Here is a 223,046-nt window from a genome sequence, read left to right on the forward strand (position 1 = left end):
GAACTCGGCCAGGGCGACCGCGCCGGTCACCATGTCCTTGTTGTACTGGCCGCCCAGGAACTCGGCACCACCGGTGGAGATCTGGATGATGCCGTCGCTCTCGGCCTCCGCGAAGCCGCGCAGCGCGGCGTGCAGGGTCTGGGTCGAGGTGACGTTGATGGCCGGGTAGGCGAACTTGCCTGCCTTCGCCCGGTCGAGCATCTCGTTGTAGACCTCGGGGGTTGCGATGGGCATCTGTCCGCTCCTTGGATGTGCGGGGAGTGTGCTTATTGCGGGCCCTGACCTGGGGGCGACGTCGCCGTCGCGCCTATCTTTCCAGACTCGGCGCAACACTCCACCCCGCCTGTCACCCCCCGGTCGGCGAAGCGGGCGGAGTGTTTCACGTGAAACACCCCGCCCGTCCGGAAAGCCGCAGGTCAGGCGAGGCCCAGGTCCCCGAGCTGGTAGCCGGTGAGGTAGGGCAGGCCGGCGGCGGCGATGGCGTCGGCCGCGCCGCGGTCCACGATGGTGGCGACGGCGACGACCTCGCCGCCGGCCTCGCGGACCGCCTCGACGGCGGTCAGCGGGGAGCCGCCGGTGGTCGAGGTGTCCTCGACGACCAGGCAGCGCTTGCCCTTCACCTCGGTGCCCTCGATGCGGCGCTGCATGCCGTGGGCCTTCTGCGCCTTGCGGACGACGAAGGCGTCCAGGCGCTCGCCGCGCGCGGCGGAGGCGTGCAGCATCGAGGTGGCGACCGGGTCGGCGCCCAGGGTCAGGCCGCCGACGCAGTCGAACTCCAGGTCGGCGGTGAGGTCCAGCATGACCTGTCCGACCAGCGGGGCGGCCTCGCCGTCGAGGGTGATCCGGCGGAGGTCGATGTAGTAGTCGGCTTCCTTGCCGGAGGAGAGCGTCACCTTGCCGTGCACGACGGCCTTGTCCTTGATCTGCTGCAGAAGCGCATCGCGTACGTCAGTCATGACGTCGAGCTTAGGGGGTGCCGGTCAGCCGAGGCGTCGCCACGTCCAGGTCGTGGAGACCTCCAGCGGGTCCACCGGCGTGACCAGGCGCGGGAGGGTGTTGAGGCCGTTCGGCGGGCCGGACTGCGGCTCGACGCAGACGGCCTCGGGCTCCTCGTCGTACACGACCACCCATTCGGCGGGGCTCGTGACCTTCAGCTCCAGCTGACCGGGCCAGGTGAGGGTGACGTCGACCCCGTAGGGCATGCCGAAGCAGTCGTCCCAGGGGCCGGGCTTCGGGTCGGTGCGGCGGCCGGTGGGGATGTGGTCCTCGTCGCGCTCCTCCTGCCAGGCCGGGTCGAAGCCGATCCGGGCCGGCTCCCCGCCCTCGGTCAGGACCCGGTTGAACCAGGGGTGCCAGCCCGCCTGCGCCGGGAAGGAGTCCTGGTACGTCTCCACGCCCAGGCGGATCGTCAACGCGTCCGGCCCCAGCTCGAAGAGCTGCGTCACCCGGCCGGAGTAGGGCCAGGGGTCGGTGAGGTCGTAGGTGAAGGCCGCGGTGGTCCCGGTCGCGGAGGCCGTCTTCCAGGCTGCGTCCCGGGCGAAGCCGTGGATGGCGTGCGGCGGGTGGTTGAGCGGCAGCTGGTGGACGGCGGCGCCGTCGTGGAAGCGCCCGTTCGCCGTGCGCCCGCACCACGGGACCATCGGGAAGGCCCCGTATTTCGGGCCCTGCCGCAGCAGCTCGATGCCGTCGACGCGCAGACCGCTGACCCGGCAGCCGTTTTCCTGATCGATGGTGATGTCGGCGCCGCCGGCGCCCAGTCGCGTAGTCATACGGCGACCCTACGGCTCGTCAGCGACGGCGGCGCAACGCCCTTCCGACCACGACCGCCGAGGCGAGGGCCAGGGCCGCGGCCGGGGCGACCCAGCGCAGGCCGTTGCCGCCGTCGGAGGCGGAGGGCGCCGGCACCGGGGCGTAACGGCCGCGCGGGGGCGCGTGGTCGACCTCCTCGGCGCTGCGGCCGATCATCGTGCGGCGGGCGTGGGCGGCCTCGGCCGGCGGACGCCCGGAGCCGGCGGGGCCCGCGCCGGGCGCTTCCTCCTCAGGCTCGGCGAAGGCGGCGAAGTCCGCGAACTCGCCGTCCAGGAAGGGGTCGAGGGACGACGGCGGCACCTCGGTCCCGAACACCGGCGGCACGGACGGCAGGGCCCCGTCCGATCCGGCTTCCTCAGGTCCGGCCACGCCTGGATCCGCCCCCTCGGGTCCGGCCGCGTCGGATCCCGCCCCACCGGGTCCGGCCGCGTCGGGTCCCTCCCCGTCGCGCCAGGTCTCGGCGGCGGCCTCGCTCCCGGTGCCGGCCGCGCCGGCCAGGTTGGCTGCGAAGCGGTCGAGGAGACGCCCGGCGGCGGTGGCGGTGGCCCCGGGGTCGAAGGCGGCGGCCCGGCCGTCGGCGGTGGCCCCGCCACTGAACTCCAGCAGGGTCCCGCCGTCGTGCGGGACCAGCCGCAGCACGAGCACGAGGGTGACGGTGCCGCTGCCCCGCACCTCGCTGCCCTCGCCCTCCGCGGTGAAGTGGTCCGGGTCCCGCTCGGTGAGGGCCAGGGTTCCCCGGTAGGTCACGGTGTGGCCGCCGACCCGCACCTTGAGCCGCCCGGCCAGCGGCCCGGAGGCGGTGTCGGCGTCCTGCTGGAGCCCGGGGACGCAGCGGGCCACCCGGGCGGGGTCGCGCAGCACGGCGCGGACGTCTTGTGCCGGTACCGGAACGAACACCTGATGCTCCATGCGGCCGAGCCTACCGAGAGTGCCCGCCCCTGCACACGGACACGACGCCACGGGTCAGTGGTATCGCGGATGCGGCAGCGTCGACGGCGGGAGTCCGGCGGAGGGCCGGCCGCGGGCGGCCTCCCGGGCCGCGTCCTGCAGCCCCCGGGTGGACACGGCCCGCAGGGCGGGGGTGTCGCGGTCCACGCGCAGCTCGGGGACCCGGTCGCGGGCGGCGAGCACGAAGCCCCAGTCCTGCGGCGTCGCGTCGGCCGCGCCCTGGGTGCGGTCGGGCCCGGCGGCGAAGCCGGAGAGCCGGCCGCCCGTGCTGTACGGGGTGGTGAGCAGTCCGGCCGCGCGCAGGGTGGACTCGACGGTCCAGTACGTACGCGGCCTCGTGGTGAGGGGGCCGGCGTGCACCGCGATCCGCCCGCCCGGCTTCAGGGCCCGCGCGGCGAGCCCGTAGAACTCCTGCGAGTACAGCTTCGTGCTCGGGGTGATGCCGGGGTCGGGCAGGTCGGAGACGATGACGTCGAAGCGGTCCCGCGCGGCGGGCCCGCGCAGCCAGCGGAAGGCGTCCTCGGTGACGACGCCGAGGCGCGGGTCCGCGTACGCGCCGGCGTTGAGCGCGGAGAGCATCGGGTCGGTGCGGGCGAGGCGGACCACGCCGGGGTCGAGCTCGACGACGGTGACGGAGGCGACGTCCCGGTAGCGCAGCACCTCGCGTGCGGCGAGGCCGTCGCCGCCGCCGAGGACCAGAACGCGGGCGTGCGGGCCGGTCATCGCGGGATGGACCAGGGCCTCGTGGTAGCGGTACTCGTCGTAGCCGCTGACCCGCAGCCGCCCGTCCAGGAAGAGGTCCAGGGAGCGCGGGGAGCCGGTCGGCGGCCCGGTCAGCACCAGTTCCTGCACGCCGGTCTGCGCGGCGACCCGGACCTCGGCTCCGTAGACGGCCGTGCGCGCGGCCCGCTCGAAGTCGTCGACGAGGACGGTCGCGCAGGCGAGGAGCGCGAGGACGGTCGCGTTGGCGGTGACCAGCAGCCAGCGGCAGCGTCTGCTGAGGTCGTGGCGGAACAGCCACAGGACGAGTCCGCCGCCGACGACGGCGTTCACGGTGCCGGTCAGCATGGCTCCGGTGAGCTGGCCGAGGACGGGCAGCAGCAGGAAGGGGAAGGCGAGCCCGCCGGCCAGGGCGCCCACGTAGTCGGCGGCGAAGAGGTCGGCGACGGCCCCGCCGGCGTCCTGCCTGCGGATGCGCTGGATGAGGACCATCAGCAGCGGGATCTCGGCGCCGATGAGGACCCCGATGCCGAAGGAGAACGCGACGAGGGCCGGCCGGGACTCCCCCAGCCAGGCGAAGCAGGCGTACAGGGTCATGGCGGAGAAGCCGCCGAGCAGGGCGAGCGCGGCCTCGATGGCGCCGAACCCGAAGGCGGGCCGGTGCCGCAGGCGTTTGGCGAGGAGGGAGCCGACGCCCATGGCGAAGACCATGACGGACAGGACGACCGACGCCTGCGTGACGGAGTCGCCGATGAGGTACGAGCCGAGGGCGAGCAGTTCCAGCTCGTAGACGAGCCCGCAGGCGGCGCAGACGAACACCGTGGCCAGCACGAGGAGTCGGCCGGTCCGGGGGCGTACGGGCAGGGCGGCCTGGACGGTCTGCACGCCCCGCGGCTCCGCCGCCGGGAGCACCCCGCGGGGGGCGGAACGGTCGATCATGCAGCGAACCGTACGTCACCGCCCACCGACACCCTGTCACCCACATGGGTGCAAGTGCCTTGTTGATCAGGCCGGTTGGCGTAATCGCACGGGTCCTTGCGGCTAGGCCGTGACCTGGACGGGGGCGCCCATGCGCACGCCCACCCGGGTGCGGGTGGCCACCAGCTGGCCCTCCTGCGGATAGGCGTGCCAGGTGCGCCAGCGGACCTGGCCCTCGTGCCGCTGCGCGAGCATCGCGGTGAACGCGTGCGGGTCACCGGGGAAGGTACCGGCTAGCCCGTTCGGGTGATCCGCGACCAGCGCGAGCAGTTCCTGCGCCCGTCCCGCGAAGGACCCCCGGGAGAGGGTCTCGACCCGCGCGGCGAACTCGTACTCCCAGTCCCCCACCCGCTTCGCGACGCCGAGCGGCAGCGGCGTACTGCTGCCGGGCATACAGGCGACCGTCTCCGAGCAGAGCACCTCGCCCTCCTCCAGGAGCACCTGGTGAGAGGCCCCGAGCAGGCGCAACTCCACCTTCGCGTCCGCGAGCTGGAGGTTCAGTACGGCCAGGGCGGGCAGCCGGTCGCGTCCCAGGGCCCAGGCGAGATCGGCGGCACGCGTGTCGGTGTAGGTGGTCTGGAGGGTCGTGAGCATGAGTCGGCTCCGCAAACGCGCGAGGGAGATGGGCCGGGGCCCGCCAGCGGTAGTCAACGGGTGGGGGGACACCGGCACGGGTCCACAGGAAGTCCCGGGAGGTCCGGAGACTGGTCTACTCAACCGAGGGAATCATGAAAGGCACGGCACTCACAGCGTTTTTACCCAACTTGACGGGGTTTACATCCCCCCGGGGGCTTCACGGTTCACGTGTTCAACACGACGCCGCCCGTACGCCGTAGTGGCCGCCCGAACAAGAAGACGCCCGAAGGAAGTTGTCCCCGCCGGGCGTCTTGTCCACACGGGGTACGCGCGCTTTCCGCACACGGCGCGGACCCTGGCCCGCGGCGCACGTACCAGTGTCAGCTGGACCCGCACCCCCCGCCACCGCAGGAGGACGAGGAGCCGCACGACGAGGACGAACCGCAGGACGAGGAGGAGCCGCAGGAGGACGAGGAGCCCCCGCCGCCGCCGGCCCACCAGCTGGACCCGGAACCACTGCCACCAGCGGACCCGCCGCCGCCCGAGCCGCCCCAACGCGCCACCAGGACGACGAAGCCCACGACCGCCAGCACCACGAGAATCAGGACGAGGGACACGGCCCCGCCTCCTTCCCACACCCCGGTCGCCCGGGTCGCGGCACCCCCGTGGCCCGCGTGCAGGGGGGATGCCCGCAGGCCAAAGCCGCGAAAGCACACTTGAGCAACTCCAGAGGTTCCCCCGAGGATGACGCCCATGAGCGCACCCGCGGGCCACAGCAGCCGCCCCTACCTCAACCGCAGCCTCGCCGCCTTCGGCACCACGATCTTCGCGGAGATGTCGGCGCTGGCCGCCGCCACCGGGTCGATCAACCTGGGCCAGGGCTTCCCCGACACCGACGGCCCCGCCGAGATCGCCGAAGCGGCCGTACGCGCGATCCGCGACGGCCGCGGCAACCAGTACCCGCCCGGCCCGGGCATCCCCGAACTGCGCACCGCCGTCACCGCCCACCAGCAGCGCTTCTACGGCCTGTCCTACGACCCGGACACCGAGGTCCTCGTCACCGCCGGCGCCACCGAGGCCATCGCCGCCTCCCTCCTCGCCCTCCTCGAACCGGGCGACGAGGTCATCGCGCTGGAACCCTTCTACGACTCCTACGCCGCCTGCATCGCCATGGCCGGCGCGGTCCGCGTCCCGCTCACCCTGCGCGCCCCGCACTTCCGCCCCGACCTCGACGCCCTGCGCGACGCGGTCACCCCGCGCACCCGGCTGCTCCTGCTCAACACCCCGCACAACCCGACGGGCACCGTCCTGACCCGCGAGGAACTGGCCGTCATCGCCGAGATCGCCGTCGAGCGCGACCTCCTCGTCGTCACCGACGAGGTGTACGAGCACCTCGTCTTCGAGGGCGCGCACGTGCCGCTGGCCTCCCTGCCCGGCATGCGCGAACGCACCGTCACCATCTCCTCCGCCGGCAAGACCTTCTCCTTCACCGGCTGGAAGGTCGGCTGGATCACCGCCCCGCCCGCGCTGGTCTCGGCGGTCCGCTCCGCCAAGCAGTTCCTGACGTACGTGTCCTCCGGCCCCTTCCAGTACGCCGTCGCCGAGGCCCTCGCCCTCCCCGACTCCTACTACGACGGCTTCCGCGCGGACCTCGCCGCCAAGCGCGACCTCCTCTCCGACGGGCTCGCCGCCGCCGGATTCGAGGTCTTCCGCCCGCAGGGCACGTACTTCATCACCACGGACGTCTCGCCGCTGGGCGAGAAGGACGGACTCGCCTTCTGCCGCGCCCTGCCCGGGCGGTGCGGGGTCGTCGCCATCCCGAACCAGGTCTTCTACGACGACAAGTCCGCCGGTGCCACCCAGGTCCGCTGGGCCTTCTGCAAGCGGACCGACGTCCTCCAGGAGGCCGTGGAACGCCTCCGCCGGCTCTGAGGCCCGGCATGGACGCGCCGACGGGACAGGTGGCGTCCGCCCCCGGGCGGACCGGACGAAGACGGGGGACGGCCTGGTCGGCCGGGGTCGCGCTCGGGGCGTTCGCCGCCGTGCGCGGGACCGGTGCGCTGGTCGTCGCCCTCGGCGCCTGGTGGGCCGGCAAGGACCCGGTGAAGGTGCTCGGCGGCTCCTGGGACTCCTTCTGGTACCTCTCCATCGCCGCCCGCGGCTACGGCCGCACCCAGATGTGGCCCGCCTCCGACTCCATCCAGAGCGACTACGCCTTCTTCCCGCTGTACCCGCTGCTGGTGGACCTCACCGGCGGCGGCCCCGTCGCCGGGCTCGTGGTGTCCTGGACGGCCGCCGCCGCTGCCGCCGTCGGGGTGTACCGGCTCGGCGAGCTGCTGCTCGGGGCGCGGGCCGGGGTGCTGCTCGTCGTGCTGTGGGCCTCGCTGCCGCACGCGGTGGTGCTGGGCCTCGCCTACACCGAGCCCCTGCTGTGCGCGCTGGCCGCCTGGTCGCTGTACGCGCTGCTGCGCGGGCGCTGGCTGTGGGCGGCCTCCCTGGCCGCGCTCGCCGGTCTGACCCGGCCCACCGGGATCGCCGTCGCCGCCGCCGTGACCGTCCTGGCCCTGCGGGAGCTGCTGGTGCGCGGGGGCCGCGAGCCCCGGGTGTGGGCGGCCGGGCTGCTCGCGCCGGCGGGCTGGGCCTCGTACGTCCTGGCCGTGGGGGCGCACCGCCACGACCCGTTGGGCTACTTCGCCGTCCAGCGGCAGTGGGGCTCGCGCTTCGACTTCGGCGGCGCGACCCTGGAGACGGCCTGGAAGGCCCTGTCCGGCGGGCCCGTGACCATCCCCGTCGCGGTGACGCTGGCCGTGCTCGCCGCCGCCGCGCTGCTCGCGGTGGCGGCCGTACTGGAGCGGACCCCGCTGCCGCTGCTCGTGTACACCGCGACGCTGCTGGTGATCACCTTCGGCGGGGCGGGCTTCTTCGAGTCGAAGCCGCGCTTCCTGCTGCCCGCGTTCCCGCTGCTGCTGCCGGTGGCGGCCGCCGTGGCGAGAGCCCGGCCGCGCACGGCGGTCGCGGTGACCGCCGGCCTGGCCGGGCTCTCGTGGGGCTACGGGGCGTACCTGCTGCTCATGGCGGAGGTACCCCTGTAGGGCCCGCGGGGCCGGGGGCCTCGCAGGAGGAGGAGGGACGGCTACTCGCCGTCCTCCTCCCTCTTCTCGTCGTCCTCGGCGGAGTCGACCTCCTTCTCCAGGCCGAGCTGCTCCAGCAGCCACTTGTCGAACTCGATCGAGGCGCGGACCCAGCTGACCGTGGAGGACACGAAGTGCTCCAGGCTGACGCCGGTGCCGATCAGCATCTGCGCCTCGCCGATCAGGCGGACCGAGCCGTCGTCGTGCGTGTGGCTGTAGACCTTGGGCCACAGGGTGCGGCGGTTCCAGTCGTCGATCGACTCCAGCAGCTGCGGCTTGTCGTCGATGGCGTGCGGGCGGTCGTAGAAGGTCCGCACGGAGAAGACCTGCTGCTCGCCCTCGCCGCGGAACATGAAGTAGGTGCGGAAGTCCTCCCACGGCGCCGCGAGGTCACCCTCGTCGTCGACGACGTACTTCAGCTCCATCTGCTCCAGGAGCTGCTTGACCAGGTCCTGGTCGGGGACGACGGGGCCCGCCGGTCCTTGGCCTTGCGGTTCGGGCTGACCCCCGAAGTTCGGAATCGAGGCCGGGTCGATGCTCACCGTGTACTTCCCTTCGTGCGGATGAAGCCATCCTCCCCCATCTCGCCTACCCCGTGTCCAGCCCCGCACCCGCGATCCGCTCCCGGCGGACACGGGGCCCCGGCGGCCCTTACAGGGCCCGGCCGACCAGCAGGTCCTCGCCGGCCACGTCGACCCGTACGGTGTCGCCGTCGCGGACCTCGCCGGAGAGGATCTCCTTGGCCAGCCGGTCGCCCACGGCCGTCTGGATCAGGCGGCGCAGCGGGCGGGCGCCGTACGCCGGGTCGTTGCCCTTGTCCGCCAGCCAGGCCAGGGCCTCGGGGGTGACGTCCAGGGCCAGCCGGCGGTCGGCGAGGCGCTTGGCGAGCCGGGCGATCTGGAGCTCGGCGATGTGCGCCAGCTCCTCGCGGGTCAGCGCGGAGAAGACGACGAGGTCGTCGAGGCGGTTGAGGAACTCCGGCTTGAAGCTCGCCCGGACCACGTCCAGGACCTGCGCCTTCTTCTGCTCGGCCGGGGTGACGGGGTCCACCAGGAACTGGCTGCCCAGGTTCGAGGTGAGGATCAGGATGGTGTTGCGGAAGTCCACCGTCCGGCCCTGGCCGTCGGTGAGGCGGCCGTCGTCGAGGACCTGGAGCAGGATGTCGAAGACCTCGGGGTGGGCCTTCTCGACCTCGTCCAGCAGCACCACGGAGTACGGGCGGCGGCGGACGGCCTCGGTGAGCTGGCCGCCCTCCTCGTAGCCGACGTAGCCGGGCGGGGCGCCGACCAGCCGGGCCACGCTGTGCTTCTCGGAGTACTCGGACATGTCGATGCGGACCATGGCCCGCTCGTCGTCGAAGAGGAAGTCCGCGAGGGCCTTGGCCAGCTCCGTCTTGCCCACGCCCGTCGGGCCCAGGAAGAGGAAGGAGCCGGTGGGGCGGTCCGGGTCGGCGATGCCGGCCCGGGTGCGGCGCACGGCGTCCGCGACGGCCCGTACGGCCTCGGTCTGGCCGATCAGGCGGCGGCCCAGCTCGTCCTCCATGCGCAGGAGCTTCTGGGTCTCTCCTTCGAGGAGCCGGCCGGCCGGGATCCCGGTCCAGGCGCCGACCACGTCGGCGATGTCGTCGGGGCCGACCTCGTCCTTGACCATCGCGTTCTTGGCGTTCTTCGAGGTCCCGGCGGCGGCCTCCTCCTCGGTGGCCTCCGCCAGCTCGCGCTCCAGCTGCGGGATCTCCCCGTAGAGCAGCTTGGAGGCGGTGTCGAAGTCGCCGTCGCGCTGGGCGCGCTCGGCCTGGCCGCGCAGGTCGTCCAGGCGCTCCTTGAGCTCGCCGACGCGGTTGAGGGACTGCTTCTCCTTCTCCCAGCGGGCGGTGAGGCCGCGCAGCTCCTCCTCCTTGTCCGCGAGGTCCTTGCGGATCTTGTCGAGGCGTTCGAGGGAGGCCGGGTCGGACTCGTTCTTCAGCGCCAGCTCCTCCATCCGCATCCGGTCCACGGAGCGCTGGAGCTCGTCGATCTCCACGGGCGAGGAGTCGATCTCCATGCGCAGCCGGGAGGCCGCCTCGTCGACGAGGTCGATGGCCTTGTCGGGCAGGAAGCGGGAGGTGATGTAGCGGTCGGAGAGGGTGGCGGCGGCGACGAGGGCGCTGTCGTTGATGACGACCTTGTGGTGGGCCTCGTAGCGGCCCTTGAGCCCGCGCAGGATCGCGATGGTGTCCTCGACGGTGGGCTCGGCGACCAGCACCTGCTGGAAGCGGCGTTCCAGCGCCGGGTCCTTCTCGATGCGCTCGCGGTACTCGTCCAGGGTGGTCGCGCCGACCATGCGCAGCTCGCCGCGGGCCAGCATGGGCTTGAGCATGTTGCCCGCGTCCATGGCGGAGTCCCCGCCGGCCCCGGCTCCGACGACGGTGTGCAGCTCGTCGATGAAGGTGATGATCTGGCCCTCGCTCGACTTGATCTCGGCGAGGACGGTCTTGAGCCGCTCCTCGAACTCGCCGCGGTACTTGGCGCCGGCCACCATCGCGCCGAGGTCGAGGGAGACGAGCCGCTTGCCCTTGAGGGACTCGGGGACGTCGCCCTTGACGATGCGCTGGGCCAGGCCCTCGACGACGGCGGTCTTGCCGACGCCGGGCTCGCCGATGAGCACCGGGTTGTTCTTGGTGCGGCGGGAGAGGACCTGGACGACGCGCCGGATCTCGTGGTCGCGGCCGATGACCGGGTCGAGCTTGCCGTCGCGGGCGGCGGCGGTGAAGTCGGTGCCGAACTTCTCCAGGGCCTTGTACTGGCCCTCGGGGTCGGGAGTGGTCACCCGCCGTGCTCCTCGTGCGTTCTGGAAGGCGTCCAGCAGCTTCTTCGCCGTGGCGCCCTGGGCGGAAAGGACCTCACCGGCGGCTCCGCCCTTGGCGGCGACGGCGATGAGGAGGTGTTCGGTGGAGAGGTACTCGTCTCCGAGGCGGCCGGCCTCCGCGTCGGCCTCGGCCAGTACGGCGAGCAGGTCGCGGCTGGGCTGCGGGGGCGCGACGGTGGAGCCGGTGACGCTGGGCAGGGCGGCGAGCAGCCGCTCCGCGCCGGCGCGGACGGCCGCCTGGTCGGCGTCGGCGGCGACCAGCAGGTCGACGACGTTCTCGTTGTCCTCGCCGGCGAGCAGCGCCAGCAGGAGGTGCGCGGGGGTCAGGTCGGCGTGGCCGTCCTTGACGGCCCTGCTCGTGGCCGCGTTCAGGGCGTCGCGGCTCTTGTTGGTCAGCTCGGCGTCCACTCTCGGGTTCTCCTCTCCGGCGGGCGTACGTGACGCGTCGCACCCGGCGGCTGACCGGATACGCACTCTGACAGATTCAGCATCTGCAAAGTTGAGTCTATTCCACTCAAGGCATCGTTCGGGGCCATTCTTCCCGCCGGTCCGGCGAACACGCGGGCGTACGCTTCGGCCATGTCCCATGACGTACTCAACCCGACGCCCGAGTACCTCGCCTTCTGGCGGGAGCGGCACGTCTGCACCCTGACCACCCCGCGCCCGGACGGCACGCCGCACGTGGTGCCCGTCGGCGTGACCTACGACCCGGAGGCCGGGCTGGCGCGGGTGATCAGCAACAAGCACAGCAAGAAGGTCCGCAACGTCCTGGCGGCGGCCGGCGGCGGCGCCCGGGTGGCGGTCTGCCAGATGGAGGGCAGGCGCTGGGCCACCCTGGAGGGGCGCGCGGTGATCCGTACGGACGAGGCTGCGGTCGCCGAGGCCGTGGCGCGCTACGCGCAGCGGTACGGGCGGACGCCCTCGCCCAACCCGGACCGGGTGGTCCTGGAGATCACCCTCGACCGTGCCATGGGCCGGGCCTGAGCCGGCGGGCCCGGGGCGCCTTCGGGACGGGCCCCGGCCGGGGCCCGCAAGGCGATTGTCTGGTTCGACCACTGGACGCGGACATCACAACGGCGCCATCGTGGTCAGGTCCACGATGGCGCCGTTGTGTGGGGGTAGCACCTGGAGCGATCTGCAACGACGGGGGAATCGCCTCAGGCACTGCGGGGGGTGGCGGTGGTGATATCGGGCTCGAACAGCTGGTGGTCACGCTGGTCGAGGTTGACGAAGACCATGCCGTACCGCACTTCGCAGCGGACGGGCTGCGGTGCGCCCCGGGGGCGGCGCAGACAGCGGTAGGCACGGACGTCCTCGTCCTCTTCGCGCACGACGACGATCGGCTGGCCGAAAAGAGTGACCATCAACGAATCGCCGGCGTAGGGGATCGCCGTGGCGAGGTCTATGAACTGCCACCCGGAGCGGTACGCGGATGCCATTTCGCGGCGGAAGTCGCGGTCGTCCGGGGTCATGAGGAGGCCTTCGCAGGGGTGCTGTTCCAGCCGAAATCGCTCTCGACGGCCGTCCCGGCGGACGGACCGGCAGCAGCCTGAGCGCTTCCCGTGTCCCCGTCGACGGCTGCGACCGCCCCAAAGACCGCAACGGCGGAGAAAACAACGGCAAGCGCCGAGCGAAGCATTCTCTTATACATGGTCGGCTTCGTCCTCACTTGATGGAATCCTCTCCCCCGCACTGTCAGACGATGGCTCATTCAGGCACGTCAGTGCCACAGGGACGATGCATCATGTTCTTACATGTTCAGGACCCTGGGGGGTGGAGATTTGCCCAAGAGCGACATAAACCCGACACATCACCACCCCGTCACGGAGATGTGCACCGAGGGCGCGCGACTCTACGCGGCGGCCCTGAGCACCGGCCGCGTGGCCCGCGGCGAAGTCGCGAACGCCCCCTGCCTGCTCGAATTCGCGCTACTGCGACCCGACCCGGACGACGCCAACCAGCTGCGCGCGGTTCCCCCGTCCATCGCACTGGCCCAACGGCTCCATCCGCTCGAACGCGAGATCCAGGAGCGCCGGCGCACCGCCGTAGACCTCACCGACGCATTCGAGCCGTTCCTCACCATCAGCGCGCAGAGCCCCGCGAACACCCACGCCATCACGGTGCTGGAGGGGTTCGACCAGATCAACGCCGCCATCGACCTGGCCACCGCCGAGTGCCACACCGAGGCCCTCACCGTCCAGCCGGGTGGCGCCCGGCCGACCTCCGTGCTCAGCGAGTCCCTGGAGCGGGCCACGCCGATGATCGACCGCGGGGTGAGCATCCGCACGCTCTACCAGCACACGGTGCGGCACAGCCAGGGCACGCTCGCCTACGTGGACCGGATCTCGGCCGGAAAGGTCGAGATCCGCACGCTGGAGGAGCTGATCGAGCGTCTCATGATCTTCGACCGCACGGTGGCCATCATCCCCGCCAGCGACGACCGGCGGGTGGCCCTGGAGCTGCGGCACCCGGGCCTGGTGGACTACCTCATCAAGGTCTTCGAACAACTCTGGCGCAGGGCCGTGCCGTTGGGCGACGAGGTCACGTACACGCACAACCCGGATGGTATCTCCGGAGTGCAGCGCTCCATCGCGCAGTTGCTGATCGAGGGCCACGTGGACGAGGCGATCGCCCGCCGGCTGGGAATGAACGTACGCACCTGCCGCGCACACATCGCGAAGCTGGCCGCCGCCCTGGGCAGCGGCAGCAGGGCCCAACTGGGCTACCTCATCGCCCAGTCCGGCATCCTGCATGGCCAGGGCCAGGCCCAGCTCCCCGAGGGCTGACAGGGGCCCTCAGGCGGCCTCCAGGAGCCCCCGGACGAGCGGAAGGCCCCGCAGGGGGCCCTCCTCGTGCGGGAGGGGCCCTGCGGGGCCTTCACCGTGCTGCGGCGGCCGGGCCGCGGTCAGTCGCCCGGGCGCTTGGCGGGGCGCCAGACGACCAGCGCGTTGCCCGGCACCGGCGGCTGGTACGGGACCAGGTCGCGGCGGTACGAGGCGTGCACCTGGGCCTCGCGGGCCTGGAGCGCGGCGGCGGCCCCGTCCACGGCGGCGGACAGCTCGGCGACGCGCTGCTGGAGCGCGGCCACCTGGTTCTCCAGTTCGATGATCCGCTTGATGCCGGCCAGGTTGATGCCCTCGTCCTGGGACAGCTGCTGCACCGTGCGGAGCAGTTCGATGTCCCTGGCCGAATACCGCCGGCCGCGGCCGGCCGTACGGTCCGGCGAGACCAGACCGAGGCGGTCGTACTGGCGCAGGGTCTGCGGATGCAGGCCCGAGAGCTGGGCGGCCACCGAGATCACGTAGACCGGGGTCTCGTCGGTGAGCTGGTAGGCCCCCTCGCCGAAGCGGGGCTGTCGTCGGCGGCCGTCCATGTCATGCTCCCTTCGCGGACTCGAACAGGAGGGCGCGCGGGTCCTCGGACCCGGTGGCGTCCCGGTACATCTCCAGGGCCTCGCGGGCCTTGTCGGACAGCTCCGCCGGAACCGCGACCTCCACCGTGACGAGCAGGTCGCCGCGGGTGCCGTCCTTGCGGACCGCGCCCTTGCCGCGGGCCCGCATCGTACGGCCGGTCGGGGTGCCCGGGGGCAGCTTCAGCGTCACCGCCGGGCCGCCCAGGGTCGGGACCTTGATGTCGGCGCCGAGGGCCGCCTCCGCGATCGTGACGGGCACGGTCACCGTGAGGTTGTCGCCCTTGCGGCCGAACACCGGGTGCGTGCCGACGTGCACGACGACGTACAGGTCGCCGGCCGGGCCGCCGCGCTCGCCCGGCGCGCCCTTGCCCCGCAGCCGGATCCGCTGGCCGTCGGAGACACCCGCCGGGATCCGGACCTGCATGGTCCGGGAGGACTTGGCGCGCCCGCTGCCCTTGCAGACCTCGCAGGGGTTCTCCGCGATCAGGCCGCGGCCCTTGCAGTCCGCGCAGGGGTCGGTCAGCGAGAAGCCGCCGCCGCTGCCGCGGGAAACCTGGCCGGTGCCGACGCAGGTCGGGCACACGCGGGGCGTGCCGTTCTTGTCGCCGGTGCCCGAACAGGCCTTGCAGGGAGCCTGCGAGGACATCCGCAGCGGCACGGTCGCGCCGTCCACGGCCTCCGTGAAGGAGAGCGTGACCTCCGACTCGATGTCCTGGCCGCGGCGCGGCTGGGTGCGGGTCCCCGCACCGGCGCCGGCGCCGCGGTTGAACAGGCCGCCGAAGACGTCGCCCAGGCCGCCGCCGAAGCCGCCCTGGCCGCCCGCCTGGGTGCCCCCGAAGAGGTCGCCCAGGTCGAAGTTGAACGAGCCGCCGCCCGGACCGGCGCGGAAGCCGCCGTTCCCGAACAGCGCGCGGGCCTCGTCGTACTCCTTGCGCTTCTTGGCGTCGCCGAGGATGTCGTTGGCCTCGGAGATCTCCTTGAAGCGCTCCTCGGCCGAGGCGTCGCCCTTGTTGGCGTCCGGGTGGAACTCGCGGGCGAGCTTCCGGTACGCCTTCTTGATCTCGGCCTCGGTCGCGTCCTTCGGGACACCGAGGACCTTGTAGTAGTCCTTCTCGACGAAGTCCTTCGTGCTCATCCCCGGTGTCCCTCCTCTCGGATCCCTACATGGTGTGCGTCAGCCCTTGTCGGGGGCATCCGTGTCCTTGTCGGACGGCGTGTCGCCGTCACCGGACTCGGACTTGGCCGCGGGGGCCGCGCCCGGCTGGGGCTCGGCCACCGCGACCCGCGCGGGGCGGATCGTACGCTCGCCGATGCGGTACCCCGGCTGCAGGATCGCCACGCAGGTCGTCTCGGTGACGTCCGGCGCGTACGAGTGCATCAGGGCCTCGTGGATCGTCGGGTCGAAGGGCTCGCCCTCCTTGCCGAACTGCTGCAGCCCCATCTTGGCCGCGGCGGTCTCCAGCGACTCGGCCACCGACTTGAAGCCGCCGACCAGCTCGCCGTGCTCGCGGGCCCGGCCGATGTCGTCCAGCGTCGGGAGGAGCTCCGTCAGCAGGCTCGCGACCGCGATCTCCTTGACGGCGACCCGGTCCCGCTCCACGCGGCGACGGTAGTTCTGGTACTCGGCCTGGAGCCGCTGGAGGTCCGCGGTGCGCTCGCCGAGCGCGCTACGGGCCTGGTCCAGCTGCGCAAGCAGGGCCACATCCTGAGCCGTGTCCCCGGCCGGGGCCGCCTCGTCCTCCTTCTTGGAGGAGTCGGCGGCCTTCGGCTCCGCGTCGTCAGCGCCGGCGCCGGTGGGGACTTCGGGCTCCTCGTCGAAACCCGGGGTCTCCTCCGACATCAGGCAGCGCCGCCCTTCGGCTTCTCGTCGTCGACGATCTCGGCGTCGACGACGTCGTCCTCGGCCTTGGCCTGGCCCGCGTCACCCGCACCGCCGGCGGCCTGGGCGGCCTGCGCGTCGGCGTAGATGGCCTGGCCGAGCTTCTGGCTGACCGCGGCGAGCTTCTCCGTCGCGGTGCGGATCTCGGCGGTGTCCTCGCCCTTGAGCTTGTCCTTCAGCTCGGTGACGGCCGTCTCGACCTCGGTCTTGACCTCGGCCGGGACCTTCTCCGCGTTGTCCGCGAGGAACTTCTCCGTCTGGTAGACGAGCTGCTCGCCCTGGTTGCGGGACTCGGCGGCCTCCTTGCGGCGGAGGTCCTCCTCCGCGTACTGCTCCGCCTCCTGGCGCATGCGGTCGACCTCGTCCTTGCCGAGCGAGGAGCCGCCGGTGACGGTCATCTTCTGCTCCTTGCCCGTGCCGAGGTCCTTGGCCGTGACGTGCATGATGCCGTTGGCGTCGATGTCGAAGGAGACCTCGATCTGCGGGACGCCGCGCGGGGCCGGCGGCAGGCCCGTCAGCTCGAACATGCCGAGCTTCTTGTTGTACGCCGCGATCTCGCGCTCGCCCTGGTAGACCTGGATCTGCACGGACGGCTGGTTGTCCTCGGCCGTCGTGAAGATCTCCGACCGCTTGGTCGGGATGGTCGTGTTGCGCTCGATGAGCTTGGTCATGATGCCGCCCTTGGTCTCGATGCCGAGGGACAGCGGGGTCACGTCGAGGAGCAGGACGTCCTTGACCTCACCCTTGAGGACACCGGCCTGGAGGGTGGCGCCGATGGCGACGACCTCGTCCGGGTTGACGCCCTTGTTGGCGTCCTGACCGCCGGTGAGCTCCTTGACGAGCTCGGCGACGGCCGGCATCCGGGTGGAGCCGCCGACCAGGACCACGTGGTCGATCTCGGACAGAGCGATGCCGGCGTCCTTGATGACGTTGTGGAACGGGGTCTTGCAGCGGTCGAGCAGGTCCGCGGTGAGCTGCTGGAACTGCGAGCGCGTGAGCTTCTCGTCCAGGTGCAGCGGGCCCTCGGCGGAGGCCGTGATGTACGGCAGGTTGATCGTGGTCTCCGTGGAGGAGGACAGCTCGATCTTCGCCTTCTCGGCCGCCTCGCGCAGGCGCTGGAGCGCCATCTTGTCCTTGGACAGGTCGACGCCGTGGCCGTTCTGGAACTGCTTCACCAGGTAGTCGACGACGCGCTGGTCCCAGTCGTCGCCACCGAGGTGGTTGTCACCGTTGGTGGCCTTGACCTCGACGACACCGTCGCCGATCTCCAGGAGCGACACGTCGAAGGTGCCGCCACCGAGGTCGAAGACGAGAATGGTCTGGTCGTCCTTGTCGAGGCCGTACGCCAGGGCGGCGGCGGTCGGCTCGTTGACGATGCGCAGGACGTTCAGACCGGCGATCTCGCCGGCCTCCTTCGTCGCCTGGCGCTCGGAGTCGTTGAAGTAGGCAGGAACGGTGATGACCGCGTCCGTGACCTTCTCCCCGAGGTACGCCTCGGCGTCGCGCTTCAGCTTCTGCAGGATGAAGGCGCTCATCTGCTGCGGGTTGAAGTCCTTGCCATCCAGGTTGATCTTCCAGTCAGTGCCCATGTGGCGCTTGACGGAGCGGATGGTCCGGTCAACGTTCGTGACCGCCTGGCGCTTGGCCACCTCGCCGACGAGGACCTCGCCGTTCTTGGCGAAGGCGACGACGGACGGCGTGGTCCTGGCACCCTCGGCGTTGGTGATGACGGTGGGCTCTCCGCCTTCGAGAACGCTGACGACGGAGTTAGTGGTGCCCAGGTCGATGCCGACCGCACGTGCCATTTCGATTCCTCCAGCTGACTTGAGTGGAACAGGCTCAAGAATGCCGTAACGCCGCGCTGGCGTCAACAGAGGTGAGTCGAGGGGGCTCAACCTTTAGGCTGCGCTTACGCTCAGGGCGCCGCCCGGGCAGCCCGGCCGCACCCGAACGGGTTCCCGGCGGAACCCGGGGCCGCGCGGCGCGCCGTGGGCCGGGCGGGCGTCCGGCAGCGTGCTGGCATGCGCCTCCCGACCACCCTCACCGCCCGGCCGGGGCCCCGGCCGCGGCCGCTCCGGATCCCTCTCCCGGCGCACTGGCCGGCCCGGCCGCCGGCCAAGCGGGTGTTCGACCTCGTCGGCGCGGCGGTCCTGCTCGCCGCGGCGGCCGTCCCGGTGCTGGCGGCCGCCGCCCTGCTGTACGCGGCGACCCGCGCACGGGTCCTCGTACGCGAGCCCGCGCTCGGCCTCGGCGGCCGCCCCTTCCTGGCCTGGCGCCTGCGCACGGAGGACGCGGGGCGCGCGGGCGCGCTGGTCCGCCGGTGCGCACTGGAGGGGCTGCCGCAGCTGCTCAACGTGGCGCGCGGCGAGATGTCGCTGGTCGGGCCGCGGCCCCAGGCCTGTACCGACCACCCGGAACGGCTGCTCGTACGTCCCGGAATGACCGGATTGTGGCAGGTCAGCACGCGTTCCGGCCTCCCCTGGGAGGAGATGGCCCTGCTGGACCGGCACTATGTGGAGAGCCATTGGCTGGGGATGGATCTCGCGATCCTCGCGCAGACCCCTCGGGCGGCCTACCGACAGAGGCACGCCTGAGCGACACAGATCACCGCACGCTCACCTACAGTGCGGCGCGGGAACTGGGTAACCTCAAGCCTTGACTCAATAAGTTACCGCTTAGTAAGTCCCGCCCGAGGAGCCCTCCCATGCAACTCGCCGCGATCATCGTGTCGCTGGTCCTGACCGTGGTCGGCGTCGCGCTGATCGCCCGAGCCGTGGCGCAGATCTACCGGTTCGTGAAGCTCGGCCAACCCGTACCGGCGGGCAGCCGCACGGACCGCCCGAAGGACCGAACGCTCACCCTGGTCCGGGAGTTCCTCGGCCACAGCCGGATGAACCGGTGGGGGATCGTCGGCTTCGCGCACTGGTTCGTCGCGATCGGCTTCCTGACGCTGCCGCCCACCCTGGTGCAGGCCTTCGGCCAGCTCTTCCAGGCCGACTGGCTGCTGCCGATCGTCGGCGACTTCCTGCCCTTCGAGCTCTACACCGAGTTCATCGGCGTGATGACCGTCGTCGGCATCGTCGTCCTGATGGTGATCCGCCTGCTCAACCTGCCCTCGCGGGCCGGTCGCAAGTCGCGCTTCGCCGGCTCGAAGGCCTGGCAGGCGTACTTCGTCGAGTACGTCATCCTCACCATCGGCCTCGCGATCCTCGCGCTGCGCGGCCTCGAGGGCGCGATCCACGGCGTCGAGTCGTACGAGCCCGCGTACTTCGCCTCGTACCCGCTGGTGCTGGCCTTCAAGGGGCTCTCGATCAGCGGCATCCAGAACGCCATCTACTTCACCGCGATGGTGAAGATCAGCGTCTCCTTCATCTGGATGATCACGGTCTCGCTCAACACCAACATGGGTGTGGCCTGGCACCGCTTCCTCGGCTTCCCGAACATCTGGTTCAAGCGCAACGCCGACGGTTCGACCGCGCTCGGCGCCCTCCAGCCGATGACGAGCGGCGGCAAGGAGATCGACTTCGAGGAGCCGGGCGAGGACGACGTCTTCGGCGTCTCCCAGGTCGAGCAGTTCTCCTGGAAGGGCATCCTCGACTTCTCCACCTGCACCGAGTGCGGCCGCTGCCAGTCGCAGTGCCCCGCCTGGAACACCGGCAAGCCCCTCTCCCCCAAGCTCCTGATCATGTCGCTGCGCGACCACGCGCACGCCAAGGCCCCGTACCTGCTCGCGGGCGGCGGCAAGACGATGGAGGGCGAGGAGAAGGCGACCGCCGAGCAGCTGGCCGGAGTCCCGGCGGCGGCCCTGGCCGAGGCGGAGCGCCCGCTGATCGGCACGGCCGAGGAGAACGGCGTCATCGACCCGGACGTGCTGTGGTCCTGCACCACCTGCGGTGCGTGCGTGGAGCAGTGCCCGGTCGACATCGAGCACATCGACCACATCGTCGACATGCGCCGCTACCAGGTGATGATCGAGAGCGCGTTCCCGTCGGAGGCGGGCACGATGCTCAAGAACCTGGAGAAGAAGGGCAACCCCTGGGGCCTGGCCAAGAAGCAGCGCGTGGAGTGGACGAAGGAGGTCGACTTCGAGGTCCCGATCATCGGGAAGGACGCGGAGGACCTCTCGGAGTTCGACTACCTGTACTGGGTCGGCTGCGCCGGCGCCCTGGAGGACCGGGCGAAGAAGACCACGAAGGCCTTCGCCGAGCTGCTGAACATCGCGGGCGTCAAGTTCGCGATCATGGGCGGCGACGAGAAGTGCACCGGTGACTCGCCGCGCCGCCTGGGCAACGAGCCGCTGTTCCAGCAGCTGGGCCAGGAGAACGTGGCCATGCTGAACATGGCGTTCGGCGAGGACGACGAGGACCCGTCGACGAAGAAGCCGAAGTCGGCGAAGCGGATCGTCTCCACCTGCCCGCACTGCTTCAACACCATCGCGAACGAGTACCCGCAGCTGGGCGGCGAGTACGAGGTCATCCACCACACGCAGCTGCTCCAGCACCTGATCGACGAGGGCCGGCTGACGCCGGTGACGCCGGTCGACGGCCTGATCACGTACCACGACCCCTGCTACCTGGGCCGGCACAACAAGGTCTACACGCCGCCGCGCGAGATCATGTCCGCCGTGCCGGGCCTGCGCCAGCAGGAGATGCACCGCCACAAGGAGCGCGGCTTCTGCTGTGGCGCCGGTGGTGCGCGGATGTGGATGGAGGAGCGGATCGGCAAGCGCATCAACAACGAGCGCGTCGACGAGGCCCTCTCGCTGAACCCGGACATCGTCTCGACGGCCTGCCCGTTCTGCCTGGTCATGCTGACCGACTCGGTGAACGGCAAGAAGAACGACGGCCAGGCGAAGGAATCCGTCCAGGTCGTGGACGTGGCGCAGCTGCTGCTGGAGTCGGTGAAGGCCCCGGAGCCGACGGAGGAGGAACTGGCGGCACTGGCGGCGCAGGCCGAGGCCGAAGCCGCTGCCGCTGCCGCCGCGGAGGCCGAGGCAAAGGCGGCTGCCGAAGCCGCTGCCGCCGCGGAGGCGAAGGCCAAGGCGGAGGCGGAGGCCAAGGCGGCCGCCGAAGCCGAGGCGGAGGCCAAGGCGGCAGCCGAGGCCGAGGCGGAGGCCAAGGCGGCAGCCGAGGCCGAGGCCGAGACGCCTGCGGCGGAGGCGACCGCCGAGGACAAGGCCCCGTCCAAGGAGGAGGCTCCGGCCGAGGCCGAGGCGACGCCGAAGCCCGACGGCCAGCCGGCCGCGAAGGCCGAAGCCGCCGACGAGGCGCCCGCGGCGAAGCCGACGGCGGAGGCCAAGGACGAGGCTCCGGCCAAGGATGAGCCCAAGGCCCCGGCGGAGGCCCCGGCAGCGGCTCCGGCCGAGGCTGAGACCGAGGACGCGCCCAAGGCCACGGCCGAGGCCCCGGCCGAGGCCGACGCCAAGCCCGCCGCGAAGCCCGCAGCTGCCGAGGAGGCCCCTGCGGCGAAGCCGGCGACCGAGGCGAAGGACGAGGCTCCCGCCGAGGACGAGTCCAAGGCCACGGCCGAGGCCCCGGCCCAGGCCGACGAGGCCCCTGCGGCGAAGCCGACGGTCGAGGCCAAGGACGAGGCTCCGGCCGAGCCCAAGGCCGCGGCTGAGGCCCCGGCCGAGGTCGATGCCAAGCCGGCGGACGCCGACGAGGCCTCTGCGGCCGCAGCGAAGAACGAGGCTCCGGCCGAGGCCGGGACCGAGGCGGCGCCGAAGGCGGGCTCCGAGCCGAAGGCCGAGGTCAAGGCTGCGGACGAGGACGACGCGGCGGAGGCCGGCAGGGGCGAGGCGAAGCCCGAGGCGGCGAAGTAGCCCCAGCCGAACAGCACGCACGCACGGAACGGCCGGTCCCCCTCCCTCGAGCTCGACGAGGGGGCCGGCCGTTCGGCGTGTCAGCCGTCGGTGCGGTTCCGGCGGAGCATCGCGAAGCCGGGGCCCGCCGCGCCCGTCGCGGCCATGCCACCGCCCGCGGCCGGTTCCCGAGGCCCCGGACCGGATACGTACGCATTCCGTCGGCTGCGTGACGAACCGCCACGGAAGCCCCCGCAACCGCGCAAAACACCCTCCCCCGGCTCCCCCTAGGGGATGTCACAGGTCAGCCGCAAAGGCCGCCCGTTCCGGCGGCCCGGCCACGGCCGCCCGGCGGAGCAGGTACTTTCGATCACGTGGCTGGATTCAGGATCGGACGCGGCAGGGACGACAACCACCCTCCGCAGCAACCCCCGCACACCCCGCGGCAGCAGCCGTACGGTCAGCAGCAGCAGCAAGCGCCGCAGGCACCGTACGGTCATCAGCCCTACCCGCCCGCAGGCCCACCGCCGCAGCAGCACTGGCCGGCCCAGGGCGGCGCGGGCGACCACGGCGAGCCGGAGTACTTCGACCCGTACTCCCAGCCGCGCCCGCACCCGCACGCGCACCAGCAGCCGCCGCAGGACCCGTACGCGGGCCGGCAGGGGGCCTCGTACGCGAACGACCCGGGGTACACCCAGGCCTTCTCGGTCGGCGAGGACCCGTACGGCCAGGGCGCGACGTACCAGGCGGGCGCGGCCCCCGCGGCCCCCGTCGGGCCGCGGCTGCACTGGAAGGACCTGCTGCGCGGCATCGTGCTGCGCCCGGGGCCGACCTTCCTCCAGATGCGGGACTACCCCGTCTGGGGCCCGGCGCTGGTGGTGACCTTCGTCTACGGCATGCTCGCGGTCTTCGGCTTCGACAAGGCCCGCGAGGACGCCATCAAGGCGACCCTCGGCCAGGTGATCCCGATCATCCTCAGCGCGGGCGTGGCCTTCGTCCTGTGCGGCATGATCCTCGGCGCGGTCACCCACACCCTGGCCCGGCAGCTGGGCGGCGACGGCGCGTGGCAGCCGACCGTGGGCCTGTCGATGCTGGTCATGTCGATCACGGACGCGCCGCGCCTGCTGGTGGCGGTGTTCCTGGGCGGCGACAACATGTTCGTGCAGGTGCTGGGCTGGGTGACCTGGCTGGCGGCCGGCGCGCTCTTCACCTCGATGGTGAGCAAGTCGCACGACCTGCCGTGGCAGAAGGCGCTGGGCGCGTCCGCGATCCAGCTGGTCGCACTGCTCTCGATGATCAAGCTCGGCACGCTCTGACAGCCGACGCACACGAAAGGGCCCGCCGCGCGACCGCGCGACGGGCCCTTCCCGTATCCGTGCCCGTACCGTGCCCGTGTCCGTCTCGCGGCTCAGGCGTCGAGGACCTGGCCCTCGCGCTTCACCACGGGCGGCTGGACCGACCAGGGGAACTCGATCCAGTCGTCGGTGCGCTTCCAGACGTACTCGCACTGGACGAGGGAGTGGGACTTCTCGTAGATGACGGCGGACCGCACCTCGGCGACGTGGCCGAGGCAGAAGTCGTGGACGAGCTTGAGCGTCTTGCCCGTGTCGGCCACGTCGTCGGCGATCAGGACCTTCTTGTCCGTGAAGTCGATCGCCTCGGGGACGGGCGCGAGCATGACCGGCATCTCCAGCGTGGTGCCGACGCCGGTGTAGAACTCCACGTTCACGAGGTGGATGTTCTTGCAGTCGAGCGCGTACGCCAGGCCGCCGGCGACGAAGACGCCGCCGCGGGCGATGCTCAGGATGATGTCCGGCTCGTAGCCGTCGTCGGCGATGGTCTGCGCCAGCTCGCGGACGGCGCGCCCGAAGCCCTCGTAGGACAGGTTCTCGCGTACTGCGTCGCTCATGCTTCGTGCCTCACCTGGGTACGGTGGAAGTTCTGGAAGGAACGCGAGGCGGTCGGCCCGCGCTGCCCCTGGTACCGGGATCCGTACCGCTCGCTGCCGTACGGGAACTCCGCGGGCGAGCTGAGGCGGAACATGCACAGCTGCCCGATCTTCATGCCCGGCCAGAGCTTGATCGGAAGGGTGGCCAGGTTCGACAGCTCCAGGGTCACGTGCCCCGAGAACCCGGGGTCGATGAATCCGGCGGTCGAGTGCGTCACCAGACCCAGGCGCCCCAGGCTGGACTTCCCCTCCAGTCTGGAGGCGATGTCCTCGGGGAGCGAGATGACCTCGTACGTCGAGGCGAGCACGAACTCACCCGGATGCAGGATGAACGCCTCGTCGCCCTCGGGCTCGACCATGCGGGTCAGGTCGGGCTGCTCGGTGGCGGGGTCGATGTGCGCGTAGCGGTGGTTCTCGAAGACCCGGAAGAACCGGTCGAGGCGTACGTCGATGCTGGAGGGCTGCACCATCGACTCGTCGAAGGGGTCAATGCGAACCCGTCCGCTGTCGATCTCGGCCCGGATGTCTTTATCAGAGAGAAGCACGTCCCGAGGATACGCAGAGCGCGCGGGCCACCCCCAATCGAGAAGGCCCCCCGCGCGCCCGCACTGCCCGTGTCCTGCCGCCCTACCGCTTAACGCCGCCGACGGGCACCGCGTGCCTCAGCCGCGCGCACCGCGGACACCGCAGCAGCCGCCCGGGCCCGATCCGTCCGGCACCGAGATGCTGCAACGGGAACGAAGCGGTGCTGAAAACATGCCCTTCGGCACAACGGACGACTGTGTGCTCCATCGAGTCCCTTTCCCCAACGAGCCGTAACGCGATGAATCGCCACATTAGGGGATGATCGGGACCCACTCCAGCCGCCGCTCCGCACCCCAACGGTACGCCCCAACTCCCGCCCCCACGAACCCTCCTGCGCCGCCGGGACGACGACGACCCCGACGGGAGAATTCACCGGGGGTCGATCATGGGGTACAGTGTGCAACGGTAGGGATCCAGGCAACTGGACCACTGCGCGGATGTAGTTTAATGGTAGAACATGAGCTTCCCAAGCTTATAGCGCGGGTTCGATTCCCGTCATCCGCTCCATAGCAAAGCCCCAGGTCAACGACCTGGGGCTTGTTTGTTGTCTAGACCCATCGAGGCCCGCGCGCCCCTCAGACACGTTCCTGGAGCTCTGCGATGCAGGGGCCGCAGGCGTACGTGGGGCCTCGGCGCCGCCGATACCGACCGGCCGACCCGCAGGACGCGGGCCACTTGCTGTCCGCAGTACAGCCAGCACACCCCGTAGACCCACTCGTTGCCATCGTCGGTAGTCGGCGCAGGTGGTGCCGTAAGCCTGGCCGGTCAGCACCAGCTCACCTGTCCTGCCCGCTGTCAGCAGCGGACAGGGGCGCGTCCGCCGGGGCTCCTTCGTCAGTGCTCAGGTCAAAGGTGCCGGTCGGTGCCCACTCGTGCTCCAGGATCGAGTAGGTGATCGAGTCCCGCCAGGCTCCGTGAACGAAGACGTGGTCGCGGATCCGCCCGTCCTCGGTCATGCCCGCCCGCAGGAGGGTGCGCGCGGATGCCTCGTTGAGCGGCGAGCGTGCGGCCCATATGCGGTGCAGGCCCAGGACCTTGAAGCCGAGCGCACACAGCATGTGGACGCTCTCCGTGCCGAGGCCCTTGCCCCACTCGGCCGGGTTCAGGGCGAAGCCGATGGTGGCCGCCTGCTGGGGTTCGGTCGCGAGGCGTGCCTAGCCGATCAGCCGGTGTTCACCGGCCGGGGTGATGGCCAGGAGGGCGGCGGTGTCCTCGGGTTCGACTTCGAGCAGCGCCAGGCGGGGGCCGGCCAGGTGGACTGGGGTCATGGCTGCGGAGCCTACCGGCGGGGTCATCGGACGAGGACGGACGTCGGGCTGGCCGTGAAGGCTTCGATCTCCTCGCGGAGGCCGGCCGCCACCGCGCCTCGGCTTCGCCGGCCCTCGGCCTGCAGGGCGGCATGGACCCGCTGGGCGCTGCTGGTGATGCCGAAGTTCCGCTGCTCGATGGGGAGATCGAGTACCGGCTGGACGGCTTCGATGGCTCCCTCGATCTCGCCACGAGCGATGCGGGCGAGGGCGAGGTCGGTCTGCGCGCCGGCCTCGTCGCCGAAGGCCCATTCGTCCTCCGTGGCGGTGCGGTACGCGGCGACAGCGGCCTCGGACCGGCTCTCGCCGAGTGCGGGGTCCGCTGGATGGCGGCACGGGTGGCCTCGCCGTCGCCGAGGAGGGCGTGGGCGCGGGCGGAGAGACAGGCCAGCCAGACGCTGGTGGTGCCGCGGACGTTGCCTGCCGCACCGAGGCCGAGTGTGGCGTAGTCGGCGGTCTCGGAGGGGCGCCCGGCCCAGTAGGAGATGAGCGACTGCAGGGAACGGACCCAGGCACGCATGGCGTGGTGGTCGGCGTTGTCGGCGCAGACGAAGGCGGTGCGGGCCTGCATCATCGCGGCGCTGGGGTTGCCCAGGTCGTGGCTGGCTTTGGCGAGCATGCCGGAGGTGATGCCGGCGAGCAGGTAGGGATCGCGGGCCTGCAGGGGCTTGACCCGGCCGTGCTCGAGGAGCCGGAAGGTGAGGTCCTGTACCTCAACTAGGTCGCCGAGCAAGGTCGGCAAGGCCAGCCTCGGGTAGGCGACGGTGAGCCGTCGCACTTCGTCATGGATCTGGCCCAGGGTCTCCGGACCGATGTTGCTGCCCGGCCTGCTTGGCGTTGCCCTTGATCTGGTCACCGCGGCCTTCGGCCCGCAGGTGCCAGCTGCCGGTCACGCGGCCGACGGTCTTCTTGGCGCCGCCCTTGAACGCCTCCGCCTTGTGCGCGATCTTCTTGCCGATACTCATCGGTGGCCACCCTTCGCTGGTCGACGGCGTCTTCGCGCCCCTGGTCGCCGGTGGCCGGCTCCCGGCGCGCGGTGCGTCCCGGGCGAGCGTGTGGCCGCGGCGTACCTCGGGCACCAGCCAGGAGAAGCCTCGGCCCGAACAGGGCCACGGCCCCCTGGCTCTCCACGTCAGGACCGTCCTGCCCGGGGAGCGACAGGCAGAGGGCCTGTCCAACCTGGGAACCGGGGCTTGCATCACTCCGCAGAGCGGGGGACGTCGATCGTGCTGATCATCGTCGGCGCGACCGGAGGCATGCTGTACCCGGTCTCCGCCGGCGTACTGCTCCTGATCGCCGACGTGCTCCACCTCGCCGCGAGAGGGCCGGCCTCCTCAGCGGATGTTGCGGCGTCCGGAGCGGCGCCCGCGCATGCCCAGGCAGACCAGGGCCACCACGAAGACCAGGATGCCGATGAACAGCAAATAGAGCATTCCTTTGACGACAGCGCCGACGATGCCCAGCACCATCGCCACGACGAGCAGGATCAGGAAGACCTTCACGGCGTGGACACCTCCTCGAGCGAGTGGGGGCTCAGCGGCGGGCGAGCTGCCGCTCGCCGCCCGCACCGGGCCGGTAGGTGAGGCCGTAGTGCTCGAAGACGGCCGCCTCTTCCTCGGCGGGCAGGACGTCGTCCGTGCCGATCGAAGGGCTCTTCTTCACCAGCGCCTTGTCGTAGTCGACCTTGACGTACCCCGGCCCGACGATCGCGCCACCCAGCGGAACGAAGACCAGCCGGTGCCGGGTGGGCAGCCCCACCAGCACAGTGGCCATGGCCGGCTCGTCCGTGCTGGTGTCCACGTAGACGGCCTCCAGCGCGCCGATCCTGTGGCCGCCCGAGTCGACCACATCGTGGGTGCGCCACTCGCGAATGTCCGCCGCCTGGATCATCCTCAGGTCCCTTCGCACGATCACAGCCCGGCCGGTGCACCCCCTAGCCTGCCCCCGCCTGCCCGAGGAAACCAGCGCGGCACTCCGCAACAACGCACCGCCCGTCACACCCGCCTGCCATTCGCCCGCCACGGCTGCCCTGACGGGGCGCCAGGTTGCGCCACGTCGGGGACGGGCGTCACCCGTGTGCGTCGCTTCGCAATCGACATGATGCAGACCGTCACTCTGCGTGTGAGCGTGATCCGAGAGGAATCCGTACCCACGCGTCAAAAGGAGTCGCAGTCATGGGCGGTACGTCGGACAAGCGTCAGGAGCCGGGCAAGGGACGCGAGGCACAGAGTCACCAGCGCCCCGGAGACCCAGCGCACCCTCAGCCGGGGAAGCAGTCTCGCAAACCGGGACAGAAGCAGGACCAGAAGGAGACCGGGCGCCGCCGCGAGGACGACCTGCTGCGCGAAGAGGACCTGCATGACGAGTCGCTTTGACGAGAGCGGCAGCCGACAGGAAACGCCCCGGTCGTACGCGACCACCGATGAACAGGGGATGTTGTGACAGGACAGGTCGTTCCGCACGACGTACTCGGCACCGGCTCCGAACGAGCCCTCCTGCTGCACAACTGGTTCGGCGACCGGTCGAGCTTCGGCCCGATGCGCGAGTACTTGAACGGGGACGCGTTCAGCTACGCGTTCCTGGACTGCCGCGGGTACGGCGAGGCGATGGACGCCGACGGCGCGTTCACGATGGACGAGGTCGCCGAGGACTCCTTGGCCGTGGCCGACCATCTGGGCTGGGACTCCTTCTCGGTCATCGGCCACTCCATGGGCGGCAAGGCGGCCCAGCTGATGCTGTTGGAGGCCCCGGAGCGCATCCGCTCGGTCATCGGCATCTCGGCGGTGCCCGCGTCCGGATTCCCGCTCGAGGGCGAGATGTGGGAGCTGTTCGCCGGGGCGGCGACGAATCCCGGAAACCGCAGGGCGATCATCGACAACACCACCGGCGGGCTGCACGACGACACCTGGCTGGACGCGATGGTGAGCCGCTCGGTGGGACGTTCCTCGGCGACGGCCTTTCGCACATACCTGGACTCGTGGGCGCGGGTCGACTTCCACGAGCGGGTGGAGGGCAACCCGGCCCCCGTCCTCCTCCTCGCCGGTGCGAACGACCCCGCGCTGGGACCCGAGGCCATGCGGGCCACCTGGATGCAGTGGTACCCGAACGCCCAGTTGGAGGTGCTCCCGAATACGGGGCACTACGCGCCAGAGGAGTCCCCCGAGGCGGCCGGCGCGGCCATCGAACGGTACCTCGGCAGCTGAGGCTTCAGGATCAGGCCGTCGGGTCGGCGGTGGCACCGTCGGCGGGTCCAGGTGTGGTGGCGATGAGGATCTGAGCCGCCTCGGTGATGTTGTCGGCGCGGACGGCGCGGGCCATCGCTTCGCGGGCGGCGTCGGCCGTGGTGTCCGGGGGAACGACCAGCAGGGCGAAGTGGTCGTTGGCGCCGCGGGTGATCAGGACGGTGTCGTCGCCGACGGGGTCGGAGTCGATGTGCACGACCTGGTCGTCGATGACCAGGCGGGTGGGGAGGCCGTTCCAGGCGGATGCGTCCACGCCCACACAGGTGATCGGCCCGAGATGCCCGGTCAGGACGCTGATCAGCGCGGGCAGCTCGGTCTCGATGTCGCGGGTGCGGGGCCACCACGCGCCGTCGAGGCGCCCCTCCCGGGACCGCTTCGTCTCCAGCCGCAGCAGCGCCGTGCCGGGTTCGACCGCCTGGTGGATCGCATCCGGCAGGAGTAGTGGCGGCCTGTGCGGAATGTCGGAGTCAGTCATGTGGATCCGCCCGTCTACGGGGTGCGGCCACGCCGCGTGGACGTCAGCACCGAGCCGACCCGCGAGGCACGCGAGCTTGCCGTCGCTCCACGGTACTCCCGTCGCCCGCACCGCCGCTCTCCACAGCGCCCCCACCGGAAAATACCTGGTCAAACCGGCCATTACCCATCGAGCAGGCGTACAGTGGAAGCACCGGAGGTACTTCGCGCACCAGCGTCCACGCAGGTGTCATTTCCGGTGATCGCCTAAATGCCGGGCTGCCGACGGGCAGCCCGGGGGCAGGTCCGCACCATGACCACCACCCTCGACCGGACCGCGCCCCGCGACCTCGCCGCAGAGCTTCCGGCACGCTTGTCCCTCACCCCGAAGACCACCCTCGCCGGCCAGCTGGACGGGGCCTGGTGGCCCCGCTCCCGCGACCTCGCGGCCGAGCTCCCGGCGCTCGTCGCCGCCCTGGCGGAGCCCTGGGGGCGCGTCACCCGCGTCACGGTGAACCCCACGCGCTGGCCCGTGATACCGCACACGGTCGCCGTGGACGGGCACACGCTGCACGTCGGCTGGTTCACCGAGCAGCACCCCGACAAGCTGATCCTGCTCTCCTACACCGTCGGCCGCTGGGACCTCCTCGTCATCCCGCCCGAGACCGGGCCCGCAGCCGCCGCCCGCCTGATGGCCGCCGCCGCGATCCCGGGCAGCACCCTGACGGCAGGCGTCCTCATGGCCGACGAGGCCGTCATCGGGCGCGGCATCCGCGACACCCGGCGCCAGGAGTCCACCTGGGACGGCGAAGGCGGGGCCTGCATGTCCCCCTTCCGGAACCCGATGGACCGAAGCACCCTGCCGCTGCCCGGTGGCTGGAGGTGAGCTCCGTGGAGACCGTCGCCCTCATCGCGGTGATCATCGTCGCGATCGCCGTCGGAATGCGCTGGATCCACCTGCTGAACGCCCAGCACGACGCGCGGATCGCGGCCTACCACTTCAGCGACCCCCTGCCGAGACCTCCCGGTCTGCCGGACGACACCCGCCTCCACCTCACCGTGGACCCGGCCACACCCGCCGGCCCCGCCCGCTCCCGGCCGACCGCCGGCCGGAGTACCGGCGGTACCGGCGGCACCGGCGCCCACTCCGGCGAGACCTGAGAGCCCCGACGGCCCCCGAGCCCGCCCCCGCACACGAAAGGGCGCGGCCATGGCCACACTGCGCGAACGCAAGACGTACCGCGAACAGGTGCTCCATGTCCTGTACGAAGCGGTCGAGGGCAACCGCCTCCTCGGCATCACCGGGGCGCGGCTGCGGCGCGACCTCCACGTGGCGGACCAGGACCTGGCCGCCGCCTGCACCTACCTGGCCGGTGAAGGACTGGTCACCGTCGACTGGGAACCCGGCAACACCCCGGCGATGGTCACGCTCACCCATGAGGGGATCAGGCGCCTGGAGGCCCAGGAGGAAGCGGCGCCCTGGACACGGGCGAACGTGTCGGTCTGGCGGGTGAACTCCCGGGTCATGGCCGCGCTGCCGTGCCGCTCCGAAGCCGTGTGGCGTGCCCCGTCGGCGGGGAGCATCCTGGAAGCCACGCCGCCCGTGCAACCGGACGCCGGCCCGCCGCCCGGCTGGAGGCAACAGGATGACCGTCGGAGGGCGTGGGGAACCGGACCGCTCGGAGAGCTTCGGGGAGGGGCTGCTCGGGCTGCTCCTGGACCGGGCGCACGAGCTGCCGCCGCATCTGGTCGCCCCGCTCGTCGCGGAGGCGGTGGCCCGGCTGGGCGGCCGCGAGCCGCAGATCCTGCTCCAGGACTACGGGCAGCAGATCCTGGTCCCCCTGCCCGGTATGGGAGCGGGGGCCGGGGGTTCCCAGCCCATTGACCGGTCCGAGGCCGGCCGGTGCTTCCTGGAGTCGCGCACCGTCGAAGTCCTGGCGCCCGACGGCGTACGGGTCCACCTGCCCCTGCTGGACGGCGGCGACCAGGTGGGGGTCCTGTCGGTCGCCCTGGACAGGATCGACGACGACGCCCGCCGCCTCATGCGCAGGATCGCGGGCCTGGCGGCCGACCTGCTGCAGACCAAGAACGGCTACACAGACCTCTTCTTCCGGACCCGACGCAGCGAACCGATGAGCGTCGCCGCGGAGATCCAGTGGTCCCTGCTGCCCCCGCTCTCGATGGTGATGCCTCACGTCGCGCTCGCCGGAGTCCTGGAGCCCGCATACGACGTCGCCGGCGACAGCTTCGACTACGCCCTCAACGGCGACGTCATGCACCTCGCCATGATCGACGCCATGGGACACGGCCTGGATGCGGCCACCATGGCCACGGTGGCCATCGGCGCGTACCGCCACGCCCGCCGGATCAGCATCGAGCTGTCCGAGATCTACCTCTTCATGGACCGCGCGGTCGCCGAGCAGTTCGACCCGGACCACTTCGTGACCGCCCAGATGATGCGCCTGGACACGGACACGGGCCGCCTCCAGTGGGTCAACGCGGGGCACCCCGCGCCGATGTTGGTCCGCGCACACCGCGTCGTAGGCCGGCTGGAGAGCCCCACGACCCTCCCCGTCGGCTTCGGCGGGGACCAGCCGCAGGTCAGCGCGGTGGCACTGGAGCCGGGCGACCGCGTCCTGTGCTTCACCGACGGCCTGGTCGAAGAACACGAGAGCGGGCAGGAGCAGTTCGGCGAGGAACAGCTGATCGACTGGGTGAACCAGCTGGAGGAGGCCGACCACGGGATCCGTACCGTGGCCCGGGAGCTGTCCCACAGCCTCAAGCGGGCGCGCGGCGAAACCACCTCGGACGACGCCACGCTCGTCCTGTTCGAGTGGCGCGGCTGACGGCCTCATGCACGACGTCCTGCTCCGGCTCCCGCCCGGCTGCGGCCTCCCTCCTCTTCGGCCACCCCGGAGTACGCTTGGAGGTACCGGGAGCACCTCGTACACCCGCCCCCATGCGGACGCCGTTCCCGGCGATCACTAGGCCGGGGCGCCCCCAGGCACCCCGGGGACGGGTCCCGGTCCCATGACCAGCACCACCGCTCCCACCCATCAGGCACGCCTGACACTCACGCCGAACACCGCCCTGGCCGGTCTGCTGGACGGTGCCTGGTGGCCGTACTCACGCGATCTCGCCACCGAGCTGCCGCCCCTCGTGGACGCGCTGCGGGCCCGCTGGGGACGCGTCACCCGCGTCACCGCGAACCCCGCATCCTGGCCTGTCGCGCCGCGCGAAGTCGCCGTCGGCGAATACGCCGTGCCCGTCGGCTGGTTCACGGGCCAGGATCTCGACACGATGATGCTGCTCTCGTACGGGCTCACCCGCTGCGATCTGCTCGTGATTCCCCCCGAGACCGAACCCGCTTCCGCCGCGCGCCTGATGGCGGCCGCGTCCACCCCGGGCAACCTCCACACCACGGGCACCCTCATGGCCGGCGAAGAAACGTCTATTCGCTGACTCCGGACCGAACGAAATATCTGTATCCGCGGACCGAGGTTCTGACCACTCACGCCCGGAGGATTTTTACCGGCGACACGGCGGGGAAAAAATTCACCACGCACGGACTGCAGCGACGTGCTACTGTCAAATTAGTTGCAGTTTTGGTACCCCAGATTCAAGCACTCTCGTCGGCCGCATGCCACACGGAAGCGCTTTGCATTTCCGGTCATTTTCCGGGCAGGGCATCATCGCGGCGACACGGCGTCCGTACGGTACGGATTCCGGCGTAATGCCCCAAGGAGACATGACATGAGTACTGGTACCGTCAAGTGGTTCAACGCGGAAAAGGGTTTCGGCTTCATCGAGCAGGACGGTGGCGGCCCTGACGTGTTCGCCCACTACTCGAACATTGCCAGCCAGGGCTTCCGCGAGCTCCAGGAAGGCCAGAAGGTCTCCTTCGACATCGCGCAGGGCCAGAAGGGCCCGACCGCCGAGAACATCGTTTCGGCCTGACGCCGACGCGTAACTTGCAGCTGGGGCCCGCATCCCTCGGGGTGCGGGCCCCAGCTGCATGCTTTTCTCATGCTTTTCACGCACACCTGCGCCTTTCGCGTTTATTTCGCTCGCCCGGTGGTGCCGACAGTTCGCCGCCCCGAGCCAAGCCGTTTACCGGCCGCATTTCATTCGGCCCGTGCCGTGATTCCCGACGCCGCTCTTCCGCCGCCGGAATTCCTCGATACGCGCCGCATCAAGGAAGGTTCTGAATGAACCCCACACGCACGAACGGCCGTTCCTCCCGCACCCGCCGCGACGGCGGCCGCGTGTACGGCTCAGCCGGTTCTGGACTGAGCAGCCCCTCCCGTTCGTCCGCCCCGAGCCGATCGGGAGCTCCGGGGCGTTTCGGCGGAGGCGGCCGGCGGCCCTCCCCGGCGCAGGGCGAGTTCGCTCCGCCGAAGACGGTCACCCCCGCGCTGCCCCCCGTCGAGAGGTTCGCCGATCTGGCCCTGGACCGGCGTTTGCTGGCCGTGCTCACCGTGCAGGGCGTGGCCGTCCCGTTCCCCATCCAGGGCGCGACACTGCCGAACTCCCTGGCCGGCCGTGACGTCCTCGGCCGTGGCCGGACCGGCTCCGGCAAGACCCTCGCCTTCGGTCTGTCCCTGCTCGCCCGCACCGCCGGACAGCTCGCCGAGCCCCGCCGGCCGCTGGCGCTCGTCCTGGTCCCCACCCGGGAACTCGCGCAGCAGGTCACCGACGCCCTCACTCCCTACGCCCGCGCCGTGAAACTGCGCCTGACCACCGTCGTCGGCGGAATGCCGATCCGTCGGCAGGCGAACGCGCTGCGCGGGGGCGTCGAAGTCGTCGTGGCCACGCCCGGCCGCCTCAAGGACCTGATCGACCGCGGCGACTGCCGGCTGGACCAGGTCTCGATCACCGTCCTGGACGAGGCCGATCAGATGGCCGACATGGGGTTCATGCCGCAGGTCACGGCGCTCCTGAACCAGGTCCGCCCCGAGGGCCAGTGCATGCTGTTCTCCGCGACCCTGGACCGCAACGTCGACCTCCTGGTCCGCCGCTACCTCAGCGATCCCGTCGTCCACTCCGTGGACCCCTCCCAGGGCGCGGTCACCACGATGGAGCACCACGTCCTGCACGTGCACGATGCCGACAAGCACCGGCTGACGACGGAGATCGCGGCGCGCGACGGCCGGGTGATCATGTTCCTGGACACCAAGCACGCCGTGGACCGCCTCACCGAGGACCTCCTCGACTGCGGTGTCCGTGCCGCCGCCCTGCACGGCGGGAAGTCGCAGCCACAACGCACCCGAACCCTCTCCCAGTTCAAGACCGGGCACGTCACCGTCCTGGTCGCGACGAACGTCGCCGCGCGCGGCATCCACGTCGACCACCTCGACCTCGTCGTCAACGTGGACCCGCCGGCCGACCACAAGGACTACCTCCACCGCGGCGGCCGTACCGCCCGGGCCGGCGAGTCCGGCAGCGTCGTCACCCTGGTCACCGCCGGCCAGCGCCGTGACATGACCCGCCTCATGGCGAACGCCGGGATCGTGCCCGAGACCACCCGGGTCCGCTCGGGCGAGGAGGCACTCGCCCGGATCACCGGCGCACGCATCCCGTCGGGCATCCCGGTGACGATCGCCGCACCGCCCGCCGCACCGCCCGGGCGCGACACGGCCTCCCGCGGTCGACGGCGTCCCACCTCGGCAGCACGGCGCGCCGACACGCGGCGTTCCGCCGACGCGGCGGCCTGAGCTCCACGTGATCCGGAAGTCGGCCCATCTCCCCAGGAGGCACGTTGTGACACCGGTCCGCACACAGCCCCGTTCGGCGCCCGCCATCACTGCGGCCAGGCCGGTGACCGACACCGGGGACGGGGGAGGACTCCAGGTCGGGGACCACATGACCGTCGAGGTGGCCCTGGCCGTCATGGCCGGTGCCCCCGCCGGGCGCCTGCTCGTCTGCGACGACGACGGCCTGTGCACCGGACTGGTCACCACGGCCCAGCTCGCCGCCGTCCGGGACAGCCCCTCCTACTCCGACCACCTCCGGCTGCGCGACCTCCCCGGCAACGGCGCGCCGACCGCCGGGCACCCCGGGAGCCACGTCCGGCTCCCCGTCCCGTGCGTGAGGGACGAACGGGACGGCAGCCCGGGTACCCCCGGGCCCGCCCTCGTCCTCGCCTGATCCCTGCGCGGGAAGCCAACCCCTTCCTCTCCTTGTGAGGGATCGTGCGCTGTGTCATCGCCCGCTTCCCCTTCGACCTCACCAAGAGCGGTGTCCTGGACTCCATGAAGGGCGTCAAGCCCGAGGAGATCACCAGCGAGTCCGTGATCATCGGTCGCCGCGCCTACCCGGTCAAACAGGTAGGACAGGTCATCACCGGCCAGGACCGCCGCGATTTCACCGCCGGAAGTCGTCCGGGCCACGACCAAGCTCGGTTTCACCTGCCGCGGTCCTTCCCGGCCCCCCGTACCGCTCCACCCCTCCGACCCGCTCCAGCGCGCTTCGGTGGCCCGGCCTCCCGGCAGGAACCTGACCCCGCATACGGACGGGCCTGAGCCGGTATCCGAACGGCCGGGAGAGCCCGGCCCGCGCACAGCCGACACCGTCGGCGCACTCCTCCAAGCCTGGTCCTCGCCCCGCCGGGCATCCGGCGGGGCGAAGTGCCGCCGGGCGGGTCCGGTGCGGGCTCGGGGATCGAGGCAGGCCGGCCGTCGGACACAGGAGGCGGCGCGATATCAGGGTCGGGAGATGGTGTAGTAGTTCCTTGAGGGTCCTGGTGCCGTACGGCACCAGGACCCTCAACGCGTTCCGCAGAGAGGCGCACATGACAGCAGACGACTCGTACGACCGTCTCGACGACGACTACCCCGCCTACACCATGGGCCGGGCCGCCGAAATGATCGGCACCACCCAGAGCTTCCTCCGTGCCATCGGAGAAGCCCGCCTGCGGACCAGCGGGCGTGGGACACGGCCTGCGCGGAGGCGGCCGGGTCGAGGGAGGCGAACGCCTCGGCCTTCTCCAACTGGAACCCGATCGCGGTCAGATGGTGCCCGAGGCTGTCATGGATCTCGCGGGCCAGCCGGTTGCGCTCCCGCGCCGCCGACAGCTGCGCCACCTGGGCGAGGGTGTCCTCCAGCCGCCCGCGGGCCTGCCGCTCCCGTACGGCGACCGCCGCCGTGGCCAGCGCCAGGACCACGCCGAGCGCGAACATCAGCAGGTCGGAGATGTACTCGGCCCGCACCGCCCAGTCCGGCACCCACAGGGTGAACGCGGCGCTGGCACCACGACTACCAGTGGAACCTCCTCCAGCGCGTGATCCGCGAGGAGCTCGACCCCGACTACGACGGACCCGGAACCCCCCAGCCGGGCAGCCCGCCCTGCCCCGCGGGCCCCGGAGCCGGCTGCGACACCGACTACGACTTCGCCTCCCGCCCCCGCGCCGTCCACGAGGCCCTGGAACGGATCTCCCTCACCGGGAACATCCGCCGCCCGCTCATCAGCATCCAGGGCGGCCTCGACGCCCTCACCCCGCCGACCGCCTTCGGCGACGCCTACCACCGCATGGTCACCGACGCCGGCCGCGCCGGCCTGCACCGCTACATCACGGTGGCGGGCGGTGCCCACACCGACGGCCTCGTCCCGCTCGACCCCGACCACCTGCGCCCGATGCTCGGCTCCTTCACCAAGGCCCTGACCGACCTCGAGTGCTGGACGCGCCCCACCTCCGCCCCCTGAGGGGCGCATCATCCGAACGTGCGGAATCGCCCCGGACGACCAAGGTCCGGGGCATCCGTCCAGCACGTCCAGGTCGTTCAGTGACGGAACGGGGCGAGGTTTCCGGCGCTGATGGCGCCCCTCAGGACCTGGGCGATCTCCTCGGGCCTGAGGTCGATGCGGTCGAGCCCTTCCACGGTCAGCGGGACCTGCTCCAGTGCGTACTCGCCGCGGCCCTCGGCGCTGAACTCGGGGCCGGTGCGGTCCTCGAAGGACCAGGTCGCGATGCGGGCGAGGTAGAAGAGCTGGCGCTCGTCGTCGGACTCCACGGTGTGGAGGAGGCGCACGATGTCGGCCTTCCCCGCGATCTCCTCGTGGATCTCCCGGTGGAGGGCGGCCTCCCGGGACTCGTCGCCGGGCTCGACGCCGCCGCCGGGGAGCACCCAGTACTCGGGGACATCGGGCTTGGTGCGGCGGATGACCAGCATCGTGTCGTCAGCGGTGACGAGGACGGCGCGGACTCGTTCCTTCATTTCGTTCTGTCTCCTTGCTCGTCGGCCTCTCAGTGCAGCAGCCGGCCGCCGCCGACGTGGACGAATTGTTCGCTGACGAACGAAGGCCCAGGTCAACGACCTGGGCCTTCGTTCTTCTCCAGACCGGTTCCGACTGGCTGCGCTGGCGTCGCGTTCCCGCCGAACCCGTCTGTAACGTCCGGCCGTTCAGCGGCACTGACAGGTATGACCAACACCGCCGACATCGCTGCGAAGGGCTGAGAACCATGACTGTTGAGATGGTCGAGACCGCTCCCACCTGCGCCTACCCGGGCTGCACCCACGCGCCCGAGCCGAAGGCACCCGGCGCGGAGGGACCGGCCTCCCACTACTGCGACCACCCCGACCACAACGCGCTCGGAGCGTTCAGGAAGTTCCGCGCCAAGCGGAAGCAGCGCAAGGAGGACAGGCGCGCGGCGGCCGAGGCCAAGGAGGAGCCGAAGGGAGCCGCTCACGAGGCCCCGGCACCGGCACCGGCGGAGGCCGTGCAGGGTGGGACGGGCCAGCGGGAGGAGGCCGCCGCTTCCCCCGCGACGGACGGCCGCGGCGACGGCGCCCACTCCCGCGACACCGTGGTCGCGCTCGTCAAGCAGCTCGCCGCCGATCTCCCTTCGTACATCGAGGAGTTGGCGATCATCACCGACTCCGCGGCGGCCGAGGCGCGCATCGAGACGGTCACGCGCGCCTCCGCGCAGCGCATCCTCGCCGCCGAGGAGCGCGCCACGCTCGCCGAGGAGGCGGCCGACATGGCCGTCGCCGCGCTCGACGCCGCGACCGCCACGTTCTCCGAGGAGACCGCCGCGATCCGCGAGGAGGCCGCGCGCAAGGTCGCCGACGCCGAGTTCGTCCGGGCCGAGCTGGAGCGCTACCGCGAGCGGGTCGCCATGCTCGAGGTCCGGCTCGACGCCGTCCGCGACGAGGCCGACGCGCTGCGCCGCGCCCACGTGGCCGCTCCCGCCGCCACGAGCTCCCCGGCCGCCCCCGCCGAGCCCGCGCAACCCGCCGGGAACTGTTGAAAGTCGTAGCCGGACCGGAGCGGCGGACGTTCGTCTGTAACGTTCGCCGCTCTTTCCGTCTCTGAACACCCAGTGCCCAGGGCGCCGAGGCAGTCGCCGGTGCCGCCTCGGCGCCCACGAACACCCGAGAAGAAACGGAATCCCCCATGTGCCGTAGCAAGCGCCGCAGCGCCCTCTGGATCACCACTGCCGCGGTCGTCGTCGTGGCGGCCGTCGGGCTGTACCTCTTCCAGCCCTGGAGGCTGTTCACCACGGACCGTGTGGACGAGGCGCCTCCCGCGGCCGCCGGCCGGCAGGGGGGCACGGTCAAGCAGGTGGCGAACGGTGCGTTCGTCTCGCACGAGCACGAGACCAGCGGCTCGGTCGAGGTCCAGCAGCTCGCCGACGGGAAGGCCACCCTGCGCCTGACGAACCTGCGCACCTCCGACGGTCCGGCCGTCCACGTGTGGCTCAGCGACCAGCCGGTCAGGAAGGGCGGCGGCGGCAACCTCGACGACGGCAGGCACATCGATCTCGGCGGCCTCAAGGGCAACGAGGGCAACCAGAACTACGCGATCCCCGCCGGCACCGACCTGAACACGTTCTCCACGGTGACCATCTGGTGCGAGCGCTTCAGCGTCTCCTTCGGCGCGGCCGAGCTCAAGCGCGCCTGACGGATCCGGCCGGCGCGGGGGCCCCGCGAAGCAGCGTCAGGCTTCTCGCTGCCAGTCCCGGAAGGCGGTGAGGAGGTGCCGCCTGGCGTCGGACGAGATGCCGTCCGGGGTCAGTTCGCCCGTGGCGGCGATCGTCTGACGGAACTGGTCGAGGTAGGTCTCGCACCCGGAGCACTCCGCCAGGTGCTCGACGAAGCGCCGCTCGTCCCCTTCGGGCAACGCGCCGTCGAGGAACTCGGTCACCAGCTCCACGAAGTCGTTGCAGTTCACGCGTGTCCCCTCCCGCTCGCGACGTCATGCGCACCTGACAAGTACGCCTCCAGCTTACGGCGCAGCAGGGCCCTGCCCCGGTGGAGCAGGACGCGCTGGTTCCCCGGGGAGATCTCAAGGAGCGCGCACACCTCGTCGGACCCGTACCCGGCGACGTCGCGCAGGGTGATCACGGTACGGAGGCGGGGCGGGAGCTCGTCGATCGCCGCCGCGATCACCTCGCGGACCTCGCCGCGCAGCACGTGGTCCTCGGGGATGTCCCAGGGACGCGGTTCCTGCCCGGCGACCCAGTGGCCGGCGTACCGCTCGCCGGGGGCGCGGAAGCGCTCGGCGTCGACCGTCGGCCCTTCCTCCTCCTGCGGCAGCAGGCTGGCGAAGGGGACGGTCCTGCTCTCCTTCGTGCCGCGCGCCTTGGCGGTGTTGACGAGGATCCGGTACACCCACGTCTTCAGGGAGGCGCGGCCCTCGAAGCCGTCGATGCCCCTGATGACCGCCAGCCAGGTGTCCTGGACGGCCTCCTCGGCGGAGTCCCTGGTCGACACGAACGACATGGCGAGTCGGAGCATGCCGCCCGACCAGGAGTCCAGGACCAGGGCGAACGTCTCCTCGTCACCGGAGCGGAGGCGCTGCACCAGGACCTCGTCCGTGGGCAGTTCGCGTGGGCCCGCCATTCGTCTCTCCTCGCCGGCGTCAAGTGGAAGCGCCAGCCTAGGGCAGCGGGACGAGCGCGGGCGTCCACGGGGTGCGTGCGTTCACCTCCCGGCGAGGACCTCCACCGCCGACGGTCGCCGGGATCAGCCGCGCGGCAAGGTGCGGAACGTCCGCAGGAGTTGAGCGCGCGCCGAAGCGGGCAGGCTCGGGCCGGACCGCGCGCCCGCGGCCGCCACGGTCTGCCGGAACTGGTCGAGGTACGTCTCGCAGCCCTCGCACCGCGCCAGGTGCACGAGACAACGCAGTTCGGTCGGCTCACCCATGGCGCCGTCGAGGAAATCGGTCACCAGCTCAACGAACTCGGCGCAGTTCATGACACCTGCCTGTTCTCGTGCGACGGACGGCCGGCTCCTCAGCGGCGCGTCCCGGTGAGGAGCCAACACCTATCACGCTCCTGTCACGGTGCCGAACCCGGCGGCGGCGGCCGCGGCGGGCACCCCGGAAGCGCTGCGGCCCGGCGGTCGAAAAACGCCGCATTGTGGATGTGCCCGATATCTGCGTCCGCGGGCGGAGATTTTGACCGGCACCCCGGGGAGAGTTTTTAGCGGCGACACACGGGAACAAAAAAGCCAGCCTGCACGGACTGCATCCGCGTGCTAGTGTCGAAACCAGTTGCAGTTTTGGTACCCGAAATTTCCAGGCGCCCCGTCGGCCTCGTGCCGCACGGAGGCGTTTTGCATTCCGGTCGTTTTCCGGATGGGGAATCAATGCGGCGACACGGCGTTCGCAAGGTGCGGATTCCGCTGCACTGCCCCGAGGAGAATGACATGGCTGCCGGCACCGTGAAGTGGTTCAACGCGGAAAAGGGCTTCGGCTTCATCGAGCAGGAGGGCGGCGGTCCTGACGTGTTCGCCCACTACTCGAACATCGCCGCCCAGGGCTTCCGCGAGCTCCAGGAGGGGCAGAAGGTCTCCTTCGACATCGCGCAGGGCCAGAAGGGCCCGACGGCCGAGAACATCGTTCTCGCCTGACTCTGACGCGTCATACGCAGCTGGGGCCCGCATCCTTCGGGGTGCGGGCCCCAGCTGTATTCGTTTTTCCAGGGCCGGCGCACGCACTCGAATAGCCGCGGCTCGATTTCAGCACCGCCCCGTCCGTTGGTTTCGACCCCCAGGCCCGGACCGCCCTGCTCTCGTTCCATTCAGCTGGTTCCCGTAATTCCGCACCTTTCAGTCGCTGCCGGAATTTCTCGGTACGTGCCGCACCACGAAAGGAACGTCGCGGCCCGCGGAATCCACGTCGACCAGCTCGACCTCGTCGTCAACGTGGACCCGCCCACGGACCACAAGGACTACCTCCACCGCGGCGGCCGCACCGCGCGAGCCGGCGCGTCGGGCAGCGTCGTCACCCTGGTCACCGCCGGCCAGCGCCGCGCCGTGACACGCCTCATGACGGCCGCCGGCATCGTGCCCGACACCACGCAGGTCCGCTCCGGCGAGGGCGCGCTCGCACGGATCACGGGCGCCCGCACCCCCTCCGGCATCCCCGTGGAGATCACCGCGCCGCTCACCGGACAGCGCGACCGCGGCACCGCTTCTCGCGGCCGGCGCGGTCAGGTCCCACGGCGGCGTTCCCGTCCGTGACGGCGCCGCCCGCGTCAACACGGGCCAGAACCCGACGAAAGGGCCCCCACCGGCACGTGTACCGGTGGGGGCCCTTTCCTGCATCGACGGGGTTACTGCTGCGGTGGGGCGGGGTCAGTGGTCGGAGTAGCTGACGTCGCCGATGGTCCAGGCGCTGATGTCCGCGATCGAGACGCGGTACATCCCGCCTGTCTCCGGGATCCCCACCGTGCCCTGGAGGATCCGCGCCAGGTGGAAGTGCAGGTGCGTGGGCGGCCCGTCCTTCGCCGCCGCGGTGGCGAAGACGGCGGAGAACTCGGCCAGCCGGTCGGAGTCCGCCAGGACCTCCGAGACCCGCTGCCGCCACACCGCTTCGGGTGCCAGCCGACCTGTGATGACGGCGCCCCCCGTCACGACGGTCAGGGACATCTGGTTGCTCTGCCCGGACTCCACCAGCCTGGCGACGTCAACGAGCAGCTCGTCAATCTTCGACATGAGACCCGATCCTACGGGGCGCCCCACCCCGGCCACAGGCCGTCCCGCCAGGCGGGAAGGACGACCGGGGGCGCGCGGGTGCAGGGGGCCCCGCGCCTGCGCGACCACTGCGCACTCCGCACCGGGAGCGCTCACCTGCTCGGCCGAGGCAGGAAAATCTATGTTGGCCGCAGTAGACATCGGCGCCTCGCTGGGTTATGTTTTCTTCCGTAACCAGCAGAGGCAACAAGGCCTGGCAGAGACGAACTGCCGGCAAGCAGTACAAGCAGTCGCAGTGAGCAGGACGGTGCGGCGGCGGAGTTTCGAAGCCATGGCTTTCGCAGGACGGTGACGAAACTGGCGGCCGGACCGGGAGACCCGCAGTGATCAGGGGGCTCCGAGAGCAGTACGCAGCACCAGCAGTACGCAGTATTCGCAGGGCAAGAAGTTGATCAGCGAGGAAAGAACGGAGGAACGCGGCGCCATCAGGATCGCCCGGGCGGAAGTTTCGAGTCCGGGTACCGCAGGACATCGATAGCGAGGTGGTCTTCGGTCAAGCAGCTGCGATCCCCGCACCGACGGCAGTCACCGGGCCGGGTGTGCGGACACAGAAGGCCGGCGCTTCATCAGGGCCGGCAGGTGGTGTAGTAGTTCCTTCAGGGCCCTGGTGCCAGTACTGGCACCAGGGCCCCTCTATGCGTTTCACGGAGAGGTGCAAATGACAGCTGACGACTCGTACGACCGTCTCGACGACGACGACTACCCCGCCTACACCATGGGCCGCGCCGCCGAGATGATCGGCACCACGCAGGGCTTCCTCCGCGCCATCGGCGAGGCCCGCCTGATCACTCCGCTGCGCTCCGAGGGCGGTCACCGCCGCTACTCCCGCTACCAGCTCCGCATCGCGGCCCGCGCCCGCGAACTCGTCGACCAGGGCACCCCGATCGAGGCCGCCTGCCGCATCATCATCCTCGAGGACCAGCTCGAAGAGGCCCAGCGCATCAACGCCGAGTACCGCCGCGCCGCCGAAGCCGGCACGCCCCCGCAGCAGGCCTGAGGCGAGCACGCCCGCCCACGGCCGACCGCGAGGCGGTCGGCGGACGCGTCCGGTCGGGCAGCACACCACCCCCGCCACGAACGTGCCCCCTCCGGACGCCGGGGGGACGGGTCACGTGCCGCGCTGACCGCGGGTGTCCCGGCGGAGCCGGTCGGCGTGCCGGGTCATGGCGTCGATGCGCTCGGCCAGCTCGGCGTCCTCCGGCCGCAGGTGGGCGCGGGTGCCGGCCAGGGGGCCGACGAGGCGGGCCGTGTCGTTGTGCGCGAGGGCCTGGTTCAGGTCGCCGATGGCGCGCTCGGCGTCGTCGGCGAGGCCGGTGAGCGCGGTGACCTGGCCGGCGAGCCGGCGCAGGTCGGCGGCGTTGTCGCGGGCCCAGGCGTCCACGCTGCGGTCGGCGGCGCGGGCGTCGCGGGTGGCCTGGACGCGCTCCTCGCCCGTGCTCCCGGCCTTCCCCGGCCGCAGACGCAGGTAGCGGCGCTCGGCGGCCTGGCGGCTGGCGACACCGAGGGGGCCGGCGAGGTCGGCCCAGCTGGCGCCCTCGCTGCGGGCGGTTTCGATCAGGCCGGTTTCCCAGCCTCCCAGCTGCTCGCGGACCTCGCGCAGCATCAGCAGGGCGGCCAGCGCCGGGTGGGGGCCCTCGCCCGCCGCCGGCGGCGCCGCCGATGTGCCCGTGGAGGCCTGCTGCGCTTCCCGGACGGCCTGGTTGATGGTCTCCAGTGCCGCGGCGGCGGCCAGGAAGGTGACGGGTGCGGTCGGCTCTGCGGCCTCGTTCATGACGGTCTCCGTGATCTGTCATCCTCCAGATGACTTCTTGCTTGTCATCGTTTCGATGACATGTTACAACGGGAGCACGTTGAAGCGCATGGGCAGTTCCTGCCTGAACCAACTGGAGGTGTTTCGCGATGCTGATGCGCACCGACCCGTTCCGCGAGATGGACCGCATCGTCCAGCAGCTCTCGGGCTCGTCGGGCACGTGGTCGAAGCCGTCCGTGATGCCGATGGACGCCTACCGTCAGGGTGACGCGTACGTGATCGCCTTCGACCTCCCCGGTGTGAGCACCGAGGCGATCGACATCGACGTCGAGCGGAACATGCTGACGGTGAAGGCCGAGCGCCGGCCCGCGGAGAAGTCCGACGGCGTGCAGATGGAGCTCTCCGAGCGGCCCCTCGGCGTCTTCTCCCGCCAGGTCATGCTGGCCGACACCCTCGACACCGAGCACATCGAAGCCGACTACGACGCGGGCGTCCTCACCCTGCGGATCCCGATCGCCGAGCGCGCCAAGCCGCGCAAGATCGCCATCGGCGGGGAGTCCGGCCGCAAGCAGATCTCCGGCTGACCGGCCCGCAAGCCACCCGGCACCAGCGGCGGAGGACGGGGAACCCGATCCCCCTCCGGTACCCGGTCCTCCGCGCCCTCCCCCTTCCGCCCTCCCCTGGAGGTGACGTGAGATGTCGATGCGCAGGGAAGCCTTCCTGGACCACGTCCAGGAGCGCGGCGAGTACGAGACCCGGGAGGAAGCCGAACGGGCGGCCCGCGTCGTCCTGGCCCTGCTGGGCGCCCACCTGGTCGGAGCCGTACGGGCCTCACTCGCCGCCCGCCTTCCCGAGACCTACGCCCTGATCCTCCTCAACCCCCTCCAGGCCGCCGAGCCGCTCTCGCCCGAACGCTTCGTCCGCGCGACCGCGGCCTGGATCGAGGGCGCCACCGAGAAGACGGCCCTGTGGGACATCGGCGCCGTCCTGTCCACCGTGGCCGCGGCGGCCGGGGACGTCCTCACCCGCGAAGCCCTGCTCCAGCTCCCGCCCGGCTACGACCTCCTCTTCGGCCACCCCCAGCCCACCTGACGCCGGCCGAGGACCGACCCTCGAAGAGAAAGGCAACCGCACCACCATGTTCGACCGGCATCGAGCGAACCCGGCCCAGCCCGCCATGACGTTCGAGCACATGCTGGAACGCGTGCGCTACGAAGGCGCGTATCCCACCCGTGAACGCGCCGAGGAAGCCGTCCGTACCGTCCTCGCCGCCCTCGGACGACAGCTCGTCGGGGACGAACGCGTCGACCTCGCGCGGTGCCTGCCCGTCGAGGCCGCCCGCGCCCTGACCGCTCAGGTCCCCGACACCGAACGGCTCACGGGCTGGGCCTTCATCAAGGACATGGCCACCCGGGGCGCCACCAGCCCGGCCATCGCCCGCTGGGACACCGGCGCCGTCCTCGGCGTCGTGACCCGGCTCACCGGTCCCGACCTCCTCGCCCGGATCCTCCGGCAGCTTCCCGACGGCTACGCGCTCCTCTTCGGCCAGGCAGAGCTCAGGCAGCCCCAGCGGGCCGCCTGACGCCTCCCGCTCCGCCACCGACACGCATGGGCCGCGGCTCCGCGGGCAGGCGCCGGGCCGCGGCGCGGGATGCCGTTCCGCTGCCGCTCCGCGTCGTCCGGGACTGAAGGAGGAGACCATGGCCCTGGTGCCGGCGGAGTTCTCGGGTGCGCCGTGCTGGATCAGTCTGGCGGCGCGGGACCTGGCCGCCTCCGAGGCCTTCTACCGCGCGGTTCTCGGCTGGACGTTCCGGCGCGGGTCGTTCGGGCGGGCCTTCTCGGTCGCCGAGACCGACGGGGTGGCCGTGGCCGGCATCGCCGAGGTGGCCCGGGAACTGGCCGTACCCGTGGCGTGGACCCCGTACTTCGCCGTCGACGACGCCGACGGGGCGGTGGCGCGCATCCGCGAGCGGGGCGGCACCGTCGGCGTCGGCCCGGTCGCCTACCCCCCGCGCGGGCGGGCGGCGCTGGCGCTGGACCGCGAGGGGGCGGCCTTCGGAATCTGGGAGGGCCGGGTGCTCGCCGAGTGGCGGATCGGTTCCGGCACGGCGCCGGCCTGGCTGGAGCTCCACAGCCAGGACGCCTTCGCCGCGGCGCTCTTCTACGGGGAGGTCCTGGAGTGGAGCCTCGACAGCGACCGCGGCTGCTGCGACATCTCGTACGAGCACGACCAGGTCGTCCTGCGCTACGGGGGCGAGGCGGTGGCGCGCCTGAACAGCGGGCCGGTGGAGGAGGCCGCTTCCAAGCCCCACCTGCGGCCGCGCTGGCTGGTCCACTTCCGCGTCCGCGACCTCCAGGCCGCCACCGCCTCCGCGGTCGAACACGGCGGCACCGTCGTCACGGGCGGCCCCTGGCCCGACGGGGACGGGCAGGTGACCGTACGGGATCCGGACGGGGCGCTCTTCACCCTCGACGACTCACCGACCACCCCCTGGCCCACCTCCTGACCGTCCCGGGCACCGGCTCAGCCTGCTCCCGTCGGGTACGCCGGGCGGTCGCGGCAGCGGGGACCGTACCCTGAACCCGCCCTGGGCCGAGTTGACTTGACGGAGGAAGCCATGACCACCGCGCCGCCGCGTGAACGTGACGAGAGGCTACGGGACACGCGCAAGCGGTTCGAGGAGGACGCCGACCTGTGGCTCGCCTCCGCGGGTGCGGCGGGCGGTGCGCACCTGGTGCCGCTGTCGTTCCTCTGGGACGGTACGGCGTTCCTCGTGTCGACCCCGCGCGCCTCGGTGACCGGTCGCAACCTGCTGGCCGACGGCCGGGTACGGCTCGGCCTCGGGCCGACGCGGGACGTCGTCATGGTCGAGGGCACCGCCGAGCCGGTCGGCCTCGACGCACTGCCCCCGGGGACCGGGGAGAGGTTCGCCGCCAAGACCGGCTTCGACCCGCGCGACCTCGACGCCTACCAGTACTTCCTCGTCCGGCCGCACCGGATCCAGGCCTGGCGGGAGGCCAACGAGCTGCGCGGCCGCGACCTGATGCGTGACGGCCGGTGGCTGGAGGGCCCCGCGTGAGCTGGTCGGAGCGCGTCGTCCTGCGCGACGGGGTCCGGCTCTCCTGCCGCGACTGGGGCGACCCCGGTGACCGCGGTGACCGGGACCGCCCGGGGCCGGACGTCCTCCTGCTGCACGGGCTGGCCGGGCACGCGGGCGAATGGGACGCCGTCGCGCGGGAGCTGAGCCCGCGTCACCGCGTGGTGGCCGTGGACCAGCGCGGCCACGGCGCCTCCGAGCGGCGGCCGCAGGACGTGTCCCGGGCCGCGTACGTCGAGGACACCGTCGCCGTGTGCGAGCGGCTCGGCCTGCGGGAGCCGGTGCTGGTCGGCCAGTCGCTGGGCGGCCACACCGCCATGCTCGCCGCCGCCGCGCACCCCGGGCTCTTCCGCGGGCTCGTCCTGGTGGAAGCCGGGCCCGGCGGGCCCGGCGTCGGCGTACAGGCGGAGATCGGCGGATGGCTCGATTCCTGGCCCGCGCCGTTTCCCTCGCGGGAGGCCGCCGTCGGGTTCCTCGGCGGCGGCCCGGCCGGCGAGGGCTGGGCGGCCGGCCTGGAGGAGCGCGACGGCGGCTGGTGGCCGCGCTTCGAGCGCGACGTGATGGTCGCGTCGCTCGCGGAGAACGCCCGGCGGGCCTTCTGGGACGAGTGGTCGCAGGTGCGCTGCCCGACCCTGGCCGTGCTCGGCCAGTGCGGCATCATCGCGCCCGAAGAGATCGGCGAGATGCTCCGGCTGCGGCCGCGGACGGTCGCACTGAGCGTCCCGGGGACGGGGCACGACGTCCACCTCGAACGGCCGGACGTCCTGCTGGCGGCCCTCCGCCGATTCCTGGGGGGCCTCAGCCCTGCGGCGGCGGCGGGTTCTCCTGGGGCCGGTCGGTTCCCAGCTGCTCGTTGAGCTTCTGCTGGGCCATGTCGACCTGGCTCTGGTACTTGTTCCCGGTCCTCGCGTCGAAGGCGTCGCCCGCCTTCTCGACCCCCTGACGCGCGGTGTCCTCGTGGCCCTTCAGCATGCCCTTGAGCTTGTCGAGCATCGACATGGGTTCCTCCTCGCGGATGCCGGCCCGCCCTGAGCACGGCCGGCACCACCAGCATCCGCGTCTTCCCCGCCGGCCGCACCCCGGAGGCGTCAGGGCAGGTCGGGGCCCCCGAGCCCGCACACCGTCTCGACGAAGGCGCGCAGGCGGGCGCTCTCGCCGGCCGTCGGCCAGAAGAAGCCGTAGTCGACCGGCGGGGCGTCGCCGAAGGGGATCCACGTACCCGGACATCTCCGCGATCCACAACGACGCGCACGTCGCGGGCTGGCGGCGCGTCACGGAGGCGGTGGGCGCCGCCGGCGGGCGGATGTTCCTCCAGATCCAGCACGGCGGCCGGATCGGCCACCCCGACAACAGCGGCGGCCTGTCGCCCGTCGCGCCCTCGCCGGTCGCGCTGCCCGGCACGATCCACACCCCGGGCGGGCACCGGCCCACGGTGGTGCCGCGCGAGATGGCCCCCGCCGAGATCCGCTCCACCGTGGCCGACTTCGCCGCCGCGGCGCGCCGGGCCATCGACGCCGGGTTCGCCGGGGTGGAGGTGCACGGCGGCAACGGCTACCTGCTGCACCAGTTCCTGGCCTCCGGGACCAACCACCGCACCGACGGCTACGGCGGCTCGGTGAGGGCCGCACCCGCTTCGTGCGGGAGGTCGTCGAGGCGGTCGCCGCCGCGGTCGGACCGGAGCGGGTGGGCCTGCGCGTCACCCCCGGGGTGACCGCGAACGGCATGCACGAGGACGACCCCGAGGAGGTGTATCCGGCGCTCGTCGACGCCCTCTCCGACACCGGCCCGGCCTATCTGCACGTCGTCTTCGCCGACCCGGACCAGCCCCTCTTCCAGCGCATCCGCAAGCAGTGGGCGGGCACGCTGATCGCGAACCCGGCGCTGCCGTGGCCGGGCCCGCTGCCCGCCGACGGCGGCCGCCACGAGGCCGAGCGGCTGCTCGCGGCCGGCGCCGACCTGGTCTGCCTCGGCCACGCCTTCCTCGCCAACCCCGACCTGGTGGAGCGGCTGCGCGCCGACGCCGCCCTGAACCCCCTGCGGGAGGAGGGCCTGATGTACGTGGGCGGCGCGGACGGGTACACCGACTACCCCGCGCTGTCGGCCTGAGCCCGTCGGTCCGCGTACGTACGGGAGTGCAGGCGGCGGGCCGCCCGGGGTGAGGGGACGACGGCGAAGCCGTGGTTGGCCGCGACGGCCCGGGTGTGGTCCGCCGAGAGGGAGCCGTGCCGTTCGAGGGTGAGGACGGGCAGGCCCGAGCGGCCGCGGCCGGGCGCGTGGTGGAACGACAGCACGGTGGCCGGCATCGGGGCGTGGTGCGGGTGGCGGCGGCGCGCGGCGGGCTCGTCGTCGTGCACGAGGATCCTGACGCCCTCCTCCTGGCCGAAGTCGGCGATCACGCCCTCGGCGCGCCAGTGGGCCGGCTCGTGCTCGGCGCCGGTCAGGTGCCGGGAGCGGTTCACCGAGGTGACGGACAGCAGGCCGTCCCCGGTGCGGTCCAGCGCCTCGGCGAGGAAGCCGTTGGACGGGCAGCGGTAGCCCGGGCCGATCAGGCGCACGGTCTCGACCCCGTCCCGGAGGACCGTCAGGTGCCGCGGCACGTGCGCGGCGGCCGGGCCCCGGAAGCCGAAGGGGCCGAGCAGGAACAGCTCTTCGACGAGCTGGCGGAGCTGCCGGCGCGGCAGGGCCGCGGGGAGCAGGGTCCAGTCGAAGAGCGACGGGACCCGCTCGGGGACGGTGGTGACGCTGCCGGCCCGCCCGTCGGGGCGGCCCTTGATCCGGTTGACCCGCTCGACGGCGGCCCGGTCGGCGCGCGCGGTGACGGCGTAGGAGTTCCCGAACCCGTGGGCCACCGCGCAGCCGTCCGCGAGTGCGCCCGCGGCGGCCCGTACGTCCTCGGCGTCGTCCAGGACCGGATGCCGCCCGCTCGTCCTCGTCCGCTGTCCGCTCACTGCCCGGCCCTCCGCAACGTGATCCTTTACGAACGGCAACGAGGGGGCCCCGGACACGTCACCGGCCATCCGGATGTGACGCGGGTCACGGGGCCCCGGGCGGGGGATCCGAACCGGTCAGGATTCGAGAAGCGCCCTCCGGAGCCCGCAACTAACGTGGCGGGCATGGACATCACCATTCACACCACGGCCCTCCCGCACGACGACCCGGACGCCTCGGTGGCGTTCTACCGCGACGTCCTCGGCTTCGAGGTCCGCAGCGACGTCGGGCAGGGCAAGATGCGCTGGATCACCGTCGGCCCGGTCGGCCAGCCCGGTACGTCGATCCTGCTGGCGCCGCCGGCCGTCGACCCCGGCATCACCGAGGCCGAGCGCCGGACCATCCTGGAGATGATGGCCAAGGGCACCTACGGCTGGATCCTGCTGGCCACGCCCGACCTGGACGGGACGTTCGAGAAGGTGCAGGCCGCCGACGCCGAGGTGGTCCAGGAGCCGACCGACCAGCCGTACGGCGTGCGGGACTGCGCGTTCCGCGACCCGGCGGGGAACCTGGTCCGGATCCAGGAACGGCGCTGATGTGCCGCCCCGGGTGGGCGCGCGCGCTCACCGAGGCGCAGCACCTGAGGACGCTCGTACGGCTGCGCCGGGTGCGTGACCGGCTCGACCGGGAGTACGCGCGGCCGCTGGACGTCCTGGCCCTCGCGCGGGCCGCGGGCATGGCGGCCGGTCAGCTCGGCCGCGAGTTCGAGCTCGCCTACGGCAGCTCCCCGCACGCCTACGTGACCGCGCGCCGGGCGGCCGTGGGCGGGACGGCCGTGCGCGGGCCGGCCGTGGCCGCGACGGGCTGACACCTCCGGGCGGCCATGTTCTAGAGCGGCGCGGTGTCGTCCGCCGGGAAGGCGGGGCCGTGGCCGGGGACGATCACGTCCGCGGCCGCGAGAACCCGCTCCCGGGAGGCCCGCAGGACGTCGTGGTCCGGGGCGACCGGGTCGTCGACCGGGCCGTTGGGGCGCCACCACAGGTCGCCGACGAAGGCGACGACCCCCTCGTCCGTGCCGGCGAGCAGCGTGATGTCCTCGCGGCTGTGGCCGGGGGTGCGGATCAGCCGGAGCGAGGGGGCCAGTTCGTGGCCCTCGGCGTCGCGGTCGGTCCACTGGTCGTTCTCGTAGATCGCCTTGTGGTCGTGGACGCGGGCGTGGCCGAAGAGGCCGACGTTCATGGTGTTGTCGGGGTGGTGGTGGCTGAGCACCACGTCGGTGATGTCGTCGGGACCGAGGCCCATCTCGGCGAGCGGGCCGAGGATCCGGTCGCGGCCGGCGACCATGCCGGGGTCCACGATCACGTGGCGGTCGCCGTCGGTGACGTAGGAGACGGTGGCGGCCACGCCGGGGCCGGTGGAGAGGGTGTAGCCGGTGGTCAGGATGCGGAAGCGGGCGGTGGCGCCGAGCGGTGCGTTCGTCATGTCCCCAAGTCTTCGGTGTGGCGGGCCCCTTCACGAGTGGCCGTACTGCCACTGATCGCGGGAATCGTGCCACCCGGCCGGACGGCCGCGTGTCAGACTGCGCGCATGCCGCCCTTCGTGTCCGTCGCCGCGTACGCCCCCGCCGGTGTCGGGATGCTGGGGGCGGGAATCGTCTCCGAGGTGTTCGACGAGCGCGGGCAGGGCCTGCCCCGCTTCGACTTCGCCCTCTGCACGGACCGGCCCGGGGCGGTGCGCAGCGATGTCGGGCTGCCGCTGATGGTGGAGCACGGCCTGGACCGGCTGGCCGCCGCCGACCTGGTGATCGCCCTGCCCTGGGCGGACTTCCGTACGCCGCCGCCCCCCGCCGTGCTGGAGGCCCTCGCCGCCGCGCGGGGGCGGGGCGCGCTGGTGGCGGCGCACTGCGTGGGGGCGTTCGCGCTCGCGGCGGCCGGGCTGCTGGACGGGCTCCGGGCCACCACGCACTGGCGGTTCGCCGGGCTGCTGGCCGAGCGCCATCCGCGGGTCCGCGTCGAACCGGACTCCCTGTACGTGGACCAGGGGGCGGTCGTGACGGGCGCGGGCGCCGCCGCCGGCTTCGACCTGTGCCTGCACCTGCTGCGGCGGGAGTACGGGGCCGCCACGGCCAACGCGATAGCCCGGGACCTGGTGCTGCCCTCGCACCGCGACGGCGGGCAGGCCCAGTACCTGGCGACGCCGGTGCCGGAGGACTGCCGGGACGAGAAGCTGGCCGAGGTGCTGGCGTGGGCGCGGGAGCACCTGGCCGAGCCGCTGCCGGTGGCCGAGCTGGCCCGCCGGGCCCTGATGAGCCGGCGGTCCTTCGCCCGCCGCTTCGCGGCCTCGACCGGCACCACCCCGCACGCCTGGCTGCTGGGGCTGCGGATCAGCCGTGCCGAGGAGCTGCTGGAGACCACCGACCTGCCGGTCGAGGAGATCGCCCGGCTGGTCGGCTTCGGGAGCGCGGCGGTCCTGCGCGAGCAGTTCGTACGGCGGCGCGGGGTGCCGCCGCGCTCGTACCGCAGGGCGTTCAGCCGCGCGGCGCGGTGAGGGAGTCGACGTCCTCCATGAAGGAGAGCATCCGGGCGTTGACCACGTCGGGGTGGTCGATCTGCGGGCCGTGGCCGGTCGCGGCGACGATCTCGGCGCGGGCACCGGGGACCAGCCGGGGGACGCGCTCCAGCTGCCGCTTCGGGTGCACGAGCAGGCTGTGCTTGCCCATGATCACGTAGAGCGGGGTCCGGATGGTCCGCAGCTCGTCCTCGGTCAGCGGCAGGGGCGCGGGGCGGCGGATCCGGTAGGCGCGGGCGCCGAGCTGGATCCAGGGGCGCATCTCGGGGACGGCGAGGACGGGCTGGTCCAGCCACGTGGCGAGCCGGGGACGCAGCGCCCTGGGGGCGAAGGTGGCGAACAGGCTCAGGAACACCCAGCCGAAGAAGCGCAGGCCGACCTTCTCCAGGCCGCCGGGGTCGAGGGCGGTGACGGAGGCGAGCCGTCCCGGCCGCAGGTGGGCCTGGTTGAGCACGAGCCAGCCGCCGTAGGAGGAGCCGACGAGGTGGACCCGGTCGAGGCCGAGCGCGTCGAGGGCCTCGTCCATCCACTGCGCGGCGCGCTCGGGCTGCCACATGGGCTCGCGGTGGACGCTGCGGTTCGCGTCGCCGGGGGTGTCGAGTGCGTAGACGGGGCGGTCGAGGCTGAGCCCGGGGGTGTTGGGGTACCACATCGCCGAGCCGTAGCCGGCGCCGTGGATCAGGACGATCGGGGTCCGTGACTCGGCGGCGGGATCGGCGGGACCGTACCGGTAGACGTGGGTGGTGCCGAAGCTGGTCTCCACGTCCGTCTCGGAGCGGACGGGCGCACCCATCGCGAAGAGGACGTCGGCGGCGGCGAAGTAGCGGTCGCGCAGGGTGTCGTTGACGTAGCGCCCGACGTCGCGGCGGCGTACGCGGGTCGTGCTCTGGGTCGCGGCGGTCTCGGGCACGGCGGGCACCTCCTGGGAAGATCCATTCTTCGTGATACGAACGTACCACGTTGTTGGTACAGCGGTACCATCAAGACGGGGGCAGGGCGACGGACGGAGACACCAGGACATGCCCAAGCGCGTTGACCACGAGGAACGGCGCGGCCAGATCGCCGAGGCACTCGTCCGGGTCGCCGGACGGCGCGGGCTGCACGCCGTCGGCATGCGCGACGTCGCCGCCGAGGCCGGGGTCTCGCTCCGGCTCGTGCAGTACTACTTCGAGACCAAGGAGAAGCTGCTCCTCTACGGGCTGCAGCACCTCACCGACCGCTTCACCGCGCGGGTCGGCGCCCGCCTCGCCGCCGCCGGACCCGCCCCGGGCCCGCGCGCCACGGCCGAGGCGCTGCTGCTGGCGTCCCTGCCCACCGACGAGGAGGGCCGCACCTTCCACCTGCTCTACACCTCGTACGCGATCCTGTCCGTGACGGACGAGGCGCTCGCCGCACAGCCGTTCATCGACAACCCCGACGCCGCCGAGGACGCCCTGGCCGGGCTGCTCGCACAGGCCCGGGAGGCCGGCCTGACCGGCCCGGACATCGACGCGCGCACGGAGGCCATCGGCCTGCTGGCCATGGCGGGCACCCTCGGGACCAGCATCCTGGTGGGCCAGCGCGGACCCGACTCGGCCGTGGCGGTGCTGCGCCACCACCTGGACCGGATCTTCACCCCGCCGCCCGCCGAGGCGGGGCCCCTGCGGCCGGCCGGGTGACCGACTCCCGGGGGTCCGCGCGGCACGGGCGGCCGGCGAGCGCGACGGCTCGCCGTGGAGGGTGCCGGGCGAAGGCGCTCGTACGGGAGCCCTCGGGGCTTCGGCCGGTGCGGCGGTGCCCCTCTTCGACCGGAGGGCCGTCAGCTCCGGGCCAGCAGCGACGGGTTGAGGCGCGCGAAGCCCTCCTGGCGCTCGTACGGGAAGTACGGGTAGGGGGCGGGCCGGTGGCCGGCGGCGTCCAGCCGGGCCACCTGCGCGGGGGTCAGCTCCCACCCGACCGCCCCGATGTTCTGCCGCAGCTGCTCCTCGCTGCGGGCCCCGATGAGGACGGTGGAGACGGTGGGGCGGCGCAGCAGCCAGTTGATGGCGACCTGCGGGACGGTCCGGCCCGTCTCCCGCGCGACCTCGTCGAGGGCGTCGACCACGTCGTAGAGGCGCTCCTCCTCCACCGGCGGGCCGTAGTCGGCGGTCTCGTGCAGCCGGCTCCCGGCCGGCAGCGGCAGGCCGCGGCGGACCTTGCCGGTGAGCCGCCCCCAGCCCAGGGGGCTCCACACGATCGCGCCGACGCCCTGGTCGTGGCCGAGGGGCATCAGCTCCCACTCGTAGTCCCGCCCGACGAGGGAGTAGTACACCTGGTGGGCCGCGTAGCGGGGGAAGCCGTGCTTCTCGGCGGCCGAGAGGGACTTCATCAGCTGCCAGCCGGAGAAGTTGGAGACGCCGGTGTAGCGGACCTTGCCGGACCGGACGAGCTGGTCGAGGGTGGACAGCACTTCCTCGACGGGGGTGGCGGCGTCGAAGCCGTGCAGCTGGAAGAGGTCGATGCGGTCGGTGCCGAGCCGGCGCAGGGCGTCCTCGACGGCCCGGATCAGCCGGGAGCGGGAGGTGCCGTACTCGCCGGGGCCGTCGCCGGTGGGCAGGCCCGCCTTGGTGGAGATGAGCACCTCGTCGCGGCGGCCCTTGACCGCCTGCCCGAGGACCTCCTCGGAGGCTCCCGCCGAGTAGACGTCGGCGGTGTCGAACAGGGTGATGCCGGCGTCCAGGCAGATGTCCACCAGCCGCCGCGCCTCCTGGGCGTCCGTGCTGCCCCAGGCGCCGAAGAGGGGGCCCCGGCCGCCGAAGGTGCCGGCTCCGAAGCCGAGGGCGGGGACCTTGAGACCGGACGCGCCGAGCTGCCTGTACTCCATGACGGACTCCTCCTGTGAGCGGTAATGGAACCGCAGACCCTTTAAGGTGGTCCCAACGTAACAGCCGATCACCACTAATGGAACCGGAGACCCGTTATGACTTCGCCGAGTGACGCCCCGGAAGGCACCGAGCCGGGGACCGTGCGCCCCGGGGGCCGGACCGCCCGGGTGCGGGCCGCCGTACTGGAGGCGGCCGGGGACATGCTGGCCGAGCAGGGCTTCCACGGGCTGGACCTCGCCGAGGTGGCCCGGCGGGCCGAGGTCGGCAAGACCACCGTCTACCGGCGCTGGGGCACCGTGGCGGGCCTGGTCGCCGACCTGCTCACGGACATGGCGGAGCAGTCACTGCCGCGCACCGAGACGGGCTCGCTGGAGGAGGACCTGCTGGCCAACGCCCGGCTCGTCCGGCGCACCCTGTCCGACCCGCGCCAGGGCCCCCTCTTCAGGGCCGTCATCGCCGCGGCCACGGGGGACGCCCGGACCGCCGAGGCACTGCACCGGTTCTACGAGGTCCGGGTCGCGGAGTGGGCGCCCTGCGTGCGGGAGGCGGTCGAGCGGGGCGAGCTGCCCGCGGGGACCGACGCCGCCGAGGTGGTCCGTGCCGTCTCCGCCCCGCTGTACTACCGGCTGCTGACCACGGACGCCCCGCTGGACGAGGACGCGGCCCGGCGCGCGGCGGCGGCGGCCGTGGCGGCGGCCCGCGCGGGGGTCTTCGTACGGACCCCGTAGCCGTCGGAGGGGGGTTGTTAGCCTGCGGCGATGGGACTGGACATCACCGTGGTCGCGGCCGACTGGGAACACCTCGCCCGGATACCGTCCGACGGGCGCCTGGACGCCCTGACCGACGCCGTGCACCCCTACTTCTGCTGCGAGGCCTGCGAAGAGGCCGACCGGGCCGTCCGGAGCGGCTGGGCCTCGCCGCTCGGGGTCCCGTGGTGCGCCGAGTACCGGTTCGCCGGGACGACCGGCACCTACGCCTGGCACTTCTGGCTGGCCGAGCTCTGGCAGGCCGTCCGGGGCTCCGTGGAGCCCGGACTGCGGGACAGCCTCGACGTCTTCCTCGGCGGCCTGGTGTGGGACGGCCCCGACTACGACGAGGACCCCGACGCCGAGGACCCGCCGGCCCTGCGCGGCTTCCCGGACGACCCCGAGCCGTGGCGCCCGCGGCTGCTGCTGGGCCGGACGCCGGACGAGGTGCCGGCGCTCGCCCGCGCCTGGCAGGAGGCCGGGCCCCGGCTGACGGAACTGCGCGGCCCCGTCGCCGCCGCGGACTTCGGCTGGTCGGGATGGCACGACACCTTCGACGGGGCCACCGCGCTGATGCGCGAGTGGGGCGAGGTCGTCAGGGGCGCCGCCGCCCGGGGCTGGGGGCTGGTCGGCCTGCCGCACTGAGGCCGGGGCCGGGCCGTGCCGGGCCGCGGCGGGCACGCACGACGGCCTGGTCGCACGGCGGCCGGCACCATACGCCGGCCGGGCTCGTACGCCGGCCGGGGTCGGGCGAGGGCCCGGGTCGGGCAACGGCCCGGGTCGGGGTCAGGTGCGGTCGACGAAGACGCTGGTGGACTTCACCCGGGCGGTGGCGCGCATGCCGACCTCCAGGCCCAGCTCCTCCACCGCCTCACGGGTCAGCAGGGAGACCACCCGGTGCGGGCCCGCCTGGATCTCCACCTGCGCGCTGACCGAGCCCAGCTTGATGCCCGTCACGATGCCGGGGAAGGCGTTGCGGGCGCTGGTGTACGGAGCCTCCTCGTCCTCCCCCGCCTCCTGGGCCACCTCGACGCAGAACGCCGCCAGGGCGGGCCCGTCGACGATCCTGCGGTTGCCCTCCCGCCGGGTGGGGAAGCGCTCGGCGTCCGCCCAGCGGCGGGCGGTGTCGCTGCTGACGCCGAGCAGCCGCGCTGCCTGGCCGATGGTGTAGGACTCCATGCAGCGCAGCGTAGGCGGTGCCGGGCCCAGGCGGCGATCAGGGCGGCGCCGGGCCGCGGCCGCCCCCCTGACCAGGGGTTTCGGCCTCGGAACGGTTTCACGTGAAACATCGGTAGGGAGAAAGTACGGGTATCGACCCATAAGGGCGGGTATATCCATCTGGACGGTGACCACCTCAACGCATGACCTCGGCCCGCGACCCGGGGCCCGCCGTCGGAGGAGCGCAGAGCGATGGACCGTACCGAGCGCGACCACACCCGCCCCGCGGACCGCGAAGACGGCGCCGACAGCACCGAGCGCGCGGACCAGACCGGCCGCGGGGACGCGGCCACCCTGGAGGCCAGGGCCCTCAGCACGACCCTGTTCCACCGGCTCGCCGAACTGGACGAGGGGACGGCCGACTACTCGTACGTGCGCAACACCCTGGTCGAGCTGAACCTCAGTCTGGTGAAGTACGCCGCCCGCCGGTTCCGCGGCCGCAGCGAGCCGATGGAGGACATCGTCCAGGTCGGCACGATCGGACTGATCAAGGCCATCAACCGCTTCGACCCCGAGCGCGGGGTGGAGTTCACCACCTTCGCGATGCCGACGATCAGCGGGGAGATCAAGCGGTTCTTCCGCGACACCAGCTGGGCCGTGAAGGTGCCCCGTCGGCTCCAGGAGCTGCGGATCGACAGCGCGAAGGCCCACGACGCACTGGAGCAGGACCTCGGCCGCGAGCCCACCGACGCCGAGATGGCGCAGCAGCTGGACGTCACGCCGGAGGAGTTCAGCGAAGGCCGCAAGGCGGCCAGCGCGTACTCCGCGCGCTCCCTGGACGCACCCGTGCAGGAGGACTCGGAGCGCGACCCCGCCGCCGAGCGGGCCTCGCTCGGCGAGGAGGAGCTCGCGTACGACCGGATCGAGTGCCTGGAGTCCCTCAAGCCCATGCTGGCCGTGCTGCCCGAGCGGGAGCGGGAGCTGCTGTCGCTGCGGTTCGGGCAGGAGCTGACCCAGTCCGAGATCGGGGCCCGGCTGGGCCTGTCCCAGATGCACGTCTCACGCCTGCTGAACCGCACCCTGACCCGGCTGCGCGGCGGCCTCCTCACCGAGTCGTAGGCCGCGCGGCTCGGGACCGGACCGGGGGGCCCGGGCGGCTCGGGGGCCCGGGCGGGAGGGGTGGGGCCGGGGTCAGGGGCGTGGGGGCCCGGTGGGCGGTTCGGGGGCCGTCACCTCGAGCCAGACCGTCTTGCCGGGCCGGCCGTCCGCCGCCGGCACGGAGCCCCAGTTCTTCGCGAGGCGCTCCAGCAGCACCAGCCCGTGGCCGCCCGGCCGGGAGCGGTCCCGCATCGCCCGGCGCACCGGCACCTCGGGGCTGTCGTCGCTCACCTCGACCCGCATCAGCCCGAGGCCGTGCCGCAGCACCAGCTCGCGGGGGCCGCCCGCGTGCAGGCAGGCGTTGGTGACCACCTCGGAGACCAGCAGGAGCAGGTCCTCCTCGGCCTCCGACCCCTCGGGCCAGAGCCAGTCGGTCAGGGCACGCCGGGTGAAGTCCCGGCACCGGGCCACGACCCCTGCCGTGGCGCCGCCCAGGACCAGCCGCCGCGTCTGCTCCGCCACAGGCTCTCCCGTCTCCGACACCACACCCCCCAGCGCCGCACCTACCCCCGGCCGGGACGGACAAATCCCGCGCCGCCCCCACGCTACTGCCGAGTCGGCGCCGGGAGCGTGACGCGCGGCCATGAAGGGTCGCGGCGCGGCGGTCCGGGGGGCGGGCTCGAAGCGGCCCCGACGGCGGGACGACAACCGCTCGGAGGGCCGACGGGAGCGGGACACGGCCAGGACGGCGGACGGAGGGCGGACCGGACGGCGGACGGACCGCGGCCAGGACAGTGGACGGATCGCGGACCGGGCGACGGACGGACGGCTGGCGGGGCAGCTGACGGGCCGGCTGACGGACGCCGGCCCGGGGGCGCGCCGGGGGCGGCCCGGGGCCGCCCCCGACGCGCCACGTGGGGCCGCAAAGGGCTCCCACCTCGGGTTTTCCGCCGTTCTCCCCCGTGGAGCGGCCGGTCCGACGGACGCTATGCGCGTGGTCCGGACCAGTCGAGGAGCCGCCCCGCGATCCGTCAAGTCGCCCGCGCGGGGTGTCGTACCCGAGGCACCCCGGCGTCCACATCCTGGACAACTACCCTCGATATATGAACGCAGAAGCCGACGCCCTCGCGGCCGTGAAAGACGCAGTCAAAGAAGCAGACCGGAACCACGTTTTCCATTCGTGGTCGGCTCAGGAGCTCATCGACCCGCTCGCCGTGGCCGGTGCCGAGGGCTCGTACTTCTGGGACTACGACGGCAACCGCTACCTCGACTTCTCCAGCGCGCTCGTCTACACCAACATCGGCTACCAGCACCCCAGGGTGGCCACCGCCATCGCGGAGCAGGCGGCGAAGCTCTGCACGCTCGCGCCCGGCTTCGCCGTCGACGTCCGCTCCGAGGCCGCGCGCCTCATCGCCGAGCGCACCCCCGGCGACCTCGACAAGATCTTCTTCACCAACGCCGGCGCCGAGGCGGTGGAGAACGCCGTCCGCATGGCCCGGCTGCACACCGGCCGGCCCAAGGTGATGTCCGCGTACCGCTCGTACCACGGGGCGACCACCACCGCGATCAACCTCACCGGTGACGCCCGCCGCTTCGGCAACGACGGCGCCACGGCCGGCGTCGTCCACTTCTGGGGCCCGTTCCTCTACCGCTCGCCCTTCCACGCGACCACCGAGCAGGAGGAGTGCGAGCGGGCGCTGCGCCACCTGGAGGACACGATCGTCTTCGAGGGGCCGCAGTCCATCGCCGCGATCATCCTGGAGACCGTCGGCGGCGCCCCTGGCGTGCTCGTACCCCCGGCCGGCTACCTGAAGGGCGTGCGCGAGCTCTGCGACCGCTACGGCATCGTCTTCATCCTGGACGAGGTCATGGTCGGCTTCGGCCGCACCGGCGCCTGGTTCGCCGCCGACCACTGGGACGTCACCCCCGACCTCCTCTGCTTCGCCAAGGGCATCACCAGCGGATACGTGCCGCTCGGCGGCGTCGCCATCTCCGCCGCCATCGCCGAGACCTTCGCCCGCCGGCCCTATCCGGGCGGACTGACGTACTCCGGGCACGTGCTCGCCTGTGCCGCCGCCGTCGCCACGGTCAACACCATGGCCGAGGAGGGAATCGTCGAGCAGTCCGCGCGCACCGGCGCCGAGCTGCTGGGCCCCGGTCTGCGCGCCATCGCGGAGCGCCACCCGTCCGTCGGGGAGGTCCGCGGCATGGGCACCTTCTGGGCCCTGGAGCTCGTGAAGGACCCTCGGACGCGCGAGCCGCTGGTCCCGTACAACGCCTCGGGCGCCGACAACGCCCCGATGGGCGCCTTCGGCGCGGCCCTGAAGAAGGGCGGGCTGTGGCCGCTCCTCGCCGGCAACCGCATCCACGTCGCCCCGCCCTGCAACATCTCGGACGACGACGTGGCCAAGGGGCTGGCGATCCTCGACGAGGCCCTGACCGTCACGGATGCGCACATGTCCTGACCTGCGTGCTTGTGGGGTCGCCCAATCCGTGGGTGCTGGTGTTCGGATGTTCCGGGCGGTGGTCAACCCGCCGTACACATGGTGCAATCCCGTCAGTACTTCAGTACTTCAGTACGCATCAGCACCTACGGACCGGGATGCACGTCAGTCCCGGGGCGGTCCTGCGGGGCCGAACGGCGGGGAGCGGGACGTCCTTCAGGAGGGCGGGGCGCTGGACGCCGGGCGTACGGGATCCAGAACAACGGACTCCGTGTTCCCGAGTACCCGAAGGAAGACAGCATGAGCAAGCACGTCCTGGGCCAGAACCAGTACGGCAAGGCCGAGAACCGCATCGTCGTGGTGACCCGCAAGGGCAGCGACGGCTCCTGGGCCGAGATCCGCGACCTGAACGTCTCGGTCGCCCTGCGCGGCGAGTTCCGCGACGTCCACCTCACCGGCGACAACGCCAACTGCCTGCCGACCGACACCACCAAGAACACGGTGTACGCCTTCGGCAAGGAGCACGGCATCGCCTCCCCCGAGGCCTTCGGCATCCTCCTCGCGAAGCACTTCGTCTCCTCCCAGGCCCCGATCCGCGAAGCGCAGATCCGCATCGAGGAGTTCGCCTGGGAGCGGATCCCCGTCCCGACCCGCAAGGAGCAGCACTCCTTCGTCCGCAAGGGCCAGGAGGTGCGCACCGCGCAGATCACCTACAGCGAGACCACCGGTCTCCAGGTCATCTCGGGTCTGAAGGACCTGACGGTGATGAACTCGACCAACTCCGAGTTCCACGGCTTCATCAAGGACAAGTACACGACCCTCCAGGAGGCGTACGACCGCATCCTGGCGACCAAGGTCACCGCCCGCTGGGCGCACTCGGCGCTGGCCGGTGACGACGCCGCCCACGACTGGGACCAGTCGTACAAGAAGGTCCGCAAGCACATGCTGGAGGCCTTCGCGGAGACGTACTCCTACTCGCTCCAGCAGACCCTGAACCAGATGGCCGAGCGGGTGCTGGACAACTGCCCCAAGGTCAACGAGGTGCGCCTCAACCTGCCCAACAAGCACCACTTCCTCGTCGACCTGGAGCCCTTCGGCCTCAAGAACGACAACGAGGTGTACTTCGCCGCGGACCGCATGTACGGCCTGATTGAGGGCACCGTGCACCGCGACGGCGTGCAGCCGGTCATCGCGACCTCCGACTGGATCGTCGCGTAGGGGCCCGCGCCCCGGCCGTCGCGGACGGCCCGGACCGCGTCGCGGGGTCCGGGCCGTCCGGCTTTCCGCGGGGCCGCTACCGGGGCTGTCCGACGAGGAGGTTCCAGCGGCCGGCGCGCCCGCTGAGCGAGGTCACGGTGTCCGGCCGGACGTCCAGCCGCCAGAAGGCCCCGGCCGGCAGCTCCAGCGCGGCCACCACCGCCGCCCGTACGACGGCCTGTGCGACCACCGCGTGGTGCCGGCCGGGGCCCAGGCCCGCCAGGTACCCGCCCGTGCGGGTGATCAGCGCCGCCACCGGCTCCCCGCCGCCGGGGGGCGCGTACTCCGGGTCCGTGAGCCAGCGCCGGATGCCCTCCGGGTCCGCGGCGGCCACCTCTTCGAGGGTGCGGCCGGCCCAGTCCCCCATGGCCGGCCCGGCGAGGCCCGGGTGGCCGGGGCACGGCTCCCCGTACCCGAACCGGCCCTGGCGGGCGGCTTCGTCGAGCGGGGGCGTGGTGAGGTGTACGCGTACGGAGGGCATGCGGGGAGCGTAGAGCGCACGCCCGGGGGCGCGGAACGGCGGCCACGCGCCGTGGTGTTCAAGCCACAGGCGCGGTACGGTCTCGGACGACATGACGAAGGCATGGCGGAAGCACCGGTGAGAATCCGGCACGGTCGCGCCACTGTGAGTCCTCCCGCGGTACCCCGGGGAGGGAAGTCAGACCCGCCGCCTTCGTACAGAGCACCACTGACCGGGACGCGTGTTCCCCCTGGAGGTTCTGCCATGGCCCACACCGCCGTGTCCGCTTCGGCCCCCGCCGCCGTCGCCCCCATCTCCCTCTCCGCGCTGGCGCCCTGGGCCGCCTTCGCCGCGGTCCTGGCCCTCGTCCTGCTGTACTTCGTCGGCATCGAGCAGGGCGCCACCGCCGTGTTCCAGGGCGAGACCGTCCACGAGTGGCTGCACGACGGCCGTCACCTGCTCGGTTTCCCCTGCCACTGACCCCCTCCCGATCTCCCTCACGATCACCCAAGGGGTTCATGCGTGAACACCGTCTCCCCCCGCGTCCTGCTGGTGCGGGGCATGCTGGCCGGCCTGCTCGCGGGTGTCGCCGCCTTCCTCGTCGCGTACCTCCTCGGCGAGTCCAAGGTGGACGCGGCGATCGCCATCGAGGAGGCCGGCCATCTCGCGGCCGGCCATGACCACGGCGCCGAGGACGCTCCGGTCAGCCGGGCCCTCCAGGCCACGGCCGGCCTCGGCACCGGCGTCCTGCTGTACGGGGTCGCCCTCGGCGGCATCGCCGCGCTCGTCTACTGCTTCGCCCTGGGCCGCATCGGCCACTTCGGCGCCCGGGCCACGGCGGCCCTGGTCACCGGCGCCCTGTTCGTCACCGTGACCCTGGTGCCGTTCTTCAAGTACCCCGCCAACCCGCCGGCCGTCGGGGACCCCGACACGGCCGCCCGGCGGACCGCCCTCTACCTGCTGATGATCGCCCTGAGCGCGCTCCTCGCGGCGGGCGCGACGGTCCTCGGGCGGCGGCTGGCGCCGCGGCTGGGCAACTGGAACGCCTCGGTCGTCGCCGCGCTGGCCTTCGTGGCGGCGGTGGGCGTCTCGTACGCGCTGCTGCCCGCGATCAACGAGGTGCCCGCGGACTTCCCGGCCGCGCTGATCTGGCAGTTCCGTCTCGCGTCGCTGGCCATCCAGGCAGCGCTGTGGGCGACTTTCGGCCTGGCCTTCGGTTTTCTAGCCGAACGCGCTCTTGCCCCGGCCGCCGCACCCAAGGAGGCTGTACAGCCGATGAGTTGAGCGCGACGCCTGTTGCGCGTGTGACGGGTGTGGAGGTGGGATCCGGCGATGCAGTACGCGATCCGGGAATGGCGGGGCTGGACCGGCGCCGCGCCGTTCTGGCTGAACTCGGTACTGCTGCTCCTGGCCCCCTTCACCGCCGCCACCCTCCTCGCCCAGATCGGCGTCATCAGCGCCCTGGCCGCCCTCGGCGGACTGGCCCGGCAGCTCTGGTTCGGGGACTACGGCCACCCCGTGATGCACCTCGCCGCCGCCCTCATGGGGGCGGCGGCGGTGGCACTCGTGGTGGTCTGACCTCTCCTCAACCCCCGCGCCCCCGCCCGGACCTCCGCCCTCACGGCCAAGTTGATCTTGATCCGGGGGAGAATGGCGGTCCTTTTTCGAGCGGAGCGGACCGGGGAGCTGGTGTGGGGTCAGGGCGGGACATACCCGAGGAGTATCTGGACGGGTACGTACGCATGCTCGCGGACGCGTCGGCCACCGGCCGGCCCCCCGCACCCGAGGAGCTCGACGCCCGCCGCGCGGTCGGCGAACGGGCCGCCGGGGCCGGCTACGGGCTGCGCGGCCTGATCGGCGCGCACCTCGCCGCCACCCGCACCGCCCTCGGCGGACGCCTCGCCCCCGACCACCTGCTGGCGGTCGTGGAGCAGGCCGTGGACGCCTTCGCCGAGGGGTACGAGCGGGCCCACGGGCCGGCCGCGCACCGGGAGGCCGCCGCGCGGCGGGAGTTCGTCGACGACCTGCTGCTCGGCGGCGGCGACCCCGGCCGCCTCGGCGAACGCGCCGCCCGCTTCGGACTGGACCCGCTGCGTGCGCACGCCGTGGCCGTGGCGCGCGGGCCCGCTCCGTACGAGGACGGGGGCCCGGAGCAGCGCCGGCTCCAGTCGGCCCTGACCGGCCGCTTCGGGGACCGGGACTTCCTGATCGCCACCAAGGACGGCCGGCTGGTCTGCGTGGCGCCGGGCGGGCGGGACGACATCCCGGTCCGCTTCGCACGGCTCGCGCACGCGGAGTCCGAAGGGCGGGGGCTCGTCGCGCTCGGGCGCCCGCACCCCGGCGCGGGCGGGGCCGCGGCCTCGTACGCGGAGGCCCTGGACGCGCTCGGCGTCGCGCACCGGCTCGGACTCGGGGGCCCGCTGCTGCGCGCCGCCGACCTGCTGGTCTTCCCGGTACTGACCCGCGACCGGGCGGCGATGGCCGAGCTGGTGCTGGCCGCGCTCGGACCGCTGCGGGCCGGGCGCGGCGGGGCGGCACCCCTGCTGGACACCCTGACCGCGTACTTCGACTCGGGATGCGTGGCCGCGGAGGCGGCCCGGCGGCTGAACCTGAGCGTGCGGGCGCTGACCTACCGCCTGGAGCGGATCCACCGGCTGACGGGCACCGACCCGGGGGACCCGGTGCAGCGGTACACCCTCCAGACGGCCGTGATCGGCGCCCGCCTGCTGGACTGGCCGGCCCGGCCGCTCTAACGGGCCGTGCGGAACCGGGCCTTCGCCTCCTCACCCGTTCGGGGGTAGCGGTCCGATCGGGCGCGTACGGCCCGCGCACCCGCCGCCAGCTGGGAGGACACGGGCGCCAGGGCCCGGGGGCGACGTGACGCGCCGTCATTTGCGCTGCGGGCGGCGATGTGCGGGCGGCCGGGGAGGGGTCCACTGCTCCCAGGAACCGGCCGCCCGAGCCGGACAGGAGGAACGCCATGTCCCGCGCCCAGTGGGCCGCCGTCGCGCTGACGGTCACTCTGCTCTGCACCGGTATCGCCCTGTTGCGCGGCAGCTCGGGCGCGGAGCCCGCCGCCGCGAGCGTCACCGACGCGCTGCCGTCCCGGGCACTGGGTCTGTCCGGGCACCGCCGTCTCGTACGCGGGCTGGAGCAGTCCGGGGTGCACGGCCCCGCCGCGGACCGCCGGACGGTGGCCGTCCCCCCGATGCGGGCATCACGGCCGCTGCGGCTGCGCATCCCCAGCCTGGGCGTGGACCTCCCGGTGAGCGGCGGCCCGCAGGACGGTGACGGCGCGGCCGGCTGGGACACCGACGGCCCGGCGCCGGGCTCCGCCGGCACGGCCGTGGTCACCGGCGACGGGCTCCCGCTCGCCGGGCTGCGGCGGGGCCGGGTCATCGAGATCCCCCGCGCCGACCACCGTACGGCCGTGTTCACCGTCGAGCGGGTCTCCCCGCACGCGGTCACGGCGCCGGCCGGGGACACCGGCCTCGCCAGGCTGCGGCTGGTCAGCGGCGAGACCTCCGTCCTGGCCCGGCTGACGGGGCCGCGGCGCAGCGGCTGAGTCAGCCGTGGGGGGTGACTTCCTCCCCCGGTCGGGGGCTTCTCGGGGGCCGGGGGAAAGTTGCCCGGCGTGTCGGGGCATGCAGGCCCCATGAACAGTGCGCGGTACGCGCGGACGGCGCTGGCGCGGGCCCTGACGGTGGCCTGCGTCGCTCTGCTGTGCCTGTTCGGCGTCGGTCCGGCGGCGACGGCCACGGCCGGCGCGGAGCCGCGGCCCGGCTCCTCGGCACCGGCCGACCCCACCGAGGGGCAGTCGGAGCCGGCCGGGGATCCCGTCGGCCGCTCGGCACCGCGGACGGCCGTGCGCACCGCCCCGGCCGCGCGGCGGCTGCCGCAGCGGATGTTTCACGTGAAACACGTGTACGAGCCCGCCCGCGCGGCCTCGTACGGGACGGCCTCACCGGTCCTGCCCCGGCTGACGGTACGGAGTGTGGTCCTGCGCTGCTGAGCGGGCCGAGCAGCGTACGCGACCCCCCACACCCCCGAAGCACCCGTGAGGTTCCGCCATGCCCATCGACCCGTACGCCGCCCTGAACGCCATGCTCCGCGCGGAGGCCGCCCGCTTCTCCCCGCCGGCCCGGAAGGAGGCCCAGGACCGCCCGCGCGCGGACCTGACCCCGGCCGACCGGACCCCCGCCGACCCGGCCGTCCCGCAGCCCGCCACCGCCGGACGCGACCCCGAGTCCGCCTCCGCGGGCGGGCAGCCGCAGCAGGACCAGCCCGCCGGTTCGGCGGCGTAACGCCGGACGGCACACGACGGCGCCGGTCCCCGCACCCTCCCAGTGGGCGCGGGGACCGGCTCCGGCGGCGGCGCGGCGCTCAGTCCTCCCGCGTGTAGTACCGGTAGAAGGCCCCGATCCCGACGCCCAGGCCCACGAACAGGCCGACGACGGCGGCGCGCAGCACGGACTGGTTGGTCAGGCTGTGGAGGTAGCCGGCCGCGATGCCGGCGAAAACCCCGTACGCGGCGGCGTGCTGCTCCCGCTTCAGCTTCGGGCCCACCCGCGCGAGGGTGAACATGACGGCCGCGAAGATCACGCCGCACAGGATCCCGTAGAACACGTTGCCCGCGTCGACCGGACCCATCTGGCGCTTGATGAAGGCCGCCCAGACCCCGTAGACGAGGCCCATGAGCAGCGCACGGATCAGGCGGTTCCGGTCGGTCTGCCGGTCCGCGTCCGCCGAGGTCATCGGACGGTGCCGCCGGGGGACGGTGGGTGCCGCATGTGCCATGGCGGGGCTCCTCTCTTCCACCCTCAAGGGCACACCCCGCACCCGGGAGCGGCAAGTGGATCACTCGTACGGGCGGTGCGCACCGCCCTCCCCGAGGGAATCCGGGCCCCGGACGCAGCAGCAGGGCTGGCGTCCCGGACGGCACCCGGCTTTCCCTGGTGACGTGCGCACCTACCTGTCGGCGGCCCTCATCGTGCTCGTGGCCCTGCTCGTTCCCGCGAGCGCGGTCGCGTACTGGGCCGACCGGCGGCTCGGCGACGCCGACCACTACACCGCGGCCATGGCCCCGCTCGCCAAGGACCCCGCCGTGCAGGACGTGGTCGTCATCCAGGCCACCCGGGCCCTCTCCGGGCAGATCGACGCGGGCCCCTTCCAGGGCGCCGTGGACGCCCTCCTCGGTGACGCCCTGCGCTCCTTCGCCGGCACCCCCGCCTACCGCACAGCCTGGGAGACGGCCAACCGCGCCGCGCACACCGCCTTCCTCGACGCCCTGAACACCGGCCACGGGGACGCCGTGACCGTGGACCTCGCGCCCGTGATCGCGCAGGTCAAGGCGGAACTGATGGCGGACGGCGTGCCCTTCGCCGACCGCATCCCGGAGACCCACCTCTCCGTGAAGGTCATGGAATACGACAACCTCGGCGCGCTCCGGGAGGGGTTCCACGTGCTCCAGATCGCCGGAGTCTGGCTTCCCGTACTGACCGTGCTCCTCGCGGTGGCGGCCGTGGCCGTCGCCGTCCGGCGCCGGCAGGCGGTCCTGGCCACCGGAGCCGGGCTCGCGGTCGGCGCCGTCCTGCTGTGGGCCGCGGTGGGCGTGTGCCGCCGCATCACGCTCGACGACCTGCCGCCCGACGTCGACCGGCCCGCCGCCGCTGCCGTGTACGACGCGCTCACCGCCTTCCTGCGGACCACCGCCTGGGTGGTGCTCGCCGTCGGGCTGGCCACCGCCCTCGCCGCATGGCTGGTGGGCCGGCTACGCCGCACCCCATAAGCTCGGAAGGTACCCATCCTCCGCAGAACTCCCCAGAACGACCGATTCGCGAGCGGCGACACGGAAGCGGAATGACCACCGAACGACGCACCGAGCACATACCGACCGGGCGATCCCGGACCCACCCCCTGGCTCCCCCCGCCTGGCTGCTCGCGGGACTGCGACCCGGCAGCGCCCCGGTCCCCTGGGCGGCGGCCGCCCGCGCCGGGATCGCGATGGCCGTCCCGCTCGCCATCGGCTTCGCCCTCGACGAACCCGAGTACGGCGCCCTCGTCTCCATGGGCGCCCTCGCCGGAGTGTTCGGCGACACCGCCGACGCCTACCGGATGCGGGTCCTGAACATCGCCGTCCCGCAGGCCTTCGGCGCCATCGGCGTGGCCGTGGGCACCCTCGTCTACGGGCAGGGCTGGCTCGCCGTCGCCGTCCTCACCCTCGTCGCCCTCGTCTCCGGGATGGTCTCCTCGATCGGCACGGTCGCCTCCGTGTCCGGGCTGCTGCTCCTGCTCAACGCCGTCGTCGGCGCCGGACTGCCGATGCCCCGGCCCTGGTGGACCGCGCCGCTGCTGCTCACCGCGGGCGGCCTGTTCGTGCTCGCGCTGACCCTGCTGGCCTGGCCCCTGCGCGGCCGGCAGCCCGAACGGGCCGCCGTCGCCACCACCTACCGGGCGCTGGCGGACGCCCTGGAAGCCTGCGGCGGACCCCAGGACGCCTACGACGAACGCCGCCGGCTGGTCACCCACGCCCTCGACCAGGCCTACGACCTCGTGCTCGGCCGCCGGGCCCGGGTCCACGGGCGCAGCCCCTCCCTCGTACGCATGCTGGCCCAGCTGAACGTGCTGATCCCCATCGCGGAGGCCGCGCCCGCCGCCCACCTGCGGGGCCGCCCGCTGCCCGCCGAGATCCCGGCGGCCGTACGGGAACTGGCCGCGGCCGTCGAGGAGGGCCGCACCGGGACCCCCGCCCTCAGCCTGCCCGCCCCGCACACCCCGTCCGAGCGGGCCATCGACTCCGCTCTGCGGCACGCGGCGGCCATCGTGCACCTCGCCGAACCGGACCCGTACAACGTCGACGACCGCCTCGGCCGGCCGGCCGCGCTGCGCGTCCGGGCCCGGCGCGGGGTGCGCGAGATGATGCTGTCCGAGGCCTCCTGGCGGTACGGGCTGCGCCTCGCCCTGTGCATCGGCCTCGCCCAGTCCCTCGTCTCCCTGATCGAGGTGGAGCGCTCCTACTGGGTGGCCCTGACCGTCACCTTCGTGCTGAAGCCGGACTTCGGCTCGGTCTTCTCCCGCGCGGTCCTGCGCGCCCTGGGCACCGCCGCCGGGCTGGTCCTCGCCGCCGCCGTCCTCGCCGAGGTGCCGCGCGGCTGGTGGGACGTGCCGGTGATGATGGTGCTCGCCGCGCTGATCCCGGTGTTCTCCGCCAAGGGGTACGCCTTCCAGACCGCGGCCATCACCCCGGTCATCCTGCTGCTGTCGGACCAGCTCAACCACGAGGGCTTCGACCTCATCCTGCCCCGGCTCCTCGACAGCCTGCTCGGCTGCGCGATCGTCCTGGTCGCCGGCTACCTGCTGTGGCCCGAGAGCTGGCACACCCGCATCGGGGACCGGCTCGCCGACGCCGTCGACGACGCCGCCCGCTACGTCGAGCGGGCCTTCGCCCCCGTCGCGGACGACGCCGAGCTGCGCGCCGCCCGGCAGGCCCGCCTCCAGGCCCGGCGCCGCATCTACCGCGACCTGTCGGGGGTGCGCAGCGAGTTCCAGCGGGCCCTGACCGAACCGCCGCCGACGGGGGAGCGGGCGACGGCGTGGTGGCCGCTGGTGGTGGCCGTGGAGCGCATCGTGGACGCCACCACCGCCGCGCGGGTCCGCGTCAACCACGGCGCCGAGCCGCCTGCGGCGGGCGAGGTCGACCGGATCGCGCGGCAGCTGCGGGAGCTCGCCGAGCGGGTCCGCAGCAACCGGATGCCGGTCCGTGTGGACGCCCCTGCGGAGCCCGCCGAAACGGGGGTCCTGTCCCCGGTCCACCACGAACTCGCGGCGGCCCGAGCCATGTCCCACCTCCCCCCTCTGTAACGCGCCGCCCGCGCGGCCCGGCCCCAGAGTGCCTCCCCGGCTTCGCGCCGCTGCACCGGACCGCGTCCGTCGGGGCCGGGCCCGCAGGGGGCCAGGACCCCGGACGGAGTAGTGGTCGGGCCGGGAGGCGGGGGGCGGGGGAGCATCGGTACATGCGGAGCCCCCACGCGCTGGTGCTCGCCGCCCTCCTGGCGGCCGCGGCCGGCTGTGCCGACGTGGAGGGACTGCGCAGCTCCGGCGACCTCGGCACCGCGCACGCCCCCGAGACCCTGTGGAAGCAGTACCGCCCCGACCCGCCCAGCCCCGGCCAGCAGCCCGGCGCGGCCGCCGTCGTGCCCGGCCTGCCCCCGCCGAAGGGCCCGGGCATGCGCGGGGTGGACGCGCTGGCCGTCGTACGGGCCGACGTCGCCTCCGCCACCGCCGAGGACGGCGGCACCGGCCGCCTCGTCGACCCCCGGGCCGGGCGGCGGCTCGCGCTCTGCACCCAGGCCGTGGACGGCGGCCCGTACTGCCCGGTCCGTCCCGGCGTCCTCCACGACCTGACCGGGGACGGCCAGGACGAGCTGATCACCGCCCTCGACCTGGACGGCCGGCTCAGCGAACTGCGCGTCTACACCGTCCGCGGCGACGGCAGGATCGCCCGGATCCTGGCCCGGCGCGGGGTGCTGGAGGGGGTGGAGGTGGCCGCCGAGCACCTGGCGGTCCGCGAACCGACCTCGAACCCCGCCTACAGCTCCGTCTCCGACTACGTGTGGGACCCGAAGGCGCGCAGCATGAGCCTGACGCAGCTGACCCTCGACGACTGCCCGGCCCTCACGGACGTCCCGCTCAGCGAAGGACGGTCCCGATGCGCGCGCTGAGCAGCCTGCGCTGGAAGATCGCCCTCACCACCACGCTGGTGTGCTGCGCGGTGGCCGCCGCGCTGGGGGTCCTGGTGCACGACGTGGTCGCCAGGCAGGTCGTCGGCGAGGTCCGCAAGGACGTCGAACGGGACCTCGACCACGCCCTCGGCCACTACGAGTACGGCACCTCCCACGGGGACGTGAACGTCGCCCTGGACCCGCCCGGCCTGCCCCGCCCGCTGCGCGAGCTGGTGGCCCGCGGACGGACCGGCAGCATGGTCGGCACCCAGGACGGCAAGCCCGTCATGTGGGCCGCCGGGCCGGCCGACCGGAAGGCCCTGGCCGTCTGGGTCCCGTACGCGAACACGCGCCACCGGCTGCGCGACCTCGACACCGCGATCCTCGTCTCCTCGGTGGTCGCGGCCGGGGTGGTGGCCCTGGCCGGCGTGTTCCTCGCCGGCCGGATCAGCCGCCGGCTCACCACGGCCGCCGCCGTCGCCCGCCGGATCAGCGCGGGCGACCTCGACGCCCGGGTGGCCTTCCCCGCGGACACCGGACCGGGGGCCCGCCGCTACCACGACGAGGTGCGCGACGTCGCCCAGGCGCTGGACTCGATGGCCGCCTCGCTCCAGGAACGGCTGGAGGCGGAGAAGCGGTTCACCGCCGACGTCGCGCACGAGCTGCGCACCCCGCTGACCGGTTCGCTCGCCGCCGCCTCGCTGCTGCCCGAGGGCCGGCCCAAGGAGATGATCAACGACCGGCTGAAGGCCCTGCACCTGCTCACCGAGGACCTGCTGGAGGTCTCCCGGCTGGACTCCGGGGTGGAGCGGGCCGACCTGGCCCAGGTGGAGCTGGGCCGGGCCGTACGACGGGCCGTCGCCGGGACCCGGCTGCCCGCCGGGGTACGGATCGTGCGGGACGCGGTGGTGCTCACCGACCGCCGCCGCCTGGACCGGATCCTGGCCAACCTGCTGGTCAACGCCCACAAGCACGGGCGCCCGCCGGTCGAGGTGACGGTGGAGGGGCCGGTGGTGGTGATCCGCGACCACGGCTCCGGCTACCCCGCCGAGCTCATCGAGCAGGGCCCGAAGCGGTTCCGCACCGGGGACCCCGGCCGCGGCGGCGGCCACGGGCTGGGCCTGACGATCGCGGCGGGCCAGGCGGCGGTGCTGGAGATCGGGCTGGGCTTCGCCAACGCCCCGGACGGGGGTGCGCTGACGACGCTCCGGCTGCCGGTGGGCCGGCTGCCGGAGCCGGGCTGACCAGCCCCTCCCCACGGCGGGATCAGACGCCGATGTTCTTGCCGTCCTTGCGCCACACGGACACCACCGCCGGGCGGACGATCCTGCCCGGACCGTCGGGCCACACCGACTGCGGCTTCTCCACGGACGCGCCGTCGATCTCGCCCGGGTGCTGGACCGCGACCAGCACGCGCCGGTCCTGGACCAGCGGACCGCAGGTCTCGGCACCGCGCGGCACGGTCAGGAACTGCTTCAGCTCACCGCGGCGCTCGCCGGCCGTCGCGACGCCGAACAGGCCGTCGTGCGAGCCGAGCTGGTTGCCGTCGGTGGAGATCCACAGGTTGCCGTGCGGGTCGAAGGCCACGTTGTCCGGGCAGGAGATCGGGCTGACCCGGTCCTTCGGGAAGCCGGCGAAGTAGGTGGCCGGGTCGTTGGGGTCGCCGGCGACCAGGAAGAGCCGCCAGGCGAAACCGTCGCCCGCCGGGTCGTCGAAGTTCTCGGCGAGCTCCAGGATCTGGCCGTGCTTGTTCAGGTTGCGCGGGTTGGCCTCGTCCGCACCGGCCTTGCCGGGCTTGCCGCGGTCGGCGTTGTTCGTCAGCGCGATGTACACGCGGCCGGTGCGCGGCGACGGCTCGACGTCCTCGGGGCGGTCCATCTTGGTGGCACCGGCCTTGTCACCGGCCAGCCGCGTGAAGACGAACACCTCCTCGGCGGTCATGCCCTCGACGTGCGAGACGTTGCCGGAGGGGGAGGCGGTGGCCAGCTTGATCCAGACGCCGGAACCGTCGAACTCGCCGTCGGCGGGGAGCTTGCCGGAGCCGTCGATCCCGGCGGCCGGGGAGTCGCCGGTGAGCTTGGCGACGTACAGGGTGCCCTCGTCGAGCAGCGTGAGGTTGTGCTCCTTCGCCGCGCGCGAGTCGCCCTTCATCATCCGCTTCGAGGAGACGAACTTGTAGAAGTAGTCGAAGCGCTCGTCGTCGCCCATGTACACGACCGGGCGGCCGTCCTCGGTGAGGCGGGGCTGCGCGGCCTCGTGCTTGAAGCGGCCGAGGGCGGTGCGCTTGCGCGGTACGGAGTCCGGGTCGTACGGGTCGAGCTCGACGACCCAGCCGAAGCGGTGCGGCTCGTTGGGCTCCTGCGCGACGTCGAAGCGCTTGTCGAACCGCTCCCACTTGCGCTCGGAGGCGCCGGAGGTCACGCCGTAGCGCTTCAGGCGGGCGGCCTGGGCGGGGTCGGTGACCTGGCCGGCGTTGGCGAAGTACTGGTTGAAGTTCTCCTCGCCGTGGAGGGTGGTGCCCCACGGGGTGGTGCCGCCCGCGCAGTTGTTGAGGGTGCCGAGCACCTTGGTGCCGGTGGTGTCGGCGGAGGTCTTCAGCAGGGTGCTGCCCGCGGCCGGGCCGGTCAGCCGGAACTCGCTGGTGGCGGTGAGGCGGCGGTTGAGCCGGTGGCGGCCGACGGCGGTCAGCTTGCCGCTGCGGTGGTCCTCCTGGACGACGACCACGGACAGGCCGTGCGCGGCCCAGGCGATCTCGGCCTGCTCGCGGGTGGGGTTCGCCGGGTCGTAGCCCTTGAACATGAGGTTCTCGTCCGTGTACTCGTGGTTGGCCACGAGCAGCTGCCGGCGCTCGTACGCGCCGTCGAGCGGGAGCAGGCTGAGGAAGTCGTTGTTGTAGCCGAACTGGCCGGCCTGTGCGGCGGCGCTCTGCTTGTCCGCGTTGAAGGCGGGGGCGCCCTTGAGGATCGGGTCGCCCCAGCGGATCACCACGTTCTGCTCGTGGCCCTCGGGGACGGTGACCTTGTCGTCGGTGTTCGGGGCGACGGGCTTGAAGCGCAGGCCGCGGGCGGCCTCGCCCGCGCGCTTGGCCTCGGTGTCGGACATGCCGGACACGGGGGCGGCGCTGGCGTTCTGGCCGCCGCCCGCACCGAGCGTGACGGCGGTGCCGGCGGCGGTCGCGACCGTGACCACGGCGGCGGAGCGCAGCATCGAGCGGCGGGAGTAGGCGCGGGCGATGACGTCGCCGGCGTACTCGTTGTCGCTGGTGTTGGGCACCTCGTGGAAGCATGCGTCGCCGCAGCGGTAGCGGCAGGTGAGAGCGGAACGGCCGCTGCCATGCGGGTTGCCGATGAACGGCAGGAGCTTGCGCACGAGGGTGTCCTCCGGTGAGAGTGCACTGCGCCGACGACGTGTCGGTACGAATTCAGCCGCGACGGTAGGCGCGGGTTGCGCCGATGCGGCGGCGCCGGGATGAACGATGGATGAACCCGGCCCGGCGGAGGGGTAGTTCGGCAGCGGCTTCCGGTTGGGTGGGAGGGCGGGCGCCACGAAAGGCGCCCCTGCCGAAGTTCCAGCCAAGGGGCCGATAACCTTACGTGTCCACTCTGGGCAGGGATCAACCGCGCAGCACGGACAAATGACGCACGCACTCATGCGAAAGGCCTGGCCCATGGGTATTCGGAGCTTGTTGCGCAAGGTGTTCGGACGGACTGCGGAGCCGGTCCCCGAGACGTCGGACGCCCCTTCGGCGGCGGCCCTTCCGAACCAGGCCGAACGGACCCCCCTGGACGCGGCCGCCGAACTGGTGGCGGCGTCCTTCGACAACCCGACGGTCCCGCCGCAGTCCGCGCCGCGCGACCGTGAGCCGGGGACGGTGCTCACCGCCGCCCCGGCGCCGGCGGCGGACCCGACGGTCCCGGAGGCCCGCCGTCCGCTGTCACCGGCGGCCTCGGAGGGCCCGGGCGACCCCGCCACCGCCGTACCGCCCCAGCCGACCGCCGCCGACGCCGCTGCCGCTGCCGCGGAGGACACGGAGCCGGAGGCCGAGGCCCCCGAGCCCGGCCCGCGGGCCCAGCCCACCCCGGAGCCGGAGGCCGCCCCCACCGCCGAGGCGGAGCCGCTCGCCCAGCCCGAGGCCACCGCCGATGCGGAGCCGGAGGCAGAGCCGTCCGCCCACGCCGAGGCCACCGGCGAGCCGAAGCCGGAGCCGGAGGCAGAGCCGTCCGCCCACGCCGAGGCCACCCCGGAGCCGGAGGCCGAAACCGAGGCCACCCCGGCCCCCACCGCCGAGGCAGAGCCGGAGACGGAGCCGTCCGCCCACGCCGAGGCCACCCCGGAGCCGGAGGCCGAAACCGAGGCCACCCCGGCCCCCACCGCCGAGGCAGAGCCGGAGACGGAGCCGTCCGCCCACGCCGAGGCCACCCCGGAGCCGGAGGCCGAAACCGAGGCCACCCCGGCCCCCACCGCCGAGGCAGAGCCGGAGACGGAGCCGTCCGCCCACGCCGAGGCCGCCCTCGAGCCGGAGGCCGCCGCCGCGCCGGAGACGGACGCCGGACCCGCCGCAGAGCCGGAGCCCGAGGCCCAGGCCGCCACCGCGGCCACCGAAGAGCCCGCGCCGCAGGCGCAGGACGAACCCGTCGCCGCCCAGGCCGAGCCGGAGACCGCCGCGCAGCCCGAGGCCCAGGCGGCCCCCGCCGCCGAAGAGCCCGCACCGCAGGCGCAGGAGGAGCCGGCCGCCGAGGCCGAGCCCGCCGCCGCGGAGCCGAAGGCCGAGACGGCCGAGCCCGCCGCCCCGGAGCCGGAGGCCCAGACGGCCGAGCCCGCCGCCCCGGAGCCGGAGGCCCAGACGGCCGAGCCCGTCGCCGCACTGGCCGAGGCGGAGCCGGAGACCGAGGAAGCGTCGCCGCAGGCGGACGGCCCCGCCGTCGCCGCGGCAGCGGTCCGGCGGCGGGCCGCCGGCGTCGCCGGGGCGTACAAGGCCGCCGGGCAGGTGCTGCGGGCCAAGGGGAAGACCGGGGCCCGCGCCAAGGTGTACCTCGTACTGGACCGCTCCGGCTCCATGCGCGGGTTCTACAAGGACGGCAGCGCCCAGCACCTCGCCGACCACGCCCTCGCCCTGGCCGCGCACCTGGACGAGGAGGCCACCGTCCACACGGTGTTCTTCTCCACCGAGCTCGACGGCACCGCCGACCTGACCCTCGACACCCACGACGCGACCTGGGTCGAGGCCCGCCACGCCGAGCTCGGCCGGATGGGCCGCACCAGCTACCACGTGGCCGTCGAGGCGGTAGTCGAGCGCTACCAGAAGGACGGCGGCGAGGGCCCGGCCCTGGTCGTCTTCCAGACGGACGGCGCCCCCGACAACGTCCGCCCCGCCCGCCAGGCGATCACCGACGCGGCGGCCGCCGCCCCCGGCGTCCACTGGCAGTTCGTCGCGTTCGGCGACCACGACGCCAAGGCCTTCGACTTCCTGCGCAAGCTGGACGCCGAGAACGCCGGCTTCTTCCACGCCGGCCCGGCCCCCGCGGAGCTGACCTCCGCCGCCCTCCTCAAGGGCATCCTCGACCGGTTCTGACCGCGCGGCGCAACGCCGGCAGGCGCGACGACGAAGGGCCCGGGATCCGCGAGGATCCCGGGCCCTTCCCGCTACAGCAGCGGCAGCGGCAGCGGCAGCGGCAGCGGCTACGGCAGCGTCAGCGCGCGGCGTCCGGGTGGACCGCCTCCGCGACCGGCTTCGCCTCAGCGGCCTTCGTCTCGACCGGCTTGCGCAGGGCGATGTTCAGCTCGCGCAGGCGGGACTCCTCCAGCACCGTCGGCGCGCCCATCATCAGGTCCTGGGCGTTGCCGTTCAGCGGGAAGGCGATGGTCTCGCGGATGTTCGGCTCGTCGGCCAGCAGCATCACGATGCGGTCCACGCCCGGGGCGATGCCGCCGTGCGGCGGGGCGCCGAGGCGGAAGGCGCGCAGCATGCCGGCGAACTCGCGCTCGACGGTCTCGGCCTCGTAACCGGCGATCTCGAAGGCCTTCAGCATGACCTCGGGCTCGTGGTTGCGGATGGCGCCGGAGGACAGCTCGATGCCGTTGCAGACGATGTCGTACTGCCAGGCCAGGATGTCGAGCGGGTCCTTCTCCTCCAGGTCCTTCATGCCGCCCTGCGGCATCGAGAAGGGGTTGTGCGAGAAGTCGATCCTGCCGGTCTCCTCGTCCTTCTCGTACATCGGGAAGTCGACGATCCAGCAGAAGCGGAAGACGTTCTCCTCGAACTGGCCCGCGCGCTTGGCGGCCTCGACCCGGACCGGGCCCATGATCTTGGAGACCTCGTCGAACTCGCCCGCGCCGAAGAACACCGCGTGCCCGGCCGCCAGGCCCAGGCGCTCGGTGAGGACCTTGACGTTCTCCTCGGTGAGGAACTTGGCGATCGGGCCGGTCAGCGAACCGTCCTCGCCGACGCGGACCCACGCCAGGCCCTTGGCGCCCAGGGAGATCGCGTACTCGCCGAGGCCGTCGAAGAACTTTCGCGGCTGCGCGGCGGTGTCCGGGACGGCCAGCGCACGGACGTGCTTGCCGGCGAACGCCTTGAACTCCGAGCCCTCGAACACGTCGGTGATGTCGACGAGCTCCAGCTTCGCGCGCAGGTCGGGCTTGTCGTTGCCGTACTTCAGCATCGACTCGCGGAACGGGATCCGCGGGAACGGCGAGGTGACCGGGCGGCCGCCGCCGAACTCGGTGAAGAGCTCGGTCATCAGCTTCTCGATCGGCTGGAAGACGTCCTCCTGCTCGACGAAGGACATCTCCACGTCGAGCTGGTAGAACTCGCCCGGCGAACGGTCCGCGCGGGCGTCCTCGTCGCGGAAGCAGGGCGCGATCTGGAAGTAGCGGTCGAAGCCCGAGATCATCAGCAGCTGCTTGAACTGCTGCGGGGCCTGCGGCAGGGCGTAGAACTTGCCCGGGTTCAGGCGGGACGGGACGACGAAGTCACGGGCGCCCTCGGGGGAGGTCGCGGTGAGGATCGGGGTCGCCATCTCGTTGAAGCCGAGGGCCACCATCTTCGAGCGGATGGAGGCGATGACCGCCGAGCGCAGCATGATGTTGCGGTGCATGCGCTCGCGGCGCAGGTCGAGGAAGCGGTACTCCAGGCGGCGCTCCTCGTTCACACCGTCGTCGGTGTTGATCGTGAAGGGCAGCGGGGCGGCCGCGCCGAGCACCTCGACCTCGGCGGCCTCGATCTCGATCTCGCCGGTCGGCAGGTCGGGGTTCACGTTCTCGGTGCCGCGGGAGACGACCTTGCCGTCGATCCGGACGACCGTCTCCTTGGACAGCTTGTCCAGGACGTCGGCGGCCGCGGTGCCGGGGCGGGCGACGAGCTGCGTGATGCCGTAGTGGTCGCGCAGATCGATGAAGAGGATGCCGCCCAGGTCTCGACGATTGTGCAGCCAGCCGCTCAGCCGGACGTCGGTGCCGACGTCAGAGGCACGGAGCTCGCCGCACGTGTGGGACCTGTACCGATGCATCAGTCATCCAGTTCTACGCGATACCAGGGTGGATTCAACCCTCCCAAGGTTACCGTCCGGGCGGGGCACCGCGCGGGCGCGCCCGAGCGGGCTCCCGAAGAGGCACGCCGACGGGATCACCTGTAAAGATGACCGGGTGCGCACCGAGGACGTCCTGGCCGCCATCGCGACGGGCCTGTGGCGATGGGACAACGCCTCCGGGACGGTCACCCTCGACGGCGAGGCCGCCCGGCTGCTCGGCCTGCCCGCCGAGCCCGTCGTGCTGCCCGAGGTCGCGGTGCGCTCCCGCTTCCACCCGGTCGACTGGAACGAGATCAACGGCATCGTCAACCTCGCCGTCGCCGAGGGCACCCTCGCCGAGGCACGGCTGCGGATCATGGACGAGGACGGGCGCGTGCTGCGCACCGTGCGCAGCCGCTCCAAACCCGTGGAGAACCGGACCCCCGAGGGCCGCGTCGACTACGAGCTGATCGGCACCATCCAGGAGATCGCCGAGCCGCAGCCCGGCACCACCGCCGTCCACACCCCGATCACCGGCGACTGGCGGCGCTCCCGCGAGGCGTTCCTGCTCGACGCCGGCCGGGCGCTCGCCGAGGCCCGGTCCACGGCCGAGGTGCTGCGGGTGGCGGCCTCGCTGTCCATGCCGGGCTTCAGCCCCGACGGGCTGGCGGTCTTCGGGGTGGCGGGCGAGAAGCTGTCGGTCATCGGCCACCACGGGCACGCCCCCGGCGACGAGGCCCCCTTCACGGACATGGTCCTGGACACCGCCTACCCGGCCGCCGAGGTCGTCCGCACCGGCCGGGCGATCTACCTGCCCACCCCGGAGGAGTACGAGCGGCGCTTCCCCGCCACCTGGCCGCTCGCCGAGCCCTTCGGCCGGGTCTCCTGGGCCTTCCTGCCGCTGATCGTGGCGGGACGGACCATGGGGGCCTGGATGGCCGCCTTCAAGCAGCCGGTGACCTTCTCGCCCGACGAGCGGTCCGTGCTGACGACGGTCGCCCGGATGCTCGCCCAGGCCCTCCAGCGGGCCGGCGTCGCCGAGTCCGAGCGCGAGCTGACCACCGGACTCCAGCGGTCGATGATGCCGCAGCTCGGGCCCGAGATCCCCGGCATGACCCTCGCGGCGCGCTACGTCCCCACCGGCGGCGGCCTCCAGGTGGGCGGCGACTGGTACGACATGATCCCGCTGCCGTCGGGACGGTTCGCGCTGGTCATCGGGGACGTCCAGGGGCACGACGTACGGGCCGCAGGCCTGATGGGCCAGCTGCGGATCGCGGTACGGGCGTACGCCTCCGAGGGCCACCGGCCCGACGCGGTGCTCTCCCGGGCCTCCCGCTTCCTCGCCGGACTCTGCTCCTCCCAGGAGGAGGAGGCCGGGGCGGAGGCCGGCGAACACGGCCCCGGCGGCGAGTCCGACTACCTCAGCCCCCGCTTCGCGACCTGCCTGTACGTGGAGTGCGACCCGGAGACCGGCACGCTGGAGGTGGCCCGCGCCGGCCACCCCGACCCGGTGGTCCGGATGACGGACGGCACCGTCCTGATGCGGCCCACCGCCGGTGGCCTCCCGCTCGGGATCGTCCCCGACACCGACTACCCGACGACCCGGTTCACCCTGGAGCCCGGCGAGACGATGATGCTGTGCACCGACGGGCTCATCGAGACCGGCGGGCACGACCTCGACACCGGCTGGGCCCGGCTGCGGGCCATCCTGGAGGCCGACGCCGAGACGTACGGGCCCGGCGCCGACCTCACCGCCGGACACCTGGAGCACCTCGCCGACCTGCTGGTCCAGGCCGTGCACGGGCCCTCCTCGCACCACACCACCGGTCCGCTCGCCGACCGCCGCGAGGACGACATAGCCGTGGTGCTGCTCTGCCGCGAGGGCCCCGGCTGCGGCTGCGGGACCGACCGCACGCACCCGGCCCGGCCGGCCCGGCGCACGGTGCTGACCGTCGCCCAGGCCGAACCCGAGCGGATCGCGGGCGCCCGCCGCCAGATCCGGGAGCTGCTGCACGACTGGGCGGACCCGGAGCAGGTGGACTCGGCGGTGCTGATGGTCTCCGAGATGGTGACCAACGTGCTGGTGCACACCGACGGGGACGCCCTGCTGGTCGCGGAGGCGGCCGGCGAGCTGGGCACCCGCCGGCTGCGCGTGGAGGTCGCCGACGGCAGCGACGAGCTGCCGCACAAGCGGCACCCCGGCGAGATGGCCTCCAGCGGGCGTGGCGTGCTGCTGATGGAGATGCTCGCCGACACCTGGGGCGTGGACCCCAGGGGCGCGGGCAAGTCGATCTGGTTCGAGCTGTACGAACGCTCCAAGCCCGCCGACGAGACCGGGTAGCCGCCCTCCCGCAAGCCGAGCCGAAAGGTGGAAACGGCGATGCCGACGCCCCCCCTGCTGCCCGAACCGGCGCGGCGGCTGGCCGCCTGGTGCGCGGTCGTCCTGCTGGTCACCGGCGTGGTCGCCGTCGGGGTGTGGCTCTGCATGGTCTTCAAGACCGCCGTCACCCCGGCCCTGCTCGCCCTCCTCGGCACCGCGCTGCTCGGCCCGCTGCACCGGCGGCTGATCCGGCTGGGCGTCAACCGCTCGCTCGCCGCCGCCCTCACCTGCCTGGCCGTCGTGGCCGTCGTCGGCGGGGCCGCGTACGTGGTGGTCTCCGCGCTCGTCGAGACCGGCGACCAGATCGTCGCCTCACTCAAACAGGCCGGTCAGGACCTCGCCGCGCACTTCGGCGCCGCCGGGACCTCGCTCCAGGACCTGGCCTCCAACGCCAAGGGGCTGCTCGCCAAGTTCGGCGGCACGGCCGCCTCCGGCGTCATCACCGGCCTCAGCGTGGTCGGCGAGGTCCTCGCCGCGGCGGTCCTCGCACTGCTGCTGATGTTCTTCTTCCTGCGGGACTCCGACCGGGCGGCCGGAGCCCTGCGCTCCCTCGCCCCGCGCGCCACCGGCGACACCGTGGAGGCCATGGCCCGCCGCGCCTACCGGGCCGTCGAGGGCTACATGCGCGGCACCACCTTCATCGCCGTGATCGACGCCGTCTGCATCACCGTCGGCCTGCTGGTGCTGCGCGTGCCGGGCGCGGTCGGACTGGGCGCGCTGGTGTTCGTCGGCGCGTACATCCCCTACCTGGGCGCCTTCATCTCCGGCGCGGTCGCCGTCCTGGTCGCCCTCGCCGACCGGGGATGGGTCATCGGGCTGTGGACGCTGGGCGTGGTGCTCGCCGTACAGGTGCTGGAGGGGCACGTCCTCCAGCCCGCGATCCAGAGCCGGACCGTGCAGATGCACCCGGCGGCGGTGCTGCTGGCGCTGACGGCGGGCGCGGGAGTCGCCGGCATCCTCGGCATGCTCCTGGCCGTCCCCCTGACGGCGGCCGTCTCCGGCATCCTCTCGGAACTCCGAAACCGCTACGAGGACGGCCCACAGCCCACCCCCACCCGCCCCGACCAGCCGTAGCCGCGCGGGCCCGAGGGCCCGCGCGCACGACGTCATCAGCCGATCCGCGCCTCGTCGCTCCCGGGGAGGACCTCTCCCGTGAGACGGAGCCGGGCTCCGTCGGCGGCGGTGAAGCTCATGGACACCCCGGTCAACCGGACGACCTCGGTGATGAGGCCGTCGTCGAGGCGGACCAGCTGGCCGGGGACCAGCCAGATCTCGTCGTCGACGCTGAAGTGCACCGACCGGGACTGCCCCGGATCCAGATCGACGTCCCTGATGCCGGCCAGCCGGGTCACCGCGCCGTACAGCGCCAGCTGGCCGAACACGTCACTGGCCGCGGTCTCGACCAGGAGATCGGCCCCGTCGAACGCGTCGGCGTACTCACGTGCCGGGCCGCTCAGAGTCTCCAGCTCCTCGGCAAGCACCACGCAGCGGTACTGATCGCGCTTGAGCGCCAGACCCGGCTCGCAGGCATCGATCGCTTCGGGGCTGAGCCTCCTGCGCAAGCGCGTCCTGCTGGCACCGAGAGCGGCACGCGCCTCGCCGTCGAGAGCCTCCCGGGCACACGCGAGCCGCGACCACTCCGGGCTTGCCAGCAGTGCGGCGGCCAGCTGACGGGCGGTCTCGGCCAGCGCGTGTTCCTGTTGAGGGTCGGCTCCCAGGACCGACGCGGCCGTGGGCGGGCAGGAGCGGAACCGGAAGCCCGCCGCACGTTCCTGGGGATGCCATCCCAGGCGGTAGGTGAACTCGGTGGTGGCCAAAGCAGTGTCGGCCGAGATCTGTGGCGCCGGGATCATCGGATATCCCGGCAGCCTGGACCGGAGCCACGCGATCGTCTGCCGATGCGCCGCCTCGACCCGGTCCGCGGCTCGGACCCAAGCGACCCAGGCCCCCTCGGGGCAGTCCTCCTCGCCACCGGGAAAGGGGAGGGCAAGCGCGTACCTGACCGAGCTGCCGGCCCTCAGCGGCTGGCCACCGATGTTCATGCCTCCGGCTTGCATGCGCTGGAGCCGGCCCCGTACGCCGGCAGACGTGCCGGAGGCGTTGCGGGGGAGCGGGGCCGCGAGTTCCTGCACCACGGCGATCCCGGCCCAGACTTCGGCCTGGCGGGCCACGGCCCGCCAGATGGACTGCGTGCTCAATTGATCTCCCTCTCCCCGGATCACCGCGGACCCCGGGCCCGCGACTGCGCGTTTCAAGAAAGGAACGAGTGGTCACCAGTGAGCGTTTTCACGGCCGAACGCACACGTTCTGCGGCTTCCGCGGCAGCGCCCTTGTTCAGGATCACTTCCACACTGCTGCGCCCTCCGTACCCCCGCGGCGGGGAATCCTCGGCAGACGGCACGGCAGCGGCTCGGACGACGACCTCGGCGTCGGGAACGAAATCGACCGGCCAGTGGTCCCCCCAGGGCCCGGACGCCAGCGGGCCGACCACGGCCCGGAGCCCGGTCGGCCCCAACTGCGCCTCCAGCACACCGCGGTGACCCGGTGGGGACACGGCCGCCAGCAACCGCGAAACGGCGGCGGCCGATCGCGCCGCGTGCTCCTCCAGCATCGTGCACGCCTCCTCGACCGTGCCGCAGCGCGGCGCGGGCAGCACCGGTGGTGTGCGCAGGCGCTCCAGCAGGACCTGCCGCCAGAGGCGTACGGCCACGGCCAGCGGCCCCGCTCCGGGGGCCACCACGGTGCCGGCGGTGGTCCGCAGCAGTGCCCGGGCCGTTGGTTCGTCGATCCAGCCCGCGTCTATGTCCGCGGTACGCAGAGCCACCACGCGCCCGTCACGCATGCGCCACAGGGCCACGCCTTTCGGGGTTCCGGCGTCCAGATGGCCCAGGAGTGAGGCCACCTCGCCGGGCGATCCGTCCGAGAGGGCCCGGTCGTCGAGACCCGACAGGGGTACGGCCGTGAAGGGGAGGTCGCGCACGACCAGTTCAGCAAGTTCGGCTCCGACACCACCGATCTCGGCGGCGAACAACACGCGCTGGTCGTCGCCCTGCCGGAGCCGGGGCGGCAGCGGGACCAGGCGATGGGCGTGTGCGGCGCCGGCCAGGTAGTCGGCGAAGGAGTCGTGCACCGGCACCAGGGTCTGGTCCCAGCCGATCGGGGTGACGAGTCCGCAGCGCCGCGCCGTACTGTCCAGTTCCCGCACGTCGAGCGTGGCGCCGACTGCGCCGAGGCTCCGGGCGCCATGTTCGAGGAGGGCGAACCACTCGAACGGGTCGGCGTGGCGTCGGCCCCGGTCCAGGAGGCCCGCGTACGCCACGCCGAGGATCCTGCTGACCACCGTGATGCCGACCGCCCCGGCCCTTCCCGCCAGACGTTGGACGAACGCCCCGTACAAGCCCGCGCGGTCCGCGAACCGGACTCCCTCCGCGAGCAGCGTCAGCCCCATGGAGAAGAGCAGCGGGCTGTCGGAGGCGTCCCCCAGGGAGCGTTCCAGCCGGGCGAGCACCGTGTGTGCCCCGGGTTCCTCGTCGTCGCCGTCGGCCGGCACCGGCCGCAACGCGGACAGCAAGTCCATCTTCCGGTCCCGGTCCAGGGGAGAGACCTCGTAGCAGGCCGGCTGCACACTGCTCGGCAACGTCGCGCGGAGTGCGGCGACGTCCCGGCCGACGAGGACGACCCTCGCCCCCCGGCCCGCGGCCACCTGGGCCAGCAGTTCGTTCCGCAGTGCCTGGCGCACGTCGTCGGCCACCTCCGACACACCGTCGATCACCAGGGTGACGTCGGAGTCGGACAGGGCCTGGGCACCGGTCGCGAGGGGCATGACCTCGTCCAGCACCGCCGAGAGTCCGTCCGCGACGAGGGTGGTGAGCCGGCCCGGCAGGTAGGCCTCCGCATGAGCGACCACCACGACGCGGCCGCCACGGGCCGCTTCCGTTCGCAGCAGGTCGGCGGCGGTGCTCTTGCCCGTTCCGGTCCGGCCGGCCAGGACCACCGGTCCCGGCCCCTCCAGCAGGGCCGCGACGGGTTCGGAGCGTTCGGGGACCTGGCCGGCGAGCCTGCGGATCGACATCCCGTCCACCGGGCTACGGGCCACCACGGCCGGAATCCTGGAGCCGGGCGACGACGCGGCGGCCGACCTCAGGAAACGGTCTCGGACCGACCCGGGCCATCGCTGGTGGGCGGACTGCTCCGGGGGAACGCCCAGCAGACCGGCGATCGCCCCACGCCGCAGCACGCGGTCGTCCGGATCGACCAGCCCAGCACGTTCGAACAGTTCCAGGAACAGGCGGTCCACCGCGTGCCGGGCCTGCTCGCGTGCGTCGGCCTCCGTGCGGACGTGCGGCAGCATCGCGACGACCTGCCGTTCGGCCTGGGCCAGCAGCGCCCCCGTCGAGCGCTGGTCCTGCCGGATCCGGGCGGTGGCCAGCGCCTCGTACTCCGCCGCGTCGGCCCCTCCGCCGAGCATCCCGGCCAGCGGGCCGAAGTCGCCCGCTCCCGCGGCGTCCAGTGCCTGGGCCACGAGCTCTCCACTCGGCCCGAGACGGCCGTTGGTGACGAATTCGAACGAAGCACCACGCGCGCCCGGCAGCTCCGCCCAACGGCGGAAGACGAGGAGGAGTTCCTGTCGCCCCCAGGTGTTCCGGTCGGTGCGGATCTTCACCTGTGCCGCTCGGCGCAGTGAACCGTCGCGGGCGAACAGTTCGATGTCGACCACGTCGTCAGCGCCTTCCACCCGCACGCTGTCCAGCCCCGGATCGTCGAGGACCTCCAGTGCCGCCAGGACCCCTTGGGCCTGCTGGTAGGCGATGCCTCGAACGGTGTCCACACCTGCCACGCGACCATGCTTGCACGCCGGTCCGACAGCCCGACGGCACTTTCCGCCGCTCTCGTCGCCACCTCCACGAAGCGGCCCCGGACGGGTTGTTGCCCGTCCGGGGTGCTGAGTGCGGTGGGGGTCAGTCCTCTTCGGCCTCGCCGGCGCCGCGGTGGCCCAGTCCCGTCCGGGCGGTGGTGGGGATCCGGCCCAGGCGGCCCGCCTGGAAGTCGTCGAAGGCCTGCTGGAGTTCGTGCCGGGTGTTCATGACGAACGGCCCGTAGTGCGCCATCGGCTCGCGGATGGGGCGGCCGCCGAGCAGGACGATCTCCAGGTCCGGGGTGTGGGAGTCCTGGGACTCGTCCGCGCGGACGGTGAGGGAGCCGCCCTCGCCGAAGACGACCGTCTGCCCGGTGTGGACCGGCCTGCGGTCGGTGCCCACGGTGCCCCGGCCGGCCATGACGTACGCGAGGGCGTTGAAGTCCTCGCGCCACGGCAGGGTGAGCTGCGCGCCCGGGGTGACGGTCGCGTGGATCATCGTGATCGGGGTGTGGGTGATGCCCGGGCCCTCGTGCCCGTCCAGCTCACCGGCGATGACGCGGAGCAGCGCGCCGCCGTCGGGGGTGGTGAGCAGCTTGACCTTGCCGCCGCCGATGTCCTGGTAGCGCGGGGGCATCATCTTGTCCGAGGCCGGGAGGTTCACCCACAGCTGGAGGCCGTGGAAGAGCCCGCCGCTGACGACGAGGTGCTCCGGCGGGGCCTCGATGTGCAGGAGGCCCGAGCCGGCGGTCATCCACTGGGTGTCGCCGTCGTTGATGACTCCGCCGCCGCCGTTGCTGTCCTGGTGGACGAAGGTCCCGTCGAGCAGGTACGTGACGGTCTCGAAGCCGCGGTGCGGGTGCCAGGGGGTGCCCTTCGGCTCGCCCGGCGCGTACTCCACCTCGCCCATCTGGTCCATCATGATGAACGGGTCGAGGTGCTTGTAGTCGATCCCGGCGAAGGCGCGGCGCACCGGGAAGCCCTCGCCCTCGAACCCCCCGGGAGCCGTGGTCACGGCGAGCACCTTGCGGGCGGCGGCCGTCTGGGGCTCGGCCACGCGCGGAAGGGTCAACGGGTTCTCAACAGTCACTGCGGGCATGGTCAGGACCTCCTTCTGCGTCGAGTTTAGTTGAAACTCGAACTTTCTGCCACACCGCACGGAACAGCTCACCCGTCCGGAGCATTCCCGGTCGGGCGCGGACCGTCCCGAGGAGCCGCGGGCGAGCGTTTTCGGACGCTTTCCGCCGCGAACCGGGGTATTTGCCCGTACCTGACAACCCAGGGGGCGGCGGGCGCGGTCTACCGGGGCATGGAGAACAGCACCCCCCGGCCCGACGCCGGCCACGAGACCGACCCCGACCCCGCGGCCGCCCCCGAGCCCTCGTGGAGCGCGCCCGTGTGGCTGCGCGTGCCGGCGGCGGCGCTCGTGATGGCGGCGGTGATGACCGGCGCCGGGTACGCCGTGTACCGGTGGGCGGCCACCGGGCTGCCGATGGAGCCCCTGCCGGGGTCGCCGTGGCCCTACCTCGGCGCGTGGGCGGTGCTGACGTTCCTCGCCGCCCTGCTGCTCCAGTGGGCGACGTCCGGGATCGACTACGACGGCCGCTGGGCCCTGATCGGCGTCCCGTTCTTCGCCGGGATCCGGCTCTGCCTGGCCTACCGCCCCGACCCGGCGCTGCTGTACGCGTACGGGCTCGCGGCCCTGGCGGTGGCGGCCGCGGGCACCGCCCTGTGGCGCCGCCGCCGGGCCGCCGGGGCCGGCGGCCGGGGATAGACGGGGCGGGGGACCTCCCCCGTGGGTCCCCCGCCGCTCCCGATGGTGCGGGAGGGCGGGCCGCTCCGGCGATCCTTTCGGCGGTGCCCGAAAGCTCCAGCGGACCTCCAGCGGGCCTCAAGCAGCCTCAAGCGGCCTCCAGTGGGCCCGCCGGGCCTCCGGAAGGCCTCCCCGCGGGCACCCCACAGGGCGTCCGGCGGCCCGCCCGGGGGGGGCCTCAGCCGCCGTTGCGCAGGAGTTCCGCGCCCAGGCCCGTCACCGAGTGGAGCACCGCCTTCCCGTCCCGCTCGGTGGTGATCAGCCCCGCCGCGCGCAGGGTGCGGGTGTGCTCCGAGACCGACGGGAGGCTGACGTCCAGGTCCCGGGCCAGCTCGCTCGTGGTCCGCTGCTGGACCAGCAGCCGGAGCACCGCCGCCCGGGTCCGCCCCAGCAGCGCGTCCAGCGCGGCCCCCGCCGGCCCGCCGGACGGGGCAGTCTGCACCAGCGGCAGCGGGGTCAGCGCCGGGTACATGAGCAGGGGCCGCCCGCCGGGCCCGTCGGGGCCCTCCGCGAGCAGCGGCCGGCCCGTCCAGAACGGCGACGGCATCAGCAGCAGCCCGCGTCCGCCGAGGCGCACCTCGTACCCGGGCGGCCCGTCGACCTCCAGGACGGTGCCCGACCAGCGGGCCGCCGGGTGGATGCCGGCCAGGCACGCCTTGATGCCGTGGGCGGCCAGGAGCCGGGTGCGCCAGGCCACGTCCGCGCGGAAGGACTGCCGGATGTGGGGCCAGTACGGCGCGATGACCACCTCGTACGCGGAACCGATCGCCCCGCCCAACTGGTCCCAGGCCTCGCGGTCCTGGTCCCACAGGTCGCGCAGCCAGGAGGCCCCGCCGCCGGGGGCGCGGGCGGCGGCGGTGGCCAGCTGGTCGCCGGTGAGCAGCGCGCCGGCCTCGCGGACGGCCGCCAGGCCTTCCTCCAGGGTGGTCGCGTACGGCTCGATGAACTGCGGGTTCTGGCCGTCCGGACGCAGGAGTTCGCGCAGCGGGCCGCGGGCCCGGCCGGGCAGGGCGCGGCAGACGCGGCGGCGCCAGGGCCCGAAGACGGCCGGCTCGTCGGTGCGCTGCCAGGCGACCAGGGCCATGGCGAGCTCGAGCAGCGGCAGCGGCTCGGCGGCGAAGGTGACGTCGAGCAGGTCCTCAGCCGTGAAGTGCACCCTCAGCAACGCCCCTCCACCCCCCGGCGCCGGTCCCGCGCAGACGGGCCGGCCAAGAACAGGTCGGCCGTCCGCGCAGCAACGGCCTAGCCGTACATGCGGCGCATCGCGAAGTCGACCATCTGCTCGACGGCCTTCGCGTCGAAGACCATCCGGTGGTCGCCCTCCATGTCGAGGACGAAGCCGTACCCGGTGGGCAGCAGGTCGATCACCTCGGCGCCGGTGATCACGAAGTACTTGGACTCCTTGCCGGCGTACCGGCGGAGCTCTTTGAGCGTGGTGAACATCGGGATGACCGGGTGCTGCGTGTTGTGCAGGGCCAGGAACCCCGGGGTGTCGCCGCGCGGGCAGTAGACCTTGGACGTCGCGAAGATCTGCTGGAAGTCCTCCGCGGACAGCGACCCGGTGGTGAAGGCCCGTACCGCGTCGGCGAGCGACGGCGGAGAGGGCTCGGGGTAGAGCGGCTGCTCGCCGTACCCGCCGGCCATCTGCTGCGGGGCGGCGTACTGCTGCTGCCCCGCGCTCACGTTCTGGTCGTAGCCGTACATGGACCGAAGCCTACCGAGCGGGCCCCGCCCCCAGGCACCCTCCAGGGATTCCCGCTTGATGCTGGTCACAGTGGTCAACTGAGGGTTGATTCTTATTACCGGCGGGTAGCATCATGACGTTACCGATTGGTATGTACGAGGAACCTGTCTCCCCGAGCCTTAACGGAGCCGTCGCCATGGGGCACTACAAGTCGAATCTCCGCGACATCGAGTTCAACCTCTTCGAGGTGCTCGGCCGCGACAAGCTGTACGGCACCGGCCCGTTCGGCGAGATGGACACCGAGACCGCCAAGAGCATCCTGTCCGAGATCGCCCGCCTCGCGGAGAACGAGCTCGCGGAGTCCTTCGCGGACGCCGACCGCAACCCGCCGGTCTTCGACCCGGCCACCAACACCGCCCCGGTCCCGGCCTCCTTCAAGAAGTCCTACGAGGCCTTCATGGACTCGGAGTACTGGCGCCTGGGCCTGCCCGAGGAGATCGGCGGCACCACCTCGCCCCGCTCCCTCATCTGGGCGTACGCGGAGCTGCTCCTCGGCTCCAACCCGGCCATCTGGATGTACTCCTCCGGCCCGGCCTTCGCGGGCGTCCTCCACGAGGAGGGCAACGAGGCCCAGAAGCGCATCGCGCAGATCGCCGTCGAGAAGCGCTGGGGCTCCACCATGGTCCTCACCGAGCCGGACGCCGGCTCGGACGTGGGCGCCGGCCGCACCAAGGCCGTCCAGCAGGAGGACGGCTCCTGGCACATCGAGGGCGTGAAGCGCTTCATCACCTCCGGTGAGCACGACATGGAGGAGAACATCCTCCACTACGTCCTCGCCCGCCCCGAGGGCCACGGCCCGGGCACCAAGGGCCTGTCCCTCTTCCTCGTCCCGAAGTTCCACTTCGACTGGGAGACCGGCGAGCTGGGCGAGCGCAACGGCGTCTACGCCACCAACGTCGAGCACAAGATGGGCCTCAAGGCCTCCAACACGTGCGAGATGACCTTCGGCGACCAGCACCCCGCCAAGGGCTGGCTGATCGGCGACAAGCACGACGGCATCCGCCAGATGTTCATGATCATCGAGTTCGCCCGCATGATGGTCGGCACGAAGGCCATCGCGACGCTCTCCACGGGCTACCTGAACGCCCTGGAGTACGCCAAGGAGCGCGTGCAGGGCCCCGACCTCGCGAACTTCATGGACAAGACCGCGCCCAAGGTCACCATCACGCACCACCCCGACGTGCGCCGCTCGCTGATGACGCAGAAGGCCTACGCCGAGGGCATGCGCGCCCTGGTGCTCTACACGGCCTCCGTCCAGGACGAGATCGCCCTCAAGCAGGCCGCCGGTGAGGACGCCTCCGCCGAGATCGGCCTCAACGACCTGCTCCTGCCGATCGTCAAGGGCTACGGCTCGGAGAAGTCCTACGAGCAGCTCGCCCAGTCCCTGCAGACCTTCGGCGGCTCCGGCTACCTGCAGGAGTACCCGATCGAGCAGTACATCCGCGACGCCAAGATCGACACCCTCTACGAGGGCACCACGGCCATCCAGGGCCAGGACTTCTTCTTCCGGAAGATCGTCCGCGACCAGGGCGCCTCGCTGAACATCCTCTCCGAGACGATCAAGAAGTTCCTCGCCGAGGGCCCCGGCGGCGAGGACCTCGCCCCCGCCCGCGACGCCCTCGCCAAGGCCGCCGTGGACCTGGAGGCCATCGTCGGCCAGATGATCGTCGACCTCACCGCCACCGGCGAGGACGTCAAGAACATCTACAAGGTCGGCCAGAACACCACCCGCCTGCTCATGGCCTCCGGTGACGTCGTCGTCGGCTACCTGCTGCTGCGCGGTGCCGCCGTGGCCGCCGGCAAGCTGGAGGGCGCCTCCGCCAAGGACGCCGCCTTCTACACCGGCAAGATCGCCGCCGCGAAGTTCTTCGCCGGCCAGGTCCTGCCCGGCGTCTCGGTCCAGCGCGCGCTGGCCGAGGCCGTCGACAACTCCCTCATGGACCTCGACGAGGCCGCCTTCTAAGGCACGCCGCCTCGCCGACACCAGACGTACGCGGTGTACGTACGCACAGTGGCCGGACCCTCCCTGGCGGGGGTCCGGCCACTGCTGTCGGGCCGTTTCGGCCGTTGTCGGTGGTTCGTGGCACGCTCGTAGACATGAGTCCACAGGAGCAGCACGGCAGCAGGGGGTATTCCGTCCCCACGGGGCGCCCGTACGCCCTCAAGGAGCTCCAGGCCAACGTGGGCGCGCTCGGCGACCGGATCAAGGAGCTCTACGACGGCGCCCACCCCGCCGAGTACGACCCGGTGGCCGACGCCCTGTACGTGGCCTTCCAGACGGCGGCGGGCCTGGCCCCCGCCAAGAGCTACACCGGCTGCCCCGAGCACCCCAACGGCGCCCTCGACCCCGAGGCGCCCGAAGGCTGGGGCCGCTGCCTCATCTGCAACGACCGCCGCCGCCTCGGCCGGCGCCTGCAGGGCGGCCGGCCCGCGGGCCCCGCCCCCGCGGGCGAGCAGCGGCGCCTCGGGTACCCCGTGCCCGACCCCCCGTACACCCTCGACGTCCTGCGCCACTACCTGCGCGTGATCGACGAGCAGCGCTTCCACCTCACGCTCGGCTCCCCCGACCAGGACTTCGTGCGCATCGCGGACGACCTCCACCGGGCCTTCATCGTGGCCCGGGAGCTGTCGCGGCCGCGCAACGCGTCCGGATGCTCCGAGCACCCCGGCGCGCCGATCGACCCCGATGCCCCGCCGGGCGAGGCCTGTATCTTCTGCGCCGGACGCAAGAGACGCGCGCAGCGCCCGCCGCAGACCCCCGAGATGCTCCCCCGCATCCGCCGGGGCGAGCGCAGACAACTGCACCGCAGATTCGAGCGTCCGCCGGGCTGAGAACGACGGGACCGCGGGGCAAACCCCCCGTGTCCTCGACCTTTCGGCTATCCGCCGCAGTCCGGCCAAGGCGAACACGACCGTCGTTAAGGTGAACCACATGAGCTCTCCCGCCCGCTTCGACCGCGGCCACACCGACGATCTGATGACCTACCTGACGGCCAGTCCGTCGCCGTACCACGCAGTGGCGAACGCGGCGGAGCGGCTGGAGAAGGCGGGCTTCAGGCAGCTGTCGGAATCGGACGCCTGGGACTCGGGCACGGGGGGCAGGTTCGTCCTGCGCGGCGGCGCGCTCATCGCCTGGTACGTGCCCGAGGGCGCGGCCGCCCACACCCCCTTCCGGATCATCGGCGCCCACACCGACTCCCCCAACCTGCGGGTCAAGCCCGTACCCGACACCGGCTCGCAGGGCTGGCGCCAGGTCGCCGTGGAGATCTACGGCGGGACCCTGCTCAACACCTGGCTCGACCGCGACCTCGGCCTCGCCGGCCGGCTGACCCTGCGCGACGGCACCGAGCGCCTGGTGAACGTGGACCGCGCCCTGCTGCGCGTCCCGCAGCTCGCCGTGCACCTGGACCGCTCCGTCAACACGGACGGCCTCAAGCTCGACAAGCAGCGGCACATGCAGCCGATCTGGGGCCTGGGCGAGGCCCGCGAGGGCGACCTCATCGCCTTCCTGGAGGAGGAAGAGGACCTGCCGCAGGGCTCGGTGGCCGGCTGGGACCTGATGGTCCACTCGATCGAGCCGCCCGCCTACCTGGGCCGCGACCGCGAACTGCTGGCCGGTCCGCGCATGGACAACCTGCTGTCGGTGCACGCCGGCGTCGCCGCCCTCGCCGCGGTGTCCGCCTCCGAGGGCCTGGACCACATCCCGGTCCTGGCCGCCTTCGACCACGAGGAGAACGGCTCCCAGTCGGACACCGGCGCCGACGGCCCCCTGCTGGGCAACGTGCTGGAACGTTCAGTCTTCTCGCGCGGCGGCACGTACGAGGACAAGGCCCGCGCCTTCGCCGCCACCATCTGCCTCTCCTCGGACACCGGACACGCGGTCCACCCCAACTACGCGGAGCGGCACGACCCTTCGCACCACCCGCGCGTCAACGGCGGCCCCATCCTGAAGGTCAACGTCAACCAGCGCTACGCCACCGACGGCAGCGGCCGCGCGGTGTTCGCCGCGGCCTGCGAGCGGGCCGGGGTGCCGTGGCAGACCTTCGTCTCCAACAACTCCATGCCGTGCGGCACGACGATCGGCCCGATCACCGCCGCCCGCCACGGCATCCAGACCGTCGACATCGGCGTGGCGATCCTGTCGATGCACTCGGCCCGCGAACTCTGCGGCTCCGACGACCCGTTCCTCCTCGCGAACGCCCTGCTGGCGTTCCTGGAGGGCTGAGCGGCAACGCCCGGCCCTCCGGGAGCACCCGCGACGGCCCCGTCAGGCGTCCATGCCCGCCAGGACCAGCGGCAGGCGTGCGGCGCCGGCGGCCGTGACGACGACCGGGACGCCCCAGTCCTGCTGGTGGACGTGGCAGGCCGGGTACTCGTTGGCCGGGTCGTCGTCACAGGACGCGGCCATCGCCGAGACGTGCAGCACCCCTTCGGTGACGGCCGGGTTCAGCACCAGGTCCCGGAACAGGTCCGTGCCGGCCCCCTCGCCCTCCGCCAGCAGCTCCGGCGGGGTCGAGGAGACCAGCAGCCGGGTGGACGGCCCGTAGCGGGTGTCCAGCTTCTGGCCGGCCGGGGCCTGGAAGACCACGTCCAGGCGCAGCGTGCCGGGGGCCACCTCGGTGGCCGCCCGCTGGGTGCGGTGGGCGACCGCGTCCACGCGTACGGCCTCCTCCGGAAGGCGCAGCCGGGTCAGCCGGTGCCGGGCGGACTCCACCACCACGATGTCCTCGCCGGCCAGCACGGCGGCGCTGGGCTCGCGCAGGTCGGTGGCGAGGGTGGAGACCTGGCCGGTGGCCGGGTCGTAGCGCCGCAGGGCGTGGTTGTACGTGTCGCAGACCGCGACCGAGCCGTCCGGCAGCGCGGTCACCCCGAGCGGGTGCTGGAGCAGCGCCTGGGCGGCGTCGCCGTCCCGGTGCCCGAAGTCGAACAGGCCGGTCCCGACGGCGGAGCGGATCACGTAGCCGTCCTCGGCGGGCTCCACCCACCGCAGGGCGCTGGTCTCGGAGTCCGCGACCCAAAGCCGGTCCCCGGCGGCCGCGAGCCCCGACGGCTGCGCGAACCAGGCCTCGGCGGCCGGCCCGTCCACGAGCCCCTCGTTCGTCGTCCCGGCGGCGACGCCGACGGTGCCCGACTCCGGGTCCCAGGTCCACAGCTGGTGCACGCCGGCCATGGCGATCCACACCCGGCCCTGCCACCAGGCGACGTCCCACGGCGAGGACAGGTCCACCTCCAGCGCCGGCCCGGAGGTCGGGGACCCCTGCCACCACTGCCGCCCGGTCCCGGCGACGGTCTCGACGGCGCCCGTCCGCGGGTCGAGGACCCGCAGCGCGTGGTTGACGGTGTCGGCCACCACGACCCGCCCGTCGGGCAGCAGCGCCAGCCCCTGCGGCTCGCTGAAGGCGTCCGGCCCGAAGCCGCGCTCCCCGCTGCCGATCCGGCGTACGACGGTCTCCCCGTCGGCCTCCAGCTCCACCAGCTGGTGCCGCGTGGAATCGCTCACCAGCAGGTTCCCGGAGGGCAGCACGACCGCCTTCCCGGGGAAGCGCAGGTCGGTGGCGACGGGCTCGGGCGCCACGTAGGGCCCGTCGCCGCGCCGCAGCGTCCCCTTGGCCTCGTGCTCGGCCTCCAGCTCCTCGACCAGCCGCGCGATGGCGTGCGCGTGCCCCTCACCGGCGTGCTGCGCGACGACGTACCCCTCGGGGTCGATCACCACGAGCGTGGGCCAGGCCCGCACGGCGTACTGCTTCCACGTCGCGAGCTCGGGATCGTCGAGCACGGGGTGGTGCACCTCGTACCGCTCGACGGCGTCGACGACGGCGGCGTGCTCGGCCTCGTGGACGAACTTCGGCGAATGCACGCCGATGATCACCACGGTGTCCCGGTGCTTCTCCTCCAGCTCCCGCAGCTCGTCGAGGACGTGCAGGCAGTTGATGCAGCAGAAGGTCCAAAAATCGAGAATGACCACGCGACCGCGCAGGTCAGCGAGGGTGAGCTCTTTCCCACCGGTGTTCAGCCAGCCCCCCTTGCCGATCAGCTCGGGGGCACGGACACGGGCACGGCGGCGGGGCGCAGGCGCGGGGGTGGGCGCCGGGGCAGCATCGTTCATCCTTCAAGCTTGCCATCCGGTTGTGAACACCGGATCACGCGTCCGTTGTCTCAGGCCCCGCCGGTGAAGGCGCGCAGCGAGTGGGTCAGGGCGTTCACGAAGGATGTGCGGGTGGGTTCCGGGAGGAGGGTCAGGGAGAGGTACGGGTTGAGGTCCTCCAGTTCGACCAGGAGGAGCTCGCCCGAGGGGGCGCGGCAGGCGTCCACGCGCTGGATGCCGTGGTCGAGGGTGTTCCAGTCGACGAAGCGGCGGGCGAAGGCCAGGTCCTTGGCGGTCGGCTCGTACGGGGTGAGCTCCCAGCGGCGGGCCGGGTCCGGGGCGTGCAGGGCGTACTGGAAGGCGTCGTCGACGAAGTAGAAGGACACCTCGTACGCGAAGTCGATCCGCGGCTGGATCAGGATCTCCCCCGCCGGGCCCGACGGGGTGGCGGTGAAGGTGAGGCCGATGGAGTCGGCGCCCTGCTTGGGCTTGACCGCGTACGTGCCGGCGGGCGGCAGCAGGTGCAGGTCGGCCGGGTCGTCCACGGTGGGGATCACCGGGTAGCCGGCGGCGGTGAGGTCGAGGAGGTACTGCTTGCCGGCCATGTCGGCGCGGCCGGTGAGCGGGTTGTAGACGGGGGTCCCGGCGGCGAGGGCGGCGGCGCGGAACTCGTCGTACGCCTGCTGGTATCCCAGGACCGGGCCGCTGTTGCGGACGACGACGGCGTCGAAGCCCGGCATGAGGGCCCGCGCGTCCAGCGGGTGGCACAGGGCCAGGTCGAAGTGCTCGCGCAGGCGGGCGGTGAGGAATATGTCCTCGTCGCAGTAGCGGCGGCCGCGCGCCGGGTAGGCGAGGTCGCTCACGTAGAGGAGGCGGGTGCGGGGCTTCGTGGGCATGGGGCCACGCTATCCCGGGCAACGATCACGGTATGAAATACCTCGTTCGGGACAAAGTGCTGGCCATCGGGGACGACTACTGGATCGAGGACGAGGACGGCCGGCACGCCTTCCTCGTCGACGGGAAGGCGCTCCGCTTCCGCGACACCCTCGAACTGGAGGACCCCGAGGGGCGGGTCCTGCTGACGCTGCGGGAGAAGCTCTTCACCCTGCGGGACGCGATGACCCTGGAGCGGGACGGGGTCCGGCTCGCGGTGATCCGGCGCAAGCGGCTCTCCCTGCTGCGCAACCACTTCCGCGTGACCATGGCCGAGGGCACCGAACTCGACGTCAGCGGGCGGATCCTGGAACGCGAGTTCAAGGTCGAGTACGAGGGCGAGCTGCTCGCGCTGGTCTCCCGCCAGTGGTACCGGATCCGCGAGACGTACGCCGTCGACGTGGTCCGCGAGGACGCGGACGCGGCGCTGCTGGTGGCACTCGCCGTCTGCGTGATCAGAATGGCCGAAAAGGAACGGGAGGACGGGGAGGACGGGGAGGGCGGGGGCCCCGGCGGGTGAGGACGGAGCCCCCGGACGGCTACGGACGGCCCAGGGTGCGGTCCTTGAGGGCCGGGAACTGCTCGCGGGTCTCGGCGACCTTCGCGGGATCCAGGTCCACCGTCAGGACGGCCTCGCCGGGGCCCGCCTCCGCGAGGACCTCGCCCCACGGGTCCACCACCAGGCTGTGCCCGGCCTGTTCGACGCCCGCGTGCGTGCCGGCCGTCGCGCAGGCCAGTACGTACGACTGGTCCTCCACCGCCCGCGCCCGGTTCAGCAGCGTCCAGTGCTCGCGCCGCCGGGCCGGCCAGCCCGCGGAGACGACCATGGTGGTGGCGCCGGCGTCGACGAGTCCGCGGAACAGCTCGGGGAAGCGCAGGTCGTAGCAGGTGGCGAGGCCGAGGGTCTGCTCCGGCAGGACCACCGTGGTCAGGGAGTCGCCGGCGGACATCAGCACCGCCTCGCCCTGGTCGAAGCCGAAGCGGTGGATCTTGCGGTAGGTCGCGGCGAGCTCCCCGGACGGGGACAGCACGAGGGCGGTGTTGTAGAGGGAGCCGTCGCCGGCGCGCTCCACGACCGAGCCCGCGTGCAGCCAGACCCCGGCGTCGGAGGCCGCCTTGGACATGATCTCGAAGGTCGGGCCGTCCAGCGGTTCGGCCTCCGTCTCGAACTGCTCGTAGGCGAAGGCGCCCACCGTCCACAGTTCGGGCAGCACGACCAGATCGGAGCCGCTCTGCTCCCTGACGAGTTCGGCGGCACGCTGCCGCCGGGAAGCCACCGACTCCCCGTCGTTCACGGCGATTTGGATCAGAGAGGCGCGCACACTACCACCGTCCTGGCATGTCAGCCGGTCAACTCAAGGCCTACGATCGTCACACGAAAGCGCTGTCGGGGTGCTCATCGGCAGCGTAGTTTTGGGAATAGTCCACAACGCGCCACTGAACAGCCAGCGAGGGGTCCCGTTGACCGTCCATCCCACCCTTGAGCCCTATGCCGACGCGTGGACCCACTCCATCGAGGCGATAACCGAGCTGGTCCTCCCCCTCCCGGAGGCCCAGTGGAACCTGCCGACCCCCTGCCCCGGCTGGTCAGTGCGCGACATCGTCTCCCACCTCATCGGCCTCGAGCTGGAACAGCTCGGCGACCCGCGGCCGATCCACACCCTCCCGCGGGACCTGCGGCACGTGGTGGACGAGTTCACCCGCTACATGGAGGTGCCGGTTGACGTCCGGCGCCACCACACCGCCCCCGAGATGACCTCCGAGCTGGAGTACACCGTCATCCGCCGCCAGCGTCAGCTCCGCAACGAGAAGCGGGATCCGGCCACCACGATGGTGCGCGGGCCGCAGGGCAACCAGATCACGCTGGAGTTCGCGCTGCGGCTGCGCGCCTTCGACACCTGGATCCACGAGCAGGACCTGCGGGCGGCCCTGGGCGTTCCGGGGAACTGGGACTCGCCGGGCGCGTTCGTGGCGCGGGACATGCTCCTCGGCGGGCTGCCGAAGGTGGTGGCGAAGGGCGCGGGCGCCCCGCCGAACACGGCCGTGGTCATCGACGTGCACGGACCGGTGGAGTTCCTGCGCACGGTACGGGTGGACGCGGCGGGCCGGGCCACCCTCGACAAGACGCCCTCGCTGGGCCCGGACGTGTCGCTGGCCATGGACTGGGAGACGTACGTACGGCTGGCCGCGGGCCGGGTCCGGCCGCGCACGGTCGCCGACCGGGTCAAGGTGGAGGGCGACGCCGAGCTGGCCGCCGCCATCCTCGGCGCGTTCGCCGTGACGCCGTAGCGCCGCCGGCCCGGGGCCGGCCGACGCACCGGCCGACCGGCCGCCCGGCCGGTCAGCGGGGCGCGGGACGTGCGGCCTGCCGGGGGCCGCTCCCGGCGGCCGCGGTGGCGGGGAGCGCCTCGCGTTCGCGGGCCAGGGCGCGGGGCGCCAGCCGCAGGACCTGGGTCAGGCCCAGCAGTTCCACCACGAACACCGACGAGAAGGCGGTCCGGTAGTCGTCCCCGGTGGCGTCGAGCAGGACGCCGACCGCCAGCAGGGTGGTCATGGAGGCGAGGAAGCCGCCCATGTTGGTGATGCCGGACGCGGTGCCCTGCCGTTCGGCCGGGTTCGCGGGCCGGGCGAAGTCGAAGCCGATCATCGAGGCGGGCCCGCAGGTGCCGAGCACCACGCACAGCGTGACCAGCAGCCACATCGGGGCCCGCCCGCCCGGGTACGCCAGGACGGAGGCCCACAGCAGCGCGGTGACGCCGACCGTGCCCAGCGCGAGCGGCAGCCGGGCGCCCGGGCGGCGGCCGATGAGCTGCCCGTAGACCAGGCCGAAGCCCATGTTCGCGGCGACCACCAGGGTGAGCAGCCCGCCCGCGGTGGTCCGCGGCAGCCCCTGCGCCTCGACCAGGAACGGCATGCCCCACAGCAGCAGGAAGACCATCGCGGGGAACTGGGTGGTGAAGTGCACCCACAGGCCGAGCCGGGTGCCGGGCTCGTGCCAGGAGTCCCGGATCTGACGGCGTACGAAGCCCCCCGCGCCCCGCGGCACGGGTGGCGGCTCGTGCCCCTCGGGGTGGTCGCGCAGGAACAGCACGAGCGGGACGAGGACGATCAGCCCCGCGACCGCGCTGCCCGCGAAGGCCGGCACCCAGCCCAGGCCGTGCAGGACGGGCGCCAGCACCAGGGTGGAGACCAGGTTGCCCGCCATCCCCACGAGCCCGGCCAGCTGCGCCATCAGCGGTCCGCGCCGGGCGGGGAACCAGCGGGTGCCGAGCCGGAGCACGGATATGAAGGTCATCGCGTCGCCGCAGCCCAGCAGGGCGCGGGCGGCCAGCGCCATGCCGTACGAGGGGGAGAGGGCGAAGCCGACCTGCCCGGCGGTGAAGAGGACGGCGCCCAGCGTGAGCACCTTCTTGGTGCCGAGCCGGTCGACCATCAGGCCGACGGGGACCTGCATGCCGGCGTAGACCAGCAGCTGGAGCAGGGAGAAGACGGACAGGGCGGAGGCGTTGACGTGGAAGCGGTCCGCCGCCTCCAGGCCGGCGACGCCCAGGCTGGTGCGGAAGATGACGGCGACGAAGTAGACGGCGACGCCGATGCACCAGACGGCGACGGCTCCCCGTCCGCCGGGCGGCTCGGCGTTCACCGGACCTCACCGCCGCCCCGCACCAGGGCGCCGACCCGGCCCACGTGGCCGCGTACGGCGGCGGCGGCCGCCTCCGCGTCCCCGGCGCGCAGGGCGTCCAGGATCTCGGCGTGCTCGTCGAGGGTGCGCTCCACCCGGTCGGGGTGGGCGTGCAGCAGGGCCGCGCCCATCCGCAGCTGCCGGTCGCGGAGCTGGTCGTAGAGCCGGCTGAGGATCTGGTTCCCGGCGTGGCGGACGATCTCGGCGTGGAAGCACCGGTCGGCGGTGGTCATCGCGGCGAGGTCGCCCCGGTCCGCGTACAGCCGCAGTTCCGCCAGCAGCTCCGCGAGCCGCTCCAGCAGGGCGGGCGGGGCCGGTACGGCCCTGCGTACGGTGAACTCCTCGACCAGCAGCCGGGTTTCGACCACGTCGGCGATCTCCTGGGCGGAGACCGGCAGCACCAGCGCGCCCTTCTTCGGGTAGAGCCGCAGCAGGCCCTCGGTCTCCAGCCGCAGGAGGGCCTCGCGGACGGGGGTGCGGGAGACCCCGACGTCCCCGGCGAGCTCGCCCTCGGTGAGCAGGGTCCCGCCCTCGTAGCGGCGGTCCAGTACGCCCTGCTTGACGTGGTGGTAGACGCGTTCGGCGGCGGTGGCGGCGCGGGTGGCCGGGGGAGTGGCTGGCGGCATGCGCACAGGATAGATACATGAAGGGTGCACCGATCAGGCCGTCCGCGATGTGGACGCCGGGGGCCGGGACTGCATCGAAGGATGTAGTCCGCGTTCCTCCACCGGCAGGAAGAAGCCGGCGGTGCGCCCCGGGACGCTGGAGTCATGGCCGACACCCTCGTCACACCCCGGGCGGACACGACCGCGTCCCGGCTTCCCCTGCTCGACGTCCTGCGCGGCGCCGCCATCCTCGGCACGCTCATGACCAACGTCTGGATCTTCGCCTCGCCCGGCTCCGAGTGGAGCGTCCTGCAGGGCGGCCTGAGCCTGCCGGACCCGGTCGCCGACCCGTCCGCCGCGACCATCGCCGAGACGGCCTTCCGCTTCCTGGCCGACGGCAAGTTCCTCTCGCTGCTGACGATCCTGTTCGGCGTGGGCCTGGCCATCCAGTACGACTCCGCCGCCCGCCGGGGCGATCCCTGGCCCGGCCGCTACCCGCGGCGGGCCGCGTTCCTCTTCCTGGAGGGGACCGTCCACTTCGTCCTGGTCTTCGCCTGGGACGTGCTCATGGGGTACGCCGTCACCGCGCTGCTGGTGGCCTGGCTGCTGGCCCGCTCCGAGCGGGTGCGGCGGGTCGCGATGTGGGTCGCGGCCGGCGTCCACCTGACCCTGGTCGGCCTGGTGACCCTCGGCGACGCCGTCACCCCCGACTCCCCCAAGACGGTCGACCCCGAGGCCGTACGGCTCTACGCGGACGGCGGCTGGGCCGAGCAGATCGGCTTCCGGCTCGACAACGCCCTGGCCCTGCGCATCGAGCCGGTCTTCACCTTCGGGCTGCTGGTGTTCCTCTTCCTCCTCGGCGTCCGCCTCCACCGCGCCGGCGCCTTCGGCCCGACCGCCGCCGGGCGCAGGATCCGCGTCCAAATGGCCGGCTGGGGGCTGGGCCTGGGACTGCCCCTGGGCATCGCCGCCGAGCTGGGCGGCCCCGACTTCTTCGTCCTGGGCCGGTACGGCATCGCCCCGCTCGTCGCCGTCGGCTACATCGGCCTCATCGGGTGGGCCCTCGACCGGTTCGCCGTCCCCGGCGCGGCGGCGCTCGGCTCCGTCGGGCGCACCGCCCTGTCCTGCTACGTCGGCCAGAACCTGCTGTGCGTACTGCTCTGCTACGGCTTCGGGCTCGGGCTGGCCGCCCGGTTCGAGGGCAGCGGGCCGTGGTGGGTGATGGGCCTGTGGGCGGCGGTGGGCCTGGCCCTGGCCGCCGGGTCCCGGCTGTGGCTGCGGTACTTCGAACGGGGCCCGCTGGAGGCCTTCCAGCACTGGGCGCTCAAGCCCCGCCGGTGACCTCCACGTCCAGGACGAACTCGTCGTACGGGGCCTCCTCGGGGTAGGGCGGCCGGACCTGCGCGAAGCGGATCCGGGCCCGCCCGCCGGGGCGGCGGCCGCGCACCACGTACGTCCGGGCCAGCGGCGCGCCGGGCTCCGCCCGCGGGGGAGCGGAGCCCGGCGCCTCCGCCACGGCGACGGCGTCGGTGTCCCCGCTGACCTGCCAGGTCCACACGTACCCGCGCGCCCCGCGCCCGGTGAGCCGCAGCTCGTACGACTCCCCGGCGCGCAGCGCGATCCCGCGCACCTCCACCGGCCGCCTCCCTCGTGGTCCGCGCCCGGTTCACGCCGGGCCGATCACCGCCCCCTCGTGCCAGCCCGCGCCGTCGCGCCAGTAGTGCTGGAGCAGCCGGTCGGTGCGCAGGACGAGGACTTCCAGGTTGAACCCGAAACTGCCCTGGAGCATCCCGGTGACGGCGACCGCGTCGTGCCCGAAGACCGCGCCGCGGGCCCAGGGCGCACCGGCCGCGTTCCCCCGCCACCAGTGCTCGATCCGGCCGTCGGCGACCGCCACGCACAGCTCGTAGTTCCCGGCGGTGTCCTCGTCGGCGGCCCCGTACTGGCCCTCGATCAGGCAGGGTGCGGAGCTGGCGCGGCCGCCGAAGACCTCCCCGGCCCGCCAGACGAAGCCGTTCGGGTCGTCGCGCCACCACAGCTGCATCCGGCCGTCGGTGCGGGCCGCGACCAGGTCGAGGGTGCGGGAGCGGGTCTGGACGAGGGCGGGGCCGTAGTGGGCGATGCCGGAGGCGAAGCGGCCGCCGTCGTTCCAGGTCCAGGGGGCGCCGTTGATCCGCCACCAGTGGTTGAGGCGGCCGTCGGCGGTGCGGACGACCACCTCGAAGTTGCCGGGCTTGCCGTAGTCGCTCTGGATGAAGGCCGGGGTCGAGCCGACGGCCGCGTCGCCCGGGCCGAAGGCGCCGCCGTCGCGCCAGACGCCGAAGGCCTGCTCGTAGTACCAGTGCCGCAGCCGGCCGCCCGTGGTGACGTGCAGGGACTCCATGTTCCGGTTGTAGGTGGTGCCGGTGAACGCGGGCTGGCCCGAGGCGTCGGAGGCGTAGGTCCGGCCCCGGGCCCAGGCGAAGGGGGCGTCCCCCTCGCGCCACCAGTGCTGGAGCCTGCCGCCGCCGGCGGTCGCCGCCATCTCGAAGTTGCGGTGGGCGCGGCCGTTGCCGCTCTCGTAGGTGCTGCCCGCGTGCAGGCGGCGCTTGCTCCAGGGGTCGGGGTTGGTGCCGCGCAGCCCGCACTTGGCCCAGTAGTCGATGTTGACCTCGCCGTAGGCGATGCGGCCGTAGCCGCCGACGTGGTAGCCGGGCCCCCAGGAGTTCTTGAACAGCCAGCAGCCGGCCGCGTCGTCGTAGCCGACGACCAGCACGCAGTGCCCGCCGGCCAGCCGGTCGCTGGTGCGGTGGTACACCCCCGCCCCCAGCCCGAAGAAGTCGTCGTAGACGTCGAAGCAGGCGGTCAGCGGCCCGACCGTGTCCAGCCACACCTTCTGCTGCTCGACGTCGCCGAGGCGTACGTAGTCGCCGATGCGGACGGTCCGGCCCGAGCGGTCCCAGCTGGGCGTGTACTCGGCGCGCCAGGCGTCGCGCCGCTCGGCCGGCAGGCCGGGGGGCGGGGTGCTGTAGGGCCAGCAGTCGGGGTCGGCGAGGCCGCCGTTGTCCTTGATCCAGTCGAGGGCCGTCTCCGGGTTGCTCCCCTGCCCGCAGGTGGACTTCAGCCCGTCGTGGACGTCGCCCTCGGAGCGTTCGGCCCATACGTCGTGCTCGATGCGGGCCATCGACTCGACGAGCCCGGCCGCGCCGAAGGCCCAGCAGGAACCGCAGGGGTTCTGGTCCTTGACCTTCGTCAGCCAGGGCCAGCCCCAGCGGCTGCGCCAGTCGACGGCCGCGGGCCGCCCCGGGGCCGTGCCGCTCCCGGCCAGCAGGCCGTTGGCGGCGCGCCGCCGGGTCAGGTGCGGGTTGCCGCTCGCCCGCCCCACGAGCGCCCGCAGGTCCACGGAGCCCGCCTCGGCGGCGGGCGTCAGGTTCACCCCCGGCTCCAGCCCGAGGGCGGGCCTCGGCACCGGCTCCTCGTCCGCCAGGTGCTCGCTGACGCTCCAGCGCGCCCCGCACTCCACGAGCTGCGCCCGCAGCTCCCCCACCGTCTGGACAGACTCCTCCGGCATCCCCGGCCCCCCAGCTGCAACCCTCGGTCGTGAGCCCGGGGAGCGTCTCCCCGGGCTCGCCGCCCGTCAAGGGAGCCCGCACGGTCGCGCGGTGGCACGGGGGGTCGTACGTCTCCGGCTCCCGCGGGGGCCCGGGCGCCGCTGCGCGGGGCCGTCCCCTACCCGCCCTTCAACCGTTCTCGCCTCAATCGCCGGCGGGGCTGAACAGACCGGGGCTCTGCCCCGGACCCCGATACCGGACGCTCCGCGCCCGGTGCGCTCAGCACATCTCAGCCCCGCCGGCGTTTGAGGCGCGGGGGTCTGGGGGCGGAGCCCCCAGGGGGTCCGGGGCGCAGCCCCGGAGAACGGGCGAAGGGCGGGGCGGGGAGCAGCCCCGCGCAGCGGCACCCGCGCCAACCGGCCCCGGCGGCGGCACCGGCAGCCGAACCGCGCAACCGCCCGGCCAGGGCAACGGCAACGGCAACGGCAACGGCAACGGCCCTACCGCGTCATCGACTGCCCCCCGATCCCGGCGGCACCCCCCAACTGCCCCCGCCACCACGCCTCGGCCTCGGCGCCGCTCATCCGCCCCCACTGCGGGGTCCGTTCCACCTGCGCCCGCCCCAGCCGCCGCGCCAGCGCGACCAGTTCCCGCCCGGCCGCGCCCCTGGCCGCCTGGTAGTCCCGCAGCAGTTCCTCCCACGTGGCCGCCCCGGCCCACGCGGCCCCGAAGGCGGTGGCGTCCTGGAGCGCCTTCGCGGCGCCGCTCGTGTTGTGCGGGCGGACCACGGTGGCGGCGTCACCGGCGAGGAGGAGCCGGCCGGCGGTGGTGCTCGCGGTCTCCAGGTCGTAGATGGGCTGTACGAAGGTGTCCGCCGGCGCGGTGAGGCCCAGCGCCCGGCCCCAGTACGGCGGGAACTCCCGCTCCAGCAACGCCCGCAGGTGTTCCAGCAGTTCGGGGGTCAGCGCGCCCGGCGGGAAGCTCGTGGGGTCGTCGAAGCGCAGCCGCCCGTCCGGCGGGGGCGGCGCGTACAGCACCCAGTTGACACGCGGCCCGTCCGGCCCGGGGATCCGGTAGATCACGCAGCTCCCGCCGGGGAAGCACACGGTGGTCACGGCCTCGGGGTACGCGTCGGCCCCCTCCAGCAGCCCCGCGTCGAAGTTCCCCCGCCAGCACACGTACCCGGCGTAGTGCGGCCGCGCCCCCGGCGCCACCGCCTCCCGCACCACCGACCGGTACCCGTCCGCGCCGACCGCCAGGTCGTACCGCTCGACGGAGCCGTCCCCGAGCCGCACCTCGGCCCCGCCCCCGTCCCCGGCGACCCCGGCGACGGCCACGCCCTGCCGGTACACGACCTCCTGCGGCATGGCCTCGCGCAGCCCGCGCCACAGCAGCCCCCAGTGGTAGGAGTGGAACGGGAAGGGCTGCTCCCAGATCATCCGCCCGCCCGGCCCGGCCCCGCCGTCCCGCACCACCCACCGCCGGCGCAGCAGCCGGTGCGCGGGGATCCCGCCCGGCAGCGCCCCGGCGGCGGCCAGTTCGGCGGCGCGCTCGTCGTGCACGCACAGCCCGACCCCGCGGTCCGCGAGCCGCCCGCGCGTGCGCTCCAGTACGACCACCCCGTCGGCCCCGGCCCGCACCGCGGCGGAGGCGAACGCGCACCCCGCGATGCTCCCGCCGACCACCGCTACCGTTCCGCCGCGCATAACCGCCCCCTGCCGAAGCCGAGTTGCCCTGGGACGCCCACCGTACTGGGCGGCACCGCCCGCGGGCGGGCGTTAGCGACGCGTGAGCCGAACGTCAGCGGCGCCGACCAGCATGAAGCCGGTCACCGCAGGTCAACCGGCCTCCGCGGCGGCACTCCGATCGATTCCTCGATCCCCACAGGGAGCAGCAGATGAAGATGATCAAGGCGCTGGTGAAGAAGTTCAAGAAGGACGAGGAGCTCGCCCAGCACGCGTGGGTCCTGCACGTCATCTGACCCACCCCGGTCGGCGCGGGACGCGGCATCCCCCTGTCGCGTCCCGCGCTCCGGCGCCCCACGTCCTTCACCCCGGAGGCAGGAGCCCCATGCCCGAAACGGCCCCGAAGGCGGCCGGCGGCCACCGCGTCGTCTACGCCCCGCGCATCCAGGACCTGCTGGCCAGGAAGGAACCGGTCTTCCGGATCGACGCGTCCACGGTCGGCGTCTGCGATCCCGCCCTGATGGCCGAGGTCGTCGCGGCCCGCCCCGTCCTGTCGGCGGAACGGTCCGTCTACAAGCCCGCCGCGGGCGCCGACATCCCGCACGACAGCGCGACGCGGACGATCCGCGCCCTGGGCCAGGACGTCACGGCCGCCATCGCCGCCCCGCCGCCGCCCGCGCGCGGGCTGTCGGGCGCCTGGCCGTACGCGGCCACCTCCTACCTGCGCCGGTGGCTGTTCGCCTCCGACCCGCTGCCGGTGTCCCTGCTGTCCAAGCGCGGCGTCACCGGCTCCGACGCCCTCTCCCGGCTCGTTGACCGCGCCGTCACCCTCTGGCCGGCCTCCGGCGCCGGAGACACGGCCGGCGCACTGGCCGGGCAGATCCGCGACGCGTCCGGCACCCTCGAACGGAAGCAGGCCGTCGCCCTGTACCGGCGGGCGAGCGCCACCCTCTGCGACGGCGTGGCCGCCCTGGCCGGCAACGCCCTGTGGCTCATGGGACCGGCCCGGGAGCAGCGGGCGGCCCGCCCCGGCCTGACGCCGTTCCTGTGGGAGACGCTGCGGCTGCTGCCGCCCGCCTGGATGCTGTGGCGCAAGGGCGGGGACGCGTACGCCGCCCTGCACCCGGAGATCCGGCCCGAGGACGACGTCGCGCTGTTCCCGCTGCTGATGCACCGCCACCCCGACTTCTGGACCGACCCGCTGGAGTTCCAGCCGGAGCGGTGGGCGGGCGTCGCGGACCCGGAGAAGACGCCCGCGTTCATGCCGTTCGGCTTCGACGGCGCCCGCTGCTGGGCCAAGCACCTGGTCGTCCCGCTGGCCGAACGCCTGCTGGAGGTCGCCTTCGAGAACCGGATCACCCTGCGCACAGAGGACGGGCGGACACACGTCCCGCTGCGCTCGCTGCTCTCCGTCCGCTTCGACGCGGAGACCGGGGCATGAGCGCCGGCACCGACGGGGGACACCTCATGAGATCGTCCGTACTGGCCGCCTGGGTCGGCGACGTCGCGGACTTCGCCGGGCGCCGCTGGCAGCGCGAGCCGGCCGTCTTCACCCCGCCGTCGTCCGCCGCGCCGTTCGACCTCGACGAGCTGGACGCCGCCTTCGACTCGGGCCTGCTGCGCACCCCGTACCTGGAGATGGTCCGCTCCAACAAGGTCGTCGTACCGCCCGACGCCTACACCGCCTCCCGCGTCGTCAACGGCATCACGTACTCCGGCTTCGCCGACCGCGCCAGGGTCGTCGCCCAGCTGCGCGCCGGGGCGACGCTGCTGCTGCGCTGCGTCGACCAGTGGCACCGGCCGACGGGCGAGCTGGTGGCGCGGCTGTCCGAGGAGCTCGACCGGCGCGTGGAGGCGTTCTTCTTCGTCACGCCCGTCGGCGGTCAGGGACTCGCGGTGCACCGCGACGACGCCGACGTGTTCGTCCTCCAGGTCGCGGGCAGCAAGACCTGGTACGTCCACGACGCGCCGACGGTGGCGGACTGGCGGCCGGGCGAGCTCCCGGACGACGAGCACTCCCCGCGCCTCCTGCACACCGTCCTCGAACCCGGCGGCGTGCTCTACGTCCCGCGCGGCTTCGCGCACCGCGCGGTGGGCGCCGCCGGGCTGTCCGCGCACCTGTCGCTGACCATCCGCGACATCTGCCTCCAGGACCTGCGGACCGCCCTGGAGAAGCTGCTCACCGAGGGCCTGGACCTGCCGGCCCGCCCGCTGGGCGAGCCCGCCCTCGCCGACGCCTGCGCCGCGCTGCTCCGCCAGGTCCGCACGGCGTCCGCCACCGTGACCCCGGACGACCTGCGGCTCGCGGCCCGGGCCGCCCGCGCCCGGCAGCCCGCCGAGCCCGCGCCGCCGCTCGCGGAGACGGCCCGGACCTGGGACGCCGCCGCCCGGACCGGCGGCCTGACCTCCGTCGGCCGCACCTGGCGCCGCCTGCGCGGCGCCGCCCGCACCGCCGGCCCCTGACCGCCCGCCGGGCGGGCCCGGGACCCCGGGCCTACGCTGAGGTTCCTCGGGGTCCCGGGTTCCCTGGACGGCAGGAGGCCGCGCCATGACGCCGACCGCCCGTATCCGGCTGCGCCGGGCCTGCGTGGCCCTGGCCGCCGCCGGAGCACTCCTCGCGCCGGCCACCGCCGGCCCCGCGTACGGGACGGCCGGGCCGTCACCGTCGCCGTCCCAGGACTTCCCTGAGCTGACCCCGGCCGTCGCCGCGAAGCTGGACAAGGCCGTCCAGGACACCCTGCGCGAGGCGAAGGTCCCGGGGGTGATCGTGGGGCTGTGGGCGCCGGGCAAGGGCAGCTACGTGAGGACGTTCGGGGTGGCCGACAAGGAGACCGGCGCCCGGATGCGGACGGACTTCTACACCCGCATCGGCAGCCAGACCAAGACCTTCACCGTCACCGCCCTGCTCCGCCTCGTCGACCAGGGCAAGGTGGGCCTGGACGACCCCATCGGCCGGTACGTCTCCGGCGTCCCGAACGGCGACCGCATCACCCTGCGCGAGCTGGCCGGCATGCGCAGCGGCCTGTTCAACTACAGCGAGGACGACGCCTTCGAGAAGGCGCTCACCACGGACGGCACCCGCCCCTTCACCCCGCAGCAGCTCCTCGGCTACTCGTTCAAGCACCCGGTGAACTTCGCGCCGAACGCCAAGTTCGAGTACTCCAACACCAACCTGATCCTGCTGGGCCTGGTCATCGAGAAGGTCACCGGGCAGCCCCTCCAGCAGGTCCTGAAACAGCAGGTCATCGACCCGGCGGGGCTGCACCACACCCTCTTCCCCACCAACGCGGCCTTCCCCTCCCCGCACGCCCAGGGCTACACCGACCAGTCGGCGTCGGGCGAGATCGTGAACTCGACGGACTGGAACCCCTCCTGGGCCTGGGCGGCCGGCGCGATGATCTCGGACCTGGAGGACCTGCGCAGCTGGGCGAAGACCCTGGCGACGGGCACCCTGCTGAAGCCCGCGACCCAGGCGGAACGCCTGAAGACCACCCCGGTCGGCATCCCCGGCGCCGGCTACGGCCTGGGCCTGTTCGACGTCCAGGGCTGGATCGGCCACAACGGCTCGCTGCCGGGCTACGAGAGCCTCGGCGTGTACCTGCCGGAGGAGCGGGCGACGCTGGTGGTCATCCTGAACACGGACGTCCTGCACGACGGCCAGGAACCCAGCACGCTCTTCGGCGAGGCCATCACGGAGATCGTCACCCCGGACCACGTCTACCCGGGCCACAAGCCGACGTCGCCGAAGCACGGCTGAGGTCCGGGGGGAGGGAGGGAGGGGGGTGGGTTCACGGACCGCCTCCAGAGTCCCGGGCCACGGCCGGGGACTTTTGTGCCCACCCCCCTTGACCGCGGACCTCTAGGGTTCTCTGACCGGCCTCTATCCCAACGCGCACGCTAACAGGGGCCACTGACAACGCCCTGCGCGTTCGCGCGGGGGCTCAGGCCGCCAGGGCCGCTCGGACCTGGGCCAGGCTCGGATTGGTCATGACCGACTCCTCCCCGGAGGCGGAGACGACGCGGACCGTGGGGACGGTCTCGTTGCCGTCGTTGACGCTGCGGACGAACGCCGCCGCGTCCGCGTCCCGCCAGATGTTCACGGGCCGGTACGGGGTGCCGGTCAGGCGGAGCTGGGTCCAGAGCTTCATGCAGAAGACGCAGCCGGGCCGCCAGTAGACGGTTATGCCGCTGTTCAACGCGACCCCGCGAAGGCCGCCCAGGCGGTGGGGGTGACGCGGATGAGGGGGCCGTCCGTGTGCTTGCTGTCGCGGACCGCGACCGTGCCGGGCACGTTCGTGGCGACCTCGACGCAGTCGGTGTCGTTCGTGCTGTTGCTGTAGCTGGACTTCACGAACCGGTACTCGCTCATCCCTGCATTCCCTTACTGATGGCCTCGATCAGGTGGACTGAGTCCCGCGGGGCAAGGCTCATGCGCGCCACGCGGTCGAACGCCCGGGCGTACACCTCGGTTGCTTCCGCGCCCTCCGTCCACACAGTAGCGCCGAGGCTCTCCGAGTAGCCCACGTCGACCGCCCCGGGTTCTCCGAAGGACAGGAGGTTGAACGCACTCGGCACACTGCGGATCGCACCCGCCCGGAAGGGCAGCACCTGCACGTGGACGTTGGGGCGGCCGGCCACGTCGACGAGGTGGTTGAGCTGTCCGCTCATGACGTCGCGGCCACCGATCTCCTGGCGCAGCGCCGCCTCCCAGATGACGGCGTGGAACTCCAGTGGCCGGTCGCCCCAAAGCCGGCCCTGCCGCTTGATCCGGGTGGTGACCATCTCCTCGATCTGGTCCGGGTGCGTCCACGAGTCGGAGCTGACGCCCAGGGAACGTACGTAGTCGGGGGTTTGCAGCAGCCCGGGGATCAGGGCCAGTTGCCAGGTCCGGATGTGCGTGGCGACGTCCTCCATCGCGACGTATTCGGAGAAGTTCCTCACCGTCGGGACGTGTTGCCACCATCCCTTGGCCTTGCGGCGCTCTCGGTCCAGCCGCGCCAGGTCGAGCAGGCCGTTCACGACGTCCGCGTCGGTCACACCGTAGAACTCGCACAGCACCCGGAGGTCGGGATCCCGCATCGGGACCCAACCGCTCTCCATCTTGGTGACTTTGGTCGTCGTGGCGCTGATCGCCTGCGCCGCCTGCTGCTGGGTCTTGCCGGCCGCCGTGCGGAACTTGTACAGCTCGCCGCCCAGCCGACGGCCCAGCACGGTCGACACGCGGTTGCCCTGGTCTGCTCGCCTTCCACCGTTCACCGCGACAGTTTCGCGCCCTCGCGGTGGGCAAGTCGACACCTCTCACCCACACGGGGAACATTTTCCCCGAGCCACTTGCCTCCGGAGTCACGACACCCCTACGGTCGGTGACGAACTGCTCACCGCACAGGCAGAGTTGGCGGAAGCGCACCGGTATGCCCGCACTGCGGGCGCCGGCAGGCCACCGCCCGACCAGGAGGCGCGATGTCCACCCTCACCCGCTACGGCGTCCGCAACTACCCGCCCCGCCAGGACTCCGTGCCCGCCGCCCGGCGGTGGGCCGCGTGGCTGGCCGTGGCGTGGGGGGAGCCCCGGGTGGCCTCGGACGTGGCGCTGCTGACCAGCGAGCTCGTCACGAACGCGCTGCTGCACGGGGCGGTCCGGGACCGGTACATCCGGGTCGAGGTGCAGCTCGACGGAGCAGTGCTCCGCATCGCGGTCACCGATCCGAAGGGCGAGCGGTGGCCCGAGCCGCGAACGGTGGCAGACGAGGACCAGTACGGGCGCGGCCTCGCGATCGTGCAGGCCCTCGCCCTGCGGTGGGGGACGTCACAGCGCGTGGTCGGCAAGACCGTGTGGGCCGAGTGCGCGCTCCCGGGGCCCGTATAGGGTCCCCCGTATGGATGGCTGGACGGCGCCGAGTGCGATCGAGAGGGAGCTGTACGAGGCGAAGCGGCGCGGGGACTGGCCGGGCTACCTCGACGCCCTGGCGCGTGCCGAGCTGTTCCTGCCCCAGGCCCGCGCCGACGTCGACGCCGACCCCCGCGCGGCCCGCTTCCACCCCGGCCCCGCCGGCCTCGCCGTCTTCACCCGGGGCGTGCTTCCGGCCCCCCGCCCGGACACCGTGTTCCTGCGCCAGAGCCTCGCCTGGTTCGCGAACGCCTGGGACGACCGGGACCCCGCCCACCTCGCCGTGAACCCCGGCACGCCCGCCGAGGCGTACCTCACCACCACCCCCGCCGACCGCGCCCGCTGGCGCGCGCACTGGGACGCCGCGCCCTCCTGGGGCCTGACCCCCGGCACGCTGCACACCCTCCACACCGGCGGGCCGCTGCACGGTCCCGTCGCGCACGGGCTGGCCGTCGGGGCGCACCTGTCCGTGTCCAACGGGGAGTTCTGGAACTCCCTCGCCCACCACGGCAACGGCTACACCCACGAACGCGACCGGCTGCGCAGGTCCTGGGGCGTCACGGACACCGCCGGCTGGTTCGACGTGCTCCAGCGGATGCTGGACGCCGAGATCGTCAGCCCGGTCTGGGAGTACGCGCTGCGCGTGCGCCGGCTGCTGGCCGGCGACTTCGCCGGGCCCGTCGACGTCGAGCACTGGCGCGACGCCGCCGAGGCGAGCCTGCGGCACGGCGCCATGAAGGCCGCCGAGCCGCAGCTCACCCCCGACGGGGTGACCGTCGCCGCGCCGCGCCCCGTCGCGGAGGTCGAGGGGGAGATCGCCGGGGTGCGGCGGCTCATCGGCCGGATGGCCCGCTACGAGCAGCGCTTCCGCGCCGACGGGCTGCTCCCCGAGGACGGCTGGGTGCGCTCGGTGCACGCCTGGGACCTCGGCCGGGCCTCCCAGATGGCCCGCTGGGGGGTCGCCGCCCGCTACGGGACGCTGGAGGACGCCGAGCGGGCCGTCCTCCGCGCGGGCGCGGCGGCCCGGGAGGCGTACCGCTCGTGGGAGGAGTTCTCCGCCGGGTACTCGCTGGGGCGCTGCCTGCACTTCGACGAGGAGGAGTTCGGGCGCTGGTACGGGTCCTCGCTGGCCACCCACCTGACCCTCACCACCGATCCGGCCGGCCCCTACCGGAACATCCCCTGGCAGTGACGGCGGGCGACTTCGGGTAGTCCGGCCCCGCCCCGGAAAATCCCCGGGGGACCGCGCCCGCGCCAACTACCGTCGCCCGTATGACTATCGCGCTGAACGACGCCGTGCGGCGGCTGCTCGACTCCCCCCACCCGGCGGTCCTCTCCACCCTCAACCCCGACGGCAGCCCGCAGAGTTCCGTGGTCTGGGTGTCGCGGGACGGCGACGAGCTGCTCGTCTCCACCGAGCGCGGCCGCCGCAAGGAGCGGAACATCGCCCGCGACGAGCGGGTCGGCCTCACCGTCTTCGACCTCGCCGACCCCTACGTCTACGCGGAGATCCGCGGCACCGCCACCCTCACCGAGGACACCGGCCGGGCCGTCGCCGTCCGCATCGCCGAGGAGTACCTCGGGCCGGGCGCCGGCAAGGAGTACGGGGACGCCGCCGACGGGGCGGTGCGCGTGGTCGTGCGCATCACCCCGTCCAAGGTGCTCGGCAACGCCGCGAAGGCCGACGCCGGGTCCTAGGCCCGCCGTCCCGGCAGCCGCAGTGCCGGGATCACGGACAGGGCCAGCAGCACCGCCGCGGCTCCGTAGGCGAGGCGGAAGCCGGCGGGGCCGACGCCCGTGCCGCCGAGGAGGACGGACAGCAGTGCCGTGCCGACCGAGGCCCACAGCTGGGAGTTGATGCTCAGGGCGGTGCTCGCCGCGGCCATGCGCTCGCCGGGCAGGTCACGGCTCGCGGTGGTCATCGTCGGCATCAGTACGATCCCGGCGCCGACGCCCATGACCAGGCCCGCGGCGACCACCTGCCAGACCGGTACCCCCTCGGTGCCGGTCAGCAGGGCGGATGCCGCCATGCCGAGGGCGCCCACGACCGCCCCGGCCGGGATCAGCCTGCGCGGGGAGACCTTGTCGACGCGCCGGGAGGCGATCTGCATGGTCACCCCGACGGCCAGCCCGACGGGGGCGACGAGGAGGCCGGCCGCGCTCGCGCTCAGGCCGCGCCCCTGCTGGAAGTACATCGGGCCCAGGAGCATCGACCCGAAGTAGCCGCAGGTGAAGAAGGCGAGGGTGGCGATGCCGGCGGCGAAGGTGCGGTCGCGCAGCAGCCGCAGGTCCAGCAGCGGTTCGCGCACCCTGAGGGCGCGCCGTACGAAGGCGGCGGCGAGGGCCGCTCCGGCCAGCGTGGGCAGCAGCGCGCCGGGGGCGGTGAAGTCGCCGCCCTCGCCGCCCCGGGACAGGCCGAACAGCAGCAGGGCCAGGCCCGGGGAGAGCATCAGCAGCCCGGGGACGTCCAGCCGGGGCGCCGACGCCGGGTCGGCGGGGGCGTCGGGTGCGAGGAGCTTCGCCGCGAGCACCAGGGCGGCCGCACCGACGGGGAGGTTGACCAGGAAGATCCACTGCCAGGAGGCGGAGTCGACGAGCCATCCGCCGAGCATCGGGCCGGCGACGGGGCCGACCAGGATGGGCAGGCCCAGCAGGGCCATGGCCCGGCCCATCCGGGCCCGGTCGGCGTTGCGCATCACCATGGTCATGCCGACCGGCATCAGCAGCCCCCCGCCCAGCCCCTGGACGGCGCGGAAGGCGATCAGGCTGCTCGCGTTCCAGGCGCAGGCGGCGAGCAGCGAGCCCAGGGTGAACAGGACGAGGGCGGTCAGGTAGGCGCGCTTGGCCCCGATCCGGCCCATGGCCCAGGCCGCGGCCGGGATCACGGCGGCGAGCGCGAGGGTGTAGGCGGTGGCGGTCCACTGGATGGTCTCCAGCGGGGCGTGGAAGGCCTCGGAGAGCCGGCCGAGGGCCACGTTGACGATCGTCATGTCGAGGACGGCCATCACCGAGCCGGTGATGACGACGGCGAGCGTCCTCGTTAACGCCCCGGGGCCGGCGGGTGCCGCCCCGGCGGGTGCCGCGGAGGCGGAGGCGGGTGCGGTGCTCACGGCGTCCGGCTCCTCAGCCCTCGTAGGGGCGGGTCGTGCGCGCGGTCCGCAGCGCCCGTCCCCACCAGTCCAGCTGGCCGAGCATGTTCTTGGCGGCGCTCTCGGTGACGGCCCCGTCGCGCGGGGCGCCGTCCTGGCCGAGTCCGGACCAGGGGCCGTGCAGGCTGACGGTGTCGCGTACGGTCACGGCGTGCAGCTCGGCGAAGACCAGCCGGAGCTGCTCCACGGCGCGCAGGCCGCCGCCGACGCCCCCGTACGAGACGAAGCCGACGGGCTTGGCCTGCCACTGCGGCCGGTGCCAGTCGATGAGGTTCTTCAGCACGGCCGGGAAGCTGTGGTTGTACTCGGGGGTGACGAAGACGAACGCGTCGGCGGCGGCCAGTCGCGGGCTGACGTCGGCGAGCGCGGCGGCGGCCGCAGGGTCCGGGGAGCCGCCCCAGTCGGGCATGGTCAGCGGCAGCGGGACGTCGGCGAGGTCGATCACGTCGAACTCCAGGCCGCTGTGGTGGGCGGCCGCGGCGCTCAGGAACCAGTCGGTGACGGCCGGCCCCCGGCGGCCCTCGCGGACGCTCCCGATGACGACGGCCACGCGCACCGGCTCGTCCAGGACTGCTTCGCTGACGGACATGATGATCCCCCTTGGAGTGCGGGCCGGCCGCCCTGTGCGGCCTCCGCTCCGGTAAACTACAACGGTCGTTGTAAAAACTGCAACGCTCGTTGTAAAAAATTGAGGAGGCCGGCGTGGACGGCAGCAACGGCACCCGGGCGTCGGACGCCCGCGCAGCAGAGGTACAGCCCGGAATCCCGCCGCGGAAGCTGGCCAAGCGGATCGCCATGGCGAAAGCGGCCTGCGCGGTATTCGGCCGCGAGGGGTACGCGCGCGCCTCCGTAGACGCGCTCGCGGAGGCCGCCGACGTCTCCACCCGGACGCTCTACAACCACTTCCCGGGCGGCAAGGCGGAGCTCTTCGCCACCGTCGTCACCTGGACCTCGGGCGAGGTGCGCGACGCCCACGTCGCCACGGTGCGCGCCCTGTTCGACCCCGAACGCCCGCCCCACCCGGACAACCTGGAACGTGATCTGGCGGCCCTCGCCCGCGCGCTGGTCCGCGTGATGTTCGAGCACTCCGACCACTTCGCGCTGGTCCGGCACATCCACGCCGAGGTCAACCACGTGCCCGCCGAGGTACTGGAGGCGTGGAAGGAGGCCGGGCCGCGCCCCGTCGCCCGCGCCCTCGCCGAGGCCATGGAGGGCCTCGCCGCCGCCGGGCTCCTCGACGTGCACGGGGACGCGGAACTGGCGGGCACCCACTTCACCGCCCTGACCGCGCACCAGATCGTGCAGCAGTCCCACTACGGCCTCCTGCCCCTGCCCGAGGAGGAGACCGAACGGCTCCTGAACGGCGGGGTGGCCGCGTTCGCGCGCGCCTACCGGGCCGGACGAGGGGCCGGATGACGACCCCGCCCCGGACCGCGCCTAGGGCAGCCCTGGACGCACCCGCGACCAGGCGTCCAGCGCCACCGCCAGCGGGCCGCCGTCCGCCAGGTGCGGCCGGGCGGCGCCCGCCCAGCGCAGCAGGATCTTGAGGTGGCGCAGGTGCACGATCTCCGCGCGCGGCAGCTCCCGCCACACGCGGGCCCGCGCGGCCGCCTCCGCCGGGGTGAGGTCCACCAGCGCGAGCGCCTCCCGGCACACGGCGGCCGGGTCACCGCCGCGCCCGGGCCCGAACTCCCGCAGCAGGTAACCGCGTACGAAGGCCAGCTCGATCCCCCGGACCAGGTCGGAGGCGCCCTCCGCCGCCGCGCAGCGGTACGCCGCCGCCACCGCCAGCCGGCCCCAGCGCAGCCGCGTCGCGTCCGGCAGCAGGCCGTCCTGCATCCCGCCCACCGCGAGCCCGCGCAGGGTGCGCGGATGCGGCTCGTCCGTCAGCGGCGGCCCGCCGGCCAGCCAGGCCTCCAGCTCCGCCAGGCCGTGCCCGTCCGGGGGAACGCGGGTCAGCACCTGACCCCGGCTCAGCAGCGCGACGACGGCGCCCGCGAGGCGGACCCGCGCCGTGTGCCCGGCGCCGAAGGACGCGGCGGGCCGGCCGTGGCGCTCTATCCCGCGCAGCCAGAGCCTCGACTCCCCGGCCGCGTACACCTGTCCGGCCCGCGCCACGCCGCCGACGCAGCGCACCAGGCACACCCCGCCGGTGACGTCGGCCCGCTCCACGCGATACACCTGCAACTCGGCGAACGGCATGGCCGGGAGGCTACCCGGTCAGCCGCCGGGCGGGGCCTCCAGGACGAGACGGATCTCGGTGACCTCGTATCCGGCCCGGTCGAAGGCGGCGGCCATCGGCAGGTTCACGGTGTCGGTGGTCGCCGTGATCCGCTCGGCGCCCTCGCCGGCGTGGAAGCGGGTGATCTCCGCGAGGACCTCGTCGATCAGGCCCTTGCCGCGCTGTTCGGGGACGACGCCCAGGTAGCCGACGTTGCGGTGGTAGGGCGTCGCGGAGGGGACCGCGAGTCCGGCGAGGGTGCCGTCGGGCAGGTGCGCCAAGCGCCACCAGGAGCGCTCGCCGGGGCAGTCCCGGTAGAACGCGAAGTCCTCGCGGGCCAGTTCCTCCTCGGTCAGGTCCGCGAGTTCGTACCGGGTCGCCAGGTCGAGGCTGCCGCGCGAGAGCCGGGCGAAGGCGTCGAGGAACTCCTCGTCGGTGCCCTCGCGGAAGACGAGCCTCCCCGTCGGATCCGCCGTCCCGGCGGCCGGCGTCCACTCGTAGCGCAGCCGCTCGATCTCCCGCGTCAGACCGGCCCGGTACGCGGCCTCCCGCCGCCAGGCCACCGCGGCGGCGAGCTCGGGGCGGGCCCGCCAGTCGCGGGGCAGGCTGACGTTGTAGCCCGGGCGCCCGCCGAAGGCGGTGTGCCCCGCCTGGAGCAGGGCGGCGGCCAGGGCGGCCGGGTCGGCGACCCCGTCGCGGACCTGGAGGCAGTCGAGGGCGACGGGCCGCGCGCTGTCGGCGCGCCCCCACCACAGGGCGCGGGCCAGCACCCGGCCGTCGGCGTCCTCGGCGAACCAGGTCCACTCGGGGCGCATCCGGTTCTGCGCGAACTCCTCGCCGATCCGGTCGGGGGTCAGGGCGGCGACGGGGCCGTCGGCCGGGTGGGCCAGGGCGCGGTCGAGGTCTGCGGGGTCTGCGGTGGCGGCGCGGAATCTCATCGGGCCGATGATCACACCGCCCGGCCGTCCTGGACCAGGGGATTTTCCCCACGGCCGGGGCAGGGGTGGCCAAACGCCCGATGGCCGGTCCCGCGGAGGAGGGACCGGCCATCGGGGGTTCTCGCCCCCGGAAGGGGGCTCCGCTACGACCAGGTGATCAGCCGGCGCGGGTGCTCCAGTACCGCCGCGATGTCCGCGAGGAACTTGGAGCCGAGCTCACCGTCGATGAGGCGGTGGTCGAAGGACAGGGCCAGGGTGGTGACCTGGCGCGGCTTCACCTTGCCCTTGTGGACCCACGGCTGGAGCTTGATCGCGCCGACCGCGAGGATCGCGGACTCGCCGGGGTTCAGGATGGGGGTACCGGTGTCGACGCCGAAGACGCCGACGTTGGTGATGGTGAGGGTGCCGTTCTGCATGTCGGCCGGGGAGGTCTTGCCCTCGCGGGCCGTCGCGACCAGCTCGGACAGGCCCGTCGACAGCTCCGCCAGGCTCTTGGCGTGGGCGTCCTTGATGTTCGGGACGATCAGGCCGCGCGGGGTGGCCGCCGCGATCCCCAGGTTGACGTAGTGCTTGAGCACGATCTCCTGGGCCGCCTCGTCCCAGGAGGCGTTGACCTCAGGGTTGCGGCGGACCGCGATGAGGACGGCCTTCGCGATCAGGAGGAGCGGGTTGATCCGCAGGCCCGCGAGGTCCGGGTCCTCCTTGAGCTCCTGGACCAGCTTCATCGTGCGGGTCACGTCGAGGGTGATGAACTCGGTGACGTGCGGCGCGGTGAACGCCGAGCCGACCATGGCCTGCGCGGTGACCTTGCGGACGCCCTTGACCGGGATGCGGGTCTCCCGCGCGTCCGCCGCGGACGCCGGCGCGGCCGCCGGGACCGGTACGGACACCGGTGCGGGCGCGGCCGCCGGGGCCTGGACGGGCGCCTGTGGGGCGAGCGCGGCCGCCGCGGCGGCGTGCACGTCCTCCCGGGTCACGACCCCGCCGTCACCGGTGGGAACCACCGCGGCCAGGTCGATGCCGAGGTCCTTGGCGAGCTTGCGCACGGGCGGCTTGGCCAGCGGCCGCTCGGCGGTGGCGACGCCGCCGCCGTTGCCGTTGGCGTACGCGGTGCCGTTCTGCGCCGCGGGAGCGGGCACGACCGGCGCGGCCGGAGCGACCTGGGCGACCGGCGCGGCCGGGGCCGGTACGGCCGCCACCGCGCCCGCGGGGGCCTTGCGGGGGCGGCGCTTGCTGGAAGCCTGCGACACCCCGTATCCGACCAGCACGGGCTGGCGGCCCTCGGGGGCCGGCTCCTCGGCCGCGGCGCCGGACGCCCCGACGGCCTCCGAGCCCGCCGGGGCACCGGCAGCGCTCGCGGGCGCCTGGGCGGCAGAACCACCCTCACCCGCGTCACCGCCCGGGGCCCCGGCCCCGGTCTCGACCGAGATGATGACCTGGCCGACGTCGACCGTCACGCCCTCCTCGAAGAGCAGCGCGTGCACCACCCCGTCGAAGGGGATCGGCAGCTCCACGGCCGCCTTCGCCGTCTCCACCTCGCAGACGACCTGCCCGTCGGTGACCGTGTCACCCGGCTGGACGTACCACTTGAGGATCTCGGCCTCGGTCAGGCCCTCGCCCACGTCGGGCATCTTGAATTCGCGGATCGTCATCGCGCTGATCTCCTCAGTACGCCAGCGAGCGGTCGACGGCGTCGAGCACGCGGTCCAGGCCGGGCAGGTACTCGTCCTCCAGGCGGGCCGGCGGGTACGGGGCGTGGAAGCCGCCGACGCGCAGCACCGGGGCCTCCAGGTGGTAGAAGCACCGCTCCGTGATGCGGGCGGCGATCTCCGCGCCGGTACCGAGGAAGACCGGGGCCTCGTGGACCACGACCAGGCGGCGGGTCCTCTCCACCGACGCCTGGATCCCGTCGAAGTCGATCGGCGACATCGAGCGCAGGTCCAGGACCTCCACCGACTTGCCCTCCTCGGCGGCCGCGGCGGCGGCCTCCAGGCAGACCTTCACCATCGGGCCGTACGCGGCCAGGGTGAGGTCGGTGCCGGAGCGGACGACGCGCGACTTGTGCAGCTCGCCGGGGATGGCGTCGGTGTCGACCTCGCCCTTGTCCCAGTAGCGGCGCTTCGGCTCGAAGAAGATCACCGGGTCGTCGCTGAGGATCGCCTGCTGGAGCATCCAGTAGGCGTCGGCGGCGTTCGACGGGGAGACCACCTTCAGGCCCGGCACGTGCGCGAAGAGCGCCTCGGGGGACTCGCTGTGGTGCTCGACGGCGCCGATCGCGCCGCCGTACGGGATGCGCACGACGACCGGCAGCTTGATCTTGCCGAGGGCGCGGGCGTGCATCTTCGCGAGCTGCGTGACGATCTGGTCGTACGCGGGGAAGACGAACCCGTCGAACTGGATCTCCACGACCGGCCGGTAGCCGCGCAGGGCCAGGCCGATCGCGGTGCCGACGATGCCGGACTCGGCGAGCGGGGTGTCGATGACCCGCTCCTCGCCGAAGTCCTTCTGGAGCCCGTCGGTGATGCGGAAGACACCGCCCAGCTTGCCGACGTCCTCGCCCATGATCAGGACCTTGGGGTCCGTCTCCAGGGCCTTGCGGAGCGACTCGTTGAGCGCCTTCGCGATCGACATCTTCTCGACAGCCATCAGTGACCCTCCTCGAAGGACGCGAGGTAGGCGGCGAACTGGGCGCGCTCCTCGTCGACGAGCGCGTGCCCGTCCGCGTAGACGTTCTCGAAGATCGCCATCGTGTCGGGGTCGGGCATGGCGCGCACGACCTCGCGCACCCGCTTGCCCATGGCCTCGCTCTCGGCCTCCAGCTCCTCGAAGAACGCCTCGTCGGCGCCGCCGGAGGCCAGCAGGTGGGCCTTCAGGCGCAGGATCGGGTCCTTCGCCTCCCAGGCCGCCGTCTCCTCGTCGCGCCGGTACTTGGTCGGGTCGTCGGAGGTGGTGTGGGCGCCCATGCGGTACGTGAACGCCTCGATCAGGGCCGGGCCCTCGCCGCGGCGGGCGCGGTCCAGCGCCCAGCGGGTGACCGCGAGGCAGGCCAGTACGTCGTTGCCGTCGACGCGGATGCCCGGGAAGCCGAAGCCCTGCGCGCGCTGGTAGAGCGGCACGCGCATCTGGCGCTCGGTCGGCTCGGAGATCGCCCACTGGTTGTTCTGGCAGAAGAACACCACGGGGGAGTTGTAGACGGCGGAGAAGTTGAAGGCCTCCATGACGTCGCCCTGGCTGGACGCGCCGTCGCCGAAGTACGCGATCACGGCCGAGTCGGCGCCGTCCTTGGCCACGCCCATGGCGTAGCCGGTGGCGTGCAGCGTCTGCGAACCGATGACGATCGTGTACAGGTGGAAGTTGTTGCTGTTCGGGTCCCATCCGCCGTGGTTCACACCGCGGAACATGCCGAGCAGGTTCGTCGGGTCGACGCCGCGGCACCAGGCCACGCCGTGCTCCCGGTAGGTCGGGAAGACGTAGTCGTCGTCGCGGAGCGCCCGGCCGGAGCCGATCTGCGCGGCCTCCTGGCCCAGCAGCGAGGCCCACAGGCCCAGCTCGCCCTGGCGCTGGAGTGCGGTCGCCTCGCCGTCGAAGCGGCGGGTGAGGACCATGTCGCGGTACAGCGCCCGCAGGTCCTCGGTGGTGATGTCCGCGACGAAGGGCGCGAATTCCGCGACGTCGGGGTTGCCCTCGACCTCGACCCTCTCACCCTCGGGCGTCAGCAGCTGTACGAGCTGAGGCTCGGCGTCGTGCGGCTGTGCGGTGGCAGCGGCGGTCTTGCGGGCGCTCGCCGCGCCGGCCGCCCGCTTGGTGCCGCTGCTGCGTCGCGGCTTGCGCGCGGCAGTGCTCTCCACGGTCACGTGTGCTCCTCCGTCGGTCCGGCACCCGGGTTCTCCGGGGACCAGTGCGGCTCACCTGTATCCGTACCCGTGCACGGGGTGGGTGCACGGCGCGTAACGGATTCAGGCGTGACAGGTGCCCCGGCGAGTGCCCTGCGCACAGCACGTTACCCAGTGCGACGCATAACTGCGAAACCCCGTTTGACCTGCGATTTTGCTTGGATATCCAAGTAAATCGGCCGCCTGGGGAACATCCACTGGTCACAGCCTTGCAGGGGGCCGGAACAACGGCACGTTATCCCGGGTAACTGCGGCAGGGAAGAGGTGAGTGTGTGAAGATGAGTTTGTGCGCGAAGACGGAAAAATCAAGGTATTTCTCCTGGACGACCACGAAGTGGTACGACGGGGCGTCCATGAGCTTTTGTCGGTCGAAGAGGACATCGAGATCGTCGGTGAGGCGGGTACCGCCGCCGACGCCCTGGTCCGCATTCCCGCCACCCGCCCCGACGTCGCCGTGCTCGACGTACGCCTGCCCGACGGCAGCGGCGTCGAGGTCTGCCGCGAGGTGCGCTCGCAGGACGAGGACATCAAGTGCCTGATGCTCACCTCGTTCGCCGACGACGAGGCCCTCTTCGACGCGATCATGGCCGGTGCCTCCGGCTACGTCCTCAAGGCCATCCGGGGAAACGAGCTGCTCAGCGCCGTGCGCGACGTGGCGGCCGGCAAGTCGCTGCTGGACCCGGTGGCCACCGCGCGCGTGCTGGAACGGCTGCGGGACGGCAAGAACGGCAAGGGTGACGACCGGCTCGCCAACCTCACCGACCAGGAGCGCAAGATCCTCGACCTGATCGGCGAGGGCCTGACGAACCGGGTCATCGGCGAGCGGCTGCACCTGGCGGAGAAGACCATCAAGAACTACGTCTCCAGCCTGCTGTCCAAGCTGGGCATGGAGCGCCGCTCCCAGGCCGCCGCGTACGTGGCCCGGCTCCAGGCCGAGAGGCGCTAGCCCCAGCGTTCCCCGACCGGTTCTCCAGCCGGCGTGACGCCCCGTGGCCGCGTGGTGCCCCGGGGCGCACGGTTCGATTCGGGACCAACGTCCCCGATCACCGGGGCGGGATCCTCTGTCCGGCGCTCCGCCGGTGCCCGAGAGTGGGCTGCATGTCACCGGAGGAACTCCACGCCATCGAACTGCTGCGCCGCGTGCCCTACGGGCGGGTCGCCACCAGCATGCGCGCGCTCCCCTTCCTCGCGGTCGCCCGCCACATCGTGGTGGACGGCAGGGTCGTGCTGAGAATGCACGCCGGTTTCGGGTACCACCAGGCGTGCGCCGGCAGCGTCGTCGCCTACGGGGCGGACAACTTCAATTCCGGTGAGGCCACGCTGTGGACGGTGCAGTTCACCGGAACGGCGGAACTGGCCGAGCCGTCCACGGCAGAACTGGAACTATTCGGTCCGGGTCCGCATTTCGTGGACGGGGAGATCTTCGACCCCGTCTACATGCGCATCGCACCGCAGCTCGTCACCGTGCACACACTGCCCGGGAACCAGGCCGCCCGGACCCGCGAGGGCGTCGCGGACCGCCCCTGCCTGCACGCCCTCTGACCTGCCCTCTGACCTGTCGGCGGACCTGTGGGCGGATACGGAAAAGGCCCGGCGGAATTCCTTCCTCCGGGCCTTTCACCGGTCTGCTATTCGCCGGCCGCGGGGCTTCCGCCGCCGCCGCCGGTCGGCGTCGGCTTGGTCGGCGGGTCGGTCGGGGGCGTCGGCTTGGTCGTCGGGTCCACCGGCGGGGTGGTCTTCGGCGTCGAGGGCGCGGTGGACGGGGCCGACGGGGTGGTGCTCGGCGTGAACTTGGGGCGGCTCGGAGTCGGCCGGTACGTCTCGTCGGTGTGCGAGCCGCCCTCCGTGCTCGGGGTGGTCGTCGGGGTCTCCGGGGTGCTGTCGCTGCTCTGCGAGGGGGCGGGCGTACTGGTGCTGGTCTTCGGCTTGTTGCCGCCGCCGCCCCCGCCCAGGTTGCCGTTCTTGATCGCGTAAGCGGCACCGCCGGCGATGGCGAGGACCGCGAGGACCGCGAAGAGCCACGCCTTCCACGCGCCGCCGCGCCGACGCCCGTTGTCGTACGGGTCGTAGTGGTCGTAACCGCCGGAACCGCCCTGCCCGCCGCCGTGGTTGCCGCCGCCGGGGAAGGCCGTGCCGTCGTCCGGGTTCAGCGGGGGCACCATCGGCTGCTGGAACTGCGAGGTGGTGGCGTGCGAGGGGTACTGCGCGCGCGGGCCGCCGTTCTGGGCGGGCGCCGACGCCGTGGTGGGCGCGCCGCCCGGCTGGCCGTGCGGGAGCGCCATGGTGACGGGGCCCGTGTTCCAGGTGCCGGTGTTCGGTCCCTGGTCCTGGAGCATCTGGAGCGCGTACTGGACGAGTCCGCGCATCTCCTCGGCGCTCTGGAACCGGTCGTCCGGGTCCTTGGCGAGGGACCGCATGACCAGCCCGTCGAGCTCCTGCGGGATGGAGCCGCCCTCGGGCAGCTGCGAGGGCGGCACCGGCGCGTCCTGGACGTGCTGGTAGACCACCGACAGCGGGGTCTCGCCGGTGAAGGGGGGCCGCAGCGCGAGGAGTTCGTAGAGCAGGCAGCCGGTGGCGTACAGGTCGGAACGGTGGTCGACGGCCTTGCCGAGGGCCTGCTCGGGCGACAGGTACTGGGGGGTGCCCATGACCATGCCGGTCTGGGTCATCGTCGACTGGGCGCCGTGCAGGGCGCGGGCGATGCCGAAGTCCATCACCTTCACCGCGCCGGTGTTGGTGATGATGACGTTGGCGGGCTTGATGTCGCGGTGCACGATGCCGTGCTGGTGCGAGTAGGCGAGCGCTTCGAGCACGCCCGACACGATGATGAGCGCCTGCTCGGGCCCCGGGGCCTCGGCGCTGATGAGGAGCTCGCGGATGGTGCGGCCCTCGACCAGCTCCATCACGATGTACGGGACCACGTTCGGGCCGACCCGGTCCTCGCCGGAGTCGTACACGGCGACGACGGCGTGGTGGTTGAGGCCGGCGACCGACTGTGCCTCACGGGTGAAGCGGGCCTTGGACACCGGGTCCTCGGCCAGGTCGGCCCGGAGCAGCTTCACGGCCACCGTGCGGCCCAGGCGTACGTCCTCGGCGGCGAACACCTCGGCCATGCCGCCGCGGCCCAGGCGGTGCGTCAGCCGGTAGCGGCCGTCCCCCACGAGGCCGCCGGCGCCCCAGTGCTCAGGACCGTCGGCCATCCCGGCGCCGTTTCCCTCGGGTTCGGGTGCCATCAGTCCTCGCCGTCGTCTCTCTCGTCCGCTCTAGCGGTGGGTCCTCATCGGGTGCTCCGATGAACGCTACAGCCTCTGAACCCGTCACCGTTCGGCTACAGACGCCCCGTAGGCCCCCGGTCACGCAGCGGGCACCGGCTTGACGTGTGCTTGCCCTCCGGCAGACTGGGCGCGACATGCGCTCAGCCAGACGCGTAGGGAAACAGCCCGAGGGGAAGCAACAGTCATGAGCCAGGACGGCACGCAGGGCCGGTACGCAGGCGGCTCCCTGGCCGGTGGCCGTTACCAGCTAAGGGATTTGCTGGGCGAGGGGGGCATGGCCTCGGTCTACCTCGCGTACGACTCCGCGCTCGACCGCCAGGTCGCGATCAAGACCCTGCACAGCGAACTCGGGCGCGAGGCGTCCTTCCGCGAGCGCTTCCGGCGCGAGGCGCAGGCTGTTGCGAAACTGTCGCACACCAACATCGTCTCGGTCTTCGACACCGGCGAGGGGACCGTCACCTTCGGTTCCGGCGGCGGGGACGAAGCGGTCATGCCGTACATCGTCATGGAGTACGTGGAGGGCCGGCCGCTCGGCTCGGTGCTCGACGCGGACGTGCGCCAGTACGGCGCCATGCCGGCGGACAAGGCGCTGAAGGTGACGGCCGACGTGCTGGCCGCGCTGGAGACCAGCCACGAGATGGGCCTGGTCCACCGCGACATCAAGCCCGGCAACGTGATGATGACCAAGCGCGGCGTGGTCAAGGTGATGGACTTCGGCATCGCCCGCGCCATGCAGTCGGGGGTCACCTCGATGACGCAGACCGGCATGGTCGTCGGCACCCCGCAGTACCTGTCGCCGGAGCAGGCGCTGGGGCGCGGCGTGGACGCCCGTTCCGACCTGTACTCCGTCGGCATCATGCTGTTCCAGCTGCTGACGGGCCGGATCCCCTTCGACGCGGACTCCCCGCTGGCCATCGCGTACGCGCACGTCCAGGAGGAGCCGGTGGCTCCGTCGACCGTCAACCGGTCGATCACCCCGGCGATGGACGCGCTCGTGGCGCGGGCGCTGAAGAAGAACCCGAACGAGCGCTTCCCCACGGCCGCGGCCATGCGGGACGAGATCATGCGCGTGCTGTCGGCCGGCCAGACCGGCGCCCCGGTCATCGTCCCGGGCGCCGCGACCGGCGGCAGCGGGGCGGGCGTGGGCTCGGCCGTCTTCCCGCCGGTGGACTCCGGATTCCAGTCGCCGCCGCCGCAGTCGCTCCAGCAGCCGTACCAGGCCCACACGCCGCCGTCCCCGTACGCGCCGCAGACGCACCAGCAGCCGCAGCAGACCCAGCAGGGCGGTTACGCCTACCCGCACACCCCGGCGCCGCAGCAGCAGTACGCGCCGCAGACCCCGCCGCCGTTCACCATCTCCCCCACCCCGGCGTCCGCCCAGTCGGCGTCCTCGGGCGGGAAGAAGAACACCCCGGTCGTGGTCGGCGCCATCGCGGTGGCCCTGCTGGCCATCGGCGGGCTGATCGCGGTGCTGAACATGGACGACGAGGGCGACAAGGGCGCCGACAACGCCTCCCCGTCCTCCTCGGCCTCCGCGTCCGCGTCCGGCCCGGCGAAGGCCGGCCACAAGGGGCCGGACCCGTCGCGCACGATCGACGTGGAGAAGTGCAAGAGCCCGACCAAGTCCTACAAGGACGCCACCAAGGTCGTGGCCCCGGACTTCCGGTACAAGAACCTGCGCTCGGTGAAGGAGTGCATCCAGGCCGCGGGCTGGAGCTTCGAGATCCAGAACCGCGACGAGACCGTCTACGGCCAGGACACCGTCCTGGAGCAGCTGCCGGCGTCGGGGACCGACGTGGCCAAGGGGGACACGAAGTTCACCCTGGTCGTCTCCACCGGCGACCCCCAGTAGGCATCCGCGCGGGCGGCCGCTCGGGCGTGCGCTCGGGCGGCCGTGGAGGCGTCCGCGCGGGCACCGCGTAGGCACCGCGCAGGCGCGCCGCGCAGGCACCGCGCAGGCACCGCGCAGGCGTCCGCCCCCGGCCGGTTTCGTACCGGCCGGGGGCTTTCGCGTCAGGGCCGGCGTAGGCCGGGGTGGCAGCCGCCGTACGGCGGGGCGGCGGACGTCGTACGGCCGGACCGGTGGTACCGGTGTGCCCGGCACCCTGACGGACCACCCGGGGTGCCCGTTTTGCCCCAGCATGTGAACCTGAGTGCGGTGCTCCGACTTCGGGCGCCCGGGCCGCACGGAAGGGGAGGGGCACCCCGTGACTCGACGCCTCCGCCCGCCGTACCGGACAGCCGGGGCCGCGCTGGCCGCCGCGGCGCTGCTGGCCGCCGCCCCCGCGAGCGCGACCCCCGCCCGCACCCCGGCCCTCGCCGCGCCCGCGTTCCCCGGCCGGGCGGCCTGGGTCCCGGCGGTGGCCGGGGAGGTGCCGCAGGAGGCGTACGAGGAACTCGCCGGCAGCGCCGCGGGCGTCGGGCGGGAGCGCCCGGGGCGGCCCGCCGACGCGCCCCCCGATCCCGGCCTCGCCGCCGCCTCCCGGCCGGTACGCCCGGTCCCCCCGGCGCGCCCGCTCCAGCCGGCGCACGAGCGGCCGGAGCCCGTCGCACCCCGGCCGGATCCGGTCCCGGACCCGTCGGCGACCGGCACCGCACCCGCCCCCACGCCCGTCACCGCCCTCGGCAACGAGCCCAACGAGCGGGCCGCCGATCTGGCCGCGCACCTGCTCCCGCTGGGCACCGGACTGGCCCTGATGGGCCTCGGCATCGGCTACATGGGCGTGCGGCTGCGGCGCGGCCGGTAGGGGCCGTTGAGGGGGCCGGGTGTTTGCGGAGACGAGCATACTCGGTATACATACTGAGTATGTCGATCCGTCACGGCCTTCTCGCACTGCTGGAACGGGGCCCCCGCTACGGCTCCCAGCTGCGCACCGAGTTCGAATCCCGCACCGGCTCCACCTGGCCCCTCAACGTCGGGCAGGTGTACACCACGCTGGCCCGCCTGGAGCGCGACGGCCTCGTCGCCCCCGGCGGCGAGGACCACGCCGGCCACACCCTCTACGCCATCACCGACGACGGCCGTGCCGAACTGCGCGACTGGTACGAGCGGCCCGTCGACCGCGCCAACCCGCCCCGCGACGAGCTGTCCATCAAGCTCGCCATGGCCGTGGGCGCACCGGGCGTGGACATCCGCGCCGTCATCCAGGCCCAGCGGCACGCCACGCTCAAGGCGATGCAGGACTACACCCGGCTCAAGGCCGGGGCCCTCGCCGCCATCGAGAGCGGCCGGTCCCGCGAACGCGACGACCTGGCCTGGCTGCTGGTCCTGGAGCAGCTGATCTTCCAGACCGAGGCCGAGGCGCGCTGGCTCGACCACTCCGAGTCCCGCCTCGTCCGGCTGGCCGCACTCGGCCCCGCGGACCCGCCCGGCCCGGTGGACACACCCGGTCCGCCGGCGCCGCCCGCCGCAGGCGCGACCGGCACCACCAGGCCCGCCGCCCGCACGCGGCGCGGCTGAACGAACGTCCCAGGGGGGATCCCTCATGCCCGACCAGCAGCACCGCACGAACCCCGTACTCCGGCTGGACCGTCTCGTCCGCACCCACGGCAGCGGCGCCACCGAGGTGCACGCCCTGCGCGGGGTCGACCTCAGCGTCCACCCCGGCGAACTCGTCGCCGTCATGGGCCCGTCCGGCTCCGGCAAGTCCACCCTGCTCACCCTCGCGGGCGGCCTCGACACCCCCACCAGTGGCAGCGTCCTGGTCGAGGGCGTCGACATCACCACCGCCTCCCGCCGGCAGCTGGCCGCGCTGCGCCGGCGCAGCATCGGCTACGTCTTCCAGGACTACAACCTCATCCCGGCCCTCACCGCCGCCGAGAACGTGGCCCTGCCCCTCGAACTCGACGGGACCTCCGCCCGCAAGGCCCGCCGTGCGGCCCTCGCCGCGCTGGAGGAGATACGCCTGCCGCAGCTCGCCGACCGCTTCCCCGACGAGATGTCCGGCGGCCAGCAGCAGCGCGTCGCCATCGCCCGCGCGCTGGTCGGCGAACGCCGCCTGGTCCTGGCCGACGAACCCACCGGCGCCCTCGACTCCGAGACCGGCGAGTCCGTGCTCGCGCTGCTGCGCGCCCGCTGCGACGCCGGCGCCGCCGGCATCCTCGTCACGCACGAACCCCGCTTCGCCGCCTGGGCGGACCGGGTCGTCTTCCTGCGCGACGGCAGCGTCGTCGACGAGACCCTGCGCAGCCAGGCCGACTCGCTGCTCCACGGGCGGGCGGCCGGCCTGTGACCTCCCCGCTCACCGCCTGGTACCACTCCTGGATCGCCGCCCTGCGCATCGCCCGCCGCGACGCGTGGCGCGCCAAGGGCCGCAGCGCCCTCGTACTCGCGATGCTCGCCCTGCCCATCATCGGGATGAGCGCCATCGACCTCACCTACCGCAGCGCCGAACTCTCCACCGACCAGCGGATGACCCGCCAACTCGGCGCCGCCGACGCCCGGATCAGCCCGGCCGGCCTGGACGCGCCGATCTACCAGCACCCCAACGGCGCGCAGTACGCGCCGGTCGGCGGCTACGACACGTACCGCCCCGTCCGCGAGGAGGACCGGCAGCCGCCGAAGTCCGTACTGCCGCCCGGGATCCGGTCCGTCGAGGACCGCCGGGGCTTCGCCAAGGTGCACACCGCACACGGGCTGCTGGGGACCGACCTGCGCGAGCTCGACGTGCGCGACCCGCTGACCAAGGGCCTGTTCACGCTCGACCGCGGCCGCATGCCCCAGGGGCCGGGCGAGGTCGTGGCCACCACCGCCTTCCTGAAGGCCTCGGGTCTGTACGTGGGCTCCTCCGCGACCCCGCGCGGCGCCACGTCCTCGTACCGGATCGTGGGCGCGTACGAGATGCCCGACCAGCTCAGGCACCCCGAGCTGCTCGCCCTGCCGGGCACCCTGCTCGACCCCCTCGACCAGGCGCTCAAGGCCACCGGAGCACCCGGGATCAACCCCCGGCCCGGCTACCTCGTCGCGGCGGGCGGCGATGGTTTCACGTGGAACATGGTCAAGGAGGCCAACAAGCGCGGCGCGCTCGTGCTCTCCCGGGCCGTCGCCCTGCACCCGCCGGCCGACTCCGACGTCCCGCTGTTCACGCAGCAGCCGAAGGAGCAGTTCGACAGGGCGGACGGCGGCACGATGACCCGGCGGGCCGTCCTGGTCACCGTCATCGGCCTCGCCATGCTGGAGATCTGCCTGCTCGCCGGACCCGCCTTCGCGGTCGGCGCCCGGCGCTCGCGCCGCCAGCTGGGCCTGGTCGGCGCCAACGGCGGCGACCGGCGGCACGTCCGTGCCGTCGTCCTCTCCGGCGGCATCGTGATCGGTGCCGCCGCCGCGGTCCTCGGCACGGCGATCGGGGTGGGCCTCACCGTCGGGCTGCGGCCCGTACTGGAGGAGCAGCTCGGCGCCCGCTTCGGCGGGTTCGAGGCCCGCCCGCTGGAGCTGCTCGGCATCGCCCTGGTCGCCGTGGCGACGGGCCTGCTGGCCGCGGTCGCCCCCGCCGTGACCGCGTCCCGGCAGAGCGTGCTGGCGTCCCTCACCGGCCGGCGCGGGGTGCGCCGAGCCAACCGGGTGCTGCCCGTCATCGGCCTCCTCGCCGTCGCGGCGGGCGCGGCCATCGTCATCTACGGAAGCCGCTACCGCGTCAACACCACCTTCGTGATGGGCGGCAGCGCCCTCGCCGAGCTCGGGGTCGTCGCCCTCACCCCGCTGCTGGTCGGCCTGTTCGGACGGCTGGGACGATGGCTCCCGCTGTCACCGCGGCTCGCGCTGCGCGACGCCGTCCGCAACCGGGGGCGCACGGCCCCGGCCGTGGCCGCCGTACTGGCCGCCGTCGCCGGGACGGTGGCGGTCTCCACGTACCAGCACAGCCAGGACGTCCAGGGCCGGCACGAGTACGAGGCCGTGCTCCCCGCCAACGCGGGCTACCTGACGAGCACGGACCACGCCGGCCACAAAGAGGTGCCCGCCCTGCGCGACACCCTCTCGAAGAACCTCCCGGTGTCGGTACGGGCCGATGTGGACCGCCTCGTCGTCGGCAACCCGAACTGCTCACCGCTCTCTTCGGCCCCGGGCTGCGGGCGGGTCGAGGTCATCGTCCCCAAGGAGCAGCGCTGCCCGCTCTCCGAGGCCGAGAACGGCCCCGCCTCCTTCCCGCCGGACCAGGCCCGCGCACTGCGCCAGGACCCGCGCTGCGTGGTGAGGCGCTGGGGCAGCCCCTTCGACGTCGTCGTCGCCGACGAGAAGCTGCTCCAGGTGCTGGCCGTCTCCGACCCGGGTTCGGCCGCCGCGCTGAAGGAGGGCCGGTCCGTCTCCTTCAACCGCAACCAGGTGAAGGACGGCAAGGTCACCCTGCGGGTCATCACCGACCAGGCCGCCGCCGACGAGGCCGCCGAGCGGCGCACCGACCCGCCCGGCCAGGACAAGGTGCTGGCCGTCCACCAGGCCCCCGGCACCGCCTGGGGCGTCGACCTGGTCCTGCCGCCCGCCGCCGCCCGGGCCGCCGGCCTGGCGACGGCCCCGGCCGGCGCCTACTTCAGCCTCGACCGGAAGGCCGGCACCGCGGAGCGGCAGCGGCTGGACGGCGAGATCGACCGGATGGGCGCGGACGCCGAGGTCAGGATCGAGGAGGGCTACCAGGAGCAGCACACCCTGGGCCTGCTCGCCCTGAGCGTCTTCGCGGGACTCGTCACCATCGGCGCCGCCGGGATCGCGACGGGCCTGGCCCAGGCGGACTCCGAAGCCGACCTGAAGACCCTCGCGGCCGTCGGCGCGGCCCCGCGCGTACGGCGCACCCTCAGCGGCTTCCAGTGCGGGGTGGTGGCCCTGATGGGCGTGGTCCTCGGATCGGCGGCGGGCATCCTGCCTGCGGTCGGACTCCGCCTCACCCAGGAACGGGAACAGCGGCGGCTCATCGAGTACGCCCTCGAAAGCGGCTACACCTCGGGGCGCGACACCGAGCTGTACGTCCCGATCGCGGTGCCGTGGGACACGCTGGCCGGCCTGCTGGTCCTCGTCCCGCTGGGCGCGGCGCTGCTGGCCGCGCTGGTCACCAGGTCGAGCGGCGCACTGGCCCGCCGGGCGGCCGGATGACGTTGGCGCCCCCGCACAGGGTGGATCACGCCCGTGCGGGGGCACACCGTGTGAGAACGCAGGTGTGCGAGAGAATGACGGCATGGAGATGCCGAGGAGTGAACGGTCGCAGGACAGCCCCCCGCACGTGCTGATCGTGGGCCAGGACGGGACGGCGGTCGGCGGCACCGATGACGAGTCGCGCGAGGTCCCGGTGACGGAGATGGTCGAACAGCCCGCCAAGGTCATGCGCATCGGCAGCATGATCAAGCAACTTCTGGAAGAAGTCCGCGCAGCACCTCTGGACGAGGCCAGCCGGGTCCGTCTGAAGGACATCCACGCGGCGTCGGTCAAGGAACTCGAAGACGGCCTGGCGCCGGAGCTGGTGGAGGAACTGGAGCGCCTCTCCCTCCCCTTCACGGAGGAAGCAGTGCCCTCCGAGGCCGAACTGCGGATCGCGCAGGCGCAGTTGGTGGGCTGGCTGGAGGGTCTCTTCCACGGCATCCAGACGGCCCTGTTCGCGCAGCAGATGGCGGCGCGGGCCCAACTGGAACAGATGCGCCGAGCCCTCCCGCCGGGCAGCACCCACGACGACGACGAAGACGGCCCCCACGGCGCGGTCCGCTCGGGCCCGTACCTGTAGTTCCCGCGGGGCGGGGCGGGGCTGGATTCCGCGCAGCGAATCCAGCCCCGCCGGCGTTCGAGGCGCGGGGGTCAGGGCCCAGCCCCACCCCCCAGCCCCGCCGGCGTTTGAGGCGCGGGGGTCTGGGGGCGGAGCCCCCAGGGGGTCCGGGGCGCAGCCCCGGGAAACGGAGAAAGGGCGGGGCGGGGAGCAGCTCCGCGCAGCGGCACCCGCACCGGCCCGGCCACGGCGTAAGCCCCGGGTAAGTCGACCCCGACGCCCCCCAGACACCCCACGCATACTCAAGGGCATGAGCTACGACGCCATCGTCCTGGCCGGCGGCGCCGCCCGGCGCCTCGGCGGAGCCGACAAACCCACCCTCCACGTCGGCGGCCGCACCCTCCTCGACAGGGTCCTGGCGGCCTGCCCCGACGCCGCCGAGACCGTCGTGGTCGGCACCCGCAGGGCGACGGGCCGTCCCGTCCACTGGACCCGCGAGGAACCGCCCGGCGGCGGCCCGGTGGCCGCGCTGGACGCCGGTGTCCGCCGGACCACCGCCCCGCTGGTCCTCGTACTCTCCGCCGACCTTCCCTTCCTCGACCGGGACACCGTCCACGCCCTGCTCACCGCGGCCGACGCCGCGAACACCGACGGCGCGGTCCTGCGGGACGCCGACGGCCGGGACCAGCCCCTCGTCGCGGCCTACCGCGCGGAGCCCCTCCGCCGCGAGATCGCCCTGCTCGCCACCGAGCACGGCACCCTGCACGGCCTCCCGCTGCGCGCCCTCACCAAGGAGCTGGATCTGGCCAGGATCGGCGCCGCTGAGCCACTCGCTTCCTTCGACTGCGACACCTGGGAGGACCTGGCAGCGGCCCGCGCCCGGATCAGGGAGCATGGGAACGTGCTGGAGCATTGGATCACCGCTGCCAAGAACGAACTCGGGATCGACGACGTCCCCGTCGACGTCGCGACCCTGCTCGACCTCGCCCGTGACGCCGCCCACGGTGTGGCCCGGCCCGCGGCACCGCTGACGACGTTCCTCGTCGGTTACGCGGCCGCCCGTGCCGAGGCCACCGGCGCGGACCCCGCCCTGGCCGTCGCCGAGGCCTCCCGCAAGGCCGCCGAGCTGGCGCTGCGCTGGGCCGCCGAAGCCCAGCCCCCACACCCCGAGGAGACCGGCTCCGGATGACCCGTACCGACGCCGACGGCGCCCTGGACGAGGCCCTCGCCCTGGTCAGCCGCACCCCCGACACCGGCGGCGCAGGCGGCCACCGTGCCGCCCCCTGGCTGCGCGCCCGCGAGACCGCGGCCCGGGCCGGCACCTCCGTGCCGGCCCGCACCCACCGGGTGCCCTTCGCGGACGCGCTCGGCGAGGTGCTGACCGCACCGCTCGAAGCCCTCAGCGACCTGCCGTCCTTCGACACCTCGGCCATGGACGGCTGGGCCGTCGCCGGTCCCGGGCCCTGGCGCGTCCGCCCCGGGGACGGGATCCTCGCCGGTGACGAGCCGCCCGCGCCGCTCGCCGACGGCGAGGCCGTACGGATCGCCACCGGCGCCCGCGTCCCGGCCGACACCACCGCCGTGATCCGCAGCGAGCACGCCCGCGCGTCCGGCGGCCAGCTCTACTCCGACAGGCCCGTGAACACCGGTCAGGACATCCGCCCGCGCGGCCAGGAGTGCCGCTCGGGCGACCTGCTGCTGCCCGTGGGCTCCCTCGTCACCCCCGCGGTGCTCGGCCTCGCCGCGGCCGCCGGGTACGACGAGCTGGTCACCCGCCCCCGGCCCCGCGTGGAGATCCTGGTCCTCGGGGACGAACTGCTCACCGAGGGCCGCCCGCACGACGGCCTGATCCGGGACGCCCTCAGCCCCATGCTCGGCCCCTGGATCACCCGGCTCGGCGCCGACGTCATCGGCACGCGCCGGCTCGGCGACGACCCGGCCGGGGCGGAGGCCCTGTTGCAGGCCGTCACCTCCTCCGCCGCCGACGTGGTCGTCACCACCGGCGGCACCGCCTCCGGCCCCGTGGACCACGTCCACCCCGTCCTGGAACGCGCCGGGGCCGAGCTGCTCGTGGACGGGGTCGCCGTGCGCCCCGGGCACCCGATGCTGCTGGCCCGCATCGGCGACCGGGAGTGGGCCCGCCACGTGGTCGGCCTGCCCGGCAACCCGCTCGCCGCCGTGTCCGGGCTGCTCACGCTCGCCGAGCCGCTGCTGCGCGCCCTCGCCGGCCGCCGCCAGCGGCCCCGCTACACCGTTCCGGTGGAGGGCGACGTGCCCGGCCACCCGTACGACACCCGGCTCGTGCCGGTACTGCTGACTGACGAACACGCCGTACCGCTGCGGTACAACGGCCCCGCGATGCTGCGCGGGGTGGCGGGCGCCGACGCGCTGGCCGTCGTACCGCCGCACGGGGCGCGTTCGGGGCAGGAGCTGGAGATCCTGGACCTGCCCTGGGCTTCGGGGGGATGTTTCACGTGAAACTTCACGGCCAGGACGCCATGGCGCGCGGCGCCGACGAGAAACTCGTCTCACGCCGCGTCAAACTGCCCAAGCGGGTGGTCGAGAAGCCGCTGCGGCAGGTCACCCGGCGACTGCTGATGGCCCTGTTCGTGCTGTGCCTGACGGTCCTGATCGTCTGGCTCGACCGCGAGGGCTACCACGACAACGCCAACGAGGACGTCGACTTCCTCGACTGCGTCTACTACGCCACCGTGACCCTCTCGACCACGGGCTACGGCGACATCGTCCCCTACAGCGACAGCGCGCGGCTGGTCAACGTCCTGCTGATCACCCCGCTGCGCGTGCTGTTCCTGATCATCCTGGTCGGCACCACCCTGGAGGTGCTGACCGAACGCACCCGCGAAGAGTGGCGGCTCAACCGCTGGAGGAACAACTTGCGTGAGCACACGGTCGTCGTCGGCTTCGGCACCAAGGGCCGTTCCGCCCTGCAGACGCTGCTGTCGACCGGACTCCCGAGGGAGCAGGTCGTCATCGTCGACCCCAGCGCCAAGGTGATCGACATCGCCAACTCGGAGGGCTTCACGGGGGTCATCGGCGACGCCACCCGTTCCGAAGTGCTGTTGCGGGCCGAGCTCCAGAAGGCCCGTCAGATCATCATCGCCACCCAGCGCGACGACACTGCCGTACTCGTCACCCTGACGGCGCGGCAGCTCAACCGCGGCGCGAAGATCGTGGCGGCCGTCCGCGAAGAGGAGAACGCGCCGCTGCTGAAGCAGTCCGGCGCGGACGCCGTCATCACGAGCGCCAGCGCGGCGGGCCGGCTGCTGGGCCTGTCGGTGCTCAGCCCCAGCGCGGGCACCGTGATGGAGGACCTGATCCACCAGGGCAGCGGCCTGGATCTGGTCGAACGGCCCGTCAACAAGTCGGAGGTGGGACGCAGCGTCCGCGACACCGGCGACCTCGTCGTCAGCGTCCTGCGCGGGCACCGGCTCCTGCCGTACGACGACCCGCACGCGAGCCCGCTCCAGCTGACGGACCGGCTGATCACCATCGTCCGGGCGGCTCCCCCGGTCGGCCCCCAGGTCACCCTGGGCCCGGCCGAGTAGCACCGGTAGATTCCGGGCCATGCATGCGATCACGATCGAGCAGCCCGGCGGCCCAGAGGCCCTGGTCTGGGCCGAAGTACCCGATCCGGTGGCGGGCGAGGGGGAGGTGCTCGTCGAGGTCGTGGCGAGCGCCGTGAACCGCGCCGACGTCCTGCAGCGCCAGGGCTTCTACGACCCGCCGCCGGGCGCCTCCCCCCATCCCGGTCTGGAGTGCTCCGGCCGGATCGTCGAGCTCGGACCGGGCGTGTCCGGCTGGGCGGTGGGCGACGAGGTGTGCGCCCTGCTGTCCGGCGGCGGGTACGCGCAGCGGGTCGCCGTCCCGGCGGGGCAGCTGCTGCCGGTCCCGGAGGGCGTGGACCTGGTGACGGCGGCCGCGCTGCCGGAGGTCGTCGCGACGGTGTGGTCGAACGTCTTCATGGTGGCGGGCCTGCGTCCGGGCGAGACCCTCCTGGTGCACGGCGGCTCCAGCGGCATCGGCACCATGGCGATCCAGCTGGGCAAGGCCGTCGGGGCACGGGTCGCGGTGACCGCGGGCGGCAAGGAGAAGCTGGCGCGCTGCGCGGAACTGGGCGCGGACGTCCTGATCGACTACCGCGAGCAGGACTTCGTGGAGGAGCTGCGGTCCGCGACGGGCGGGGCCGGGGCGGACGTGATCCTGGACATCATGGGCGCGAAGTACCTCGCGCGGAACCTGGACGCGCTGGCCACGAACGGCCGGCTCGCGGTGATCGGCCTCCAGGGCGGGGTGAAGGCGGAGCTGGACCTGCGCACGCTGCTCGCCAAGCGGGCGGCCATCACGGCGACGTCGCTGCGCGCCCGGCCGCTGGAGGAGAAGGCGGCCATCGTGGCGGCCGTCCGGGAACACGTCTGGCCCCTGATCGCGGCCGGCCGGGTCCACCCGGTGGTCCACGCCACCTACCCCATCGCCCAGGCCCCGGAAGCCCACCGCGTCCTCGAAGCCAGCACCCACGTGGGCAAGCTCTTGCTGACGCTCTGAACCGGGCGGGCGCGGGGGGCCGCGGGGCCGGGCGCCGCTGCGCGGGTCCGCGACGGGCCGCAGGCACCGCTGCGCGGAGCGTTCCCCTACCCGCCCTTCCCCCGTTCCCAGGGGCTCCGCCCCTGACCCCGCGCCTCAGGCGCCGGCGGGGCTGGAAATTCGCTGCGCGAATTCCAGCCCGCGCGGCGATTGAGCGCACCGGGGCGGAGCCCCGTTCTTCCAGCCTCGCCGGCGTTTGAGGCGCGGGGTCAGGGGCGGAGCCCCCAGGGGGTCCGGGGCGCAGCCCCGGGGAACGGGCGAAGGGCGGGGCGGGGAGCAGCCCGCGCAGCGGCACACCCCCGCCCCCACCGGCACCCGGTACCCGGCGCCCCCTACAGCCCGCGCAACAGCACGGCCGGGTTCTCCACGCAGTCGGCCACGTACCGCAGGAACCCGCCGGCCGCCCCGCCGTCGCAGACGCGGTGGTCGAAGGTCAGGGACAGCTGCACGACCTGACGCACGGCCAGCTCCCCCTTGTGGACCCACGGCTTCGGGATGATCCGGCCCACACCGAGCATCGCCGCCTCGGGGTGGTTGATGATCGGCGTGGAGCCGTCGACCCCGAAGACCCCGTAGTTGTTCAGGGTGAAGGTCCCGCCGGTCAGGTCCGACGGGGCCAGCTTCCCCGCCCGGGCCAGCTCGGTCAGCCGGGCGAACTCCGCCGACAGGGACTCCGGGCTGCGCGTGTGGGCGTCCCGGACCACCGGGACCATCAGCCCGCGCTCGGTCTGTGCGGCGAAGCCCAGGTGCACGGACGGGAGCCGGACGATCTCGTTGGCGGCGAGGTCGACCGTCGAGTTGAGCTCGGGGAACTTGGCCAGCGCGGCCGTGCAGATCCGCGCCAGCAGCGCGAGCACCGAGATCTTCGGCCCGTCCACGGCGTTCATCGCGGCCCGCGCCGCCATCAGCTCGGTGGCGTCCGCGTCGACCCAGCAGGTGGCCTCCGGGATCTCCCGGCGGCTGCGCGACAGCTTCTCGGCGACGGCGCCGCGCAGCCCCTTGAGCGGGATCCGCTCGCCCTGCGCGGCCACCGCCACCGGCACCGCCACGGGAGCGGGCTCGGGAGCCCGGAGCACAGCCTCCACGTCGGCCCGCAGGATCAGGCCCTCCGGCCCGGACCCGCGCAGCGCCCGCAGGTCGACCCCGTTGTCCCGGGCCAGCTTGCGCACGAGCGGCGAGATCACGGGCACGGGCCCGGCGGCCACCACCGAAGCGACCGCAGCCGGAGCGACCGCAGCCGGAGCGACCGGAGCCGGAGCGACCGGAGCCGGAGCGACCGGAGCCGGAGCGACCGGAGCCGGAGCCGGAGCCGACACCGCGGCGGTGACGGGTCGCACCCGCCGCCGACGCGCCGGGCGCGAGTGGTCCGAGCCGTACCCGATCAGCGGCCGGGGCGCGTCGGCGGAGCCCTTCTCGGCCTCCGCCCCCGCGGACTCCACGGCCCCGGCGGGCGCCGACTGCACCCCCACCGCCACGGTGATCAGCGGGGCGCCGACGGGCAGCTCCTCGCCCTCCTCACCGAACCGGGCGGTGACGACACCGCCGTACGGGCAGGGCACCTCCACCATCGCCTTGGCCGTCTCGACCTCGACGACCGGCTGGTCGATGGCGACGACGTCGCCCACCGCCACCAGCCACCGCACGATCTCGGCCTCGGTCAGGCCCTCGCCGAGGTCGGGCAGCTTGAATTCCATGACCTGCGGCATCAGTTCTCCCACTGCAGGCGGGCCACGGCGTCCAGGATCCGCTCCACACCGGGCAGATGGTGCTTCTCCAGCATCGGCGGCGGGTACGGGATGTCGAAGCCGGTCACGCGCAGCACCGGCGCCTCCAGGTGGTGGAAGCAGCGCTCCGACACGCGGGCGGCGACCTCCGCGCCCGGTCCGCCGAAGCCTCCGGCCTCGTGGACCACGACCGCGCGCCCGGTGCGGCGTACGGAGGCGACGACGGTCTCCTCGTCGAAGGGGACGAGGGAGCGCAGGTCGACGACCTCCAGGTCCCAGCCCTCCTCGCGGGCCGCCTCGGCCGCCTCCAGGCAGACCGGCAGCGAGGGGCCGTACGTGATCAGGGTGGCGCTCGTACCGGCCCGGCGGACCAGGGCCTTGCCGATGCCCGGGACGGCCGCGGGGGCCTCCGGCGACCACTGCGACTTGGACCAGTAGAGCCGCTTGGGCTCCAGGAAGACCACCGGGTCGTCGCTGGCGATCGACTCGCGCAGCAGCCCGTACGCGTCCTCGACCGTCGCCGGGGTCACGACGGTGAGCCCGGGGGTGGCCGTGTAGTAGGCCTCGGAGGAGTCGCAGTGGTGCTCGACGCCGCCGATCCCGCCGCCGTAGGGCACGCGGATGGTGATCGGCAGCGGCATCTTGCCGCGGGTGCGGTTGCGCATCTTCGCCACGTGCGAGAGGAGCTGCTCGAAGGCCGGGTAGGCGAACGCGTCGAACTGCATCTCCACGACCGGGCGCAGCCCGTACATGGCCATGCCCACGGCGGTGCCCAGGATTCCGGCCTCGGCGAGCGGGGTGTCCGTGACGCGGTCCTCGCCGAACTCCTTCACGAGCCCGTCGGTGATGCGGAACACCCCGCCGAGCGCGCCGACGTCCTCGCCCATCACGTGGACGGTGGGGTCCTCGGCCATCGCGTCGCGCATGGCACGGGTGAGGGCCTGCGCCATCGTCGCGGGCTTCGCGGCAACGGTCGTCATCACTCTCCCTCCGCTTCCAGCTCGGCGCGCAGCATGGCGGCCTGCTCGCGCAGCCGGCCGGTCTGCTCCGCGTAGACGTGTGCGAAGAGGTCCATCGGGTCCGTCACGGGATCGGCGTTCATCCGCTCGCGCAGGTCCGCCGCCATCGCCTCGGCCGCGTCGCGCGCCTCCCGGATGCCTTCCTCGTCGAGGATCCCGCGCGCGGTCAGCTCGCGCTCCAGCAGCTGTACCGGGTCGTGCGCCTTCCAGGCCTCGACCTCGGCGTCGGTGCGGTAGCGGGTGGCGTCGTCGGCGTTCGTGTGGGCCTCCATCCGGTAGGTGACGGCCTCGATCAGGGTCGGTCCGCCGCCCGTGCGGGCCCGCTTCACCGCCTCGGTGAGGACCTCGTGCATCGCGGCGACGTCGTTGCCGTCGACCAGCCGGCCGGGCATGCCGTAGCCCACGGCCTTGTGGGCGAGGGTGGGCGCGGCGGTCTGCTTGGCGAGCGGGACGGAGATCGCGAAGCCGTTGTTCTGGACGAGGAAGACCACCGGGGCCTGCCAGACGGCCGCGAAGTTCAGCGCCTCGTGGAAGTCGCCCTCGCTGGTGCCGCCGTCGCCGACCATGGCGAGCGCGACGACCTCGTCGCCGCGCAGCCGCGCGGCGTGCGCCAGGCCCACCGCGTGCGGCAGCTGGGTGGCGAGGGGGGTGCACAGGGGGGCTATGCGGTGCTCGCGGGGGTCGTACCCGGTGTGCCAGTCGCCGCGCAGCAGCGTCAGGGCCTGTACGGGGTCCAGTCCGCGCGCCACGGCCGCGAGGGTGTCGCGGTAGCTCGGGAAGAGCCAGTCCTGCTCCTCCAGGACCAGCGCGGCCGCGATCTCGGCGGCCTCCTGCCCGACGGTGGAGGGGTACACGGCGAGACGGCCCTGTCGGGTCAGCGCGGTGGCCTGCGCGTTGTAGCGGCGGCCCCGGACGAGCTCGGCGTAGTACCGGCGCATGAGCGCCGGATCGAGCTCCTCCGCCGCCGGAGTGCCCAGCACCCGGTAGGGCTCGGGGTCCGGCAGCAGGGGGGCGGCCTCCATGCGGGGCCTCCAGGCGGGCGGCGGGGTGACACGGTGCGGCGCACCGGCACCGGGCAGCTCTTGGACCGTCATGGCGGCGTACACCTCCTCGTGGGAAGCGGGACTGGGGGCGCCACCGGGTGTGAGGCGCCTCACCAACCGATTGTTCGGTCGTTGGCGCAATTTGGCTACAGGCGGCTCCAGGCTGTGGACAAAGTGGCGGCGGGGCCCTGGGATGGGTGCAGGACGTCCAGCAGAGGGAGGCAGTGGGCAATGCCGGATGAACAAATGGCCGGAGCGGGTTCCGCACCGGTCCCACCGGGGGGCGCACCTTCAGGCCCACCGGTACCGCCGCGCCCCCTGGATCCCATCGACCGTTCGATCATGCGGTTGCTCCAGGCGGACGGCCGCGCGTCGATACGGTCCGTGGCGGAGCAGGTGCACGTCTCCCGGGCCAACGCCTACGCGCGGATCAACCGGCTGATCGACGACGGGGTGATCCGCGGCTTCACCGCCCGGGTCAACCACGAGCGCGCGGGTCAGGGCGCGTCCGCGTACATCACGCTGAAGATCGTCCAGAACTCCTGGCGGACGGTGCGCGAGAAGCTGCGGGAGCTGCCGGGGGCGGCGCACATCGCGCTGGTCAGCGGGGATTTCGACGTGCTGCTGCTGGTCCACACGCCGGACAACCGCACGCTGCGGGAACTGGTGCTGACCCGCCTCCAGGCCATCCCGGAGGTGCTGTCCACGCGCACGCTGCTGGTGTTCGAGGAAACGGATCTGCTGGACCCGGGCCCGTCCGGCGGCCCCGCCCTCGCGGAGGACTGAGCGGGGCCGGACGGCCGGGCCGGACGACTGGGCCGGACGACTGGGCCGGACGGGTTACGCGGCCTTGGTGCGCAGGCCGTCCAGGGCCATGCTGACCACCGCGTCGGCGAGCTGGTCGGGGGTGGTGCCGGGATGCGGCCGGTACCACTCGACCAGCGAGTTCACCATGCCGAACAGCAGGCGGGTGGCGAGCCGGATGTCCACGTCGGCGCGCAGGTCCCCGTCGGCGGCGGCCGCCTTGAGGAGCTCCGCGACCTGGTGGTCGAACTCGCGGCGGCGCTCCAGGGCCCAGCGCTCGGTGCGGGTGTTGCCGCGCACCCGCAGCAGCAGGGTGACGTACGGCAGTTCCGCGACCAGGACCTCGACCGTGCGGCGCGTGACGTACTCGACGCGCGCGACCGCGCGGCCGCGTACGGCGCCCGGCTCCTCCAGGATCCCGAACAGTCCGTCCAGGGCCCGGCTGACGGCGCGGTGGAGGAGCTCCTCCTTGCCCGCGACGTGGTGGTAGATCGAGGACTTGGAGATCCCGGCGGCCTTGGAGAGGTGCTCCATCGAGGTGCCGTCGTAGCCGCGCTCGTTGAAGACCTGCACGGCGACGGACAGCAGCGTCTCCGGGGTGTAGGTGTCCCGCCTGGCCGTGGTCACTCGGTCCCCTCCTCTTCCCCGTCCTCGTCCTCGCCGGCCTCGTAGCCCAGCTTGAACAGGGCCAGCGACGGCGCGTAGCGGCCGCCCGGACACCGTTCGTCGAGGTGGTGCAGCAGGTCGTACGCCCAGTCGCGGCCGAGCCGGTCGTGCCATTCGGCGGGGCCGAGCGGGTAGTTCACGCCGAGCCGCATCGCGGTGTCGATGTCCTGCGCGGAGGCCACCCCGCGCGCCACGGCGTCGGCGGTGAGGTCGATCAGCATCGCGACGGTACGGGCCACGATCATGCCCGGGACGTCTCCGATGACGGAGACCTCCTTGCCGAGCTTCTGGAACAGGCCGACCGCCTCGGCGAGGGTGCGCTCGCTGGTGTCCGCGCTGGCGGACAGCGCGATCCGGGTGGCGTCGCGGTAGTCGAGCGCGAGGTCGAAGTAGACGACGTCGGCGAACTCGACCGAGGTCTTGCCGTCCGCGAGCACCAGCTGGCCCTCCCCGGGCAGCTGGATGTACGGGCCCCCGTGCCCCGTGGCGGTGACCGCGATCCCGGCCTCCTCCATGAGGTCGGCCAGCACGGCGGCCGGGCCCAGGTCGCCGACGACGGTGACCTTCTCCGGCGCTTCCTCGGGGCCGGCCGTGTGCGGGGCGGGGGCCTGCGCGTCCTCGGCGTAGGAGAACCAGCCGTGGCCGGACTTGCGGCCGAGGCGACCCGCCTGGACCAGGCGGCGCTGGGCGAGCGAGGGGGTGAACTTGGGGCTCCGGAAGAAGGAGTCCCAGACGGAGCGGGTGACGGCCTCGTTGACGTCCTGGCCGATCAGGTCGGTCAGCTGGAAGGGCCCCATCCTGAAGCCGCCGCTCTCGCGCAGCACGGCGTCGATGGTCGCGGGGTCGGCGCCCCGCTCCTCGTACACCGCGAAGGCCTCGGCGTAGAAGGGGCGGGCGATCCGGTTGACGATGAAGCCGGGGGTGTCGGCGCAGCGGACCGGCGTCTTCCCCCAGCCCAGGACCGTGCGGTACGCGCTCTCGGCGGCGTCCGGGTCGGTCGCGTGGCCGCTGACCACCTCGACGAGGGGGAGCAGCGGGGCCGGGTTGAAGAAGTGCAGGCCGAGGAAGCGGCCCGGGTGCGCGAGGCCGGCGGCGAGCTCGGTGACGGAGAGGGAGGAGGTGTTGGTCGCCAGCAGCGCGTCCGGCGAAACCACTCCTTCGAGGGCCGCGAACAGCTCGCGCTTGACGGTGACGTCCTCGACGATCGCCTCGATCACCAGGGCGGCGGAGGCGAGTCCGGTCAGGGTCCCGGCGGCGTCGAGCCGGCCGACGGCGTCGTCGGCCTCGGCCCGGTCCAGCCGTCCCTTGGCGACGAGCCGCTCGACCCGGCCGGCCACGGTCTGGACGGCCTCGCGGGCCCGCTCGGGCACGGAGTCGTAGAGGCGTACGGGATGACCTGCGAGGAGAGCGACCTGGGCGATGCCCTGGCCCATGGTTCCGGCGCCGATGACCGCCACAGTGCGAGCCCGCTCGATTGCTGTCATGTCCTGATCCTCCCGCACGCGGTTGTCCACAGGTCCGCCGGGCCCTCTTGTACCGACCGATCGTTCGGTTACTCTAACTCCAGTCTGCTCTTCTTCACCCGCCCCAGCCCGATCCCAGCCTGTCTCCAGCCTGGATCCCAGTCTGCGAACCAGCCTGATCCCGCCCGGCTCAACGAGGAGTTGGTCCCTGATGGCCGCCGAGCTCACCGTCCCCCAGCTTTCCGAGAAGCACCGGACCACCCTGGACCAGGCGCTGGATGCCATCCGCAGCCGCGCCTACTGGTCCCCGCACCCCGAGCACCCCAAGGCCTACGGGGAGAGCGCCCCGGCCGACGGGCTCGCCGCCTTCGAGGCCGTCCGCGGCACCCGGTTCGACCTCGGTCAGCCCGGCACCGACGGCTGGACCGGCGGCGAGGTCTCTCCGTTCGGCCCGGAGCTGGGCGTCGAGTACCCGCACGTCGACCCCGACGTGCTGCTCCCCGCGATGAAGGCCGGCATCGCCGCCTGGCGCGACGCCGGTCCCGAGACCCGCGCCCTGGTCTGCATCGAGATCCTCGCCCGCATCTCCGCCCGCACCCACGAGTTCGCGCACGCGGTCATGCACACCAGCGGCCAGGCCTTCATGATGGCCTTCCAGGCGGGCGGCCCGCACGCGCAGGACCGCGGCCTGGAGGCGGTGGCCTACGCGTACGAGGAGCAGACCCGGGTTCCCGGACAGGCCGCCTGGTCGAAGCCGCAGGGCAAGAAGGACCCGCTGGAGCTCGGCAAGACCTTCACGGCCGTGCCGCGCGGCATCGCGCTGATGATCGGCTGCAACACCTTCCCCACCTGGAACGGCTACCCGGGCCTGTTCGCCTCCCTGGCCACCGGCAACGCCGTCCTGGTCAAGCCGCACCCGCGCGCCGTGCTGCCTCTGGCACTGACCGTGCGGGTGGCCCGCGAGGTCCTGGCCGAGGCGGGCTTCGACCCGAACCTGGTGGCCCTGGCCGTCGAGCGGCCCGGCGAGGGCATCGCCAAGACCCTGGCCGTCCGCCCCGAGATCAAGCTCGTCGACTACACCGGTTCGACCGAGTTCGGCGACTGGCTGGAGACCAACGCCCGCCAGGCCCAGGTCTACACGGAGAAGGCAGGCGTCAACACGGTCGTCGTCGACTCCACCGACGACTACAAGGGCATGCTCTCCAACCTGGCGTTCTCCCTCTCCCTGTACAGCGGCCAGATGTGCACCACCCCGCAGAACCTGCTGATCCCCCGCGACGGCATCGAGACCGACGCCGGCCACAAGTCCTACGACGAGGTCGTCGCCGACCTCGCCGCCTCGGTCGGCGGGCTGCTGGGCGACGACACCCGCGCCAACGCCCTGCTGGGCGCGCTGGTCAACCCGGACGTCAAGGCCCGGCTGGAGGCGGCGGCCGGCCTCGGCGAGGTCGCGCTGGCCTCCCGCGAGGTGGTCAACCCCGAGTTCCCCGACGCGGTCGTGCGCACCCCGGTGATCGTGAAGCTGGACGCCGGCAAGCCGGACCCGGAGGCGGCCTACCTGTCCGAGTGCTTCGGCCCGGTCTCCTTCGCGGTGGCGGTGGACTCCACCGCGGACGCCCTCGACCTGCTGCGCCGTACGGTGCGGGAGAAGGGCGCGATGACCGTGGGCGCGTACACCACGTCCGGGGACACCGAGCGGGCGATCGAGGAGGTCTGCCTGGAGGAGTCGGCGCAGCTGTCGCTGAACCTGACGGGCGGGGTCTTCGTGAACCAGACCGCGGCCTTCTCCGACTTCCACGGCTCCGGCGGCAACCCGGCCGCCAACGCGGCGCTGTGCGACGGCGCCTTCGTCGCCAACCGCTTCCGCGTGGTGGAGGTCCGCCGCCAGGGCTAGGACGTGTCTTGCGCCTAGTGGCTCAGGCCTTGGGGCCGCCCCAGTGGAAGAGGGTCATGGCCACGCTGGTGGCCAGGTTGTAGCTGGACACCTGCGGACGCATCGGCAGTGACACCAGGTGGTCCGCCCGGGCGCGCAGTTCGGGCGAGATCCCGTGCCGTTCGGAGCCGAAGGCGAGCAGGGCGTCGTCCGGGAGGGCGAGGGCACGGATGTCCTCGCCCTCCGGGTCGAGCGCGTACACCGGGCCCGGCGGGAGCTCCTCCAGCTCCAGCCGGTCCACGGTGGTCGCGTAGTGCAGTCCGGCGCCGGCGCGGACCACGTTGGGGTGCCAGGGGTCGAGGTCGCCCCGGGTCACCACGCCGGTGGCCCCGAAGCCGGCGGCGAGGCGGACGACGGCGCCCACGTTGCCGAGGTTACGGGGGTTGTCGAGCAGCACCACGGGGGCGGGCCGGGGCATCCGTGCCAGCGCGGCCCGTCCGGCCTCCCGACCGGGCCGTACGGCGAGCGCTGCGACCCCGGTGGGGTGCGTCCGGGGCAGCAGCTCCTTGAGCGCCCCCTGCCGCACCAGCCGCGCCACCGCCTCCTCCACGTCGGGCGCCAGTCCGGCGGCGAGCTCCCGCACCCGCCCGGGCTCGTCGGCGATGACGGCCAGCACCTCCGCCCCGAACCGCAGGGCGTGTTTCAGCGCGTGGAACCCGTCGAGCAGCACGACGTCGCTGCGCTCGGCGCACTCCCGCCACTGCCGCTGTACGTCGTCCCCGGCACCCTGCTGCTCACCCATGCCCCGACCCTAAGCCCGGGGGTCTGGGGGCGGAGCCCCCAGGGGGTCCGGGGCGCAGCCCCGGGGAACGGTGGAAGGGCGGGGCGGGGACCAGCGCCGCAGGCCACCGGCGACGGCGACGACCCGCGCCCCCACCCACACCAGCAGCCCCGTCGGCAGGAACACCGCGTCGGCGGCGATCATCGCCAGCGAGAAGAACGGCAGCCCCAGCAGCACCGCGATCCCGGCGTGCTCCAGCATCATCACCGCCAGCAGCACGTTCTTGACCCGCCGGTTGAACAGCGTGAACGGGAACGCCACCTGCACCAGCACGGTCCCGTACGTCAGCAGCATCACCACCGCCCCGCTGGACGCCACCAGCTCCGACAGCCAGGGCCAGGGGGTGAAGTAGTCCAGGCTCAGCGGGTAGTACAGCGCGGTCCCGTCCTGCCACCGCGAGCCCTGGATCTTGTACCAGCCGGCGGTGGCGTAGATCAGGCACACCTCGGCCGTGATCACCAGCATCCCGGCGTTGTGCAGCAGGTTCGCGAGCACGTCGAGGGTCGCGCGCCGCTCGCCCCCGGGTTCGTACCGGTCGGCGAGCCACCACAGCGCCGTCCCGGTCCACAGGGTCCCGAAGAACACGAGCCAGAGCGTGCCGAGGTGCCCGCTCACCACCCCGTACGCGAACCCGGCGCCCAGCAGCGCCCACAGCACCGGCCCGGCGGCCCCCGCGGTCGCCGACCCGCGCAGCCGGGACCGGCGGGCGTCGAGCGACCACACCTGCCCGCAGCGGGTCAGCACGAGGTAGACGGCCATCAGGTGGATGACGTTGTCCCCGCCGTCGCCCATGAACACGCTGCGGTTCTGCAGCGACAGCACCCCGATCATGAACAGGACCGAGGCGGCCCGTGTCCGCCAGCCCAGCACCAGCAGGACGCTCGCGAGCAGGGAGAGCGCGTACACCGTCTCGAACCACAGCGTCGAGTCCGACCACATCAGGACCGTGAAGGCGCGGTTCGAGGCGATCAGCCGCTCGGCGAGCGGCCAGCTCCAGGGCCCGTCGGGCCCGTAGAGCTCGTGCCGGTGGGGGAACTCCCGCAGCAGGAAGAACAGCCAGGTCCCGGCGAAGCCGATGCGTACGACGGCGCTCTGGTAGGGGCCCAGCGCCTGTCCGGTGGCCTTCGCGACCGCCCGCGCGAGGGCGCTCCTCACACGTTCCACCACGGCAGCTCCCGGTAGTACGTCTGGGCGTCGGTCTTCTCCCCGCTCCAGGAGGGCGCGGCCACCGACCGGGTCGCCGAGCGCAGCTGGATCCGTACGATCCGTTCCGCTCCCGGCGTCGCGGCGGTCAGCCTGCCCACGGCGATCCGCTTCAGGTACTGCTCGGCCAGCTCCCCGCGCTCGCCGTCGGGCTTGTTGTCCTCGTCGTGAGAGCCGGTGAAGAAGTCCCAGGCCCTGCGGAGCTCGTTCTGCTCGGTGTGGCTCGGCAGCAGGGTGTGGCGGATCGCCGCGCCGTCCTCGGCGGACAGGTCGCGCCAGTCGCGGGTGAGGAGTTCCCCGCCGGCGGTGCGGACCTGGGCGCGGACCTCCACGGCGATGTTCTGCTGGAGCGGGTTGGGGGCGAAGAGCTTCCAGTTCTGTTCGAACTCGGGGTAGATCCAGCCGTCCACGAGCCTGGCGTTCTGCTTGCCGACGGTGTTGGCGGGCGCGACGTGCAGGAAGACCAGTCCGAGGTGCAGGCAGGCGCCGACGCCCACGGCCCCCAGGGCGAGGGCCGCGAGGACCCGGTAGGGCGTGGACAGGCCCGCGATCCCGGCTGCGCGGGGCGGTGCGGGCGGCGCCGGAGCGGCTGCCGGAAGGGCTCCTTCCGCAGGCTCGCGCTCGTTCGAATCCATCCCGCCCCGATCATCCGGCGTCCACAGGGTTGCCCACAGAGGTTGACACCCTACGGGCCGCCGTCTCACCATTGAAGAGGATGAACCGAACGATCGGTCGGTCGGGCGGACGGCACACTCTGACAGGGGACCGGGATGGTCGCAGTGACCCCGGAAACGGGCACGTCAGGCACGGTGGACGGCGCGGTGGACGGGCAGTCCGCAGACCTCGGCGCACAGCTCCGTGCGGACTTCGACGCCGCCGTGGCGGCCGACGAGCGCGTGGAGCCCCGGGACTGGATGCCCGACGAGTACCGCGCCTCCCTGGTCCGGCAGATGGCGCAGCACGCGCACTCCGAGATCATCGGCATGCAGCCCGAGGCCAACTGGATCACCCGCGCGCCCTCGCTGCGCCGCAAGGCGATCCTCATGGCCAAGGTGCAGGACGAGGCGGGCCACGGGCTCTACCTCTACAGCGCCGCCGAGACCCTCGGCACCAGCCGCGACGAGCTGCTCGACAAGCTCCACTCGGGCAGGCAGAAGTACTCCTCGATCTTCAACTACCCCACTCTGACCTGGGCCGACGTCGGCGCCATCGGCTGGCTCGTGGACGGCGCGGCGATCACCAACCAGGTGCCGATCTGCCGCTGCTCCTACGGCCCCTACGCCCGCGCCATGGTCCGGATCTGCAAGGAGGAGTCCTTCCACCAGCGCCAGGGCTACGAGCTGCTCCTCGCCCTCTCGCAGGGCACCGAGGCCCAGCACGCCATGGCGCAGGACGCGGTCGACCGCTGGTGGTGGCCCTCGCTGATGATGTTCGGTCCGCCGGACGACGAATCGGTCCACAGCGCGCAGGCGATGGCCTGGAAGATCAAGCGCCACTCCAACGACGAGCTGCGCCAGCGCTTCGTGGACATCGCCGTCCCGCAGGCCGAGTCGCTGGGCCTGACCCTGCCCGACCCGGACATCAAGTGGAACGAGGAGCGCGGCCACCACGACTTCGGCGCCATCGACTGGGCCGAGTTCTGGGACGTCCTCAAGGGCAACGGCCCCTGCAACGAACAGCGGATCAGCCAGCGGCGCACGGCGCACGAGGAAGGCGCCTGGGTCCGCGAGGCCGCCTCCGCCTACGCCGCGAAGCACACCAGCACCGGACGAGAGGTACAGGCATGACGCAGAACTGGCCCCTGTGGGAGGTGTTCGTGCGCTCGCGCCGCGGCCTCTCGCACACGCACGCGGGAAGCCTGCACGCCCCGGACGCGGAGATGGCCCTGCGCAACGCCCGCGACCTCTACACGCGGCGCAACGAGGGCGTCTCCATCTGGGTCGTGCCCTCCGCGGAGATCACCGCCTCCTCGCCGGACGAGCGGGACCCGTTCTTCGCCCCGTCCGCCGACAAGCCCTACCGCCACCCCACCTTCTACGACATCCCCGAGGGGGTGCGCCACCTGTGAGCGCCGGCACCGACACCCGCACCGCGGCAGCCCTCGCCCTCGGCGACGACGCGCTGATCCTCTCCCACCGCCTCGGCGAGTGGGCGGGCCACGCCCCCGTCCTGGAGGAGGAGGTCGCCCTGGCCAACATCGCCCTCGACCTGCTCGGACAGGCCCGCCTGCTGCTGTCCATGGCGGGCGACGAGGACGAGCTGGCCTTCCTGCGCGAGGAGCGCTCCTTCCGCAACCTCCAGCTGGTCGAGCAGCCCAACGGGGACTTCGCCCACACCATCGCCCGCCAGCTCTACTTCTCCTTCTACCAGCACGAGCTGTACGGGGAGCTCGCCGCCGGCGACGGTCCGTTCGCCCCGCTCGCCGCCAAGGCCGTGAAGGAGACCGCCTACCACCGGGACCACGCCGAGCAGTGGACGCTGCGCCTCGGCGACGGCACCGAGGAGAGCGGTTCCCGGATGCGCACGGCGCTGGACGCCCTGTGGAAGTTCACCGGGGAGATGTTCCTGCCCGTCGAGGGACTCGGCCTGGACCAGGCCGCCATGGAGGCCCTGGAGGGCCGCTGGCTGGCCGCGCTGGGCGACGTACTGGACCGGGCGGGGCTCGCCCTGCCCGAGGGGCCGCGTACGGGCGCCTGGGCCGCCGGAGCCGGCCGCCAGGGGCTGCACACGGAGCCGTTCGGGCGGCTGCTCGCCGAAATGCAGCACCTGCACCGCAGCCACCCCGGAGCGTCGTGGTGAGCGCCGGGGCCGGGACCACCCGTCTGGAGGCGGAGCTGGCCGAGCTGGCCGGTTCCGTCCCCGACCCGGAACTGCCCGTGCTGACCCTGGCCGAGCTGGGCGTCATGCGCGGCGTGCGGATGCACGAGGACGGGCACGCCGAGGTGGTCCTGACCCCGACGTACACCGGCTGTCCGGCCATCGAGGCCATGTCCGCCGACATCGAACGGGTCCTCACCGGCCACGGCATCCCCGAGGTGCGCGTCACCACGGTGCTGTCCCCGGCCTGGTCCACCGACGACATCAGCGCCGAAGGCCGCCGCAAACTGGCCGAGTTCGGCATCGCACCGCCCCGCCCGCACTCCACCGGCGGACCGGTACCGCTGACCCTGTCGGTGCGCTGCCCCCAGTGCGGCTCGACCGACACCGAACTGCTCAGCCGCTTCTCCTCCACCGCGTGCAAGGCGCTGCGCCGCTGCGTCTCCTGCCGCGAACCGTTCGACCACTTCAAGGAGCTGTAGATGGCCGCACCCCGCCACGGCGCGTTCCACCCGCTGACGGTGGCGGCAGTCGACCGGCTCACCGACGACTCGGTGGCCCTGACCCTGCGGGTCCCCGAGGAACTGCGCGAGGACTACCGCCACGCCCCCGGCCAGCACCTGACGCTGCGCCGCCGCCCTTCCGAGGGCACCGAGGTCCGCCGCACCTACTCGATCTGCTCCCCCGCCCCGGCCCCCGACGGCCCTGGCCCGGCCGAACTGCGGGTGGGCGTGCGCCTGGTGGAGGGCGGCGAGTTCTCCACGTTCGCGCACAAGGAGGTGGCCGCCGGCGACGTGCTGGACGTGATGGTCCCGGCCGGACGGTTCGTGCTGGAGCCCGCCGCCGCCCCGCGGGCCGCGCACTACGCGGCGATCGTCGGCGGCAGCGGCATCACCCCGGTGCTGTCGATCGCCGCCTCGGTCCTGGCGGCACGGCCCGACGCCCGGTTCTGCCTGGTGCGCAGCGACCGCACGGCCGCCTCGACGATGTTCCTGGAGGACGTGGCCGACCTCAAGGACCGCTACCCCGACCGCTTCCAGCTGGTGACCGTGCTCTCCCGCGAGGAGCAGGAGGCCGGTCTGCCCTCCGGCCGGCTCGACGAGGCCCGGCTGGTGTCCCTGCTGCCCGCGCTGCTCCCGGTGGAGGAGGTGACGGGCTGGTTCCTGTGCGGTCCCTACGGGCTGGTGACCGGCGCGGAGCGGGCCCTGGGCACGCTCGGCGTCGTACGGACCCGGGTGCACGAGGAGGTCTTCCACGTCGAGGACACCGCCCCGCAGGGCCCCGTCCGCGCCGTTGCGGCTCCGGCCCGCGGCCAGGTGACCGCCCGGCTCGACGGCCGCTCGGGCACCTGGCCCGTGCAGGACGGCGAGTCCCTGCTGGACACCGTGCTGCGCAACCGCGCGGACGCCCCGTACGCCTGCAAGGGCGGCGTGTGCGGCACCTGCCGGGCCTTCGTGGTCTCCGGCGAGGTGCGGATGGACCGCAACTTCGCGCTGGAGGCGGAAGAGACCGACGCCGGGTTCGTGCTGGCCTGCCAGTCCCACGCCCTGACGGAGGAAGTGGAGATCGACTTCGACCGGTAGCCCCGCCGGCCGTCCGGGGCCTGTCCAATTGCCGCACGCTGCTCTATCTTGACGCACCGTCAGATCAGGGCGTCAGCCGGTGCGCGCAGGAGGACAGGCAGTGGACTTCACCTTCACCGAGGAACAGCAGGCCGCCGTCGAGGCCGCCCGGGCCGTCTTCGCCGGCGTGGCCCCCGACGGCGTCCCCAGCCCCGCGCTCACGCCCGGAGCCGTCGCGGACGACTTCGACCGGCCGCTGTGGGCCCGGCTCGCCGGCTCCGACCTGCTGGGCCTCGTCCTCGCGGAGGAGCACGGCGGGTCCGGCCTCGACGCCATCGCCCTGTGCCTGGTGCTGCGCGAGGCGGCCCGGGTACTGGCCCGGGTACCGCTGCTGGAGCACTGCGCCACCGCCATGGCCGTCCAGGCCCACGGCAGCCCCGAACTCACCGCCGCCCTGCTGCCCGGCGCCGGGAACGGCACGGTCGTCCTCACCGCGGCCGCGCACGGCCGCACCGGCCACGACCCCGCCGAACTCGCCGTCACCGCACGCCGCGAGGGCCCGGACTGGCTCCTGGACGGGGTACAGACCTCCGTGGCCTGGGCCCACGGCTGCGACTGGATCGCGGTCCCCGCCCACAGCGGCGGGGGCGAGGCCGTCCTGGCCCTCCTGCCGCGGCTCACCCCGGGCCTCACGCTCGCCGACCAGTACTCCACCAGCGGCGAACGGCTCGCCGAACTCACCCTCGACGCGGTACGGGCACCCGCCGCCCACGTGATCGACGCCCCCGGCGCCTGGGACCGGCTCCACCAGCTGCTGGCCACCGGCACCTGCGCCCTCGCACTCGGCCTCGGCGAGGCCGCCCTCACCATGACCAGTCAGTACACCGGCAAGCGGGAGCAGTTCGGCTTCCCCGTGGCGACCTTCCAGGCCGTCGCGGTACAGGCCGCCGACCGCTACATCGACCTGCGCGCCATGGAGGCCACCCTCTGGCAGGCCGCCTGGCGACTCGACGCCGCGACCGGCGGGGCGGGCGGCCCGCTGCCCAGCGCCGGGGACGTCGCCGTCGCCAAGATCTGGGCCTCCGAAGGCGTACGCCGGGTCGTGCAGACCGCCCAGCACCTGCACGGCGGCTTCGGCGCGGACACCGACTACCCGCTGCACCGCTACCACGCGTGGGCCAAGCAGCTGGAACTCCAGCTAGGCCCGGCCGCCGCGCACGAGGAGGCACTGGGCGACCTGCTGGCCGCCCACCCCCTGGCCTGAGCGGTGGACTAGAGCACGAAGGCCGGGTTCCCGGTGTCCGTCACCATCGGGCGCCCGGCCCGCTCCCACGCCTGCATCCCGCCGTCGATGTTCACGGCCTCGATGCCCTGGCGCACCAGGTACTGGGTGACCTGCGCGCTACGGCCGCCCACCCGGCACATCACGTACGCGGTACGCCCGTCCGCGACCGCCTCGGTGACCTCGCCGAAGCGCGCCACGAAGTCGCTCATCGGGACGTGCAGCGCACCCTCGACGTGCCCGGCCGCCCATTCGTCGTCCTCACGGACGTCGAGGACGAAGCCTTCGGCGGGCACCGCGGCGGCGTCCACCGAGGGAAGCGGTCCGAGGTTCATAACAGTCGCCTTCTCTCTTCACGGATCTGGTCTGCCAACCTATCCGAAGCCCCGGCCTGCGCGGCCGGGCCGGGCTCATCCGGCGGTGTACGACGCCAGCTCCGCCTCGCGCTCGGAGACCTGCGCCAGCAGCTGCTCCGCGATCTCCTCCAGAAGCCGGTCCGGGTCGTCCGGAGCCATCCGCAGCATGGCGCCGATCGCGCTGTCCTCCAGCTCCTTCGCCACCAGCGAGAGCAGCTCCTTGCGCTGGGCCAGCCACTCCAGCCGGGCGTACAGCTCCTCGCTCTCGCTCGGCCCCGCCTCCTCGGGCGCCGGGCCGGCCTCCCACTCCTCGGCGAGCTCGCGCAGCAGCCGCTCCTCACCGCGCCCGTAGGCGGCGTTGACCCGGGCGATGAAGGCGTCGCGGCGCGTGCGCTCGGCATCGTCCTGCGCCAGGTCGGGGTGGGCCTTGCGGACCAGCTCCCGGTACAGCCGCCGCACCTCCTCGGTGGGCCGCACCCGCTGCGGCGGCTGCACCGACCGGTCGGTGAGCATCGCCGCGGCGTCGTCGGAGATCCCGTCCGAGTCCAGCCAGTCGTGGAACAGCTCCTCCACGCCGGGCATCGGCATGACCAGCGAGCGGGCCTCCTGGGCCCGCCGCAGGTCCTCCGGATCACCGGTGCGGGCCGCCTTCGCCTCCGCGATCAGGGCGTCCAGCTCGTCGAGGCGCGAGTACATCGGGCCGAGCTTCTGGTGGTGCAGCCGGGAGAAGTTCTCGACCTCCACCCGGAAGGTCTCCACGGCGATCTCGAACTCGATCAGCGCCTGCTCGGCGGCCCGCACGGCGCGCTCCAGCCGTGCCTCGGGCCGCTCGTCACCGGGGACGGCGGACTCTTCGGGGGCGGTGGGTTCGGTCTGCTCGCTCACCCGGCCAGCCTACGGCCCGCCCCGGGCCATGTTTCACGTGAAACGTAGGGGATGTTTCACGTGAAACGTAGGGGATGTTTCACGTGAAACGCGCAGGCCGCGTGAAACGCGCCGGCCCGAACGGCCCGGCCACCGCCCGGGCCGCCCCAGCCACCGCCCGGACCGCCCGGCCGGTCCCTCAGACCCCGAACTCCGCCGCGATACGTCCCGAGCGCACCGCCGCCACCAGATCCGCGTGATCGGCCTCGCTCCGGTCGGCGTACGCCACGGCGAACGCGGCCATCGCCTCGTCCAGCTCCTCGTTCTTGCCGCAGTACCCCGCCAGCAGCCGCGGATCGGCGCTGTGCGCGTGCGCACGCGCCAGCAGGGCGCCGGTCATCCGGCCGTAGTCGTCGAGCTGGTCCACGGCCAGCGCCGCCGGATCCACGCTGCCCTTGCGGTTGCGGAACTGCCGGACCTGGTACGGGCGCCCCTCGACGGTGGTCCAGCCCAGCAGGATGTCGGAGACCACCTGCATCCGCTTCTGCCCGGCCACCACCCGGCGGCCCTCGTGCTCCTCCTCCGGCGCGTGGAAGCCCAGCCCGGGCAGGTGCGGCAGCAGCACCGAGGGCCGCGCCTCCTTCACCTGGAGCACCAGCGGCTCGCCCCGGTGGTCCAGCAGCAGCACCACGTACGAGCGGGTGCCGACGCTGCCGGTACCGACGACGCGGAAGGCCACGTCGTGGATCGCGTACCGGGCCAGCAGCGGCAGCCGGTCCCCCGACAGGGTCGCCAGGTACGGGCCCAGCGAGGCGGCCACGGCCGCGGCCTCCCCGTCCCCGACCCGCCGCAGCACCGGCAGCGCGTCCACGAAGCGGCGCCCGCCGTCCGCGAGGAGCTCGGTCGACTTGGCGGCGAACCTCGCGGACGTGTTGTTGCGGGCCTTCTCCGAGACCCGCTCCAGCGTCCCGAGCAGGTCCCGGGCGTCGGTGTGGGAAACCAGCTCCTCGTCCGCGATCGCGTTCCAGGCGTCGAGCGCGGGCAGCTTCGCCAGCAGCCGCATGGTGCGCCGGTAGGCGCCCACCGCGTCCCGGGCCGCCGCCAGGCAGGTGTCCTCGCAGGCGCCCGCCACCCGTCCGGCGAGGATCAGGGAGGTCGCCAGCCGCTTCACGTCCCACTCCCACGGACCGAAGACGGTCTCGTCGAAGTCGTTCAGGTCGATCACGAGCCGGCCGCGCGCGTCGCCGTAGATGCCGAAGTTGGCCGCGTGGGCGTCACCGCAGATCTGCGCGCCCACCCCGGTCACCGGACCGCCGGACAGGTCGTGCGCCATCAGCCCGGCCGCCCCGCGCAGGAAGGCGAAGGGGTTCGCGGCCATCCGGCCCACGCGTATCGGGGTCAGCTCGGCGACCCGCCCCACGTTGGACTCCTCCACCGCGCGCACCGCGTCCGGCCGCCCGGCGGGCGCCTCGAACCGCGCGTGGGCCGCCCGCGGGACGCGCAGCCGCAGCGCCTTACCCGCTTCCCTGGGCGAGCCGCTGACGTTCCGCGGCGCGAAGCCCGCGACGCGCGGGATCCGCCCGCCGTCCCGCCCCGCGGCCGGCTCCACCGCCACGCCCACCACGCCCGCTCCGCCCGACGCTCCGGCCGCCCCGCCCGCCGCCGCGTACTGCTCCGGTATCGCCACCATCCGCGCTGCCCCGCCCTGTTCGCGCCACACCGGCCACCTCGTGGCCGATCAAGTCCGGGCAGACCGTACCTACAGCCCGGCGTCCCTGGCCAGCAGGGCCGCCTGAACCCGGTTCTCGCAGCCCAGCTTCGCGAGGATCCGGCTCACGTACGTCTTCACGGTCGCCTCGCTCATGTGGAGCCTGCGCCCGGCGTCCGCGTTCGACAAGCCCTCGCCCAGCAGCGCCAGCACCCCCCGCTCCCGCTCGCTCAGCTCCGCGACCCTCCGGCGGGCCTCCTCACCGCGCCCCGCGGCCGGACCCGTGGCCAGCTGGTCGACCACGTGCCGGGTCGCCCCGGGCGAGAGGTACGCGTCACCGGCCGCGGCCGCGCGGACGGCGCCGATCAGCTCACCCGGCGCCGAGTCCTTCAGCAGGAAGCCCGCGCCGCCCTGGCTCAGCGCCCGCAGCACGTTCTCCTTCTCCCCGAAGGTGGTCAGGATCAGCGCCCGCACCGCCGGCGCGGCCCGGCCCAGCTCGCCCAGCGCCGTCAGCCCGTCCATCACCGGCATCTGGATGTCCAGCAGGACCACGTCCGGGGCGTGCGAGAGGGCCAGTTCGACCGCCTCCCGGCCGTTGGCTCCCTCGGCGACGACCTCGATGTCCGGCGCCGAGGTCAGGATCATCCTGATCCCCGCGCGGATCAGCGGCTCGTCGTCAGCGATCACCACTCTGATCACCTTGGCTGTCACCCGCACGCTCCTACTGCTTGACCTGGTACGCCTGCTTGTCGACGAGCTTGCCGTCCTTGAAGCAGAACCGGAAAACGGTGTCGTCGGCGGACCACTCCGAGTCGTCGCCGGACAGCAGGGCCAGGCAGTCCGAGCCCTCCGGCCGCGGCGGGCCCTTGCGGTCCATGCCCGCCGTCAGGACGCTGTCCCCGCTCGGCAGCCGTCCCCGCACCGCCTCCTCGGACTCGCCCACGTGGACCGCGTCGTACTCCGTCCTGCCGATCATCGCTTTGTTCGCGGAGCCGACGAGCATCACCACCGCGGCCCCCATCACGATGATCAGCAGCACCACCGCCGCGACGGCGATCCCGCAGCCCATCGCCACGCCCCCGGTCCGGGTGCGCACCGGCACCGACAGCTCGCGGTCCAGCGCGGCCCAGTCCAGCGGCGGCGCGCCCTTCAGCGCCAGCGCCCGTGCCTGCGAGCGCTGCCCGAAGTCGTCCGCCACGTCCTCGACCAGCCCGGCCGGCTCCGTCCCGTACGGCAGCACGCCCGCCACCCGGAACCCGCCGTCCTCGGTCGCCCCCGCGTGCACCATGCCGCCGACCAGCCGGGCCCGCTCCCGCAGCCCGGTCAGCCCCTGGCCGCCCGACACGACCTCGCCCGGGACCCGGTCGGTGGCCGGACCGTTGGCGATCTCCACCACCAGCGAGTCGTCCTCGTAACGCAGCTCCACGGTGATCGGCGACCCCGGAGCGTGCTTGTAGGCGTTGGTCAGCGCCTCCTGCACGATCCGGTACGCCGCGTGGTCGCAGGCCGCGACCAGCGGCCGCGGCTGCCCCGCCGTGCCCAGCCGTACGTCGGTCCCCGCGGCCCGCGCCGCCTCCACGATCCCGGCGATCCCGGCCACGCCCCGCGCGGCCGGCTGCGCCTCCTCCACCGGCGCGGGCGCCTCCACCCCGTCGCGCAGGATCCCGACGACCTCGCGCAGCTCGTGCATGGCGGCCACCGAGGCCTGCCGCAGCACCCCCACCGCCTCGCGCTGGCGGTCGGTGAGCGCGGGGTCCACCTCCAGCGCCCCCGTGTGCACCGAGATCAGCGCCAGCTGGTGGCCCAGGCTGTCGTGCATGTCCTGGGCGATCCGCTGCCGCTCCCGCAGCCGGGCCTGCCCGGCGACCATCGTCCGCTCGCGCAGCAGCCGGTCGTTGCGCTCCTGGAGCGCGCTCAGCAGGGTCCGGCGCTGGTGCCAGTAGCGGCTGGCCAGACCCGGCATCACGGTCGCCGCGAGGAACAGCAGGGTGGAGAAGACGACCACCAGCACCGGCCGCATCTGCGCCCACTGGTCGACCAGGGTGAGGCCGACCTCCGCGAGGAAGGCCAGCAGGAACGCGCCGAGCGCCCGCCCCACGCCGACGATCCGCCGGCCCGCGGACCAGCCCAGCACGACCGTCACGAGGAACACCCCGGGCAGCAGCGCGCTGGCCGCCGCGCCCACCACCAGCGTGGTGGCCGGCAGCCTCCGGCGCAGCAGCACCAGCGCCACCACGGCCACGACGCCGAGGCCCGTCTTCAGTCCGGAGCTGTTGCTGAGTTCGTCCACGCCGACGCCGAGCAGCGCCAGTACGGCGGCGCTCGTCAGGTCCCCCGCCAGCATCCGCCGCGACCAGGGTTCGGGACCCTTCAGCCAGTCCCAGCCCGCACGCGTCCTCGCCTTGGCATCCACACGCCCGACCCTAGACACCGGCCCGCCCCGCCCGCCGTCCTCTTTCGTCGCGTCCCGCACGACGAAAGTCGTACGGGACCGGACATGCGAGAAGCCCCGATCCGGATTCCGGATCGGGGCTTCCCCGATGTGGGCGAGGGGGGATTTGAACCCCCACGTCCCGAAGGACACTGGCACCTGAAGCCAGCGCGTCTGCCGTTCCGCCACTCGCCCGAGCAGCGTCCCAGTGGTTCTTCCCTTTCGGGCCGTTCCCCTGGCGACGTCGAAACATTAACACGTCGGACGGGCCGGATTGAAATCGCTTTCACCGGCCCCCCTGACGACGACCGGCACGGCCCCTCCCACTGTCCCCTCCGGGTGCGGGACACTGTCCCTGGCGCACCCCTACGATCCCTTGTGAGCACCAACACTCCTGCGCGCAGGAGCGAAGGGGAACCAGCCGAATCCGCCACGCGTGGATACGATCAGTAAGCAGTACAGGGCGACAACGACGGAGGAGGTGCCCCATGGGAGTCCTGAAGCGTTTCGAGCAGCGCCTCGAAGGTCTGGTGAACGGCACCTTCGCCAAGGTGTTCAAGTCCGAGGTCCAGCCGGTGGAGATCGCCGGCGCCCTCCAGCGCGAGTGCGACAACAACGCCACGATCTGGAACCGCGAGCGGACCGTCGTACCGAACGACTTCATCGTGGAGCTCAGCGCCGGCGACTACGAGCGCCTGAGCCCCTACTCCGGTCAGCTCGGCGACGAACTCGCGGGCCTCGTACGCGACTACGCCAAGCAGCAGCGCTACAGCTTCATGGGCCCCATCAAGGTGCACCTGGAGAAGGCCGAGGACCTGGACACCGGCCTCTACCGGGTCCGCAGTCGCACCCTCGCCTCCAGCACCTCCCAGGACTCCCCCCAGGGCGCCCCGAGCGGGCAGGGCGGACAGGGCGGATACGGCTACCCGCCGGTCGGCGCCCCGCCCATGCCCCCCGGACCGCCTCCGGGCGGACCCGGCGCGCGCCCCGGCGGCGCGCCCGCGGCGCCCGGCGCCCCGGGGGCCACGCGCCGCTGGATCGAGATCAACGGCACCCGCCACCAGATCTCGCGCCCGACACTCGTACTCGGCCGCAGCACCGAGGCCGATGTGCGGATCGACGACCCCGGCGTCTCCCGCCGGCACTGTGAGATCCGGACCGGAACACCCCCGACGATCCAGGATCTCGGGTCCACCAACGGCATCGTGGTGGACGGGCAGCACACCACCCGCGCTACGCTCCGCGACGGCTCGCGGATCGTCGTGGGCAGCACCACCATCATTTACCGGCAAGCCGAAGGGTGAAGCGGGGGCAATGTCAGAGCTGACCCTGACGGTCATGCGGTTGGGTTTCCTGGCCGTTCTGTGGCTGTTCGTCATCGTGGCCGTTCAGGTCATTCGCAGCGACCTCTTCGGTACGCGCGTCACGCAGCGCGGATCGCGCCGCGGCGCCGCCGCCGGCGGAGCCGCGCAGCAGGCGGGACGGCAGGCCGCGCCGCCCCAGCAGCGTCAGCGCAGGGGCGCGCCGACCAAGCTCGTCGTCTCCGAGGGCACCCTCACGGGCACCACGGTCGCCCTCGCCGGCCAGACGATCACGCTGGGCCGCGCCCACGACTCCACGATCGTGCTGGACGACGACTACGCCTCCAGCAGGCATGCCAGGATCTACCCCGACCGTGACGGCCAGTGGATCGTCGAGGATCTCGGGTCCACGAACGGCACGTACCTCGACCGGACCCGGCTGACCACCCCGACGCCCATTCCGCCGGGCGCCCCGATCCGCATCGGCAAGACCGTCATCGAGCTGCGGAAGTAGTACGAGAATGAGCGAGCGGAGCGAGCGAGCCGCGGCGGTCCGTCCCACCGGGGACACGGACCCGAGCGCGCTCCCGACCGGAGGGTGGGCAGTGTGGCTCGAGACCGGTTGTACCCCGAGGCGTCGACAGGGCAGGTGCGCATGAGTCTGTCCCTGCGTTTCGCCGCCGGATCGCACAAGGGGATGATCCGCGAGGGCAACGAGGACTCCGGCTACGCCGGTCCCCGGCTCCTCGCCGTCGCCGACGGCATGGGCGGCCAGGCAGCCGGCGAGGTCGCCAGCTCCGAGGTCATCTCCTCGCTCGTCCAGCTCGACGACGACGTCCCCGGCTCCGACATCCTCACCGCCCTCGGCATCGCCGTGCAGCGCGCCAACGACCAGCTGCGCGTCATGGTCGAGGACGACTCCCAGCTCGAGGGCATGGGCACCACGCTCACCGCCCTGCTGTGGACCGGCCAGCGCCTCGGTCTCGTGCACGTCGGCGACTCGCGCGCCTACCTGCTCCGCGACGGCGTCCTCACGCAGATCACCCAGGACCACACCTGGGTGCAGCGCCTCGTCGACGAGGGCCGGATCACCGAGGAGGAGGCGACCACCCATCCGCAGCGTTCCCTCCTCATGCGGGCCCTCGGCAGCGGCGACGTCGTGGAGCCCGACCTCTCGATCCGCGAGGTCCGGGCCGGCGACCGCTACCTGATCTGCTCCGACGGCCTGTCCGGCGTGGTCTCCCACCAGACCCTGGAGGAGACCCTCGCCGACTACCACGGCCCGCACGAGACGGTGCAGTCCCTGATCCAGCTCGCCCTGCGCGGCGGCGGTCCGGACAACATCACCTGCATCGTCGCGGACGTCCTCGACACCGACAGCGGCGACACCATGGCCGCCCAGCTGAACGACACCCCGGTGGTCGTCGGCGCGGTCGCCGAGAACCAGCACCAGCTCTTCGACGGCAACGCCATGCAGACGCCGGCCGGGCGGGCCTCCGGGCTCGGCCGCCAGGCCCCGCCGCCGGCGGGCTCCTTCGGCCCCCCCGGCAGCGGCGAAGCCCCCGGCTACGGATACCCCGACCAGGGCCAGGGCGGCGCACTGGGCAACTTCGGCGAACCCGAGCCCTACGACGCCGACGGCAAGTACGAGGACACCTACGACCACCCGCGCAAGCGGCGCGGCAAAGGGCGCAAGTGGACCACGCGCACGCTGATCCTGCTGCTCGTGGCCGGTGTCGTCGGCGGCGGCCTGTACGCGGCGCACCGGTGGACGCAGACGCAGTACTACGTCGGCGTCAAGGGTGACCACGTCGCGCTGTACCGCGGCCTCAGCCAGAACCTGGCCTGGATCCACCTCTCGCAGGTGGAGACGGACCACCCCGAGATCGAACTGAAGTACCTCCCGCCCTTCAAGCGCAAGCAGGTCGAGTCCACGATCAGCGAGAGCAGCCTCGACGGTGCGCGCAAGAAGATCGAGGAGCTCGGGGTCCAGGTCTCCGCCTGCAAGCAGGACGAGGCCCGCCGCGCTTCCGAAGCCCAGGGCAACCAGACGCCCGGCCCCAGCCTGACTCCCGCGGAGCAGGCTGTCGTCGGCCAGTGCGAAAAGCAGTAGACATACGCGGGCACAGGGGGCCTGCCACACCATGAGCGTTGTCACCAACACGACCACCATCGGCGCCATCGAGGCGCCGAGCCGACGGAACACCGAGCTCCTGCTGCTCGCCTTCGCCGTGGTCATCCCGATCTTCGCCTACGCCAACGTGGGCCTGTCCATCCACGGCGAGCTGCCCCCGGGCACGCTGCTCTACGGACTCGGCTTCGCCGTGCTCGCGGGCATCGGCCACCTCGTCGTCCGCCGGTACGCCAAGTACGCCGACCCGCTGCTGCTGCCGATCGCCACGCTGCTCAACGGCCTCGGCGTCGTCCTGATCTGGCGCCTGGACCAGTCGGAGCGGCTGCAGAACCTCGCCAAGCGCAGCTTCGGCACCTTCTCGGAGTCCGCACCGCGCCAGATGATGTACACGGGGCTGGCCCTCGCCCTGTTCGCGGTCGTGCTGCTGGTCCTCAAGGACCACCGCGTGCTCCAGCGGTTCACGTACATCTCCATGGCCGGCGCCCTCGTCCTGCTGATCCTGCCCGTCATCCCGGGTCTGGGCGCGGACGTCTTCGGCGCCAAGATCTGGATCAGCGTCGGCGGCTTCTCCATCCAGCCGGGTGAGTTCGCGAAGATCGTCATCGCGATCTTCTTCGCCGGCTACCTGATGGTGAAGCGCGACGCCCTGGCCCTGGCCAGCCGCCGCTTCATGGGCCTCTACCTGCCGCGCGGCCGCGACCTCGGCCCGATCCTGATGATCTGGGCGATGAGCCTGCTCGTCCTCGTCTTCGAGAACGACCTCGGCACCTCGCTGCTGTTCTTCGGCATGTTCGTGATCATGCTGTACGTGGCCACCGAGCGGACCAGCTGGATCGTCATCGGTCTGCTCATGTCGGTCGGCGGCGCCACCGTCGTCGGCGCCACGGCCAGCCACGTCAAGGCCCGCGTCACCGCCTGGCTCGACCCCTTCGCCTGCTACTCCACGTCCGGCGCCTGCGAGCAGGTCGGCCAGTCGATCATGAGCTTCGGTTCCGGCGGGGTGCTCGGCACCGGCTGGGGCCAGGGCAACTCGGACCTGATCGGCTTCGCCGCCAACTCCGACTTCATCTTCTCCACCGTCGGCGAGGAGCTCGGCCTGACCGGTGTCATGGCCTTCCTCCTGCTCTACGGCCTGATCATCGAGCGGGGCGTGCGCACCGCCCTCGCCGCCCGCGACCCCTTCGGCAAGCTGTTCGCCATCGGCCTCTCCGGCGCCTTCGCCCTGCAGATCTTCGTCGTCGCCGGCGGAGTCATGGGCCTCATCCCCCTCACCGGCATGACCATGCCCTTCCTCGCCTCGGGCGGTTCCTCCGTCCTGGCGAACTGGGTCCTCATCGCCATCCTCATCCGGATCAGCGACACCGCACGCCGACCTGCCCCGGCCCCCGCCCCGTCCCCCGACTCCGAGATGACCCAGGTGGTCCGCCCGTCATGAACAAGCCCCTGCGCCGCATCTCGCTGTTCTGCGGGCTGCTCGTCCTCGCCCTGCTGATCCGGACCAACTGGCTGCAGTACGTCCAGGCCGAGGAACTCAGCACGCGCAAGGAGAACCGCCGGGTCCAGATCGCCCAGTACGGCACCGAGCGCGGCAACATCATCGTCCAGGGCGGCCAGCCGGTCACCGGGTCCGCCGTCACCGCGGGCAGCGACTACAAGTTCAAGCGGACCTACGTCGACGGCCCCCTGTGGGCGCCCGTCACCGGCTACGCCTCGCAGGCCTTCGGCTCCACCCAGCTGGAGTCCCTGGAGGACGGCATCCTCACCGGCAACGACGACCGGCTCTTCTTCGACCGCACCATCGGCATGTTCACCGGGGAGAAGAAGCGCGGCGGCAACGTCATCACCACGCTGAACCCCGCCGCCCAGAAGGCCGCCTTCGACCAGCTCGGCACCAAGAAGGGCGCGGTCGCGGCGATCGACCCCCGCACCGGCGCCATCCTGGCCCTGGTCAGCACCCCCTCGTACGACCCGTCCACCTTCGCCGGCAACTCCAAGGCCGACGAGAAGGCCTGGGTCGAGCTCAAGGACTCCGAGGACAAGAAGCTCGTCAACCGCGCCCTGCGCGAGACGTACCCGCCGGGCTCCACCTTCAAGGTGGTCACGGCCGCCGCCGCGCTGGAGAACGGCGTGGTCAGCGACATCAACGCGCCCACGGACACTCCCGAGCCGTACATCCTGCCCGGCACCAAGACCCCGATGGTCAACCACGCCGCCGGCTGCGAGAAGGCGAGCCTGAACGACGCGCTCAAGGTCTCCTGCAACTCGGTCTTCGCGAACCTGGGCGACAAGGTCGGCCGCGACAAGATGGTCGAGACGGCCCAGAAGTTCGGCTTCAACAACGACAAGATCGACACCCCGGTCCGCGCCTTCGCCAGCGTCTACGACAAGACCATGGGCCGCGACGGCAACGCGCAGAGCTCCATCGGCCAGTTCAACACCGCGGCCACCCCGCTCCAGATGGCCATGGTCACCGCCGCCATCGCCAACGACGGCAAGCTGATGAAGCCGTACATGGTCGACCAGCTCACCGCGCCCGGCCTCGACACGATCGAGAAGCACGAGCCCTCCGAGATAAGCAAGCCCCTCAGCGCGGCGAACGCGCAGAAGGTCCAGCAGATGATGGTGAACGTCGTCGAGAAGGGCACCGGAACCAAGGCCCAGATCAGCGGCGTCAAGGTAGGCGGCAAGACCGGTACCGCCCAGCACGGCGAGAAGAACGCCAAGCGCCCCTACGCCTGGTTCATCTCCTACGCCGAGCTCCCCGACGGCAGCTCGCCCGTCGCCGTCGCCGTCGTCATCGAGGACAGCGCCGCCGACCGGGAGGACATCAGCGGTGGCGGCCTGGCCGCACCCGTCGCGAAGGCCGTCATGGAAGCCGTCCTGAAGAACAAGGGATGAGTACCGAAGACAGGATCCGAGCGCTCGGTACCGGTCCGATATCAGCCTGTGGTCACGAACCGATCACCGTCGATCGGCCGGTAGCCTTGCCGCGAGCAGCACACCGCCGGACCACACGCCGGTGCGGTCGGGACTGACGGAGAGGGCTGGAACGTTATGGAAGAGCCGCGTCGCCTCGGCGGCCGGTACGAGCTGAGCCACGTGCTCGGCCGCGGTGGCATGGCCGAGGTCTACCTCGGCCACGACACCCGGCTCGGCCGTACCGTAGCCGTCAAGACCCTGCGTGCCGACCTCGCCCGTGACCCGTCCTTCCAGGCCCGGTTCCGCCGCGAGGCCCAGTCGGCCGCCTCGCTGAACCACCCGGCGATCGTCGCCGTCTACGACACCGGCGAAGACTACGTCGACAACATCTCCATCCCGTACATCGTGATGGAGTACGTCGACGGCTCGACCCTGCGCGAGCTGCTGCACTCCGGCCGCAAGCTGCTCCCCGAGCGCACCCTCGAGATGTGCATCGGCATCCTCCAGGCCCTGGAGTACTCCCACCGCGCCGGCATCGTCCACCGCGACATCAAGCCCGCCAACGTGATGCTCACCCGGACGGGCCAGGTCAAGGTCATGGACTTCGGCATCGCCCGGGCCATGGGCGACTCCGGCATGACCATGACGCAGACGGCCGCCGTGATCGGCACCGCCCAGTACCTCTCCCCGGAGCAGGCCAAGGGCGAGCAGGTCGACGCGCGCTCCGACCTCTACTCCGCGGGCTGCCTGCTCTACGAGCTGCTGTGCGTCCGCCCCCCGTTCGTCGGCGACTCCCCGGTGGCCGTCGCGTACCAGCACGTACGCGAGGAGCCCCAGCCCCCGTCGAACTTCGACCCCGAGATCACGCCCGTGATGGACGCCATCGTCCTCAAGGCCCTGGTCAAGGACCCCGACTACCGCTACCAGTCCGCCGACGAGATGCGGGCCGACATCGAGGCCTGCCTCGAGGGCCAGCCCGTCGCCGCGACCGCCTCCATGGGCGCCGCCGGCTACGGCTACCCCGACCAGGGCGGCTACGGGCACCAGGGCTACGACCAGCCCACCACCGCCCTGCGCTCCCAGGACTCCGGCCAGACCTCGATGATGCCGCCGATGCCCCCCGGGGGCGGCGACGGCAACTACGCGTACGACAACCAGGGCCACGGCGGCTACGACCAGGGTCACGGGCGCCGCCAGCAGAAGAAGAGCCGCGCCTCGACGATCCTGCTGGCGGTCGCCGCGGTCCTCGTCCTGGTCGGCGCGATCCTGATCGGCAAGACCATCTTCAACAGCACGGCGGACAACCGCCCCGCCGTGCCCAAGCTCGTCGGCCAGACCTTCGAGCAGGCGCAGAGCAGCGCCAAGAACATGGGCCTCGGTCTGGAGAAGGAGGCCGAGGAGCCCTGCGCGGACCAGCCCAAGGGCAACGTCTGCTCGCAGAACCCGGCACCCGACACCAAGGTCGACAAGGGCACCACGGTCAAGGTCAAGGTGTCCTCGGGCGCTCCCAAGGTCGCGGTCCCCGACGTCACGCGGCTGAAGTTCGAGGACGCCGAGTCGAGCCTGAAGTCGAAGAAGTTCCAGGTCGAGAAGAAGCTCGTCGAATCCGACACGGCCGCTCCCGGCACCGTGCTGGAGCAGAACCCCAAGAGCGGCAGCCAGGCCGAGCAGGGTTCCGTGATCACGCTCCAGGTCGCCAAGGAAGTCGCCAAGGGCGTCGTCCCGGACCTCAAGGGCATGAACAAGGCGGCCGCGACCAAGGCCCTGACGGACGCCAAGCTGAAGCTCGGCAGCACGACCGAGGTCGACTCCCCGGGAGCCGCGCCCCAGACGGTCGTCCAGCAGCAGTACGAGCCCGGTCAGCAGCTCCCCAAGGACACCCCGGTCAACGTCAGCATCTCCAAGGCGTCGTCCCAGCCGACCGTGGTCCCGCCGCTGGCCGGCCAGACCGTGGCGCAGGCCAAGAACACCCTCAAGGCGGCCAACCTGAACTTCGGGGCGGTCCTGAGCGGTCCGACGGACGACAACGCCGTGATCATGGCCTCCGAGCCGGCCGTGTCCCAGCCGGTCCCGGCGGGCACGGTCGTCAACGTCCGGACGATGGCCAACCCCAGCCAGCCGCAGGACGGCGGCCAGCAGGGCGGGGGCTGGTTCGGCGGCCTCACGGGCGGAAACCGCCGCTAGCAGGACGCGGAAGCGAAACGGCCCGGCCCCCCTCCAGGAGAGGGGGGCCGGGCCGTTTCACGTGAAACATCGGGGCATCGAGGGCCCCCGTCAGCGCAGCTCCGCCGGCTTGGTGCGCTTGTCGTCCACCTTCTCCGTCCGGACCAGCTCGCCCCAGACGATGTAGCGGTACTTCGAGGTGTACACCGGGGTGCAGGTCGTCAGGGTGATGTACCGGCCCGGGGCGGTCTTGCCCGACTGCTTGGGAACCGGGTTGATCACGTCCGTGTTGTACTTCGAGGTCTGGGCCAGCTCCGCGAAGACCTTGTAGACGTACCAGGTGTCCTTGGTCTCGAAGACGATCGCGTCGCCGTTCTTCACCTTGTCGATGTTGTGGAACTTCGCCCCGTGCCCGTCGCGGTGCGCGGCCAGCGCGAAGTTGCCCTTGTCGTCCGAGGGCAGCGCGGACTTCACCGGATCCAGGTAGTACCCGGCCACGCCGTCGTTCAGGACGTCCGGCGAGGTGCCCTCCTTGACCAGCACCTCACCGTTCCTCATCGCGGGCACGTGCAGGAAGCCGACGCCGTCCTTGGTGTCCAGGGCACCCGGCTGCACCGGACCGCTCGACGAGGGCGAGGGGCTGCCCCAGCGCTGGCGGATCTCGTCGCCGCGCGCCGAGGCCTGCCGGTCGGCGAGGACGTTGGTCCACCAGAGCGAGTACGCCACGAACAGGCCCAGGACCAGGCCCACCGTGATCAGGAGCTCGCCCAGCAGGCTCAGGGCCCCCGCGATCACGCTGCGGTCGGCGGGCGGCGGTGCGGAACGGCGGCGGGCACGAGACACTGCGGGTTCGTCCTTACGGGCTGGTCAGTGCGGGCGGGGCGCCCTGGTTTCGGGGGCGCTCATCGGTCATCCTGCCCCATACGATCATCCGGTAGGTGCTGGTGAACTCCGGCGTGCAGGTGGTCAGCGTGATGTAGCGGCCGGGTCCGGTGAACCCGGAGCCCTCCGGCACCGGCTTGATCACCGCCACGTTCGTCGGCGGGGTCTGCGGCAGCGAGGAGGTCATCTGGTACGTGTAGTACGCGTCCCGCGTCTCCACGACGATCGCGTCACCCGGTACCAGCTGGTTGATGTAGCGGAACGGTTCCCCGTGGGTGTTGCGGTGTCCGGCGACCGCGAAGTTCCCCTGCTTGTCGGAGGGCATCGCCGTCTTCAGCGCCCCCTCGCCGTAGTGGCCGGCCATCCCCTTGTCGAGGACCTTCGCCTTGCTGATGCCCTCGGCCACCGGCACCTTCAGGTCCAGCTTCGGGATGTGCAGGATCGCGAAGCCCTGGCCGGGCTCGAAAGCCGCCACGGGCGGCGGCGCGCCCGCTCCCGGCGGGTGCTCCCAGGTCTGCTGGAGCGATCCCGCGGCCCCGTCGGCCGCCCGCTCCGCCAGGACGTTCGTGTACCAGAGCTGGTAGGTGACGAAGAGCAGCATCACCACGCCCGCGGTGATGAACAGCTCGCCGACGGCCCGGCTGAGCACCACCACCGGCCCGCCGCCGCGCGGACGGGCGCGTCTGCGGCCCCGTCCGCTCCCGCCACGCCGGCGGGAGCGCGCGTGCGAGCGCTTCGCGGCCTCCTGCGCAGCCCTGCGCCGCGCGGCCCGGCCCTCGCTGGGCGCGGACGGCGCGACCGCCGTCACGCGACGGCCTTGCCCACCACCGGGGCCAGCCCCACCGACCGCTCGACGGCTCCGGCGTCACCGCAGCGCACCAGCCAGTTCGCGAGCATCCGGTGGCCCCACTCGGTCAGCACCGACTCGGGGTGGAACTGGACGCCCTCCACGTCGTGCTCCCGGTGCCGCAGGCCCATGATGATCCCGTCCTCGGTGCGCGCGGTCACCTCCAGGACGTCGGGCAGGGTCGCCGGCTCGGCCGCGAGCGAGTGGTAGCGGGTCGCGGTGAACGGCGACGGCAGTCCGGCGAAGACGCCGAGCCCCTCGTGGACCACGGGCGAGGTCTTGCCGTGCAGCAGCTCGGGGGCGCGGTCGACGACGCCGCCGTAGGCGACCGCCATGGACTGCATGCCGAGGCAGACGCCGAACACCGGTACGCCCGTGTCGGCGCAGTGCCGGACCATGTCCACGCAGACGCCCGCCTCTTCCGGCGTGCCGGGGCCGGGGGAGAGCAGGACGCCGTCGAAGCCGTCCTGTGCGTGCGCGAGCTCCACCTCGTCGTTGCGCAGCACCTCGCATTCGGCGCCGAGCTGGTAGAGGTACTGGACCAGATTGAAGACAAAGCTGTCGTAGTTGTCGACAACCAGAATGCGCGCGCTCACGGAGTGGCTCCCGATCCCTCGTCCACCGTCACATCGTTGAACGGAAGGAGCGGCTCGGCCCACGGGAACACGTACTGGAACAGCACGAACACCACCGCCAGGACCAGTACGAGGGAGATCAGCGCGCGCACCCACGCGTTGCCCGGCAGATGCCGCCAGATCCAGCCGTACATTGCGTCCGTTTCCTTCGTCGTCCACGTTCGTTCTCGTACCGCGGGGGCGGTACCGCAACAGCCTAAGGGCCCGGGGCCCCGCGGCGGGGCTCAGCGGGGCAATCACCGGCCCCCGGCGGGCCGGGTGCCGGTGAGCTCCGCCCAGACCACCAGGCGGTGGCTGTGCCCCCACTCGGGATCGCAGGTGGTGAGGGTGAGGTACTTGCCGGGGGTGGCGAACGGGGACCGGCGCGGCACCGGCGCGACCACCCCGGTCTCGGCGGGCAGGACGCGCAGCGGCGCGGCCCGGACGGTGTACGTGTACCAGCCGGTGGCGTCCCGGACGGTCACGGTGTCCCCGGGCCGCAGCTCGGGGACGTCCTTGAAGGGGTCGCCGTAGGTGCGCCGGTGTCCGGCCACCGCGAAGTTCCCGTCGCCTCCGGGGCGGGCCGAGCCGGTGTAGTGGCCGAGGCCCCTCTTCAGCGGTTCGGGGTCCGTGCCCTCCAGGACGGGCCTGCTCCAGTCCTTGCCGAAGCGGGGGACGTACAGCTCGGCGAAGGCCCGCCCGGGCTCGTACGGCGCCGGCGCGGGCTCCTGGGGTGCGGGGGCCTGCCCGGCTCCGGGGGCGGGGGCCTGCCCCTGCCGGGGGGCGGGGGCCGCCGCCGGGGCGGACGCCGCCCAGTGCTCGCGCAGCCGGTCGCGCTCGGCCGCCGCGGCCCGGTCGGCCTTGACGCCGGTCCACAGCAGTACGTACGCCGTGAACAGGACGATCAGCGTCCCGGCGGTCAGGCACACCTCGCTGAACGTCCGTACCACCAGGCGCAGTACGACGTCACGGCGCGGCGGACTCCAGCGGCTTCGCATAGTGGAGGTCCACTGTGCCGGAGTAGCCGGGCAGTGTCAGCCGCTTCTCCTCGTCCACTTTCCAGCCGAGCCCGTACGCGTTGACGTACAGCAGGTAGTTCTGGATGGCGGGGGAGGCGTTGATCGCCTTGCGCAGCGCGGCCGGGTCGCCGACGGCGGAGACCTTGTAGGGCGGCGAGTAGACACGGCCCTGGAGGATCAGGGTGTTGCCGACGCAGCGCACCGCACTGGTGGCGATCAGCCGCTGGCCCATCACCTCGATGCCCTCGGCGCCGCCCAGCCACAGCGCGTTCACCACGGCCTGCAGGTCCTGCTGGTGGATCACCAGGTCGTTGGGCTGGGGTTCGGGGACGCCGGGGACGCGGGCGGTGGCGTTGGGCGGCGCGTCGTTGAGGGTGACCGTCAGCCCCCGGCCGGTGAGCTCCTCGGTGCCGGAGGCGGTGCGCAGGGCGGCGAGCTTGGCCTCCTCGGCCTTGGTGCTGCCGCTGTCGCGCGCGGCGAGGGCGTCCACCTGGTCGCGCGCGGCGGCGGCGGTCTTCTCCAGCTCGGCGTTCTTGGCGCTGCGCTCGTGGATGAGGTCGGACAGCTTCAGCAGCGAGGCGTCCGTCCGGATGTTCGTACCCTTGGAGGTGTTGAAGCTGGTGACGAAGATGAGGCCGGCGAGGGCGAAGACGACGGCCGTCAGCAGCCGGACGGGCCTGGCCCGGCGGCGGGCACCCGTGGAGGAGTCGTCGGAATTGCTCAACGTACCCTTCTCCTTCAATGCCAGAGGTCCACTACGCTAACGGACGCCCGGGGCAGGCAAGGTCCCCAGCGCATCGACAGGAGAGCCCCTCGTGCCGAAGTCACGTATCCGCAAGAAGGACGACTACACGCCGCCGCCGGCGAAGCAGGCGCAGACGATCAGGCTGACGAACCGCAGCTGGGTCGCGCCGGTCATGCTGGCCTTCTTCCTCATCGGCCTCGCGTGGATCGTGGTCTTCTACGTGACCGATACCCGGCTGCCCGTGGAGGCGCTGGGCAACTGGAACATCGTGGTCGGCTTCGGCTTCATCGCGGCGGGCTTCGGCGTCTCCACCCAGTGGAAGTAGTGGCCGGCACCTTACTCGGATAGCCGAGCGGCGCAAGCTCTCCCCATGAGTTATCCACAGCGTCATCCACACCTGAGGAAAAGACAGAAGATCTGTGGATAACTCTGTGGAGAGTTGACGCCGGTGTGATCAGGTGAGTTCGGCCGTCCGGACGATGACCACCGTCACGGCCAGCAGGAACACCACCGCACAGGCCGCCGTCTGGACCAGGGCCCGCCTGCGGCCCGTGGCGGGCGCCAGCATCCCGAGCGCCACCAGCGCGCCGGTCACCAGGCCTCCGATGTGCGCCTGCCAGGACACCGACAGCCCGCCGAAGGGCACGAAGGTGACCAGCAGCATCAGCCCGAGGGTGACCAGCACCGGCCGCATCTCGTAGCGGAGCCGGCGGGCGAGGACCACCGTGGCGCCGAGCAGGCCGCACACCGCGCCGGAGGCGCCGAGGGTCGGGGTGTTCGGCGCGGTGAGCAGGTAGACGAGGGCGCTGCCGCCCAGCCCGGACAGCAGGTACAGCGCGAGGTAGCGGACGCGTCCCAGGGCCGCCTCCAGCGGACCGCCGATCACCCACAGGGCGAGCATGTTGCCGAAGATGTGCCACCACTCGACGTGCAGGAACACCGAGGTCAGCAGCCGGTGGTACTGCCCGGTGGAGATCCCCTCGACGGGCGCCCCGTAGTACTCCACGTACCGGCCGAGCAGCTCCAGGCTCACGGCCAGAGCGGGCATCGCCAGGACGGCGAGGAACACCGCCGCGTTGATCCCGATCAGGATCTTGGTGACGAGCTGGGGATCGCCCGTCACCAGTCCGCCCGCGACCGTGCGCGGGGCGTTGGCGGCGGCGGAGTGCCCGGTGCCGGAACCGCCCCGGACGCACTCGGGGCACTGGAAGCCCACCGAGGCGCTGATCATGCACTCGGGGCAGATGGGCCGCTCGCAGCGGGTGCAGGTGATCCCCGTGTCGCGGTCCGGGTGGCGGTAGCAGCCCGGCAGGCGGTCGGTGTCCATCGGTCCCCTCGATCGGCGGCGTGACGGGGCCGGCGCCCCGCCGTTCCGGTACACATCGAGTACGGACGGGCGGGCCCCCATGGTTCCCGCCCCGCCGTTCCTGCGGTCAGCGGCGCTCGATCGATACCGACTGGATGATCACGTCGTCCAGCGGCCGCTCGGTGCGCGGGTTGGTGGGGCCGGAGGCGATGGCGTCGACGACCTTGCGGCTGGCCGCGTCGGTGACCTCGCCGAAGATGCTGTGCTTGCGGGTCAGCCAGGCCGTGGGGGCGACCGTGATGAAGAACTGCGAGCCGTTGGTGCCCGGGCCGGCGTTGGCCATCGCCAGCAGGTAGGGCTTGGTGAAGGCCAGGTCGGGGTGGAACTCGTCGGCGAACTGGTAGCCGGGGCCGCCGGTGCCGTTGCCGAGCGGGTCGCCGCCCTGGATCATGAAGCCGCTGATGACGCGGTGGAAGACGGTGCCGTCGTAGAGCGGGGCCGTGGTCTTCTGGCCGTCGGTGGGACGGGTCCACTCACGCTCGCCCGTGGCGAGCTCCACGAAGTTGCGGACGGTCTTCGGAGCGAAGTTCTCCAGAAGCTCGATCTCGATGTCGCCGTGGTTGGTCTTCAGGGTGGCGTAGAGCTTCTCGGCCACGGATCTGCCTTCCATAGTCTTCACTGTCGGGCCCGATCCTCGCACGGAGGGCGGAAAGCCGCGGAAATCCTCCACCCGTATGCCCTGTCGCGCATGCGCCGGCGGCGCTGTGACGGGCATGATCCGACAAAGGGTGGAAAGGTGAACTGTGTCCGCCACCGAGGAGGAGGATCCCGTGACCCGCAAGGACCATGCGCGCCTGGCCGCCGAGAACGCCAAGGACGCCGTGAAGCACGCAGCGGAAGTGGTGGCCCCGTACGCAGAGACCGCCAGGGACGCGGCCGCGCACTACGCGCACGAGGCGAACGAGCGGCTGGCGCCCAAGGTCTCCCACGCGGCCTGCCAGGCCTCGCTGCACGCGCGCGCGGCCTACGACAACCACCTTCATCCCAGGATGCAGGCGGCGCGCACCTACGTTCCCCCGAACGTGGACCGGGCCGCGGTCAAGGCCGTCCACCACACGCGCCTCGCCGCGCGCCAGGCGGCCGAGTACACGGCGCCCCGGTTCGAGAGCGCCCTCGCGGCGAGCCGGCCGGTGGCCGAGGAGGCCGCGTCCCGTTCGACGGCGGCCCTCGCGGCACTGCGCGGCCAGGTCTCGGCCAAGGAGGTGCAGCGCCTGGTGCGGCGGCAGGAGCGCAAGGAGCGGTGCGGCCGCTGGGTCAAGGGCGCCGCACTGGTGGGGCTCCTGGCGGGCGCCGCCTTCGCGGCGTGGAAGTGGTGGGACCAGCAGTCGAACCCGGACTGGCTGGTGGAGCCCCCGGCGGCCACCGAGCTGTCCGCGCAGGACGCCGCCCCGGCCTCCTTCGACGACGAGCTGGCGGAGAAGGAGCACGAGTCGAACGGCGGCCAGAACGCCTGACGCGCGCCGTACGCCCGAGGGGCCCGGATCCACCCGCGGATCCGGGCCCCTCCTGCGTACGGCGCGCTAGTTCGGCAGGGTCAGCACCATCCCCGGCCGGATGAGGTCCGGGTTGGAGCCGACCACGCCCCGGTTCATGGCGTACAGCTCGCGCCAGCGGGCCTCGTTGCCCAGCTCGCGGCGGGCGATGGCGGAGAGCGAGTCGCCGGGCTTGACGGTGTACGTGCGCTTCGTGGCGGCCGGCACCGGCGTCGGGGGCTGCTTCGGCGGCACCGGGACGGCCTTGTGGGCCGCCGAGGCGGGGCTCGGGGCGGCGGGCGCCATGCGCTTGGCCGCGGGCGGGGCCGCCGCCTTGGGCGGAGCCGCGGCGGCCATCCGCTCCGCGGCCGCCTTGGTCGCGGAGGCGGCGTCCGCGTAGGAGTCCGCGTACTTGGAGCCCATGTCGGAGCCCGTCTTCGGCCCCTGCCGCTCCGTCTCCCGCTTCGCCTTCTCCGCGGCCTCGTGTTCCTTCTTCTTGTCCGACTTCAGGAAATCGAAGAGTCCCATCGCGTGCGCCTCCGGCGTGCTGTTGCCCCCTGGCCTCATTGCCTCCCCCCACTGTCGTCCACCGTCAGCCGCACGGCCGGGTGACTGGGCCGTACGGGGGACGCCGGCGGCTACTGCTGCCGGGCGCGCCGGGCCGGGCGGGAGGTCTCGGCGGGCACGGCCAGCGGCCCCTGCGCGAGGCGTCCGAGGACCCGCAGCAGACACGCGCGGTCCTCCTCGGCGAGGTCGGCGAGGGCCTCGGCGTGGACCGTGTCGACGATCCGCAGGCTCTCCACGGAGACGGCGGCACCCTTCTCGGTGACCGCGATGATCCGGGCCCGCCGGTCCTTGGTGGAGGGCCGGCGCTCGGCCAGTCCGGCCTTCTCCAGGGCGTCGACGGTCACGACCATCGTCGTCTTGTCCATGTCGCCGATCTCGGCGAGCTGGGCCTGTGTGCGCTCTTCCTCCTGCGCGTGCACGAGGACGCAGTGCATGCGGGCGGTCAGTCCGATCTCACCGAGGGCCGCGGCCATTCGGGTCCGCAGGACGTGGCTGGTGCGGTCCAGGAGGAAGGACAGGTCGGGCTCGGTCGAGGTGGATCCCATCGCAGTCATGGGACCAGCCTAACAATTCGATCCGAAAAAAATAGTCTGCAACAAAACCATCTGCTACGGTCGCATCAGTTGCCGCTGAATGGCCCGCCGATGCCCGCCGACGACGAACCGGAGAGACCCATGACCACCGCAGTTACGGAATCCCCCGCCGGGGCGGCCGCTCCGGCCCGCGGCCCGCGCTCGCGCCGCACCGCCCTCGCCGTGCTCTCGACGGGCATGCTCATGACCGTCCTCGACGGCAGCATCGTCACCGTCGCCATGCCGGCCATCCAGGACGACCTCGGCTTCAGCCCCGCCGGCCTCAGCTGGGTCGTCAACGCCTACCTGATCGCCTTCGGCAGCCTGCTGCTCCTCGCCGGCCGGCTCGGCGACCTGATCGGCCGCCGGCGCATGTTCCTCGCGGGCACCGCCGTCTTCACGGCCGCCTCGCTGCTCGCCGGGTTCGCCGGGTCCCCCGCCCTGCTCATAGCCGCCCGCTTCCTCCAGGGCGTGGGCAGCGCCATGGCCTCCGCCGTCAGCCTCGGGATCCTCGTCACCCTCTTCCCCGGGACCCGCGAACGCGCCAGGGCCATCGCCGTGTTCTCCTTCACCGGAGCGGCCGGGGCCTCCCTCGGGCAGGTGCTCGGCGGGGTCCTCACCGACGCCCTCGACTGGCACTGGATCTTCTTCATCAACCTGCCCATCGGCATCGCCGCCCTGCTGGCCGCCCTGCCCGCGCTCCCCGCCGACCGGGGGCTCGGGCTGCGCGCCGGTGCCGACGTACCGGGCGCCGTACTCGTCACCGCCGGGCTGATGGCCGGGATCTACGCCGTCGTACGCGTCGAGGAGTACGGCTGGACCTCCGCGCACACCCTCGGCCTCGGGGCGCTCTCCCTGGCCCTGCTCGCCGGCTTCGCCCTGCGCCAGGCCAAGACCCGCACCCCGCTGATGCCCCTGCGGATCCTCCGCTCGCGCACCGTGGCCGGCGCCAACCTGGTCCAGGTGCTGATGGTGGCCGCGCTGTTCTCCTTCCAGGTCCTGGTGGCCCTCTACCTCCAGCAGGTCCGGGGCTACGGAGCCGCGGAGACCGGCCTCGCGATGCTGCCGGCCGCCCTGGCGATCGGCGGCATCTCCCTCGGCGGCGCGGCGAAGCTGATCGCCCGCTTCGGCGAGCGCCGCGTCCTGCTCACCGGCCTCGCCCTGCTGGTCGCCGGCCTCGCCCTGCTGACCCGCCTGCCGGTACGGGCCGACTACGTCACCGACCTGCTGCCCGTGATGCTGCTGGCCTCCGGCTTCGGCCTGGCCCTGCCCGCGCTCACCACCCTGGGGATGTCGGGCGCCGACGAGCGGGACGCCGGGCTGGCCTCGGGCCTCTTCAACACCACGCAGCAGATCGGCATGGCCCTCGGCGTCGCCGTCCTGTCCACCCTCGCCGCCTCGCGCACCGAGGCCCTGACGGCCGCCGGGACCGCCCGGCCCGAGGCCCTCACCTCCGGCTACCACCTGGCCTTCGCCACCGGCGCCGGCCTCCTGCTGGCGGCCACCGCCGTCGCGGCCGCCCTCCTGCGCTCCCCGCGGACCCGCTGAACACGGCCCGCCGCGCCCACGAAAAAAGCCCCCCTGACCAGCGTTTGCGCTGGTCAGGGGGGCTTTCCTGAAGTGGAGCCTAGGAGATTCGAACTCCTGACATCTGCCTTGCAAAGGCAGCGCTCTACCAACTGAGCTAAGGCCCCGAGCAACTGGACGCGGACGTCCCCCGGGAAGGAGTGTCCGTTCCGCAGGACAGAGTACCCGGTGCACCCCCGCATCCCGCAAAATGATAGGGACTCCCGCCCCGCGACCACGCTCCGTAAGATGCTCGCGAGGTTCGCACCAGCGAAGGGGAGTAGGAAGAGTGGACGCAGTACAGCAGGAGGCCACGGCCAGAGCCCGGGAACTCCAGCGCAGTTGGTACGGGGAGCCGCTCGGCGCGCTGTTCCGACGGCTCATAGATGACCTCGGCCTCAACCAGGCCCGCCTCGCTGCCGTGCTCGGGCTTTCGGCGCCGATGCTGTCCCAGCTGATGAGCGGGCAGCGCGCCAAGATCGGCAACCCGGCCGTGGTCCAGCGGGTCCAGGCCCTCCAGGACCTCGCGGGCCAGGTGGCGGACGGCAGCGTCAGCGCCGCCGAGGCCACCGACCGGATGGACGAGATCAAGAACACCCAGGGCGGTTCCGTCCTCAGCAACAGCGGTCAGACCAGCACCGGTTCCGGCGCCCCCACCGTCAAGCGCGTCGTGCGCGAGATCCAGTCGCTGCTGCGCTCGGTCGCCGCGGCCGGCGACATCATCGAGGCGGCGGACACCCTCGCCCCCACCCATCCCGAGCTGGCGGAGTTCCTCCGGGTCTACGGGGCGGGCCGCACCTCCGAGGCGGTGTCCCACTACGAGGCCCACCAGAACTGACACGCGCGGGTGACGGGGGGGCGGGCGCAGCGACGGGTGAGGTCCTCGCCGGCCGGTACGAGCCGGTCGATCCGATCGGACGGGGCGGCGCGGGCGCCGTCTGGCGGACCCGGTACCGGCGCCGCCGCACGTACGTCGCCGCGTAGGTCCTCCTCCAGGGCGATGCCCACATGCTCCTGCGGTCCGTGCGCGAGCAGGCCCTGCGCATCGACCACCCCGCACGTCCGCCCCCGCCGGCCGGGCGGCGGACGACGACAAGGTCCTGTTCACCATGGACCTCGTCGCCGGCGGCTCCCTGGCCCACGTGCTCGGGGACTACGGGCCGCTGCCGCCCCGGTTCGTGTGCGTGCTGCTCGACCAGCTCCTGTCGGGGCTGGCGGCGGTGCACGCGGAGGGCGTCGTCCACCGCGACGTCAAACCGGCCGACATCCTGAGGGAGGCCACCGGAACCGGGCGGCCGCACCTGCGGCTGTCCGACTTCGGGATCTCCGTGCGCAAGGGCGAGCCCCGGCTCACGGACACCGACCGCGTCGTCGGCACGCCGGGCTGCTTCGCCCGGAACAACCGGCGGGCGCCGAGCCCGACTTCCCCGCCGTCGACCTGGTCGCCCTGTACCTCCTGCGCGGGCGCCGGCCCGACGCGCGCGCCCCGGTGGAACAGTTCGGGGCGCACGGCACCCCGGAAGCCCCCGAGGGCGTCCCCGCGCCCCTGTGGGGCGTGATCTCGAGCCTCCTGCACCCGGACCCCGCGAGCCGGTTCCGGGCCGCCACAGGGGCGCGCAAGGCCCTTGCCGAGGCCGCCCAGTTGCAGCCCGACGCCGTGCCCGGCGAGAAGCCGGTGCAGGTGTTCGACCAACTCGGTCCGCTTCCGCCCGGTTTCGGTCCCGACGGGCCTGAAACCACCCCCGCCGCACCGCCGGTGCGTTTCGGCCCGCCCCCGCCGGCGCCGTCCGACGCACCCGGTCCGTCACACCCACCCCGAATTCGCTACAGCAACCCAGATCTTTGCGTAACCGAACTTCCCCCCGGCGCCGCGGGCGGGCCCGGAACAGCACGAAGCCCCGGCAGCAGCGGCGGCCGGGGCTTCATGGAATCAATCGTGGGGCTCACACACCGGAACCAGAGGGCACGGAGTCGGTTGCCTCCGTCCACAGGTCCTGCTCGGCACGGTCCGCCTGGATCTGGCGGTACACGAGGAGCCCGCCGATGGCGGCCAGTGCGACCAGGAGCAGCTTCTTCACGGCGCGACCTCGTCTTTCGTAGACGTTGGGGACTTCTGGCCGCCAACAATACACACCGACCGATACCGATCGGTTACCTGGGACCGCCCCGGACGGACCAACGAAGAAGACCCCCAGGCCTTGGCCTGGGGGTCTTCGACACTGTGGGGCTAACAGGATTTGAACCTGTGGCCTCATCCTTATCAGGGATGCGCTCTAACCAACTGAGCTATAGCCCCTCCGCGCCTGCGCGCTGACTCCTGAAGATTAGCGCACAGACGCAGTGGAACCCAAATCCCCCGGCGCGGAGCCCCTGAGGTCACCGCCGCGGGGCTTTCCCGCAGGTCAGTCAGCGGGTCATTCGTCCTCGGCCAGCGTGAGCTCCACGCCGCCGACGAAGCCCGCCGACAGGTTGTAGATGAACGAACCCAGCGTCGCCAGAGCCGTCATCAGCACCACGTCGATCACCGCGATGACCGAGGTGAAGATCAGCACGCGCGGCAGCGACAGGAACGACTGGAGGTCGAACCCGTTGCCCTCGTTCGAGCCGGTCGCCTCGCTGATGGTCCCGCCGACCGTCGAGAAGATGCCCATGGCGTCCATGACCATCCACAGCACCGCCGCCGCGACGACGGTGCACAGGCCCAGCGCGATCGACAGCAGGAAGCTGACCTTCATCACGGACCACGGGTCGGCCTTCGCCACCCGCAGCCGCGCCTTGCGCGTCCTGGGGGCCGTACGGACCCCCGGGACGGCCCCGCGCTGCGCACCCGGGCCCGTGGGCGCCGCGTAGGCCTGCGGGGGCTTCTGGGGCTGTCCGGCCCGGTCCTTGGCCGGCCCCTTGGGCTGGTCCTTGGCGGTCTGGCCCCTGGACTGGTCCTTGGGCTCGCCCTTGGCGCCGGTCTGGCCCTTGGCGGCCTGGTCCTTGGTGGCCTGGTCCTTGGTGGCCTGGTCCTTGGCCGTCTCCTTCGCCTTCGGCTGCGTCTTGGTCTGCGCCGTCGGCTTGGGTTCCGGTTCTCGGGTGTCCGTCACGGTTCCCCCCTGGGAGTCCGCGGCGGGGCCACGGGCACCGTTCGCTCCAGTCTCGGCCGGTCCGGCGCCCGTGGCTCCACTCACGACTTACTCCTCGTGCTCCCCGACCGAGGGCTCCGTGCCCTCGGCCGCCCCGGCGGCCGCTGCGTCGGCCGCCGCGGCCTCGATCTCTGACTCGATCTCGTCGGCCTCGTCAGCTTCCTGACCGGCCTCGGCGTTACGAGCGATGCCGACCACGGCATCGCGCTTGCCCAGGTTGATCAGCTGGACGCCCATGGTGTCACGGCCGGTCTCCCTGACTTCGCTGACGCGCGTGCGGATCACACCACCGCCGAGCGTGATGGCGAGGATCTCATCCGACTCGTCGACCACCAACGCGCCGACCAGCGAACCGCGGTCCTCGACGATCTTCGCCGCCTTGATGCCCAGACCGCCACGGCCCTGGACCCGGTACTCGTCCACCGCCGTCCGCTTCGCGTAGCCGCCGTCGGTGGCGGTGAAGACGAACGTACCCGGCCGGACAACGCTCATCGACAGCAGTTCGTCACCCTCGCGGAAGCTCATGCCCTTCACACCGGAAGTGGCACGGCCCATCGGGCGCAGCGCCTCGTCGGTCGCGGTGAAGCGGATCGACTGCGCCTTCTTGCTGATGAGCAGCAGGTCGTCCTCGGCGGAGACCAGCTCGGCACCGATCAGCTCGTCGTCGCCGCCGTCCTCGGTCTCCCGGAGGTTGATCGCGATGACGCCGCCGGAGCGCGGGGAGTCGTAGTCCTTGAGCGCCGTCTTCTTCACCAGGCCGCCCTTGGTGGCCAGGATCAGGTAGGGCGCCGCCTCGTAGTCGCGGATCGCGAGCACCTGGGCGATCTTCTCGTCCGGCTGGAAGGCCAGCAGGTTCGCCACGTGCTGGCCGCGCGCGTCGCGGCCGGCGTCCGGGAGCTCGTACGCCTTGGAGCGGTAGACGCGGCCCTTGTTCGTGAAGAACAGCAGCCAGTGGTGCGTGGTGGAGACGAAGAAGTGGTCGACCAGGTCGTCCTGCTTCAGCTTCGTGCCGCGCACGCCCTTGCCGCCGCGCTTCTGCGAGCGGTAGTCCTCGGTCTTGGTGCGCTTGACGTAGCCGCCGTGCGTGATGGTGACGACGATGTCCTCTTCGGCGATCAGGTCCTCGATGGACATGTCACCGTCGAAGGGCACCAGCTTGGAGCGCCGGTCGTCGCCGTACTTCTCGACGATCGCCGCCAGTTCCTCGCTGACGATCGAGCGCTGCTTCTCCGGCGAGGCCAGGATCGCGTTGTACTCGTTGATCTTCGCCTGGAGTTCGTCGTGCTCGGCGACGATCTTCTGGCGCTCCAGGGCCGCCAGGCGGCGCAGCTGCATCTCCAGGATCGCGTTCGCCTGGATCTCGTCGATCTCCAGGAGGCCCATCAGGCCCTCGCGCGCGATCTCGACCGTGTTGCTACGCCGGATGAGGGCGATGACCTCGTCGATGGCGTCCAGCGCCTTGAGCAGGCCGCGCAGGATGTGGGCCCGCTCCTCCGCCTTGCGCAGGCGGAAGCGCGTACGGCGGACGATGACCTCGATCTGGTGCTGCACCCAGTGGCGGATGAACGCGTCGATCGACAGGGTGCGCGGCACCCCGTCCACCAGCGCCAGCATGTTCGCGCCGAAGTTCGTCTGCAGGTCGGTGTGCTTGTAGAGGTTGTTCAGCACGACCTTGGCGACGGCGTCGCGCTTGAGCACGATCACCAGGCGCTGACCGGTCCGGGACGAGGTCTCGTCGCGGACGTCGGCGATGCCGCCGATCTTGCCGTCCTTGACCAGGTCGGCAATCTTCTGCGCCAGGTTGTCCGGGTTGGTCTGGTACGGAAGCTCCGTGACCACCAGGCACTGGCGGTTCTGGATCTCCTCGACCTCGACCACGGCGCGCATCGTGATGGAGCCGCGCCCGGTCCGGTACGCCTCCTCGATGCCCTTGCGGCCCACGACGAGGGCGCCGGTCGGGAAGTCCGGGCCCTTGATGCGCTCGATGAGCGCGTCCTGGAGCTCCTCGTGGGAGGCTTCCGGGTGCTCCAGCGCCCACTGGGCGCCGGCCGCGACCTCGCGCAGGTTGTGCGGCGGGATGTTGGTGGCCATGCCGACGGCGATACCGGCGGAGCCGTTGACCAGCAGGTTCGGGAACCGCGCCGGCAGGACGGTGGGCTCCTGGTTGCGGCCGTCGTAGTTGTCCTGGAAGTCGACGGTCTCCTCGTCGATGTCCCGGAGCATCTCCATGGCCAGCGGCATGAGCTTGCACTCGGTGTAGCGCATGGCGGCCGCCGGGTCGTTGCCCGGGGAGCCGAAGTTGCCGTTGGAGTCCACCAGCGGCATGCGCATCGACCACGGCTGGGCCAGGCGGACCAGGGCGTCGTAGATGGAGCTGTCACCGTGCGGGTGGTACGTGCCCATGACGTCGCCGACGACGCGGGCGCACTTGTAGAAGCCCTTCTCGGGCCGGTAGCCGCCGTCGTACATCGCGTACAGCACACGACGGTGGACGGGCTTGAGGCCGTCGCGCACGTCGGGCAGCGCGCGGGAGACGATGACGGACATCGCGTAGTCGAGGTAGGAGCGCTGCATCTCCGTCTCGAGCCCGACGGGCTCGATGCGCAGCACGGGCTGCTCCTCCGCGGCGTTCTCGGCGGTGGGGGTGGTTTCGTCGGCCATTGCTGGTCAGGAATCCTTTCAGGCGGCGGTCAGCGGAGGCCGACTCAGATGTCGAGGAAGCGGACGTCCTTGGCGTTGCGCTGGATGAAGGAGCGCCGCGCCTCGACGTCCTCACCCATCAGCACCGAGAACAGGTCGTCGGCCTGCGCCGCGTCGTCCAGGGTGACCTGGCCGAGCACACGGTGGTCCACGTCCATGGTGGTGACGCGCAGCTCCTCGGCGTTCATCTCGCCCAGACCCTTGAAGCGCTGGATCGAGTCCTCCCTGATGCGCTTGCCGTTCTGCTTGCCGAGCTCGACCAGGGCGTCGCGCTCGCGGTCCGAGTACGCGTACTCGAAGTCGTCGCGACCCCACTTGATCTTGTAGAGCGGCGGACGGGACAGGTACACGTGCCCGGCCTCGACCAGCGGACGCATGAAGCGGAACAGGAAGGTCAGCAGCAGGGTGTTGATGTGCTGGCCGTCGACGTCGGCGTCCGCCATCAGGATGATCTTGTGATAGCGGAGCTTCTCGATGTCGAAGTCCTCGTGCACACCGGTGCCGAAGGCGCTGATCAGCGCCTGGACCTCGGTGTTCTGGAGGATCTTGTCGATACGGGCCTTCTCGACGTTCAGGATCTTGCCGCGGATGGGCAGGATGGCCTGGTACATCGGGTTGCGGCCGGACTTCGCGGAGCCGCCGGCGGAGTCGCCCTCGACGATGAAGATCTCGCACTTGGTCGGGTCGTTCGACTGGCAGTCGGAGAGCTTGCCCGGCAGCGAGGCGCTCTCCAGAAGGCCCTTGCGGCGGGTCAGGTCACGGGCCTTGCGGGCCGCGACGCGGGCCGTGGCCGCCTGGATCGCCTTGCGGACGATGTCCGCGGCCTCGACCGGGTTGCGGTCGAACCAGTCGCTGAGGTGCTCGTGGACGACCTTCTGCACGAAGGTCTTGGCCTCCGTGTTGCCCAGCTTGGTCTTCGTCTGGCCCTCGAACTGGGGCTCGCCCAGCTTGACCGAGATGATCGCCGTCAGACCCTCGCGGATGTCCTCGCCGGCGAGGTTGTCGTCCTTCTCGCGGAGCAGCTTCTTGTCCCGCGCGTAGCGGTTGACCAGGCCGGTCAGCGCCGCGCGGAAGCCCTCTTCGTGGGTGCCGCCCTCGTGCGTGTGGATCGTGTTCGCGAAGGAGTAGACGCCCTCGCTGTACTGCGAGTTCCACTGCATCGCGATCTCGACCGAGAGCATGCGCTCCTTGTCCTCGGCCTCGACGTCGATGACGGTGGGGTGGATCAGCTCGCCCTTGCGCGAGTTGAGGTACTTCACGAAGTCGACGATGCCGCCCTCGTAGTAGTACTTCACCGTGCGCGCGGTGGGCTCGGCCGCGTCCGCGTCGGGGTCGTCCGCGCCCACGGTGGCCTTCGCCGACTCGCGCTCGTCGGTCAGCGTCAGGGTCAGGCCCTTGTTGAGGAAGGCCATCTCCTGGAAGCGCCGCGACAGCGTCTCGAAGGAGTACTCGGTGGTCTCGAAGATGTCGCCGTCGGCCCAGAACGTCACCGACGTACCGGTCTCGTCGGTCTCCTCGTTCTTGGCCAGCGGGGCCGTCGGGACGCCCAGCTTGTAGTCCTGGGTCCAGCGGTGGCCGTCCGTCTTGACCTCGACCGCGACCTTGGTGGACAGGGCGTTCACGACGGACACGCCGACGCCGTGCAGACCGCCGGAGACGGCGTAGCCGCCGCCGCCGAACTTGCCGCCCGCGTGCAGGACGGTCAGGACGACCTCGACGGCCGGCTTGCCCTCGGACGGCACGATGCCGACCGGGATGCCTCGGCCGTTGTCGACCACGCGCACCCCGCCGTCGGCGAGGATCGTCACGTCGATGGTGTCCGCGTGCCCGGCCAGCGCCTCGTCGACCGAGTTGTCGACGACCTCGTAGACGAGGTGGTGCAGACCACGCTCGCCCGTCGAGCCGATGTACATACCCGGCCGCTTGCGCACTGCGTCCAGGCCCTCCAGGACCTGGATCGCACTGGCGTCGTAATTCTTCTCGTTGGAGTCGCCGGAATCGGCCACGAAGCGCCCTTTCTGGCACAGCGCAGCCCGTACTCCGGACCAGCGTGTGCGCCGGCGGGAGCGGCCGCGTCGATCTGCGTTGTCTGCGTTGTCGTGCTGTCTCCCGCGGATCGGGCGGGATTGCTTCCAGTCTACCGGTACCACTGACACGAATGGGGGTTTGCCGGTGCCTGAGTCCGCATGTGCCGCCCTGAACCTCCTCTCCGAGACTCCCCATATTCGGGGAGGGGCTCAAAGAGGCTCACACGGGCGTCCAGCGCTTCGGCCTGTCAACCTTCCACTACCGTGAGGGACACCACCTCCGCCGGACCCGCCGGGGCGCTGCGGCCCGGCCCGCGCAGAGGGCTCCGCGGGGCCCGGACGAGGCCTCCGCGCTACCCGTCGCGGGCCGTGCGCGGACCTGGCGCGGGCCTGGCGCGGGTCATCACCGCTGGCCGGAACCCCTACGGTCGCGGAACCGGCCGGGCGGCCGGAATCCGCTCAGCCGTAGGTGTCGCCGGGGCCGGTGCTGCCCGGGGCCCGCCACGGCCCGTACCGCTTGGGGCGGCCGCCCGGTCCCTGCACCTTGATCAGCCGGACCGTGCCCTGTCCCAGTTCCGCGTTCAGCCGTGCCACCAGCTGCGGGGCCAGCAGCTTCAGCTGCGCGGCCCACGCCGAGGAATCGCACCGCACGAGGAGTTCACGCTCCTCGTAGCGCTCCGGTTCACAGTGCGCCGCGATCTCCGGGCCGACGATCTCCGCCCAGCGCTCCATCACCCCGGCGACCGCGATCGGCATCTCCCAGCCGCGCTCGGTGCGCAGCCGGTCCAGGGCGGCCATCAGCGGCATCGGGTCCCGGCCGTCGGCGCGGGCCCCCGAGCGCAGCCCGGGCTGCTGCCGGCGCTGCTTCCCGCCCGCCGCGTTGCCCCGGGCGCGGGCCTGCTCGCGCGCGGCCGCGAGGGCCTGGCGGGCCAGGTCCACCCCGGAGGGCTCCGGAGCCTTGCGCTCGTGCCGGTCGCCGTCGGTCACAGCCGGGTCACCTCGCCGCCGGACACCCCGAAGCGGGTGCCCGTCAGCACGCCCGGGACGTCGTCGTCGACCGCCGCCGTCACCAGTACCTGTTCGCCGCCCGCCACCAGCTCCGCGAGCCGCTCGCGGCGGCGCGCGTCCAGCTCCGCGAAGACGTCGTCGAGGATCAGCACCGGCTCCGCCCCCTCCGAGCGCAGCAGTTCGTACGAGGCCAGGCGCAGGGCCAGCGCGTACGACCAGGATTCGCCGTGGCTGGCGTACCCCTTGGCGGGGAGGTCGCCGAGGCGCAGCAGGAGGTCGTCGCGGTGCGGGCCTGCCAGGGTCACCCCGCGCTCGATCTCCTGCTTGCGGACCTGGGACAGGGTGGCGAGCAGGGCCTCGTAGAGCTCCTCGCGGGTGCGGGCGGCGCCGCTGTCGACCGGGTCGCCCGCGGAGGACCTGTACGCGAGCGCGAGCGGGCCGCCGCCGGGGGCGAGCTGCTCGTACGCCTTGTCGGCGAGCGGCAGCAGGGTGGCGATCAGTTCGAGGCGCTGGGCGAGGAGCTCGGCGCCGACGCGCGCGAGGTGCTGGTCCCAGACGTCGAGGGTGGACAGGTCCATGGAGCGGCCGCCGTGGCGGCGGGCCATCGCGGCGGACTTCAGGAGGGTGTTGCGCTGCTTGAGGACGCGCTCGTAGTCGGAGCGGACCGCCGCCATCCGCGGGGAGCGGGCCGTCACGAGCTCGTCGAGGAAGCGGCGCCGTTCTCCGGGGTCGCCCTTGACCAGGGCGAGGTCCTCCGGGGCGAACAGCACCGTGCGTACGATCCCCAGTACGTCGCGGGGTCTGACCTGCGAGGACCGGTTGACGCGGGCGCGGTTGGCGCGGCCCGGGTTCAGTTCGAGCTCGACCAGCTGCTGGCGTTCGCCCTGGGTGACGGCGGCGCGGATGACCGCCCGGTCGGCGCCCATGCGGACGAGCGGGGCGTCCGAGGAGACGCGGTGGCTGCCCAGGGTGGCCAGGTAGCCGATGGCCTCGACGAGGTTGGTCTTGCCCTGGCCGTTGGGGCCCACGAAAGCCGTGACGCCCGGGGCGAGGGGAACCTCGGCCCGGGCGTACGAGCGGAAGTCGGCCAGCGAGAGATGCGATACGTGCATGCGGCGCCGACCTCCCCCGGCTTCCTGCTGTGCTCTGTGGTGCGGTGTTGCTGTGGTGCGCTTGCTTCCTGCCGGCTGCTTCTTCCCGGCTACTTCTTCTCGACCGCGTGGCCGCCGAACTGGTTGCGCAGCGCGGCGATCATCTTCATCTGCGGCGAGTCGTCCTGGCGGGACGCGAACCGGGCGAACAGCGAGGCCGTGATCGCCGGCAGCGGGACGGCGTTGTCGATGGCCGCCTCGACGGTCCAGCGGCCCTCGCCCGAGTCCTGGGCGAAGCCCTTGAGCCGGTCGAGGTGCTCGTCCTCGTCCAGCGCGTTGACGGCGAGGTCCAGCAGCCAGGAGCGAATGACCGTGCCCTCCTGCCAGGACCGGAAGACCTCGCGGACGTCGGTGACCGAGTCGACCTTCTCCAGGAGCTCCCAGCCCTCGGCGTAGGCCTGCATCATGGCGTACTCGATGCCGTTGTGGACCATCTTCGCGAAGTGGCCCGCGCCGACCTTGCCGGCGTGCACGGAGCCGAAGTCGCCCTCGGGCTTGAGGGCGTCGAAGATCGGCTGGACCACGGCGACGTCCTTCTCGTCGCCGCCGTACATCAGCGCGTAGCCGTTCTCCAGGCCCCAGACGCCGCCGGAGACGCCGCAGTCGACGAAGCCGATGCCCTTGGCCTTGAGCTCCTCGGCGTGCTTCTCGTCGTCGGTCCAGCGCGAGTTGCCGCCGTCGACGACGATGTCGCCGGGGGAGAGCAGCTCGGCCAGCTCGTCGACGGTGGACTGCGTCGCGGCCCCGGCAGGGACCATCACCCACACGACGCGGGGGGACTGCAGGCCGTCCACAAGCTCCTGCAGGCTGTGGACATCGGCGAGGTCCGGGTTGCGGTCGTATCCGATGACGGTGTGGCCTGCGCGGCGGATGCGCTCGCGCATGTTGCCGCCCATCTTGCCGAGACCGACGAGACCGAGCTCCATCAGGTGGGTTCCTTAAGCGTTGGGGCCGTCTGTACGGGGCTTCCCGGTACCGGTGGGTTCCGGTCGGTTTTCCTGGGTCGCCCGCCGGGTCCGAGCCTACGCCGGGCCATGGCCCCGGGCCGCTCCGGACGGCGCCGGGCCCGGCACTCGCCGCTGCGAGACCGGGCCCGGTGCCGGTGTACGGCGGGAGCGGGTCAGCCGGAGAGGCGGACCGGCATGATCAGGTACTTGTAGGCCTCGTCGGCCTCCGCGTCCACCGCGGGCCGGCCGCTGAGCAGCGCGGGCTTGGTGGACGTGGTGAAGCTGAGCTGGGCAGCGGGCGAGTCGATGGCGCTCAGGCCGTCCAGCAGGAAGGTGGGGTTGAAGGCGATCGAGATGTCGTCGCCCTCCAGGTTGGCGTCGACGCGCTCCACAGCCTGTGCGTCGTCGCTGGAGCCCGCTTCCAGGATCAGCACGCCCTGCTCGAAGCTGAGGCGGACCGGCGTGTTGCGCTCGGCGACCAGGGCCACGCGCTTGACGGCCTCGACGAACGGGGCGGTCTCGATCACGGCGACGGAGTTGAACTCCGTCGGGAAGAGCGTGCGGTACTTCGGCAGGTCGCCCTCGAGCAGGCGGGTGGTGGTGCGGCGGCCCGCGCCCTCGAAGCCGATGAGGCCCTCGCCCTGGCCGGAGCCGGAGAGCGCCAGGGTGACGGTGTCACCGCTGGTCAGGGACTTGGCGGTGTCCAGGAGGGTCTTGGCGGGCACCAGGGCCACGGCCGAGGCCTCCGGGTTCTCCGGCTTCCACAGGAACTCGCGGACCGCGAAGCGGTAGCGGTCGGTGGAGGCCAGGGTGACGCGGTCGCCCTCGATCTCGATGCGGACACCGGTCAGCACGGGCAGCGTGTCGTCACGGCCGGCGGCGATGGCGACCTGCGCGGCGGCGGAGGCGAAGACCTCGCCGGGCACGGTGCCGGTGGCGGTCGGCATCTGCGGGAGCGCCGGGTACTCCTCCACAGGCAGGGTGTGGAGTGTGAACCGCGAGGAGCCGCAGACCACGGTCGCCCGTACACCGTCTGTGGAAATCTCCACCGGGCGGTTGGGCAGGGCGCGGCAGATGTCGGCGAGGAGCCGGCCGGAGACGAGGACGGTGCCGTCCTCCTCCACGTCCGCCTCGACGGAGACGCGGGCCGAGACCTCGTAGTCGAAGCCGGAGAGGGACAGGGTGCCCTCCTCGGCCTTCAGCAGCAGGCCCGCGAGTACGGGCACCGGCGGCCGGGCCGGGAGGCTGCGTGCAGCCCAGGCCACCGCCTCCGCGAGTACGTCGCGCTCCACCCGGATCTTCACCGGAACCGCCTCCTGCTGTTGCTCGCTCGTCTGCCGGCCTTCGTCGTCGGCCCGTCGATGCCTCGACCGATGCCGGGGACCAGTCTGACGTACGGCGCCGACAGTCGTCGCGGCTGGCGGTCAAGTCGGGAGCGAGGAGGCGGGACGGCCGTCCGGCGAGTTGTGCACAGGACCCGCTTGAAAACCGAAACCGGCCTAACTCTCCATGGGGGTAGTAGTAGGGCCTGTGGAAACGGTGGATAAGCCCGTTCTCCCAGGTCAGCCCGCGTTTTTTATCCCCACACCCTGTGGGTGGGACCGGTGGACAACCGGGGGTGTCTGTGGAGAACCGAAAGTTCTGCACAGGCCGTCCCCAGGGGAGCCCCACTAGTCCACAGGTGTGTCCCCAGCTTTTCCCCAGAAGTCCACAGAGCAAACGTCGACATCCGTGTGACCGCTTTCACTCGGGGCGGTGACGGGGGGTGTGCCGTTGCCGAACAGTGGACAACGGTGTGGAGAACCGTCGGGAACCTGTGCACAGGATGCGCGAACCTGTGGGTCGGCGGTGGACAGAGGAGTGGATGAGCCTGTGGACGATTTTTCTGTCCACAGCCTGTGGATGACGCTTGCTCACAATTCCACAGGGTCCTGACCTGCCCTGATGGTTCCTCAACAGGCACGCCTGTGGACAGATTGTGGGCGGTGTGGACTGTCCTCAGGCTGTGGACGGAAGAAAACCGGGGAATCTGTGGACAACGGGCCCTCCCGGGGGCGCATTCGAACAGAGCAGGGGCGCACGGCCGAAGAAGGGCGCCCCCGGTTCGATCCGGAAGCGCCCTGTCGTGAGGTTTGAGGGACCGCCAGCCGGCCCGTGCGGGGCCCGCGTCAGCCGTTCTTGATGCGGTTGGTGAGCTCCGTGACCTGGTTGTAGATCGAGCGCCGTTCCGCCATCAGGGCGCGGATCTTGCGGTCCGCGTGCATGACGGTGGTGTGGTCCCGCCCGCCGAACTGGGCGCCGATCTTCGGCAGCGACAGGTCGGTGAGCTCGCGGCACAGGTACATGGCGATCTGCCGGGCGGTGACCAGGACCCGGCTGCGCGAGGAGCCGCACAGGTCGTCCACGGTCAGGCCGAAGTAGTCGGCGGTGGCCGCCATGATGTCGGAGGCGGTGATCTCGGGCGCGCTGTCCTCGCCGCCCGGGATCAGGTTCTTGAGGACGTCCTCGGTGAGCCCGAGGTCCACCGGCTGCCGGTTCAGGCTCGCGAAGGCGGTGACGCGGATCAGCGCCCCCTCCAGCTCGCGGATGTTGCGCGAGATGCGGGAGGCGATGAACTCCAGTACCTCCGGCGGGGCGTTGAGCTGCTCCTGGACGGCCTTCTTGCGCAGGATCGCGATGCGCGTCTCCAGCTCGGGCGGCTGGACGTCGGTGATCAGGCCCCACTCGAAGCGGTTGCGGAGCCGGTCCTCCAGGGTGACGAGCTGCTTGGGCGGCCGGTCGGAGGAGAGGACGATCTGCTTGTTGGCGTTGTGGAGCGTGTTGAAGGTGTGGAAGAACTCCTCCTGCGTCGACTCCTTGCTCGCGAGGAACTGGATGTCGTCGACGAGCAGGATGTCCATCTCCCGGTACCGCTTGCGGAAGGCGTCGCCCTTGCCGTCGCGGATGGAGTTGATGAACTCGTTGGTGAACTCCTCCGAGCTCACGTACCGCACGCGGGTGCCGGGGTAGAGGCTCCGCGCGTAGTGCCCGATGGCGTGCAGCAGGTGCGTCTTGCCGAGGCCCGACTCCCCGTAGACGAAGAGGGGGTTGTACGCCTTCGCCGGCGCTTCGGCGACGGCCACCGCGGCGGCGTGCGCGAAGCGGTTGGAGGCACCGATGACGAAGGTGTCGAAGAGGTACTTGGGGTTCAGTCGGGCGGTCGGCTCCAGCGGGCCCGAGGTGGAGCCGCCGGAGGGCGCCGACGGCGGGGGCGCCGGCGTCGGCCGGCCGGGCGCGGGGCGCGGGGACGGCTGCTCGTACTGCTGCCGCTCGTAGCCCTGGGGCTCGTACGGCTGGGACTCGTACGAGGGGGAGTCGTACTTCTCGGGCTCGTAGCCGGGCTGCTCGTACTTCTGCTGCTCGTAGCCGCCCTGGTCGTACCCGCCGGGCTCGGGCTGCTGGAGGTAGCCGGGCTGCGGGGTGGCGTAGGGGTCCCGCTCCGGGAAGCCGCCCAGGCGCTGCTGCTGCCAGCCGTACTCGTCCTGGCCGCCGCGGGGCCAGGAGCCGGGCTCCTGGCGCGGCTGCTGGTACTCCGGGTAGGCGGGGCGGGCGGCGGGGAGCTGCTCCTCGCCGGCCCCGGGGCGCTGGCCGCCGTAGGGCTCGTAGCCCTCGCGCGGGGACGGGGCGGGCGGGGCCGACGGCGCGGGCTCGCCCGCGGAGTCGTCCACGGTGATCGCGATCCGGATCGGCCGGCCGCACTCGCGGCTCAGGGCGTCGCTGATGAGAGGGGCGAGACGGCCCTCCAGGACCCGCTTGCCCCACTCGTTGGGCACGGCGAGCAGCGCGGTGTCGGCGACGAGGGCGAGCGGCTGGCATCGTTCCACCCACTGCTTGTCCTTGGGCTCGATCCCCTGCTGGCCCTCCCCGAGCAGCTTCTCGAGCACGCGTGGCCACACTGCGGCAAGATCGGCAGGTACGTCAGCCACAGAGCACGCTCTCTCACAGGTCCCGGTCCCACGAATGTGTGGTTCTTTGGGACGGTCGGGACAAAAAATCCGGGATCAGACAACGGTAGTCAGGCCGGTGGGTAGGGTTCAAGTCGTTGTCCACAGCCTGTGCACAGTGTGGGGCAGGGGACGCTCGGTTTGACCGGATGGCGTAGCCGCGCGTACCGTAACGAGGTCGAGTTGTCGATGGCTGCTGCCGCCTGCCTACCGATGGGCGAAGATCACTGTTTGTGATCATTTAGCGGTGTCCACTCGGGCGAACACGCGAGTTCCTCGTGGGCGCACGGTGACAGCCAGGCGATGTACCGCCACAACGATTCATTCTCTGGAGCCCCCGAGTGAGCAAGCGCACCTTCCAGCCGAACAACCGCCGTCGTGCCAAGACCCACGGCTTCCGTCTGCGGATGCGTACCCGTGCCGGTCGCGCGATCCTGGCGAACCGCCGCAGCAAGGGCCGTTCCGCCCTTTCCGCGTAACAACGCGCAGGTCGTGACGTCGTGCTGTCTCCCGAAAATCGGCTGAGGCGGCGCGAGGACTTCGCGAGCGCGGTGCGCCGAGGGCGCCGGGCAGGTCGCCCGCTCCTCGTCGTCCACCTACGTACAAGCGGTGCAACGGACCCGCACGAGCCGGGGGATGTCGATCCCTCGCCGCGTGCGGGTTTCGTCGTCAGCAAGGCCGTCGGCATCGCCGTGGTCCGCAACCGGGTCAAGCGCCGTCTCCGCCATCTCGTGCGTGATCGGCTGGCCCAGCTGCCCGCCGGTAGCCTGGTGGTGGTGCGGGCCCTGCCCGGAGCCGCTGACGCCGGCGTCGACGAGCTGGCCCGTGACCTGGACGCCGCCTTGGCGCGGCTGCTGGGAGGCGTGGCTCGATGAAGTACCCGCTGCTCGCTTTGATCAAGCTGTACCAGTGGACGATCAGTCCGCTGCTCGGGCCGGTGTGCCGCTATTACCCGTCGTGTTCGCACTACGGGTTCACGGCCATCGACCGGCATGGTGCGGTGAAGGGGACGGTTCTGACCGCCTGGCGGATCCTGCGGTGCAATCCGTGGTCCCCGGGTGGTGTGGATCATGTCCCACCCCGGAAACGCCCGCGTTGGCACGAGCAGCTGCGCAGTGCGTTGCGTAGATCTCGCAATGCTCAAGGAGCCTGATTAGTGGACACGATTGCCAGTCTGTTCAGCTTTATCACCACACCCGTGTCGTGGATCATCGTCCAGTTCCACAAGGTCTACGGCGCGATCTTCGGTGCGGACAGTGGATGGGCCTGGGGCCTGTCCATCGTGTCCCTGGTGATCCTGATCCGCATCTGTCTGATCCCGCTCTTCGTGAAGCAGATCAAGGCGACGCGAGGCATGCAGGCGCTCCAGCCGAAGATGAAGGCGATCCAGGAGCGCTACAAGAACGACAAGCAGCGTCAGTCCGAAGAGATGATGAAGCTGTACAAGGAGACGGGCACCAACCCGCTCTCCTCGTGCCTTCCCATCCTGGCGCAGTCGCCGTTCTTCTTCGCCCTCTACCACGTGCTCGCGAGCATCGCCAACGGCAAGACCATCGGCGTGATCAACCAGTCGCTGCTGGAGAGCGCCCGCCAGGCGCACATCTTCGGTGCCCCGCTGGCCGCCAAGTTCACGGACAGCGCCGAGAAGGTCGCGGCCCTGGACGCCTCGATCACCAACGTGCGCATCGTGACGGCGGTCATGATCGTCCTGATGTCGCTGTCGCAGTTCTACACGCAGCGCCAGCTGATGCAGAAGAACGTCGACCTCTCGGTCAAGACCCCCTTCATGCAGCAGCAGAAGATGCTGATGTACATCTTCCCGGTGATCTTCGCCGTCATGGGCATCAACTTCCCCGTCGGTGTCCTCATCTACTGGCTGACCACCAACGTGTGGACCATGGGCCAGCAGATGTACGTGATCAACCAGAACCCGACGCCGGGCAGCAAGGCCCAGGACCAGTACCTGACCCGTCTGCTGAAGCACGTCAGCACCCACGGCGACGTCAAGGGCCGGGGCAAGAAGAAGATCGTCGCGGCGATCGTGGCCAAGGGCCCGGACCGCAACGACAACGAGCGGAAGTTCATCACCGCGCTGACGAAGCAGGGCATGGCAGCGCAGGCGGACGGCTCCGTGATCAAGAGTTCTGAGGCCACGGCCGACTCGGACGCGGCGAGCGGCGGTGTCGCCACCAAGCGGCAGCAGCCGAAGCGACAGCCGAAGTCCAAGCGTCAGACGCCCCCCAGCAAGCCCTCGAAGAAGTAGAAGGAGTCCCTCCCGTGACGGAAGGCACCACCACCGCCGCCGCTGAGAGTGGCGACACCCTGACCCGCCTCGAGCAGGAGGGTGAGATCGCGGCCGACTACCTTGAGGGTCTGCTGGACATCGCCGACCTGGACGGCGACATCGACATGGACGTCGAGGCCGACCGTGCCGCGGTGTCGATCGTCAGCGACTCGGGCGGCCGTGACCTGCAGAAGCTCGTGGGCCGCGACGGTGAGGTCCTGGAGGCCCTCCAGGAGCTGACCCGCCTCGCCGTGCACCGGGAGACCGGCGACCGCAGCCGGCTGATGCTGGACATCGGGGGCTTCCGGGCGAAGAAGCGCGCGGAGCTGGCGGAGCTGGGCGCCAAGGCCGCCGCTGACGTGAAGGCCTCGGGCGAGCCGCTGAAGCTTGCCCCGATGACCCCCTTCGAGCGCAAGGTCGTCCACGACGCCGTGGCGGCCGCCGGCCTGAAGAGCGAGTCCGAGGGCGAGGAGCCGCAGCGCTTCGTCGTCGTGCTCCCGGCCTGACCGGGAACGTTGTGTGTCGGCCCCGCCTGTGTCGCAGGCGGGGCCGAAGTTTGTAAGCCTGGCAGTTGAACGACACGGTTGAACGACACGGTTTTGGCGTGAGCGGTTCTGTACGGAAGGACGGTCCCCGTGACGGAGGCAGCGGAGCTTCCCGCGGCGCCTGAGGAGGCGCCCCCTGCGCCCGAAGAGGCGCGCGCGGTGTTCGGTGAGTTTTTCCCGGAAGCTGTGCGGTACGCGGAGCTGCTGGCGGACGCGGGGGTCAAGCGCGGCCTGATCGGGCCGCGTGAGGTTCCCCGGCTGTGGGAGCGGCACCTGCTGAACTGCGCGGTGCTCTCCGAGGTGGTGCCGGAGGGCGTCACCGTCTGCGACGTGGGTTCGGGTGCCGGCCTGCCCGGCATCCCGCTCGCCCTGGTGCGCCGGGACCTGAAGATCACCCTGTTGGAGCCGCTGCTGCGCAGGACGACCTTCCTCCAGGAAGTCGTGGAGCTGCTCGGCCTGGACCACGTCACCGTGGTGCGCGGCCGGGCCGAAGAGGTGCTGGGCAAGCTCCAGCCCGTGCATGTGGTGACGGCCCGCGCGGTGGCACCGCTGGACCGGCTCGCGGGCTGGGGCGTACCGCTACTGCGTCCCTACGGCGAGATGCTGGCCCTGAAGGGCGACACCGCGGAGGAGGAGCTGGTCTCGGCGAAGGTCGCGCTGACCAAGCTGGGTGTGGTGAAGACCTCGGTGCTCCACGTGGGCGAGGGTGTCGTCGACCCGTTGTCCACGGTGGTCCGGGTGGAGGTCGGAGAAAGCCCCGGTGGGGTGAGGTTCGCGGCCAAGCGGGCTAAGGCCGCACGGGTGGGGCGGGCGCGCAGGCGCCGCTGAGTCCGTCGCCGAAGGTGCCTTTTGGGGCGGGTTGGGCCCTATAGGTATGGATTTCGGAGTGTCGTAGCGGGCTGAAGACTCCGTCCGGGCATCGTGTTTCACGTGAAACGTCGCTCTCTGCTGCACGGAATCATCAGCCGCGGTCGTGCTGCTGCGGCACCCCGCCCCCGCAACGACGCGGGGGTGGCGGAGTTGTCCACAACGGTGGATTCATCCACAGGAGTACGGGCCCCGCTGGTTCGCGACCCGGGTGGCATGGCAGGCTCTGTTCATCGCGAGCCCGCTGCCGAGGAGAGTGACACCGTGCGGTCCGACGCCAACCTCGCGGGGCCGATGGCCGATCCGGTCCCCGGTCCCCGCTCTGAATCGCCGGGTGAGGATGTTTCACGTGAAACATCGTCCCCGCCCCTCGTGGACAACGACGACATCGAGGACACCCCGCTCGCCCGCGCCGCCCAGCAGGCGGTCCACTCCCTGGGGCACAACGGTGCCGCCCTGCCGCGGCCCGCACAGACCCGGATCATGGTCGTGGCCAACCAGAAGGGCGGCGTCGGCAAGACCACGACGACCGTGAACCTGGCCGCCTCGCTCGCCCTGCACGGTGCGCGCGTCCTGGTCATCGACCTCGACCCGCAGGGCAACGCCTCCACCGCGCTGGGCATCGACCACCACGCGGATGTGCCGTCCATCTACGACGTGCTCGTGGACAGCCGTCCCCTGCTGGAGGTCGTCCAGCCGGTGGTGGACGTGGAAGGGCTCTTCTGTGCCCCGGCCACGATCGACCTCGCCGGTGCGGAGATCGAGCTGGTGTCGCTGGTGGCCCGTGAGAGTCGGCTCCAGCGGGCGATCCAGGCGTACGAGCAGCCGCTCGACTACATCCTCATCGACTGCCCGCCCTCGCTGGGCCTGCTGACGGTGAACGCCATGGTGGCCGGCGCGGAGGTGCTGATCCCCATCCAGTGCGAGTACTACGCGCTGGAGGGCCTGGGACAGCTGCTGCGCAACGTCGACCTGGTGCGGGCCCACCTGAACCCGGCCCTGCACGTCTCGACGATCCTGCTGACGATGTACGACGGCAGGACGCGGCTGGCCTCACAGGTGGCGGACGAGGTGCGCACCCACTTCGGCAAGGAGGTGCTGCGCACGAGCATCCCGCGATCGGTGCGGATCTCGGAGGCCCCGAGCTACGGGCAGACGGTCCTCACGTACGATCCGGGCTCGAGCGGCGCCCTTTCCTACCTGGAAGCAGCGCGGGAGATCGCCCTGCGGGGGGCCGGAATCCATTACGACGCCCAGCACGCCCATCTGGGCGCGGGCATGAACAGCACGCAGAGTGTGGCGGAGGGTATCCAGTGAGCGAGCGACGTAGGGGTCTGGGGCGGGGGCTCGGCGCGCTGATCCCGTCCGCTCCCCAGGAGAAGACGCCGGTGGTGGGTACCGGGTCGGCTAACCCGTCGGCGGTGCCGGTGCTCCCGTCGGAGCGGGGGATCGCCGCGGCGAAGCTCGCCGCGTTGGTCCAGGCGGATGTTTCACGTGAAACATCGGTGCCGGTGGAGCCGGCGGCTGCGGAGCCGGCGGGCAACGAGGTGGCGGGAGCGACCTTCGCGGAGCTTCCGCTGGACGCGATCTCGCCGAACCCGAAGCAGCCGCGCAACATGCAGCACCTCGACGAGGACGCGCTGGCCGAGCTGGTGACCTCGATCCAGACGGTGGGCCTGCTCCAGCCGGTGGTGGTCCGGGAGACGGAACCCGGCCGCTACGAGCTGATCATGGGCGAGCGCCGGTTCCGCGCCTGCGGGCTGGCGGGGCTGGAGTCCATCCCGGCGATCATCCGGGCGACGGACGACGACAAGCTCCTGCTGGACGCCCTCCTGGAGAACCTGCACCGCGTGCAGCTGAACCCGCTGGAGGAGGCCGCGGCGTACGACCAGCTCCTCAAGGAGTTCAACTGCACGCACGACCAGCTGGCGGACCGGATCGGGCGCTCGCGTCCGCAGGTCACCAACACCCTGCGGCTGCTGAGGCTCTCGCCCGACGTGCAGCTCAAGGTGGCCTCCGGTGTGCTGCTGGCGGGTCACGCGCGGGCGCTCGTATCCGTGGAGGACTTCGGGGAGCAGCTCCGTCTTGCCGAGCGGATCGTGGCCGAGGGTCTGTCGGTGCGCTCGGTCGAGGAGATCATCCAGCTGATGGGCTCGGAGCCGTCGAGCACCGTGAAGCCCAAGGGTCCGCGGGCCGGGGCGCGGGTGTCCCCGGCGCTCAGCGAGCTGGCGACCCGTCTGTCGGACCGGTTCGAGACCCGGGTGAAGGTGGATCTGGGCCAGAAGAAGGGCAAGATCACCGTCGAGTTCGCGTCCATGGAGGATCTGGAGCGCATCCTGGGAACGCTGGCCCCGGGTGAGGGCCGAGTCCTCGAACAGGGTCTTTCCGGGGAGTAGTACCTCCGACTCGCTCCACTCGCTGCCCCCTGCTTCTTCGAGGTGTCCACACTCGAAGAAGCAGGGGGCAGTGCTTACGATGTGGGCATGGGTCGTCGGTTGGTACCGCTCACGCTGGACAACCTCCAGGATCTGCCCAGGCGTTGCCGGAGCTGTGTGTTCTGGGAGCTGGATCCCGTCACCGGCGAGGCCGCCGTGAAGGCGGGCACTCCGGAGCTGGAGAAGGAGGCCTGGATCTCGGCCGTCCTGCTGGACTGGGGCTCCTGCGGCCGGGTGGTCTACGTGGACGAGGTCCCGGTCGGGTTCGTGCTGTACGCCCCGCCCGCCTACGTACCGAGGGCCGCTTCCTTCCCGACGAGCCCGGTGTCCCCGGACGCGGTGCAGCTGATCACGGCATGGATCATGCCGGGGTACCAGGGGCAGGGCCTGGGGCGGGTGATGGTCCAGACGGTCGCGAAAGACCTGCTGCGACGGGGGTTCAAGGCGATCGAGGCGTTCGGCGAGACGCGTTGGGAGCGGCCCGCCTGTCTGCTGCCGGCCGACCACCTGCTGTCGGTGGGGTTCAAGACCGTACGCCCCCATCCGTCCCACCCCCGGCTGAGGTTGGAGCTGCGCACGACGTTGTCGTGGAAGGAAGACGTGGAGCTCGCCCTGGACCGTCTGTTGGGCGGAGCGAGGGCCCGCAAGGAGCCGGCCCTGCGCCCGCTGTGAGCGCCTGGGTCACCGGACATGCGAACGGGGCCGCCCCTTCAGGGGCGGCCCCGTTTCACGTGGTCACTGCCGACCGCGCGGAGCGGCCGATCAGGCCTGCACCTCGACGAAGTCGGACAGGTCGCGCAGGATGGCGGCCTTCGGCTTCGCACCGACGATGGTCTTCACGACCTCGCCGCCCTGGTAGACGTTCAGGGTCGGGATGGACATGACGCCGTACTTGGCGGCGGTGCCCGGGTTCTGGTCGATGTTGAGCTTCACGATCTCGATCTGGTCGCCGTGCTCGGCGGCGATCGCCTCCAGCGAAGGCGCGATCTGGCGGCACGGGCCGCACCACTCGGCCCAGAAGTCCACCAGGACGGGCTTGTCGCTGCGCAGGACGACGTCGTCGAAGTCCGCGTCGGTCACGTTCTTGAGGGTGCCGGCCACTGCGGCCTCCTTCTCTTCTACGGGGTGTGGGGTGTGGGGATGGAGCCGGGTCAGACGGTCGCGGCTGCCGGCTCGGTGTCCGCGAGCGCCGCGAGGAAGCGCTCCGCGTCGAGGGCGGCGGAGCAGCCGGTGCCGGCCGCGGTGATCGCCTGGCGGTAGGTGTGGTCCACGACGTCGCCGGCGCCGAACACACCCGTCAGGTTGGTGCGGGTCGAGGGGGCGTCGACCTTGAGGTAGCCCTCGTCGTCCAGGTCGAGCTGGCCGGTGAACAGCTCGGTGCGCGGGTCGTGTCCGACGGCGATGAACAGGCCGGTCACGGGCAGCTCGGAGGTCTCACCGGTCTTGGTGTTGCGCAGGGTGAGGCCGGAGAGCTTCTGCTCGCCGTGGATCTCGGCGACCTCGCTGTCCCAGGCGAACTTGATCTTCGGGTCGGCGAAGGCGCGGTCCTGCATGGTCTTGGAGGCGCGCAGGCTGTCACGGCGGTGGACGATCGTGACGGACTTGGCGAACCGGGAGAGGAAGGTGGCCTCCTCCATCGCGGTGTCGCCGCCGCCGACGACGGCGATGTCCTGGTCCTTGAAGAAGAACCCGTCACAGGTGGCGCACCAGGAGACACCGCGTCCGGAGAGGGCGTCCTCGTTGGGCAGGCCGAGCTTGCGGTGCTGGGAACCGGTGGTGACGATGACGGCCTTGGCGCGGTGCACCGTGCCGGCGGTGTCCGTGACGGTCTTGATCTCACCGGTGAGGTCCACGGCGACGACGTCGTCCGGGACGAGCTCGGCGCCGAAGCGCTCGGCCTGGTCGCGCATGTTGTCCATGAGGTCCGGGCCCATGATGCCGTCCCGGAAGCCGGGGAAGTTCTCGACCTCGGTGGTGTTCATGAGCGCGCCGCCGGCGGTGACGGCACCTTCGAAGACCAGGGGGTTGAGCGAAGCGCGTGCGGTGTACAGGGCGGCCGTGTAACCGGCCGGCCCGGAGCCGATGATGATCACGTTTCGTACGTCGCTCACGGGTTCTTTCCTCGTCTCTGCGGACTTCGTGCTGCCTACCGGGGGCCGGTGCGGACTCTCACCCCACCCAACGGATCCTACGGCGCGCACATTCCCCGCTTGGCCCCTCCCGTCCCGCAACGCGCGGTGGGCCACCCCGTAATGCCGTCAGTTGCGGGGATATGTGCTGGTCAGCAGGGGCTTGTCCGGCGTTTGCGCCGGGTTGTCCGCACAGCCCGCAGGCACGAGATACGCGTCCACCCGGGCGGGGTCACCCGGGTGCGGCAGAACGACGAGGTAGACGGGAGTGCCCTGGTAGCTGCCGCGCTCGGCGGCGACCGGCGGTTCGCTCCGGCCGGTGCCCTGCTGGACGCAGGGCGGGACGGCGGCCGGGGCGGGAGAGGGGAGCCGGTCGGCGGGAGCCAGCCCGGGGGAGGCTTCCTGCAGCCCCATGCTCCTGTCGGTCTCGCCCGGTGCGGTCTTCGGGGTGTTCGCCGCGGCTTCACCGGCGAGCAGCTGCCGGACGTTCTGTCCGAGTCCCTGTGCGGTGTACTCGCCGGGGGTCGCGGCGTCGGCGGAGGCCCTCGCCGTGTCGTTGCGCGTGGCGGTGTCGTGCGAGCCGGTGCCGCCCAGTCCGTTGAAGAGCACCACGGCGAGCGCGCAGGCGGCCGCCCCGGCCAGTCCGGTGAGGACGGCGATACGGCGCCGGGCGCGACGACGGCCGGGACCGGTTGGGCCGGACGGGTGACCCGTGGGCCGGTGGGCCTCGTTGCGCCCCGAGCCGCCCGTGGTCGCCGGCGATGTTTCACGTGAAACATCGTCCGCGGGGTGCGGTTCGGAGACGGGGGCCTCGGCCCGGGGTGTCGTCGAGTCGAGGAGCGCTTCGGCGGCAAGGGCCGCGTCGATCCGGCCGGCGATGGACGAGGGCATGCGCGGCGGCCCCGGGAGGGTGCCGAGGAGGGACCGGATCTCCTCCAGGGAGGCGAGCACGTCGGCGCACAGGGCGCAGTTCCCGAGGTGGCGGCGCACCTCGGAGCTGCGGGAGGGGGGGAGCAGTCCTTCGGTGAGGTCGGAGATCTCCGATACCTCCGGGTGCCAGGTCGTGCCGGCAGTGCCGGTCATGCCGCTCGAGGGGCTCACGGTCGTCCACCTCCGCCCTTCACAGCGTCTGGATCCGGTTCTGGGTTCCTGGTGTCTGCCGCAGGTGGGACGGCTGTCCCCGGCGTCCGGTTCCTTCCCCGCTCCGAGGTGGTGTTATCCCCGGCATCCGTGCGCAGATGAGTGAGCATCGGGAGGAGTTTGGCCCGGCCCCGCGCGCACCGGCTCTTCACGGTGCCGGTGGGGACGTCGAGGATGCGGGCCGCCTCGGCGACGGGGTATCCCTGCATGTCGACGAGGACGAGGGCGGCCCGCTGCTCGGCCGGGAGGGTGCTGAGGGCGGCCAGGAGCTGGCGGTGGAGGTCCTGGCGCTCCGCGGGTGCCTCGGCGGACTCGTGGGGCTCCAGCAGCCGCTCCAGGCGGTCCGTGTCGTCGAGGGGGGCGGTCCGGCGGGAGGCGGCCTTGCGGGCGCGGTCGAGGCAGGCGTTGACGGTGATCCGGTGCAGCCAGGTGGTGACCGCGGAATCGCCCCGGAAGGTGTGGGCGGCCCGGTAGGCGGAGACGAGGGCGTCCTGGACGGCGTCGGCGGCCTCCTCGCGGTCGCCGAGGGTGCGCAGCGCGACGGCCCAGAGCCGGTCGCGGTGGCGCCGTACGAGCTCCCCGAAGGCGTCGGGATCGCCGGCGACGTGCAGGGAGAGGAGATCCTGGTCGCTGTGCTCGCCTGCCGCGGCGTCGTCCAACGGTGAGCCCCCTCCCCCTGACTGCGTCAGCCCTTGAACTTCACGTCCGAGATGCCCTGCTTGTAGCCGGCCTTGCTGAAGTCCTCGTACTCGGCGAACGGCATGGCGGTGATCCACACGAGCACGTAGCGCGTCTTGACCGGCTTCTCCGCGGTCAGCTTGACGCCGGTGTCCTTGGTGGTCGTGGCCGCGATCTTCTTCATGGAGCCGACGCCGCCCTTGGAGGGGCGCATGGAGTCGGCCGCGTAGAGGGTCAGCGTGGTGTGGTCGCCCGGGTACTTCAGCGCTATCGAGGCCTCGCCGACCTCCTGCTCGGAGCCGAGGTCGTAGACGATCCCGACGCCGTCCTTGATCTTGAACTCGGGGCCGTCGTCGTAGCTCCTGGTCCGCCAGTAGCTGGAGGTGTCCCCGTCGTACGTCTTGGCGACGAGCCCGGCGTTCTGCGGGCTGCCGTCCGGCGCGTACTCCTGCGCCCCCTTGATGGAGAGCGGGACGGGCTCCTTCTTCTGCGCGGTGTCGTTGGGGCCCTGCTGCTGGGTTTGGGTGTTGTCACCCCCCGACTTGCCGTGGTCCAGGAGGGTGTCGGCGAGCTGCCAGCTGCCGAGGCCCAGGGCGACGATCAGCAGGGCGGCGACGCCCCACTTCAGGGCGCGCCCGGTACGGCTCTGCAGCGGCGGCGGGGGGACGGGCGGGACCGCCTGGGTGGTCGGCAGCCCCACCGGCGCGGGGCGTCCGTAGGTGCCCTGCTGGTAGGTGGTGTGCTGGTACTCGGGAGGGGCGGTGAAGGCGGGCTCCGGCGGCCGGATGCGGGGCATCTCGGCGACGGCCTTGGCCAGCTCCTCGGGGCTGGTGCAGGCGGGCTCCTGGCGGGACGCGGTCGCCCCGTCGTTGGCGAGGGCGCGCATGGCGAGCTCGCCGAGGCCCCGGTGGACGCCGGCCCGGACCTGGTCGGGGGCGAGTAGACCGACGCCCTTGGGCAGGCCGCGCAGGCCGTACGCGTCGTTCTCGTAGGGCCAGCGCTGGGTGAGGGAGGCGTACAGCAGTGCGCCGATCGCCTCGGTGTCCGCCCGCTGCGGGGTGTCGCTGGTGATGCCGCGCAGGGCGGCGTTCACGGCGAGGCCGCGGATGCGGTACTGGCCGGTGGAGGTGCGCAGTATGGCGCTGGGCGTCAGGCGCAGGTGGGCCAGGCCCTCGCGGTGGGCGGCGGCCATGGCCTGGGACACCTGGCTGACCAGCTGGTAGGCCTCGTGGGGTTCGAGGGTGCCGGCGGCGAGGACCGAGGTCAGTTCGGTGGCGTCGGGCAGCCACTCGTGGACGACGTAGACGAGGTCGTTCTCCTCCACGGCGTCGAGGACCTGGACGAACCGGGGGTCGCCGAGCAGGGCGGAGGAGCGGGCGGCGGCCAGGACGCTGCGGGCCCTGGGGTGGTCCGCGGGCAGCAGGTGGACGCCCACCGCGCGGCGCAGCTTCTCGTCCATGGCGCGCCAGCTGCTGAACCCGTCCAGACGGGTGACGCACTCCTCCAGGCGGTAGCGCCGCGCGAGCTTGTGCCCGCTGTGCAGTTCCGGCGCGGCCGCGGGTGCCGCGGCCGGGCGCTCGCCGTCCTTTTCGGGCACGGGTCCGTCCGAGGCTTTTCCGTTCTTGGCGTCCACCCCGTCGGCCGTGGCCTTGGCCGCATCTGCGGCCAGCGGCTGCTCGCCGCTGTTGTGGGCCACGTCGACGGCAGCCGTGCTACGTTCCGCCACCGTCGTCCCTGCCTCCCCATCCGTTGCGCGCTGTCGGCCAGTCCGCGAAGCCATGCCAATTGTGCCCACAGTCCGCCGCTATGCACGACACACGAAAGGGGGCGACGGTTGTGCGCATCAGCGCCCCAGACGTCCGCGGACCATTCCGACCATGGAGTTGAGCTCTTCGATCCGCATCCGCTTGGCGGCGAGGAGGAACACGGCCGCCAGGGCGATGCCGCCCGCGACCAGGGCGGCGACGGAACCGAGGGCTCCGCTGCCCAGGACCCGCATGACCCCGTAGGCGGCGGCGCCGCCCACCGCGGCGGCCGGGACGCAGGCCCCGATCAGGCGGGTGTAGGTGCGCATGACGTGGGCGCCGTCGAGGTCTCCGCCGAGACGGGCCTTGAGCCGGCGCCAGGCCACGCCGACGCCGACCACGTAGCCGAGGCCGTACGCGGCGGCCATGCCGACGACGGCCCAGCGGGCCGGGAGCACGAAGTAGGCGAGGGCGGAGACACCGGCGTTGACCGCCGCGACGATGACCGTGTTGTAGAACGGCGTCCGGGTGTCCTCGTAGGCGTAGAACCCGCGCAGGACCACGTACTGGACGGAGTAGGGGATCAGGCCGAGGCCGAAGGCCATCAGGACGTAACCGATGTTCAGGGCGTCCTTGCCCGCGCTCGCGTAGAGCAGGGTGGCCATCGGGACGCCCAGCGCGAGGAAGGCGAAGGCGCAGGGCACGATGGCGACGGCCGACGTGCGCAGGCCGTAGGAGATGTCGTCGCGGACCGCGGCGGCATCGCCGTCGTGCGCGGAGCGGGAGATGCGCGGCAGGACGGCCGTCATGACGGAGACGGTGATGATGGCCTGCGGCATCTGCCACAGCAGCAGCGCGTAGTTGTAGGCGGTGATGCCGGTGCCGCCGTGGCCCTGCTTCTCGGCGGCGGTGCCCGCCGCGGTGGCGAGCTGGGTGACGACGACGAGGCCGATCTGGTTGGCGAGGACGAAGAAGAACGTCCACTTGGCCAGGCCGGCCGCCTTGCCGAGGCCGTGGCCCTTCCAGTCGAAGCGCAGGCGCGGCTTGAAGCCGGCGTCGCGCAGGTAGGGCAGCATCGCGAGGGACTGGACGGCCAGTCCGAGCAGGGTGCCGAGGCCCAGGAGGCGGACGCCCTCCGGGGTGATGGTCCCCTCCGAGACGCCGGAGGTCGTGAAGCCGCCGAAGGCCCAGATGAAGGCGCCGAAGGTGGCGATGACGACGATGTTGTTGAGGACCGGGGTCCACATCATCGCCCCGAACCGGCCCCGTGCGTTGAGGATCTGACCGAGCACCACGTGGACGCCCATGAAGAACATCGTGGGCAGGCAGTAGTGGGCGAAGGCCACCGCGACGTCGAGGCGCTTGGGATCGTCCGCGATCGTCGGGGACATCATGCGGATGAACAACGGTGCCGCGAGCACGCAGACCGTGGTGACCGCGCCGAGCAGCGTGATGACGAGCGTGAGCAGGCGGTTGGCGTAGGCCTCGCCGCCGTCGTCGTCGTTCTTCATCGCGCGCACGAGCTGCGGGATGAAGACGGCGTTGAGGGCGCCGCCGCCGACGAGGACGTAGATCATCGTCGGCAGGGTGTTGGCGACCTGGTAGGAGTCGTTGAGGGTGGCGACGCCGATGGCGCCCGCGATCACCAGGGTGCGGCCGAAACCGGTGATGCGGGAGACGATCGTGCCGGCCGCCATCAGGGCGCTGGACTTGAGCAGGCTGGCCGCCTTGCCGGCGGGCTTGGCCGGTGCCGGTGCCGCGACCGGTGCGTCCTCGGCGGCCGGGCCGGCGACGCCGGGGGCGGCCTGCTGGTCGCGGTAGAGGTGCGTGAAGGCGTCGGGCTCGGGCTCCTCCTCGGACGCCCGGGTCACGAGCGAGTCCACTCCGACGAACTGCGTCGTCGCCGCGTGGTCGCCGTAGGGCAGGTGGCGGGACGGGCCGTCCGGCTCCGGCGGCGGGGTCTGGGCCCAGACGCGGGGGTCGGGGCCGTGGGAGGGGGCCTGGGGGGCCGCGTAGAGCGGACCGGCCTCCTGGTACGTGCCCGGCGCCGGCGGGGGGTGCGAGGCCCGGTCGTAGAGGGCCTCGGTCACCGGGTCCTGGGCCGACAGGTCCTGCGACCGGTAGGGGTCGTAGTCGTAGGCGTCCTGGACGTACGGGTCGTGGTCCTGTGCGGGCGCGGGCGCGGGAACCTGTCCGGGCACCTGAGCGCCCGGGGCAGTGCCCTGGGAGGGCGTTGGCCCGCCAGTGCCCTGCGCGCGGTCACCGTCGTACGGCGCGTTCATCGCAACCCCACCTCATCGTCCCCAGGCCGAACGGCCACGGCATCGCTCAACGGTCCACTGTCTCACCCGTGCCGGACCCCTTGGTGCTTTGCGGTCCGGTGTCCGTGGACTCGTCACTCGGCTGCGTGCTCTCCTCCGCGGCCGCCCGCGCGGCGACGCGCTTGCGGCTGGCGTACATCTTGATGCCGGCCAGGACGAGGAGGAGCACACCGCCGGCGATGACGAGCATGACGGTGGGAGTGATCTCGGTGGCCTCGACCGTGAACTTGCGTTCCTTGCCGTACGGCACGCCGTCCTTGGTGTACAGGCGTGCGCTGACCTCGACCGGACCACTCGCGGTGGCGTTGGCGGTGAACTTTACCGTCTGGCTGTGACCGCCCTGAACGGTGACTTCCTGTTCCGCTTCGCCGCTGTCGCCGAACATCAGACGGGTGGGGTTGGCGGACTTCACCCGCAGCACGAGGTTGTGGACGTCCTGGACGAGGCTGTTCTGGACGCTGACGGGAATGGTCGCGCTGTGGCCGGACAGGGTGGCGTCGGACTTGGGGACGACCTTGACCTTGTCGGTCAGCCCGATCAGGTAGGCCTGGACCTGGTCGCGGTAGGCGGCGGCCTCCTCGGGGCGGCCCCGCCAGGAGGTCGACATCTCCCGGTTCGTGGTGTTGCCGAAGGGGATCTCGACGCGGTCCGGCGCCGACAGGATGACCTTGAAGTGGTCGAGCGTGCTCTGCGTGGTGCGGATCTTCTCGAAGGCGGACACCGGGAGCTCCTGCTTGGCCAGGGCTTCCGGGTACTGGCCGGCGCCCGGCACCTGGGTCGCGGCGCCGGGGTCGGGCTTGGCCGCGGCCGCCGCCTCCAGGTCGGAGGGCTGGGTCCAGCGGGCCGGCTGGAGCCCGCGCAGGGCCACGGCCATCGAATCCGCCTGGCTGGCCGTCGGCCGGCGCTGCGGGGTCACCACGTAGCTGCGCGGCTCGTCGCTGTTCTGCAGGTTCAGGGCGAGGCTGTGGGCCAGGAACCGCTGCACGGCGAGCGTGGAGCTCCCGGCGGCGGACATGTCGCCCTCGAAGGCGGTGGAGAGGTCCGCGTCGGCCACCACGGCGGTGGTGCCCGCACCGATGGGACGCGCGGCCGTCGGCGCGTAGCCGAGGGCGCCGGTCTCCTGCAGGCTGTCGCTGCGGGCCAGGACGTTGTGCGCGCCGGCCGAGGTGGCGACGTTGACGATCGCGGGGTCGATGGCGCCGTCCACCGGCCAGGAGAAGTCGGTGGAGGCGGGCACGTGCAGCACCGTCTCCACGGCCTGCTTCGCCTTGTCGGTGGCGGGCCGCAGCTGGCCCAGGGTGCCCGAGACGTCCTTGCCGTGGTGGGCGAGGGAGGCGATGTCGGGATCGGCGAAGGGCAGGGCGACGACCTTCTTGCCCTGTACGGCGGCCTCCAGGGCGCTCAGCCACTGCTCGGCCACGGCCCTGTTCCGGCCCTGTACGGGCTTGCCGTCCGGGTTGGGGCTGCGGACCCGGTAGCCCTTGGTCATCGCGTCGACCGCGGTGAGCAGGTCGGGGTCGATGACCCAGGTGACCGGCAGGTCCTTGCCGAGCGCGACCATCCGCTCCAGGCGGCCGCCCGGCCGCAGCTCGTCCGCCAGGGAGTCGTCGAGGAAGACGGGGGTCTGGAGCTCGTCCGAGCCGGTCTCGGCCGTGACGTGCGTGGTGGAGATCAGCGGCCACACGTAGGTCAGCGAGGACCGCTTGGCCGCCGGATCCGGCTGCCAGGGCAGGAAGGTCCGCTGGATGCCCAGGACCTGCTCGTGCGGGCGGCTGTCGGTCGCCCCGGACAGGGAGACGCCGAGCTGGTAGACCCCGTCCGCACCCAGGTCCAGCTTGTTCACCGGCACCTTGATCGTGAACTGCCGGCCGACCTTGGAGGTCAGCGAGTCGATCTTCACGGCGAAGGCCGGGTCGATCTCCCCGGGGTCCACTCCGGGCCGGAACCCCTTGCGGTCCGACACCTCGCCGATCGCCGACCGGTCCCCCAGCCTGGGCCCGACCCGCAGTCCCACATGGGCGTTCTTGATCGTCTCGGAGCCGTTGTTGACCACGGTGCCGGAGATCGTGAGCGTGTCGCTCTTGATCGGAGCGTTCGGTGAGACCTCGGTCAGCTGGACGTCGACCGGGGAATCGGCCGCGTGCGCGGCCGGGGCGGGGGCGTAGATCAAGGCGGCCAGCACCGGTGTCCCGCTGAGCAGGACCACTGCCCGCCGCAGCCAGCGGCGCCGGGCAGGGACGGAGACCGCCCCCTGGATGTCTGCCGCATCGGCCACGCGTTCGCCCGTCCCTCGAAGTGTCAGTGGTCGTCGGTTCTGCGTCCACGCATGGTAACGAGGTGCGCTGTGCGCGAGTGCCGCGCCTTGCTCCACACGATCGGTTCCGCTTCCCGGGCCGTCCGCGGCGGGGTGGCGGTGAAACGGGGAAGCCCGTGCCGGGCGGGCCACGTACCCTTTTCTGTTGTGCCGAACGCCAACGAAGACAACCCCAGTGCCCTGAGTCAGGTGCAGCGCCGCGCGGTCAGTGAACTGCTGCGGGTCGCTCCTGTCGCCGATGAGCTCGGACGCCGGTTCCAGGAGGCGGGCTTCCGCCTCGCCCTGGTCGGCGGGTCCGTACGCGACGCGCTGCTCGGGCGTCTCGGCAACGACCTCGACTTCACCACCGACGCGCGCCCCGAGGCCGTCCTGAAGATCATGCGTCCCTGGGCGGACTCGCTCTGGGACGTCGGCATCGCCTTCGGCACTGTCGGGGCGCAGCGCGACGGGTTCCAGATCGAGGTGACCACGTACCGCTCCGAGGCGTACGACCGGACCTCGCGCAAGCCCGAGGTCTCCTACGGCGACTCCATCGAGGAGGATCTGGTCCGTCGGGACTTCACCGTCAACGCCATGGCCCTGGCCCTCCCGGAGCAGGAGTTCGTCGACCCGCACGGCGGCCTGGAGGACCTGGCCGCCGGTGTGCTGCGGACGCCCGGCACCCCGGAGGACTCCTTCTCCGACGACCCGCTGCGCATGCTGCGCGCGGCACGGTTCGCCGCCCAGCTGGACTTCGAGGTCGCGCCGGAGGTCGTGTCGGCCATGAAGGCCATGTCCGACCGGATCGAGATCGTCTCGGCCGAGCGCGTGCAGGGCGAGCTGAACAAGCTGCTGCTGTCCGCCCACCCCCGCAAGGGCCTGGGCCTGCTGGTGGACACCGGTCTCGCCGACCGGGTCCTGCCGGAGCTGCCCGCCCTGCGGCTGGAGCGTGACGAGCACCACCGGCACAAGGACGTCTACGACCACTCGCTGATCGTCCTGGAGCAGGCGATCGACCTGGAGGAGGACGGCCCGGACCTGGTGCTGCGGCTGGCCGCCCTGCTCCACGACATCGGCAAGCCCCGGACCCGGCGCTTCGAGAGCGACGGCCGCGTCTCCTTCCACCACCACGAGGTGGTCGGCGCGAAGATGACCAAGAAGCGCATGACGGCGCTGAAGTACTCCAACGAGATGATCAAGGACGTGTCCCGGCTGGTGGAGCTGCACCTGCGCTTCCACGGGTACGGGGACGGTGAGTGGACGGACTCGGCGGTCCGGCGCTACGTCCGCGACGCGGGGCCGCTGCTCGACCGGCTGCACAAGCTGACCCGGTCGGACTGCACCACGCGCAACAAGCGCAAGGCCAACGCGCTGTCCCGTACCTATGACGGCCTGGAGGAGCGCATCGCGCAGCTCCAGGAGCAGGAGGAGCTGGACGCGATCCGGCCCGACCTGAACGGGAACGAGATCCAGCAGATCCTGGAGATCGGTCCCGGCCCGATGGTGGGCAAGGCCTACGCGTTCCTGCTGGAGCTGAGGCTGGAGAACGGCCCGATGGGCCGTGAGGCCGCGGTCGCGGCGCTCAAGGAGTGGTGGGCGGCTCAGGCCGCCCAGGCCTGAGGTGTGGTCGACGGCGGCGATGTTTCACGTGAAACATCGCCGCCGTCGCCGTTGCCGTCACCGGGACGGTGTTTCACGTGAAACATGGCCGCGCCGCAGGAAGCCGGCCGTGGCCGCGTAGAGGAGGGCCACGCTGACGAGCAGGGCGATCGACCTGCCGTCGGTGGGCAGCATGAGGGAGGCCACGGCGGCCGCCCCGACGAAGGCGACGTTGAAGAGCACGTCGTAGACGGAGAAGACCCGGCCCCGGAACTCGTCGTCGACCCGGGACTGCAGGACCGTGTCGGTGGAGATCTTGGCGCCCTGGGTGGCGAGGCCGAGGACGAAGGCGGCGACGAGCATCGGCCCGGTGGCGAAGAAGAGCCCCAGCGCGGGCACCAGCACGGCCGAGGCCGCCGCGCAGACGACGATCCAGCCCAGCGGGCCGAGACGGTGCACCAGCCAGGGGGTGACGAGGGCGGCCGCGAAGAAGCCGGCTCCGGACACCCCGACGGCGATCCCCAGCAGGGCCAGCCCGTCGGACTCGTTGTCCGACCAGGAGTAGCGGCAGAGCATCAGCAGCATCACGGTCAGGGCGCCGTAGCAGAACCGCATCAGGGTCATCGCGGTCAGCGCCCGCGCGGCCTCCCGGCGGCCGGCCAGGTGCCTGAGGCCCTCGGCCATGCCCCGGACCGTGAGGACGATCCCTTCGAGGGGCGAGGGATGCTCGGGCCCGCCCCGGTGGTCGGGCCCCAGGAGTCCGACGGCCAGGCGCAGGGAGACCAGGGCCGCGAACAGGTAGAGGGTGGCGCCGAGCAGGACGACGAGGGCGTTGGACCCCGAGGCCAGCAGCCGGACGAGGAAGGCCAGCCCGCCGCCGGCGACCGCCGCGAGCGTTCCGGCGGTGGGTGAGAGGGCGTTCGCGGTGACCAGCTGGTCGGCCCGGACGACGTGGGGCAGGGACGCGGCGAGCCCGGCGAGGACGAAGCGGTTGACCGCCGTCACGGACAGGGCCGAGGCGTAGAAGAGCCAGTCGGGGACGTGGACGACGACCAGTACGGCGGTCACACAGGCCAGCAGGGCCCGCAGCAGGTTGCCGTAGAGGAAGACCTGGCGCCGGCGCCAGCGGTCCAGCAGCACCCCGGCGAAGGGCCCGATGGCCGAGTAGGGCAGCAGCAGCACCGCCATGGCGGAGGCGATGGCCGCCGGCGAGGTCTGCTTCTCGGGGGAGAAGACCACGTACGTGGCGAGCGCGACCTGGTAGACGCCGTCGGCCGCCTGCGAGAACAGCCGCACGGCGAGCAGGTTGCGGAAGTCCCTCAGGCGCAGGAGTACGCGCAGATCACCTACGACGGGCATGAGGGCAAGGGTCACACACACCGAGGGTCCCCGGACACATCGTCCGGGGACCCTCGGTGGAAGAACGGTCGAAGACCAGGTGTCCTGAGGACCCCCGGGTCGACTAGCGCTCGACCTCGCCCTTGATGAACTTCTCGACGTTGGCGTAGGCCTCGTCGTCGAAGTACTGGACCGGCGGGGACTTCATGAAGTAGCTGGAGGCCGACAGGATCGGGCCGCCGATGCCGCGGTCCTTGGCGATCTTCGCAGCGCGCAGGGCGTCGATGATGACACCGGCGGAGTTCGGGGAGTCCCACACCTCGAGCTTGTACTCGAGGTTCAGCGGGACGTCGCCGAACGCGCGGCCCTCGAGGCGGACGTAGGCCCACTTGCGGTCGTCGAGCCACGCGACGTAGTCGGACGGGCCGATGTGGACGTTCTTCTCGCCGAGATCACGGTCGGGGATCTGCGAGGTGACGGCCTGCGTCTTGGAGATCTTCTTCGACTCGAGGCGCTCGCGCTCGAGCATGTTCTTGAAGTCCATGTTGCCGCCGACGTTGAGCTGCATGGTGCGCTCGAGACGGACACCGCGGTCTTCGAACAGCTTCGCCATCACGCGGTGCGTGATGGTGGCGCCGACCTGGGACTTGATGTCGTCGCCGACGATCGGGACACCGGCCTCGGTGAACTTGTCGGCCCACTCCTTGGTGCCGGCGATGAAGACCGGGAGGGCGTTGACGAAGGCGACCTTGGCGTCGATGGCGCACTGGGCGTAGAACTTCGCCGCCTCTTCGGAACCGACCGGGAGGTAGCAGACGAGGACGTCGACCTGACGGTCCTTGAGGATCTGGACCACGTCGACCGGGGCCTCGGCGGACTCCTCGATGGTCTGGCGGTAGTACTTGCCCAGACCGTCGAAGGTGTGGCCGCGCTGGACGGTCACGCCCGAGTTCGGGACGTCGCAGATCTTGATGGTGTTGTTCTCGCTGGCGCCGATGGCGTCCGAGAGGTCGAGGCCGACCTTCTTCGCGTCGACGTCGAAAGCGGCGACGAACTCGACGTCACCCACGTGGTAGTCGCCGAACTGGACGTGCATCAGACCGGGGACCTTGGACGCCGGGTCGGCGTCCTTGTAGTACTCGACGCCCTGCACCAGCGAGGCGGCGCAGTTGCCCACGCCGACGATGGCTACGCGAACCGAACCCATTCCGGTTGCTCCCTGTTTGTTCTCGGAACGAGGCCTGCGAGATACAGGCCTCACTTTGCAGTTTCGTCGGGCGGTCCGGGTCGTCTCCGATCCCGTCCCGCCCGCTCGCTCTCGATGAGCTCGTTGAGCCAGCGCACTTCACGCTCGACGGATTCCATGCCGTGCCGCTGCAGTTCGAGCGTGTAGTCGTCCAGGCGCTCCCGTGTACGGGCGAGCGAGGCGCGCATCTTCTCCAGGCGCTCCTCCAGCCGGCTGCGACGGCCCTCCAGTACCCGCATCCGCACGTCCCGTTCGGTCTGACCGAAGAAGGCGAAGCGGGCGGCGAAGGACTCGTCCTCCCATGTGTCGGGGCCGGTGTGGGACAGGAGCTCTTCGAAGTGCTCCTTACCTGCTGCCGTCAACCGGTAGACGATCTTGGCGCGGCGCCCTGCGAGTGAAGCGGCGAGAGCGTCTTCCGGGGCGTTCCCCGGTTCTTCGATCAACCAGCCGTTTGCGACCAGAGTCTTGAGGCAGGGGTAGAGAGTCCCGTAGCTGAACGCCCTGAACACCCCCAGCGAGGTGTTGAGCCGCTTGCGGAGCTCGTAACCGTGCATGGGGGATTCACGAAGCAGGCCGAGGACGGCGAACTCGAGGATGCCGGAGCGTCTGCTCATCCGCCTGCCCCTCTCTGCTTCGGAGTTTATGTCGAGCTGATGTATCGGCTCGATACATCCAGACGATAGAACGGGCTGCTCGAAGCGACAAGCGGTGACGTGGTGACCGGCGTCACATCACCGATTCGTACGACGCAAGTTGCCTGATTTGGGGTGAACTTCGGCACTGGTTGGGTTTTGGCCGTGCGTAGGCTGTGCGGCAGGACCACCGGGGGGAACCGGAATCACCTGCCGCTTCCAGGCCACTCGCCTGCCCGAGGAGTAGTCGTTCGATGAGCGAGCACCGCCGTAAACCGCCGCAGCCCCAGGGCGGCGGCCGCGCCGCGCCCCGCAGGGCCGTCCCACAGCGCCCCGGCCGGGGTGCCGGACCCGGCCGTGACGTCCCCGCGGCACCGCCCGGCGGACCGTATCCGGAGGCCGGGGCGCACGGGAGCCGAGCCGATGCCCGCCGGGCCGCCCAGCGGGTTCCCGCCGGCCGTGGACGCGCAGGCGGGAAGGGGGGCAGGGACGGAAAGGGCGGCGGCCGGTTCATCGACTACCCGCGCGCCGGCAAGGCCGGCTGGAAGCGCTTCGTGCCCTCCTGGAAGCTGGTCGGCGGTACCTTCCTGGGGTTCTTCGCCGTGATCTTCGCGGGTGCCGGCATCGGCATCGCCAGCGTGGGCACCCCGGACGCGAACAAGGCCGCCAAGGCGCAGAACAACGTCTTCCAGTGGGCCGACGGCACCCAGATGGTCGCCACCGGCGGCAGCACGAACCGGCAGATCGTCCCGATCGACCAGATCCCCCTGTCCATGCGGAACGCGGTGATCGCGGCCGAGAACGAGTCGTTCGAGACGGACAAGGGCGTCGACCCGATGGGTATCGCGCGCGCCGTGGTGAACATGGCCACCGGCGGCTCCACCCAGGGTGGCTCGACCATCACCCAGCAGTACGTCAAGAACACCTACCTCGACTCCGAGCAGACCCTGAAGCGCAAGGTCACCGAGCTCTTCATCGCGATCAAGCTGGGCGTCAGCGAGGAGAAGGACGTCGTCCTCGCCGGCTACCTGAACACCGCCTACTACGGGCGGGACGCGTACGGAATCCAGGCCGCCGCCCGCGCCTACTTCGGCAAGGACGCCAAGGACCTCAACCCGTCCGAGAGCGCCTTCCTCGCCTCCATGCTCAAGGGCCCCAACCTCTACAACCCGGACGGCGGCATCGGTCCCGCCGCCACCCCCGAGGCCAACGAGAAGCGCGCCCGGCTCCGCTGGGCCTGGGTGCTCGACCGCGAGGTCGCCGTGGGGCGCATGGCCCAGTCCGAGCGGGACAAGTACAAGGAGTTCCCCGCCCGGGTGGACTCCGAGCAGGCCCGCGGGATGTCCGGCCAGACCGGGTACCTCGTCGAGGTGGCCAAGCAGTACGTGATGAAGACCACCGGCATCACCGCCGAGAAGATGGCGCTCGGCGGCTACACGATCACCACCACCTTCGAGAAGCCCCGGGTGGACGCCCTGGTCAAGGCGGTGGAAGACACCCGCAACGACTTCCTCGACGAGAAGAAGCGGCCCCAGTACGACACCTACGTGCAGGTCGGCGCCGCCTCCGTGGACGTGAAGTCCGGAGCGATCGTGGCCCTGTACGGCGGGCCCGGCTGGGACCACAAGTACTTCGCCAACAACGCCAACACCTCCGGCGTCCCCGTCGGCTCGACCTGGAAGCCGTACGTCCTGGCGGCCGCCATGCAGTACGGCACGCAGAACTCCAAGGGATCGGGCATCTCGGTCGACAGCAAGTACAACGCCGACGACCGCACGGTGATCAACGACCGCTCGGGCAAGCCGCTGCTCGGCTCGGACGGCCAGCCGTTCCGGCAGAAGAACGAGAGCGAGTACCCGTACGGCTACGTGACCCTGAACGAGGCGATGGAGAAGTCCATCAACGTGCCCTTCGCGCAGCTCGTCTTCGACGTCGGCCACAGCAAGGTCCGCGAGGTCGCGAAGGCGACCGGGATCCTGGAGGAGTCGATGGACAAGAACAACAACGCCTCCTTCGCCCTCGGCACCTCGACGCCCAGCGCCATCCGCATGGCCGACTCCTACGCCACCTTCGCCGCCTCCGGCACCCACCGGGAGCCCTTCTCCGTGAAGAAGGTCGTCAAGGACGGCAAGGAGGTGCCCGGCTTCGAGCCGCCCAAGGAGTCCCGCGCCATGGACGACTCCATCGCGGACAACGTCACGAAGGTCCTGCGCAACGTCGTCGAGAACGGCACCGGCACCAAGGCGAAGAAGCTGGGCCGCCCCGCGGCCGGCAAGACCGGCACCACCGACCAGAACAAGTCGGCCTGGTTCGTCGGCTACACCCCGGAGCTGTCCACCTCGGTCACCCTCTTCCGCAACGACCCGACCTCCAAGAACAAGGAGCTCATGTCGATGAACCACGTGGGCGGGGTCGACTCCATCCACGGTGGTGACATCCCGGCGGCCATCTGGACCGAGTACATGCGCGAGGCCCTCAAGGGCACCCCGGTCAAGCAGTTCCCCGAGGCCGAGGACATCGGCGTCATCGCGGACGCGGCCGGCGCCCCCCAGCCCACCCCCTCGGCGGTACCGTCGCCCTCCGTCTCGGTGTCGCCCTCGCCCAGCACCTCGCCCTCGGTGTCCCCGTCGCCGTCCGGCAACGGCAAGCCGTCCTGCAAGCCCAGGCCCTGGAACCTGAACTGCGACCCGACGGTCACCGGCGGCGCGAACACCGGAGCCGACGCCGGGACCGGCCCCGGCGGCTCCCCGGACGGCGGCACCAGCACCATGCCGTCCCCGCCCACGCGCCCCGGCCGCCAGGGCGGCTCGAGCAACTGGGGCAGCATCATGGGCGCCTCCGGCTGACCCGGTCCCCGTACCGGACCCGGGAGGGCCGTCGCACACCGTGCGGCGGCCCTCCCCCGTGTACGCCGCGGTACGGCAGGATGGGCGCCATGACCAAGGTGCACGAGGACCGTCCCGTACCGCCCACCCAGCACGACGAGGTCGCCGCCGCCGGCAGCGAGTTCATCGGGGGGCCGGTCGGACGCCGCGCCCGGCTGGGCGGCCACTGGCTGAGCCCGGTCCGCGTCGTGGTCCTGGTGGCCCTCGGCATGTTCGCGCTCGGCATGGTCCAGAAGCTGCCGTGCTACGACTGGGCCTGGTTCCGGGGAGCGGGCTCGCAGTACACCCACGCCTGCTACTCCGACATCCCGCACCTCTACTCCGCCCGCGGCTTCGCCGACGGCCTCGTGCCCTACCTCGACCAGTTCCCGGACATCGTGACCGACCCGAAGTACGGCGGCATGCAGTACCTGGAGTACCCGGTGCTCACCGGGGCCTTCATGCAGGTCGCCGCCTGGATGACGCCCAGCGCCGGCTCCGTCCAGCACCGCGAGCAGATGTACTGGATGGTCAACGCGGGCATGCTGATGGCCTGCGCCGCCGTCATCGCCGTCTGCGTCGCGCGCACCCACCGGCGCAGGCCCTGGGACGCCCTGCTCCTGGCCCTGGCACCGGCCTTCGCACTCAACGCCACCATCAACTGGGACCTGCCGGCCGTGGCCCTCACCGCCGTCGCGATGCTGATGTGGTCGCGCGGCCGGCCCCTGCTCGCCGGCGTCTCCATCGGTCTGGCGACCGCGGCCAAGCTCTACCCCGTCCTGCTGCTCGGCGTGCTCTTCGTGCTCTGCTGGCGGGCCGGGAAGTGGCGGGCCTTCGGCGCCGCGGCCCTCGGCGCGGCCGCGTCCTGGCTCCTGGTGAACGGCCCCGTCATGTACTTCGCCTGGGACGGCTGGAAGCGGTTCTACGAGTTCAGCCAGGAGCGGCCCATCGACTTCGGCTCCGTCTGGCTGCTGATCTCCCAGCGCACCGGCAGCTCGCTCGAAGGGGCCAACACCTACGCGACCGGGCTCACCCTCCTGCTCTGCCTCGCCATCGGTCTGCTCACCCTGACGGCCCCCAGGCGCCCCCGCTTCGCCCAGCTGGCCTTCCTGGTCGTCGCCGCGTTCATCCTGGCCAACAAGGTGTACTCGCCGCAGTACGTGCTGTGGCTCGTCCCGCTCGCCGCGCTGGCCCGCCCCCGCTGGCGGGACTTCCTGATCTGGCAGGCGGGCGAGATCGCGTACTTCCTCGGGATCTGGTTCTACCTCGCCTACACGACCAGCGGGGACAAGCACCAGGGCCTGCCCCTGGAGGGCTACCAGCTGGCCATCACCGCCCACCTGCTGGCCACGCTGTACCTGTGCGCCGCCGTCGTACGCGACATCCTGCTGCCCGAGCGCGACGTCGTACGGCGCGACGGCTCGGACGACCCCTCCGGCGGCGTCCTGGACGGCGCCGAGGACGTCTTCACCCTCTCGGAAAGGGCGAAGGCGCCGCGGTACGCGGCGCCTTCGGAGGGACAGCGGGTCGCCTGGGGCGTGGACCCCAGGGACTGACCGGGCCGGCGGGCCCGGGGACCGGCTCAGGAGTCGAGCACCCGGTCGAACTGCGTCGTGGTGTGGCGCAGGTGGGCCACCAGCTCGTCCCCCACCTTCGGCTCGGTCGCGTCCGAGGGCACGAACAGGATCGACACCTGCATGTGCGGCGGCTCGGCGAACCAGCGCTGCTTGCCCGCCCAGACGAACGGCGACAGGTTCCGGTTGACCGTGGCCAGACCGGCCCGGGCGACGCCCTTGGCGCGCGGCATCATCCCGTGGAGGGCCTTGGGGGCCTCCAGACCCACACCGTGGGAGGTACCGCCCGCGACCACGACCAGCCAGCCGTCGGAGGCGGCCTTCTGCTGGCGGTAGCCGAAGCGGTCGCCCTTGGAGACCCGGGTGACGTCCAGGACCGAGCCCCGGTACTGGGTCGCGTCGTGGTCGCCCAGCCACAGGCGGGTACCGATGCGGGCCCGGAAGCGGGTCTGCGGGAACTGCTGCTGGAGCCGCGCCAGCTCCTCGGCCCGCAGGTGGCTGACGAACATGGTGTGCAGCGGCAGCCGGGCCGCGCGCAGCCGGTCCATCCAGCCGATGACCTCCTCGACGGCGTCCGAACCGTCGGGGCGGTCCAGCGGCAGGTGCAGGGCGAAGCCCTCCAGCCGGACGTCCTCGATCGCCGACTGGAGCATGCCGAGGTCCTGCTCCGAGATGCCGTGGCGGCGCATCGAGCTCATGCACTCGATGACCACGCGGGCCCCGACCAGGCCGCGGACCCCGTCCACCGAGGCCACCGAGCGGATCACCCGGTCGGGCAGCGGCACCGGGTCCTCACCGCGCCGGAACGGGGTGAGGACGAGCAGGTCGCCGCCGAAGTGGTCCTTGATGCTCGCGGCTTCGTACGTGGTGCCGACGGCCAGGATGTCGGCGCCCATCCGGGTCGCCTCCTCGCACAGCCGCTCGTGGCCGAAGCCGTAGCCGTTGCCCTTGCAGACCGGGATCAGACCGGGGAACTGGTCCGTGATCTGCTTCTGGTGCGCACGCCAGCGCGCGGTGTCGACGTAGAGCGTGAGCGCCATGCCCGTCCGGAACCTCTCTCGAAAAACAGCTGGGTCAGCGGCGCGACATGTAGATGTCGAGCGCCTTGTGCAGCACCTTGTTGAGCGGGAAGTCCCACTCGCCGACGTACTCGACGGCCTCGCCGCCCGTACCGACCTTGAACTGGATGAGGCCGAACAGGTGGTCGTTCTCGTCCAGCGTGTCAGAGATGCCGCGCAGGTCGTAGACGCTGGCACCCAGCGCGTACGAATCGCGCAGCATGCGCCACTGCATCGCGTTCGAGGGGCGGACCTCGCGCTTGTGGTTCGCGGAGGCGCCGTACGAGTACCAGACGTGCTGCCCGACGGTGATCATCGTGGCGGCGGCCAGCGGCTCGCCCTCGTGCTTGGCGATGTACAGGCGCATGCGGTTGGGGTCCTCGGAGTTGAGGGCCGTCCACTGGCGCTGGAAGTAACTGAGCGGGCGCGGGCGGAACTTGTCGCGCTCGGCGGTGATCTCGTAGAGGTACTGCCAGGTCGGCAGGTCCTCGTACCCGCCCTGGACGACCTCGACGCCGGCCTTCTCGGCCTTCTTGATGTTGCGGCGCCACAGCTGGTTGAAGCCCTTGAGGACGTCGTCCAGGGAGCGGTTGGCCAGCGGGACCTGGAAGACGTAGCGGGGCTGGACGTCGCCGAAGCCGGCGCCGCCGTCCTCGCCCTGCTGCCAGCCCATGCGGCGCAGCTTGTCGGACACCTCGAAGGCGCGCGGCTCGATGTGCGAGGCCTCGACGTCGCGCAGGCGCTTGACCTCGGGGTCCTGGATGCCCGCCTTGATGGCGGCCGAGTTCCAGCGGCGGATGACGACGGGCGGACCCATCTTCACGGTGAAGGCGCCCTGCTGCTTGAGGTGGGCCAGCATCGGCTGGAGCCACTCGTCCAGGTTCGGGGCGTACCAGTTGATGACCGGGCCCTCGGGGAGGTACGCCAGGTACCGCTTCACCTTGGGCAGCTGGCGGTACAACACGAGCGCGACACCGACGAGTTCGCCGTTCTTGTCGAACCAGCCGAGGTTCTCCGAACGCCACTCGTTCTTGACGTCGGCCCATGCCGGGACCTGGCAGTGGCTAGCCGAAGGCAGGCTCTGGAGGTACGCCAGATGCTGCTCTCGGCTGATGGTGCTCAGGGACAGGCTCATGCGGGGTGTCTCCTCCGGCGGCTTCGCTGCTATGGCGCGAAGCCTACTGCGACGGTGGCGCCACCCATCTGGGGGACAGGCCGGTGCCTGGGCCGGAGGGAGGCCGGCGCCCCGCCGCGGAGTTCCCCCGGTCAGCCCAGCCAGCCGCCGAAGAGGCCGCCGTGTGCCATTCCGAGCATGAAGCCGATGGCAGACGCGCCTAGGCCGATGATCAGCGCGAAGCGTTCGCGGGTGGTGGCGGAGATGAACTGTCCGTACAGCCCGGTCCCGATCCCGATCAGCCCGGCCCAGGAGCTGAGCAGGTGCAGATCGTGGAAGAACGCAGTGACGAACGCCACGGCGCCGAGGACCAGGGTGACCACCATGAGGGTGTCCTGGACGGGATGGGGCTTGCCGTCGGTGGAGAAGAGGGAGATCGGCGGGGGCGAGGACTGGCCGTGCATTGCCTGTGCCATCGGAAGGCACCTCCTGGCTGACGCAGAGCGGTGCGCGCGGCACCGCCTCCGGCCTGGGGCGGGGGGCACGGCACCGGACACACCCGATGGATACAGATTGTGGCCCTCTCCTGCCGGATTTCAACCGGAAGGACGCGAGCAGGTAGTCTGTACAGCTGCGCGGTGTCTGCTCTCGGACGCCGTGCGCACGCATCACGACCCTCCTGCCACGGAACGACCGTGGCCGCTGAGTCCAAAGGAGGTGGGTTCCACATGCGTCACTACGAAGTGATGGTCATCCTCGACCCCGATCTCGAGGAGCGCGCTGTCGCCCCTCTGATCGAGAACTTCCTTTCCGTCGTCCGTGAGGGCAACGGAAAGGTCGAGAAGGTCGACACCTGGGGCCGTCGTCGTCTCGCTTACGAGATCAAGAAGAAGCCCGAGGGCATCTACTCGGTCCTCGACCTGCAGGCCGAGCCTGCGGTCGTCAAGGAGCTCGACCGCCAGATGAACCTGAACGAGTCGGTTCTCCGGACCAAGGTCCTCCGCCCCGAGACCCACTGAACTCCGGTTCAGCGGTAATCGGGACCGAGTAGCACAGCAGCCCAGCAGCAATCCCCGCCGAGAGGTTCATCCATGGCAGGCGAGACCGTCATCACGGTCGTCGGCAATCTCGTCGACGACCCCGAGCTGCGCTTCACCCCCTCGGGTGCGGCGGTCGCGAAGTTCCGTGTCGCGTCCACCCCCCGCACCTTCGACCGTCAGACCAACGAGTGGAAGGACGGCGAGAGCCTGTTCCTGACCTGCTCGGTGTGGCGGCAGGCGGCTGAGAACGTCGCCGAGTCCCTTCAGCGGGGCATGCGCGTCATCGTGCAGGGCCGGCTGCGGCAGCGGTCCTACGAGGACCGTGAGGGTGTCAAGCGCACGGTCTACGAGCTGGACGTCGAGGAAGTCGGCCCCAGCCTGAAGAACGCCACGGCCAAGGTCGCCAAGACCACCGGTCGCGGTGGCCAGGGTGGATACGGCGGCGGTCAGCAGCAGCAGGGCGGTGGCGGCGGCTGGGGCGGAGCCCCCAGCGGCGGGCCCCAGGGCGGCGGAGCTCCCTCCGACGACCCGTGGGCGTCCAGCGCGCCGGCCGGCGGCCAGCAGGCCGGCGGCGGGGGCGGCTGGGGCGGAAGCTCCGGCGGCTCCGGCGGCGGCTACTCGGACGAGCCGCCCTTCTAGGGCAGCTCCATCCAAACTTCTTGATCACACAGGAGAGACACAATGGCGAAGCCGCCTGTGCGCAAGCCTAAGAAGAAGGTCTGCGCGTTCTGCAAGGACAAGACCGCGTACGTGGACTACAAGGACACGAACATGCTGCGGAAGTTCATTTCCGACCGCGGCAAGATCCGTGCCCGCCGCGTTACCGGCAACTGCACGCAGCACCAGCGTGACGTCGCCACGGCCGTGAAGAACAGCCGTGAGATGGCGCTGCTGCCCTACACGTCCACCGCGCGATAAGGAAAGGGTGACCGACTAATGAAGATCATCCTGACCCACGAGGTCTCTGGCCTCGGCACCGCCGGCGATGTCGTCGACGTCAAGGACGGTTACGCTCGCAACTACCTGGTCCCGCGTGGTTTCGCGATCCGCTGGACCAAGGGTGGCGAGAAGGACGTGGCGCAGATCCGCCGCGCCCGCAAGATCCACGAGATCGCGACCATCGAGCAGGCCAACGAGGTCAAGGCCAAGCTCGAGGGCGTGAAGGTCCGTCTGGCCACCCGCGCGGGTGACGCCGGTCGCCTCTTCGGTTCCGTCACCCCGGCCGACATCG

The 223,046-nt window shown here is 72.3% G+C and carries 216 protein-coding genes, 4 tRNA genes, 11 pseudogenes and 1 riboswitch (2 of these 232 running past the window's edge); of the genes and pseudogenes, 120 read left to right on the plus strand and 111 right to left on the minus strand.

Going from position 1 to position 223,046, the window contains the following annotated elements; translation table 11 throughout:
* The 7 genes from fbaA to D1J60_RS16540 all read right to left on the minus strand — a co-directional run.
* Positions 1-234: the start of a class II fructose-bisphosphate aldolase gene (gene fbaA / locus D1J60_RS16510; RefSeq protein ID WP_125595483.1), read on the minus strand. Its footprint begins 789 nt before the window's first position; the window shows 234 of its 1,023 coding nt (coding positions 1-234); its start codon is at positions 232-234; its stop codon lies off the left edge, out of view.
* 182 nt (positions 235-416) lie between these two features.
* Positions 417-956: an orotate phosphoribosyltransferase gene (gene pyrE / locus D1J60_RS16515; protein WP_007265023.1), complete on the minus strand. Its 540-nt coding sequence runs from the start codon at positions 954-956 to the stop codon at positions 417-419.
* Between the two features lie 24 nt (positions 957-980).
* Positions 981-1,769, minus strand: coding sequence for an aldose 1-epimerase (locus D1J60_RS16520; protein WP_125821613.1), 789 nt, complete (start codon positions 1,767-1,769; stop codon positions 981-983).
* 19 nt (positions 1,770-1,788) lie between these two features.
* On the minus strand, positions 1,789-2,718 hold the full coding sequence (locus D1J60_RS16525) for an SRPBCC domain-containing protein (protein ID WP_125821614.1): 930 nt from the start codon (positions 2,716-2,718) through the stop codon (positions 1,789-1,791).
* Between the two features lie 54 nt (positions 2,719-2,772).
* The gene (locus D1J60_RS16530; RefSeq protein ID WP_241253296.1) at positions 2,773-4,416 is read right to left on the minus strand and encodes a polyamine aminopropyltransferase; all 1,644 of its coding nucleotides are present in this window, start codon (positions 4,414-4,416) and stop codon (positions 2,773-2,775) included.
* 102 nt (positions 4,417-4,518) lie between these two features.
* Positions 4,519-5,049 carry a DUF2617 family protein gene (locus tag D1J60_RS16535; protein WP_125595486.1) on the minus strand — a complete coding sequence of 177 codons (531 nt, stop codon included), beginning with the start codon at positions 5,047-5,049 and terminating at the stop codon, positions 4,519-4,521.
* Positions 5,050-5,411: 362 nt separating this feature from the next.
* Positions 5,412-5,648 carry a hypothetical protein gene (locus D1J60_RS16540; protein WP_125821615.1) on the minus strand — a complete coding sequence of 79 codons (237 nt, stop codon included), beginning with the start codon at positions 5,646-5,648 and terminating at the stop codon, positions 5,412-5,414.
* A 127-nt stretch (positions 5,649-5,775) separates the two neighbouring features.
* Between D1J60_RS16540 and D1J60_RS16545 the strand changes: the two genes are divergently transcribed.
* Both D1J60_RS16545 and D1J60_RS16550 read left to right on the plus strand, forming a co-directional pair.
* Positions 5,776-6,963: a pyridoxal phosphate-dependent aminotransferase gene (locus tag D1J60_RS16545; RefSeq protein WP_125595488.1), complete on the plus strand. Its 1,188-nt coding sequence runs from the start codon at positions 5,776-5,778 to the stop codon at positions 6,961-6,963.
* Positions 6,964-6,971: 8 nt separating this feature from the next.
* The gene (locus tag D1J60_RS16550; protein ID WP_241253297.1) at positions 6,972-8,123 is read left to right on the plus strand and encodes a hypothetical protein; all 1,152 of its coding nucleotides are present in this window, start codon (positions 6,972-6,974) and stop codon (positions 8,121-8,123) included.
* A gap of 41 nt (positions 8,124-8,164) precedes the next feature.
* On the opposite strand, the gene D1J60_RS16555 is transcribed toward D1J60_RS16550, so the two are convergent.
* Entirely contained in the window at positions 8,165-8,704 is a 540-nt protein-coding gene (locus tag D1J60_RS16555) for a YbjN domain-containing protein (protein ID WP_125595489.1), read from the minus strand.
* Positions 8,705-8,813: 109 nt separating this feature from the next.
* Positions 8,814-11,414 (minus strand): ATP-dependent chaperone ClpB, encoded by a 2,601-nt coding sequence (clpB, locus tag D1J60_RS16560; protein WP_125821616.1) that lies wholly within the window; start codon positions 11,412-11,414, stop codon positions 8,814-8,816.
* A 171-nt stretch (positions 11,415-11,585) separates the two neighbouring features.
* Between clpB and D1J60_RS16565 the strand changes: the two genes are divergently transcribed.
* Positions 11,586-11,990, plus strand: coding sequence for a TIGR03618 family F420-dependent PPOX class oxidoreductase (locus tag D1J60_RS16565; RefSeq protein WP_125595491.1), 405 nt, complete (start codon positions 11,586-11,588; stop codon positions 11,988-11,990).
* Positions 11,991-12,163: 173 nt separating this feature from the next.
* Here the strand turns inward: D1J60_RS16565 and D1J60_RS16570 are convergent, their stop codons facing one another.
* On the minus strand, positions 12,164-12,478 hold the full coding sequence (locus D1J60_RS16570; RefSeq protein WP_030228709.1) for a hypothetical protein: 315 nt from the start codon (positions 12,476-12,478) through the stop codon (positions 12,164-12,166).
* Positions 12,479-12,760: 282 nt separating this feature from the next.
* On the opposite strand from D1J60_RS16570, the gene D1J60_RS16575 reads away from it, so the two are divergent.
* The gene (locus D1J60_RS16575) at positions 12,761-13,792 is read left to right on the plus strand and encodes a helix-turn-helix transcriptional regulator (protein ID WP_125595492.1); all 1,032 of its coding nucleotides are present in this window, start codon (positions 12,761-12,763) and stop codon (positions 13,790-13,792) included.
* Between the two features lie 119 nt (positions 13,793-13,911).
* Here the strand turns inward: D1J60_RS16575 and D1J60_RS16580 are convergent, their stop codons facing one another.
* From D1J60_RS16580 to dnaK, 4 genes are read right to left on the minus strand one after another with little or no spacing between them, the layout of a single operon-like run.
* Positions 13,912-14,379 (minus strand): helix-turn-helix transcriptional regulator, encoded by a 468-nt coding sequence (locus D1J60_RS16580; RefSeq protein WP_125821617.1) that lies wholly within the window; start codon positions 14,377-14,379, stop codon positions 13,912-13,914.
* A 1-nt stretch (position 14,380) separates the two neighbouring features.
* A complete protein-coding gene (dnaJ, locus tag D1J60_RS16585) occupies positions 14,381-15,553 on the minus strand; it encodes a molecular chaperone DnaJ (protein ID WP_125595494.1) in 1,173 nt (390 codons plus the stop codon).
* Between the two features lie 39 nt (positions 15,554-15,592).
* Positions 15,593-16,258 carry a nucleotide exchange factor GrpE gene (grpE, locus tag D1J60_RS16590; RefSeq protein WP_125595495.1) on the minus strand — a complete coding sequence of 222 codons (666 nt, stop codon included), beginning with the start codon at positions 16,256-16,258 and terminating at the stop codon, positions 15,593-15,595.
* Complete coding sequence (gene dnaK / locus D1J60_RS16595) at positions 16,258-18,102, minus strand: molecular chaperone DnaK (protein ID WP_125821618.1); 1,845 nt, start codon at positions 18,100-18,102, stop codon at positions 16,258-16,260. Before dnaK ends, grpE begins: the two co-directional genes overlap by 1 nt.
* Before the next feature lie 216 nt (positions 18,103-18,318).
* On the opposite strand from dnaK, the gene D1J60_RS16600 reads away from it, so the two are divergent.
* The 3 genes and pseudogenes from D1J60_RS16600 (at position 18,319) to D1J60_RS16610 (ending at position 23,413) form a co-directional block, all read left to right on the plus strand.
* Entirely contained in the window at positions 18,319-18,891 is a 573-nt protein-coding gene (locus D1J60_RS16600) for a sugar transferase (RefSeq protein WP_125821619.1), read from the plus strand.
* A 110-nt stretch (positions 18,892-19,001) separates the two neighbouring features.
* A pseudogene (locus D1J60_RS16605) lies at positions 19,002-21,218 on the plus strand ((Fe-S)-binding protein); the annotation flags it as partial.
* Between the two features lie 1,253 nt (positions 21,219-22,471).
* Entirely contained in the window at positions 22,472-23,413 is a 942-nt protein-coding gene (locus D1J60_RS16610; protein WP_125821621.1) for a Yip1 family protein, read from the plus strand.
* A 92-nt stretch (positions 23,414-23,505) separates the two neighbouring features.
* Here D1J60_RS16610 and D1J60_RS16615 read toward each other — a convergent pair whose 3' ends face one another.
* Complete coding sequence (locus D1J60_RS16615) at positions 23,506-24,006, minus strand: phosphoribosyltransferase (protein WP_125603639.1); 501 nt, start codon at positions 24,004-24,006, stop codon at positions 23,506-23,508.
* On the minus strand, positions 24,003-24,590 hold the full coding sequence (gene dcd / locus D1J60_RS16620) for a dCTP deaminase (protein WP_125603638.1): 588 nt from the start codon (positions 24,588-24,590) through the stop codon (positions 24,003-24,005). Before dcd ends, D1J60_RS16615 begins: the two co-directional genes overlap by 4 nt.
* Positions 24,591-25,063: 473 nt before the next feature.
* Here dcd and D1J60_RS16630 point away from each other — a divergent pair.
* Positions 25,064-25,137: transfer RNA gene (locus D1J60_RS16630), tRNA-Gly, on the plus strand.
* 269 nt (positions 25,138-25,406) lie between these two features.
* Here D1J60_RS16630 and D1J60_RS16635 read toward each other — a convergent pair.
* Positions 25,407-25,751 (minus strand): annotated as a pseudogene (locus D1J60_RS16635) (GNAT family protein); the annotation flags it as partial.
* A gap of 278 nt (positions 25,752-26,029) precedes the next feature.
* Between D1J60_RS16635 and D1J60_RS16640 the strand changes: the two are divergent.
* The gene (locus tag D1J60_RS16640) at positions 26,030-26,386 is read left to right on the plus strand and encodes a hypothetical protein (RefSeq protein ID WP_125821622.1); all 357 of its coding nucleotides are present in this window, start codon (positions 26,030-26,032) and stop codon (positions 26,384-26,386) included.
* A gap of 74 nt (positions 26,387-26,460) precedes the next feature.
* Entirely contained in the window at positions 26,461-26,658 is a 198-nt protein-coding gene (locus tag D1J60_RS16645; RefSeq protein ID WP_125821623.1) for a hypothetical protein, read from the plus strand.
* Positions 26,659-26,719: 61 nt separating this feature from the next.
* Here D1J60_RS16645 and D1J60_RS16650 read toward each other — a convergent pair whose 3' ends face one another.
* The 3 genes from D1J60_RS16650 to D1J60_RS16655 form a co-directional block, all read right to left on the minus strand.
* The gene (locus D1J60_RS16650; protein ID WP_125821624.1) at positions 26,720-26,902 is read right to left on the minus strand and encodes a CsbD family protein; all 183 of its coding nucleotides are present in this window, start codon (positions 26,900-26,902) and stop codon (positions 26,720-26,722) included.
* Between the two features lie 369 nt (positions 26,903-27,271).
* Positions 27,272-27,439: a hypothetical protein gene (locus D1J60_RS37290; protein WP_164720783.1), complete on the minus strand. Its 168-nt coding sequence runs from the start codon at positions 27,437-27,439 to the stop codon at positions 27,272-27,274.
* Positions 27,440-27,470: 31 nt separating this feature from the next.
* Positions 27,471-27,827 carry a PRC-barrel domain-containing protein gene (locus D1J60_RS16655; protein WP_125821625.1) on the minus strand — a complete coding sequence of 119 codons (357 nt, stop codon included), beginning with the start codon at positions 27,825-27,827 and terminating at the stop codon, positions 27,471-27,473.
* A gap of 284 nt (positions 27,828-28,111) precedes the next feature.
* On the opposite strand from D1J60_RS16655, the gene D1J60_RS16660 reads away from it, so the two are divergent.
* The gene (locus D1J60_RS16660) at positions 28,112-28,312 is read left to right on the plus strand and encodes a hypothetical protein (RefSeq protein WP_125821626.1); all 201 of its coding nucleotides are present in this window, start codon (positions 28,112-28,114) and stop codon (positions 28,310-28,312) included.
* A 63-nt stretch (positions 28,313-28,375) separates the two neighbouring features.
* On the plus strand, positions 28,376-29,140 hold the full coding sequence (locus D1J60_RS16665; protein WP_125821627.1) for an alpha/beta hydrolase: 765 nt from the start codon (positions 28,376-28,378) through the stop codon (positions 29,138-29,140).
* A gap of 10 nt (positions 29,141-29,150) precedes the next feature.
* Here D1J60_RS16665 and D1J60_RS16670 read toward each other — a convergent pair whose 3' ends face one another.
* Complete coding sequence (locus tag D1J60_RS16670; protein WP_125821628.1) at positions 29,151-29,654, minus strand: DUF5994 family protein; 504 nt, start codon at positions 29,652-29,654, stop codon at positions 29,151-29,153.
* A gap of 291 nt (positions 29,655-29,945) precedes the next feature.
* On the opposite strand from D1J60_RS16670, the gene D1J60_RS16675 reads away from it, so the two are divergent.
* From D1J60_RS16675 to D1J60_RS38070, 11 genes and pseudogenes are all read left to right on the plus strand, one after another.
* Positions 29,946-30,518, plus strand: a complete 573-nt coding sequence (locus tag D1J60_RS16675; RefSeq protein ID WP_125821629.1) for a DUF5994 family protein — start codon at positions 29,946-29,948, stop codon at positions 30,516-30,518.
* Between the two features lie 5 nt (positions 30,519-30,523).
* Positions 30,524-30,793: a hypothetical protein gene (locus D1J60_RS16680; RefSeq protein ID WP_125821630.1), complete on the plus strand. Its 270-nt coding sequence runs from the start codon at positions 30,524-30,526 to the stop codon at positions 30,791-30,793.
* Between the two features lie 49 nt (positions 30,794-30,842).
* Positions 30,843-31,103: pseudogene (locus tag D1J60_RS38065) on the plus strand (hypothetical protein); the annotation flags it as partial.
* 175 nt (positions 31,104-31,278) lie between these two features.
* Positions 31,279-32,478 (plus strand): PP2C family protein-serine/threonine phosphatase, encoded by a 1,200-nt coding sequence (locus D1J60_RS16690; RefSeq protein WP_125821631.1) that lies wholly within the window; start codon positions 31,279-31,281, stop codon positions 32,476-32,478.
* A gap of 184 nt (positions 32,479-32,662) precedes the next feature.
* Positions 32,663-33,094, plus strand: a complete 432-nt coding sequence (locus D1J60_RS16695; RefSeq protein WP_125821632.1) for a DUF5994 family protein — start codon at positions 32,663-32,665, stop codon at positions 33,092-33,094.
* A gap of 291 nt (positions 33,095-33,385) precedes the next feature.
* Positions 33,386-33,589, plus strand: a complete 204-nt coding sequence (locus tag D1J60_RS16700; protein WP_125821633.1) for a cold-shock protein — start codon at positions 33,386-33,388, stop codon at positions 33,587-33,589.
* Positions 33,590-33,658: 69 nt separating this feature from the next.
* Positions 33,659-33,844, plus strand: a complete 186-nt coding sequence (locus D1J60_RS16705; RefSeq protein ID WP_125821634.1) for a hypothetical protein — start codon at positions 33,659-33,661, stop codon at positions 33,842-33,844.
* A complete protein-coding gene (locus D1J60_RS16710) occupies positions 33,841-35,346 on the plus strand; it encodes a DEAD/DEAH box helicase (protein ID WP_125821635.1) in 1,506 nt (501 codons plus the stop codon). The genes D1J60_RS16705 and D1J60_RS16710 overlap by 4 nt, the downstream gene beginning before the upstream one ends.
* Before the next feature lie 148 nt (positions 35,347-35,494).
* Positions 35,495-35,779, plus strand: coding sequence for a CBS domain-containing protein (locus tag D1J60_RS16715; protein WP_125824062.1), 285 nt, complete (start codon positions 35,495-35,497; stop codon positions 35,777-35,779).
* Between the two features lie 44 nt (positions 35,780-35,823).
* Positions 35,824-36,058 (plus strand): annotated as a pseudogene (locus D1J60_RS16720) (SCO5918 family protein); the annotation flags it as partial.
* A gap of 364 nt (positions 36,059-36,422) precedes the next feature.
* A pseudogene (locus D1J60_RS38070) lies at positions 36,423-36,551 on the plus strand (MerR family transcriptional regulator); the annotation flags it as partial.
* A 61-nt stretch (positions 36,552-36,612) separates the two neighbouring features.
* Here D1J60_RS38070 and D1J60_RS38075 read toward each other — a convergent pair.
* A pseudogene (locus tag D1J60_RS38075) lies at positions 36,613-36,810 on the minus strand (histidine kinase); the annotation flags it as partial.
* Between the two features lie 101 nt (positions 36,811-36,911).
* On the opposite strand from D1J60_RS38075, the gene D1J60_RS16730 reads away from it, so the two are divergent.
* Complete coding sequence (locus D1J60_RS16730; RefSeq protein ID WP_125821637.1) at positions 36,912-37,334, plus strand: hypothetical protein; 423 nt, start codon at positions 36,912-36,914, stop codon at positions 37,332-37,334.
* A gap of 77 nt (positions 37,335-37,411) precedes the next feature.
* On the opposite strand, the gene D1J60_RS16735 is transcribed toward D1J60_RS16730, so the two are convergent.
* Positions 37,412-37,846, minus strand: coding sequence for an NUDIX domain-containing protein (locus D1J60_RS16735; protein ID WP_125821638.1), 435 nt, complete (start codon positions 37,844-37,846; stop codon positions 37,412-37,414).
* 245 nt (positions 37,847-38,091) lie between these two features.
* Here D1J60_RS16735 and D1J60_RS16740 point away from each other — a divergent pair, with 245 nt between their 5' ends.
* Both D1J60_RS16740 and D1J60_RS16745 read left to right on the plus strand, forming a co-directional pair.
* Positions 38,092-38,880 (plus strand): hypothetical protein, encoded by a 789-nt coding sequence (locus tag D1J60_RS16740; protein WP_125821639.1) that lies wholly within the window; start codon positions 38,092-38,094, stop codon positions 38,878-38,880.
* A gap of 146 nt (positions 38,881-39,026) precedes the next feature.
* Positions 39,027-39,533: a DM13 domain-containing protein gene (locus D1J60_RS16745; protein ID WP_125821640.1), complete on the plus strand. Its 507-nt coding sequence runs from the start codon at positions 39,027-39,029 to the stop codon at positions 39,531-39,533.
* Positions 39,534-39,569: 36 nt separating this feature from the next.
* Here the strand turns inward: D1J60_RS16745 and D1J60_RS16750 are convergent, their stop codons facing one another.
* The 3 genes from D1J60_RS16750 to D1J60_RS16760 form a co-directional block, all read right to left on the minus strand.
* On the minus strand, positions 39,570-39,803 hold the full coding sequence (locus tag D1J60_RS16750; protein ID WP_125821641.1) for a zf-HC2 domain-containing protein: 234 nt from the start codon (positions 39,801-39,803) through the stop codon (positions 39,570-39,572).
* On the minus strand, positions 39,800-40,474 hold the full coding sequence (locus D1J60_RS16755) for a sigma-70 family RNA polymerase sigma factor (protein WP_125821642.1): 675 nt from the start codon (positions 40,472-40,474) through the stop codon (positions 39,800-39,802). Before D1J60_RS16755 ends, D1J60_RS16750 begins: the two co-directional genes overlap by 4 nt.
* Positions 40,475-40,597: 123 nt before the next feature.
* Complete coding sequence (locus D1J60_RS16760) at positions 40,598-40,828, minus strand: zf-HC2 domain-containing protein (protein WP_125821643.1); 231 nt, start codon at positions 40,826-40,828, stop codon at positions 40,598-40,600.
* A 453-nt stretch (positions 40,829-41,281) separates the two neighbouring features.
* Between D1J60_RS16760 and D1J60_RS16765 the strand changes: the two genes are divergently transcribed.
* Together D1J60_RS16765 and D1J60_RS16770 are read left to right on the plus strand one after the other, a co-directional pair.
* On the plus strand, positions 41,282-41,485 hold the full coding sequence (locus D1J60_RS16765) for a cold-shock protein (protein WP_125821644.1): 204 nt from the start codon (positions 41,282-41,284) through the stop codon (positions 41,483-41,485).
* 243 nt (positions 41,486-41,728) lie between these two features.
* A pseudogene (locus tag D1J60_RS16770) lies at positions 41,729-42,097 on the plus strand (helicase-related protein); the annotation flags it as partial.
* Positions 42,098-42,211: 114 nt separating this feature from the next.
* On the opposite strand, the gene D1J60_RS16775 reads toward D1J60_RS16770, so the two are convergent.
* On the minus strand, positions 42,212-42,571 hold the full coding sequence (locus D1J60_RS16775; RefSeq protein ID WP_125597847.1) for a hypothetical protein: 360 nt from the start codon (positions 42,569-42,571) through the stop codon (positions 42,212-42,214).
* 697 nt (positions 42,572-43,268) lie between these two features.
* Between D1J60_RS16775 and D1J60_RS16780 the strand changes: the two genes are divergently transcribed.
* On the plus strand, positions 43,269-43,607 hold the full coding sequence (locus D1J60_RS16780; protein WP_125821645.1) for a MerR family transcriptional regulator: 339 nt from the start codon (positions 43,269-43,271) through the stop codon (positions 43,605-43,607).
* Positions 43,608-43,718: 111 nt separating this feature from the next.
* Here the strand turns inward: D1J60_RS16780 and D1J60_RS16785 are convergent, their stop codons facing one another.
* Entirely contained in the window at positions 43,719-44,381 is a 663-nt protein-coding gene (locus D1J60_RS16785) for an HSP18 transcriptional regulator (RefSeq protein ID WP_125821646.1), read from the minus strand.
* Positions 44,382-44,509: 128 nt separating this feature from the next.
* Between D1J60_RS16785 and D1J60_RS16790 the strand changes: the two genes are divergently transcribed.
* The 6 genes from D1J60_RS16790 (at position 44,510) to D1J60_RS16815 (ending at position 48,315) form a co-directional block, all read left to right on the plus strand.
* The gene (locus D1J60_RS16790) at positions 44,510-44,944 is read left to right on the plus strand and encodes an Hsp20/alpha crystallin family protein (protein WP_125821647.1); all 435 of its coding nucleotides are present in this window, start codon (positions 44,510-44,512) and stop codon (positions 44,942-44,944) included.
* 112 nt (positions 44,945-45,056) lie between these two features.
* On the plus strand, positions 45,057-45,452 hold the full coding sequence (locus tag D1J60_RS16795) for a DUF2267 domain-containing protein (RefSeq protein WP_125597834.1): 396 nt from the start codon (positions 45,057-45,059) through the stop codon (positions 45,450-45,452).
* A 46-nt stretch (positions 45,453-45,498) separates the two neighbouring features.
* Positions 45,499-45,942 carry a DUF2267 domain-containing protein gene (locus tag D1J60_RS16800; protein ID WP_125821648.1) on the plus strand — a complete coding sequence of 148 codons (444 nt, stop codon included), beginning with the start codon at positions 45,499-45,501 and terminating at the stop codon, positions 45,940-45,942.
* Between the two features lie 118 nt (positions 45,943-46,060).
* On the plus strand, positions 46,061-46,867 hold the full coding sequence (locus D1J60_RS16805) for a VOC family protein (RefSeq protein WP_125821649.1): 807 nt from the start codon (positions 46,061-46,063) through the stop codon (positions 46,865-46,867).
* A gap of 111 nt (positions 46,868-46,978) precedes the next feature.
* Positions 46,979-47,440, plus strand: coding sequence for a pyridoxamine 5'-phosphate oxidase family protein (locus tag D1J60_RS16810; RefSeq protein ID WP_125821650.1), 462 nt, complete (start codon positions 46,979-46,981; stop codon positions 47,438-47,440).
* Positions 47,437-48,315: an alpha/beta hydrolase gene (locus D1J60_RS16815; protein ID WP_125821651.1), complete on the plus strand. Its 879-nt coding sequence runs from the start codon at positions 47,437-47,439 to the stop codon at positions 48,313-48,315. The genes D1J60_RS16810 and D1J60_RS16815 overlap by 4 nt, the downstream gene beginning before the upstream one ends.
* Here the strand turns inward: D1J60_RS16815 and D1J60_RS16820 are convergent.
* Positions 48,257-48,457: an antitoxin gene (locus D1J60_RS16820; RefSeq protein ID WP_125597819.1), complete on the minus strand. Its 201-nt coding sequence runs from the start codon at positions 48,455-48,457 to the stop codon at positions 48,257-48,259. The two genes, D1J60_RS16815 and D1J60_RS16820, sit on opposite strands and share 59 nt — an antisense overlap.
* Positions 48,458-48,665: 208 nt before the next feature.
* Here D1J60_RS16820 and D1J60_RS16825 point away from each other — a divergent pair.
* Positions 48,666-49,564: pseudogene (locus tag D1J60_RS16825) on the plus strand (alkene reductase); the annotation flags it as partial.
* On the opposite strand, the gene D1J60_RS16830 reads toward D1J60_RS16825, so the two are convergent.
* The gene (locus D1J60_RS16830) at positions 49,543-50,406 is read right to left on the minus strand and encodes a hypothetical protein (protein ID WP_125821652.1); all 864 of its coding nucleotides are present in this window, start codon (positions 50,404-50,406) and stop codon (positions 49,543-49,545) included. The pseudogene D1J60_RS16825 and the gene D1J60_RS16830 overlap by 22 nt on opposite strands.
* Positions 50,407-50,571: 165 nt before the next feature.
* On the opposite strand from D1J60_RS16830, the gene D1J60_RS16835 reads away from it, so the two are divergent.
* Positions 50,572-50,982, plus strand: coding sequence for a VOC family protein (locus D1J60_RS16835; RefSeq protein WP_125597807.1), 411 nt, complete (start codon positions 50,572-50,574; stop codon positions 50,980-50,982).
* Positions 50,982-51,254, plus strand: coding sequence for a hypothetical protein (locus D1J60_RS16840; RefSeq protein WP_206436532.1), 273 nt, complete (start codon positions 50,982-50,984; stop codon positions 51,252-51,254). The genes D1J60_RS16835 and D1J60_RS16840 overlap by 1 nt, the downstream gene beginning before the upstream one ends.
* A gap of 20 nt (positions 51,255-51,274) precedes the next feature.
* On the opposite strand, the gene D1J60_RS16845 is transcribed toward D1J60_RS16840, so the two are convergent.
* On the minus strand, positions 51,275-51,868 hold the full coding sequence (locus tag D1J60_RS16845; protein ID WP_125821653.1) for an MBL fold metallo-hydrolase: 594 nt from the start codon (positions 51,866-51,868) through the stop codon (positions 51,275-51,277).
* A gap of 105 nt (positions 51,869-51,973) precedes the next feature.
* Here D1J60_RS16845 and D1J60_RS16850 point away from each other — a divergent pair, with 105 nt between their 5' ends.
* Positions 51,974-52,933, plus strand: a complete 960-nt coding sequence (locus tag D1J60_RS16850) for a helix-turn-helix domain-containing protein (protein WP_125821654.1) — start codon at positions 51,974-51,976, stop codon at positions 52,931-52,933.
* On the opposite strand, the gene D1J60_RS16855 is transcribed toward D1J60_RS16850, so the two are convergent.
* On the minus strand, positions 52,914-53,864 hold the full coding sequence (locus tag D1J60_RS16855; RefSeq protein ID WP_125597862.1) for an alpha/beta hydrolase: 951 nt from the start codon (positions 53,862-53,864) through the stop codon (positions 52,914-52,916). The genes D1J60_RS16850 and D1J60_RS16855 overlap by 20 nt on opposite strands.
* A 109-nt stretch (positions 53,865-53,973) precedes the next feature.
* Here D1J60_RS16855 and D1J60_RS16860 point away from each other — a divergent pair, with 109 nt between their 5' ends.
* Positions 53,974-54,612, plus strand: coding sequence for a TetR/AcrR family transcriptional regulator (locus D1J60_RS16860; RefSeq protein ID WP_125821655.1), 639 nt, complete (start codon positions 53,974-53,976; stop codon positions 54,610-54,612).
* A gap of 140 nt (positions 54,613-54,752) precedes the next feature.
* Here the strand turns inward: D1J60_RS16860 and D1J60_RS16865 are convergent, their stop codons facing one another.
* A complete protein-coding gene (locus D1J60_RS16865; RefSeq protein ID WP_125597795.1) occupies positions 54,753-55,796 on the minus strand; it encodes an aldo/keto reductase in 1,044 nt (347 codons plus the stop codon).
* 96 nt (positions 55,797-55,892) lie between these two features.
* Here D1J60_RS16865 and D1J60_RS16870 point away from each other — a divergent pair, with 96 nt between their 5' ends.
* Together D1J60_RS16870 and D1J60_RS16875 are read left to right on the plus strand one after the other, a co-directional pair.
* Entirely contained in the window at positions 55,893-56,525 is a 633-nt protein-coding gene (locus D1J60_RS16870; protein WP_125821656.1) for a TetR/AcrR family transcriptional regulator, read from the plus strand.
* A 30-nt stretch (positions 56,526-56,555) separates the two neighbouring features.
* Positions 56,556-57,188 carry a hypothetical protein gene (locus tag D1J60_RS16875; RefSeq protein WP_125821657.1) on the plus strand — a complete coding sequence of 211 codons (633 nt, stop codon included), beginning with the start codon at positions 56,556-56,558 and terminating at the stop codon, positions 57,186-57,188.
* A 141-nt stretch (positions 57,189-57,329) separates the two neighbouring features.
* Here the strand turns inward: D1J60_RS16875 and D1J60_RS16880 are convergent, their stop codons facing one another.
* Positions 57,330-57,722 carry a TOBE domain-containing protein gene (locus tag D1J60_RS16880; protein WP_125821658.1) on the minus strand — a complete coding sequence of 131 codons (393 nt, stop codon included), beginning with the start codon at positions 57,720-57,722 and terminating at the stop codon, positions 57,330-57,332.
* Between the two features lie 231 nt (positions 57,723-57,953).
* On the opposite strand from D1J60_RS16880, the gene D1J60_RS16885 reads away from it, so the two are divergent.
* Entirely contained in the window at positions 57,954-58,820 is an 867-nt protein-coding gene (locus D1J60_RS16885) for a SigB/SigF/SigG family RNA polymerase sigma factor (RefSeq protein WP_125821659.1), read from the plus strand.
* Between the two features lie 72 nt (positions 58,821-58,892).
* Here the strand turns inward: D1J60_RS16885 and D1J60_RS16890 are convergent, their stop codons facing one another.
* Positions 58,893-59,321 (minus strand): ATP-binding protein, encoded by a 429-nt coding sequence (locus D1J60_RS16890; protein WP_125821660.1) that lies wholly within the window; start codon positions 59,319-59,321, stop codon positions 58,893-58,895.
* A 581-nt stretch (positions 59,322-59,902) separates the two neighbouring features.
* Here D1J60_RS16890 and D1J60_RS16895 point away from each other — a divergent pair.
* Entirely contained in the window at positions 59,903-61,264 is a 1,362-nt protein-coding gene (locus D1J60_RS16895; RefSeq protein ID WP_125821661.1) for an aspartate aminotransferase family protein, read from the plus strand.
* A 279-nt stretch (positions 61,265-61,543) separates the two neighbouring features.
* A complete protein-coding gene (gene pucL, locus D1J60_RS16900; RefSeq protein WP_125598976.1) occupies positions 61,544-62,461 on the plus strand; it encodes a factor-independent urate hydroxylase in 918 nt (305 codons plus the stop codon).
* A gap of 76 nt (positions 62,462-62,537) precedes the next feature.
* On the opposite strand, the gene D1J60_RS16905 is transcribed toward pucL, so the two are convergent.
* The gene (locus tag D1J60_RS16905) at positions 62,538-62,981 is read right to left on the minus strand and encodes a histidine phosphatase family protein (RefSeq protein WP_125598979.1); all 444 of its coding nucleotides are present in this window, start codon (positions 62,979-62,981) and stop codon (positions 62,538-62,540) included.
* Positions 62,982-63,041: 60 nt separating this feature from the next.
* Positions 63,042-63,187: riboswitch (cobalamin riboswitch) on the plus strand.
* Positions 63,188-63,224: 37 nt separating this feature from the next.
* On the opposite strand from D1J60_RS16905, the gene D1J60_RS16910 reads away from it, so the two are divergent.
* The 7 genes from D1J60_RS16910 (at position 63,225) to D1J60_RS16940 (ending at position 67,264) form a co-directional block, all read left to right on the plus strand.
* Positions 63,225-63,440 carry a CbtB-domain containing protein gene (locus D1J60_RS16910; RefSeq protein WP_125813272.1) on the plus strand — a complete coding sequence of 72 codons (216 nt, stop codon included), beginning with the start codon at positions 63,225-63,227 and terminating at the stop codon, positions 63,438-63,440.
* A 42-nt stretch (positions 63,441-63,482) separates the two neighbouring features.
* Positions 63,483-64,244, plus strand: coding sequence for a CbtA family protein (locus tag D1J60_RS16915; protein WP_125821662.1), 762 nt, complete (start codon positions 63,483-63,485; stop codon positions 64,242-64,244).
* 48 nt (positions 64,245-64,292) lie between these two features.
* Positions 64,293-64,538, plus strand: a complete 246-nt coding sequence (locus tag D1J60_RS16920) for a hypothetical protein (RefSeq protein ID WP_125598988.1) — start codon at positions 64,293-64,295, stop codon at positions 64,536-64,538.
* 164 nt (positions 64,539-64,702) lie between these two features.
* Positions 64,703-65,713: a helix-turn-helix domain-containing protein gene (locus D1J60_RS16925; RefSeq protein WP_125824063.1), complete on the plus strand. Its 1,011-nt coding sequence runs from the start codon at positions 64,703-64,705 to the stop codon at positions 65,711-65,713.
* A 227-nt stretch (positions 65,714-65,940) separates the two neighbouring features.
* Positions 65,941-66,525: a class F sortase gene (locus tag D1J60_RS16930; protein ID WP_125598991.1), complete on the plus strand. Its 585-nt coding sequence runs from the start codon at positions 65,941-65,943 to the stop codon at positions 66,523-66,525.
* 90 nt (positions 66,526-66,615) lie between these two features.
* The gene (locus tag D1J60_RS16935; protein ID WP_125598994.1) at positions 66,616-66,972 is read left to right on the plus strand and encodes a hypothetical protein; all 357 of its coding nucleotides are present in this window, start codon (positions 66,616-66,618) and stop codon (positions 66,970-66,972) included.
* A gap of 58 nt (positions 66,973-67,030) precedes the next feature.
* Positions 67,031-67,264, plus strand: coding sequence for a hypothetical protein (locus D1J60_RS16940; protein WP_125821663.1), 234 nt, complete (start codon positions 67,031-67,033; stop codon positions 67,262-67,264).
* Positions 67,265-67,343: 79 nt separating this feature from the next.
* On the opposite strand, the gene D1J60_RS16945 is transcribed toward D1J60_RS16940, so the two are convergent.
* A complete protein-coding gene (locus tag D1J60_RS16945) occupies positions 67,344-67,757 on the minus strand; it encodes a hypothetical protein (protein ID WP_125599001.1) in 414 nt (137 codons plus the stop codon).
* 163 nt (positions 67,758-67,920) lie between these two features.
* Between D1J60_RS16945 and D1J60_RS16950 the strand changes: the two genes are divergently transcribed.
* The 4 genes from D1J60_RS16950 to D1J60_RS16965 all read left to right on the plus strand — a co-directional run bounded on the left by D1J60_RS16950 (position 67,921) and on the right by D1J60_RS16965 (position 72,924).
* On the plus strand, positions 67,921-68,748 hold the full coding sequence (locus D1J60_RS16950) for a hypothetical protein (RefSeq protein WP_125599005.1): 828 nt from the start codon (positions 67,921-67,923) through the stop codon (positions 68,746-68,748).
* A 71-nt stretch (positions 68,749-68,819) separates the two neighbouring features.
* The gene (locus D1J60_RS16955; RefSeq protein ID WP_241253298.1) at positions 68,820-70,820 is read left to right on the plus strand and encodes an FUSC family protein; all 2,001 of its coding nucleotides are present in this window, start codon (positions 68,820-68,822) and stop codon (positions 70,818-70,820) included.
* Between the two features lie 152 nt (positions 70,821-70,972).
* Positions 70,973-71,680, plus strand: a complete 708-nt coding sequence (locus D1J60_RS16960; RefSeq protein ID WP_125821664.1) for a hypothetical protein — start codon at positions 70,973-70,975, stop codon at positions 71,678-71,680.
* Entirely contained in the window at positions 71,668-72,924 is a 1,257-nt protein-coding gene (locus D1J60_RS16965; protein ID WP_164720913.1) for a HAMP domain-containing sensor histidine kinase, read from the plus strand. The genes D1J60_RS16960 and D1J60_RS16965 overlap by 13 nt, the downstream gene beginning before the upstream one ends.
* 22 nt (positions 72,925-72,946) lie before the next feature.
* On the opposite strand, the gene D1J60_RS16970 is transcribed toward D1J60_RS16965, so the two are convergent.
* Positions 72,947-75,049: a PhoX family phosphatase gene (locus D1J60_RS16970; RefSeq protein WP_125821665.1), complete on the minus strand. Its 2,103-nt coding sequence runs from the start codon at positions 75,047-75,049 to the stop codon at positions 72,947-72,949.
* Positions 75,050-75,347: 298 nt separating this feature from the next.
* On the opposite strand from D1J60_RS16970, the gene D1J60_RS16975 reads away from it, so the two are divergent.
* On the plus strand, positions 75,348-77,252 hold the full coding sequence (locus tag D1J60_RS16975; protein ID WP_125821666.1) for a VWA domain-containing protein: 1,905 nt from the start codon (positions 75,348-75,350) through the stop codon (positions 77,250-77,252).
* Between the two features lie 118 nt (positions 77,253-77,370).
* On the opposite strand, the gene aspS is transcribed toward D1J60_RS16975, so the two are convergent.
* Positions 77,371-79,188: an aspartate--tRNA ligase gene (gene aspS / locus D1J60_RS16980; protein ID WP_125595446.1), complete on the minus strand. Its 1,818-nt coding sequence runs from the start codon at positions 79,186-79,188 to the stop codon at positions 77,371-77,373.
* A gap of 136 nt (positions 79,189-79,324) precedes the next feature.
* On the opposite strand from aspS, the gene D1J60_RS16985 reads away from it, so the two are divergent.
* Positions 79,325-81,529: a SpoIIE family protein phosphatase gene (locus tag D1J60_RS16985; RefSeq protein WP_125821667.1), complete on the plus strand. Its 2,205-nt coding sequence runs from the start codon at positions 79,325-79,327 to the stop codon at positions 81,527-81,529.
* 39 nt (positions 81,530-81,568) lie between these two features.
* On the plus strand, positions 81,569-82,642 hold the full coding sequence (locus tag D1J60_RS16990) for an AI-2E family transporter (protein WP_125821668.1): 1,074 nt from the start codon (positions 81,569-81,571) through the stop codon (positions 82,640-82,642).
* A gap of 35 nt (positions 82,643-82,677) precedes the next feature.
* Here the strand turns inward: D1J60_RS16990 and D1J60_RS16995 are convergent, their stop codons facing one another.
* From D1J60_RS16995 to D1J60_RS17005, 3 genes are all read right to left on the minus strand, one after another.
* Entirely contained in the window at positions 82,678-83,766 is a 1,089-nt protein-coding gene (locus tag D1J60_RS16995) for a hypothetical protein (RefSeq protein WP_125821669.1), read from the minus strand.
* A 53-nt stretch (positions 83,767-83,819) separates the two neighbouring features.
* Positions 83,820-86,396, minus strand: a complete 2,577-nt coding sequence (locus D1J60_RS17000; RefSeq protein ID WP_125821670.1) for an ATP-binding protein — start codon at positions 86,394-86,396, stop codon at positions 83,820-83,822.
* A gap of 130 nt (positions 86,397-86,526) precedes the next feature.
* Positions 86,527-87,522 carry a pirin family protein gene (locus D1J60_RS17005; RefSeq protein WP_125821671.1) on the minus strand — a complete coding sequence of 332 codons (996 nt, stop codon included), beginning with the start codon at positions 87,520-87,522 and terminating at the stop codon, positions 86,527-86,529.
* A 210-nt stretch (positions 87,523-87,732) separates the two neighbouring features.
* Here D1J60_RS17005 and D1J60_RS17010 point away from each other — a divergent pair, with 210 nt between their 5' ends.
* Positions 87,733-88,197: a hypothetical protein gene (locus D1J60_RS17010; protein WP_125821672.1), complete on the plus strand. Its 465-nt coding sequence runs from the start codon at positions 87,733-87,735 to the stop codon at positions 88,195-88,197.
* Positions 88,198-88,414: 217 nt separating this feature from the next.
* Here the strand turns inward: D1J60_RS17010 and D1J60_RS17015 are convergent, their stop codons facing one another.
* Positions 88,415-89,392 carry a winged helix-turn-helix domain-containing protein gene (locus tag D1J60_RS17015; RefSeq protein WP_125821673.1) on the minus strand — a complete coding sequence of 326 codons (978 nt, stop codon included), beginning with the start codon at positions 89,390-89,392 and terminating at the stop codon, positions 88,415-88,417.
* Between the two features lie 86 nt (positions 89,393-89,478).
* Positions 89,479-89,940: an SseB family protein gene (locus D1J60_RS17020; protein ID WP_125595452.1), complete on the minus strand. Its 462-nt coding sequence runs from the start codon at positions 89,938-89,940 to the stop codon at positions 89,479-89,481.
* Between the two features lie 176 nt (positions 89,941-90,116).
* On the opposite strand from D1J60_RS17020, the gene D1J60_RS17025 reads away from it, so the two are divergent.
* From D1J60_RS17025 to D1J60_RS17035, 3 genes are all read left to right on the plus strand, one after another.
* Positions 90,117-91,943 carry an acyl-CoA dehydrogenase gene (locus D1J60_RS17025; RefSeq protein WP_125595465.1) on the plus strand — a complete coding sequence of 609 codons (1,827 nt, stop codon included), beginning with the start codon at positions 90,117-90,119 and terminating at the stop codon, positions 91,941-91,943.
* Positions 91,944-92,077: 134 nt separating this feature from the next.
* Positions 92,078-92,812 (plus strand): hypothetical protein, encoded by a 735-nt coding sequence (locus tag D1J60_RS17030; RefSeq protein WP_125595453.1) that lies wholly within the window; start codon positions 92,078-92,080, stop codon positions 92,810-92,812.
* Between the two features lie 100 nt (positions 92,813-92,912).
* The gene (locus D1J60_RS17035; protein ID WP_125595454.1) at positions 92,913-94,205 is read left to right on the plus strand and encodes a M18 family aminopeptidase; all 1,293 of its coding nucleotides are present in this window, start codon (positions 92,913-92,915) and stop codon (positions 94,203-94,205) included.
* Between the two features lie 42 nt (positions 94,206-94,247).
* Here D1J60_RS17035 and D1J60_RS17040 read toward each other — a convergent pair whose 3' ends face one another.
* Entirely contained in the window at positions 94,248-96,086 is a 1,839-nt protein-coding gene (locus D1J60_RS17040; RefSeq protein ID WP_125821674.1) for an NHL domain-containing thioredoxin family protein, read from the minus strand.
* A gap of 50 nt (positions 96,087-96,136) precedes the next feature.
* On the minus strand, positions 96,137-96,961 hold the full coding sequence (locus D1J60_RS17045; protein ID WP_125821675.1) for a hypothetical protein: 825 nt from the start codon (positions 96,959-96,961) through the stop codon (positions 96,137-96,139).
* Positions 96,962-96,993: 32 nt separating this feature from the next.
* Between D1J60_RS17045 and D1J60_RS17050 the strand changes: the two genes are divergently transcribed.
* Positions 96,994-97,518 (plus strand): LURP-one-related family protein, encoded by a 525-nt coding sequence (locus tag D1J60_RS17050; protein ID WP_125821676.1) that lies wholly within the window; start codon positions 96,994-96,996, stop codon positions 97,516-97,518.
* A gap of 19 nt (positions 97,519-97,537) precedes the next feature.
* On the opposite strand, the gene D1J60_RS17055 is transcribed toward D1J60_RS17050, so the two are convergent.
* Positions 97,538-98,320, minus strand: coding sequence for a carbon-nitrogen family hydrolase (locus tag D1J60_RS17055; RefSeq protein ID WP_125821677.1), 783 nt, complete (start codon positions 98,318-98,320; stop codon positions 97,538-97,540).
* Positions 98,321-98,459: 139 nt separating this feature from the next.
* Here D1J60_RS17055 and D1J60_RS17060 point away from each other — a divergent pair, with 139 nt between their 5' ends.
* Complete coding sequence (locus D1J60_RS17060; protein ID WP_125821678.1) at positions 98,460-99,287, plus strand: maleylpyruvate isomerase family mycothiol-dependent enzyme; 828 nt, start codon at positions 98,460-98,462, stop codon at positions 99,285-99,287.
* A gap of 52 nt (positions 99,288-99,339) precedes the next feature.
* Here the strand turns inward: D1J60_RS17060 and D1J60_RS17065 are convergent, their stop codons facing one another.
* Both D1J60_RS17065 and D1J60_RS17070 read right to left on the minus strand, forming a co-directional pair.
* The gene (locus D1J60_RS17065; RefSeq protein ID WP_125821679.1) at positions 99,340-100,641 is read right to left on the minus strand and encodes an MFS transporter; all 1,302 of its coding nucleotides are present in this window, start codon (positions 100,639-100,641) and stop codon (positions 99,340-99,342) included.
* On the minus strand, positions 100,638-101,306 hold the full coding sequence (locus tag D1J60_RS17070) for a GntR family transcriptional regulator (protein ID WP_125821680.1): 669 nt from the start codon (positions 101,304-101,306) through the stop codon (positions 100,638-100,640). The genes D1J60_RS17065 and D1J60_RS17070 overlap by 4 nt, the downstream gene beginning before the upstream one ends.
* A gap of 144 nt (positions 101,307-101,450) precedes the next feature.
* Between D1J60_RS17070 and D1J60_RS17075 the strand changes: the two genes are divergently transcribed.
* On the plus strand, positions 101,451-102,626 hold the full coding sequence (locus tag D1J60_RS17075) for a DUF418 domain-containing protein (protein WP_125821681.1): 1,176 nt from the start codon (positions 101,451-101,453) through the stop codon (positions 102,624-102,626).
* Here the strand turns inward: D1J60_RS17075 and D1J60_RS17080 are convergent.
* The 3 genes from D1J60_RS17080 to D1J60_RS17090 form a co-directional block, all read right to left on the minus strand.
* Positions 102,610-102,921: a protease inhibitor I42 family protein gene (locus D1J60_RS17080; RefSeq protein WP_125595463.1), complete on the minus strand. Its 312-nt coding sequence runs from the start codon at positions 102,919-102,921 to the stop codon at positions 102,610-102,612. The two genes, D1J60_RS17075 and D1J60_RS17080, sit on opposite strands and share 17 nt — an antisense overlap.
* Positions 102,922-102,951: 30 nt before the next feature.
* Entirely contained in the window at positions 102,952-104,835 is a 1,884-nt protein-coding gene (locus tag D1J60_RS17085; protein ID WP_125821682.1) for a C1 family peptidase, read from the minus strand.
* Positions 104,836-105,315: 480 nt separating this feature from the next.
* Positions 105,316-106,521: an FAD-dependent monooxygenase gene (locus tag D1J60_RS17090; protein WP_125821683.1), complete on the minus strand. Its 1,206-nt coding sequence runs from the start codon at positions 106,519-106,521 to the stop codon at positions 105,316-105,318.
* Between the two features lie 364 nt (positions 106,522-106,885).
* Here D1J60_RS17090 and D1J60_RS17095 point away from each other — a divergent pair, with 364 nt between their 5' ends.
* From D1J60_RS17095 to D1J60_RS17105, 3 genes are all read left to right on the plus strand, one after another.
* The gene (locus tag D1J60_RS17095) at positions 106,886-107,941 is read left to right on the plus strand and encodes a cytochrome P450 (protein ID WP_164720914.1); all 1,056 of its coding nucleotides are present in this window, start codon (positions 106,886-106,888) and stop codon (positions 107,939-107,941) included.
* Complete coding sequence (locus D1J60_RS17100) at positions 107,938-108,963, plus strand: cupin domain-containing protein (RefSeq protein ID WP_125821685.1); 1,026 nt, start codon at positions 107,938-107,940, stop codon at positions 108,961-108,963. Before D1J60_RS17095 ends, D1J60_RS17100 begins: the two co-directional genes overlap by 4 nt.
* Before the next feature lie 85 nt (positions 108,964-109,048).
* Positions 109,049-110,257, plus strand: a complete 1,209-nt coding sequence (locus D1J60_RS17105; RefSeq protein WP_125821686.1) for a serine hydrolase domain-containing protein — start codon at positions 109,049-109,051, stop codon at positions 110,255-110,257.
* A 184-nt stretch (positions 110,258-110,441) separates the two neighbouring features.
* On the opposite strand, the gene D1J60_RS17110 is transcribed toward D1J60_RS17105, so the two are convergent.
* Genes D1J60_RS17110 through D1J60_RS17120 form a run of 3 tightly spaced genes read right to left on the minus strand, consistent with a single transcriptional unit; the run spans position 110,442 to position 111,720 of the window.
* Positions 110,442-110,696 (minus strand): mycoredoxin, encoded by a 255-nt coding sequence (locus D1J60_RS17110; RefSeq protein WP_125821687.1) that lies wholly within the window; start codon positions 110,694-110,696, stop codon positions 110,442-110,444.
* Positions 110,693-110,869: a DUF397 domain-containing protein gene (locus D1J60_RS17115; protein ID WP_125596588.1), complete on the minus strand. Its 177-nt coding sequence runs from the start codon at positions 110,867-110,869 to the stop codon at positions 110,693-110,695. Before D1J60_RS17115 ends, D1J60_RS17110 begins: the two co-directional genes overlap by 4 nt.
* Complete coding sequence (locus tag D1J60_RS17120; protein ID WP_185899442.1) at positions 110,866-111,720, minus strand: DUF5753 domain-containing protein; 855 nt, start codon at positions 111,718-111,720, stop codon at positions 110,866-110,868. Before D1J60_RS17120 ends, D1J60_RS17115 begins: the two co-directional genes overlap by 4 nt.
* A 240-nt stretch (positions 111,721-111,960) precedes the next feature.
* Here D1J60_RS17120 and D1J60_RS17125 point away from each other — a divergent pair, with 240 nt between their 5' ends.
* The 3 genes from D1J60_RS17125 (at position 111,961) to D1J60_RS17135 (ending at position 114,084) form a co-directional block, all read left to right on the plus strand.
* A complete protein-coding gene (locus D1J60_RS17125; protein WP_125596581.1) occupies positions 111,961-112,365 on the plus strand; it encodes an ATP-binding protein in 405 nt (134 codons plus the stop codon).
* A gap of 10 nt (positions 112,366-112,375) precedes the next feature.
* Positions 112,376-113,578 carry a DUF1266 domain-containing protein gene (locus D1J60_RS17130; protein ID WP_125821688.1) on the plus strand — a complete coding sequence of 401 codons (1,203 nt, stop codon included), beginning with the start codon at positions 112,376-112,378 and terminating at the stop codon, positions 113,576-113,578.
* An 80-nt stretch (positions 113,579-113,658) separates the two neighbouring features.
* On the plus strand, positions 113,659-114,084 hold the full coding sequence (locus D1J60_RS17135) for a PPOX class F420-dependent oxidoreductase (RefSeq protein WP_164720915.1): 426 nt from the start codon (positions 113,659-113,661) through the stop codon (positions 114,082-114,084).
* On the opposite strand, the gene D1J60_RS17140 is transcribed toward D1J60_RS17135, so the two are convergent.
* Both D1J60_RS17140 and D1J60_RS17145 read right to left on the minus strand, forming a co-directional pair.
* Positions 114,081-115,496, minus strand: coding sequence for a DHA2 family efflux MFS transporter permease subunit (locus tag D1J60_RS17140; protein ID WP_125821689.1), 1,416 nt, complete (start codon positions 115,494-115,496; stop codon positions 114,081-114,083). The two genes, D1J60_RS17135 and D1J60_RS17140, sit on opposite strands and share 4 nt — an antisense overlap.
* 13 nt (positions 115,497-115,509) lie before the next feature.
* A complete protein-coding gene (locus D1J60_RS17145) occupies positions 115,510-116,124 on the minus strand; it encodes an NAD(P)H-dependent oxidoreductase (RefSeq protein ID WP_125596570.1) in 615 nt (204 codons plus the stop codon).
* Positions 116,125-116,237: 113 nt separating this feature from the next.
* Here D1J60_RS17145 and D1J60_RS17150 point away from each other — a divergent pair, with 113 nt between their 5' ends.
* On the plus strand, positions 116,238-116,951 hold the full coding sequence (locus tag D1J60_RS17150) for a TetR/AcrR family transcriptional regulator (protein ID WP_164720916.1): 714 nt from the start codon (positions 116,238-116,240) through the stop codon (positions 116,949-116,951).
* A 21-nt stretch (positions 116,952-116,972) separates the two neighbouring features.
* On the opposite strand, the gene D1J60_RS17155 is transcribed toward D1J60_RS17150, so the two are convergent.
* The 5 genes from D1J60_RS17155 to pdhA (D1J60_RS17175) all read right to left on the minus strand — a co-directional run bounded on the left by D1J60_RS17155 (position 116,973) and on the right by pdhA (D1J60_RS17175) (position 122,548).
* Entirely contained in the window at positions 116,973-117,737 is a 765-nt protein-coding gene (locus D1J60_RS17155) for a hypothetical protein (RefSeq protein WP_125821690.1), read from the minus strand.
* A gap of 18 nt (positions 117,738-117,755) precedes the next feature.
* Positions 117,756-118,694, minus strand: coding sequence for a GNAT family protein (locus D1J60_RS17160; RefSeq protein WP_125821691.1), 939 nt, complete (start codon positions 118,692-118,694; stop codon positions 117,756-117,758).
* Positions 118,695-118,837: 143 nt separating this feature from the next.
* A complete protein-coding gene (locus D1J60_RS17165) occupies positions 118,838-120,346 on the minus strand; it encodes a dihydrolipoamide acetyltransferase family protein (RefSeq protein WP_125821692.1) in 1,509 nt (502 codons plus the stop codon).
* 13 nt (positions 120,347-120,359) lie between these two features.
* Positions 120,360-121,340, minus strand: a complete 981-nt coding sequence (locus D1J60_RS17170) for an alpha-ketoacid dehydrogenase subunit beta (protein ID WP_125821693.1) — start codon at positions 121,338-121,340, stop codon at positions 120,360-120,362.
* A complete protein-coding gene (gene pdhA, locus D1J60_RS17175) occupies positions 121,340-122,548 on the minus strand; it encodes a pyruvate dehydrogenase (acetyl-transferring) E1 component subunit alpha (RefSeq protein WP_125596555.1) in 1,209 nt (402 codons plus the stop codon). Before pdhA (D1J60_RS17175) ends, D1J60_RS17170 begins: the two co-directional genes overlap by 1 nt.
* Before the next feature lie 325 nt (positions 122,549-122,873).
* On the opposite strand from pdhA (D1J60_RS17175), the gene D1J60_RS17180 reads away from it, so the two are divergent.
* Positions 122,874-123,533: a response regulator transcription factor gene (locus tag D1J60_RS17180; protein WP_125821694.1), complete on the plus strand. Its 660-nt coding sequence runs from the start codon at positions 122,874-122,876 to the stop codon at positions 123,531-123,533.
* Positions 123,534-123,685: 152 nt separating this feature from the next.
* A complete protein-coding gene (locus D1J60_RS17185; protein WP_125821695.1) occupies positions 123,686-124,129 on the plus strand; it encodes a pyridoxamine 5'-phosphate oxidase family protein in 444 nt (147 codons plus the stop codon).
* Between the two features lie 86 nt (positions 124,130-124,215).
* Here D1J60_RS17185 and D1J60_RS17190 read toward each other — a convergent pair whose 3' ends face one another.
* Positions 124,216-125,820 (minus strand): protein kinase, encoded by a 1,605-nt coding sequence (locus D1J60_RS17190; protein WP_125821696.1) that lies wholly within the window; start codon positions 125,818-125,820, stop codon positions 124,216-124,218.
* 226 nt (positions 125,821-126,046) lie between these two features.
* On the opposite strand from D1J60_RS17190, the gene D1J60_RS17195 reads away from it, so the two are divergent.
* The 10 genes from D1J60_RS17195 (at position 126,047) to D1J60_RS17240 (ending at position 138,107) form a co-directional block, all read left to right on the plus strand.
* Complete coding sequence (locus D1J60_RS17195) at positions 126,047-127,714, plus strand: protein kinase (protein ID WP_125821697.1); 1,668 nt, start codon at positions 126,047-126,049, stop codon at positions 127,712-127,714.
* 355 nt (positions 127,715-128,069) lie between these two features.
* A complete protein-coding gene (locus tag D1J60_RS17200) occupies positions 128,070-128,609 on the plus strand; it encodes a hypothetical protein (protein WP_125821698.1) in 540 nt (179 codons plus the stop codon).
* 59 nt (positions 128,610-128,668) lie between these two features.
* Entirely contained in the window at positions 128,669-129,322 is a 654-nt protein-coding gene (locus D1J60_RS17205) for a PadR family transcriptional regulator (RefSeq protein WP_125604151.1), read from the plus strand.
* Positions 129,323-129,347: 25 nt separating this feature from the next.
* Positions 129,348-130,094 carry an ABC transporter ATP-binding protein gene (locus D1J60_RS17210; protein WP_125821699.1) on the plus strand — a complete coding sequence of 249 codons (747 nt, stop codon included), beginning with the start codon at positions 129,348-129,350 and terminating at the stop codon, positions 130,092-130,094.
* Positions 130,095-130,195: 101 nt separating this feature from the next.
* The gene (locus D1J60_RS17215; protein ID WP_241253571.1) at positions 130,196-132,943 is read left to right on the plus strand and encodes an ABC transporter permease; all 2,748 of its coding nucleotides are present in this window, start codon (positions 130,196-130,198) and stop codon (positions 132,941-132,943) included.
* A gap of 82 nt (positions 132,944-133,025) precedes the next feature.
* Positions 133,026-133,565 carry a bacterial proteasome activator family protein gene (locus D1J60_RS17220; protein ID WP_125604154.1) on the plus strand — a complete coding sequence of 180 codons (540 nt, stop codon included), beginning with the start codon at positions 133,026-133,028 and terminating at the stop codon, positions 133,563-133,565.
* 289 nt (positions 133,566-133,854) lie between these two features.
* Positions 133,855-134,733: an NTP transferase domain-containing protein gene (locus D1J60_RS17225; RefSeq protein WP_125821701.1), complete on the plus strand. Its 879-nt coding sequence runs from the start codon at positions 133,855-133,857 to the stop codon at positions 134,731-134,733.
* Positions 134,730-136,022, plus strand: coding sequence for a molybdopterin molybdotransferase MoeA (locus D1J60_RS17230; protein WP_125821702.1), 1,293 nt, complete (start codon positions 134,730-134,732; stop codon positions 136,020-136,022). The genes D1J60_RS17225 and D1J60_RS17230 overlap by 4 nt, the downstream gene beginning before the upstream one ends.
* Positions 136,010-137,110, plus strand: coding sequence for a potassium channel family protein (locus D1J60_RS17235; RefSeq protein WP_125604600.1), 1,101 nt, complete (start codon positions 136,010-136,012; stop codon positions 137,108-137,110). The genes D1J60_RS17230 and D1J60_RS17235 overlap by 13 nt, the downstream gene beginning before the upstream one ends.
* Positions 137,111-137,129: 19 nt before the next feature.
* Complete coding sequence (locus D1J60_RS17240) at positions 137,130-138,107, plus strand: NAD(P)H-quinone oxidoreductase (RefSeq protein ID WP_125821703.1); 978 nt, start codon at positions 137,130-137,132, stop codon at positions 138,105-138,107.
* 371 nt (positions 138,108-138,478) lie between these two features.
* Here the strand turns inward: D1J60_RS17240 and D1J60_RS17245 are convergent, their stop codons facing one another.
* From D1J60_RS17245 to pdhA (D1J60_RS17255), 3 genes are read right to left on the minus strand one after another with little or no spacing between them, the layout of a single operon-like run.
* Positions 138,479-139,852 carry a dihydrolipoamide acetyltransferase family protein gene (locus tag D1J60_RS17245; protein ID WP_125821704.1) on the minus strand — a complete coding sequence of 458 codons (1,374 nt, stop codon included), beginning with the start codon at positions 139,850-139,852 and terminating at the stop codon, positions 138,479-138,481.
* Entirely contained in the window at positions 139,852-140,850 is a 999-nt protein-coding gene (locus D1J60_RS17250) for an alpha-ketoacid dehydrogenase subunit beta (protein WP_125603185.1), read from the minus strand. The genes D1J60_RS17245 and D1J60_RS17250 overlap by 1 nt, the downstream gene beginning before the upstream one ends.
* On the minus strand, positions 140,850-141,983 hold the full coding sequence (pdhA, locus tag D1J60_RS17255) for a pyruvate dehydrogenase (acetyl-transferring) E1 component subunit alpha (RefSeq protein ID WP_125603184.1): 1,134 nt from the start codon (positions 141,981-141,983) through the stop codon (positions 140,850-140,852). The genes D1J60_RS17250 and pdhA (D1J60_RS17255) overlap by 1 nt, the downstream gene beginning before the upstream one ends.
* A 195-nt stretch (positions 141,984-142,178) precedes the next feature.
* On the opposite strand from pdhA (D1J60_RS17255), the gene D1J60_RS17260 reads away from it, so the two are divergent.
* A complete protein-coding gene (locus tag D1J60_RS17260; protein WP_125603187.1) occupies positions 142,179-142,718 on the plus strand; it encodes an Lrp/AsnC family transcriptional regulator in 540 nt (179 codons plus the stop codon).
* Positions 142,719-142,772: 54 nt separating this feature from the next.
* Here D1J60_RS17260 and D1J60_RS17265 read toward each other — a convergent pair whose 3' ends face one another.
* Together D1J60_RS17265 and D1J60_RS17270 are read right to left on the minus strand one after the other, a co-directional pair.
* Positions 142,773-143,363, minus strand: coding sequence for a TetR/AcrR family transcriptional regulator (locus D1J60_RS17265; protein WP_125603183.1), 591 nt, complete (start codon positions 143,361-143,363; stop codon positions 142,773-142,775).
* Positions 143,360-144,886 carry a 3-hydroxyacyl-CoA dehydrogenase gene (locus D1J60_RS17270; protein WP_125821705.1) on the minus strand — a complete coding sequence of 509 codons (1,527 nt, stop codon included), beginning with the start codon at positions 144,884-144,886 and terminating at the stop codon, positions 143,360-143,362. Before D1J60_RS17270 ends, D1J60_RS17265 begins: the two co-directional genes overlap by 4 nt.
* Before the next feature lie 190 nt (positions 144,887-145,076).
* Between D1J60_RS17270 and paaN the strand changes: the two genes are divergently transcribed.
* Positions 145,077-146,759: a phenylacetic acid degradation protein PaaN gene (gene paaN / locus D1J60_RS17275; RefSeq protein ID WP_125821706.1), complete on the plus strand. Its 1,683-nt coding sequence runs from the start codon at positions 145,077-145,079 to the stop codon at positions 146,757-146,759.
* Between the two features lie 22 nt (positions 146,760-146,781).
* Here paaN and D1J60_RS17280 read toward each other — a convergent pair whose 3' ends face one another.
* The 3 genes from D1J60_RS17280 to D1J60_RS17290 are packed head-to-tail and all read right to left on the minus strand — an operon-like array spanning position 146,782 to position 149,417.
* Positions 146,782-147,540 carry an RNA methyltransferase gene (locus D1J60_RS17280; RefSeq protein WP_125821707.1) on the minus strand — a complete coding sequence of 253 codons (759 nt, stop codon included), beginning with the start codon at positions 147,538-147,540 and terminating at the stop codon, positions 146,782-146,784.
* Positions 147,541-147,549: 9 nt separating this feature from the next.
* Positions 147,550-148,743: an HTTM domain-containing protein gene (locus tag D1J60_RS17285; protein ID WP_241253300.1), complete on the minus strand. Its 1,194-nt coding sequence runs from the start codon at positions 148,741-148,743 to the stop codon at positions 147,550-147,552.
* Positions 148,731-149,417, minus strand: a complete 687-nt coding sequence (locus D1J60_RS17290) for a DUF5819 family protein (RefSeq protein WP_345500545.1) — start codon at positions 149,415-149,417, stop codon at positions 148,731-148,733. The genes D1J60_RS17285 and D1J60_RS17290 overlap by 13 nt, the downstream gene beginning before the upstream one ends.
* Positions 149,418-149,552: 135 nt before the next feature.
* Between D1J60_RS17290 and paaA the strand changes: the two genes are divergently transcribed.
* From paaA to D1J60_RS17320, 6 genes are all read left to right on the plus strand, one after another.
* Complete coding sequence (gene paaA / locus D1J60_RS17295) at positions 149,553-150,569, plus strand: 1,2-phenylacetyl-CoA epoxidase subunit PaaA (protein ID WP_241253301.1); 1,017 nt, start codon at positions 149,553-149,555, stop codon at positions 150,567-150,569.
* Positions 150,566-150,850, plus strand: a complete 285-nt coding sequence (gene paaB / locus D1J60_RS17300) for a 1,2-phenylacetyl-CoA epoxidase subunit PaaB (protein WP_125595694.1) — start codon at positions 150,566-150,568, stop codon at positions 150,848-150,850. The genes paaA and paaB overlap by 4 nt, the downstream gene beginning before the upstream one ends.
* Complete coding sequence (gene paaC / locus D1J60_RS17305) at positions 150,847-151,581, plus strand: 1,2-phenylacetyl-CoA epoxidase subunit PaaC (protein WP_125821709.1); 735 nt, start codon at positions 150,847-150,849, stop codon at positions 151,579-151,581. The genes paaB and paaC overlap by 4 nt, the downstream gene beginning before the upstream one ends.
* The gene (paaD, locus tag D1J60_RS17310) at positions 151,575-152,081 is read left to right on the plus strand and encodes a 1,2-phenylacetyl-CoA epoxidase subunit PaaD (protein WP_125595702.1); all 507 of its coding nucleotides are present in this window, start codon (positions 151,575-151,577) and stop codon (positions 152,079-152,081) included. The genes paaC and paaD overlap by 7 nt, the downstream gene beginning before the upstream one ends.
* Positions 152,082-153,182, plus strand: a complete 1,101-nt coding sequence (locus tag D1J60_RS17315; protein ID WP_125821710.1) for a 2Fe-2S iron-sulfur cluster-binding protein — start codon at positions 152,082-152,084, stop codon at positions 153,180-153,182. It abuts the gene before it with no gap.
* Between the two features lie 100 nt (positions 153,183-153,282).
* Positions 153,283-154,425, plus strand: coding sequence for an acyl-CoA dehydrogenase family protein (locus D1J60_RS17320; RefSeq protein ID WP_125821711.1), 1,143 nt, complete (start codon positions 153,283-153,285; stop codon positions 154,423-154,425).
* 8 nt (positions 154,426-154,433) lie between these two features.
* On the opposite strand, the gene D1J60_RS17325 is transcribed toward D1J60_RS17320, so the two are convergent.
* From D1J60_RS17325 to D1J60_RS17350, 6 genes are all read right to left on the minus strand, one after another.
* On the minus strand, positions 154,434-154,778 hold the full coding sequence (locus tag D1J60_RS17325; RefSeq protein WP_125821712.1) for a rhodanese-like domain-containing protein: 345 nt from the start codon (positions 154,776-154,778) through the stop codon (positions 154,434-154,436).
* Between the two features lie 75 nt (positions 154,779-154,853).
* Positions 154,854-155,684 carry a J domain-containing protein gene (locus tag D1J60_RS17330; RefSeq protein WP_125595714.1) on the minus strand — a complete coding sequence of 277 codons (831 nt, stop codon included), beginning with the start codon at positions 155,682-155,684 and terminating at the stop codon, positions 154,854-154,856.
* Positions 155,685-155,862: 178 nt separating this feature from the next.
* Positions 155,863-157,353: a DUF2252 domain-containing protein gene (locus tag D1J60_RS17335; protein ID WP_241253302.1), complete on the minus strand. Its 1,491-nt coding sequence runs from the start codon at positions 157,351-157,353 to the stop codon at positions 155,863-155,865.
* 69 nt (positions 157,354-157,422) lie between these two features.
* Positions 157,423-158,082: a response regulator transcription factor gene (locus tag D1J60_RS17340; RefSeq protein ID WP_125595717.1), complete on the minus strand. Its 660-nt coding sequence runs from the start codon at positions 158,080-158,082 to the stop codon at positions 157,423-157,425.
* Between the two features lie 10 nt (positions 158,083-158,092).
* Positions 158,093-159,784, minus strand: coding sequence for a sensor histidine kinase (locus tag D1J60_RS17345; protein ID WP_206436533.1), 1,692 nt, complete (start codon positions 159,782-159,784; stop codon positions 158,093-158,095).
* 130 nt (positions 159,785-159,914) lie between these two features.
* Positions 159,915-159,997, minus strand: a tRNA-Leu gene (locus tag D1J60_RS17350).
* A gap of 293 nt (positions 159,998-160,290) precedes the next feature.
* On the opposite strand from D1J60_RS17350, the gene D1J60_RS17355 reads away from it, so the two are divergent.
* The 6 genes from D1J60_RS17355 to pknB all read left to right on the plus strand — a co-directional run bounded on the left by D1J60_RS17355 (position 160,291) and on the right by pknB (position 168,340).
* Positions 160,291-161,106, plus strand: a complete 816-nt coding sequence (locus D1J60_RS17355) for a DUF3662 and FHA domain-containing protein (RefSeq protein WP_125821713.1) — start codon at positions 160,291-160,293, stop codon at positions 161,104-161,106.
* Positions 161,107-161,116: 10 nt separating this feature from the next.
* The gene (locus D1J60_RS17360) at positions 161,117-161,617 is read left to right on the plus strand and encodes an FHA domain-containing protein (RefSeq protein ID WP_125595723.1); all 501 of its coding nucleotides are present in this window, start codon (positions 161,117-161,119) and stop codon (positions 161,615-161,617) included.
* 141 nt (positions 161,618-161,758) lie between these two features.
* Positions 161,759-163,216: a PP2C family serine/threonine-protein phosphatase gene (locus D1J60_RS17365; protein WP_185899397.1), complete on the plus strand. Its 1,458-nt coding sequence runs from the start codon at positions 161,759-161,761 to the stop codon at positions 163,214-163,216.
* 31 nt (positions 163,217-163,247) lie between these two features.
* Positions 163,248-164,672 (plus strand): FtsW/RodA/SpoVE family cell cycle protein, encoded by a 1,425-nt coding sequence (locus D1J60_RS17370; RefSeq protein WP_125821714.1) that lies wholly within the window; start codon positions 163,248-163,250, stop codon positions 164,670-164,672.
* On the plus strand, positions 164,669-166,135 hold the full coding sequence (locus D1J60_RS17375; protein ID WP_125821715.1) for a penicillin-binding protein 2: 1,467 nt from the start codon (positions 164,669-164,671) through the stop codon (positions 166,133-166,135). Before D1J60_RS17370 ends, D1J60_RS17375 begins: the two co-directional genes overlap by 4 nt.
* Before the next feature lie 156 nt (positions 166,136-166,291).
* Positions 166,292-168,340 (plus strand): Stk1 family PASTA domain-containing Ser/Thr kinase, encoded by a 2,049-nt coding sequence (gene pknB / locus D1J60_RS17385; protein ID WP_125595737.1) that lies wholly within the window; start codon positions 166,292-166,294, stop codon positions 168,338-168,340.
* Positions 168,341-168,430: 90 nt separating this feature from the next.
* On the opposite strand, the gene D1J60_RS17390 is transcribed toward pknB, so the two are convergent.
* The 6 genes and pseudogenes from D1J60_RS17390 to D1J60_RS17410 all read right to left on the minus strand — a co-directional run bounded on the left by D1J60_RS17390 (position 168,431) and on the right by D1J60_RS17410 (position 172,405).
* Positions 168,431-169,162, minus strand: a complete 732-nt coding sequence (locus tag D1J60_RS17390; protein WP_125595740.1) for a class E sortase — start codon at positions 169,160-169,162, stop codon at positions 168,431-168,433.
* A 13-nt stretch (positions 169,163-169,175) separates the two neighbouring features.
* Positions 169,176-169,853 (minus strand): annotated as a pseudogene (locus D1J60_RS17395) (class E sortase); the annotation flags it as partial.
* Between the two features lie 152 nt (positions 169,854-170,005).
* Positions 170,006-170,644, minus strand: a complete 639-nt coding sequence (locus D1J60_RS17400; protein ID WP_125595746.1) for an aminodeoxychorismate/anthranilate synthase component II — start codon at positions 170,642-170,644, stop codon at positions 170,006-170,008.
* Positions 170,641-170,817, minus strand: coding sequence for a hypothetical protein (locus tag D1J60_RS37295; RefSeq protein ID WP_030011120.1), 177 nt, complete (start codon positions 170,815-170,817; stop codon positions 170,641-170,643). Before D1J60_RS37295 ends, D1J60_RS17400 begins: the two co-directional genes overlap by 4 nt.
* A gap of 102 nt (positions 170,818-170,919) precedes the next feature.
* Positions 170,920-171,660: a class E sortase gene (locus tag D1J60_RS17405; RefSeq protein ID WP_125821717.1), complete on the minus strand. Its 741-nt coding sequence runs from the start codon at positions 171,658-171,660 to the stop codon at positions 170,920-170,922.
* Complete coding sequence (locus D1J60_RS17410; RefSeq protein ID WP_125821718.1) at positions 171,629-172,405, minus strand: DUF881 domain-containing protein; 777 nt, start codon at positions 172,403-172,405, stop codon at positions 171,629-171,631. Before D1J60_RS17410 ends, D1J60_RS17405 begins: the two co-directional genes overlap by 32 nt.
* Positions 172,406-172,496: 91 nt before the next feature.
* Here D1J60_RS17410 and crgA point away from each other — a divergent pair, with 91 nt between their 5' ends.
* Positions 172,497-172,751, plus strand: a complete 255-nt coding sequence (gene crgA / locus D1J60_RS17415) for a cell division protein CrgA (protein WP_125821719.1) — start codon at positions 172,497-172,499, stop codon at positions 172,749-172,751.
* A gap of 129 nt (positions 172,752-172,880) precedes the next feature.
* Here crgA and D1J60_RS17420 read toward each other — a convergent pair whose 3' ends face one another.
* Together D1J60_RS17420 and D1J60_RS17425 are read right to left on the minus strand one after the other, a co-directional pair.
* On the minus strand, positions 172,881-173,753 hold the full coding sequence (locus D1J60_RS17420) for a rhomboid family intramembrane serine protease (RefSeq protein WP_125821720.1): 873 nt from the start codon (positions 173,751-173,753) through the stop codon (positions 172,881-172,883).
* A gap of 106 nt (positions 173,754-173,859) precedes the next feature.
* A complete protein-coding gene (locus D1J60_RS17425; RefSeq protein ID WP_125597985.1) occupies positions 173,860-174,387 on the minus strand; it encodes a peptidylprolyl isomerase in 528 nt (175 codons plus the stop codon).
* Positions 174,388-174,562: 175 nt separating this feature from the next.
* On the opposite strand from D1J60_RS17425, the gene D1J60_RS17430 reads away from it, so the two are divergent.
* Positions 174,563-175,246, plus strand: coding sequence for a DUF5324 family protein (locus tag D1J60_RS17430; protein WP_125821721.1), 684 nt, complete (start codon positions 174,563-174,565; stop codon positions 175,244-175,246).
* A gap of 66 nt (positions 175,247-175,312) precedes the next feature.
* On the opposite strand, the gene D1J60_RS17435 is transcribed toward D1J60_RS17430, so the two are convergent.
* Positions 175,313-175,792, minus strand: a complete 480-nt coding sequence (locus D1J60_RS17435; protein WP_241253303.1) for a LysM domain-containing protein — start codon at positions 175,790-175,792, stop codon at positions 175,313-175,315.
* Positions 175,793-175,902: 110 nt separating this feature from the next.
* On the minus strand, positions 175,903-176,385 hold the full coding sequence (locus D1J60_RS17440) for a MarR family transcriptional regulator (protein WP_125821722.1): 483 nt from the start codon (positions 176,383-176,385) through the stop codon (positions 175,903-175,905).
* Between the two features lie 120 nt (positions 176,386-176,505).
* Here D1J60_RS17440 and D1J60_RS17445 point away from each other — a divergent pair, with 120 nt between their 5' ends.
* Positions 176,506-177,951 carry an MFS transporter gene (locus D1J60_RS17445; RefSeq protein ID WP_125821723.1) on the plus strand — a complete coding sequence of 482 codons (1,446 nt, stop codon included), beginning with the start codon at positions 176,506-176,508 and terminating at the stop codon, positions 177,949-177,951.
* 73 nt (positions 177,952-178,024) lie between these two features.
* Here the strand turns inward: D1J60_RS17445 and D1J60_RS17450 are convergent.
* A tRNA-Ala gene (locus D1J60_RS17450) sits at positions 178,025-178,097 on the minus strand.
* Positions 178,098-178,258: 161 nt separating this feature from the next.
* Between D1J60_RS17450 and D1J60_RS17455 the strand changes: the two genes are divergently transcribed.
* A complete protein-coding gene (locus D1J60_RS17455) occupies positions 178,259-178,807 on the plus strand; it encodes a transcriptional regulator (RefSeq protein WP_007265216.1) in 549 nt (182 codons plus the stop codon).
* Positions 178,804-179,704, plus strand: a pseudogene (locus D1J60_RS17460) (serine/threonine-protein kinase); the annotation flags it as partial. The gene D1J60_RS17455 and the pseudogene D1J60_RS17460, both read left to right, overlap by 4 nt.
* A gap of 208 nt (positions 179,705-179,912) precedes the next feature.
* Here D1J60_RS17460 and D1J60_RS38080 read toward each other — a convergent pair.
* The 10 genes from D1J60_RS38080 to dnaA all read right to left on the minus strand — a co-directional run bounded on the left by D1J60_RS38080 (position 179,913) and on the right by dnaA (position 192,895).
* On the minus strand, positions 179,913-180,047 hold the full coding sequence (locus D1J60_RS38080; protein WP_208809277.1) for a DLW-39 family protein: 135 nt from the start codon (positions 180,045-180,047) through the stop codon (positions 179,913-179,915).
* Positions 180,048-180,191: 144 nt separating this feature from the next.
* Positions 180,192-180,265 (minus strand) — tRNA-Ile (locus D1J60_RS17470).
* A gap of 118 nt (positions 180,266-180,383) precedes the next feature.
* Positions 180,384-181,142 (minus strand): DUF3566 domain-containing protein, encoded by a 759-nt coding sequence (locus D1J60_RS17475; RefSeq protein WP_125821724.1) that lies wholly within the window; start codon positions 181,140-181,142, stop codon positions 180,384-180,386.
* 3 nt (positions 181,143-181,145) lie between these two features.
* Positions 181,146-183,758, minus strand: coding sequence for a DNA gyrase subunit A (gene gyrA / locus D1J60_RS17480; protein WP_125597970.1), 2,613 nt, complete (start codon positions 183,756-183,758; stop codon positions 181,146-181,148).
* Positions 183,759-183,802: 44 nt separating this feature from the next.
* A complete protein-coding gene (gyrB, locus tag D1J60_RS17485) occupies positions 183,803-185,824 on the minus strand; it encodes a DNA topoisomerase (ATP-hydrolyzing) subunit B (protein WP_125597988.1) in 2,022 nt (673 codons plus the stop codon).
* A 459-nt stretch (positions 185,825-186,283) separates the two neighbouring features.
* Positions 186,284-186,811, minus strand: coding sequence for a DciA family protein (locus tag D1J60_RS17490; RefSeq protein ID WP_125597973.1), 528 nt, complete (start codon positions 186,809-186,811; stop codon positions 186,284-186,286).
* On the minus strand, positions 186,808-187,944 hold the full coding sequence (gene recF, locus D1J60_RS17495) for a DNA replication/repair protein RecF (protein WP_125821725.1): 1,137 nt from the start codon (positions 187,942-187,944) through the stop codon (positions 186,808-186,810). Before recF ends, D1J60_RS17490 begins: the two co-directional genes overlap by 4 nt.
* Positions 187,945-188,033: 89 nt before the next feature.
* Entirely contained in the window at positions 188,034-188,909 is an 876-nt protein-coding gene (gene gnd, locus D1J60_RS17500; RefSeq protein ID WP_125597979.1) for a phosphogluconate dehydrogenase (NAD(+)-dependent, decarboxylating), read from the minus strand.
* Positions 188,910-189,103: 194 nt separating this feature from the next.
* Positions 189,104-190,234: a DNA polymerase III subunit beta gene (gene dnaN / locus D1J60_RS17505; RefSeq protein ID WP_007265226.1), complete on the minus strand. Its 1,131-nt coding sequence runs from the start codon at positions 190,232-190,234 to the stop codon at positions 189,104-189,106.
* Positions 190,235-191,098: 864 nt separating this feature from the next.
* Positions 191,099-192,895 (minus strand): chromosomal replication initiator protein DnaA, encoded by a 1,797-nt coding sequence (gene dnaA / locus D1J60_RS17515; protein WP_125821726.1) that lies wholly within the window; start codon positions 192,893-192,895, stop codon positions 191,099-191,101.
* A gap of 359 nt (positions 192,896-193,254) precedes the next feature.
* Here dnaA and rpmH point away from each other — a divergent pair, with 359 nt between their 5' ends.
* From rpmH to D1J60_RS17560, 9 genes and pseudogenes are all read left to right on the plus strand, one after another.
* Complete coding sequence (rpmH, locus tag D1J60_RS17520; RefSeq protein WP_007265229.1) at positions 193,255-193,392, plus strand: 50S ribosomal protein L34; 138 nt, start codon at positions 193,255-193,257, stop codon at positions 193,390-193,392.
* Positions 193,393-193,413: 21 nt separating this feature from the next.
* Positions 193,414-193,788, plus strand: coding sequence for a ribonuclease P protein component (gene rnpA / locus D1J60_RS17525; RefSeq protein WP_125595682.1), 375 nt, complete (start codon positions 193,414-193,416; stop codon positions 193,786-193,788).
* A pseudogene (yidD, locus tag D1J60_RS17530) lies at positions 193,785-194,039 on the plus strand (membrane protein insertion efficiency factor YidD); the annotation flags it as partial. The gene rnpA and the pseudogene yidD, both read left to right, overlap by 4 nt.
* A 30-nt stretch (positions 194,040-194,069) precedes the next feature.
* On the plus strand, positions 194,070-195,176 hold the full coding sequence (yidC, locus tag D1J60_RS17535) for a membrane protein insertase YidC (RefSeq protein ID WP_125595679.1): 1,107 nt from the start codon (positions 194,070-194,072) through the stop codon (positions 195,174-195,176).
* Between the two features lie 14 nt (positions 195,177-195,190).
* Complete coding sequence (locus D1J60_RS17540) at positions 195,191-195,703, plus strand: R3H domain-containing nucleic acid-binding protein (protein ID WP_125595677.1); 513 nt, start codon at positions 195,191-195,193, stop codon at positions 195,701-195,703.
* A gap of 129 nt (positions 195,704-195,832) precedes the next feature.
* On the plus strand, positions 195,833-196,570 hold the full coding sequence (rsmG, locus tag D1J60_RS17545) for a 16S rRNA (guanine(527)-N(7))-methyltransferase RsmG (protein ID WP_125595675.1): 738 nt from the start codon (positions 195,833-195,835) through the stop codon (positions 196,568-196,570).
* Positions 196,571-196,825: 255 nt separating this feature from the next.
* Positions 196,826-197,926, plus strand: coding sequence for a ParA family protein (locus D1J60_RS17550; protein WP_125595673.1), 1,101 nt, complete (start codon positions 196,826-196,828; stop codon positions 197,924-197,926).
* Positions 197,923-199,005, plus strand: a complete 1,083-nt coding sequence (locus tag D1J60_RS17555) for a ParB/RepB/Spo0J family partition protein (RefSeq protein ID WP_125821727.1) — start codon at positions 197,923-197,925, stop codon at positions 199,003-199,005. Before D1J60_RS17550 ends, D1J60_RS17555 begins: the two co-directional genes overlap by 4 nt.
* A gap of 87 nt (positions 199,006-199,092) precedes the next feature.
* Positions 199,093-199,716 (plus strand): GNAT family N-acetyltransferase, encoded by a 624-nt coding sequence (locus D1J60_RS17560; protein ID WP_125595668.1) that lies wholly within the window; start codon positions 199,093-199,095, stop codon positions 199,714-199,716.
* A gap of 90 nt (positions 199,717-199,806) precedes the next feature.
* On the opposite strand, the gene trxA is transcribed toward D1J60_RS17560, so the two are convergent.
* The 7 genes from trxA to D1J60_RS17595 all read right to left on the minus strand — a co-directional run bounded on the left by trxA (position 199,807) and on the right by D1J60_RS17595 (position 209,332).
* Positions 199,807-200,145, minus strand: a complete 339-nt coding sequence (gene trxA / locus D1J60_RS17565) for a thioredoxin (protein ID WP_125595665.1) — start codon at positions 200,143-200,145, stop codon at positions 199,807-199,809.
* Between the two features lie 50 nt (positions 200,146-200,195).
* Entirely contained in the window at positions 200,196-201,155 is a 960-nt protein-coding gene (trxB, locus tag D1J60_RS17570; RefSeq protein ID WP_125595662.1) for a thioredoxin-disulfide reductase, read from the minus strand.
* Positions 201,156-201,302: 147 nt separating this feature from the next.
* Positions 201,303-202,256, minus strand: a complete 954-nt coding sequence (locus tag D1J60_RS17575; RefSeq protein ID WP_125824071.1) for a hypothetical protein — start codon at positions 202,254-202,256, stop codon at positions 201,303-201,305.
* 14 nt (positions 202,257-202,270) lie between these two features.
* The gene (gene sigM / locus D1J60_RS17580; RefSeq protein WP_125821728.1) at positions 202,271-202,972 is read right to left on the minus strand and encodes an RNA polymerase sigma factor SigM; all 702 of its coding nucleotides are present in this window, start codon (positions 202,970-202,972) and stop codon (positions 202,271-202,273) included.
* A gap of 26 nt (positions 202,973-202,998) precedes the next feature.
* Entirely contained in the window at positions 202,999-204,717 is a 1,719-nt protein-coding gene (locus D1J60_RS17585) for a protein kinase family protein (protein WP_125821729.1), read from the minus strand.
* 117 nt (positions 204,718-204,834) lie between these two features.
* Entirely contained in the window at positions 204,835-207,018 is a 2,184-nt protein-coding gene (gene murJ / locus D1J60_RS17590) for a murein biosynthesis integral membrane protein MurJ (protein WP_125821730.1), read from the minus strand.
* Between the two features lie 46 nt (positions 207,019-207,064).
* Complete coding sequence (locus tag D1J60_RS17595; RefSeq protein ID WP_206436535.1) at positions 207,065-209,332, minus strand: DUF6049 family protein; 2,268 nt, start codon at positions 209,330-209,332, stop codon at positions 207,065-207,067.
* Positions 209,333-209,518: 186 nt separating this feature from the next.
* On the opposite strand from D1J60_RS17595, the gene D1J60_RS17600 reads away from it, so the two are divergent.
* A complete protein-coding gene (locus D1J60_RS17600) occupies positions 209,519-210,970 on the plus strand; it encodes a CCA tRNA nucleotidyltransferase (RefSeq protein WP_125821731.1) in 1,452 nt (483 codons plus the stop codon).
* Between the two features lie 57 nt (positions 210,971-211,027).
* Here D1J60_RS17600 and D1J60_RS17605 read toward each other — a convergent pair whose 3' ends face one another.
* The 3 genes from D1J60_RS17605 to D1J60_RS17615 form a co-directional block, all read right to left on the minus strand.
* Positions 211,028-212,308, minus strand: coding sequence for an MFS transporter (locus D1J60_RS17605; RefSeq protein WP_125821732.1), 1,281 nt, complete (start codon positions 212,306-212,308; stop codon positions 211,028-211,030).
* Between the two features lie 103 nt (positions 212,309-212,411).
* Positions 212,412-213,494, minus strand: a complete 1,083-nt coding sequence (locus tag D1J60_RS17610; protein WP_125595634.1) for an inositol-3-phosphate synthase — start codon at positions 213,492-213,494, stop codon at positions 212,412-212,414.
* A 50-nt stretch (positions 213,495-213,544) separates the two neighbouring features.
* Positions 213,545-214,147 (minus strand): PadR family transcriptional regulator, encoded by a 603-nt coding sequence (locus tag D1J60_RS17615; protein WP_007265248.1) that lies wholly within the window; start codon positions 214,145-214,147, stop codon positions 213,545-213,547.
* A gap of 572 nt (positions 214,148-214,719) precedes the next feature.
* Between D1J60_RS17615 and D1J60_RS17620 the strand changes: the two genes are divergently transcribed.
* Together D1J60_RS17620 and D1J60_RS17625 are read left to right on the plus strand one after the other, a co-directional pair.
* Positions 214,720-217,011, plus strand: coding sequence for a transglycosylase domain-containing protein (locus tag D1J60_RS17620; RefSeq protein WP_241253304.1), 2,292 nt, complete (start codon positions 214,720-214,722; stop codon positions 217,009-217,011).
* A gap of 89 nt (positions 217,012-217,100) precedes the next feature.
* Positions 217,101-218,585, plus strand: coding sequence for a glycosyltransferase 87 family protein (locus D1J60_RS17625; protein ID WP_125821734.1), 1,485 nt, complete (start codon positions 217,101-217,103; stop codon positions 218,583-218,585).
* A 26-nt stretch (positions 218,586-218,611) separates the two neighbouring features.
* On the opposite strand, the gene D1J60_RS17630 is transcribed toward D1J60_RS17625, so the two are convergent.
* The 3 genes from D1J60_RS17630 to D1J60_RS17640 all read right to left on the minus strand — a co-directional run bounded on the left by D1J60_RS17630 (position 218,612) and on the right by D1J60_RS17640 (position 221,251).
* Positions 218,612-219,643, minus strand: a complete 1,032-nt coding sequence (locus D1J60_RS17630; protein WP_125594111.1) for an alanine racemase — start codon at positions 219,641-219,643, stop codon at positions 218,612-218,614.
* A gap of 34 nt (positions 219,644-219,677) precedes the next feature.
* A complete protein-coding gene (locus tag D1J60_RS17635) occupies positions 219,678-220,796 on the minus strand; it encodes a peptidoglycan bridge formation glycyltransferase FemA/FemB family protein (RefSeq protein ID WP_007265252.1) in 1,119 nt (372 codons plus the stop codon).
* 131 nt (positions 220,797-220,927) lie between these two features.
* Positions 220,928-221,251 (minus strand): hypothetical protein, encoded by a 324-nt coding sequence (locus tag D1J60_RS17640; protein ID WP_206436536.1) that lies wholly within the window; start codon positions 221,249-221,251, stop codon positions 220,928-220,930.
* Positions 221,252-221,503: 252 nt separating this feature from the next.
* Here D1J60_RS17640 and rpsF point away from each other — a divergent pair, with 252 nt between their 5' ends.
* The 4 genes from rpsF to rplI form a co-directional block, all read left to right on the plus strand.
* Positions 221,504-221,794: a 30S ribosomal protein S6 gene (rpsF, locus tag D1J60_RS17645; RefSeq protein ID WP_007265254.1), complete on the plus strand. Its 291-nt coding sequence runs from the start codon at positions 221,504-221,506 to the stop codon at positions 221,792-221,794.
* A gap of 72 nt (positions 221,795-221,866) precedes the next feature.
* On the plus strand, positions 221,867-222,454 hold the full coding sequence (locus D1J60_RS17650) for a single-stranded DNA-binding protein (RefSeq protein WP_125594109.1): 588 nt from the start codon (positions 221,867-221,869) through the stop codon (positions 222,452-222,454).
* A 42-nt stretch (positions 222,455-222,496) separates the two neighbouring features.
* A complete protein-coding gene (rpsR, locus tag D1J60_RS17655) occupies positions 222,497-222,733 on the plus strand; it encodes a 30S ribosomal protein S18 (RefSeq protein ID WP_005315025.1) in 237 nt (78 codons plus the stop codon).
* Between the two features lie 18 nt (positions 222,734-222,751).
* Positions 222,752-223,046: the 5' portion of a 50S ribosomal protein L9 gene (gene rplI, locus D1J60_RS17660; RefSeq protein WP_125594108.1), read on the plus strand. Its footprint extends 152 nt past the window's final position; only the first 295 of its 447 coding nucleotides appear in the window; the start codon lies at positions 222,752-222,754; its stop codon lies beyond the right edge, outside the window.

It is taken from the genome of Streptomyces sp. W1SF4 (assembly GCF_003950035.1).
Classification (GTDB): domain Bacteria; phylum Actinomycetota; class Actinomycetes; order Streptomycetales; family Streptomycetaceae; genus Streptomyces; species Streptomyces racemochromogenes.

Excerpts from the sequence above, each read along its gene's own strand:
- pyrE (WP_007265023.1), bottom strand. The coding sequence starts at position 956 with ATGACTGACGTACGCGATGCGCTTCTGCAGCAGATCAAGGACAAGGCC.
- D1J60_RS16520 (WP_125821613.1), bottom strand. The coding sequence starts at position 1,769 with ATGACTACGCGACTGGGCGCCGGCGGCGCCGACATCACCATCGATCAG.
- D1J60_RS16525 (WP_125821614.1), bottom strand. The coding sequence starts at position 2,718 with ATGGAGCATCAGGTGTTCGTTCCGGTACCGGCACAAGACGTCCGCGCC.
- D1J60_RS16530 (WP_241253296.1), bottom strand. The coding sequence starts at position 4,416 with ATGATCGACCGTTCCGCCCCCCGCGGGGTGCTCCCGGCGGCGGAGCCG.
- D1J60_RS16535 (WP_125595486.1), bottom strand. The coding sequence starts at position 5,049 with ATGCTCACGACCCTCCAGACCACCTACACCGACACGCGTGCCGCCGAT.
- D1J60_RS16545 (WP_125595488.1), top strand. The coding sequence starts at position 5,776 with ATGACGCCCATGAGCGCACCCGCGGGCCACAGCAGCCGCCCCTACCTC.
- D1J60_RS16550 (WP_241253297.1), top strand. The coding sequence starts at position 6,972 with ATGGACGCGCCGACGGGACAGGTGGCGTCCGCCCCCGGGCGGACCGGA.
- D1J60_RS16565 (WP_125595491.1), top strand. The coding sequence starts at position 11,586 with ATGTCCCATGACGTACTCAACCCGACGCCCGAGTACCTCGCCTTCTGG.
- D1J60_RS16570 (WP_030228709.1), bottom strand. The coding sequence starts at position 12,478 with ATGACCCCGGACGACCGCGACTTCCGCCGCGAAATGGCATCCGCGTAC.
- D1J60_RS16575 (WP_125595492.1), top strand. The coding sequence starts at position 12,761 with ATGTTCAGGACCCTGGGGGGTGGAGATTTGCCCAAGAGCGACATAAAC.
- D1J60_RS16580 (WP_125821617.1), bottom strand. The coding sequence starts at position 14,379 with ATGGACGGCCGCCGACGACAGCCCCGCTTCGGCGAGGGGGCCTACCAG.
- dnaJ (WP_125595494.1), bottom strand. The coding sequence starts at position 15,553 with ATGAGCACGAAGGACTTCGTCGAGAAGGACTACTACAAGGTCCTCGGT.
- grpE (WP_125595495.1), bottom strand. The coding sequence starts at position 16,258 with ATGTCGGAGGAGACCCCGGGTTTCGACGAGGAGCCCGAAGTCCCCACC.
- dnaK (WP_125821618.1), bottom strand. The coding sequence starts at position 18,102 with ATGGCACGTGCGGTCGGCATCGACCTGGGCACCACTAACTCCGTCGTC.
- D1J60_RS16600 (WP_125821619.1), top strand. The coding sequence starts at position 18,319 with ATGCGCCTCCCGACCACCCTCACCGCCCGGCCGGGGCCCCGGCCGCGG.
- D1J60_RS16615 (WP_125603639.1), bottom strand. The coding sequence starts at position 24,006 with ATGAGCGACGCAGTACGCGAGAACCTGTCCTACGAGGGCTTCGGGCGC.
- D1J60_RS16640 (WP_125821622.1), top strand. The coding sequence starts at position 26,030 with ATGGACCCGCTGGGCGCTGCTGGTGATGCCGAAGTTCCGCTGCTCGAT.
- D1J60_RS16650 (WP_125821624.1), bottom strand. The coding sequence starts at position 26,902 with ATGAGTATCGGCAAGAAGATCGCGCACAAGGCGGAGGCGTTCAAGGGC.
- D1J60_RS16655 (WP_125821625.1), bottom strand. The coding sequence starts at position 27,827 with ATGATCCAGGCGGCGGACATTCGCGAGTGGCGCACCCACGATGTGGTC.
- D1J60_RS16660 (WP_125821626.1), top strand. The coding sequence starts at position 28,112 with ATGGGCGGTACGTCGGACAAGCGTCAGGAGCCGGGCAAGGGACGCGAG.
- D1J60_RS16670 (WP_125821628.1), bottom strand. The coding sequence starts at position 29,654 with ATGACTGACTCCGACATTCCGCACAGGCCGCCACTACTCCTGCCGGAT.
- D1J60_RS16675 (WP_125821629.1), top strand. The coding sequence starts at position 29,946 with ATGACCACCACCCTCGACCGGACCGCGCCCCGCGACCTCGCCGCAGAG.
- D1J60_RS16690 (WP_125821631.1), top strand. The coding sequence starts at position 31,279 with ATGACCGTCGGAGGGCGTGGGGAACCGGACCGCTCGGAGAGCTTCGGG.
- D1J60_RS16695 (WP_125821632.1), top strand. The coding sequence starts at position 32,663 with ATGACCAGCACCACCGCTCCCACCCATCAGGCACGCCTGACACTCACG.
- D1J60_RS16700 (WP_125821633.1), top strand. The coding sequence starts at position 33,386 with ATGAGTACTGGTACCGTCAAGTGGTTCAACGCGGAAAAGGGTTTCGGC.
- D1J60_RS16705 (WP_125821634.1), top strand. The coding sequence starts at position 33,659 with ATGCTTTTCACGCACACCTGCGCCTTTCGCGTTTATTTCGCTCGCCCG.
- D1J60_RS16710 (WP_125821635.1), top strand. The coding sequence starts at position 33,841 with ATGAACCCCACACGCACGAACGGCCGTTCCTCCCGCACCCGCCGCGAC.
- D1J60_RS16715 (WP_125824062.1), top strand. The coding sequence starts at position 35,495 with ATGACCGTCGAGGTGGCCCTGGCCGTCATGGCCGGTGCCCCCGCCGGG.
- D1J60_RS16735 (WP_125821638.1), bottom strand. The coding sequence starts at position 37,846 with ATGAAGGAACGAGTCCGCGCCGTCCTCGTCACCGCTGACGACACGATG.
- D1J60_RS16740 (WP_125821639.1), top strand. The coding sequence starts at position 38,092 with ATGACTGTTGAGATGGTCGAGACCGCTCCCACCTGCGCCTACCCGGGC.
- D1J60_RS16745 (WP_125821640.1), top strand. The coding sequence starts at position 39,027 with ATGTGCCGTAGCAAGCGCCGCAGCGCCCTCTGGATCACCACTGCCGCG.
- D1J60_RS16755 (WP_125821642.1), bottom strand. The coding sequence starts at position 40,474 with ATGGCGGGCCCACGCGAACTGCCCACGGACGAGGTCCTGGTGCAGCGC.
- D1J60_RS16760 (WP_125821643.1), bottom strand. The coding sequence starts at position 40,828 with ATGAACTGCGCCGAGTTCGTTGAGCTGGTGACCGATTTCCTCGACGGC.
- D1J60_RS16765 (WP_125821644.1), top strand. The coding sequence starts at position 41,282 with ATGGCTGCCGGCACCGTGAAGTGGTTCAACGCGGAAAAGGGCTTCGGC.
- D1J60_RS16775 (WP_125597847.1), bottom strand. The coding sequence starts at position 42,571 with ATGTCGAAGATTGACGAGCTGCTCGTTGACGTCGCCAGGCTGGTGGAG.
- D1J60_RS16780 (WP_125821645.1), top strand. The coding sequence starts at position 43,269 with ATGACAGCTGACGACTCGTACGACCGTCTCGACGACGACGACTACCCC.
- D1J60_RS16785 (WP_125821646.1), bottom strand. The coding sequence starts at position 44,381 with ATGAACGAGGCCGCAGAGCCGACCGCACCCGTCACCTTCCTGGCCGCC.
- D1J60_RS16790 (WP_125821647.1), top strand. The coding sequence starts at position 44,510 with ATGCTGATGCGCACCGACCCGTTCCGCGAGATGGACCGCATCGTCCAG.
- D1J60_RS16795 (WP_125597834.1), top strand. The coding sequence starts at position 45,057 with ATGTCGATGCGCAGGGAAGCCTTCCTGGACCACGTCCAGGAGCGCGGC.
- D1J60_RS16800 (WP_125821648.1), top strand. The coding sequence starts at position 45,499 with ATGTTCGACCGGCATCGAGCGAACCCGGCCCAGCCCGCCATGACGTTC.
- D1J60_RS16805 (WP_125821649.1), top strand. The coding sequence starts at position 46,061 with ATGGCCCTGGTGCCGGCGGAGTTCTCGGGTGCGCCGTGCTGGATCAGT.
- D1J60_RS16810 (WP_125821650.1), top strand. The coding sequence starts at position 46,979 with ATGACCACCGCGCCGCCGCGTGAACGTGACGAGAGGCTACGGGACACG.
- D1J60_RS16820 (WP_125597819.1), bottom strand. The coding sequence starts at position 48,457 with ATGTCGATGCTCGACAAGCTCAAGGGCATGCTGAAGGGCCACGAGGAC.
- D1J60_RS16835 (WP_125597807.1), top strand. The coding sequence starts at position 50,572 with ATGGACATCACCATTCACACCACGGCCCTCCCGCACGACGACCCGGAC.
- D1J60_RS16840 (WP_206436532.1), top strand. The coding sequence starts at position 50,982 with ATGTGCCGCCCCGGGTGGGCGCGCGCGCTCACCGAGGCGCAGCACCTG.
- D1J60_RS16845 (WP_125821653.1), bottom strand. The coding sequence starts at position 51,868 with ATGACGAACGCACCGCTCGGCGCCACCGCCCGCTTCCGCATCCTGACC.
- D1J60_RS16850 (WP_125821654.1), top strand. The coding sequence starts at position 51,974 with ATGCCGCCCTTCGTGTCCGTCGCCGCGTACGCCCCCGCCGGTGTCGGG.
- D1J60_RS16860 (WP_125821655.1), top strand. The coding sequence starts at position 53,974 with ATGCCCAAGCGCGTTGACCACGAGGAACGGCGCGGCCAGATCGCCGAG.
- D1J60_RS16865 (WP_125597795.1), bottom strand. The coding sequence starts at position 55,796 with ATGGAGTACAGGCAGCTCGGCGCGTCCGGTCTCAAGGTCCCCGCCCTC.
- D1J60_RS16870 (WP_125821656.1), top strand. The coding sequence starts at position 55,893 with ATGACTTCGCCGAGTGACGCCCCGGAAGGCACCGAGCCGGGGACCGTG.
- D1J60_RS16875 (WP_125821657.1), top strand. The coding sequence starts at position 56,556 with ATGGGACTGGACATCACCGTGGTCGCGGCCGACTGGGAACACCTCGCC.
- D1J60_RS16880 (WP_125821658.1), bottom strand. The coding sequence starts at position 57,722 with ATGGAGTCCTACACCATCGGCCAGGCAGCGCGGCTGCTCGGCGTCAGC.
- D1J60_RS16885 (WP_125821659.1), top strand. The coding sequence starts at position 57,954 with ATGGACCGTACCGAGCGCGACCACACCCGCCCCGCGGACCGCGAAGAC.
- D1J60_RS16895 (WP_125821661.1), top strand. The coding sequence starts at position 59,903 with ATGAACGCAGAAGCCGACGCCCTCGCGGCCGTGAAAGACGCAGTCAAA.
- pucL (WP_125598976.1), top strand. The coding sequence starts at position 61,544 with ATGAGCAAGCACGTCCTGGGCCAGAACCAGTACGGCAAGGCCGAGAAC.
- D1J60_RS16905 (WP_125598979.1), bottom strand. The coding sequence starts at position 62,981 with ATGCCCTCCGTACGCGTACACCTCACCACGCCCCCGCTCGACGAAGCC.
- D1J60_RS16910 (WP_125813272.1), top strand. The coding sequence starts at position 63,225 with ATGGCCCACACCGCCGTGTCCGCTTCGGCCCCCGCCGCCGTCGCCCCC.
- D1J60_RS16920 (WP_125598988.1), top strand. The coding sequence starts at position 64,293 with ATGCAGTACGCGATCCGGGAATGGCGGGGCTGGACCGGCGCCGCGCCG.
- D1J60_RS16925 (WP_125824063.1), top strand. The coding sequence starts at position 64,703 with ATGCTCGCGGACGCGTCGGCCACCGGCCGGCCCCCCGCACCCGAGGAG.
- D1J60_RS16930 (WP_125598991.1), top strand. The coding sequence starts at position 65,941 with ATGTCCCGCGCCCAGTGGGCCGCCGTCGCGCTGACGGTCACTCTGCTC.
- D1J60_RS16935 (WP_125598994.1), top strand. The coding sequence starts at position 66,616 with ATGAACAGTGCGCGGTACGCGCGGACGGCGCTGGCGCGGGCCCTGACG.
- D1J60_RS16940 (WP_125821663.1), top strand. The coding sequence starts at position 67,031 with ATGCCCATCGACCCGTACGCCGCCCTGAACGCCATGCTCCGCGCGGAG.
- D1J60_RS16945 (WP_125599001.1), bottom strand. The coding sequence starts at position 67,757 with ATGGCACATGCGGCACCCACCGTCCCCCGGCGGCACCGTCCGATGACC.
- D1J60_RS16955 (WP_241253298.1), top strand. The coding sequence starts at position 68,820 with ATGACCACCGAACGACGCACCGAGCACATACCGACCGGGCGATCCCGG.
- D1J60_RS16960 (WP_125821664.1), top strand. The coding sequence starts at position 70,973 with ATGCGGAGCCCCCACGCGCTGGTGCTCGCCGCCCTCCTGGCGGCCGCG.
- D1J60_RS16965 (WP_164720913.1), top strand. The coding sequence starts at position 71,668 with ATGCGCGCGCTGAGCAGCCTGCGCTGGAAGATCGCCCTCACCACCACG.
- D1J60_RS16975 (WP_125821666.1), top strand. The coding sequence starts at position 75,348 with ATGGGTATTCGGAGCTTGTTGCGCAAGGTGTTCGGACGGACTGCGGAG.
- aspS (WP_125595446.1), bottom strand. The coding sequence starts at position 79,188 with ATGCATCGGTACAGGTCCCACACGTGCGGCGAGCTCCGTGCCTCTGAC.
- D1J60_RS16990 (WP_125821668.1), top strand. The coding sequence starts at position 81,569 with ATGCCGACGCCCCCCCTGCTGCCCGAACCGGCGCGGCGGCTGGCCGCC.
- D1J60_RS17005 (WP_125821671.1), bottom strand. The coding sequence starts at position 87,522 with ATGCCCGCAGTGACTGTTGAGAACCCGTTGACCCTTCCGCGCGTGGCC.
- D1J60_RS17010 (WP_125821672.1), top strand. The coding sequence starts at position 87,733 with ATGGAGAACAGCACCCCCCGGCCCGACGCCGGCCACGAGACCGACCCC.
- D1J60_RS17020 (WP_125595452.1), bottom strand. The coding sequence starts at position 89,940 with ATGTACGGCTACGACCAGAACGTGAGCGCGGGGCAGCAGCAGTACGCC.
- D1J60_RS17025 (WP_125595465.1), top strand. The coding sequence starts at position 90,117 with ATGGGGCACTACAAGTCGAATCTCCGCGACATCGAGTTCAACCTCTTC.
- D1J60_RS17030 (WP_125595453.1), top strand. The coding sequence starts at position 92,078 with ATGAGTCCACAGGAGCAGCACGGCAGCAGGGGGTATTCCGTCCCCACG.
- D1J60_RS17035 (WP_125595454.1), top strand. The coding sequence starts at position 92,913 with ATGAGCTCTCCCGCCCGCTTCGACCGCGGCCACACCGACGATCTGATG.
- D1J60_RS17040 (WP_125821674.1), bottom strand. The coding sequence starts at position 96,086 with ATGAACGATGCTGCCCCGGCGCCCACCCCCGCGCCTGCGCCCCGCCGC.
- D1J60_RS17045 (WP_125821675.1), bottom strand. The coding sequence starts at position 96,961 with ATGCCCACGAAGCCCCGCACCCGCCTCCTCTACGTGAGCGACCTCGCC.
- D1J60_RS17050 (WP_125821676.1), top strand. The coding sequence starts at position 96,994 with ATGAAATACCTCGTTCGGGACAAAGTGCTGGCCATCGGGGACGACTAC.
- D1J60_RS17070 (WP_125821680.1), bottom strand. The coding sequence starts at position 101,306 with ATGCCGCCAGCCACTCCCCCGGCCACCCGCGCCGCCACCGCCGCCGAA.
- D1J60_RS17075 (WP_125821681.1), top strand. The coding sequence starts at position 101,451 with ATGGCCGACACCCTCGTCACACCCCGGGCGGACACGACCGCGTCCCGG.
- D1J60_RS17085 (WP_125821682.1), bottom strand. The coding sequence starts at position 104,835 with ATGCCGGAGGAGTCTGTCCAGACGGTGGGGGAGCTGCGGGCGCAGCTC.
- D1J60_RS17090 (WP_125821683.1), bottom strand. The coding sequence starts at position 106,521 with ATGCGCGGCGGAACGGTAGCGGTGGTCGGCGGGAGCATCGCGGGGTGC.
- D1J60_RS17095 (WP_164720914.1), top strand. The coding sequence starts at position 106,886 with ATGCCCGAAACGGCCCCGAAGGCGGCCGGCGGCCACCGCGTCGTCTAC.
- D1J60_RS17100 (WP_125821685.1), top strand. The coding sequence starts at position 107,938 with ATGAGCGCCGGCACCGACGGGGGACACCTCATGAGATCGTCCGTACTG.
- D1J60_RS17105 (WP_125821686.1), top strand. The coding sequence starts at position 109,049 with ATGACGCCGACCGCCCGTATCCGGCTGCGCCGGGCCTGCGTGGCCCTG.
- D1J60_RS17115 (WP_125596588.1), bottom strand. The coding sequence starts at position 110,869 with ATGAGCGAGTACCGGTTCGTGAAGTCCAGCTACAGCAACAGCACGAAC.
- D1J60_RS17125 (WP_125596581.1), top strand. The coding sequence starts at position 111,961 with ATGTCCACCCTCACCCGCTACGGCGTCCGCAACTACCCGCCCCGCCAG.
- D1J60_RS17130 (WP_125821688.1), top strand. The coding sequence starts at position 112,376 with ATGGATGGCTGGACGGCGCCGAGTGCGATCGAGAGGGAGCTGTACGAG.
- D1J60_RS17135 (WP_164720915.1), top strand. The coding sequence starts at position 113,659 with ATGACTATCGCGCTGAACGACGCCGTGCGGCGGCTGCTCGACTCCCCC.
- D1J60_RS17145 (WP_125596570.1), bottom strand. The coding sequence starts at position 116,124 with ATGTCCGTCAGCGAAGCAGTCCTGGACGAGCCGGTGCGCGTGGCCGTC.
- D1J60_RS17155 (WP_125821690.1), bottom strand. The coding sequence starts at position 117,737 with ATGCCGTTCGCCGAGTTGCAGGTGTATCGCGTGGAGCGGGCCGACGTC.
- D1J60_RS17160 (WP_125821691.1), bottom strand. The coding sequence starts at position 118,694 with ATGAGATTCCGCGCCGCCACCGCAGACCCCGCAGACCTCGACCGCGCC.
- D1J60_RS17165 (WP_125821692.1), bottom strand. The coding sequence starts at position 120,346 with ATGACGATCCGCGAATTCAAGATGCCCGACGTGGGCGAGGGCCTGACC.
- D1J60_RS17170 (WP_125821693.1), bottom strand. The coding sequence starts at position 121,340 with ATGGCTGTCGAGAAGATGTCGATCGCGAAGGCGCTCAACGAGTCGCTC.
- D1J60_RS17185 (WP_125821695.1), top strand. The coding sequence starts at position 123,686 with ATGTCACCGGAGGAACTCCACGCCATCGAACTGCTGCGCCGCGTGCCC.
- D1J60_RS17190 (WP_125821696.1), bottom strand. The coding sequence starts at position 125,820 with ATGGCACCCGAACCCGAGGGAAACGGCGCCGGGATGGCCGACGGTCCT.
- D1J60_RS17195 (WP_125821697.1), top strand. The coding sequence starts at position 126,047 with ATGAGCCAGGACGGCACGCAGGGCCGGTACGCAGGCGGCTCCCTGGCC.
- D1J60_RS17205 (WP_125604151.1), top strand. The coding sequence starts at position 128,669 with ATGTCGATCCGTCACGGCCTTCTCGCACTGCTGGAACGGGGCCCCCGC.
- D1J60_RS17210 (WP_125821699.1), top strand. The coding sequence starts at position 129,348 with ATGCCCGACCAGCAGCACCGCACGAACCCCGTACTCCGGCTGGACCGT.
- D1J60_RS17215 (WP_241253571.1), top strand. The coding sequence starts at position 130,196 with ATGCTCGCCCTGCCCATCATCGGGATGAGCGCCATCGACCTCACCTAC.
- D1J60_RS17220 (WP_125604154.1), top strand. The coding sequence starts at position 133,026 with ATGGAGATGCCGAGGAGTGAACGGTCGCAGGACAGCCCCCCGCACGTG.
- D1J60_RS17225 (WP_125821701.1), top strand. The coding sequence starts at position 133,855 with ATGAGCTACGACGCCATCGTCCTGGCCGGCGGCGCCGCCCGGCGCCTC.
- D1J60_RS17230 (WP_125821702.1), top strand. The coding sequence starts at position 134,730 with ATGACCCGTACCGACGCCGACGGCGCCCTGGACGAGGCCCTCGCCCTG.
- D1J60_RS17235 (WP_125604600.1), top strand. The coding sequence starts at position 136,010 with ATGTTTCACGTGAAACTTCACGGCCAGGACGCCATGGCGCGCGGCGCC.
- D1J60_RS17240 (WP_125821703.1), top strand. The coding sequence starts at position 137,130 with ATGCATGCGATCACGATCGAGCAGCCCGGCGGCCCAGAGGCCCTGGTC.
- D1J60_RS17245 (WP_125821704.1), bottom strand. The coding sequence starts at position 139,852 with ATGCCGCAGGTCATGGAATTCAAGCTGCCCGACCTCGGCGAGGGCCTG.
- D1J60_RS17250 (WP_125603185.1), bottom strand. The coding sequence starts at position 140,850 with ATGACGACCGTTGCCGCGAAGCCCGCGACGATGGCGCAGGCCCTCACC.
- pdhA (WP_125603184.1), bottom strand. The coding sequence starts at position 141,983 with ATGACGGTCCAAGAGCTGCCCGGTGCCGGTGCGCCGCACCGTGTCACC.
- D1J60_RS17260 (WP_125603187.1), top strand. The coding sequence starts at position 142,179 with ATGGCCGGAGCGGGTTCCGCACCGGTCCCACCGGGGGGCGCACCTTCA.
- D1J60_RS17270 (WP_125821705.1), bottom strand. The coding sequence starts at position 144,886 with ATGACAGCAATCGAGCGGGCTCGCACTGTGGCGGTCATCGGCGCCGGA.
- paaN (WP_125821706.1), top strand. The coding sequence starts at position 145,077 with ATGGCCGCCGAGCTCACCGTCCCCCAGCTTTCCGAGAAGCACCGGACC.
- D1J60_RS17280 (WP_125821707.1), bottom strand. The coding sequence starts at position 147,540 with ATGGGTGAGCAGCAGGGTGCCGGGGACGACGTACAGCGGCAGTGGCGG.
- D1J60_RS17290 (WP_345500545.1), bottom strand. The coding sequence starts at position 149,417 with ATGGATTCGAACGAGCGCGAGCCTGCGGAAGGAGCCCTTCCGGCAGCC.
- paaA (WP_241253301.1), top strand. The coding sequence starts at position 149,553 with ATGGTCGCAGTGACCCCGGAAACGGGCACGTCAGGCACGGTGGACGGC.
- paaB (WP_125595694.1), top strand. The coding sequence starts at position 150,566 with ATGACGCAGAACTGGCCCCTGTGGGAGGTGTTCGTGCGCTCGCGCCGC.
- D1J60_RS17315 (WP_125821710.1), top strand. The coding sequence starts at position 152,082 with ATGGCCGCACCCCGCCACGGCGCGTTCCACCCGCTGACGGTGGCGGCA.
- D1J60_RS17325 (WP_125821712.1), bottom strand. The coding sequence starts at position 154,778 with ATGAACCTCGGACCGCTTCCCTCGGTGGACGCCGCCGCGGTGCCCGCC.
- D1J60_RS17335 (WP_241253302.1), bottom strand. The coding sequence starts at position 157,353 with ATGGTGGCGATACCGGAGCAGTACGCGGCGGCGGGCGGGGCGGCCGGA.
- D1J60_RS17355 (WP_125821713.1), top strand. The coding sequence starts at position 160,291 with ATGGGAGTCCTGAAGCGTTTCGAGCAGCGCCTCGAAGGTCTGGTGAAC.
- D1J60_RS17360 (WP_125595723.1), top strand. The coding sequence starts at position 161,117 with ATGTCAGAGCTGACCCTGACGGTCATGCGGTTGGGTTTCCTGGCCGTT.
- D1J60_RS17365 (WP_185899397.1), top strand. The coding sequence starts at position 161,759 with ATGAGTCTGTCCCTGCGTTTCGCCGCCGGATCGCACAAGGGGATGATC.
- D1J60_RS17370 (WP_125821714.1), top strand. The coding sequence starts at position 163,248 with ATGAGCGTTGTCACCAACACGACCACCATCGGCGCCATCGAGGCGCCG.
- D1J60_RS17375 (WP_125821715.1), top strand. The coding sequence starts at position 164,669 with ATGAACAAGCCCCTGCGCCGCATCTCGCTGTTCTGCGGGCTGCTCGTC.
- pknB (WP_125595737.1), top strand. The coding sequence starts at position 166,292 with ATGGAAGAGCCGCGTCGCCTCGGCGGCCGGTACGAGCTGAGCCACGTG.
- D1J60_RS37295 (WP_030011120.1), bottom strand. The coding sequence starts at position 170,817 with ATGTACGGCTGGATCTGGCGGCATCTGCCGGGCAACGCGTGGGTGCGC.
- D1J60_RS17405 (WP_125821717.1), bottom strand. The coding sequence starts at position 171,660 with ATGCGAAGCCGCTGGAGTCCGCCGCGCCGTGACGTCGTACTGCGCCTG.
- D1J60_RS17420 (WP_125821720.1), bottom strand. The coding sequence starts at position 173,753 with ATGGACACCGACCGCCTGCCGGGCTGCTACCGCCACCCGGACCGCGAC.
- D1J60_RS17435 (WP_241253303.1), bottom strand. The coding sequence starts at position 175,792 with ATGGGACTCTTCGATTTCCTGAAGTCGGACAAGAAGAAGGAACACGAG.
- D1J60_RS17440 (WP_125821722.1), bottom strand. The coding sequence starts at position 176,385 with ATGACTGCGATGGGATCCACCTCGACCGAGCCCGACCTGTCCTTCCTC.
- D1J60_RS17445 (WP_125821723.1), top strand. The coding sequence starts at position 176,506 with ATGACCACCGCAGTTACGGAATCCCCCGCCGGGGCGGCCGCTCCGGCC.
- gyrA (WP_125597970.1), bottom strand. The coding sequence starts at position 183,758 with ATGGCCGACGAAACCACCCCCACCGCCGAGAACGCCGCGGAGGAGCAG.
- recF (WP_125821725.1), bottom strand. The coding sequence starts at position 187,944 with ATGCACGTATCGCATCTCTCGCTGGCCGACTTCCGCTCGTACGCCCGG.
- gnd (WP_125597979.1), bottom strand. The coding sequence starts at position 188,909 with ATGGAGCTCGGTCTCGTCGGTCTCGGCAAGATGGGCGGCAACATGCGC.
- D1J60_RS17550 (WP_125595673.1), top strand. The coding sequence starts at position 196,826 with ATGGCAGGCTCTGTTCATCGCGAGCCCGCTGCCGAGGAGAGTGACACC.
- D1J60_RS17560 (WP_125595668.1), top strand. The coding sequence starts at position 199,093 with ATGGGTCGTCGGTTGGTACCGCTCACGCTGGACAACCTCCAGGATCTG.
- D1J60_RS17575 (WP_125824071.1), bottom strand. The coding sequence starts at position 202,256 with ATGACCGGCACTGCCGGCACGACCTGGCACCCGGAGGTATCGGAGATC.
- murJ (WP_125821730.1), bottom strand. The coding sequence starts at position 207,018 with ATGAACGCGCCGTACGACGGTGACCGCGCGCAGGGCACTGGCGGGCCA.
- D1J60_RS17605 (WP_125821732.1), bottom strand. The coding sequence starts at position 212,308 with ATGCCCGTCGTAGGTGATCTGCGCGTACTCCTGCGCCTGAGGGACTTC.
- D1J60_RS17610 (WP_125595634.1), bottom strand. The coding sequence starts at position 213,494 with ATGGGTTCGGTTCGCGTAGCCATCGTCGGCGTGGGCAACTGCGCCGCC.
- D1J60_RS17615 (WP_007265248.1), bottom strand. The coding sequence starts at position 214,147 with ATGAGCAGACGCTCCGGCATCCTCGAGTTCGCCGTCCTCGGCCTGCTT.
- D1J60_RS17625 (WP_125821734.1), top strand. The coding sequence starts at position 217,101 with ATGACCAAGGTGCACGAGGACCGTCCCGTACCGCCCACCCAGCACGAC.
- D1J60_RS17630 (WP_125594111.1), bottom strand. The coding sequence starts at position 219,643 with ATGGCGCTCACGCTCTACGTCGACACCGCGCGCTGGCGTGCGCACCAG.
- D1J60_RS17635 (WP_007265252.1), bottom strand. The coding sequence starts at position 220,796 with ATGAGCCTGTCCCTGAGCACCATCAGCCGAGAGCAGCATCTGGCGTAC.
- D1J60_RS17640 (WP_206436536.1), bottom strand. The coding sequence starts at position 221,251 with ATGGCACAGGCAATGCACGGCCAGTCCTCGCCCCCGCCGATCTCCCTC.
- rpsF (WP_007265254.1), top strand. The coding sequence starts at position 221,504 with ATGCGTCACTACGAAGTGATGGTCATCCTCGACCCCGATCTCGAGGAG.
- D1J60_RS17650 (WP_125594109.1), top strand. The coding sequence starts at position 221,867 with ATGGCAGGCGAGACCGTCATCACGGTCGTCGGCAATCTCGTCGACGAC.
- rpsR (WP_005315025.1), top strand. The coding sequence starts at position 222,497 with ATGGCGAAGCCGCCTGTGCGCAAGCCTAAGAAGAAGGTCTGCGCGTTC.